The organism is Sediminibacterium sp. FW305-C-269 (genome assembly GCF_058231045.1).
The window spans coordinates 756,057-986,742 of record NZ_JBIQXQ010000002.1 but is presented as its reverse complement, the minus strand read 5'-3'; the positions used below and the strand labels follow the sequence as shown (position 1 = coordinate 986,742).

The following is a 230,686-nucleotide window of genomic DNA, read 5'->3' as shown; positions in this document are numbered from 1 at the left end:
TGCTCATCCATACACAAGGTAAATACGCTGTAAAAAAAGGCGACTACGACACGCTGAAACCCATGTGTGATGCCATCACCGACAGAGGTATCGGTGCCACGATCGAAGCTGTGACGGGCAATCAGTAATTAATAGTTAATAATTAAAAGTTATTGTCATTCATTAAAACTGCTCCTTCGGTATAGGCTTATGATCAATTACTAACTACTAATTATCCATTACTAATTAATTCCCGCCCTTGCCCCTTCATGTTCTCAATAACACAATTTGGTTCCCTCCTGTGGAAGATGCAATGGAGGATGGATTATTGGCAATAGGCGGAGATGTGAGTGCAGAGCGATTGTTACTGGCTTATCAAAAAGGGATCTTTCCGTGGTACAGCGATGACACACCCCTCTGGTGGAGTCCTGATCCCCGTTTTGTACTGTTTCCGGACAAATTGAAAGTGAGCAAGAGCATGCAGGCACTGATCCGGAAAAAAACATTCCGGTTCTCCGTAGATGAGGCTTTCCCGAAGGTGATACAGCACTGCAAAGAACTGCAGCGTCCCGGACAGGACGGCACCTGGATCACTGATGAACTGGAAGCTTCCGTTAACCAATTACACAAAATGGGATATGCCCATAGTGCCGAAGCCTGGCTGGGTGATGAACTGGTGGGCGGTTTGTACGGGATCAAAATGGGCAGGCTGTTCTTTGGTGAAAGTATGTTCAGCAAAGTCAGCAATGCCAGTAAGTTTGCGTTTATCCTTTTTGTACAGCAGCTAAGAGAAGAAAATATCTACCTGGTCGATTGCCAGGTATACACAGATCATCTGGCCAGTCTGGGTGCAGAAATGATCCCCAGAACAACCTTCCTAAAAGCATTACAGGATTATGGGGCAGAGCTTCGGTAACCATACATGCGCTCCACATCACGCACGATCTTTTCCATGTCAAGATCTTTACCGCGGGGGTCATAGTTCTGTTTCAGGTTACTGCCGAACAATACTGCTACGGTCTGCCAGAAAGCAGCACTGATAAACCCTTTGTATTCATCAATGATCTCGTAACAGTTATTACCCGTTTCGCGATAGATCAGTTTCATCAGCACTTTTCCCTGGTACACGGAGAGATTGGTGAGCTTGTCCGTGAACTCTTTTTTCAGTTCCCGCTCCCTCGATTTGATGATGGCTTTCCGCTGTTTGCGGTCTGATACATTCACCAGCTTCGCATTGATCTCATTCATGATGAAACCGGCCCTCTTTGCATACGGATAAGTAACGTACACGGCATTGCGGAGGCGGGTCCAGTCGGCCCAGTAATTGCGCCATTGTTTTGACATGCGCCCATACACTTCTACCGAAGGGAGATAACCGCCATAAGGAATGGTATCCCCTTCTGGCGTAACATAGGCGTACACTTTTACGGTATCGTAAATACCATGGGTTTGTGCAGCCAGTTTACCTGGAAACAACCCGCCGGCAGCCAGCATACAGGGAAGGATGATATGTGACAATAAACGCTTCAAACGACTTAAAAATAGACAGTTCTGCGCTTATTAATGCTGTCTGGTCCCAAAAAGTAACCTGATAAGATGTTAAGAAACCCGTAAAGCCCCCCTGCCCGACTCCCTGAGCCGCTGGCGGACCGACATGGCAAAACCCACCACCATCACTACCACGCCCAGCCATAACACATTGATCATAGGAAATTCATATACTTTCAGGGTGATCAGGTCGGTAATGGCGCCACTTTCCTTTACGCCGATCTCCAGTTTACCGGTATTCTGGTCGAGCACACGGTTAAACTTGAGTACCAGGCTTTGAGAAAGCACCGAATCAGGTAACCCGCGCAGTTCCATGCCTTTGAGTGCAATACCCGGTTTAACGGGATACCTGCGGCCATCTTTGGAGATCACGGTCATATCCAGGAACAGGGAAGTTTCGCCTGGTAACACTTTGTTCTTTAATTCAGCAGGGTTTATTTCCACCTTGTTCAGAATCATAAAACCGTTACCATAGAACAGGGTATCCCCCACTTTGGCCTCCCGGTTGCGGAAAGTGGTCGTATCCTCTCGGTTATTCTCCTGGAAAGATGTGATATAAACGAAAATATCCTTGTGCCAGTAATGTTTGGCAGCAGGATTGGCCGAGAATCCTTCACCTCCCTTGTTCTGTTTGATCACATCCGGGTACAGCTTGAAATGTTCTCCCCCTTTCTTGGCAACAAAATCTATTTCGAAATAACGTTTGCGGTCAAGCGGGTTCAGGGTATCTTTTGTGTAAGTCACCATGAATTTACCCATATCCGTCGCCACTGTTTTGAACAGCGTAATATTTTCTGCGGGATCGCCGGCAGGATTACCCTTGGCTTTGGGATCGCCCTGCAAAGGTGTGACACCGGTCGTATTCCAGCTGAGCACTGTTTTTTTACTGGAAGAGATCAGGATCCCTACCAGCACCAATCCGAAACCAACGTGGGCCACCGATGCACCTGCAGTTTTGAGCTTGCCCTTTAATCCCAGCCAGATATAAGAGGCATTGGCCACCACGGCATATACTGAAGCAAAAATGGCCATATGGATGGCAAAAAGGAAACCGGGGCCCTTTTTATCATAACTCACATTGGCAAAAAGGCTGATGGAAAGACTGATCAGCACAGCAATTAATGTAGGAACCCATATTTTTTTCCCGAAGAAAGCCTTGGGGGTATCCTTGTATTTCAGGTATTGCGCAACCGCGGTAAGTAATCCTACCACGATAGCCACAAAAACCTGGATCTGGTTATACGCGAACTCCACATCTTCCGGGGGAGCGATATTGGTTCCCAGTACCTTGTTCACCACCGGTACCGATGTTTTGGATATGATGATGATACCTGACAGGAACAACACCAGCGAACCGATAAAGATCCAGAACTCACGGCTATACGTATTTTCTTCCTTTACAATAGCCGGGATCCGCTTGTATTCCCTGAAATACAGGAACAAGGCAGGAAGCAGGAATACCAGTACAAAAAGAAGCAGTTGCACATTCATCCCCAGATCGGTAAAAGCATGCACCGAAGTATCGCCCAGAATACCGCTGCGGGTGAGGAAAGTGGAATACAATACCAGGATAAAACTGATGATATAAAAGAAATAAGTGGGCCTTAGCGAGTAACCGCTATTCCGGTAGATCAGGTTGGTATGCAAACCGGCAACAAGGGTTAACCAGGGTACCAGTGAGGCATTTTCAACCGGGTCCCATGCCCAGTAACCACCAAAAGACAAACTTTCATACGCCCAGGCAGCACCCATCATAACCCCGGTTCCCAGCATAGCTGCAGAAAAAGAAGCCCAGGGCAAAGAGGGTTTGATCCATTCGTGTTTACGGGATAACAGGCCTGCTATCGCATACGCAAATGGAACAATGGTAGAAGCAAAACCAAGGAAGAGCACCGGCGGGTGTATCACCATCCAGTAATTCTGCAGCAGGGTATTCAGGCCCGAACCGTCTTTGATAAGGGTAAGGTAATCTGCCCGTAAGGCACCCGTCATCATATCCTTAAAGATCGGCGCCTGGTCAAAGAACCCTTCATTACGTGATAACACAAACGGGCTGCTGCCCACTTTATTACCGAAGAAATAAATCCCGATAATCATGGTGGCAAGACAGAACTGCGCAAAACTGATCACCATCATCACGCCACTCTCCCATTCTTTCGACTTCCAGATCAGGATCCATCCGAGCACGCAATGCCAGAAACTCCATAACATGAAACTACCTTCCTGTCCTTCCCAGAAACAGGCCAGCAGGTATTCTACCTGCAGACTCATATCACTGTGAGTGAAAGCATATTTATACTCGAAGAGGTGATGCGAGATGATATAATACAGCGTGATGAACATGGCCAACACACTAATGGTCTCTGCCAGGAACAATCCCCGCGCCAGCCGTATCCAGCTCTGCTTATCCGTGAGCTCGCGGGTTCTGAAAGCAAGTGCATACGCGATGGTAGCCAATAAAGACGCCACCAGGGATAGTACGGCAAAAAAATGCCCGATCTGTCCCGGCAATAAATGTTCTCCGATATAATTCATGTAGCGTAGGTTCTGGTAAGGAAATGCAGCACTGGATAAACAGGTTGCTTTTGCAGTTTAGGATGCGGCCTGAATGTTCTTATTGGCTTTCGGATCGTCTTTGTACTTGGAAGGACATTTGAGCAGGATATCCTTACATTCAAAATGATCGCCCTGAACGCGGCCTTTCAAAACCAGGCGTTCGCTTTTCTCCATATCCGTAGGCTTATTATTGTGATACACTACTTTGATATTGTTACCCAGTGTATCTACAGCGGTAAATGTTAAATAATTGGGGTTCTTAACGGCATCATATTCGAGCGGCTGGGCTTTGTCCAGTTTAACAATCAGGTTCACGAACTTACCCTCTTTCTCTTTGGCAGAAGCAATGGTTTCATAAGTGGTCAGATCGCCGGTATAACTGATCAGCACCACAATGGCAGCAGCAATACATACGAGTACGATGATATGCGTTTTCTTCATAGCGTTCCCTTTATGCTGCAAAAGTAGCCCAAAATGAGTTGGCAAGAGCGGCTGATTATTCACCGGGTTGTTAAAATCTGTTATCATTTTCACAACCCTTTGGCAACCTGCCTAAACCGGGTATTTTGTGTAAGCTTTTCCACCTGTTTGCCTAAACAGATTAATCTTGGCCAAATTCGGAAAATAGCCGCTAAATTTGCGGGCTGTTTGCAATTATAAGAACTATCATGGCCGATTTATCGCAATTTGATCCCAACGGTGTAGGCAACCCCAACAATAACATTTTTGGCCTCCCCTTTTCAGAAGATGATGCCCGTCTTATCATTCTTCCCGTACCCTGGGAAGTAACCGTTAGTTACGGCGCCGGCACTTCCCGTGCAGCAGAACATATTTTTAAAGCCAGCAAACAGGTAGACCTTTTTGATGTAGATGGTGACCATGGCTGGAAACAAGGTTTTTTCATGCGTAGTGTTGACAGGAAAGTACTCATGAAAAGCGATTACCTGCGCAAAGAAGCAGAACTCTACATTGACTATATCTCCCGCGGCGAATTGATAGACAAGAATAAGTTCATGTGTAAGAGCCTGAAAGATATCAATGAAGGCAGTCGTATGTTGAACCAATGGGTATTTGACCAAAGCAAGGAACTGCTTGGCAGGGGAAAACTGGTAGGTCTGCTTGGCGGTGACCACAGTACTTCACTGGGTTATATGAAAGCCCTGGGTGAACAATATGGCGATTTCGGGGTACTGCAGCTCGATGCCCATTGCGACCTGCGCAAGGCTTACGAAGACTTCACCTACTCACATGCATCGGTCATGTACAATGCCCTGCAGGAAATACCCTCGCTGAGCAAACTGGTACAGGTAGGTATCCGCGATTATTCGGAAGAAGAATGGAACCTGATCTGCAACAGCAATTATAAAGTGATCGCTTACCAGGAAAAACATATCAAGGAAAGGCTTTTTGAGGGCGAAACCTGGAAACAGATCGTTGAGGAGATCATAGAACACCTGCCGCAACAGGTCTATATCAGTTTTGATATAGACGGGTTGGATAGGAAATACTGTCCCAATACCGGTACCCCGGTAGCTGGTGGTTTTGAAACAGAAGAGATCTTTTACCTCATTAAAAAGATTACCGCAAGCGGACGTAAACTGATCGGTTTTGATCTGGTAGAGATCGGCGTGGGGCAAACCGACTGGGACAGCAACGTGGGCGCACGCATTTTATGGCGTTTATGCAACCTGCTGGTCAATAATCAATCCTAACTTACCGGCATGAAAACATACGACTATATCATTGTACTTCGCAGACCCGGTTACCTGCTGGTTGACCTGATCAGCCGTTTTATGCTGATGATAGCTGTTGCTATACTGGGTTATACCGTTTTCCTGATTCCTTTTACCTGGTTCAGCCTGTTCCTGATCGTTCTGATTGCGGGTATTGTTGGCTGGTGGATCCGTTGTACCATTCAGGCCAAAAAAGGAGAGATCCCGTATTACCGGTTGGGACTGCTCTTTGCCACCATTGGACTGGGATCCCTGTTCCAGCTTCACTGGATACCCATCCTCTATTTCCTGGCAGTGGTTTCGGAAAAACAGGTGAAATTCCCACAGGAAATCGCTTTTTATGATGAGGGGATCCTGATCAACTCGTTCCCCAAAAAACACTATAACTGGCAACAGATCAATCATGTAGTGCTGAAAGACGGGATCCTTACCATTGACCTGAAAAACAATAAACTCATACAGAAAGACATAGAATCCAGCAGTTCTGACAAAGAAGAAGCAGAATTTAACGAATTTTGCAGGATCCGGCTGAATGCCTGATGCGGAAGCCGAAGTTTTATACTTACAATTTTTACATGGCCATTACACAATCACCCTTCCTGCTGTATTCAGACGGAAATGGAAATATTTTTGAAGACAATACGCTGTATGCGGTTGGTCGAGCCGGTTGGGATGCTTTTCCCATCCCCACAGAAGAATGGATAGAATTACCCGAAGGAGGTAATTTATACGAATTGCCGGGAAGGCGCGGCATTGGTATCGATGTGAAAACGGGCGACATGCGTTTGTGTGAAAAAGGATGGGCCGTTGCGGCATTCATTCCACCGGCACATACCGGCTTATATATTGCCGCCTATGAAACCTTACCCGATGCACCTACCCTTCCCCTGTTCTGCTATACGGCAGTTGGATGGTTCAACAACAAACATTATGTACCGGCAGTACGCATAGAAAAAGATATCCGCCAGGAATGTGCCGGCTATGATGACGAAAAAATAGAAACAGGCACACAGCATCTGTTAAAAGCCTATCCTGAGAACAGACTGGTGAAACACCTGATGGAGAACTGCTGTAAGACGTATCATTGCCCGGCGGCCCGTAACTTTTCACTGGGCAGATGGGAATGTCCCGTGCCCACATCACCTGCTTGTAATGCCAACTGTATTGGCTGCATCTCTTTTCAGCCGGCAGAAGAAACGATCGTATCCACACAGGACAGGCTCACGTTCAAACCACTGGCAGAAGAGATCGTTGAATTTACCGTACCGCACCTGATGAATGCACCTTTTCCGATTGTCAGTTTCGGACAGGGTTGCGAAGGGGAACCCTTACTGATGTGGGAAACCATCCGCGAAGCCATCATCGAGATCCGTAAACACACGCCAAAAGGAAGTATCAATATCAACACCAATGGCTCCAGGCCCGATGCTGTTAAAGCCCTGTGCGAAGTGGGTCTGAACAGCATACGCGTAAGCACCAACTCTGCCAGAAAACATATTTACGAACCCTATTACCGCCCCAACAATTACCGTTTCGAAGATATCATTGAGAGCCTGAAAGTGGTACGTGGTTATGGTGGTTGGACCAGTATCAATTATTTTGTGTTTCCCGGTATGACCGATACCGTAGAAGAATATGAGGCATTACGCAAACTCATTATCGATACCGATCTCTGTATGATCCAGTGGCGGAATTTCAATATCGACCCTGACTGGTACATGGGTAAGATAGGCGTACACGAAACCGGTGAAATGCTGGGTGTAAAACAGCTGATGGACCTGCTCAGGGATGAGTTTCCGAAGCTGCGTTTCGGTTATTTCAACCCCTCTATGGAAAGGATCAAAGGTGATTATGAACATGATTTTGCGGGAGGAGAACGCTACGCACAATAATCCAGTAATCATCAATCAAGCTTACAGCACCCGATCTAACCTGTATGACCATCCCCCATTCCGCAAAAGACACATACGCCGGTATTGTACTGGCAATTTTAGCGGCTGTGATCTGGTCGGGCAATTTTGTGGTGGCAAGGGGGGTGAGCGAACTGATCGGCCCTGTCAGCCTGGCTTTTCTCCGATGGCTTACGGCAACCCTGCTGATCGCTCCTTTTGCCTGGCGCCGTTTCAAAGAAGAAAAAGTAACGGTGAAGCTGCATGCAAAATATTTGTTTTGGGTAGCATTGAGTGGCATCACCATTTTCAATACCTGTATTTACATTGCAGGACATTATACTACCGCCATCAATTTGGCATTGATCGGCACCACATCCTCTCCTATTTTCGCAACGGTATTGACAGCTGTTTTTCTGAAAGACAAGCCCGGAGGACTTCGCATCACCGGTATGCTGATCTGTTTATCCGGCATCCTGCTGCTTTTGTCCCGCGGAAGCTGGCAAACACTGCAGGCTTTCCGCTTTTCAACCGGTGATCTCTGGGTGCTTACCGGGGCCATTGCGTTTGCCGCTTACAGTACATTGGTACGTAAGAAGCCAGCCGGTATCTCATCCATCAACTTCCTGTTTGTCATCTTTGCGGCGGGAACGCTACTATTATTGCCTTTTTTTATTGTTGAATGGGCAACAGCAGCACCGGCAAAATGGAACTGGTCGTTATGGGGTATTATCCTGTACCTGGGAGCCGGTGCATCTGTAACCGCATTTTTATGCTGGAACTTGTCTATACAAAAGATCGGCGCCGGCCGAACCGTCCTGTTCGGAAACCTCATACCGGTATTCAGTGTGTTGGAAGCGGTCTGGCTGCTGGGAGAGAAAATCAACAGGATCCATATCATCAGCGGCTCACTCGTGATCCTGGGATTGATACTGGCCAATACCGTTCAAAAAAATAAGGCCGGAAAATAACACAGTACTTATCTTGCCTAACCGATGGATACGCTTACCCTGATTTTATTGTGTTGTTTTGCTTTCTCTGCCGGATTTGTAGACGCCATTGTGGGCGGTGGCGGACTGATACAGACCCCCGCATCACTGGTCATGCTTCCGCAGTTTCCCGTTGCCACCGTAATCGGTTCGTTGAAGATTCCCTCCTTTACAGGTACCGCTTTTGCCACGGTGCAATACCTGCGCAAAGTATCCGTCAACTGGACGATGGCGGCCGTCATGTGCCTGCTCGCTTTTATCGCTGCTTTTGCGGGATCGGAAGTGCTGACCATGATCAGTAACCGCTACATGAAACCGGTGATTTTTGTAGTATTGATCGGCGTGGCCATCTACACCTATACCAAAAAGAATTTCGGCCTGCACACACAGAAAGACCATTCCACCCGGCGTGAATGGCTCTATGCCATACTTATCAGCCTGATCATCGGTTTTTATGACGGTTTTATCGGCCCCGGCGCCGGAAGTTTCCTGGTACTCGCCTTTATCTCCCTGCTGGGATTTGATTTTTTGCATGCCAGTGCCAATGCCAAACTGATCAACCTGGCCACCAATATGGGCTCCATCACCCTGTTCCTGCTCAAAGGGTCCATACTCTGGCAGATCGCGGTTCCAATGGCCATCTGCAATGGCATCGGCGGCATCACAGGCGCCCGTTTAGCCATCACCCGGGGCAACCGTTTCATCCGGGTATTCTTTCTCCTCGTCATCACGGCCACCCTGCTCCGTTTTGGCTACGACGCTTTTTTCAGGTAAGTCTGCTCCGTGGGTTTCGTTAAAAGGGTTAAAATCGTTAAAAGTGGTTAAATAAAGTACCACAACTCCTTTTAACTATTTTACCCCTTTTAACTATTTTAACCCTTTTAACCCTCCCCCCAACCTTAACCTTTCTTTATACCCCAAAAGTGGATTACCCGCCACCAATTGTGGTAATTTTCAACATCGGGTATTCCCTAAGCCGATACCTGTACATTTGATATGAGCAATCATTCATCCATGTCAGCCTCATTCGAGAAAGAAAAGAACCTGAAAGCATCTGCATACACAGCCATGGTTTGTGCATTGGTGTTCCTGGTATTCTTTTTCCTGCAATGGACCCTTCCACAGATACCTCCGCCCGATTTTGGCGAGGGTATTGAAGTGAACCTGGGCAACAGCGAGACCGGCGAGGGTGATATTGCACCCCAGCTGCCAGGTGAACCTTCAGCAACAGAAGACAGTAAATCCGCACCGCCCCGTTCCCAATCCGAATCTGGCAATCAACCAAAGATCCATGCGGATGAATACGATGACGGCGACGCACCTTCGCTGAATAAACCGGAAAAAGCAGTGGTAAAACCAGTAAATACACCACCTGCCAATACCCGGAAGATCAACCCTACTCCGGTAAACAGCCCAACGCCTGCCCCTCCTAAACCCAAGGCCCTGTTCAAAGGTGGTACCAGTACAGCTACCAGCGGTAACCGTGCCGACAGCTACAATGGCGTTCAGAACCAGGGAATTGCCGGTGGCAAAGGCGATCAGGGCAACCCTAACGGTAATCCCAATTCAGACAGTTACCAGGGCAATGCTGCCAGTGGTCGTGGAGGCAGCGGCGGTTCGGGCGGTGTCAGTATCCGCAGCGGGCTCGATGGCCGAAGGATCACCCGACTACCCTCTTTCGAGGATGAGTTCAACGAGAACGCCAAAGTAGCCGTAGACATCACCGTGGATAAAGCCGGGAACGTGATACAGGCCGTTGTCAACCAGCGCGGCACCACCACTACCAACCAGGCCATCCGCAATATCGCCCTGCGCAAGGCACGCAGCCTGAAACTGAACAGCGGAACTGCAGAAGAACAAACGGGTACCCTGGTATTCAATTTCAAGCTACGCGGATAAGTATTGTTGCCTAATTTGCAGCAGCATATGACTTACCAGGAAACACTTCATTATCTTTTCACGCGGCTGCCTATGTTCAGCCGTATTGGATCGGACGCTTTTAAAAAGGATCTGACCAATACCATCCGTTTGTGCGAGGCGCTGGGCAATCCGCAGAAAAAATTCAAGACCATCCATATCGCCGGTACCAATGGTAAAGGTTCTACCAGCCATATGCTGGCGGCCATTTTGCAGACAGCCGGTTACAAAACAGGGCTCTATACCTCACCTCACCTCAAGGATTTCAGGGAGCGGATCAAGATAAACGGACAGGTGTGTTCAGAAGCATTCGTTATCGATTTTACAGAACGCATCAAACCCCTGATCAATGAAATAGAACCCTCTTTTTTCGAGATCACGGTAGCCATGGCTTTTGACCATTTTGCCCAACAGGATGTTGACGTGGCAGTGATAGAAGTAGGTCTGGGCGGACGGCTCGACAGCACCAACATCATCACACCCGAACTGAGCGTGATTACCAATATCGGCTGGGACCATATGAACCTGCTGGGAGATACGCTGGAAAAGATAGCCACAGAAAAAGCCGGCATCATCAAAAAAGATATACCGGCAGTGATCGGCGAAGTGATACCTGAAACAAAGCCTGTATTTGACAGCTACGCTAAAAGTGCCCCTATCATTTACGCACAGGAAAAAAGATGGATGGCAGGATGGGATTATGAACACCACCTGCTGAAAGTGGAAGTAGTTGACAAAACCACCAACGTACACCATCACTTCCAACTGGATCTTCCGGGCATCTACCAGACCAAAAACCTGCTTACGGTGCTGGAAGCCGCACACCAGCTGCATTTGCAGGGATGGAGAACTGATACTGCCACGATACAGAAAGCCCTGCAGCATGTAAAGAAACTAACAGGCTTACATGGAAGATGGGAGCTGATACAAAACAACCCGGCCGTAATCCTGGACGTAGGACATAACGTGGATGGTGTAAAACAGATCTCCCGCCAGCTCGAACTGACCGATTACGACCACCTGCACATCATCACCGGCATGGTAAAAGACAAAGATGTGGATGCCGTACTGGCACTCTTACCACAGGACGCTACTTACTATTTTACACAGGCCCAGATACCTCGTGCACTGGACGCCGTGCCCCTGCAGCAAAAAGCAGCCAAACATCTATTGATAGGAAATACCTACCCCAATGTGAACGACGCTTTGCAGCAGGCACTTGCACATGCACATAAGAACGATCTGGTACTGGTTTGCGGAAGTGTGTTCCTCGTGGGGGAAGTAAAAAGATAAAGCACCTGTGCTATCTGCCGAGGTCATGTAACAGCACTTTATACAAACTGCAACCATCCCAGCTTCACCAGAGCGGCATAGGCAGGTCCTACCTGTACCCCATGCAGCAATCGGTTATCCCTTACCAGTTCTACGAATTCCTGCCTGGAAAAAGAAACGATGTCGATATCTTCGAACAGGTCTGGATTGGTGCTGGGTGTTGGCACGGCATTTCTGGCAAGAAAAAAATAAGCCGTATTGTTGTTTACCGCAGGATTGGGCGACGATTGCATCAGGAACTCGATATCGTCAGAAGTATATCCTGTCTCCTCCACCATTTCGCGTTTGGCAGCAGCTTTCGGATCTTCCCCTTTTTCTATCACGCCACCGGGTAATTCCAGGATCGTCTGATCGATGGGGTAACGGTATTGGCGAACCAGGATCACCCGTTCCTCGGCTGTAACCACGATCGTATTGCACCAGTTGGGAAGTTCTACCACATAATAAGGTTCAATGATCCTCCCATCAGGGAACTCGCAGCTATCGGCGCGGGCGCGGAACCAGCGGTCGTCGTAAATGTATTTCGAGGACAAGGTTTTCCACCGCATATCCCTCAGCAAATCGAGGTCTGCTGCTTTGTATTCTTTTGCCATTACCAACCTTTGCTTTCACGTAATGAATGAATATGTGCCGTATGGTGTTTCCCATGCCACGCATACATACCCAAAAGAAACCAGAGGCTCATCTTTCTGCCCTGCTCAGGATGCACCACCATCCTTTCCCAGTCTGTCTGTGTCAGGTTCCTGATGGTTGCATACCAGCGCTGGTGTAACGCATGCAGCAATGTGAGGGAAATGTTGACCGGCAATTCATTGTCGGGCAGCTGCGACCACAGTTTTTCTTCATAAGGTTTGATGGTGGGTGTCTCCTCCGTTAATGCCAGTTTGAAACGGATATACGCATTCATATGGCTATCAGCCACATGATGCACCAGTTGCTGTACCGTCCACCCGCCATCGCGGTAAGGCGTATGCAGCTGTACTGTATCCAGGTTTAGCAGGGATCGTTCCAGCTCTTCCGGCAGGAACCGGATATCCAGCAACCATTTTTCTTTTTGCTCCTGCGAAAAAGCCTGCGGCTCATATTTTCCAATGGGGTAACGGGGATCTGTTGTCATAGTATTTACAGGTATTGAAGGCTATACAGTTTCGTGAATCAATCGTCCCTTAATGCCCTTCCGGTCAAATGAATGAATACATCTTCCAGGTTGGCCTGTTTTACCTCTTTGGGTTTTTCAAAACCTCCTTCCACCAATTCATCAATCAATTTATCGGGGGTATTGATCGCTATGATCTTTCCGCTGTCGATAATGGCTACCCTGTCGCACAATACCTCTGCCTCATCCATATAATGCGTAGTGATGATCACGGTAGTGCCCTGGTTTCGGATATTACGTATCAGGTCCCAAAGATTCCTTCGTGCCTGCGGATCCAATCCGGTAGTGGGTTCATCCAGGAATATGATGCGCGGACGGTTGATGAGCGTGGTAGCAATAGAGAACCGTTGCTTCTGCCCGCCACTCAGTTCCTTGAATTTGGCTTTGGCCTTATCGCGCAGATTTACTTTATCGAGCAGGTCAAGAGGGTCTATATTCTCGTTATACAATCCTGCAAACAGGTCAATCAGTTCGCTCAGGTTCAGACTGGGATAATAACCCGATGTCTGCAACTGCACCCCGATGATCTTTTTAATATCGTTGGGTGATTTATCCAGATCGTATCCGTCCACCCGGATCTCGCCACTGGTCTTTTGGCGCAGCGTTTCCATGATCTCAAGCGTAGTGGACTTACCTGCCCCGTTTGGCCCCAGCAACCCGAATATCTCCCCTTCCTGCACCTCAAAACTGATGCCTTTGACCGCTTCAAACTCGCCGTATTTTTTGCGCAGGTTTTTTACCTGTATGATGGTTCTGCTCATGGTTTAAAATTGATACACCAGCCCGGCTTTCTGCCCGGCTACACCGATGCCAACTGCTGACTGGTTCTGTCGCTGATTGAATAAAGTTACGGCCATTTGCAGATTTCTCTGTCCCATTACTGTCAAATAACCACCTGTGAGTGTGAGACCAAAACCTCCCCCCAGCAGGGCCCAGCCCAGTCCTTTGTTATCCGTGCCCGACAACCTGCTGATCCCGATAAGTGTGGCGATGGTGCCGGTGATTCCCAATACCTGTCCCGCGATCTTATTCGACTGGTGTTTGCTCACCAGCTGGATCAGGAGGGGATCCCGTGTACGGTAGAACAGTTGCGTGAACTGGTTGCTGCCACTGAAAACCGTATCGTGGTAAATGATCGTGTTGGGTTTGGGTGCTACCAGGTAACTCATTCCTTTTTTTTCCAAACGCTGCTGGGCCGATGCACAGAAAAAGCCCGTGAGTAATACAAACAATACATAAATCCGTTTCATGATATCCTGTTAAATCCCCATAAAAGTATTCAGTTCTTCCATCATTTTACGACTGCCGATAAACAAAGGCGTCCGTTGGTGCAGTTCGGTTGGCTGTACATCGAGTATTCTTTGTTTACCGTTGGTGGCCAGTCCGCCAGCCACTTCCACAATAAACGCGAAAGGATTGGCCTCATACAGCAAGCGCAGTTTGCCCTTTGGTTTATCCAGTGTTCCCGGATACATGAAGATACCACCTTTGATGAGGTTACGGTGCACATCCGCCACCATACTGCCAATATAACGTTGTGTATAGGGACCGCCATTCTCACGGGTCTTACGCTGGCAGCCGTCGATATATTTCCGGACCGATTCTTCATACTGGAAAAAATTTCCATGGTTCACGGAATAGAACTTACCCGCATCCGGACATTTAATATCCGGATGACTCAATGAGAACTCGCCGATAGAGGGGTCAAGCGTAAAACCATTCACCCCACGGCGTGTGGCATATACGAGCATGGTGCTTGATCCATACACCACATATCCTGCTGCCACCTGTTTATTGCCCGGCTGCAGAAAATCTTCCTTGCGACAGGGTTTGCCCAATTCACTCACCCGGCGATAAACGCTGAAAATGGTTCCTATGGATACGTTCACATCAATATTACCACTGCCATCGAGGGGATCGAATAAGACCACATATTTACTGTTGTTACTGATCTCATCGTCAAACACCACAAAATCATCCAGCTCCTCACTTCCGATACCTGCACAGCTGATCCCGTGTTTCAGAACACCCATGAACTGGTTATTGGCAAAAACATCCAGTTTTTTCACATCTTCACCTTGTATATTGATGCTGCCGGCATCGCCCAGTATATCTACGAGACCGGCTTTGTTCACTTCCACATTCACGCGTTTGGCGGCCAATGCCAGGTCGCGGAGTAGCCGGCTCAATTCGCCGGTGGCTGTGGGAAACTGTCTTAACTGGGTAAGGGTGAATTCATCCAGGGTGAGGATGTTCCTGTTTACGATCATGTGGCAATCATTTCGATAAAGTTAGGGTGCGACCCCTAATTCATCTGATAAATTTTATCCATACATGATGTAAGCCATACACAATAACGGCGGTTATTTGCGGTAAAAGATCTGGGTAAAAAAAAGAATGCCTTTCGCATCCCGGTATACGCCGATACCCGTGTAAAGATAATCTCCTTCTATGTTCTTCCTGTGTCCCGGACTATTGAGCCACCCTTGCACCACTTCCCGGGCAGTGAGTTTTCCATAAGCTACATTTTCTGCAGAAGCAGAGATCCATCCCTCATTTTTCTTGATGGCTTCCATCCGGTTGTCAAATCCTTCATGACCGAAACCGGTTTTCCGGTTTGCCATATCCCGGCTGTGCCGGTAAGCCTGGTCAGAAGCAACCGTTGCCAGCTGTAAGTAGGGTTTTCCCAGTGAACGCCTGTACTGGTTGATATAATGGAGAATAGTACGTTCCATACCTGCCACCACAACAGTCTCCTTTTCGGTATTTGTCGGAACAGACCTTACCGTTTTCGGACTACAGGATAACAGGCCAATTCCTCCTGTCAGGCAACAGATCCTGAACAACCACGGGTATAGCTGCATACATTTTTTTATGCATGAAACAACAACCATACCAATTTGAATAACAAACCCCTGAGCGCTCCCAGCCGAAGCGATAATTAACCTAATTTTGCCTGACCTAAACAGAACCGGTAAGGAATGAAAGTATTTAAATTCGGCGGGGCCAGCGTTAATAGTGTAGAAAGGATCCAAAACCTGGCAGGTATTGTAAAAAGTTACCAGGACCAACCTCTTGTCATCATCATCTCTGCCATGGGCAAGACCACCAACAGCCTCGAAAAAGTAGCAGAATCCTTTTATGCAGGCAACAGGAACGAAGCCCTCAAATTGTTTGATGCGGTAAAACAGCACCACATCAATATTTCCAAATACCTGCTGGTGAAACAGTTCAACGAATGCCTGTCGCAGCTCACCGATTTCTTTACAGAAGTAGAATGGCTATTGCATGATAAACCGGTGAGGGAATATGATTACTATTACGACCAGGTGGTTTGTATCGGCGAACTGCTCAGTACTGCTATTATCAGTCATTACCTGAATGAATCCGGCATTGGCAACGAATGGCTGGATGTTCGCGACCTTTTGCGAACCGACAATACATTCCGGGATGCCTCGGTGCACTGGGATTATACCAGTGAAAGAATACGGCACACGGTTTCCCAACCCGGCATTTATCTGACGCAGGGTTTTATTGGCTGCACAGCCGATAACGAGAGCACCACACTCGGTCCTGAGGGAAGTGATTTTACAGCAGCCATTTTTGCCAATATCCTCAACGCAGAAAATCTCACCATCTGGAAAGATGTAGAAGCCGTGATGAATGCAGACCCGAAACGTTTCCCGGAAGCGCAGCCACTGCAGGAACTCAACTTCACCGAAGTGATCGAGATGGCGTATTATGGTGCGCAGGTGATCCACCCGAAAACCATCAAACCTTTGCAGAACAAAGGCATCCCTTTATACGTAAAATGTTTCCTGAATCCCGAACTGCCCGGTACCCTCATTCACAAAAAGAACAGTAAGGGACTCCCCCCCATCATCGTGATCAAGGAGAACCAGGCACTCTTGCATTTGAACAGTCAGGATTTTTCCTTTGTAGGAGAAGAACCCATGAGCTGGCTGTATACCATGTTACACAAGATCAAAACAAAGCCCAACCTGATACAGACAGGCGCCATCAACGTGCAGTTATGCATGGATTACCGTGCAGAAAAAATTGAACAACTGGCCGCTGCGGCCGCTTCCTTATTTGATGTACAGGTAGAAAAAGACCTTACGCTGTTAACGATCCGCCATTACAATACGGAAATTTTTGAGCAACTCACCAGGGGTAAAGAAATCGTATTGACCCAACGTACAGTGGATACGGTGCAGGTGCTTGTGAGGCAATGAGGCAATGATAGAATGAGTGAATGAGTGAATGTTTGTTAGAGGGGGATGTATTCCCCTTTTTTATTGACGGAGATGAGGGGGATCTTTTTAGTTTGTTCGAAATAATCGAAGACCTCTTTCAGGCGGGCTGAAAAACTTTGATAAGCAGGATCATCCTTACTGGCGCGGGCCAGGTATTCGCGGCTTTTTTCCACATTATACCGTACGGGGAAAATATGAACAGGGATGAAATCCTGTCCCTGGTCGTGGGCATAACTGGCCAGCAGGTAAACCTCCTCTATCTGGTTATTCTGGATGGGAATACATCCTACGGTCACACAACTTCCATGGATAAAGATATCATTACCCGGTTTCAGGGAATCGCTCAGTAACAGATCGGATGCATTGGGATAGTTCAGGCCCAGCGACATATGGTAACTGCTCCTGGGATTGAACTCGTTGATATAGTAAAAACCTTCCGGCACCTGGTAATCACCCTCGATACGTTTAGGACCTAATGCGCCGGACAAAGCACATACCTTATAGGTTTTGAATAATTTAAAGGGTTCATTTTTATGATTCCGTACCCATACTTCCAGTTGACTATCATACTTGAAACTGCGCACGTACATCTGTTTAACAGGCCAGGAGATATTGATGGCCGCCAACTGTTTTCTGAGGGAGTCCTCTTTCAGCTTCATGGCATTCACTACTTTCGGGAACTGGCGCTGGAAAGAAATGAACGGTCCCTGCGCATGAGCCTGCACTGCCAATACCCACAAAAGAATTACACCTGCTATCCGCTTCATGAATTCAAAAATAAGGAATGAGCCAACACAGCCAATAGGGCCGGCATAAGAATTAACGTTTCGGGAACTGTTAAAATTGTCCATGGTCCACCTGCCCGCAAGCAGACCATGGACCTGTTTACAGGTTACCCCTCAGTTCCTGCTCACGTTCAATGGCTTCGAAAAGTGCCTTGAAATTGCCTTTTCCGAAACTTTTGGCGCCTTTACGCTGTATGATCTCAAAAAACAGGGTGGGCCTGTCTTCCACCGGTTTGGTGAAGATCTGCAACAGGTACCCCTCATCGTCCCTGTCGACCAGTATGCCCAGCTCCTCCAGCGGACGCAGGTCTTCGTCAATATGTCCTACCCTGCTCAGCAGGTCAGCATAATACGAAGAAGGCACTTGCAGGAACTCCACCCCGCGGTTGCGGAGTTCAGTAACAGTCTTTACAATATCATTGGTGGCGAGTGCCACATGCTGGCAGCCTTCCCCGTCGTAATAATCCAGGTATTCCTCCACCTGCGATTTCTTCTTGCCCTCGGCCGGTTCGTTGATGGGGAATTTCACAAAACCATTGCCATTGCTCATCACTTTGCTCATCAGGGCCGAATACTCGGTAGAAATATCGTTGTCATCAAAACTCAGGATATTCCGGAAACCCATCACTTCCTCATAAAACTTCACCCAGCAGTCCATCTGGTTCCAGCCTACGTTTCCAACGCAATGGTCTACGTACAGTAACCCCGTTTCTGCAGGCTGATACAGGGTTTCCCATTTGCGGAATCCGGGCATGAATGCTCCCCGGTAATTTTTTCTTTCCACGAACAGGTGAACAGTATCTCCATAAGTGTGGATACCGCTGAGTACCAGCTCCCCATCTGCATCGGTCAGTGTTACGGGTTCCTGGTATGACCTGGCGCCCCTTGCAGTGGTCTGTTTCCAGGCATCAGCAGCATCCTCAACTTTCAGGGCCAGCATCTTTACCCCATCCCCATGTTTGTAAATATGATCGGCCATGGGGTTCTGGCTGCGTAATGGAGTAGTGAATACGAAAGTGAGTTTGTTCTGGCGGACCACATAACTGGCCCTGTCCTTCACCCCTGTCTCGGGACCTGCATAAGCCAGGCTCTGGAAGCCGAAAGCGGTTTTATAAAAATGGGCGGCCTGTTTGGCATTGCCTACATAAAATTCTACATAATCTGTTCCCTGCAAAGGCAGAAAATCTTGCGTTGCCGGTTGCGCTGTGGCGGCAGTTACAACTGTTTCCATACAAAAATTTGGGTAATGACGTAAACGTGTGGTAGTACAATAAACTGGCAGTCAGCCAGATGAAATCTGGTTAGCTACCGGCATCCATGGCCAGCGCTTCCATCAGCAGGCAGTAGCAAAAGCGCTTATCGCTGAAGATCTTGTGCGGATAATCGGGCGTCATCAGAACAAATCTAAGGAATTGGGGGGAAAGTGAGTGGTGAGTAGTGAATGGGCAATTGTGAATGATCAATAGGAACAGTCAAGGAGGCTATTCACCATTCACAATTGACCATTCACAAATACTCCCTACTCACCACTGACCACTCACGATTGAAGATTGACGATCGCCCTTTCACCATTCACTTTAATTTTTCCTTGTAACTCTTAACTCTTATTTATCTTCGTCGCCTAAGCAATTCATTATGAAAGTAGGTATCCTTGGTGGCGGACAATTGGGCAGAATGCTCTTGCAGGCAGCAGGCAACTATGTGGTGGAAACCCATGTGTTGGAAAATGACCCCAACTGTCCGGCAGCACATCTCTGCCATCATTTCACCAAAGGCGATATCACTGATTTTGACACCGTATATGCTTTTGGCAAGGGACTGGATGCCATCACCATTGAGATAGAAGCCGTGAATGTGGATGCACTGGAGAAACTGGAGGCCGAAGGCGTTACCGTCATTCCCAAACCTTCGGCGATCCGCACCATTAAGAACAAAGTGGTGCAGAAAGCATTTTACAAAGAACATGAGATACCCACTTCTCCTTTTGTCATCACCCATACCCTTGCGGAGCTGGAGCAGCAAAAGGATTTTTTACCTGCCGTACACAAGATCGGCCAGGGAGGTTACGACGGCAAAGGAGTAAGCATACTGGAATCAGAAAACGATATCAGCAATGGATTTGATGCCCCCGCCGTATTAGAAAAAAAAGTGGCCATCAAAAAAGAGATCGCCATTATCGTAGCGATGAATACCAGGGGAGAAATCACCCACTACCCTCCTGCAGAAATGATCTTCGATCCGGTATGGAACCTGCTGGATTACCAGCTCAGTCCGGCCATCCTTCCTGAAAAAACCCTCTGGCGCGCAGAAGCCATCGCTACCAAAGTGGTCAAGGAACTGCAGAGTCCCGGTCTGTTCGCGATAGAACTGTTCATCGACAAAAACGATGAAGTACTGGTGAACGAAAGTGCTCCCCGTGTTCATAACAGCGGCCATCACACCATCGAGGGCAATTATTCCAGCCAGTACGATATGCTTTGGCGGATCATTCTCGGATACCCGCTGGGTAATACAGAACCCATTCTCCCATCAGCCATCGTGAACCTATTGGGGGCAGATGGCTTTTCCGGCACCGCCATATATGAAGGATTGGAAGAAGTGATGGCCATGGACAATGTGTTCGTACACCTTTACGGCAAAACCCAAACAAAACCAGGCCGTAAAATGGGACATGTGACCATCTTACACAAAGATTACCAGGACCTCACATACAAGGCCAACAAGATCAAACACCTGCTGAAAGTAAAGGCTTAAATAGTACTGGCAGGATTGCTATAGCGGATCTTGACCACATTCAACGGCTTCAGGAAACCGATACCGATCAGGCTTTTGGTTTGCAGAGCCGGCGATTTCTTTTCGGGGCCAAATAAGCGGATATCATCGTCATAGATCATATCCAGGCTATAGGTAGCCGAAAAAAAACGGTTGATCTTGAATGAGAACAGATTAGTCATATAGAGATCAACATTCTCCGGTTTATTCTGGTAATTGGCGAACAGGTCTATCCTGCCCTTATACGTCACATTCTTGGCAATGGTATTGTTATAGTTCACTGTAGCAAAAGCACCTATCTCATTCACCGAATGCGAACCCGCCGGAATACCATACCCTCCTTTCATGGCAAGCTTATCATTCATCAGGAATATAGAACGCGAAGTAAGTGGTGAAAAGAACACAGACAGGTTCTGCGCCGCTTTCCAGTCGAAACCCACCGACAGGATTACATAGGCAGGCGACAGAAAAGAGGAAGCAAAGGTTCCGATATTGTTCGAATAAGTATATCCATCAAAAAACTGTGAACGAAAATTGAACAGAGTGGAAAGATACCATTTACCCACCGTGTCCATTTTATAACCGTATTTGCTCAGATAATCAAAACGGTCGTCGTTCTTACGGCTACCCAGGCTGGTTGACTGCACGTAGCCCATATTCACATCAATATTGTTATCCCAGCTATGCCGGTTCTTTTTGTAGAAAAAAAAGTAGTTGAAATAGCCATTGACGGTTAACGAAAAATTGTCACCGCCTGAAGCCCAGTTACTCAACGAGCCCTGGGCCAGGTTAAAGCTCATCAATCCGCCTTTTTTCCAGTTCCAGGTGCTGGTATCTGCCTCTTTTTTAATGGTTCGGGAGGTTTCGTTACGTAACCGGTTGACTACTATATCCTGCGCCTGTACTTCCAGAAAAGAACACAAAAAGAAAAAAACAATGGGGGCTTTCTTCATCTATCGGAAATTTTCCTCGCAAATCTAATGGATATCATCAATTTTAAAGGCAGGAATGCTGACAATATGACACGATGAAACACATTTTTCGTATTTTTGCACACTAAACTGTCCAGAATGGAAATATTGGAATTAGCAGGCAAAACGCATGACGAAAGCCGCCAGGGCGAGGCCTACCATCCGATTGTGAATGATCCCGCAGCTTACCAGAAATATTTTTACATAGAAAGTTATGGTTGCGCCATGAATTTCGCCGACAGCGAAGTGGTGGCATCCATCCTGAATACCGAAGGTTTTGGCGCCACCCGTAACCAGGAGGAAGCCGACCTGATCCTGATTAATACCTGCTCAATCCGCGAAAAAGCCGAACAGACCGTGAGAAAACGCCTGACGGAGTTCCGTTCGCTGAAGAAAAAGCGGCCTGGCATGCTGGTAGGCGTACTGGGTTGTATGGCGGAGCGTCTGAAATCGAAATGGCTGGAAGAAGAGAAACTGGTTGATCTGGTGGTAGGTCCCGATGCTTACCGGAGCCTGCCTTCCCTGATTGAAGAGGCCGAAACAGGACAGAAAGCCGTGAATGTACTGCTCAGCCGTGATGAGACTTATGGGGATATCGCCCCGGTCCGGCTCGACAGTAACGGCGTTTGTGCATTTGTCTCCATCATGCGGGGATGCAATAATATGTGCAGTTTCTGCGTGGTACCCTTCACCCGTGGCCGCGAACGCAGTCGCGATGCACATTCCATCCTGGAAGAAGTGACCCAGCTCTTTGCCGCCGGCTACCGGGAAGTGACCTTGCTGGGACAGAATGTAGACAGTTATTACTGGATAGATGAAAAGAACGACGATACCGTAACATTTGCCAAACTGCTTGAAAAAGTGGCGCAGGTATCTCCCCTGCTGCGGGTCCGTTTCAGCACATCCCATCCCAAGGACATTACGGATGAAGTATTGTATACCATGGCCAGACACGACAATATCTGCAAATACATACACCTGCCCGTGCAAAGCGGCAGCAACCGCATACTGCAACTGATGAACCGAACCTATACCCGCGAATGGTATATAGGCAGGGTGAACCGCATTCGCGAAATATTACCGGGATGCGGTTTGAGTACCGATATGATCTCCGGTTTCTGTACTGAAACAGAAGAAGACCACCAGGACAGTTATTCGTTGATGGAATATTGTAAATACGACCTCGCCTACATGTACTATTACAGCGAAAGACCGGGTACCCTGGCAGAGAGAAGGTATGCAGATGATGTACCGGAAGATGTGAAAAAAAGAAGACTGCAGGAGATCATTGCCCTGCACCGGATCCACTCATTGGAAAGCATGCAGCGCGATGTAAACAGGCGTTTCCAGGTACTGATAGAGGGTAACTCCAAAAAAAGCGATGATCACTGGCAGGGAAGAACCGATCACAACAAAGTGGTCATTTTCCCCAAAGAACAATACGAACTGAAAAAAGGAGATTATGTAATGGTGCATATCAACAGCTGTACAGCAGGAACCCTGTTGGGTAATGTGGACAACACCCACACAGCCTAACGCTAACCATTACTAATTACTAATTACCAATCATTAATTATCCTCATGGATTTACAAAGTATCAAAAACCGCTTCGGCATCATCGGTAACTCTCCGGCGCTGAACCATGCACTGAACACGGCGGCACAGGTGGCGGCCACGGATCTGACCGTATTGATCGTAGGAGAAAGCGGTGTGGGTAAAGAAGTATTCTCGCAAATTATACATGCCCTTTCAGCACGTAAACACAACCCGTTTATAGCAGTTAACTGCGGAGCTATTCCCGAAGGCACCATCGATTCTGAATTATTTGGTCATGAGAAAGGCGCGTTTACCGGTGCGGTAGACAGCCGTAAAGGATATTTTGAAACTGTGAATGGCGGTACCATTTTCATGGATGAGATCGGCGAAATGCCGCTGGGTACGCAGGCCCGTTTACTGCGGGTGCTGGAAACAGGAGAATTCATCCGAGTGGGATCATCCAAAGTACAGAAAACCGACGTACGTGTGATAGCTGCCACCAACCGCGAGTTGCTGGAGTTTACACAGAAAGGCCGTTTTCGGGAGGACCTGTATTATCGTTTAAGTACAGTGCCCATTCGTGTACCGGCACTGCGCGACAGGAAAGAAGATATCCTGCTGCTCTTCCGAAAATTTGTGGTGGATTTCTCAGAGCGGTACAAAACCACACCGGTACAACTGGACGAGGAAGCCAAAAGCCTGTTAATAAACCATAACTGGCAGGGTAATGTCCGTGAATTGAAGAACATTGCAGAACAGATATCCGTACTCAGCACCAACAGCCTGATCAGCGGAGCAGAAATGCACAGGTTCCTTCCGGATGCAACGCATAACCGTTTACCGGTGCTGGCAGGCGGTACTGCACCTGGAGAGTTTGCCAATGAACGGGAGATCCTGTACAAGCTTTTTTTCGACATGAAAAAAGATGTGACAGAACTGAAAAAAATGTTCCTGGAGATACTGCAGAACCCTTCGCTGGCAGGCACTGCAGCCAATTTCACCCGCGACTCGCTGATGAACGATTTCCATGGAAGCAATGATACTAACCAGGCGATCATGGCACCCTCACCGGCTCAGCAACCTGCCGTAAACCAGCCCTCCTTCCTGCCGGCAGGTAACCAGCAACCGGTGCTGCTGCACGATTCGGATATTCACCACCATGAAGAAGTGGAGGAATCACTGAACATTATGGACAAAGAGAAAGAACTGATCGTAAAAGCACTGAAAAAACATAAGGGCAAAAGAAGGGATGCATCACTTGACCTGGGCATCAGTGAGCGGACTTTGTATAGAAAACTGAAGGAGTATGATATTGATGAGTGAGGTTATTCAATGATAGAATGATAGAATGATAGAATGAGTGAATGATTTAATTTGGATAGGGTAAAACTTTTGATAATGTTGAAACTAAAGAATATGCGGGGGTATGTAGGTTTGATATTGGTCATTCTGGGGATGACGACGGGGTGCAGCGTGCGGTATTCGTTCCGGGATGCGGTGATACCGGCGGATGTGAAAACAGTGAAGGTTGGGTTTGTAGAGAACCGAGCCTCTTATGTGAACCCGCAGTTAAGCCAGAAATTCTTCGATAAGATACAACAGAAGATCCTTGGCGGCACCAAACTTACCCGTACCAATGACGACAATGCCGACTACGTGATCAACAGCACCATTACGCGGTACGACGCCACCCAAACCGTTGGTGTAAGCGCCCAACAGGCCACTACCAACCGTTTAACCGTTAGCCTACATGTGATCCTGAAAAAGAACAAAAGCAACGAAACCGACGAGTTTGATGTGAGCCGCAGCTTCGATTATTCGGCTAACCTGTCGCTGCAGCAGGCAGAAGCCCAGTTGCTGGATGAAGTGGTCAGGACTTTATCGGATGATATTTTTAACCGCATCTTCTCAAACTGGTAATCAAATCCTACTTTTATCTACATGAACCTGACGCAGGAAAAAGTATTGTTTCATCTTACCGGCAAACTATCGCTTGCCCAGGTAATACCTGAATTCTGGCAAAAACTGACTGCCGAAGCTCCCTATTTTGCACCGGCACATTTTTTTGCCAGTACTGCATCCGGCAATGAAAATAAGGGGATGGCCCCCGTGGCTAAGACAAACCTCTATTTTACCAATCCGCTCTGGTTGCAGTACCAGCTGGCTGGTATGCAGGCGACAACACCCAAAGAGAAAACGGAAAAAGCAGTCTCCATGGTGATCCCTTCCGTGGAAAATGTGCGGGAAATGATGCGGCAGATAGATGTAAGCATTGATAACAGTATAGAAACCGAGCCGGCCCCCGACGATTACCTGGAAGATCCCGATAATGAGGAAGCGGGTGCCGAAACGGAAAGTAAGATCGCAGGCATACTTTCTAACCAGCTGGCTGATTTTAGGAAACCGGTGGAACCCGATGCGGTGCTGGATATTGATGCAGAAAAGAAAAAACTGCATACTATCGACTATTTTGCCTCGCAGGGTATAAAAGTGGACCTGTCTGCCATCCCGCAGGATAAACTCACGGCACATTTACGAAAATTCACCGACTGGCTCAAACAGATCAAACAGGCACAGGGCACCCCCAATGACCTGGGTACCACCCTGGAAATGGAGAAAGCAGTGGCCGAAACCGCCAAAAACTCCAATGAAACCCGGGAAGTACTGACCGAAACCATGGCCGATGTACTGGAGAAACAGGGGCAGGTGGAAAAAGCCATCCAGCTCTACATTAAATTAAGTTTCATAAATCCTGAAAAATCCAGTTATTTTGCTGCCAAAATAGAACAATTAAAAGGTATATAATATGACTATTGTGTTTTTGATCCTGATTGTGATCGCTGCCGTTGCACTGGGTTTTATCGTTCTGGTACAGAACCCGAAAGGTGGTGGCTTATCCGGTAATGTTGGCGGTTTCAGCAACCAACTGATGGGTGTGAAGCAAACCACCGATGTACTGGAAAAAGGTACCTGGTTATTTTCAGGCATCATCGCTGTACTCGCCATCTTCTCTACCCTGTTCTTAAAAGGCGGTGGTTCTGATGGTGCTGACAGTTCTATCCTGCAGAAAGTAAATACCAACCAGACCGCCCCGGCTCCTGCCCCTGCTGCTGTTCCGGCCAATACCGCTACTGCAACAGATTCTGTTAAGAAATAATTTCCTGACGATATTTTACCACCCTGTCTGCACCTCAGACAGGGTTTTTTATTTAATTTGAATACATGTCAAGAGTTCTCTCCGCCCTATTGCTGGTACTGTTCATCGCCGGCGCTGTAAGTGCCTGGCTGTTACTGGGCCCCGGAACGGGCTTTTCTGAAAAAAGCCGTTATTTCATCGTGCCTGAAGGTAAGACCGATCGGACAACCGTACTGGAAGCCATGGAACAGGAACAGATCCTGGCTCACCCGGCCGTATTCAGTCTGCTGGCATCACGTATGGATGCCTGGAATAAGCTCAAACCCGGTAAGTACGAAGTAAAAAAAGGTATGAGCAGTTGGAAAATTGCCCGTATGCTGCGCAATGGACGTCTGGCAGAGCTAAAACTCGTAATCAATAAACTCAGAGTCAAAGAAGACCTGGCCCACCTGATCAGCAAAAATTTTGCACCCGACTCCGTTTCGGTGATGCGTTACCTGAACAGCAACGATTCACTGAAAAAATTTGGGGTAGATACCAGTCAACTGTTCACCCTGATTATACCCGACACTTACAGTTTTTTCTGGAATACATCCATTACCCGCATCCTGCGCAGACTGGCGGATGAACAGAAGAACTACTGGGCCAAAAATGACCGGCTGGCCAAAGCTGAAAAAATGAATTTCACGCCTGAGCAGGTGTATATACTGGCATCGATCGTGGAGGAAGAGACCAATTATGAGAGCGATAAATACAAGATCGCCAGCGTGTACATCAACCGGCTGAAAAAACAGATGCCGTTGCAGGCATGTCCCACCATCAAGTACGCGATGAAGGATTTTACGCTCACCCGGATCTACGAAAAATACCTGTTCAATCCCTCACCTTACAACACTTACCGGGTAAAAGGGTTACCTCCCGGCCCTATCTGTACGCCATCGCCGAAGACCATTGATATTGTATTGAATGCCCCGCATTCAGACTACCTGTACTTTGTGGCTAAAAGTGATTTCAGCGGTTACCATCATTTCAGCAGTAACTATGCTGAACACGACCGTTATGCCAAAGAATACCAGAAAGCACTGGATGCTTATATGGCCCGTAAACAGGAAAAAGAATCCAAAAAACCTTGACCAGATTAGAAAGGATCATATTACGCTGGCCCCCGGTGGCTTTCCTGCTGAAGAAAAGCAAGACATGGGTCATTCCCGGCTTCCAGGGTTTACCGGTATATGATGTGGTGGATTTTTTTCTGAAGCAGGTAAAACGGGTGGGACTGGATGAGCGTGCCGCCGCTATCTCCTTTAACTTGATCATGGCTTTACCGGCAGCGATCCTGTCGTTGTTCTCACTGATTCCGCTGGTTCCTGGATCGGACAATGTGCGAAGGGAGATCATGGGACTATTCAAGGATATCACCCCCAATTCCAGTACCTATCATTTCATCACCAATACCCTGAACGACCTGCTGGAAGACCAGCATATCGGTATCTTCTCTTTCGGTTTTCTTTTATTGCTGTTCTACTCATCCAATGCCATGATCGGCATTATCCGGACATTCGATAAATCCATACAGGAAAAAAAGACCGTCTTTCTTCACCAACGCTGGAGAGCCATCCGTTTAACGTTCATTTTACTGGTACTGATACTGGTATCGGCACTGGCACTGTTCCTGGGCAAACAACAGCTCAGTTATGTACTGAACCATGTGTTCAACATGCGAAGGGCAGAACGGCTTTCGTGGTGGAACGGTATACGCTGGGGGATCATCGTTTGCCTGCTGTTCTATGGTATCGCATTCATTTACAAATTTGCACCCAATATCAAAAAACGCTGGAAGATCGTATCGCCCGGATCCCTGCTGGCTACGGCCCTTACACTGGTAACCACGTTATTGTTCTCCTACTGGGTCAACAATTTTGCCAGTTACAATAAGATCTATGGCTCTATCGGAACCGTGCTGATCATCATGGTGCTGGTGTACATCAACTCCCTGATCCTGCTGATCGGATTCGAACTGAATGTCAGCATTACCTACCTAATCAAAGCTGCAGAAGAAAGAAAAAAAGTGGAGCAGGACAAGAAAAAACAGGCGGCCCCCTAAAACAAATCACCAGAAAACTCAGGACGATTTATGGATTCTGTGCCCACCGGCATCTCATTATAGCATAACCAAAACCTGCTATATGAATATGCATCCATTCATTCGCACAGTAGTTATCGTTGGCGTTATTTTCCTGATCACCTATGCTTTTGCAGATGGTGTGCACTACGGAAGCAGTTGGGGTGTAGTAATGGCCCTGGGGAGCATGATCAGTTTTGCCTATTCCCTGCACCTGATACAAAAGTTGCAGCGGGAGGAAGAAACAGAACAGTACTGATCATTGCACCAATTGTGCTAATTCCTGTAATAGCTTGGGTTCTGGCAATTGCTGGTTAAAGAACCGGCGGTATTTTGTTTGGTTGTTCACCATCAGTGTTACCGGTATGGTACCCTCCCACTGTTTGTCTATTTTAGGGCCATAAGATGCCGCATCCGTTTCATTCAGCCAGACGATCTGCGAGCGGTAGCCGTTTTTCCTGGCAAAACTGCTGATGCCTGCAGGGTACTCATCCGGGAAATCGAGGCTCACGAGCAGCAGTTTTACTTTTTTGTCCGCAAAAGCAGCTACCTGTTTTTCGAACCAGGGGATCTCCCGTACACAGGGCCCGCACCAGGTGGCCCAGAAATTCACCACCAGTGGCACTGAACTGGTATCGATCATTTTCTGTAGCTGGTCAATCTTCAGCTTTTTGATGGATTGCGCAGATACCAACTGGCAGGATAAAAGGATGATTCCGGCGAACAATATTTTTTTCATATACCTGTTTTATTGATCGGTTTCCAGAAAACCCCAATCTTTCATCAGGGATTCCCTTCTTTGAGCAGATAAAGAGGGGCTATCATAATGTCCCGCAACGTTTTTCTGGCGGAAAGCTTCGTAAATACTAACTGCACAGGCCACAGAAATGTTCAGGCTTTGTATGATACCCACCTGGGGAATGATGAAATTACCATCGGCCATCGCCCTGATCTCCTCACTCACCCCCTCGTGTTCGTTACCGAATACCAGGGCGGTGGGTTTGGTGAAATCGATCTCGTAGAGGCCTACCGAATCAGTAGCCAGGTGTGTGGTCAGTATCTGGGTATAGTGTTTGCGTAATTCAGCAAAACATTCAACCGCAGCGGTATGCTGGTGTATGGTCAGCCATTTGGCGGCACTGCTGCTGCTTTTGGCCCCGAATTTCTTGTGCGGCCGGATCCGGGTAGTAAGCACATAAATATCCTGTATCCCCACCGCCTCACAGGTGCGCATGACGGCTGATATGTTATGGGGATCGTTTACATTCTCCATTACCACGGTCAGATCAGCCTGACGTTTGCCGAGTACCTGTAACAGTTTGGCGCTTCTTTCCGGTGTCATAAGCATTTGATAAGGCAACGAAATTCGCCAAGAGACACCAGAAAACAAAAAAAGCATGAAACAGGGTTTCATGCTTTTGTCAAAAAGGTTATCAGCCTCTGCCGTGACGGCCACGGTCATGACCATTGCCCCATCCATTACCTCTGCCGCGTTCAAAACGGTCGTCATCATCACGTCCGCCTCTGCGGTCATCGTCGCGGTCGCGGTAATACGCTCTGCTACCACTGTTATAACGATCTATTTCATATCGGTTATAAGGATATGCGGGCCGGGGCGCATAGATCACCTGGCGACGGTAGTTATTATAGTAATCGCTATAACGGCTTCTGTACATATCGCAGTGCAGGTATGGTCTTGGTTCATTGATCACCACTTTGTACCCACGGTACAGGTCATAGCTACGATACATATAGGGCAGTTCAGCGGCAAACACCCAGTTACCTCCATTGAAGTAGATGAACTGACCTCGGGGAATATCATAATAGGTATCGATCTCTGGCAGATAATAATAATCACCGGCATAAGTACCGGGTAATCCCCAGGCGGGTCTGGCTCCGATATTGACGTTCAGATTGACACGCACCTGTGCTTCTGTTTGTTTTGCTACAAGAAAGGCACCAACGATCAGGGATGTGAGTAGTAACTTTTTCATGGTACTGAGTTTTATACCATGTATAAGCCAAAGCCAATGCCAGAAACAGATTAGATTGTTAGAATTCTGTTAAGGTGCAATAAGCACCCTCTGCAACTATCCGCTTTACAATAAAGTAATTCCCATGCCGGGCTGGTTGCTGATGGATACTTTACCGAAGTTGAACTGAATTCCGCTGGCAGCATCTTCTGCCAGCAACAAAGGTCCATCCATATCCACCTGATCAATCTGTGGCAGGAAATGGGCAATGGCCGCAGAGCCAATGGTACATTCATTCATGCTACCCATCATCACTTTCAGGTTCAGCTCCCTTGCTTTCCGTATCATACGCAGTGCGGGTGTGATACCGCTGCACTTAGTGAGTTTGATATTGATGCCATGAAAATGCCCGTGACATTTTTCTACGTCCTGTTCAAATACACAGCTTTCGTCGGCATACAAAGGCAGCGGTGATTTTTCAAAAAGGATCTTCATGCCGTCCCAATCATTCTTGGCCAGTGGCTGTTCAATGAATTCAACACCGAGCCTGGCCAGTTGTGGAATTTTTTCCAGTGCTTCGTCCACCGTCCAGCCTGCATTGGCATCGATGCGGAATGCGGCATCGGTATGTTTCCGTAACGCTTCCATGATCTGGATGTCTTCAGTTGTACCAAGTTTGATCTTGTAAACCGGCCAGGGTTTGGCCTGCATTTTGGCAACCATCTTATCAATGGTATCGATACCGATGGTATAATCGGTTATGGGTGTGTTCTCCCAGCGTGTATGCCAGATTTCGTAAAGAGGTTTCCCCTTCATTTTTCCATATAGGTCCCAGCCGGCCATATCCAGCGCACAGACCAGGAAAGGATTATCCGGGAACAGGTGATGCAGGTAATGCCAGTAACGCTCCGGTTCGGTAAAAGCGAATTTCTCCACCAGGTCTCTCTTCGATTCCAGGTCAGCAATCATCTTTTCCACGGTAACATCATAATACACAATAGCAGGAGCTTCCCCCACACCCACAAACGGCCCTAATGCAAGTGCCACTACCAGTGCGGGCTGGTGTGTTTTGGTACGTCCATTCGAAATGGTAAAAGGGTATTGGAAAGGGAGGTTCTGCTGACGATAACTAAGTTTCATATATCTCTCCAATACCTTCAGTGGCATTGGGAGTTGCAAATATACCGAAAGAACAGACGAAGGGAATGATGAATATTGAACAGATGAGCAAGGAACAGACGAAGGGAATATTGAACGCTGAAGTGGAGACTTTGGCGTTTTTTTGAACCGAAGAACAGATGAACCTGAATGAGGGCAGACAGGTATTGAAATACGGATAATCTCTGCGAAACTCACCGCTCTCTCCGGCTCTGCGGTGAATAAAATATCAGGCTAAAATTAAACGAACAACCCCTTTCCTGCTACAATCTTGAACAGCCATAAAAAAACGTTGGCCTGTTCCTTATTTCTTGTTCCTTGTTTCTCGTTCCTTGTTCATCTGTTCATCTGCTCAATATTCACCATTCCCATTCCCTTTCCCTATCTTCCGCTGGCGGCGATAGCTGCTTTCAGGTCGGTATTAAAATGCTGGGCCTGCAACAGGTCCTCGATGCCGATATGCATCCGGTATTGCCAGTAATGTTTCGGGTTGGCAGGGATATTAATGCGTTCCTCGTTCGGGTTTTCACGGCGGATACGCTCGTCCATACCCAGCAGGTCCTGCAGCTGGAATACGGCCCACATAGCCGGTGAATACAGGTGCTGTAATACAATGGCCTTATTGATCCAGGCTTCGCAATAAGCCGGAGCATCGCCCCACTGTCCCAGCACATGGTTATAAAAACGTTGTATACGTTCCTTGTCCTCCTCCCACCAGCCCCGCACCGTACTCATGTCATGGGTAGAGGGGGTCACCACACTCAGGTAAGGCGCATCATTGGGATGGAAAAACTCCCTGCTGGGATCTTTGGGCATACGCTGTATCTCCAGGCTCAGGAGCCCCAATTGCCGCATCACTTCCGGTACACAACCGGGAACCAGTCCCAGGTCTTCTCCACAAACCAGCATATTCGTCACTCTTTTCAGAGCAGGCAGTTTCTGTAAAGCTTCTTTCATCCAGAAATCGTCCTGGCGACGGAAATAATAATCCACATACAATCCGCGCAGTTGCTGTTGTGTGTTCCATTCCAGGTTCCGGAAAGAAGACGTATTTTCCATACCAAAACGGAAATGGAACTGCTGGCCGGAGCTACCGGCTTCTTCAAACAGGATCACATTACTGATGAGGTTGTACAGCCCCTGTTTGATCTTCTGGTGCTGCTCATCCTGATCCAGGCCTGCAAAATGCTGCTCTACCTGTCGCTGTGTGCTGTATTCTGGTTTCAGGGAATAAGTTCCTCCGCCCTCGTGTTTCAGAAACAGGCTTTTCACCAGTTCATTATCGTAACCAAAAACTTCCCATAATACCGATTCTGTAATGAAGGGCCGGGTATAACGGCCATGATCGAACCAGATACCCTGGCTGTTGAATTCATTAATATGCACCGGTATTGCCGGAACAAAATGTCCCATAATACCTTCTACCGCATGCATGGGAATACTCCAGATACGGAAGAAGCCAAGAATATGATCGATACGGAAAGCGTCGAAATAGTCGCTCATCTGTTCAAAGCGCTGTTTCCACCACGAAAAACCATCCTCGCGCATACGTTGCCAGTTGTATGTAGGAAAACCCCAGTTCTGACCGGTAATGGCAAAATCATCCGGCGGTGCACCTGCCTGGAAATCGAGATGGTACAGTTCCGGGTTCTGCCAGGCATCTGCCCCATGCCGGTAAACTCCGATAGCGATATCTCCTTTAACGATAATGCCATTGGCATGTGCGTATGCAGTCACTTCCTGTAACTGCACATGTAACTGGTACTGGATAAAATAATGAAGGGCGATCTCGCCGTATGCTTTTGATTGCTTTCCGGCCAGTTTCGCGATCTCTGCTGCATTGAATTTTCGGAAAGCAGGCCATTTGCTGAAGTCCACCGTACCATATTGGTCGCGCAGGTAACAGAAAGCAGCATACGGAACCAGCCAATGACGGTTACGTTCAAAATAAACCGCGAATTCCTGGCTCTGCAGAACTGCATCGCCGGTTTCTGCATATGCTTCTTTGATGAACGCCCATTTCAGGGTATTCACTGCTTCATAATCCACTGCAGGCAGGGCATTCAGCCGCAGCCTTTCTTTCTCCAACTGCTGCAAACGTTTGCGGCCAGCTACCCCGGAAATCTTCTCCAGATTCAGGTACATAGGATGCAATGCAAAAGCGGATATGGCTGCATAGGGATAAGAATCTGTCCAGCTATGCGTGGCTGTGGTATCATTGACCGGCAACAGCTGGATCATTTGTAAACCTACCTGTTTGGCCCAGTCAACCAGCAAATGCATATCCGTAAACTCGCCAACGCCAAAACTTTCTTTACTACGCAGGCTGAATACCGGTATGGCCATACCGGCGCCCTTCCAGGTGTTGTTGGGCAACACCGCAAAACCATCGTTCACCAGCGTTAACCTGCCTGGTTTACCCAGGTCGAACAGCACCCGGTTGTTCCCATCTTCGTAACGCAGGAACTGCCGGTTGTTGATATCGTATACGCCGTATTTATAGGCCACCGGAAAGGATTCATCGGAAAGATCCAGTGAAATACTGTAAAAATCCTCTCCTGCTCCCCTGCTCATCAATACAGGTGCTACTGTATCCCAATTGCCAAGACTGTTACAGCTTCCCAGTACACAAAGGGATTGTCCTTTGGCAAGCAAAGGCGTTTTCACCCTCAGTATATGCGTAGGATTTCTTGGCGCAGTAACGATAACAGCTGTATGATTTGCCTTTAACAAAACTTCTGCAAACGGCTCCGTGTAGAAACTGTTCTCATAATAGCCGGCGAAATTCCAGGAATCAGTGATCAGTAATTCAGATGCATTGATACGGGTAAGATGAATGGTCTTATCTTGTCCCCAGTCATAATTCACTACCCCATCTGCATTGCGCAGGATATAATGATAGGTGATTTCCTGGTCAAACAGGTCCTTCGCTGAAAGTTCCAGCACCAGGTACCAGTATTCGTCATTGAAATATTGCAGGGGTACTGCTTTTTCTTCTTCTCCATTTCCCAGCAAGGGGTGATTGCCCAGGATATAAAGCGACTGCCCGAATGTTGTATGGAAACGGATCTGGAAGATAATCCTCTGCAAAACGTTTGTAGCGGACTTTTTCCGGCTTGTTTTTTTAGCCGTTTGTGCGGTTGCCCGTGGTGCAACAGCTTTCGGGGTAGTATTGCCTGTCTTGGCTACTGTTGCACGACCTGCAACCGGTTTTGCACCAGTAACTTTTACCTTAGCAGCAGCTGCTTTTTTTTCTACAGTTGGTTTAGGAGTGCTGGTGCTTTTGGCAGTAGCTGTTTTTTTTGCCAACGGTTTCTTACTACCGGCAACGGTAACGTTCGTTTTCTTTGCTGCGGGTATAGGTGTACCCGTTGTTTTCTCAATGGCCAATTGTCGAAAGTTTTGAACTGCTAATGTAACGAACTAATGTGTAAATAAAACACGACTGTTGAAGAAAAATAAAAGGGCTAAAGTATAGCGAATTGAGTACCAATGTCATTCAGGAAGAACGCAGCAGATCTGCTCCTTTTTCGCCAATCATCATGACCGCCGCATTGGTATTGCCTGATATAATGGTAGGCATAATAGAAGCATCTATCACTCTCAGGCCTTTAACACCATGCACCCGAAGTTGGTCATCTACCACAGACAGCTGGTCGCTCCCCATTTTACAGGTTCCTACAGGATGGTACAAGGTTTCCAGGCTTCGGTCCATATGTGCCAGCAGGGTTTCGTCATCCAGCTCTTTAGGAAAACTGATACCATCTGTGAGATAGCCGCTGAAAGCCGGGCTCTGCATGACTCCAATAGCTTTTTTCAATCCTGCCAGCAGTGTCTGCCTGTCACGGGGCGCCGATAACACCTGCGGCTGTATTACCGGTGGATCTTGGGGTTTGGAACTTTTCAGTCCTACATATCCCCTGCTTTCCGGACGGATCAGGATGGCCATGATGCTGAACCCGTCCCGTGTAGAAAATGTACGGATATCATAGATATCGGTACTGTAATCATCCTTGATTCCCAGCGGTACAAAATGAAACTGGATATCCGGTCGCAACAGGGAAGGGTCTGTTTTGATAAAAGCATTGGCTTCGAGTGGACTATTACTGAGAGGGCCTTTTTTCAACAACAGATGCTGCAATACCGCCTTTGTCATGTTCAGCGGCCTGAGCAACGAATTGCCCGTAGGAAGATTGGCCAGGCCTGAGACACCTGTCCATACATGGTCCTGCAGGTTTTTACCCACACCGGGTAGTGGCACTTTGATATCCAGCCCCTGTTTACTGAGCTCAGCAGGATCCCCGATTCCTGACAGCATCAGCAGGTGCGGCGATTGGATGGCCCCTGCCGAAAGGATCACTTCCTGACTGCAATTGATCCTTTCAGCATCCGAATGCGATGTGATCACTTCCACGCCCACTGCCCTGCCATCTTCGATGAGGATGGAACGGACATGCGTGTTCGTTCGTATAGTGAGGTTGGGCCTACGTTTTGCAGGTTTCAAAAAAGCATCGGCCGTACTGTGCCGCTGGTTCTTTTTGATGGTGAACTGCAGCATACTGGCCCCCAGCTGTTCTGCGCCATTATAATCCGGATTATGCGGAATGCCAGCTTCGGCACAGGCATCCAGGAATACGGAACCCAACACACTGGGTTCTTGCGCAAAAGTCACATTCAAAGGCCCTCCTTCCCCATGATACGGTTCGCCTAACTGTTCGTTGTTCTCCGATCTTTTGAAATATGGCAATACAGATTCATAATCCCATCCCTGGTTGCCCAGTGCGGCCCATTCATTAAAATCCTCCGCGTTGCCTCGTACATAGGCCATGGCATTGGTAGCACTGCTGCCACCCAATGTTTTTCCCCTGGGTATATAGAGTCGGCGATTACCGATCTGCGACTGTGGTTCAGTCCAGAACGACCAGTCCACCGAAGTCCGGTTCAGTTTCGTATACGCACCCGGAATATGTATCTCAGGTTTAGTATCGGGAGCCCCGGCTTCGAGCAACAGTACCCGGCAGGCAGGATCCTCCGATAAACGGCTGGCCAGTACACAACCGGCTGAACCCGCACCTATGATGATGTAGTCATACGCCATACTTTAAATATAAAACAAAAGAATCATAGCTACGATTCCTGACAGGGCTTCACGAAATGATAACAGCTCCCGGAATTCCCATACGATTAATCCGTAACTTACCTGAGAGCCTCCTATATTTGCAATACTAACAATTGTTCGTATATGAATCTTGCGCAGAACCGTAATGAAGACTGGATGAAAATGGCCGTTAGTCAGACCCAGCAGTATTATGAAAAGATAAAACTGGGGGGTGGCAAAAAAGCGATAGAAAAACAAAGGGAACGGAACAAACTCACCGCACGTGAACGGATCGATTATCTATGCGACAAAGACCAGCCTTTCCTGGAGATCGGAGCCTTTGCCGGCTTCGAGATGTACGAAGAACAGGGCGGTTGTGCGGCTGGCGGCACAGTAGCCGGTTTAGGTTATGTAAGTGGTCGCCAGTGTGTGATCTTAGCCAATGACCAGACCGTAAAAGCCGGAGCCTGGTTCCCCATAACGGGCAAAAAAAACCTGCGCTTGCAGGAGATCGCTATGGAGAACAGGTTGCCAGTGATCTACCTGGTAGACAGTGCCGGTGTATTCCTGCCCATGCAGGACGAGATCTTTCCGGATAAGGAACATTTTGGACGTGTCTTTCGTAACAATGCCCGGATGAGTGCAATGGGCATTACCCAGATCGCCGCGGTGATGGGCGCCTGTGTGGCAGGCGGTGCTTACTTACCCATCATGAGTGATGAGACCCTGATGGTGGAGGGCAACGGCAGCATTTTCCTGGCCGGCCCCTACCTGGTAAAAGCCGCCATTGGCGAAGAGACCGATAACGAAACATTAGGAGGTGCTGTTACCCATACCGAGATCAGCGGCATTGCAGATTATAAATGCAAGACAGAACAGGAATGCCTGGACCATGTCAAACAGATCATGAGTAAACTGGGCGCACCCGTCCAAGCCGGGTTCAACAGAATTACACCCGCCCCCCCAAAAAAAGAGATGAACGGGATCTACAGCATCATGCCCGAAGGAAACCAGAAGCCATATGATATGCTGGAGATCATTGAACGGATCGTTGATGACAGTATTTTTGAACAGTTCAAAGCCGACTATGGAAAAACTATTCTCTGCGGTTATGCACGTATAGAAGGCTGGGCCGTAGGCATTGTGGCCAACCAGCGATTGATCAGCCGGAACAAAAAAGGCGAAATGCAGATTGGAGGTGTGATTTATAACGATAGTGCCGATAAAGCTGCACGTTTCATCATGAACTGTAACCAGAAAAAAATACCACTGGTATTCCTGCAGGACGTGACCGGTTTCATGGTAGGCAGCCGTAGCGAGCACAGCGGCATCATTAAAGATGGTGCCAAACTGGTGAATGCTGTGGCCAATTCCGTAGTACCCAAGATCACCATCATCATCGGCAATAGTTATGGAGCAGGTAATTATGCCATGTGTGGCAAAGCCTACGATCCCCGTTTCATTTACGCATGGCCTTCAGCAAAAATTGCTGTGATGGGTGGAGAACAGGCAGCCAAAACCTTATTGCAGATACAGGTAGCCAACCTGAAAGCACAGGGTAAAGAAGTAAGCGCTGAAGTAGAGAAAGAATTACTCGATCGCATCAAAGCCAGTTATGAGAAACAGACTTCGCCCTATTATGCCGCAGCACGTTTATGGGTGGATGCCATCATCGACCCCATAGATACCCGGAAAACGATCGCCGAAAGCATCGCAGCTGCCAACCAGAACCCGGAGATAGAAGTATTCAAGACGGGAGTGTTACAGGTTTAATGAGTGAATGATAGCATGATAGAATGATAGAATGTCTGGCCGTTCATCAAGAATTGGGGGGTAGAACCGTTGCCATTTCCGTTACTTTGCCGTTCAGAAAAAAACACACTATGTCCTATCCTATTTATACAGTTGATGCGTTTACAGACCATGTATTTGGTGGTAATCCTGCAGCTGTCTGCCCTTTAGCAGAATGGCTGCCTGCAGAAACCATGCAGCGACTGGCCAATGAGAACAATTTATCCGAAACGGCTTTTTTTGTGAAGAAAGCCGATGGCAGTTATGATATCCGCTGGTTTACCCCGGAACTGGAAATAGACCTGGCGGGACATCCTACCCTGGCTTCAGCCCATATCATCTTCAACGAGATCGGGCACGAATCTGATACCATCCACTTCCACTGCAAAAGCGGTGAGTTGACCGTTGTGAAAAAAGGGGATCTCCTGCAAATGAATTTTCCTGCCCGTATGCCTGTGGCCTGTACCCCTCCGGCAGAACTGCTGAAGGGTTTCAACATCCAACCGGCAGAAGTACTTCGCTCCAGGGATTATTTCCTGGTATATAACAGCGAAGAAGAGATCAAACAACTGGTACCTGATTTCTCACAACTGAACCAGGTAGAAACACTGGGCGTGATCGTTACCGCAAAAGGGCAGAAAGTGGATTTCGTTTCCCGTTTTTTTGTACCCAATTCCGTGATCGGCGAAGACCCTGTTACCGGTTCGGCACACGCTACCCTGATCCCATACTGGGCACAACAACTGAACAAGCAGGACCTGGTGGCCGTTCAACTCTCCAAAAGAAAAGGACATCTCTGGTGCAGTGCTTTAGGCGACCGGGTAACCATTGCCGGCCAGGCGATCCTCTATATGAAGGGTGAGTACTTTATAAAGTGAGTCGTCGAGCAGCAGTGGTGAATGGACAATGGTCAATTGTGAATGGGCAATAAAATTACCCGCTACTGCCCACTGACCACTCACTACTAGCTACCTGATAGCGAGTAAGGCCGGCGTGGTGAGTGGGCAGTAAATTACTGACTACTCCCTACTCCCTACTCACTACTCACTACTCACCACTCACCACTCACCACTCACCACTCACCACTGCCCAATCCCACTCAGGAATTCCTATATTTACACCCATTCCAACACCCATTGACAATTGCCCATTCACAATTCACTGCCCCGGCCAGCGGAACGGCTGTTGCAGTGAGTGACACAACGAAGATGAGTACAGAACAGAAAGGACACCAACTGATTATATATACCGATGGCGCATCGCGCGGAAACCCTGGTCCGGGAGGATACGGGGTTGTTCTTTTATGGGGCGATAAACGCAAAGAACTTTCCGGCGGTTACCGCCTTACTACCAATAACCGGATGGAATTGATGGCCGTGATTGTTGCACTGGAATCACTTACCAAGAAACACATCCCCGTTACCATTTATACCGACAGTCAGTATGTAGTGAACACGGTTGAAAAAAAATGGCTCGACAACTGGATCCGAACCGATTTTAAGGGTGGTAAAAAAAACCGCGACCTGTGGATGCATTACCATGAACTGTCCAAACATTTCAGGATCCGTTTTCACTGGGTGAAAGGCCATGCCAGCAACGCTATGAACAACCGTTGCGATGAACTGGCCACGGCTGCTGCAGATGGCAAACATTTACTGGTTGACAAAGGATACGAAACAGAAAACACATGATACAGCAGGCACATACCCTCTGCAGCTGGAGTGGTGGTAAAGACAGCTGTTTTGCACTCATGCAGTCCATAGCGCAAAGCTACCGACCGCAGGTGTTACTGAATGTGCTGAATGAAGAAGGCCGGATATCCCGAAGCCATGGTATCCCTGCCGACATTCTGCAGGCACAGGCTGCAGCCATGCAACTACCCATACACCTGATCAGCAGCAGCTGGCAGGAATATGAAACGAAATTTATCAGTGCACTACAACAACTGACCCAACAATATACCCTGACCCATGCGGTGTTTGGCGATATTGACCTGCAGGCGCACCGCGACTGGGAAGAGAAAGTATGTGCGCAAGCAGGCCTGACAGCCCTGTTACCCCTCTGGCAGCAGAACAGAAAAACATTGGTATACCAGATGCTGGATTCAGGCATAGAAACCATGATTGTAAGCTGCAATACCATCATGGGCGAGCGGTTCCTCGGCAAAATACTTACATTCGAATTGGTGTTAGAACTGGAATCCTTAGGGGTGGATGTATGCGGTGAGAACGGAGAGTTTCATACACTGGTGTTGCATTGCCCCTTATTCAACAAAGCCCTGAAAATAAAGACCGGAAAGAAATTACTGCATAACGGATACTGGTTCACCGAACTGTCTCTGGCCTGAATGATCAGGAAACAAAACAAAGAAACCCTTCTTTCGGGAAGGGTTTCTTGTTAAATGCTATTGAATGAATTAAGCCAGTTTCTCCTGGGCTAAATAATTTTTGGCAAGATAATAGGTTCCGAACAGTACCGCAGAGAATACAACGGTAGCCATCAGGCTGTTTCCATAAAAAGGCAAAGCATCGCCGTAGGTCAGAATCAGGCCCTGGAAGGTTTTAGGACGGTTCAGGCCAAAACCACGATCGCTGGCCCAAACCAGGAAATTGGATACCAGGAAATAAGTTGTTGGTGCCGCCAAAGCAGCTACTACCACATTGCTGACACGGTTTTTCCTGATCAGGAATCCAAAGCTGGTGATACCGGCAAAGAGCAGGTAATTCACCCATTGCCCATCATAGAAGCCCATGATATTGCTCATGCCATTGATATATAACATCTGGTACAAGAGGTCAGACAGGAACATGGATAAGAGTGGTAAAGCAAAAGCCCATTTTTTATCCGCAACAAACAGGGCGCCACTGAACAGGCCGATGGCGATCTGGGGTGCAAAACCCATGGGGCGGTTAGGCATAATACGGTATACAGCACTTACCAGTACCATCAATACAAGCGAAAGAATAAGTGAACGGTTTATTTTCATCTGGTCATTAGTTTCAACACAAAAATAGGCCTTCTGGCGATTATGAACGGTGCATTTTTCCTCATACTGTGTATAAGCTTCAGGAAACCGGAACAAAGGCCTTGAACAGCGTACAATGCCCCGAAGCCTCAATGGTATAGGGCTCATTGGCAAACACTACAAAAACTTCACCCCTTTTCAGTGCCAGACTATTGTTTACCACAGCACCCCCTTCGGTAACCACCCATATTTCTAATGAAGAGGCTTTGCTGCTGTATGCAAGGGTAGCGGTAAGGTCGATCCTGGCAATCCCGAAATCGGGTACCGGACAGGGGTATACCCGCTCGCCGGGCAATACCTGGTTACCGGGCATCACCTGTGGCTGAACAGTTTCGAAAATGGTAAGTTTCATCAGCTCGGGAACATCGATATGTTTATCAGTGAGTCCGGCCCTCAGTACATTATCGCTATTGGCCATCAGCTCGATACATTGACCTTCCATGTACGCATGCGGAACGCCGGCTCCCTGGAATACGGCTTCTCCCGGGTTCACTTTTACAATATTGAAAAGATACAGGGAGAATACGGCACGGTCAATATCCCCGATCTCGGTCCTGCCTTCATACAGTTTGGCCACCCACCATCCGGGCTGTTCCCGGGTAAGCAGGCCTTCTTTTTTCTTCCGGATCTCTCTTTTAATCAGGTTGGCCAGCAGTGCATTGACTTCCGGTTGCTGCATCTCCATTACAAAACGATACAACTCTTTCAATCCCTCCTTTCGGAAATAAGGAAGCAGTACATTGAACTCAGGAACTTCTTCCAGCGTTTTTTCGATGGCAGCAATGGACGTAAACCCATGCAATAACCAGAACTCACTTAATGCCACCATTATTTCCGGTTTATGGTTCCTGTCTTTGTAGTTGCGATAAGGAGCATTGATCGGAATGCCTTCCGCTTCTTCCCTGTCGAAACCTTTTTCGGCCTCTTCCTTGGAGGGATGTACCTGTATGGAAAGCATCTTGCTCACATCCAGCACTTTGAACAGGTAAGGCAACTCGCCAAAACGGTTATATACTTTTTCCGATAACACGGATTCGGGGTTTTCCTTGCAAACAGTATAGAGCGAACGGTCACCATCCCGCATCAGCAGGTCGGCCGGCGCCGAAGGGTGTGCTCCCATCCAATATTCTGCAAATGGCTGATGCTCAGTGTTATTAAGTCCCAGGAATTGAGGTAAAAATGTAAGCCCGCCCCAGGCATACTGCCTGGTCCTGCCTTTTAATTTATAGATTCTTTCCACGGTGCTGATTAGGTATTAATTACGCGTATTTTCCTATAACGCTGAAATGCGGGGGTTCTTGTATCATGTGCTAATTTTAACGTTTACCAACGTACATGAGTCAGAACCAGCAAAAAGGCAACCAGGGCGAGTCATTCGCTGCCGCTTACCTGGAGAAATCAGGCTATACCTTACTGGAACGGAACTGGCGTTTCCGGCACTGGGAAGTAGATATTATTGCCTCGAAAAACGGCTTCCTGCATTTTATTGAAGTAAAAACAAGACATTCTCTCCGCTACGGCCGGCCGGAAGAAAGTATCACCCGCGACAAAATGAACCATCTCCGTAACGCCGCCGAAGAATATCAATATCTGCACTCTGAATGGAAATATATCCAGTTCGACGTAATGGCCATCACCCTGGTAAACGAAGAGATCAAAGAGATCTTCCTGATTGAAGACGTCTATTTCTAAGTAAAAATTCAAAATTCAAAAAGGGCGCTATTTTGCCTTTTTAATTTTGAATTTTGACTTTTTAATTATTTAATCCCTCTTTCCATCATTTTCTCCACCATCTTATACGTGGCAGGACAGTACTCGATATTCTGCTGGTGTACATGGATGTATTCCACCATTTTCTTTTTCTTCAGATGAGGGAATCCGGCACAGTCTTCGGGGCGCACTTCGTAGATGCTGCACATATTGTTTTCCAGGTTCAGGAACTGGCAGGGCTGTTTCACATTCACCCAGTCGCCGGCCTCCTTATCAAACTCCAGCCATTTTTCTTTGAACTCTTTCGGACTCATGTCAAAATGGGCCGCAATGCGTTTGATGTCTTTATTGGTGAAAGTAGGTGTCATGCTTTTGCAGCAATTGGCACAGCTCAAACAATCCACTTCCTGCCATACTTCCGCATCGATCTGTTCGGCGATCTTATCGAGATGGCGTGGCGGGTTCTTTTCGATCTTTCCTAAATAACGTTTAAATGCTTTCTGGTTATGGCGTACTTTTTGTTTGAAGGAACGGAGATTGACTTGCATTATGATTACGGATTGTCGAATTACAAATGGTGAATTAGGGGGTCGCTGTTAAAATTTAGAACCGGCAATATCGAATAACCTAACTTCAATTCCAAAAACAGTTTTATGCGGCCACTGCGGCATCAAATCTATCCATCCGCAAATCCGTTAATGCGTTAAGTCATGTGGGAAGTCTATAAGAAAGGATACAAAGCCTGGCTACGGCTGGAGAAATCACTGAGTGACCATTCCGTGGAAGCCTACCTGCGTGATGTGAACAAACTCACCGACTACCTGCAATCGCTACAGAAAACGGTGGCGCCTGCCGATCTTACCCTGAAAGACCTGCAGGCATTCATCCGGTGGATTGGTGAACTGGAGCTTACAGCCACATCGCAGGCCCGGATTATTTCTGGTATCCGGAGTTTTTACCGGTATTGCCTGATAGAACAGCTTTCAACAACCGACCCCTCTACCCTGCTGGAAGCGCCAAAAACAAGCAGGAAATTACCAGACGTACTGAGCTTCGAAGAGATCGAGTCCGTAATCGCGCAGCTCGACCAAAGCACCCCCGAAGGCGGCAGGAACAAAGCCATCCTGGAAACCATGTACAGTTGCGGCTTACGGGTAAGCGAAGTAGTGAATCTGAAAATATCCTGCCTCTACCTGGATGTCGGTTTCATCCGCGTCATTGGTAAAGGTGATAAGGAACGGCTGGTACCCATCGGCAGGGAGGCAAGCAAATATATCCGGATCTATAAAGAAGATATCCGTGTACACCAGACGGTAAAACCCGGTTTTGAGGATATTCTTTTCCTCAACAAACACGGCAGGAATCTGAGCCGCGTCATGATCTTTTATATCATACGCGATCTGGCCCGGAAAGCGGGTATCACCAAACAAATCTCACCGCATACTTTCCGGCATTCCTTTGCCACCCACCTGGTAGAAGGTGGGGCCGACCTGCGTGCCGTTCAGGAAATGCTGGGACATGAAAGCATCACCACCACCGAGATATACACCCACCTGGACCGGGATTTCCTGCGCGATACCCTGCAACGTTTCCATCCCGCTTACCGCGGACCGGAATAGCAACTCAGAATGGCCGCGAAAGAAAACAACACCTTCAGTCATAGCTTTACAAACCTTAACATTTGTCCCTGTTTGCTACTACCCAAAATCACTTATGTTTGTCACATCAAAATAAACAAGTATGAAAAAAATCATCCTGATCGCTGCGCTTGCATGCAGTGTTTCCAGCTTTGCACAGGTTAGAATGCCTGCTCCGAGTCCTGCACAGAAACTGACACAGGAATTTGGTTTGGGAACCATTGAAGTGAATTACTCCCGTCCCGCACTGAAGGGCCGCAGCCTGTTCAAAGACAACAGTGACCTGGCCCCGCTGGGTAAAATGTGGCGTACCGGCGCCAACGCTGCCACCCGAATCAGCTTTACAGACAGGGTAATGATGGGTGGAAAATTATTAGATACCGGCGCTTATGTACTTTACACCATCCCCGGAAAAGAATACTGGGAGATTATCATCAACAAAGGCCTGAAAAATTCAGGGCTGGACGGATACAAGGAAAGTGAAGATGTGAACCGCTTCAAAGTGAAAGCAGAGAAGAACGGTGTATCCGTAGAAACCTTCACCATCCAGTTCGACAATGTCCTGGCTGAAAGCTGCAACCTGCAGATCATGTGGGGTACTACACTGGTGAATATTCCCATCAGCGTAAACGTAAAAGACCGTATCCGTGCACAGGTAGAAAAAGCGCTGACTGCCGAAACACCTAACCCGGGTGCTTACCAGGCTGCTGCCAATTTTTATTACGAGTGGGATAAGGACCTGAACAAAGCCCTGGTGAATGCCACCAAAGCCACACAGGCGAGTCCAAAAGCTTTCTGGCTCTTCCTGTTACAGGCAAGGATCCAACAGGGTCTGGGAGACAAGACCGCTGCCAAAGCCAGTGCTGAAAAATGTATCGAACTGGCCCAGGAAGCCAAGAACGACGATTACGTAAGGATGGCTACCGACCTGATCAAAAAATTATAGATAATACCTTTTGATATTACACAAAATAAAGAGCGGTTCCGGTACATGCCGGAACCGCTCTTTATTTATACAACATTCATTTCTCAGATGGTGATCTCGATCCTGTTCCCTTCCGGATCCAGCACTGCACTTTCGTAATAACCATCACCAGTGGTACGCGGCTCCCCTACAATACGGAGACCTTCTTTCCGCAATTGTTCGGTAATCGCATTAACGGCCTCTTCTGAACCCACCGATACCGCAAAATGTATCAGGCCGGAACATTGTGCCAGCACATCATTCAAATTATCCGGTATACCAGGCATCTGCATCAGTTCCAGCCTGGGTCCTTTCTCGAAACTGAGAAAATAGGAACTGAACCGGTTCCGTGGATTATGGTACCGGTCATTGGACTGGGCGTTAAAATACCTCGTATAAAAATCTTTCATTGCCTCCAGGTCTTTGCACCAGATGGCCAGGTGTTCGATATACATAAGCTGGTATTGTTTGGTTAAAAGAACAAAGAATCTTCCTGCCGTGCAAGCCGTTTATAAAAAAGCCCTCCGGAGAGGGCTTGTATTTTCAGTCGCTACTGTTGGTTTATTTTGCTTCAGCCATATCTGGGATCTTCTCCACTTTATAAGCGCCTGCATCCAGCTTGGCTTTGGTTTCGCTGAACGCTTTGAGCGTTTCTTCAATATCCGCATCTGTATGGGCTGCCGTAGGGATCAGTCGGTAAATGATATGCCCCTTCGGAATCACCGGATACACCACGATGGAACAGAAGATCCGGTAATTCTCACGCAGGTCCATCACCATGGCTGTGGCTTCCTCCACACCGCCTTTCATGTATACCGGTGTTACCATTGTGTTGGTATTACCGATATCAAAACCTTTTTCTTTCAGTCCGGCCTGCAGCTTCAGTGCATTCTTCCACAGGCGTTCTTTCAGTTCGGGTTGTGTTTGCAGCAGTTCCAGTCTTTTCAGGTTTCCAATCACGATCGGCATCGGTAAACTTTTGGCGAAGATCTGTGAGCGGATGTTATAACGGATATAATCAATGATGGCTTTATCTCCTGCCATAAAAGCGCCGATAGATGCCATGGACTTGGCGAAAGTGGAGAAATACAGATCGATCCCATCCTGGCAACCCTGCTCCTCACCTGCTCCGGCACCAGTTTTACCCAGGGTACCAAAACCATGGGCATCATCCACCAGTAAACGAAATTCGAATTTCTTCTTCAGTTCAACGATCTCTTTCAATTTACCCTGGTCACCGGCCATACCAAACACACCTTCTGTGATCACCAGAATACCGCCAGTCTTTTGTTTCTCGATCAGAGCCGTGGCTCTTTCCATCTGCTTCTCAAAATCTTCCACATCATTGTGCTTGAACACATAACGGTGACCGGGATGCAAACGCAGGCCATCAATGATACAGGCATGGCTTTCCGCATCGTATACGATTACATCGTGACGGCCACAGATGGCATCAATGGCACTCATGATACCCTGGTAACCAAAGTTCATGAGTATGGCGTCTTCCTTCTTCTCAAAGGCAGCCAGTTCTTTTTCCAACTGTTCATGGTAATTACTGTTTCCACTCATCATACGCGCACCCATCGGTAAGGCCAGGCCGAATTTAGCGGCAGCTTCCGCATCGGTCTTTCGGATCTCGGGGTGATTGGCCAGTCCCAGGTAGTTATTCAGACTCCAAACGATCATTTCTTTTCCGCGGAATATCATTCGGTTACCGATCTCTCCTTCCAGTTTGGGAAAAGCAAAATATCCATGTGCTCTCTCACGGTGCTGACCCAGCGGACCGTAATTCTTTAACAGTTTTTCAAAGATGTCTGCCATATTATCAAATCGTTACTTTGGTGAAAAATCGACGCAAAGGTAAACTTTTAGCCCCTAAAGGGCAAGCTCAATTATTCACCTTGGCTTATCTTCACAGCCTAATTGACGGGGTTGATGGCCTTTCACAACCCCAAAACGAACAAATTAACCCCATGAAGAAACTGATTCTACCTTTTGTAGCCTGTTTACTGGTTGTTACCACACAGGCCCAGAAACCCATGCAAACCGGTGCAGGAGAAGGCATTCAACGCCCCAAACTGGTGGTGGGCATCGTTATTGACCAGATGCGCTGGGATTATCTCTATCGTTTCAACCCCCTGTTCAAAGCAAACGGAGGTTTCAAAAGGATGCTGGGTGAAGGGTTTTCCTGTGAGAATACACTGATCCCCTATGCACCAACCGTGACCGCCTGTGGACATACCGCCACCTATACGGGCAGCGTTCCCTCCATTCATGGCATTACCGGCAATAGCTGGTGGGATAACCAGCTGATGCGCGGGGTGTATTGCAGTGAGGACAAATCTGTCAAAGGCGTAGGTGGAAAAAGCGAGGAAGATGGTCAGATGAGCCCAAAAAACATGCTTACCACCACTATCTGCGATGAGCTGAGAATGGCCACTAATTTCAAGAGTAAAGTAATCGGTGTGGCACTGAAAGACCGTGGTTCCATCCTGCCTGCGGGTCATGCAGCCAATGCGGCATATTGGTACGAGGGCAAGTCGGGAAATTTTATCACGAGCACTTATTATATGAATGAATTACCTGACTGGGTAAAAAAATTCAATGACCGTAAACTGGCCGACTCACTCTACAAACTGAACTGGAACCTGGCGATGTCGAAAGACATTTACACACAATATGCAACGGAAGATGTAAAAGAGTATGAAAGCAAACCTTTCGGTAAAGACGCTATTGGTTTTTCCTATGATCTTTCAAAATATATCGGTAAAGATTATGGCAAGATCGCTTCTACCCCTTATGGCAACACTTTGACCGTGGAAATGGCGAAAGCAGCCGTTGCTGCGGAAAAATTAGGTAAAGGAGAAGCTACCGACTTTCTGGCCGTAAGTTTTTCCTCACCGGATTATATCGGTCATGCCTTCGGCCCCAACTCATGGGAAACCGTTGACGGGTACATCCGACTGGACGAAGAACTCGGCAAACTGCTGACCTACCTGGATGCGTCTGTGGGTAAAAACCAGTACACCGTTTTCCTGACCGCCGACCATGCTGTGGCGCATGTGCCGGGTTTTATGAAAGAGAACAAACTCCCGGGCGGTGTAATGGATGATATGGGCATCATGAAAGACATGAATGCAAAACTGAAAGAGAAATTCGGCGTAACGAACACGGTGGTGAGTATGTACAATTACCAGGCATATCTCAATCACCCTGCAATCGATTCTGCCAAACAGGATATAGAAGCCATCAAGCACTGGATTGTAGGCTACCTGAAAAAGAATGAAGCAGTGGCCAACGTATTCCCCACTTCAGAAATTATGACAACTCCCATACACAAAACCCTGCGTGACATGCTGGCGAATGGCTTTTTCCCGCGACGCAGTGGTGATGTTCAGATCATCCTGAAACCAGGTTATATTGAAGGTGGCGCCACAGGAACCACGCATGGCTTATGGTATCCCTATGATGCCCATATTCCATTGTTATGGTATGGATGGGGCATCAAAAAAGGAAAGACCAACCGGGAGACCTATATGACCGATATCGCCGCCACACTGGCCGCCATGCTGCACATACAGATGCCCAGCGGTTCGGTAGGCAAAGTGATCGAAGAAGTGATAAAATAAACGGTTTATCAGAAAAAAAAGACAGTAGTGTAAGTTTTTCTGTGGTAACCCGTCTACCCAAAAAAAACTTATGAAAACAATGAAAACATTTGCCGCCATCCTGCTCATGACAGGCTTTTTGGCTACCGGTGCCCTGGCACAACAGAAAGAAACACCCAAAGAGCACAAATGCACCAAAGCATGTACCAAGGAAAAACACGCTTATGCACATGGTGAAAAAGGCCATACCTGCGGAGAAGCCTGTAAAAAAATGATGGATAAAAAAGGAAAAATGTAATTCAGTTGTACAAAAGAAAAAGCCATCCGGCACTAAGCTGGATGGCTTTTTTTATCTGTTATTTGCCGGCGGATTATTTAGCCAGTTTTGCTTGTAAGTTCTTATCAAGTGCATCCAGGAACTCTTCTGTGTACAGGTAGTGTTCACCATGGTTCACTTTATTGCCGTGGATACAAATGGCCAGATCTTTGGTCATTTTTCCGCTTTCTACAGTCTCAACGCAAACCTGCTCCAGGGCATGACAGAAATGGATCAGTTCCTGGTTGCCATCCAGTTTACCACGGAACTCCAGTCCTCTGGTCCAGGCAAAAATGGAAGCGATCGGGTTGGTTGATGTGGGTTTCCCTTTCTGGTGTTCGCGGTAGTGACGGGTAACGGTTCCGTGTGCGGCTTCCGCTTCCATGATCTTTCCGTCGGGAGTGATCAGGGTGGAAGTCATCAGACCCAGTGAACCAAATCCCTGTGCAACAGTATCACTCTGTACATCGCCATCGTAGTTCTTACAGGCCCATACAAAATTACCGTTCCATTTCAGTGCGCTGGCCACCATGTCATCGATCAGGCGATGCTCGTAAGTGATACCGGCGGCATCAAAAGCGGCTTTGAATTCATTCTGGTAGATCTCTTCAAAAATATCTTTGAAACGTCCGTCATATTTTTTCAGGATGGTATTCTTGGTAGACAGGTACAAAGGCCATTTTTTACTCAATGCAGTGTTGAAACAGCTGCGTGCAAATCCTTTGATGCTCTCATCCGTGTTATACATGGCCAGGGCAACGCCATCGCCTTTATAATTGAACACTTCATACTCTTGGGTGGTACCATCTTCGCCTTCGAACTTGATGGTGAGCTTACCTTTCCCTTTGGTGACAAAATCGGTGGCACGGTACTGGTCGCCGAATGCGTGACGGCCGATGCAGATTGGTGCGGTCCAGTTAGGAACCAGACGTGGCACATTCTTACAAACGATCGGCTCACGGAACACCGTACCATCCAGAATATTACGGATGGTTCCGTTAGGGCTCTTCCACATTTGTTTCAGCTTGAACTCTTCCACGCGCTGCTCATCGGGTGTGATAGTGGCACATTTGATACCTACGCCATATTGCTTGATCGCATTGGCTGCATCAACTGTAACCTGGTCATTGGTCTCGTCGCGGTATTCCATTCCCAGGTCATAATATTTGATATCCACTTCCAGGTAAGGAAGGATCAGCTTGTCTTTGATAAACTTCCAGATAATCCGGGTCATTTCGTCACCATCCAGTTCTACCACCGGATTGGCCACTTTGATTTTTTGTGCCATAATAATTCCTTTTGGTTAATATAAAACTTGAACAAATGTAGCACTTTATCGGGTTTACGGACGGCCTGCAACACAGTAGTTTTTTATCAAAAAATCCGCAAAAAACAAACAAGCGTTCTCATACATTCACGATCAGCACAGGTATGGGTAACTGGTGGCGGACGTCTTCGATCGTTTCTCCAAAAATATAATCCTTCAAACCCGAGTGGCGGTGTGCCCCCATGACCAGCATGTCTGCCCGGGTTTCCTTCACGATCCGGACGATCTCTTTTACCCGGCTGCGGTAACCGATCACGGCTTCAGCCGTATACCCCTTCTGCTGCAGTTGCGAAGCGTAATTTTCGAGACGAAGTGTATCGCGACGGGTCTCATCATCATCACTGGATTCACCCAGGTACCTGGCGGAGGCGCTTTCCACCACATGCAGCAGGATAAAAGAAACCTGCCTGTTGCCCTGCGCCAGCGCATGTGCGATCAGTCTTTCATCAGAGGGCGAAAAATCCAGCGCCACGGCAATACGGTTGATCTGTTTTACCTGCAGGTCATCGAGGGCGATGGTTTCGCCGTGCATACTGTCGCGATGTTTCAACATCCTTTTCCGGATCAGCGGCAGGAAGGTCATGGTTAGGAAAAGCCATATAAAAATCAGTATGGCTATTACCAGCAGGCTTTTCCAGTACCAGGCTGTATCAGATGCAAATACTTTCCAGGCTTCCTCTCCTACCAGCCGAACGTTCAGGAACACCAGTATCAGTGCTACCAGCCAGGAAAGCAGTTTTACATAGTTTTTGATGGCGTACTGCCCCATCGTCTTTTTATCGCTTACGAAATGGATCAGGGGTATCACGGCAAAACCAAGTTGCAAACTCAGGATCACCTGGCTGAACACAAGCAGGTTGTCCACTTCAGACTCACCATACACCAGTATCACCACTACTGCGGGTACAATGGCGATCAGCCTTGTCAGCAACCGACGTAACCAGGGATTGATGCGCAGTTGCAGGTAACCTTCCATAACGATCTGTCCGGCAAGTGTACCGGTCAAAGTGGAACTTTGCCCTGCAGCAATCAGTGCCACTGCGAATAAAACGGGGGCAAGTTTACTGCCCAGCAGGGGCTCCAGCAACTTATGCGCATCCTGTATTTGTGCCACCTGGGTATTACCTGATGCAAAAAAAACGCTCGCTGCCAGTACCAGGATGGCCGCATTTACAAAAAAAGCGGCATTCAGGGCGATGGTGCTGTCAATGATGTTGTATTTGATGGCTCTGCGGATACCACCGGCATCGTTGCTGATCTTACGGGTCTGCACCAGCGCGGAATGCAGGTACAGGTTATGTGGCATTACAGTGGCTCCAATGATACCTACTGCGATATACAGGGCTTCGTGACTGAGCGCCGTTGGAATGAACCCTTTTGCAACCTGGTCCAGCTGGGGTTTGGCCAGCAGGATCTCTACCAGGAAAGAACCACCGATGATGGCTACCAGGCAAATGATGAAAGCTTCCATTTTACGGATGCCCCAGCGTTGCAGCAACAGGAACAGGAAAGTATCCAGTACGGTGATCACCGTTCCCCAGATCAGGGGCAAACCGGTCAGCAGGTGGATACCGATGGCCATACCCAATACTTCTGCCAGATCACAGGCCGCTATGGCCAGTTCTGCCAGTACATAGAGACAAAAATTCACCAGCGGCGGATACGCTTCGCGATTAGCCTGTGCCAGGTCGCGGCGACGAACGATGCCCAGTCTGGCGCTCAGGCTTTGCAGCAACAGGGCCATCAGGTTACTCATCAACAAAACCCAGATCAGTTGGTAGCCGAATTTGGCTCCTCCCTGCAAATCAGTGGCCCAGTTGCCCGGATCCATATAACCTACACTTACCAGGTAAGCAGGGCCGATATAGGCCAGCACCCGGCGCCATCCCTTGCGGGGAGCCGTAGTATCTACCGACTCATGAACTTCACTCAGTGATTGGTCTGTATGCGAACGGTTCATCATGTTATACGGGTTTTACAAATAAGGCCTGCGCCAGTTGCTGGCTGATGGTAAACGGGTTCTGGTTCCGGATCTTGATCTCGATGGAATGATCGAAACTGAATTTCCGTTTGATCTCCAGACGGGTTCCAATGCCAATATGTTTGTGTTTCAGTAATTCGAGCAGTTCGGTTGATTGACTGCCTACCCCGCTCACTTCCGCCATGCGGTTCACCGGCAGATCAATCAGGTTCACCTGTACCTGTACGGCCATCTTGCCGTGACTGTCGGGAATGGGATCACCATGCGGGTCAAACTTGGGATGTCCCAGGAAAGCATCCAGTTTCTCCACGAGTTTTTTACTGCTGATATGTTCCAGTTCCTCTGCCACTTCGTGCACTTCATCCCAGCCAAACTGCAATTTGTCTACCAGAAAATATTCCCATAACCGGTGCTTGCGTACAATGGCCAATGCCAGCTTTTTACCCTCGCTGCTTAAACGTACTCCCTTGTACTTCTCGTAACTCAGTAATTTTTTGGCCTTAAGTTTCTTCAGCATATCAGTAACCGATGCCGCTTTGGTATGCAGTTCTGCCGCCAGTTCGTTGGTAGAAACCGTACCCTCACCCTGTTGCAGGTGGAAAATAGCTTTGATATAATTCTCTTCGGTGATGGAGAAACTCATAAAATCTAAAATTATTTTTAGGTAAATCTAAAAATAAATCTTCATTATAGCGCACCTGTTATGAGCACTTGTGCCGAAAACTGTATTTTTATCGAAATATTCGGTTATGAAAAAATGCCTGCCATGGCTACTGCTACTGGTTATCAGCTGGGGTTGTCAGGACAAGAAAGTGGATCTTTCCGGCAACACACCCGTTAAGGTCAGTGATTTTATCGCGGCATTTCCCAAAATCACCCCCCCGTATTCGGTGGCTGACAGTAATATCCAGAAAGTGGCCGATACGGTCACCATTGGTTATAAAGCACTGCTGCAGTTCTTTCCCGACAGTTCCCTGAAGCAGATCGTAGGTACTGCCAAAAAAATCCAGGTACACCCGGTAGGCATCATTGAAAAAGAAAAGGAGAATTACCTGTTGGTGAACCTGGTAGTTCCCAAGAAGAATATCCACCTGGCCGTTTTTGTGCTCGACAAAAAAAATAAATACCTGGCTTCCAAAGAATTACTGACACAAAAGAGCAACGACGAATACCAGCATGCGGTATCCGTGAACCGGGAACCCACTTTCCTGGTAAGCAAAGAAAAAATGGGTAAGGATAACAGCCTGAAATTCTCCCGTACCGGCTGGGTGTACACCAGTGAAGGCATTTTCATGGTAGTGGTGAACGATTCAAATGAGGATCCTGCCAAGACAGATGTCATCAATCCTATTGATACCTTACCCAGGAAAAATAAATACAGTGGCGATTACGTGCAGGACAAGAAGAACTTTATCTCTATCCGGGATACCAAAAAGCCGAATGTATACCAGTTCTTCATCCACTTCGAGAAGAACAACGGCAGCTGCACCGGGGAGCTGAAGGGAGAAATGATCATGCAGTCGGCCAACATAGCCGTATTCAAAGAAAACGGCGATCCCTGCCTGATCGATTTCCGTTTTGAGGGCAATGAGATCACCCTGAAAGAAACCGGCAGCTGTGGCAATCATCGCGGCATCAAATGTTATTTCGACGATACGTTCATCCGTAAAAAAGAACCTCGTACCAGTAAAAAGAAAAAAAGCGCCTGATCGTTTGTTTCTGCAGCACCCATACATGGTCAGTATGTTCCTCAAAGGTTACCCACATAACAATGTGTATAAAATACATTTTGTCAAAATACAAGTATCTTGCAACGCTAATTATCACCAAACCCCTATTTAAATGAATTTTCGTAATTATCAGGTCCCTTATCAGATCAACGATGCGTATGCTACCAAAGCCGCTTATTTCTCTATGGAATTCGCGATCCATCAGCCCCTGAAGATTTATAGCGGCGGACTTGGTTTTTTAGCAGGCTCACACCTGCGTAGTGCTTTTGAACTGCGGCAGAATATGATTGGTATCGGTATTCTCTGGAAATATGGATACTACGATCAGAAACGCAACCAGGACCAGACCCTGGAAGTGAGTTTCATGGAAAAATATTACAGCTTCCTGGAAGATACCGGTATCAAATTCCAGATATTGATACACGAGCACCCGGTATGGGTAAAAGCCTGGTACCTGAATCCGGATACTTTTTGCAGTGCCCCGCTGTTTTTGCTGAGTACGGATTTGCCTGAGAACGATTATGTATCACAGACCATCACACACCGTTTATACGATGCCAATGTTGCCACCAAAGTGGCTCAGTTCATCCTACTTGGGGTGGGCGGAGCCAAACTGGTTGACGAATTGGGTTTTAATCCCGATGTATATCATTTGAACGAAGCACATGGGCTTTCTTCGGCGTTTTACCTGCTCAACAAATACAAGAACCCCGAAAAAGTAAAAGAGAAACTCGTTTTCACCACGCATACTCCTGAAGAAGCGGGTAATGAGAAACACGATATCTATCTCTGTCATAAAATGAGTTATTTCTGCGGCCTTAGCATCGATGAGGTCCGCAAACTGACTGGCATTCATGATGACCAGTTCAACCATTCCCTGGCAGCCCTGCGTTTTGCACGCAAGGCCAATGGCGTATCCGCACTGCATGGTGTGGTAAGCCGCGAAATGTGGTCTCATTACGAAGGTATCTGCCCCATCGCTTCCATTACCAACGCACAGAACTGGCGTTACTGGGCTGATAAACAAAGTTATCGGGCCATGGAAGAAGGGAACGACCTTGCCTTTGATGACCGCAAGAACTACCTGAAAAAACGGGCATTCGAAATTGTAGCAGATCAGACCGGCAAGATATTCGACCCCAACATACTCACGATTGTATGGGCCCGCCGCTTTGCCGGATACAAACGTGCAGATATGCTCACGTATGATATGGACCGTTTTGAAAAACTACTCAGCAATCAGAAATATCCGGTACAGATTATCTGGGCAGGCAAACCCTACCCACAGGACTTTCCGGCCATCTCTCAGTTCAATAACCTCGTGCACCTGAGTAAAAACTATAAAAATGTGGCGGTACTGGTGGGATATGAACTGGCATTGAGCAAACGCCTCAAACAGGCTGCGGATATCTGGTTGAACAACCCTCGTGTGCCCAGAGAGGCTTCCGGAACCAGTGGTATGACCGCAGCTATGAACGGTGCCGTCAACTTTTCTACCGACGATGGATGGATCCCCGAATTCATCAACCATGGCAACAACGGTTTCGTGGTTCCCAAAGCCGATTATGCAAACATGACCGTACACGAGCAGGACGAATACGACCTCAACAAAATGTATGAGATACTGGAACAGCAGATACTGCCATTGTACTATGACAATTACGAAACCTGGAGACAGATCCAGAAAAACGGCATGCGCGATGTACGCTTCCAGTTCGACAGTAACCGGATGGCGCATGAATACTATGAGATCATGTACAAAGGATAATTCAATTCAAAAGTCAAAATTCAAAAGTTAAAAGTTAACCAGTAACTTTATTTTTGAATTTTGACTTTAAAATTTTGACTAACCCTCCCATGTCCAACAAGATCGTAGTAGCTATTACCGGTGCCAGCGGAGCGATATACGCCAAACTGCTTCTCGACAAGATGGTGGCGTTACGGGACCAGTGCTCAGAAGTGGGTATTGTGATGAGCCGGAATGCCCAGGAGATCTGGGCTTCGGAACTGGGCAACCAGGATTACCTGAACTATCCTTTCCGTTATTTTGAAAAACACGATTTCTCTGCACCCTTTGCCTCGGGTTCGGCCAAATACAATGTCATGATCGTAGTTCCCTGCAGCATGGGAACTTTAGGCAGGATAGCACAGGGCATCAGCGACGACCTGGTTACCCGTGCAGCGGACGTGATACTGAAAGAAAGAAGAAAACTGATCCTCGTGGCCAGGGATACCCCTTATAGCCTGATCCACATCAAGAACATGGAACTGATTACCTTGGCGGGCGGCATTATCTGTCCGGCCACCCCCTCCTTCTACAGTCATCCCCGCACCATCGAAGAAGTTGCTTCCACAGTAGTGGACCGTGTACTGGATCTTGCCGGACTAAACCTAGATACATTCCGCTGGGGCCAGGGGAATGATGAATGATGAGCAGGGAATGATAAATGTTGAATGGAAGAATTCCAATAGGGCACCTTATCTCACCGGTAAAATAAAAGTGGCAAAGTTTCCTGGTTAGCATTGAATATTTCCCGTTATGGAGGACGCATTATTCAACGGAAGCGTTTTTTTATATTTTCTGTTTCCCGGAGTATTGACAATCACTATATAAAATCAAAAAAAGAAGCCGCCTCAATGGTTACATTGAGACGGCTTCTGACTGTTGTACAAGTATCAGAGTAATATTAATCCGGCATCGGAAGCCATAGTAATACTACCAAAATACAGGCTTCTTACTTTCTTATATAACCATAATATTCCTCATCGGTAGCACAATCCCACCAAACTGGCATACTCCAGATATTAGGAGCATTAGCGAATGCGTTTACTGCAAGTGCGTTTGTCAGGTTATAGTTTAATTCAAGTGTTGTTGGTAACATAAAACGACGTGGCCAATATCTTGGATCTGCTTTGGAAGCACCTGTATAAAGAGCAGTTCCTGCAAATAAAGGTCCGCGATCAAACCCAGGATACACTACCCCAAAGCCAGCTATATTACCCGCACTGAAATTAAAGCGACGCATATCGTTCCAATTCTCAATGCTGCATCCCATAGCGATATATTTTTGTAACATGATGTCTGACATAGTCAAATTACTCTGGGCAACCGCATTACTTGCCATATAGTCAGTAATAGCGCTCTGGCTCATTGGCGCCATATCTGGATTAGTGGCCGTGTATCCGCTACCCTGCCATTGGCTTAGTTTAGCCTGCATCATATCCATATGAGCCTGAATACCTGCTTTGTAGGCTGCATAGGCATTGGCGTTATCACCTTTCCGCATATAAACTTCAGCCTTAATAAAGCACATCTCATGATAAGTCAGGATCTCCTGGTCTGAAACAGGACGAACCTGAAACGAACCTGTAGAGGCCACAGCACCGGCTGTGAAGGCTGCAGCTGAAGGATACCAGCTGACATCTGTAGAACCCTGAGCAGGTATTCCTGATGTAGCAAGAGCACTGCTACGCAGATTTACATAAACTGTATCGCCTGCGTACAGGTAATTCGTACTGTTGATAAATATTGAACCGGCTTTGTAGGTAACAGTAACGTTATTGCCACTTGTTGTAAATGTACGTCCTGCAGCAACCTGCGCGGCTATAAAATTAGCACGGTCCGTTGCATCAGCGATGGCATAGGTAATATTAGTATTGGCAGTTGCGTAAGTTGGTGCCACTATCGATGTTGCCCCTCCCTTCACTAAACGGGTGGCAGAACCATATACATCAACACCTACTGAACGATTCCAGTTATACGATATTACTTTACCGGTAGCGTCCAATTTAATATTGGACATGGATGCAGGCACAATTTTAGTCATCCTGGGATCCACCACTCCGGAACCACGCATATTTGTCAACAGGTTATAATAGTATTGCGAAATACGCTGATTGCTGCCATAAGCTGCATAATCGAAATTCCCGTTTGTGACAACTGGATCACCCAACAAATAGTCAGTTACAGTACTGTTATTGAAGCCAGGACCAACTATGTTGTCGGCAATCGACTGTGGACCTTTTGACAAACAGTATAAGATCGAGTCTGCATTATACAGGTTAGACTTCTTTGACAGCTTAAGCATGTAACGCGCTTTCAATCCATAGCAGAACTTTATCCACTTGTTCACATCTCCACCATTCCAAAGGTCGCCTTTAGAAAGTGCAGGAGCAGAAGCATCCTGTGTTTTACTGAACAAACTGATGGCCTCATTCAATTTTGCCATACAGCCGTTGTAGATGGTTTTACCATCATCAAACGCAGGACTGGCTATTCCGGAAGTTGCCTGTGTATACGGCATTTCACCATATATATCCAGCATTTGCATATAGCCAAGAGCAGAGAACACGTTAGCAGCTGCCATATAAGAGTACGCACCTCTTTTTTGGGCAGAATTGTACATATCGTTCAGGTTGGAAGCCACTTCCACAAACCAGGTCTGGTAAGGAGTGGTGTTACCTGTATGGGCTATCCATGTAGTACTCAGTGCGTTACCTGATGCTGAATTACTATAGTAAACACCTGCAATACAGGAACTACGAAAATTAGAAACCCCTGAAGTATACTGATAGAAATGTTCAATCCAGGGCAACCTGTTTTCAACCAATACACTTTCATTGTTTGGGTTATTCGGATCCGTGTTTACATCCAGAAATTTTTTACACGAAGTTGAGCCCATCACAAGGAGCAGAGCCAACATTAAATATTTTGAACTTTTCATGATTAGCTTTTTTTTCATTGGTTAAAACGTAATATTTATCCCGAAGGTGAAACTAGCTATAGCAGGCACACCCAGGTAATCAATACCGGTAGAACCTGAACCTCCAGTGCCACCTGCAGCGCTTACTTCAGGATCCATACCCTTGTAATTGGTCCAGGTAAACAGGTTGGTACCTACTGCAGTTGCAGAGAGCTCCTTAATGATCTTTTTATTCTTTATCAAATCAGTAAACTGATACGTCAATGATAAAGAACGCAGTTTCACCCAATTTACAGAAGTGATGAAGTTGTAAGAATTGGCCGCATAGTTCTGCCAATATTGCTGAATCATGTAATTACCGGAATAGGTGGTACCATTAATAACATAAGACTGTCCAGCAGTATAGGTTTGTGTAAAATCAGCACCTGTCTGGCTGTTTACACCAGACACGGTTACAGACTGACGATCATTCAATGTAGTACGTTTGCTTAACCCGTTTGTAACCATTGCATATTCTGTACCGTTATACACATCACCTCCCTTACGAAAATCGAGCAGGAATGATAAAATCAATTTTTTGTAACGGAATGTATTGTTAAAACCACCAATAAAAGAAGGTTCGCGGTTACCTACAATCGGATTGTTGGTATTTAGCTTGTACAGACCTGTTGTTGGATCTACCTGGTAACGACCATCGGCGATCTCAACTTTCTGTGCATCCACTTCACGTAAATAACGAGTACCGGTCATCCCAAGGAAATATCCACCGTTAGGAATTGATGCCGCTTTCACGGTTCCGAACTGAGCATCTGTTGGGTAAAAATAGGCAACACCAGGAAGAAAATCCCCTAATCTGCCTTTGTTATAAGAGAAGTTCAGCATCACATCCCATGAAAAATTCTTTTGCACTATTGGCTTACCTGTAATAGACACTTCCATACCATCGTTAATAACTGAACCAGAGTTGATAGCTGTCAGGATATATCCGCTGGCATTCGATAAACGCGGCTGAGCGATCTGATTCTTTGTCTGACTGTGATAGTAGGTATAATCCAGGCCAATTCGACCATTCAGGAACCTGAATTCACCACCAACTTCCCATGAACTTTGAATTTCAGGTTTCAAATAAGGATTACCACTTGTGTACTGGTTACCAATTCCTGTGAAAGAACCGATACTGATTGGATTGTTCACATAAGTAAGTGTAGCATATGGATTGGCATCTTTACCAACCTGTGCCCAGCTTCCACGAACTTTACCAAAAGAAAGGACACTATTCCTAGGCAATAATTCTGTAAAAACAACAGATCCGCTTACTGAAGGATAAAAATAGGACCTATTATCTAAGGGTAAAGTAGAAGACCAGTCATTACGTCCTGTTGCAGTAAGGAAAGCAATATTTTTATAAGAAACACCGATTTCTCCGTAAGTTCCTACCAGACGCTTCTTGGTCACTCCGTCTTTAAAAAACTGATTGGTAGTTGCTATATTACCAAAGCTGATGGTTCCGGCTGTAATAAAGCTGTATCCCCAATGGTTTTGGCTTACCCAGTCCGTATTTTCTGTGGTATTTCCTATCATCAGACGTGTATCAAAACCTCCAAAGGTTTTATGAAAATTACTCATCACAGTAGTGGTGGTATACGCATATCCAAGCAGGTCTTTACTCAGACGTCCATTCTGGTATAAGGGACTAACTGCAGAACCCGGAGCTATATATGTATAGTCATTGGTATTATATTGATCATAACCCAAGCGAGCGATCACATCCCACCAACTGGTGATTTTATAGTTAGCATTAATACCACCTGTGATACGCTTGGTTCCTGATGTCAACTTATCGCTATTGATTATCCAGTATGGATTATCAATATCATTTTCCAAAGGAACCGTTCCGGCAAATTTCCGGTATTGTGTACCATCCGGGTTTATATAATTTTTAATATTGAACGTCTGTGGCCAGCTATAAATAGCGCCCATAGTACCATTACCACCGCCACTGTACAAACCTGCAGTAGTCAAGGTTCTGTTTGTGTTTGCAATAGAATAAGCAACGTTCGCATTCAGGGTAAGGCGTCCATATTTCTGCTCACCGTTAAACCTGAATGTTGTTTTCTGAAAATCTGTATTTGGAACAATACCTGATTGGTTAAAATTAGAACCTGATAAATAAAAGGAACTGTTCTTTGTTCCACCGGCTACACTGACATTATTGTCGTACACAACACTGTTTTTGAAGAAGTCTTTAATGTTGTTATACAAAGTATCTGTAGCGGTCAGCTTTTGTCCCCATGAGCTGTAAGTGATATTATTGAAAACACCATTGCTGGCATACACACCATTGCCAAACTGAGTCTGGGCTTCAGGCACTTTATTTGCCCAGGAAGTACTTAATTTACTGGTGACATTCACCTTAACAGTACCCTCAGACCCTTTCTTAGTAGTGATAATAATAACACCATCAGCAGCACGCGATCCGTATAATGCAGCAGCTGCTGCACCTTTCAGAACGGATAAACTTTCTATATCCTCCGGGTTAACGTCCATCACACGATTGGAGTAAGTTGTGTTACTACGGGAAAGACCATCTGTACCGGTATTACCAGTAACAGTAGTTGAGTTATCATAGATAACACCATCAACAACAAATAATGGCTGGTTCTGTCTGCCATCTGATGTAGAATTACCACCACGAATGGTAATAGACGCTCCGGCACCGGCTGCACCGCTAAACTGGGTAACATTTACACCAGGCACCTTACCGGTTAACGAGTTAACCAGATTCGTGTTTTTATTTTTCATCAATTCCTGGGCACTTATCTCTGTAACAGAATATCCCAATGCCTTACGCTCTTTTTTAATACCCATGGCCGTAACAACCACCTCTCCCAACTGGGTGGCGCTCTTCACTAAACGTACCTCCATACCAGCAGTTGCTTTTACCTTCTGTGAAACATGGCTCACATGACTAAATTCCAATATTGAGTTAGCATTTGCATTAATAGTGAATTTACCTTTTTCATCTGTTACAGTTGAACGGTTTGCACCACTCACGGTAACGGTTACTCCCGCCAGCGGTGTACCATCGTCGGAAAGCACTGTTCCACTAATGGGGACACCTTGTGCCATCAGGTTGTTTGTAATCATGTTACACATAATTAACATGATCAAACAAAGAAGTTTCCATTTTCTCATACTTTTACTTTTTGTTTTAAAAATCAAGACAATCGTTATTGTTACTTATTAATACCCCATATGCAATACTGAAAAATCTATCCGCCCTTAAATCATTCTTTGCCAGATTAAGAGACAAAAAAGAGAAAAAGCAATCACATCATTTCTATCACCAATTGACTTTCCGGCTCCCCCCTAATCTCGTCTCATTTAGATTTTGGGACTTGTATGAACAAAATCCTGGTTCATCTAATAGTTTTAATCACGTAAAAAATCGCACACTTTACTATTCTTTTACGCAAAAAACCGCAAGTCTTCCAAATAGGAAATAGACAAACAATATTAAGATAATGTTAAAACATCTCCTACTATAAGTCAATCTATTTTTCATCATTTTAACCCCATCTTAAGCCAGAACGAAGCAAGACATTTAAAAACTGCAAAAAGCTGCATTCATGATGCTTTCTGCGATTATTTGAGGTACAGGCGAATGTAGGGATGGTTGCAAGGGGCAATAGATCAGGTACTAACTGCTATATGGACTATATAAGCTGATCTGATACAGGATTTCAGCATAGTGAGCCTATCTGAAAGCAACAAAAGATTACAAGAAAGTGAAGGAGTCTACATCTGGTGTAATGTAATAGCTATAAACAGTAATTTATGGCAGGTTTTTAAAAGAAAAGTAGCACCTATTTAGTCAACGAACCGATATTCCAGCTGTTCTATAAAAACAGAAAAGGCAGTCCCGAAAGGGACGCCTCTTCTTGTACTATACTTACCAATTTCTTAGGCGCTGGCGCCTTCTTCTACTTTTTTCTGGAAACGGAATACCAGTTTACCCTGTTCCTTATCCAGGTCGGCGATCAGCAGATCCCCATCCTTGATATTGAAATTCAGGATCTCTTCTGCCAAAGGATCTTCCAGGTATTTCTGGATGGCCCTGTGCAGCGGCCTTGCGCCAAACTGTGAGTCGTATCCTTTGTCGGCAATGAACTCTTTTGCCTCTGTGGTCAGTTCCAGTGAGAAACCGAGGTTCAGCAAACGTTTGCTCACACCTTTCATCAGGATATCTATGATATTGAAGATATTTTCTTTGCTCAGCGAGTTGAATACAACCACATCATCGATCCTGTTCAGGAACTCCGGTGAGAAGGTACGCTTCAATGCTTTTTCGATCACGGCTTTGCTGTTCTCTTCTGCATTCTGCATACGGGTGGCTGTGGCAAAACCCACGCCATCTCCAAACTCTTTCAACTGGCGTACTCCGATATTGGAAGTCATGATGATCATGGTATTCTTGAAATCCACCTTTCTTCCCAATCCATCTGTCAGCTGGCCGTCATCCAGTACCTGCAATAGAATATTGTAGATATCCGGGTGTGCTTTTTCAATTTCATCCAGCAGGATCACACAGTAAGGTTTACGACGGACTTTTTCAGTCAGCTGACCACCTTCTTCATAGCCCACATATCCGGGAGGCGCACCAATCAGGCGGCTGACAGTGAATTTTTCCATGTATTCACTCATGTCGATCCGGATCAGCGAATCCTCCGAATCGAACATATACCTTGCCAAAGCCCTTGCCAGCTCGGTTTTACCTACACCCGTCGGTCCAAGGAAAATAAAGGTACCGATCGGTTTTTTGGGGTCTTTCAGTCCCACGCGGTTACGCTGTATCGCTTTCACCACTTTCTGTATAGCTTCATCCTGACCCACCACCATACCTTTCATATCCTCGTTCATACGGCGCAGTTTCTCTGTTTCTGCCTGCACCATACGTTTAACAGGAATACCTGTCATCATACTCACCACTTCGGCAATATTCTCTTCGGTAATGGGGAAACGTTTGTGTTTACTTTCCTCCTCCCACTGGGTCTTGGCTTTTTCAAGTTCTTCTCCCAAACGTTTCTCGGTATCTCGCAGTGAGGCCGCTTCTTCAAAACGCTGGCTCTTCACCACTTTATTTTTCTCGTTCTTAACGTCTTCTATTTTCTTCTCCAGCTCCACAATATCCTGTGGCACATTGATATTCTTCAGATGCACCCTTGCGCCCACTTCATCCAACACGTCGATGGCTTTATCGGGCAGCAGCCTGTCTGTCATATAGCGGTCGCTCAGTTTCACACAGGCATCAATGGCATCATCGCCATAGGTTACATTGTGAAAGTCCTCGTATTTGGATTTGATATTGTTCAGGATCTGGATGGTCTCCTCCACACTTGGCGGTTCGATCAGCACTTTCTGGAAACGACGGTCCAAAGCACCATCTTTTTCAATGTACATACGGTATTCATCCAGCGTGGAAGCACCGATGCATTGCAGTTCTCCCCTTGCCAGGGCCGGTTTGAAGATATTGGAAGCATCCAGCGAACCGCTGGCGCCACCGGCACCTACGATAGTATGGATCTCATCGATGAAGAGGATCACGTCGCGGTTTTTCTCCAGTTCGTTCATGATGGCTTTCATCCTTTCTTCGAACTGTCCGCGGTACTTGGTACCGGCAACCAGGGCTGCCAGGTCCAGCGAGATCACCCTTTTATCAAACAGTACACGGCTTACTTTTCTTTGTACGATGCGCAGTGCCAGCCCTTCCACTATGGCGGTCTTACCCACGCCGGGTTCACCGATCAGGATCGGGTTATTCTTTTTACGGCGGCTCAGGATCTGGCTCACACGTTCAATCTCTTCCTCACGCCCAACGATCGGATCCAGGGTTCCGGATTCGGCCAGCTTGGTGATATCCCTGCCGAAATTATCCAATACGGGAGTCTTGCTCTTAGCGGCACCGGCCTGTTTGCCGGTACGTTGCTGGTAACCTCCACCCCGTTTTTCCTCCTCAAACTCATCATTTTCCTCTTCGGGAAATTCGCTGCGTGGCGGTGGATTGGTGGTCCCTACCATACCCAGTTCATTGCGGAAGAGATCATAATCCACGTCGAACTGGTTCAGTATCTGTGTGGCAATATTTTCTTTGTTCTTGAGGATACTCAACATCAGGTGTTCCGTTTCCACCAGCGGACTTTTCAATGCTTTTGCTTCGAGAACGGTTACCCGGATCACTTTTTCCGCCTGTTTGGTCAGCGGCAAACTGTTGATATTGGCAATATTCTTCCCCGTTTTGTCTTTAACGGCAAGCTCCACTTCTTTGCGCAGTTCATACAGGTCTACATTAAGCTGTTTTAACACTTTAATGGCCGTATTATCCCCATCACGTATCAACCCCAGCAACAAATGCTCTGTCCCGATAAAATCATTACCTAACCTGAGCGCCTCTTCCCTGCTGAAGGAAATGATCTCTTTAACCTGTGCTGAAAAATTATTATCCATGGCCTAATTTGGATTTATACAATTATAACGAATATTTTTGAGTGAAGTTGTGTTGCATTTATACACAACTGTTAATCTCATTCCGAATGCTGCGAGCCATGCGCTTTGATCTGTGAGCCGGAAAAGAAATTCCTTACGCCCGCAGCCCGGAGCTTATTGCTCATAGCCCAAAACCAGCTTATTCACCTGATATGGAAGTCAAAATTGATACCAAGGAAAAATTTACGGTTGTAACGCCGATTCGACCGGAACTCTCTGACAATATAGCAGCACAACTGTCCAAAACCTGTACCGGGCAACTGCAAAAAGAGGTAAAAAATGTAGTGTTAAACCTCAGCGAGGTAGCCAACATGGAAGCGGGTGCGGCAGGCACATTGGCAGAACTGCAACAGACATTCTATGATAACAATGCCTCTTTTGTAATATGTAATCTGCAACCAGCTGTGGAAGAAAGCCTGGAAAAACTGGAACTCCTTGAGTTGCTGAATATTACACCTACAGAAAGTGAAGCATGGGATATTGTGCAGATGGAGGAGATTGAAAGGGAATTGTTAGATGGTGACGATATGGAATTCGACAATAACGGATAAACCGCTACATGAACCCTGCCAGAGATTATTACCAGATACTGGGGATCGCCCCAACGGCCAGCAACCAGGATATCAAAAAAGCTTTTCGCAGGCTGGCACTGATCCATCATCCTGACACTTCCCTGAACCCTGATCTTTCTGCGGTCACATTCTCTCTTGTACAGGAAGCGTATCGGGTACTATCCGATCCGCATGAAAGGGTTCGTTATCATTATGCCCGGCATTTACTGCATCCCCAACCTGCAACAAAGCCAGTTGCCATTTCTGCCGAAGAAGTACAGGAACTGGCTCAAAAATTATACAGGGATACCCGACAGCAGGATCCTTTCCGTTTGAATCGTGACCAATTGTTCCTGCAGGTCATGGACCTGCTTTCCGACCATAATCTGGCGCTTCTCCGTCAACGGGCGGAAACCAGCCAGTTACGCCTATTTCTGAACCTGGTTTTCAGCGCTTCCAGGGAACTTTCCAAAGCACAATCGGATACCATCTTTGAACGTTTGCAGCCACTCGCCAACCAATACCCGCACACTGCCGACGATTTCAAAAAACAGCAAACCGAATACCGTCAATACCATTTCTGGAACCGGTACAAAACCTTACTGGCCCTGGCCATCGCCCTGCTTTTCTGCCTGGCACTGTATTTTTTTGTACATAAATAAAAAGTTCCCGGCTGATTGCTCAACCGGGAACTTTTATCAATTATCAAGTAGATGTTGTTAACCGAATGTATTAACCCTCTGCATACATCTGTATTACCACAATTTGGTTTGGGTTAACTTAAAGCCCTTCTCTTCGTATTGGATAATCTGCGATTGCCCTACGGGAGAAAGATATGCCCGATCAGTGAATGCAGATCGATTTTGTGCATTTTCAACCATCCAAAAACCAACCATCTGGGCAGCGTTGGATCCATTATAAGTTACAACAGTACCATCAAGTTTCTTAACCCTTACTTTATTTATATTGGCAGTTGTTAAATAAGTTGGAATCTCAGCCGGAACATCCACCCATGGTCCGAGGAAATAATCCGGATTTTTGCTATAGTCCATATTACTGAGCTTTTTCCATCTTTTCAGATCCAATAAACGGGTGTGTTCAAATACAAACTCCACTCTTCTTTCACGCCTGATTTCCCATAACAAAGCAGGAACATCTGCATCACGTGAAGGATCAACCGGTATTGCAGCAAGCAGCAAGGGAGCAGTCTTCTTTACTCCTTTTGCAATAGCAGCTGCATCCAGAGGGCGATTTCTGATTGCGTTAATCGATTTATCCAAATCTGCCTGTGTAACAGCAGGTCCACCATGATTTTGCGCCAGTTCCGCCTTTGCTTCAATCCAGTTCAACACTACCTCAGCCAGTCTCATAACAGGTGCATCACTGGTATTCGTATTGCTTCCCCAAATAGAAGGATAAGCCTTCCCGATATAGGTAATCGCTTCTCTTGAAGCAAATTTATAGCCATATAAAAGTGTAGCTGATGAAGCATTTACTTTATCAATGAATGACGCTTCGAATCGGGGATCTCTTGTTTTCACAAGGTCAGCTATACTGAAACTATTGGCATTCTGCACAGTTGAGTTCTGCCAGGGTTGACCATCATTTGCTAAAAAAGATTTAATCAAAACAAGGTTAGCATCAACGCCCACTACTTCAGTACCGTTTTGATAAGAACCTATGGAATGCGTGATTGTCAAAGCCGCATCATACACCCTGTAAAGCAATACTTCTGGATGTCCGACAAGGCTCTCTGATGAGAATAAAGATTTGAAATCACGACTAAAATTCCACTTATTGCTATTTATCACAACCGCAGCAGCATCGACAGCAAGTTCCAGGTATTTTTTAGATCTGGCCGCATCAAGACCATGATAATACTGGAAGGTTCCTTCGAACAACATAAATCGAGAAATAAAGGCCGCAGCAATGTACTTATTCAGAACCTGCGTTCCATCATTATCCCGCATATTGGCAATAACATATTTGAAATCGTCATACACTTTATCCATTACCACACCCCTGTTATCTCTATCTTTATACAAAGTGGTGAGATCTGTATTATCAACCACCTTATCAAAATAAGGAACATCACCGAATACACTTACCAAACGGCTGTATTCATACCCTCTGAAGAATTTTGCTACAGATGTCCAGTGCCTATACGATTCATCAGTGATTTTTGGTTTCATCTGGTTATCCAGGCGGTCGAGCAGCACATTTGCTTTACGAACCCAGGAAAAATTCCAGGTAGGACCAGCATAGGTAGACATCCAGGCCGCATCTTCAGAGGTAGAGCCTCTGGAAGAAGGGATACTGGTTTCAAAGTTGGCCTGAACGTTTTTACCAGTGAGATCATCATTGAACGTATACCCTCTTACCGGCGTATAATCTGTAGTAAATGATGTATTATAACCATTGAAATAATTCGGATAAAACGCGTTTGCATACATACGAATATCATCCTCATTTCTCCAGAACTGGTCATCAACATAACTGGTAAGCGGAGGCCTGTTCAATAAGTCTTTGTTACAAGACAGTAGTAAGGCACAAGCCAGGATACTATATAGTTTTAGATATTTCATCGTTGTAATTTTTAAAAATTAACTTGTAAGCCAACTGAAACACTCTTGAAAGCAGGTACTCCGGCTCCGGTACGACCAAGATTATAATTGCTGGTATTCCACATTGAGTACCCACTGATAGACTCTGGGTCTATCGGCAAACCACGTAAATGATCCCAGGTAATAAAGTTTTCCAGCGAAACATAACATCTTACTGAACTAAGCTTCATCTTTTGTATGACTGATTGTGATAAAGAGTAACCAAAAGTGAGGTTCTTAAGCCTTAAATAAGCCATGTTCAGCAAATAACGGTCCTGAACCTGCATGTTATTGGCAGAATTACTACCCCCATTATTATACGCTGCAGGATAGAAAGCTTCTGTATAATCAGGTCTCCAATAGTTTCCGGCAATCGCCTGAGGCATAGCACCATCCGCAGAGTTGAATCCGGCAATGGCCAAAAAGCCATCACCCCATATCTGGCGGCTTCCAACACCCTGCAGGAATACGCTTATATCAAAACCTTTATATTCACCGCCGAACCTGAAACCATATTCGTAACGAGGGGTTGAGTTACCAATAACTTCCAAATCTCCATGATCAGCCAGGGTTCCTTTTCCATTGCTGATTTCACCGTCCCCATTAACATCTTTAAACTTAACATCCCCGGGACCGAATCTAAAGTTCGCCGAATTCTGTAAAAAAGGCTGATAAATAACCTTTTCTCCTGTGCTTTTCAGTTTGAACGCCTGTTTACCGGCATTTAATGCACTTTCAGCAGCGGTAAGTGTTATCAGGATCGGTTTTCCGCTTGCATCCAGTTCAAAATCGCTCATTTGATAGAGTCTGTCTGTACGATAACCCCAAATTTCTCCGATATCCTTACCATTATAATTTCCTGTCACCTGGGTACCAGATCCATAAGAAGTCAGGATACTTCTGGCATCTGAAATATTACCCCTGGCGAAAATACGTAAGCCATTTTTGAAAGTGTGGTTGAAATCAATGGTAAGCTCCCAGCCTTTTGTCTGCAGAGAACCATAATTACCTAATGGCGCTCCGGCTCCCAATGTTAAGGGGATTCCTTCCTGCGGAACAATCATGTTGTTTGTGTTCCTCTGGAAAAGGTCAAATGAAACCGTAACCTTATTCTTCAACACGCTCATATCAACACCAATATTCTTGCTCACAATATCCTGCCAGCGAATGTCTGATGATACTACTGTAGGTGAACCTACATAATTAACCCTTGAAGCACTGGCGCCAATCCAGGTAGACTGACCGCCGGGCAAAGTAGAAATGTATAAACCGCTCGATACGCTCTGGTCTCCAATTGAACCCCATGAAGCTCTTAGTTTCAGAGAATTTACTACAGGTTTAATAAACTGCATAAAGTTCTCTTCGGTTGCTACCCAGCCTGCAGACATAGACGGGAACCATCTCCACCACAGGAGTTTAGGAAATTTGGAAGATCCATCATACCGCAGGTTTCCTTCCAACAGATACTTATTTTTAAATGCGTAGTTAATACGGCCGAAATATCCTAAACGAGACTCCCATGATTTACCCCCGGATACGGTTTGCGTACCGGTACCGAAATTAAACTGCGGGTTATTGATATCAGAAAGGTTGGTAATCTGTGAAGTCTGGAACTCTGAAGTTGAAGCAACACTATTCACACCAAGGATAAACTTGAACGCATGGTCTTGTTTTACATTCAATGAATAGGTTGTAAAAGCATTAATGGTATGACTAAAGAAATTGGTAGCGGTTCGTGCAATATGATCCGGATTTGAACCTAATCCGGTGTATGTCTGTTTGAGCAGATCAAATGCCACCATTGCACCCGGAGCTGTGCTGGGTACAACATTACCAGAACCATCTACATACACAGGAGCACCTGTATCATCAAGACGTCGCACAGGCGCAACCCATGAATCTCTTGCAGTAAACCGGGTACCAGGCCTCAGCCATGTTTCGTCGTTAAGAGAGTATGTGTAATCAAAATCCACCTTCCAGTTGCTGCGGATATTGATGGTTGATCCCAAATTAAAATTTGAATAACTCGTAAGAATGTTAGCGGTGTTTGCAGACCCTATTTCACTCCAGGGACTACGAATGGGATCTCCATTCTGATCATACCCGAGTGGATATAATGAACTCCACCTGTACAGATACAACCAGGGATCCGCTGTTGTTGAGCTTGTTGCATAGGCATATTGTTTGTTTCTTCTCGAATGCATTCCTCCTGCACGGATAGTAACATATTTACTAAGCTCGCTGGAAACCTTCAGAGAAACATTGTACCGGGTAAACTTATCCTTGGTTGCTGGTTTCAACATACCACTCTGGTCAAGCAAACCAAGTCCGATATTATAAGAGGTTTTTCCTTCTGTCAGACCAACAGACAAATTGTGCTGTTGCGTAGGAGCCCACTCTTTAACTAAGTAATCATAGGGATCATAGGTACGCACACCCATTTTTTGGTTGGTAGCGCCCTGCACATACCAGTCTCTTCCAAATACGGTAGGATCATTAGCACCAATGGAGCCTCCATATTTTTGTTTCCATTCAACCGCTTTATTATAACTGGCTCTATCTACGTAATAAAAAGCGCCAACAGGGGTTGTGATCCCAATCCGTTCTGCCGCATCTACCGTATAACGCAAACCATCCACATTGGCCATTTGCAAATCCTTCCATACATTCTGCCATGATGCATTTCCGGTATAGGCAATCTGAGGTCGGCCTCCGGAAGAACCTTTCTTGGTAGTAATCAGTACAACACCAAATGATGCTTTAGAACCATAGATGGAAGCAGATGCCGCATCTTTCAATATGGTTATAGAAGCAATATCATTAGGGTTCACTACCTGAATACTTGGAATCTCCACATTGTCTAACAAGATCAATGGGGAGCTGCCACCCTGTAAAGATCCTATCTGTCCCCTGATCTTGATAAGAGGATCAGAACCCACTTCTCCACTTGGAATGGTGATACTAAGACCAGAAGCTGCACCTTGCAGACCTCTACCCACGTCTGCAATCGGTCTGCTTTGCAACGATTTTCTGACATCCACCGTAGATACAGCTCCTGTCAGGTTACCTCTCCTTTGGGTACCATAACCCACCACTACCACATCCTGAAGTGCGGCAGCCTGAACAAGCTGCAGCGTTACGGAAATCGTAGTACTTCCGCCTACCACAACTTCCTGGTCGGTGTAACCCACAAAACTAAATTTCAGCGTTTCTCCTTTTTTGGCTGAAATAGTGAATTTTCCGTCCGCACCTGATTGGGTAGCACGGTTGGTTCCTTTGACCATAACTGTTACACTTTGTAACGGACCTTCGTTACCGGCAACCACTCCGGAAATAGGCCTCTCTTGTGCTTGTAGCGTAGGCGAAATGAGCAGCACAATTAATAGGCAACTCACCGACAATAGCCTGAGACAGTTTCTCATAAATGTAGTTTTGTTTTGGTTTTTTACTGTATGTTCTGACTAACGAACATTAATTTGGCTGAATTAAGACAGCGAAACCCTGCAAAACATTGCATCCTTTATTGCTTTTTTTTACGCATAAAGCTGCAAAAAAAATCAATGTCGCAACATGTCTACAGAAATTCTATAGCAATGTTAAAGTTTGTACAGCAGATTAACGAATTTATTTGATGAGCTTTTTTTCCACATCGGTGAGCAGGAAATGGTCCGGCCCAAAAAGCTGCAAAAACCTGCATTTTTTAATTTACCGTAGAAATACTCATAAAATGGAGATACCCTTTTCCCGGTAAGGGCTAAGTATGGGGTCTTCGGGGTCGAGTTCTGTGATCAGTATATCAATGTCTTCCGGCTTGCAAACCTGTAATCGCTGGATCGTATTCAGCTTCTCAGAGATGGCCAGCGATATGGTCTTGCCGGCACATTTGATCATGGCTCTTTTTACTTCAATAATCTCCCATTCCAGGTCAGAAATCCCGAACCCGGCATCAATACTGTTGGTTCCCAGGATACAGAGATCGGCTTTGATCTGTCCCAGCCGCTGGGTCACTTCGGCTCCCACCGACATCTGGGCATTCTTTAATAACTTATTTCCCACAAAAATGACCTCACTGGTAGGGTGTTCCAGCAGTTCCAGCGCAATGGGTACGCTTACAGTGATAAAAGTAGCATTCAGATCGGGCGGTAAAGACTTTACCAATTCCCGGATAGTGGTACCACCCGACAACAGCACCATCATACCATCCTGAATCAGCTGGATGGCCTTATAAGCAATACTTTTCTTTTCGGGAAGCGAGTAGATCGCAGGACTTTCCAGGGTAAAATGGAACGACTTTGACAAAGCCCCCCCATGCACTTTGATCAGTTTACCTTCTTCGGCCAACTCCTGCAGATCGCGGCGTACCGTATCTTCCGATACCTCCAACTGCTCACTCAGGTCCGAAGAGAGCACTTTATTATGCACATTGATCTGTTGAATGATATACGCCTGTCGTTCCTTCTTAAGCATAGATAAAAATAAGGAGAGTATTGAAATAATGTGCAGAAAAGATGGGATGGGGGCTGGATACTGGATGCTGGATGCTGGATGCTGGGCCCTGGATCTGTTTTTGTAATTGCATACTGCCCTGCCTAATTTTTGTGCTGTGATTATCGCGATCGTGTTTCACTGAAGTGCTAAGGTCTGCCACTATGCGCCAATTGCCTGCACAGACAAAACCAGCCAACCCATTCATGATCCGCATCGGGCAATAGCTTTTCCGACACAGGGAACTTTTTTTTACAATATTTCAATGACAGTCATTTTCTTAGATCCTTATTCCTCGTCCCTTGTTCCTTCTTTCCTTTTACTAAAACCGTACTTTGTTCGCCCTTTGTTCGCCTTTTCTTCGCTCCGCGGCCAGTAAATCAGTGAAAAAGGCGAACAAAGGGCGAACAAAGGGTAGTAAACAGGTATAGCCGGGACGAAGCCGGGACGAAGCAAGTATGAAGCAAGTACAAACAAAGAACGAAGGTTACAACCATGTTCTGCCACGAATATAGAGTAACCCACCTCCAGTACCCAGTATCCAGCATCTAGTATCCAGTGCCCAGCACCCAGTCCCTCCCCTTTTTCCATAACGCCCATTATCCTACCTTAGCAGGCCGCAATTATGATCAGTCCCAATACCATTCAGCAGATCACCAGCCGTATCGACATCATTGATGTGGTGGGCGAATTTGTGAAGCTGAAGAAAAGAGGGACCAATTACCTGGGTCTCTGTCCTTTTCATAACGAAAAGAGTCCTTCTTTCACCGTATCGCCCGCCAAGGAGATCTACAAATGTTTTGGCTGTGGTAAAAGCGGTAACACCATCACGTTCCTGATGGAACATGAGAAATACAATTATGTAGAAGCCTTACGCTGGCTGGCAGCCCGCTACAATATTGAAGTGGAGGAAACCGAGACCAGCCCGGAACAGAAACAGCTGATCCAGACGGCGGACAGCCTTTACATCATCAACAACTTTGCCAGGCAATTTTTTAGCAATGCTCTTTTTAATACAGAGGATGGAAAAGCCATCGCACTCTCCTACCTGCACGAACGGGGTTTCCGCAACGAAACGATCGAAAAGTTCCAGATCGGCTATAACCCCGATGTGAGGGATGCTTTGACCAGGGCACTTCTCTCGAACCAGTTTAATAAGGAATTGCTTCCCAAAACGGGACTGGTATCGATCCGCAATGGCGATGAACTGGTAGACAATTATCGCGGACGGATCATCTTCCCTATCCATAACCATACAGGCAAGATCATCGGTTTTGGCGCCCGCGTCATCGGCAAAAGCGACCGCGGCCCCAAATACATCAACACACCCGAGAACGAGGTTTACAGCAAAAGCAGGATCCTCTATGGGATGTACCAGGCCAGGATGGCCATTGACAAAGCCGACGAATGTCTGCTGGTAGAAGGGTATACCGATGTGGTAAGCCTGCACCAGGCCGGCATCGAAAACGTGGTGGCGAGTGGCGGTACCTCATTGACCACAGAACAGCTGCGGCTGATCAGGAAATACACCAACAACCTCACCATTGTGTACGATGGCGATAAAGCCGGTGTGAAAGCGGCTTTGCGGGGACTGGACATGGCGCTGGAAGAAGGCCTGAACGTAAGACTGGTGCTGATACCCGATAACGAGGACCCGGACAGTTATGTGAACAAAGTAGGCGCAGCTGCATTCAATGAATTTGTAGCGGCTTCCAAAAAAGACTTTATCATTTTCCAGCTGGAAGTGATGCTGCAGGAAGCGGGCAACGATGTAAGCCGCAAAAGCACGGTGGTGAACCAGATAGCCGAAACCCTGAGCCGCATCAGCAAAGCGGAAGACTTTACCCGGCAGCAGGACTATATACGCCAATGCGCTTCCCTGCTGAAGATCGATGAAACGGGACTGACCAACCTGGTAAACAAATACAAGCGGGACAAGATCACCAAAGAAGAGAAAAAACTGTCGCAGGACGAAGCCAATTTCCTGATGCAGGAAGCTGCTGCGCAGCCGGAAGACGTACTGGATGATACTACCCTGCTTTTTAACCAGGATGAAGCCTATGAACGCAATATACTCCGCGTATTGCTCGAATACGGCCTGCGCACCTGGGATGAACAGCGCAGTATGGCCGACTATATTTTTGAGGAACTGGAACAATTTCATTTCGACAACCCTGACCTCGAAAAACTGTATGAGGAATATAAGAGCTGGTATGCCCGCGGACTGGAACCCACTATCAAAACCCTGCTGTACCACGAAAACGAACTCATCCGTAACCTGGTAGTCAGCATCAGCGTAAGCCCTCATGAGTTAAGCCAGAAATGGGACGAAGTGATGGAAAGCATGAATATCGTGAACCGCGACACCAGTATGCAGGACGTACTGATGAGCGTAAACTATTACAAACTGCGTAAGATCAAAAAAATGATCGAAGAGAACCAGCGCGATATTGAAAAAGCCTCCTACGAAGATTTCAAACTGCTGCATGAAGTGCACAAACACCTGAAAGAAGTGGAGAAAGAACTGACCCGCCAATTGGGCACGGTGATCATCAAATAATCCCCTCCCCCTGAAAAGCTTTTACAAAGCCAGTAACATATCGCTGTAACTGTGATGGATCAGATCGGTATCAGCAATGTCGAAAGCCTGCATATAATATTGACACTGCAACTGTAAATCTTCCACGGTTTTAGAAGGATCAGCCAGGTTACCGGCTTCAATCTCTACAAAAGAGCCCAGGCCCGGCACTTCATCCAGGTGAAATTTGACATTGTCTATGTAAAATATCTTGCGGTATTTATCCACCACCACTTTTACACCCAATGCTTTTGCCAGCACAGCTTCGGTAGCGGATCCATCCGTTATTTTACTAAGGGAAAAATCAGATTGTTTGGGCCCCTCCTGGTTGGGACGCTGGTAAAAAATAAGACTGTTCTCAATATTACCCTGACGCAGTTTGAGCCTGCCGGAAGGTACCTGAAAATACGTGTCTTTCTGGTGATCCAGTCCCACATAACGGGCACCGTTCGAAAGCAAAAATGCTTCCACTTTTTCAGGGTGAAAGCATCTTGCTTTTATTTCGATATTAATATGGTTCATTATTTCTCTGAAGGATTCTTTTTACCGGCGAGTAATTTCTCCAATGCTGTTTCCAAACGGCGTTTACGGGTCTCTTCTTTTTTGGCACCTTCGATCCAGGTTATATATTCTTTCTGGTTGGTGAAAGAGAGGGAACTGAAAAACTCCTGGGCTTCCTTGTGTTTGGTGAACAGTTTACCCAGTTCTACCGGAGGCACTACCAATCTTTTTTCAAAATCGATGCCGTTCAGTTCACTGCTTTTGATCTCGGAAAAAGCGCGGGTACGGTTGGGAATCTTCTCCAGTTTCTTAAAACGCATGGCACTCCATACATGGTCTAATGCCACCTGGCGCACACATTCATACCCATTTTGCGTCAGGAACTCCCAGCTGCAATCACGGTTCAGATCGCTCACGATCTTACTGGTGGTCTTGGGATAAGCCACCCAAAGTTTGGTATCGTCGTGCAAAGCGGGAAAAACCTCTTTCAAAACATTATTTAACTGGCACTGGCTCAAGGCAAAAACCAGCGCAAAGTCTACTTTTTTGCTCTTTAATAAAGGGGTAACATTTTTTGCGTAAGTGAGTTTGGCAAACTGTTTTTCTATTGCAGAGGGAAGGCCCTGGATCAGCAGGTTCTTTTCATCCTTCAATTGTAACTTTTCGAACAAGGTCTGGTTTGACATGCCTAAAACAGTATTTAGGTGATGTAATAAGGAGGGCAAAGTTAAAAAAATGTTACCAGAACTCTTACAGAAATCCTGCCCATTTTACTCTGGCAGCGTTAAAATTCCAGTAAAATCGGCCATTGGCACGATTAAATATTGTTTTTTCTTAATGGATTAAGCTTAATTTCCGGTTATCTCCTCAATGACCCGGCGGAGTTGCGCTAGCCTTTCTTCATCTACCGGATGGGTACTCAGGAGTTCGGGTTGCCGACCGGTACCCTGCAGGTAGCGCATCCGCTGCCAAAATACCAGGGCTTCTCCTGGTTGATAACCTGCCAGGGCACAGAGTGCCACTCCCAATTGATCGGCGGCTTTTTCATCTGCCCCATTGAAACCGCGGATCACACCCACATAATCGCCATTACCATAGGCCATCCGGAAAAAATCGCGGGTTTCGGCCGGTTTGGCTGATAAAGCGGCTTGCAGGCTCCTGCCCCCCAGGAATTCTTTCAGGATTTGCTTCATCCTGGCATCGCCATGTTTGAGCAAGACATGCGCCATCTCATGCGCCAGTACGGCTGCCAGGGACCCATCGCTTTGGGTAACCCTTACCAATGCATCATACACGGCGATCTTTCCACCGGGTAAACACCAGGCATCGACTTTGTTTTGCCGGAAAAGTTGCACTTCCCAGGCAAATCCTTCCAGTTCTTTGGAAGTTTTTGCCCGACTGTACTGCGAATTGACGGCCCTGATCAGGTCTGTACCCACGCGGTTCACTGTCTCCACTTCAGCATACTGGCCAGCTGCTAAAACCGTATGCGCATTTTTGAATTCGCGGTAAATAGCTTCAGAAACCGATAAAATGGTAGGATCCGGTCCTTTTTGCCGGTTGACGGGGGCTGGTATCGTATCCACGCCAGTCAGGGTCAGACCCGCCAAGCAGGAACCGATCAGCAACAGGGGCTTTCGGATAATTGGATGCATAAAATACGACCCTGCCGGTATTCCGGAACCGGGTCAGGCTTATTGTGGACGGTAATATTGTAATGCTTCCGGCATCACTTCACTCACTTTTTTGATCCGGTCCTCATCGCTTGGGTGACTACTCAGGAAAGCCGGGGGTTTCTGGCCTTCGCTCACTGCCGCCATCCTGGTCCAGAAAGCAAATGCCTGTCTCGGATCATACCCTGCTGCTGCCGCAAAGATCAACCCATAATGATCAGCTTCCAGTTCCTGTTTCCGGGAATTGGGCAACAATGCACCATATTGGGCGCCCAGGCCGTATACCTGGCCAAAGAGGTTCGTGGTCCTGGTATCGGCGCCCAATGCCGCACTACCCAGTGCACCAATACCCTGTGCCGCCATTTGCTGGCTCATACGCTCCTTACCATGCCCGAGTATCGCGTGGGCGATTTCATGCCCCATTACGATCGCCAGAGAGGTCTCGTTCTGTGTCACGGGCAACAACCCGGTATAACATACCACTTTACCTCCTGGCATACACCAGGCGTTGACTTCCTTGCTTTCCACCAGGTTAAATTCCCAGTCGTATCCATTCAGGGCATTGGGAAGTCCCTTTTGCGCATAATAATTCTTCAGTGCCTGAGAGACCCGGGTTCCCACCCGTTTCACCATTTCGGCGTCTTTATTATTGTCAGGTACCCGTTTATTGGTGGAGAGAAACTGTTTGTACTGGCTTAAGGCAAGGGTTTGCAGTTCGGAGTCGGACACCAGGCTTAACTGCTTGCGCCCGGTAATGGTATTGGTTACACAGGCTGTAAAAACCATAGCAATGGCTAATACACTAACACTGACGCGTTTCATAGAATCTTTCTTTTATCGGTCTACAATATCCTGATCGTTTGCCAATGGCAAACCATTTTCTCAGGCGGGGGCCAGCAGTTAGTTCAGTGTAAAACTAGGAAAATACCCGCAACTATCCGTTATCCTGGTTCCGTTGCCTGCGTTTGTCGCGATGCTTCAGGATGGGGATCTTGCTTTCCGTACCCTTGAGTATGCGGCCGATATTTTTCTGGTGGGTAAGCACCACCATCAGGGCCACCAGAACGGCGAAAATACGGTAGAGGGTCTCTTTTTCATTGAAGATAAAGAGAATGAATACCATGAATGCCACTCCGGCCAAAATAGAGCTGAGCGACACAAACCTGGTCAGGTACAAGACCAGCAGGAATACCGCGATACAGCAAACAGCTACCAGCGGTTGTATGGCCACAGCCATACCCAGCAGGGTTGCCACGCCTTTTCCGCCTTTGAAACCGGCCCAGATCGGGAAAATATGCCCGATCACAGCAGCCAGTCCCAGCCCGATCATCAGGTTGGTGCGGTGCAGCTCGTTGGTCAGGTAATCAGGTAAGAAGATATACAGTGAAGTGGCGATCACCCCTTTCAGGATATCGACCATCATCACAATGGTTCCCCATTTGGAACCCAGTACTCTGAAGGTATTGGTGGCTCCGGCATTGCCGCTGCCATAATCGCGGATATCGATCCCGAACCTGGATTTACTCACCCACACAGCGGTGGGAACCGATCCGATGCAATAAGCCAGAACAATGAGCAACAATTCGTTCATTGGGTAGTTGAAGTTTGGGGGTACAAAGATAACGAAATTGAAGATAATGATTTTTTAACACCGAAAATCATCTGATCTCACTTCGAAAACCACAAAGCAATCCAGCCATTCCGATCAGTAGTTTTCCGGTAAACCAGTCCTAACCCGCCGAAAGTCTCCCGGATAACCCCTTCATCCTCCACCAGCAAACCACTCAACAATAACTGGCCGTCAGGAAGCAAAGATGCCACCAGTTCCTTACTGTATTCAAGCAGGATATTCCGATTGATATTAGCCAGGACGATATCAAACTGTTGATCTACTTGCAAAGAATCAACTTTTTGAATATCAATAACTTTACAGCTATTAACTAAAATATTTTCAGAAGTATTCTCAATACACCAGTCGTCATTATCCACTGCCAGCACAGCAGCTGCACCCAACTGCTCTGCCAGGATAGCGAGGATACCCGTGCCTGTTCCGAAATCAAATACCTGTTTACCCCTAAAATCCAGTTCCTGCATCAGTTTCATCACCTGCCAGGTAGTGGCATGGTGTCCTGTGCCAAAACTCATCTTCGGAGTGATCACGATCTCGTGTGCCACCCCGGCAAAAGGCGGGTGAAAAGAAGCCCGGATGCCTACAAAATCATCTACGCGTACCGGTTCAAAGTTCGATTCCCATAGCTGGTTCCAATTTTGCTTATTAATAATTGATTTAGAATAACTTAAATTATATCTATTCAATAAACGATTTAATTTATTTTTTTCGAAATGCTCTTCCGGGATATAAGCTTTCAGTTGTTCGGCGGATTCTTCAAAGCCATCGTAGCCTATTTCTGCCAATTCGGCTACCAGCAGCTCCTGCAGGACAGTTTCCGCCGGTATGCAGATCTCATAATAATTGTTCATATGCTGTACAGGTGTTTAAAACAAATGACCCCGGTAAACCGGGGTCATTTGGATCATTTATGCTTCGGCATTGTCTGCCCCGTCCTTCGGCTTATGCTCAGGCTTTGGCATCAATACTTTGCGACTTAACTTGAATTTACCGGTCTTGGGATCTACACCCACCAGTTTCACTTTCACCATATCGCCTTCTTTGAACAGTCCATCCATGGTCTCGAGGCGCTTCCAGCTGATCTCGCTGATGTGCAGCAAACCTTGTTTGCCAGGCATGAACTCGATAAAGGCACCGAATTCCTTGATACCTTTTACAGGCCCTTCATATACATCGCCCACTTCCGGAGTTGCGGTGATGCCCTTGATCCAGCTTACCGCCTTATCCAGGCTGTCTTTGGAGGCAGAGAAGATACTTACTTCACCGGTATTGCCTACTTCTTCGATATTAACCGTAGCACCTGTTTCGCGCTGGATCTCCTGGATCACTTTACCACCCGGTCCGATCACCGCACCGATGAATTCCTTGTCGATGATCAGTTTGATCATACGTGGCGCATGTGGTTTCACTTCCGGACGTGGTGCAGGCATACACTCGTACATGGCATCCAGGATGTGTAAACGTCCCTTTCTTGCCTGTTCCAGTGCTTCCATCATCACTTCCATGCTCAGTCCATCCACTTTAATGTCCATCTGCACGCCACAGATACCATCGCGGGTACCGGTAACTTTGAAGTCCATATCGCCCAGGTGGTCTTCATCACCCAGGATATCGGTCAGAATTGCATATTTACCATCTTCGCGGGTAACCAGTCCCATAGCAACGCCACTCACGTGTTTCGGAATGGGCACACCTGCGTCCATCAGCGCCAGAGAACCGGCACAAACAGTAGCCATGGAGGAGGAACCGTTACTTTCCAGGATATCACTTACCACGCGAACGGTGTAAGCGTAGGTACTTGTATCCGGCATCATCTGTTTCAAACTACGCATGGCCAGGTTACCATGACCTACTTCCCTACGGCCTACGCCACGCATCATCTTCACTTCGCCGGTAGAGAATGGAGGGAAATTATAGTGCAACAGGAACTTAGAGTACTCAGATTTTGCGGCAGATTCTACCAGCAATTCATCTAATTTAGTACCGAAGGTAACCGTTGTAAGTGATTGAGTTTCACCCCTTGTAAACAGAGCTGAACCGTGCGGGGTTGGCAGGGGTTCTACTTCCATGGCCAAAGGTCGAACCTGGTCGAGCTGACGTCCGTCGAGGCGGATACGGTCATCGATCATCATGTTCCTTACCACTTCCCATTTCAGGTCTTCGTAGTATTTCTTGGCCAGTTTCTTCTGCAGGTCTGTGGCTTCTTCACCCAGACTGGCGATCAGTTCGTCTTTCAGGGCGCTATAAGCTTCACTGCGCTCACTCTTGGAAGAGCCTCTTTTGGATATTTCATATACCCTGTCTTTGGCAAAAGCGATCACCTGTTGCTGGATGGCTTCGTCCTGTTCGGGTTTTCTATAGTCGCGCTTGGTGGTCACGCCTTTTTTGGCACGCAGTTCTTCCTGGGCTTTGATCTGGATGCGGATAGCATCATGAGCAATCTGAAGGGCTTTTACGAGGTCGGCTTCAGCACATTCCTTGGCTTCACCTTCCACCATCATCAGGTTCTTTTCAGTAGCGGCGATCAGGAATTCCAGTTCGCTTTCCTTCAGCTGGCTACGGGTAGGATTGATGATGTATTTGCCACCGATACGGCCGATCCTTACTTCACTGATGATCTCTTTGATCGGAATATCTGAAACGGCCAGGGCAGCAGAAGCAGCCAGGCAGGCCAGTGAATCAGGCATTACTTCCTCATCGCTGGAGATCAGGCTTACCAGCACCTGTACATCGCAGAGATAATCTTCGGGGAACAGGGGACGCAAAGCACGGTCTATCAGACGGCTGGTCAGGATCTCATAATCGTTCAAACGGGCTTCTCTCTTGAAGAAAGAGCCGGGGATACGGCCTGCAGAGGCAAATTTTTCTTGATAATCAACGCTTAAAGGGAAGAAATCCTGCCCTTCTTTGGGTTCTTTATTGGCGACAACGGTAGCCAGCAAAACACAGTTTCCCTGGCGGACAGTAACGGCTCCATCAGCCTGACGGGCTAATTTTCCGGTCTCAATGAAGACCTCGCGGCCGTCACCTAAGTCGAAACGTACACTAATTGGTTGTGATAACATAATCTGAATTTGTAATTCGGGAAGCAGCTGGCACGGATAACACCGGCCACCTTCAGCCTTTTCCCGGTTAATGGAATGGCGAAGCGGACAGGCATGAACAGAAATGACTATTCCCAACCGCATGGAAACGCCAGTTGGGAATAGCATCTGTCATAGCTGACAATTATTTTCTCAGGCCTAATTTTTCGATCAAAGCACGGTAACCCTGCAGGTTGTGCTTTTGCATGTAAGCGAGTAAACGTTTGCGTTTACCTACCAACTGCATCAATCCGCGCTGGGTGGAATGATCGTGTTTGTTGGCTTGTAAGTGGCTGGAAATCTGTGAAATACGCTCGGTCAGTAAGGCAATCTGTCCTTCAATCGAACCGGTGTTGGCGGCGTTGCCACCGAATTCAGCAAAAATGCTTGCTTTCTTTTCTGTTGTTAAATAAGGCATCTCAAAATGTTTAAAAGACTCCGGGAATTTTTTCCTCTATTTTTTTATCGCGTGCAAAGGTAGCATAATAAATGGGAAATGGATAATTTTCGGGCTGGTTTTTGGTGATTCCGGGAGGTAAAATACCTGAATCACCTCCCTACCCCCTGGTCCCTGGCCGGTCAGTTATGCAAAAACCACCCGATTTTCAGAGCTTAACAGGCTAATTTGCTTAATGTTGTAGCCAATTTGCAACCCTATGTTCGGTGTTACCATTTTAGGCAACAATTCAGCGATACCGGCTTACGACAGGCACCCCACTTCGCAGGTGGTGACCCTGAACGACCAGTTATTCCTGATCGATTGCGGTGAAGGTACGCAAATGCAGATCGCCCGGTACCGGATCAGGCGAAGCAAGATCCACCACGTTTTCATTTCGCACCTGCATGGGGATCACTATTTTGGACTGATCGGACTGATCACCAGCATGGGTTTGCTGGGCCGGGAACAGGAACTGCACCTCTATGCACCTCCCGGACTGAAAGAGATCATCGATCTGCAGTTACGGGTAGCGGATACCACCCTACCCTTTCCGCTGGTATTCCATCCACTGGAAAAAGAAGGTTTGCTGATCGATAACCAGAAATTCAGCGTTTCCTGTTTTGCCACCCAGCACCGCATCGCCTGTTGGGGCTTCATCATCCGCGAAAAAAGGAAACCCAGGAAGATCGACAAGGAAAGGGTGTTGCAATACGATATTCCGGCTGCTTATTACGAGCGGCTGAAGAACGGTGACGATTATGAGACCAAAAACGGCGAGCTTATCCGAAACGAATGGGTTACCATTCCCAACAAAGCCCCGCGTAGTTATGCTTTCTGTGCCGATACAAAATTTGACGAAACCCTGATAGAAAAAACGCAGGGGGTCACGATCCTGTACCACGAAGCCACTTACCTGAAAGACCTGTCTGAACGGGCTTTGGCACGATTCCATTCCACCACCGTACAGGCAGCCACCATTGCCTTACGGGCGGGAGTTGGCCGCCTGCTCATTGGTCATTTCAGCAGTAAGTATGAGAAACTCGACGAATTCAAAACAGAAGCCAGAAGCATCTTTCCTGACACCGATCTGGCAATAGAAGGTGTTACGTACAGACTTTAATTAGAAACTAGCAATTAATAATTAGTAATTAATTCATGAGCCATTGGTAAAAGGCGGCAAATTCCTGGCGCCAGTAGGTTTCGTTGTGCTGGCCCAGCGGACTGATGACTTTACGGATCACGAATCTTTGTTTTTTCTGGAGGATGTCCGACATTTTCTGCAGGTCTGCTGCCAGGGTGGGGCTTTCCTTACCGCCGGCATAGAGGTAAAACCTGGGTTGTGCCGTGGTCGTGAATTTTTCTGCATCGGCATAGATATCAGGTGCCTGGCCAAAGGAGGGTGAAAATATTCCTGAGACTCCAAATACTGACGGATACTGCATCATTGCATACAGGCTGATCAGCGCACCCATACTGCTGCCTGCTATGAAGGTATTTTCCGGTCCTTTTTTGGTCCGGTATTTTGTGTCGATATACGGTTTCAGTGTTTGTGTAAGGAACTCGGCATATGCTTTCCCCTCTCCCTTTCCGAATTGCGGGTGATCGTAGGGATTGTATTCCCGCAACCTGTTTTCACCGCCATTGTCGATACCCACCACGATACATTCTTTACCGGTCTTCTGCTGCAGGGTATCCAGGCATTCATCCACCCCCCATTCACCGAAGGCCGCGGTTTGTTCATTGAAGAGATTCTGCCCGTCCTGCATGTACAATACCGGGTATATTTTGGAAGAAGTTGCATAACCTTTGGGCAGGTATACCCAGATCCGCCTTTTGCGGTTCAGCTGTGGGATCAGGAATGCCGTATCCATGATGCGTACCTGTGGACTGGCCGTATATTTTTTCGGCACTACCGGATAATCATCTTTCCAGCCGGCGATGGTGAATTCCTGCGAAACATCTTCATTCACTTCCAGAACCCGGTCGCTGATGTCACGGCCATCCGCTGTTGTCTCCAGCCTGTCATTGGCACCACGGCTGAATTTGAAGGCATAGGTACCCGCCGCCAGGTTTTTGATGACGAGGCTCTTGCGGTTGCCGGCAAAGGGTTTGAGTTTGTAGTTCTCATCTTTGGGATTCCAGTTATTGAAGTTTCCGGTGACATAGATATCATCCTGTTTACGCGTTGCCACATCGGTAACCACCAGTCTTACGGTAAACTGTGCATCTGCAGCAAAAACAATGACCAAGCCAAGTAAGAGGAACAACTGTTTCATGGTTTGAAATTACAAAGCTTAGACACAAAAAAGCCGGACTTTGCGGGTCCGGCCTGTTAATTTTTTGCGTGCTGTTAATCGAGTATCTCTACATCTTTGGGATACTTGCTTTTATTGAACACAAAGCGGTTATCGGCCACCACTGCATTAAAATTCAGGTTGGAGATCTTTACTTCTGTTACGTTGTTGCTCTTATCGAGAATGCGGGCACGTGAGAAACTGTTGCTGGCCTTATCAATGAACAGGTTCACCTGCTGAAAATTCTTGCGCTTATCGATCGGCTTCATTTCGATCTCATAAAAAGCGGTCTTGGAAGAGACCAGTTTGTAAGTAAAATCTTTATCGTACGCGCCAGACAGTAATTTTTGCGGACTGAGGGTCTGACTGCCTTCCTCTACAGATGATTTGGTGATGGTTTTCTCACCGTCGAAACGGTATACGGTACTGCCATCGCAAATAATCTCTGTTTTGCCCTGTTTCAGCTGGTATTTGTCGCCTTTCATCTGCAGGCTGATAGATTGGCTTCCGTTGGGTTTGCCTTTGCTGGTAAAAGAATTGAGGGTGCAGGTGGCGGAAATGCCTTTGGCGGCTTTTACTTTGGCACCTACTGCGTCCAGTACTTTTTTAGCTGCGGGATCATTCTGAGCGGTTACCGTACCCAACAAAACACATACAGAAAAGCAAATAAGAGATAATTTCTTCATCAATAGCGGATTAAAGGCGCAAATATAGTTCTTCAAGGTATTATGAGACCCAGAGAGAATTGTTAAGTTTAAAATAATCGGCTTGTAAGCGCTCAGAACCGGTCAAGGATGATTGTTTATGCCATCGAGTCGAGAAAATCCTGGAGCTCCAGTTCTGTTTTGAACAATACTTCGCGGGCTTTGCTACCCTGATTGGGGCCTACTACGCCTGCCGCTTCCAGTTGGTCCATCAGACGACCGGCCCGGTTATAGCCCAGCTTCATTCTTCGCTGTATGAGCGATGTAGAGCCCATCTGGCTCTGCACAATCAGTCGGGCGGCATCTTCAAACAGCGGATCTCGGTCAGACGCATCAAAATCCCTGCTCTCCATGTCTTTTTCATCCACATATTCCGGCAGCAGGAATGCCTGGGGATACCCGCGCTGGTCGCCAATGAATTCGCATACACGCTCCACTTCAGGCGTATCCACAAAAGCACACTGCAAACGCGTGATCTCGCCATTGTAGCTTACCAGCATATCCCCCTTACCGATCAGTTGCTCAGCACCACCTGCATCCAGGATGGTACGGCTATCAATCTTACTGGACACTTTGAAACCGATACGGGCCGGGAAATTGGCTTTGATGGTACCGGTAATGATATTGACAGATGGTCTTTGTGTAGCAATGATCAGGTGTATACCGATGGCCCTGGCCAGCTGTGCCAGTCGCGCAATCGGCATTTCCACTTCCTTGCCTGCGGTCATGATCAGGTCTGCAAATTCATCCACCACCAATACAATGAATGGCAGGTACTGGTGCCCTTTTTCCGGGTTGAGTTTGCGGGAAGTGAATTTCTCATTGTATTCCTTGATGTTCCGGCAATGCGCTTCTTTGAGCAGATCGTAGCGGTTATCCATCTCAATACACAAGGCATTCAGCGTGTTCACCACTTTTTTGGTGTCGGTGATGATGGATTCCTCTTCACCGGGAAGTTTGGCCAGGAAATGTTTTTCGATACGACGGTACAGGCTCAATTCCACTTTTTTTGGATCTACCAGTACAAATTTGAGCTGTGACGGATGTTTTTTATACAGCAGTGAGACCAGAATGGCATTCAGTCCGACCGATTTACCCTGACCGGTGGCGCCTGCCATAAGCAGGTGGGGCATACTGGCAAGATCTACAATGAAATTCTCGTTATCGATCTTTTTACCAATGGCAACCGGGAGCGAGAAATTACTGTTCTGGAATTTCTCGGAAGCCAGCAGTGTACGCATGCTTACCACCGACTTACGTACATTGGGCACTTCAATACCGATGGTTCCCTTACCGGGAATGGGGGCGATGATACGGATACCCAAGGCTGCCAGGCTCAGTGCGATATCATCTTCCAGGTTCTTGATCCGGCTGATGCGGACACCAGGAGCAGGCACGATCTCATACAAAGTTACCGTGGGACCTACCGTAGCAGCAATCCGCTGTATGGCGATATCATAGTTCTTGAGTGTGGCAATAATCTGGTTCTTATGCGTCTCCAGTTCCTGCGGATCATGTACGATCTTTTCGCTGCCATGTGTTTCCAGCAGTTCAAGTGAAGGATATTTATAATCTTTCAGATCCAGTGTTACATCATATTTGGTATTGAGTTTGCCGGGGGCTGTTGCTGCTACCTCCGCTTCGGGCATCGGTGTTTCTTTGATCTCCAGTTCCAGATTGGCCGCCGTTTTGTAAGCCGGTTGGGGCTGTATTACGGTTACGTGTTCTTCCTCTTCGGGTTCCTCTTCTTCCAGTTCCTCCGCTTCCAAATCCATTTCTTCCAGGTCCGCTTCTTTTTCAACCATATCGAATTCATTCATCGGGTTCAGTTCCACTTCCTGGTTGGGCATGATGACCACTACCCCTTTCCCATCATTCTTCATCCTGTTCTGACTCTGGGGCTCTTGAGGTTCTGGATCTTCTTCATCGGATGCCAGTTCTCCCACCGAAGGCTCACCGTGTTCATTCCACTCCTGGAATACCGGCTGCTCATCATCTTCTGTCAATGGCCCCATCTCTTTCGCAGCTGTTTTATCAGACCCGAATTTCCAATCGGGCACTTTGAACACCGGGTTGAATCGCCAGATGAAATAACTGAACATAGCCAGAAACAAAGCTGCACCCGTTCCCAGTTTGCCGATCCATTTAATGGCCCAATCGGTCAGCAGTTCTCCTACGGCACCACCCCAGGAAAAATCACTGGTTCCGGCGGCAAAAGAGAAAGTCATACTCATCACTACCAGGCCTACCAATACATATTTGATATTCCGTAACAGGCTGAACAGTTTCTTGCCAAATAGCAGGTTTACACCCAGTACAAAAAAACTGGTACAGAATAAAAAGGAAGCCAGTCCAAATCCTTTGTAAATAAGTGTATGCGCCACATAAGCACCCAGTACTCCCAGCAGGTTGGTTACTTTCACATCATCGGTGGCGAATATCCGGATACCGAACTGGTGCACTTTATCCTGGTCTTCCTGCCAGGTAAACAGGTATGAGGTTAGGGATAGGAATAGGAAAACAGTCAGCAGCAGAGAAACCGCCCCCATGATCTTGGAAGTGCGCTCATCTTTCACCACTTCGGTCACGGTCACTTCTGCTTCCTTATCGGCAGTAAGTTTTTCGGGGTCCGGAGGCGGCGGAGTTTTCTTTCTGAGACGATTAGCCATGGAAACAAATATAAGCTAAGCCAGTAAGCAGATGTACAGCCCTGAGGTTATGTGCAAAACTGGCATTGGGACCTACAGTTTTCCACCGCGGGTTTTTCCGTCATCGCGGATACCGACCACCAGGTGCAGCCATCCGGCAATAAAACAAACACCGCCAAATGGGGTGATGGCCCCGAGCCAGCGGTATCCGGGACCAGCCAAGGTGAGCAGATATAAAGAGCCGCTGAACAAAATAATACCTGCGATAAAGAAATAACCGGCACGGATCGTTTTTTTATTTGGGAATGACTGGTACAATACACCTGTTAATGCCAGTGCAAACACGTGATAGAACTGGTAACGGACAGCCGTTTCATAAGTAACCAATGCATCAGCGCTGAGTATTGATTTCAAACCATGGGCACCGAAAGCGCCGATGGCCACGGATGCCGCACCAAGTATAGCGGCTATGACCAGGAATAACTTATGCATGTTGTTTGATGATTTTGGCAAACCCTGCATCGGAGATCGAGTCGCCCTTGAGATGGTAGGTTGCCTGGTGATAAAAAGGATAACGCTGCACCAGTTTTTCTGTGAGGAATCGTTTGAGTTCCTCATCCGACAGGTCTTTGATCAGTGGTCTGTGTTCCTTTTCAGGCTTGAGCCTTTGCAAAAGGGTATCAACCGATTCATCGATCCAGATGGTGATGCCCTGTTCATTCATCCATTGCATGTTCTCATGGTAACAGGGCGTACCGCCACCGGTAGCCAGCACAAACGCTTTTTTTTCCTTGAACCAGTGCAGCACTTTGGATTCGGTACGGCGGAAATAAGTTTCCCCGCTTTCGGCAAAGATCTCAGCGATGCTTCTCTCCTCGTTCGACTCGATCAGGAAATCCAGGTCATAACCGCCCAGTTTCAGCTTTTTAGCCAGTTTTTTGCACCAATACGTTTTACCGGTACCCATCATGCCGATCAAAAATATCTTCATAGCAAAGTTTTTTTGAAGAAGCGCCCCATCACAACCTGTTCTTTACTCTTATGAAAAAGCATTGAATCCTGTCACATCCATACCGGTGATCAGCAGGTGAATATCATGGGTCCCTTCGTATGTGATCACACTCTCCAGGTTCATCATGTGCCGCATGATGCTGTATTCGCCGGTAATACCCATACCTCCCAGCATCTGCCTGGCATCCCTGGCAATATTGGTGGCGATCTCACAGCTATTCCTTTTGGCCATGCTGATCTGTTGCGGGGTGGCTTTGCCTTCATTCATCAACACACCCAAACGCCATACCAGTAACTGCCCTTTGGTGATCTCGGTGATCATTTCCGCCAGCTTTTTCTGCTGTAGCTGGAATGCGCCGATGGGCTTGTTGAACTGGATACGCTCCTGGCTGTACCGCAAAGCGGTATCATAACAATCCATGGCCGCGCCAAGGGCTCCCCAGGCTATTCCGTAACGGGCTTTTGACAAACAGCCCAAGGGGCCTTTCAAGCCTTTTACATTGGGCAGGATATTTTCTTTGGGGACTTTTACATTGTCGAACACCAGTTCACCGGTAGCGCTGGCGCGAAGGCTCCATTTACCATGGGTGGTGGGTGTGGAAAAACCTTCCATACCTCTTTCCAGGATGATCCCCTGCACTTCTCCCTCATCATTCCGTCCCCATACCACCGCCACCTGTGCAAAGGGGGCATTGCTGATCCACATTTTGGCCCCGTTTACTATCACGTGTTTTCCATCGCCCGCATCCCTGATGGTGGTAAGCATACCTGCGGGATTACTGCCATGGTTGGGTTCTGTTAAACCAAAACAGCCGAGCCACTCACCACTGGCCAGTTTGGGAAGGTATTTATTCCGTTGCTCCTCATTTCCGTAAGCATAGATCGGGTACATCACCAGGCTGCCCTGCACACTGGCTGTACTGCGCACGCCACTGTCGCCCCGCTCCAGTTCCTGCATCATCAGACCATAACTGATATAATCCAGTCCACCCCCACCATACTGCTCCGGCACTGTAGGACCGAAACACCCCAGTTCACCCAGCTGCCTCACGATCTGTACAGGAAATTCCGCCCTTTGTGCATACTCTTCGATGATGGGCGATATATCCTTTTTCACATAACTACGCACCGATTCCCGGATCAGTTTGTGCTCTTCGGTCAACAACTCATCAAGCTGGTAATAATCGGGCGATTGAAATAGATCTGTTCTGGCGGCCATGTCGGATCGGGTTTGCTGTTTATATGGATTGTGAACACACAAATTTAAAGATAAGGGCTTAGCGAAATCATTTTCCCGGTCGTTTAATTTCAGGAAGGCAAATCGTCATAGACGGTGTATAACAAGGCTACTTGCCAAATGGCCGATACTACAATCAGGGCAACCCCGTATTTCAGCCTTTCATTTGTCATAAAAAGAAAACTCACCTGAATAAGGTGAGTTTTCTTCAGTCGTTTTGAAACAGGTTATTCCTCAGGCCCGCCTCTTCTGGCCGGCATTTTGGAACCGGTCTGTTCAGTTTCCCTATCCATCTCTGTGATGCTTACGGGTCTGTCAGACTTATCTCCCATCAGGTGCTCGGTAAAATAGTCTGCCATGCGCCAGAAGAAATATTCCACCATATCACCATATCCATGGCGCTGACCGGGCAGGATCACCAGGTCAAAGCGTTTGTTGGCTTTGATCAGTGCATTGGCTACCCTTGTGGTACCGGCAGGATGTACGTTGTTATCGATATCGCCGGTTGACAACATCAGGTGACCTTTCAGGTTTTTGGCCAGATCCTGGTTCTTTTCAATATTATATACGAAACTGGTATCTCCTTTTTCGCCGATCACTTCCTTCACGCCATGGTGTTGCTCGCTCCACCAGCGGTTGTATACGGCATTGTCGTGGTTACCGGAAGATGATACAGCCACTTTGAAGAAGTCAGGATACACCAGCATAGCAGCAGTGCTCATGAAACCTCCGCCTGAGTGTCCATGGATACCCACCCGGTTAATATCGATGTAGGAATAACGGTCTGCCAGCTGCTCTGCACAGGCTTTTTTATCGGCAAGACCATAATCTCTCAGGTTACCGTACCCGTAATTGTGGTACCATTTGCTGCGCGAAGGGTGTCCGCCACGGTTACCCATTGTGATCACCACAAAACCCAGCTGTGCCAAACGATCCGTACGATCCATACCACGGGAGAAGGCTTTGTTCACTGCTTCTGTCTGCGGTCCGGGGTATACATATTCAATCACCGGGTATTTCCTGGTAGAATCAAAATCGAAAGGTTTGTACATGACACCATAGATATCGGTGATACCATCATCTGCTTTTACCTTGAACACTTCCGGGAATTTATAACCGGTTGCCATCAGCGAACGGAGATCGGCCGTTTCCAGGTCCATCACCTTTCTTCCGTCTGCTGCATACAGCGCAGATTTAGGAACAGTATTCACACGGGAATAGTTATCGACAAAGAAAGTTTTGCCGTCATTCATGTTCATGGCATGCTCATACTCTCCCGCATTTAGCAGCTTCAGGCCGGTTCCGTCGAAATTCACCTTATAAGCATGCAGGTAGTATGGATCTTCTCCGGGTTCACGGCCATTGGCTGAGAAATAGAGCACACGTTTGGCATCGTCGATACCCAGAATATTCTCCACATGGTAAGTTCCTGATGTGATCTGGTTCTTCAGTTTGCCATTCTCGTCATAGAGATACAGGTGTGCATACCCATCACGCTCACTCCACTGAACAAATTCCTTTCCGTCATTCACCAGGCCCAGCCTCCTTGTTTCAATATAGGTATTGAACCGCTCTTCTATCAAAGCTTTTATGGTACCTGTTGCAATATCGGCCACACATACATCTACCCTTTTCTGGTCGCGGCTGGTGCGGGTAAAATAAAACTTATCATTGGTTCCCAGCCATTTCAACGGGCGGAAATCATCGTCACGTGTATTGATCTTACCTGGGTCTGCCCACACAGACACATCCTGGTCCTTAAACAATGATACATTCAGTTCCGTACCGCTCTGGCTGGTCATATTAAACAGGTACAGGTGATCTACGGGCGCATCTTTCTCGCCGGGCATCCAGTACTTGTAGGTCTCCAGTGTTGGTCGCGGATCACTCAGGCTGTTAATGACCCAGAGGTCTTTCACTTTGCGGTTATCGGTTCTGCCCAGGACAAAATGCCTGGAGTCGGGCGACCAGTAAGCAAACACCGGCTTCCGTTTTTTCTGGTTCTTTTCCTTATCAACATTGCTATCACCGGTACCGGAGAGGTTGCCTTCTGAGAAATAGCTGAAGTTCTCGATACCATCTTTGGTCAAGGCGTTCTCAACAATTGTAGAATCCTCTTCATTTTTGAGTGCCTTTTCATAATTGGCCTTATCCATCCAGTACAGGTTGTAATTCCTTCCGAACAACACGGTATTTCCATCGGGAGAAATGGATGCCCAGCTGGGTTTACGTTTGGGCTTTTTAAAATCGTTCAGTTCCACCAGTTCACCGGTAGTCAGGTTGTATTCAAAATAGAATATCTTTTTCTCCTTCACAGGTGGCGTTCCTTTTTTGGCGGTGGAATCTTTTTTCTCGATCTCCTGCGTGCTCTTCACTTCAAACTGGATCCAGTTCTCGTCTTTTACAAAACGCATGCTGTCGAGCCCCAGGTGCTGTGCATCAAAAGGGTCTTTTACAATACGGGTGATCTTGGCGGCCAGGTCGGCATTATCGAACAATTGTTTCTTCTCTCCTTTTACAGGATCAACGATATACCATTTTTTCCCTTCAGTGGTTTCGTACATGTACCAGAAACGGTCGCTCTTTTTTAACCAGTGCGGGTCTACGCTGGTACTGAAGATCAATTTTTCCAGTTTTTTGGGAGAATACCGGGCAGCCTGCTGGTAATTGGCTTTGGTAACCGGTACGGACTGTGCATGGGCCGAAAGACCCATGACAGATAATAACAGGATCAGCAATAAGCTTCTCATGGCAGTTAGTTTTTGTTTTTGGAAGCAATGAAAGTAAAGTAAACCGGTTAAAATCCCACGTTTCCAATAAAATAATTGGCGGGTTCTGGATGGATGGATTAACTGTTGGAATAATTCGGTCGTCTGCCGCCCACTCTTCGCCATCAGCTGCTCCATTAAATGGTTTTTACTCCTTATTTTGCAGCAAACGATTGCCATGCCTGTTCCTTTCCAAGCTACCCAAGAGTTTGCTTTAGAAGCCGATGCTGCCGATTTGCTGGCGGAGTTCAAACAACAGTTCCATTTCCCGAAAAAGAACGGCAGGGATGTGATCTATTTCTGCGGCAATTCACTGGGTTTGCAACCCAGGAATGTGGAACAGGCCATCCAGACCGAACTCTCGAGTTGGCGGGAAGAAGCGGTGGGGGGGTATTTTGGTGGTGCAAACCCTTGGTTATATTACCAGGAATACCTGAAACCTTCCCTGGCCAGGATTGTGGGCTGTCAGGAAACAGAAGTGACCGTCATGAACACCCTTACTGTAAACCTGCATCTGCTGATGCTGAGTTTTTACAGACCCCATCCGGATCGATACCTGATCCTGATGGAAGCCGGAGCCTTCCCTTCCGACCAGTATGCAGTGGAGACCCTGGTAAAGCATTACGGACTGGAGCCTGAAACTGCCATCCTGGAGATCGGTCCCAGGCCGGGAGAAAAAAACCTTCGTACTGAAGATATCATTGCCACTATCGAAGCACATGGCGACCGTCTGGCCATGGTATTGTTTGGGGGGATCAATTATTATACGGGACAACTGTTCGACATGCAACGGATCACCCGCGCCGCACACCAGGTGAATGCCATTGCCGGTTTTGACCTGGCGCATGTAGTGGGCAATACCCCCCTGCAATTACACGAATGGGAAGTTGATTTTGCCGCCTGGTGCAGTTATAAATACCTTAACGCCGGACCTGGCGCCGTAGGCGGGGTATACGTACACGAACGTTATGCCTCCAACCCACAAACACCCAGGCTCGGTGGCTGGTGGGGTAACGATGAGAAGGAACGGTTTAAAATGGAAAAAGGGTTTATACCTAAAACAAATGCAAGCGGTTGGAACATCAGTACGGCACAGGTATTCAACACCGTTGCGTTGAAAGCTTCCCTGGAGTTGTTTGACAAAGCCGGCATGGAACGGTTACGGACAAAAAGTGTGCGGCTGACCGCTTATCTCGAATACCTGTTGCACCAGTTACCCAATCTCGCATTCGAAATCATTACGCCGACAGATGCAGCAGAAAGGGGCGCCCAGTTATCTTTGTACTTTAAGGAGCGGGGTAAAGAGATCCACAACAAGATGATCGAAAGTGGCATTATTGTGGACTACCGGGAGCCTGGTGTGATCCGTGTAGCCCCCGCGCCCATGTATGTTAGCTTTGCAGATGTATACCGGTTTTACGAAATACTGAGGGATCACTTCTAATCCGACAAATATGTCAAAACACCACTATACCTATCTGGCCCTGGGCGATTCTTATACCATCGGTGAATCGGTGGCTCTGCACGAAAGTTTCCCTTACCAGACAGTGCAACTATTGAGAAAAGCGGGATTCCCTTTTCTGGCGCCTGAGATCCTTGCCAAAACGAGCTGGACCAGTTCCGAACTGGCAGAACATATCCTGCATACTTCACTCAGTGAGTCATATGATTTTGTGTCTTTACTGATCGGCGTGAACAACCAGTACCGGGGTTTACCACTGGAGGATTTTATAACCGATTTTGAATTTCTCCTGCACAAAGCCATTCATCTTACGGGAAACAAAGCTGACCATGTGATCGTTTTATCCATTCCTGACTGGGGACAAACTCCTTTTGCAGCAGGAAAAGATACAGAACTGATCCGGCAGGAGATAGATATGTTCAACAGGGCTTGCGAGTCGGCGGCACGGAAGAACCAGACACATTTTATCAGCATCACAGACGATACGCGGAAAGCAGCCAAAGACAAAAGCCTGCTTACGAGCGACCAGCTGCATTATTCCGGCAAGGAACATGCCGTATGGGCTGCAAAAACCGCAACCATTTTACAATCGCTTAGCCGTAAGTGACCATTTCCCGTTTCACGCTGCCATCAGATGCAAAATCGAATACCGCATAAGCAGGATCGAAATCATGAAAAGCACCACCCCACCAGTTACCGCTTACCGCACCGTTGCAAAAGTATTGTATGTTCTTGTACTCGACCGCATCCTGCATATGGATATGTCCGCTTAAACAGCAACGAATATTAGCATAGCCCTTAAACAGGTTTGTCAGCCTCCTGGAATCCACATGCAGTAAGGCACGCGAAATACGCCAGTCGCCATTGGCCTCATTCTTGTCGGAGAATACCGCCGATACAAACGAGACGATGGGAATATGAGAGATGATACAGACATGCTGTTGTGCATCCGTATTTTTCAGTTCATTTTCCAGCCAGGCAAACTGGGGCTCATCAATACGGGCAATATAGCCGCCGTTGTTCTCCTGTGCACTATCCAGCACTATGAATTTCCATTCCTTGTGTGCAAAACTGTAGAAACGTCCCGGCATTTTGTGTTGCTGCAATACCCATTGTTTATCGTACAGTGGATCATTTTTCACTTCCGGATCGGTCATCTGCCAACCCCAGGCATCATGGTTACCGATACAATGGTAGATCGGTAAGCGGTTCTCAGCCTGTAATACCCGGCTCCATACATCCCATTGCTTCTGCACTTTTTCCTTGGATGCGTTCAATGCATCCATGATTGCGTCGCCACCGTTCACAATAAAATCAACAGAAGGCCGGAGCGCATTGATATGCCGGTAAGCATTACGCATCCCCTGCTCAGCAGTATCTGTGGGTTTTACATGTACATCTGTCAGGAACCCTATCCGGAAAGAACCTTTCTTTTTAGGTGCGGCAAAAGCCGAAGGTGTAATGGAAAGTACAGCAGCAGATAAAGAGCTTTGCTGCAGAAATTTTCTTCTGTTCATATGAATCAGGTATCATTTTTTACAGAGTCTGGAAACGCATCGTGATCGGCAGGTACCTAAGGAATCCCGCAACGATCAAAAAAGTACACTATACATAAGAAGCCATCTCAGTATGATAAGCTGCCGCCGCCTGGTTTGCTTTTTCCGCAAAATCTTCTCCACCGCTGGCAAAGATCACCGCCCTGCTGGCATTCACCAGCAACCCGGTATCGGTATTCAATCCGTATTTCGTTACTTCTTGCAGGCTCCCCCCCTGTGCACCCACGCCGGGCACCAACAGAAAATGTTCCGGAATGATGGTACGGATATGCGCCAGGTCACTGGCCCGCGTAGCGCCCACCACAAACATGAGGTTGGAAGGTGTACCCCAGGATGCAACTTTACGCAAGACTGTTTCATATAAACGTGTTTCAGTATCGCCGCCAGACAATGACAATTGCTGAAAATCGTTGCTGCCGGCATTGGAAGTAAGCCCCAGTACAATGGTCCACTTGTCTGTATATTCCAGGAAGGGACGTACACTGTCCTCCCCCATGTACGGCGCCACGGTTACGGCATCAAAGGGCAGCACTTCAAAAAAGGTCTTGGCATATTGTGATGAGGTATTCCCGATATCGCCACGTTTGGCATCGGCAATGGTGAAATGTGTTTTAGGAATATAGTGAACGGTCCTTTCCATGGCTTCCCAGCCTTTCAAACCCTGCGATTCGTAAAAAGCTGTATTGATCTTATAGCTCACACAGTGATCCTTGGTAGCATCGATGATGGCTCTATTGAATGTAAATACTGCATCGGGATTTGATTGCAGGTGTTTCGGAATCTTGGTGATATCCGTATCGAGTCCTACACAGAGATAGCTTTTTTTTTCCCTGATCCGGGTTACCAGTTCTTGTCTGTTCATGTGTTCAAAGATACAAGGCTATCGCCTTCGGCCATAGGTTCTGTTGTAAAAATGTCTTTGCGCTTTTCAGGAAGTACCCTGAAAAGTGCAAAGATGGGTTGATGCATGCAATCCATCAATAACTGTACACCTGGTATCCCCATGCCGGCAAACTGAATTGTTTCCCCGGCTCCATTTTTTCTTTTTTACCGGAGAAGATCTCTGTGGCTTCCCCGGTAAGCAATCCGTCCTTTACGGAAAAATTCAGCGGTGTGTTCGTAAAATTGAGCAATACCACCACTTTATGTGTGCCGGCTTCCCGGGCATAGGCATAGATCTTATCTTCCATTCCGGTTGTCAGCCTGGCAAACGATGCATGGGCACTCAATGCAGGATTCTGCTTACGAAGGTTCAGCAGTTTCTGGTACAGGCCTGCCCGCTGAAGTTTCTCAAAACGCATCGTATCTTTTTCAAAGAATGAAATGGCCCGCAATACCGGTTCCTCCTGTCCGCTGTAGATCAATGGTACAGAGCGTTTCAAGGTCTGTGTCAAAACCGCAAAAGGTGCATGGGACAGGCCTGGCATGGTCTCAAAATCTGCTTTGTTCCAACTGTTCTCATCGTGGTTGCTGGTGAAATACAGGCGGATGGCATTTTTTGCCAATGTGGTATCGCTTTTATTGATCACACTATCCATCGCTGCCGCATTACGTTTACCAGCTGCGATCAGTTTCATCATGTTGAATTCGGGCCAGGAATAAGTGGCATCAAAACCCACTTCGTGCAACCAGGCACTGTCGGCCTCTGCCAGCATAAAGAATTCCTTTTTGGTGGCTTTCAGATCCCGCACGCAGTTTGTCCAGAAATCCCGCGAAGGCCCTACGGCATAATCGCAACGGAACCCGTCGATACCGGTCTCCGTAATCCAGTATTTCATCTGCTGTATCATACTATCCCGCAATTCTGCATTGGCGAAATTGAGTTTGCGGGTATCTGTCCAGTCGAACTGAGATACCGGTTGTCCCTTACTGTCCTTCACATAAAAATCAGGGTGTTTCTGCAACCAGTAATGGTCCGCTCCGGTATGGTTCGGCACCCAGTCCATCATGACTTTAAAACCCTTTGCATGCGCCTGCTTCACCAATGCCTTCCAGTCGTCAAGGCTACCATATTCCGGATTTACCGCCGTATAGTCCGATACTGCATAATAACTGCCCAATGTTCCTTTCCGGTCTGTTTTACTGATCGGGTTAATGGGCATAAACCAGAGTGTTTGCACCCCCATCTGCTGTAAGCGGTCCAGGTGTTTGGCAAAAGCTGCAAAAGTACCTTCCGGGGTGTATTGGCGTACATTGACTTCGTAGATATTACCCTGCATGATCCAGGCAGGATGCCCGTCAATATAACCGGTATCACTGACCATAGGGTTATTGGCCCCATTCTTACAGGAAACAAAAGCAGCCATCACAAACAGCAACAGCAGGTAGGCTTTGCGCATAACGATCGGTTTAGACCATAAAATTATTGAAAAGGGTTGTGTAAAACAAACACAACTATCCCCCCAAAAACACCTTATCCCAAATTGCTGATATGCGGAAGAATTAGGTAAACTAAGCTTTTCTTTGTACCCAACGATTGCCCTATGGAACAACAACACATGTATTATGGCGACTACCTGCAACTGGGCAGGATACTGGATGCCCAGCATCCTGTAAGTTTTGAAAAAGGGAATGAACCCGCCCACGATGAAATGCTGTTCATCGTGATCCACCAGGCTTATGAATTATGGTTCAAACAGATCCTGTTCGAGCTGGACTATGTGATGGGGGTTTTTAGCCAGGAAAAGATCAACGATAATTCGGAAGACCTGAACCTGGTACGTCACCGCCTGAACCGGATCATACAGATCATACAATTGTTGAACCAGCAGGTAAATATCCTGGATACCATGACACCACTCGATTTTTTGGAGTTCCGGAACCTGCTCACTCCCTCTTCAGGTTTCCAGAGCAAACAGTTCCGGTTACTGGAAGCCAGGCTGGGATTACAGTTGGAAAAACGTCACCACAAAGAATATTACAAACGCACCAATGAAGGTGGTTTTACACAAACCGATTACGAGAACATCACTGCCACTGAAGCGCAGAAAAACCTGCTGCAACTGGTCAATGACTGGCTGGAGCGGATGCCCTTCTTTACCACATCTTATTGGAAAGATTACCAGCGTGTGGCACCAGACGGTATTCCACAGCATGTTTTCTGGAACGATTACCGGCATATTTACCAGGCTGGGCTGACCGAAAGGGAGCGTAACAAACTGACAGATTTTGACTATGTATTTTTTGAGAAAATACCCGCCGGTTACAGTCCGGAACAGTTGGACCTGTTACGCAGCAATTTTTCACCGGCGGCCTTACGTTCCGCACTTTTTATCATGTTATACCGCGATTTTCCCATGTTCCAGACCTCCTACCAGATCCTCGATGCTTTGATCGAGATCGATCACCTGATGAGTAACTGGCGCCACAAACACCTGGTGATGGTTCGTCGTATGATCGGTATGCGTGTAGGTACCGGCAATACTTCCGGCGCAGGTTACCTGGAAGGCGCATTGAATAAACATTATGTATACCGGGATCTCTCAGGTCTATCCACTTATTTGATCGAACGTAAAAAACTCCCGAAATTACCCGATGAACTGATCAGGAACCTGGGTTTCATGCATTGACCTGATCTGCTCGTCCTAAAACCTACCTTCGTACCACAATACCCGTTTATGAATTTACGCAGCATCTTTATCGCTTCACTACTCCTGTTATCACTTCAGCTGACTGCCCAGAAAAACGACAAACTGCTTCCGGTAGACCCTGCCGTAAAGATCGGCAAACTGAAAAACGGGCTCACGTACTATATCCGACACAACCAGGAACCCAGAAACCGTGCTGAGTTGCGACTGGTGGTGAATGCGGGTTCCGTGCTGGAAACAGACAAACAGGTGGGGCTGGCCCATTTTGTGGAGCACATGAGTTTTAACGGAACCAACCATTTCAGAAAAAACGAACTGGTGAATTTCCTGGAAAGAAGCGGCGTGAATTTTGGTGCAGACCTGAATGCCTCCACTTCGTTCGACGAGACCATTTATGAACTGCAGGTTCCCACGGATAGTCCGATGGTGTATCAGCAGGCGATGCAGATTCTGGAAGACTGGGCCCACGGCGTAAGTTTTGAACCCACAGAGATCGACAAAGAACGTGGTGTGATCATAGAAGAATGGCGATTGGGCCGCGGTGCTGAAGCCAGGTTGCGGGATAAATATTTTCCCATATTGCTGAAAGGTTCGCAATATGCAAAACGTCTACCCATTGGAACAAAAGCCAATATTGATACGGCTCCTCACCGGCAGCTTACCGCCTATTACAAAGATTGGTATCGACCCGATCTGCAGGCGGTGATCGTAGTAGGAGATGTTGATGTGGCTGAAACAGAAAAAATGATCCGGAAACATTTTGAACGGATACCACCTGCGGTGAATCCGAAAAAACGGATCAAATACAGCATTCCTGCTCATACCGAAACCCGTATTGCCATTTTGACCGATGTGGAACAGCCATACAATGTGATGCAACTGTACTATACATTACCACAGGCACCGGTAGTAAAAACAGAAACGCAATACCGGGCAGACATCGTTCGCGGACTGTTCAACCAGATGATGAGCAGCCGGCTGGATGAGCTCTCACAAAAACCCGATGCACCTTTTCTTTTCGGCAGCAGCAGTTATGGAAGCTTCATCGGTGATAAAGACGCTTTCAGTTTGCTGGCCGTGGCAAAGACCGGGAAAGACATAACCGCTTCCATCCAGGCACTGCTTACTGAGAACGAACGGGTAAAACAATATGGTTTTGTGCAGACCGAACTGGACCGTGCGGTGAAGAATGTATTATCCCGGATGGAAAATGCTTACAACGAACGCGATAAGACCAAGTCAGCAGAACTCTTGCAGGAACTCGTGGAGCATTACCTGAAAGGTGAAGCTATTCCTGGCATTGCTTATGAATATGCATTATACCAAAAATTCCTGCCCACGATCACAGTTGCTGAAGTGAATAACCTGATTAGCCATTGGATCAGACCTACCAACCGATCCCTGGTGATCACCGCGCCGGAAAAAGAAAAAAAGAACCTGCCTTCGCAAGCGATGGTAATGGCGCAACTGAACAAGCCGTTGGGAAAACTGAAACCATATGTAGACAAAGTCTCCTCCTCTCCCATACTACCCATAGAACCGATGGCAGGCAAAGTGGTGAAAGAAAAAACATATGAAGCCATCGGCACCACCGAATGGTTGTTGTCTAACGGCGCCCGTGTGGTACTGAAACCCACCCATTTCAAGAATGACGATATCCAGTTTTCCTGTATCAGCTGGGGTGGCACTTCTTTGTATGATGACAGCGATTACATCAATGCTGCCAATGCTTCGGTAGTGGCTTCTGTGGGTGGCATCGGCAATATGGACATCCAACAATTGCAAAAAGCCCTTAGTGGCAAAAACTGTTATGTGTCTGCCTCCATCGCCAGTACCATGCAGGGCATGAATGGCAACAGTACGGTGAAGGACCTGGAAACGGCCTTACAATTGCTGCATGGCAGTTTTGTAGCGCCACGTAAGGATTCCGCCATGTTCCAGGTAGTGATGCAGCAGTTCAAAGCCCAACTGGAGAACAAGGATAAAGACCCCGGATCTGTTTTCGCTGATTCTGTAGGGTATATCATGGGGAATTATCACCCACGCCGCAAGCCTTATACAACAAATGATCTGCAACGCATCAGTCTCGACCGGGCTTTCACCATTTTTAAGGAACGATTCAGCAATCCCGGGCAGTTCTTATTCACTTTTGTCGGTAATTTCAGCATAGACAGTATCAAACCGCTGATCGAAAAATATGTGGCTTCCTTACCCGGCAGTCCGCAAAGAGAGACCTGGAAAGATGTGGGTATGCGTTACCCGGTCGGGCAGATCAGCAAACTGATCCGCAAGGGCAAAGAGAACAAAGCCAGTGTTCGGCTATATTATACCGGAACAGTTGACAGCTACAATGAAACAGATGACCTGCAACTGGGTCAGTTATGCAAAGCCCTTGGCATTAAGCTGAGAGAGGTTCTGCGAGAGGATGCGGGTGGCGTATATGGCGTAGGGGTAAGTGGAGGTATCAGCCGGGAACCGGTACCCAGTTACAGTATCGGCATCCAGTTCGGCTGCGCACCGGAGAATGTAGACAAACTGGCAGCATTGGTGCAGGAAGAGATCAAACATACCAAGGCCTCCGGCGTATCACAGGCAAATGTGGATAAAGTAATTGCAGAACAGACCCGCAGCCTTGAGAATGAAATAAAAGAGAACAGCTTTTGGCGGTTCAAACTGGAACAGCAATTTTTCAGAAATGCAGACCCGCTGCAAATACTGGCAGCCCCTGAAAAAGTAAAACAGCTCACTGTAGAAAGGACCCTGGTACTGGCTAACCGGTATTTTGATGAGAACAATTTTGTAAAACTGGTATTACTACCTGAAAATAAATAACACCTGCGTAAATATTGAAAAATTCGAATCGGGCAGTTACCCCCTATATTGACAAACTGGGCACAGCAGGGCTGTTTCTTACGGCCATTTTATCACCTTGCTGTTTCCCGCTTTTCGCCTTTGTGGCCACTATGCTCGGGCTGGGAAATTCGGAACTGTTTGGGGGATGGACCATGTGGATCTTCCAGGCAATGGTATTGCTGTCTGTCGCCGGCCTGTACCTCGCCTACCGGAAACACCGGTATCTTTACCCTTTACTGGCAGCTGTTTCAGGGGGGATCCTCATTTTGTATGCTTATCATTTCAACGAAAGCGATTATTGGACTTATATCCTGTATACGGGCATGTTTTTACTGCTGGCAGCCACGATCTGGAACATGAAACGGAATGCCATGGATCATTCCTGCATAAGTTGTACGGTATATCATGGACAAACAGTAGAGCTGAGATCAACCATTACCTGCCCTGTTTGCGGGCATCAGAAAGAAGAAGACATGCCCACTGATTCCTGCGTATTTTTTTACGAATGCGCCCAATGTAAAACAAGACTCAAACCATTGGCAGGCGACTGCTGTGTTTTCTGCAGTTACGGTACCCGGCCCTGCCCCCCTATCCAGGCAGGAAACCACTGCTGTTAACCGTGTTTTTCACGCTGCAAAGGGGGAAAAAGATTTTACCTATATTACCCCTTAAACCATTCCAAATGAATTCCTCCCTCCGGAATTATGCTTTTTTTGCAGCCGCTATCATCTGGCTCGCGGTTTGGGTACAATTTTATTTCCTGATGGATGGAACCGCAGGATCGATCCTGAAAACAGTTACACAATTTTTTGGCTACTTCACCATCATCGCCAATATTGCTGTAGCCACTTGCTTTACCGGATTCTTCCTGAAAGGAGAATGGAAAATTTTTTTAACCAGACCAGGAACACAAAGTGCTGTAACAGTATATATACTGATCGTAGGTATCGTATATAACCTGTTGTTACGTTCTATCTGGCATCCACAGGGCCTGCAGAAATTGTCAGACGAAATATTACACTCAGCAAGTCCGCTGATGATGCTTTTTTTCTGGATCGTATACGTACCTAAATTGACCCTGCAATGGCAGGACATAAAACACTGGCTCAAGCTGCCGTCCGCTTATTTTATCTATGTGATGGTGCGTGGCGCAATCACCGGCTTCTATCCTTATCCTTTTATCAATGTTACCCGCCTGGGTTATGCCAAAGTTGTGATGAACGGTTGCCTGCTGCTCTTGGTTTTTGTGGTTCTCTCCTTAGCTTTGATCGGTATTGCCAAACGCTTTTCCCGAAAGGAAGCGGTTGCATAAACTTTCATCCTAAAATCATTACATGGTAACTGATATTCAGATTCTGGAATCCAAGATCCTGTCCGATAACTGGTATATCCTCAAAAAAGTCACTTATTCTTTCACCGATACAGACGGTACCCGCAAAACACATGTACGCGAAGCTTATGACCGTGGTAATGGTGCAGCTATCCTGTTGTACAACCAGGAACAGGGAACCATTATCCTCACCCGGCAGTTTCGTCTGCCCACATTCATCAACGGCAATGCCAACGGTATGATGATAGAAGTGTGCGCCGGGTTACTGGACACGGATAATCCAGAAGACTGCATCCGCCGCGAAACGGAGGAAGAAACCGGGTACCAGGTCAAGGAAGTGCGCAAGGTCATGGAAGCTTATATGTCGCCCGGCTCGGTTACCGAGATCCTCTACCTGTTTGTGGCGGAATACAACAAACAGATGAAATTGCACGATGGTGGCGGACTCGAACACGAACAGGAAAACATTGAAGTGCTGGAAATGACACTGGATAAGGCAATGCAGATGGTTGCCCGGGGCGAGATCAAAGATGCCAAAACGATCATGCTGCTGCAATATGCCCAACTGAACCATCTTGTGTAAACACTGGAAGTTTTGTACATGAAAAAGATCCTCGCCATCTGTGGCAGCACCCGAAAACATTCTGTCAACAGTCATATCCTGGCATTCATTGCGGCACGTTATGCCAACCAGGCTTTGTTTACCCTGTATGAGGGAATTGACCAGCTCCCCCATTTTAATACTGATCTGGATAAAGCGCCTTTTCCCGAAACTGTCGTGCATTTCCGCCGGCTGATCGGGGTAGCGGACGGCATCTTGATCTGTACTCCGGAATACGTCTTCAGTTTACCCGGAAGTTTCAAGAATGCTATCGAATGGACCGTATCCACCACCCTGTTCAGCAACAAACCTGCGGCACTGATCACTGCTTCCTCCTCCGGGCAGAAAGCACATGAAGACCTCCACCTGGTGATGAAGACTTTAGGAGCCCAACTTAGCGCCAAAAGCTCCTTATTGATATCGGCACCCAAAACAAAGATCGACCCGGACGGACGGGTCACAGATACAGCTACCGAAAAAGCCATCTGTGGGCTGATGGATGATTTCATTGCATTCCTTAACAGCATAGAGCCCGAAATTTCATCACAGCCCTGAAAACGCCGTTTACGGATCGGAACACACCCGAAAGAAGCTCCCTATCTTTACGCCTATGAACTGGATAGTACTAATCATAGCCGGATTATTTGAGATCGGTTTTACCACCTGCCTGGCAAAAGCACGCATCACCACCGGAACAAGTTCCCTGTTGTGGATAGCCGGATTTTTTATCAGCCTTACCCTGAGCATGTACCTGCTGTATAAAGCCACCCAAACCCTGCCAATGGGTACGGCATATGCTGTCTGGACAGGTATCGGGGCCGTTGGAACCGCCCTGATCGGGATCCTGTTTTTTAAGGAGCCGGCAGACTTCTGGCGGTTGTTTTTTATCATAACGCTGATCGCATCCATTGCGGGATTAAAACTGGTTTCTGCACAGTAAGTACCGGTGGCAGAACCGGATCGCCATATTTTTCGGCGGATACCCCCTGAATTGTACCTTTACACCAAGAATTCACCATGAGACAATTTACCTGGTTAGCTTTTCTGCTGCTTGCGGCTTGCAGTGGCGGTTCCGAATCCACCTCGTACCGGAAAGCTGAAGATGCACTGGATGCAGGGCGCGAGTATGTGAATGCCTGTTTGCAGGGAGACTTCTCCAAAGCTGCTTTCTATACTGTGGCTGATGAGCCGAACCATCATTTGCTGCAACAGACAGAAAAAAGCTATCGTGAAAAAGATAAGGAGGGGCGACAGCAACTACGGAATGCATCGATCAATATTCATGAAGTAAAAGACCTGACCGACAGCACCACAGAAATTCATTATAGCAATTCATTTGATAAAACAACCCATACCCTTCAGGTGGTAAAAAGAGACCAGACCTGGTTGGTAAACCTGGGAAAATCACAATAAACACAACCATACCGATGAAACAACTGTTACTGGTAGGACTGGGAGGTATGATCGGCTCTATGTTACGTTATCTTACCGGACAGTTGATCAGGCTGGAAAATTTCCCTTATGCTACATTTACGGTAAACCTGCTCGGTTCCTTACTGATCGGGGCCATCATGGGCGTAGCAGCCCGGCAAGAGGGTTTTAGCAACTGGCGCTTGTTCCTGGCAACCGGCATCTGTGGCGGATTCACCACTTTTTCGGCCTTTGCCTGGGAAAATTTACAGTTGCTGGGTCAGGAAAGATACGGGACATTTGCAACATATACCGGCGCCACCCTGCTACTGGGTATTGGAGCAGTGGCTCTGGGCTATTGGTTAACCAAATAAAACAAGCAAGCAAACATATGCATACTCAGAATGTACTTCACCCCTGGCATGGCGTTCCCAGCGGAGACAATGCCCCAAGGGTAGTAAACGCAGTTATCGAGATCCCCCAGGGCTCGCGCTGCAAATACGAGATAGATAAAGCCAGCGGCCTGCTGAAGCTGGACAGGGTCATCTTTTCTTCTTTTTACTATCCTACCAACTATGGATTCATTCCGCAGACCTATGGTGGCGATAAGGATCCGTTGGATATCCTTGTAATCACTTCTCTACCCGTACAACCCCTGACCATTATGGAAGCCAAAGTAGTGGGAGTGATGCAGATGATCGACGGCGGCGACCCCGACGATAAGATCATTGCCGTTGCAGCCAACGACCCGGGTGTAAATCACTATAACAATATTGAAGAACTACCCAAACACTTCTTTGACGAATTGCGCCATTTCTTTGAAGAGTACAAAAAGCTGGAGAACAAGACCGTAGTGGTGGAAGATTTTGGCGACAAGGCCCAGGCTCTCAGCATTATTGAAGAAGCCATCCGTTTCTATAAAGCAACTTTTATAAAATAATCTAACCGATTTGTTTTGTCAAGTAAACCCAACAAAATGACCCTTACCACACTGATCTTATTGCTGATCGTAGGATTGTCCGCCGGTTTTTTAAGCGGACTGATCGGCATTGGCGGAGGTATCATCATTGTTCCCGCATTGGTGCTGTTTCTTGGGTTTTCGCAAAAACTGGCACAAGGCACATCACTGGGTATCCTGCTGTTACCGGTGGGCATTCTGGCAGTTATACAGTATTACAAACAGGGTTACCTGAATGTAAATTATGTGGTCATTATTGCTTCAGCCTTTGTATTGGGTGGTTTTCTTGGCAGTAAACTGGCTTTATCGGTGAGTGATGAGAAAATGAAAAAGATCTTTGCCATTGTTTTGATGCTCATTGCCGTAAAAATGCTGTTTTTCGACAAGCCCAAATCCCCGGCAACCAAAACAACCGGGGTGGCTACAACAAATATTCAACAAACCGGCCAGGGTTTGGGGTTAAAATGATTTCTCCCCCTATCTTTGCCAAAATTCAACACATGGAAGAAGTAAAACAATCAAAAGGAAAATACTGGGCACTCTGCTTTGTATGGCTCGCAGCCATGATCACATTATTAGTTGTTTACCGCGAGTTCTTCTGGCTGGCACTGCCCGGCACCGTTACTTATTTTGCCAAAGCCATGGACCTTATCTAAAACGACTTTAAAAATCTATAGTATGAAAAAAGCAACCCGCCGGGTTGCTTTTTTCATTGGAACCAGGCCTGTTAAAAACCTGGCATATATCTTTTTACAATACGCAGCTTGTGGGTCCGTTCGCCGGTATCTGTATTAATGATGCCCATATTATCGATCTTGTCTATCCGAACCTTACCGGCAGCATGGATAATGGTATCCGGAGAGAACAGGATGCCTACATGGGTGATCCTGCCTTCTTCGTTATCAAAAAATGCAAGATCGCCGCAAACCGCTTCCTGCAGAAAACCCACGACTTCTCCTTTTTCTGCCTGCTGGTAAGCATCTCTTGGTAAACGGATATTGAAAAACCGGAAAACCTGCTGCGAGAACCCGCTGCAGTCGATACCGTATATTGACCTCCCTCCCCAGAGATAGGGCGTATTGATATACTGGATGGCCAGCGAACGGATAGCATCTTCTGCAAACACAGCTTCCCGGCTGTCCCATGTTTTACCGAGATATACAATATTGTGTTCCCCAATATGCGCCTTATTGTTGGTGAAGATGCCCAGGGAGGTTCCCAGCGACAAATGCAGCGGTTGCCCATTGATAGCGGCCAGGTTATGCCATTCAGGTGCTATCAGGGTGCTATCCGGTTGTACAATCGAAGGTTCCACAACCATCAGCTGGCTCGACTGGCACCAGCCTTCATACCCGTCATATACACAACGGATGCGGGTGAACTGTTTGCCCTCCTCCAGCACTTCGGCCAATTCGCCGAACAATAGCTGGCTCACCATTTCTGAACGATGCGCTTCTTCTTTCCTGAGCGGGGCGGCGGGAACCATGCAGACCATAAAAACCATAGTACAAATTTGCGGTCAAGATATGGAATTTTACCACACGCGCATCTATACAGAAAATGCTTACATTCAACTAGTGGGTACAAACCGGTACGAACATATCAGCGACCAGGAACTACTGGAAAAATTTTACCGCGACAGGGATAACCAGTGGCTGGGAATTGTTCTGCAACGGTATACTTTATTATTGCTGGGCGTATGCATGAAATATCTGAAAAATGAAGAAGAGGCCAAGGATGCGGTACAGCATATTTTCCTGAAAGCAATCACAGAACTCGGCAAATACAAAGTGGATTATCTCAAAAGCTGGTTGTATATGGTAGCACGCAACCACTGTCTGATGAAACTGCGCGATAAAAACGTGATCGTATCCGTAGAAGAAAATACTCAGTTAGCTTCGCCCGAAACAGACCGGTGGGAATTTGAACACAAGGAAATAACCCTTACCCTGCTCGAGTCTTCACTGGAAGAACTGAACCCGGAGCAGAAAACCTGTGTAACTTTGTTCTACCTGCAAAAAAAGAGCTACCAGGAAATCGTAGACATAACCGGATATAGTTTACTACAGGTAAAAAGTTATATTCAGAATGGGAAACGCAACCTGAGAATACTGGTAGAAAAGAAAATGCATACCCGAAATGAGTAACCTGACAAACATATTGAACCATGATGAGGAACTGAGCAGTGAAGAATTGTTGCGTTACCTGCATGGCCATTCCACAGAAGAAGAAAGGTTCGCCATTGAAAAACAAATGGCCGACTCTGATTTTGTAAATGAAGCCATTGAGGGATTACAGCATTTTAAAGACCCGGAACAGGTAAAACTGTATGTGGAACAACTCAACCGGCAATTACAGAAACAGACCGATAAAAAAACACTGCGCAGAAACAAACGCAAACTCAAAGACCATAACTGGCTTACCGTAGCCGTTTTGGCAATCCTGCTTTTATGCGTAACAGGTTATCTGTTGATTCATTTTCTCAGGGTAAAACACTAGGGCTGGGTAATAAAAAACACATCATCCCCCAGACTCCCCCCGAAGCCGCCAGGTACACCTGGAATGGGGATGACATGTTTCATTTACTGAACAATCACTAAGAAAACCGAGATGATGATTGGATCATGCTCTTATAACGACTTCTCATACCCACCAGTTCATAATTGAACGCCCTCATTCTACTTGTCAAAAATGAAACAATTTACTTTCCTAAAAAACCGTTTATAAACGCTTTTTTATTAAATTTTTTTTCTGTATATGCGGTACCGGAAAAGGATATAAAAAAAGCATCAACAGCGGAAACCATCTTGCCGGCTATTGATGCTTGGTAACATACCTATCGGTTAATCCGGATGCAACAGAGCAATCCTGGTTAACTACCGAGGTTACAGATATTGGATTTTAAACAGAAATTCCTCAAATTTTTATAAAACACCTATGCCATGTCTTATAAAAAATTTGACATCTCAAAATTCGGACAATCTGACGAATTCGTATCCGTTGAAAACACCCATTTTTTGTGGGCATTTCAACCTGGATTTCGAAAGAAATACGACATACTTTTAAAGAGGATCTCTACAATACGGGTACTGCCTTAATACGCGTTATGGCAAAACAATTGCAGCGCAGATCAGAGTTTATTACCTTCTTTTGGAAAAATAACGACCGGCTTCCAGTTGTTGGCTTCGGTCATTTCTACCAATCCATAAGAGATGATGATCACAATATCCCCTTCCGCCCCTTTTCGGGCAGCAGGTCCGTTCAAACAACAAACACCGGAACCCCGTGCACCTTTGATCAGGTAGGTCTCCAGTCGCTCACCATTGTTCACATTCACCACCTGTATCTTTTCGTATTCGACCATTTGAGCTGCATCCATCAGGTCTTCATCAAGGGTAAGACTACCCACATAATTCAGGTTGGCTTCGGTTATGGTTGCACGGTGCACTTTGGATTTGAGTATCTGGATCTGCATGTCAGGATATCAGTTTACAGGACTACGGAGAATAAAGGTTTACAGGTTTTTCTAAGGCGCGAAAATAAAGGTTTGAATGATAACTGTATCTTAAATTCCTGTTCGGGAACAAGTCTGCCGGTAAAGACCCAATATTACCTGCATAACCGCCTGATCAGCAGCCGGTGTTCAGGATACTGTCCGGTCAAATGATCAGCTTCCGCCAGTTCAAAATCAGCAAAATCAAAACCTGGGGCCACGGTACAGCCTACAAAAGAATACAGTCCGCCGGGAGCCGTTTCAGATGCAAACCAGCTACCAGCAGGAACCACGGCCTGAAACACCTCGCCTGCCAACAGGTTATTCCCCAGTTTTACTAATGCATAACTGCCATCCGGATGGATCACATGAACCAACAGGCTTTGTCCGGCATAAAAATGCCAGCATTCATCACTTTGTATCCGGTGGAAAGCCGAGAAATTCCCCTGCTCCAGTAAGAAATAAATGGCAGTGGCCAATACGCGGTTGCCCCGGAATCTTCCGGGCAGGCATGCCTGTTCCAGCTCTTCAGCCGATCGATATGTCTCTTTATAATAACCGCCTTCCGGATGCGGGATCAATTGAAATTTTTCTACCAGTTCTGTTACCGTGTGCATATTGCAAGTTACACTTACCTGCTTGCAAAGAATATTTTTATTCGAGAAACTCCTGATCGTCAGAGATAATTCATTGTATGTTCCCACGGGCTAATTCTGTTGTATATTTAGCTGCGCTAACGACTCCGATTATGAAACAAAAAATTACTGTTGTGCTTGCCGGTCTACTGGCTGTTTTTTTTCTCTTTTTTACACCTGCACAAAAAAAACCAGGTGCCGTTAAAAAAGCAATACTCACTGGAGCCGATCAAACAGAAAAATACCTGCCGCTTTTACAAGGTAAACGCGTTGCCGTACTGGCCAATCCCACTACGGTAATCGGCAAACAGCACCTTGTTGACAGTCTTAAAAAACTCGGTATCAACATCGTAAAAGTTTTCGGACCCGAACATGGATTCCGGGGCAATGCCAGCGCCGGTGCAAAAGTGGCGGACGAAATCGATCAGGCAACCGGTATCCCTGCGATCTCCCTATATGGCGGTAAAAACAAACCCAGCAAGGAAGACCTGGCAGATGTGGACATCATGGTATATGATCTGCAGGATGTGGGCTGCCGTTTTTATACCAATATCAACGCACTGGCACGTTTGATGGAAGCCTGTTACGAAAACAACAAGGAACTGATCATCCTCGACAGACCTAATCCGAATGGTTATTTCATTGATGGCCCCGTATTGGATATGAAGCTGAAATCAGGTATCGGCATGTTTCCCATTCCAATCGCACACGGTTTAACCGTGGGTGAGTTTGCCCAAATGGTGAACGGCGAAGGGTGGCTGACCAATAAAGTAAAATGTAAGATCACCATCATACCTGTGGCCAATTATACGCACGATATGGCCTATACCTTACCCGTTAAACCATCTCCCAATCTCAATACGCAACAGTCTATCCTCTTATACCCATCCCTCTGCCTGTTCGAGGGAACCATTTTCAGCCAGGGGCGCGGCACTTATTTCCCATTCACAGTGCTGGGCAACCCGGATGTAAAAGACAAATACAGTTTCTCTTTCACCCCCACCGGCATCAAGGGAATGGCTGAGACCCCGTTGCACATGGACAAAACCTGTTACGGACTTGATCTACGCAACTACAATACCGAACTGCTACGCAAGAAAAAACAGGTGAACATCAGCTGGATGATCGAATTATACCAGGCATATCCATACAAGGAGAAATTCTTCGATTACAAACAAAGCAAAGAAATGGGCAATATTGATAAACTGGCCGGTACCACACAGTTCAGGGAACAGATCATAGCCGGTGTTCCTGAGGCTGAGATCAGGAAAAGCTGGGAGCCCGGATTAACCCAATATAAATCGATGCGTAAAAAATACCTGCTGTATCCTTAATACAGCAGGCAGTTTATTTTTGGATACGCACCGGATCGGTAGCGTTACGGAGCAGGTATAAAACAGATTGATAGTTGTAGCCCGTTGCTTCACTCATGGCCATTTCGCAGGTTTTGCCGGATGAATAATATCCCTTAGCCGGATGTTGTTTCGTTAACTCACGCACTTCACCTGATTCATCTTTTGTGGCACTGGCTGTGAGTTCAGGGAAATAAAATCCCCTGTCTCCCGCCATACCACAACAACCACTCAAAAAGGGGATATCAGCTTTCACTGAACAAGCATTACCAATAGCCTGCAATTTATGCAACTGGTTCATTTTATGTGATGTGCATACGGGATGGAACACCACCGGAGTATCCTGTTGTGCGGTCTTCAACCGGGGCAGCAGGTAATCAGCAGCGAAATCTATACTGTCAATGATGGTCAGTTGCTGAAATTTTTGCTGGTTCTCTTCTGTGAGATAAGGCAGGGAACCGTGAAGTGAATGTGTACAGGAAGTCACATCCATCAACACCGGTACTTTACCACCTTTTGTCCAGCGCCATAGGGTTTCGATGGTCTTATTCACTGTTTCCTTATATGCGGGCTGAAAACCTTTGGAGGAAAACAGCTGTCCGCAACAAACCCCGGTAGTATGGTTGGCAACAAACAATTTCATACCGGCGCGTTTGCATAACAATGCCACCACTTCGTTGATCGACATAGGATCCTGTTTATCGGCCCCCATCATACGCGTGATACAGGAGGGGAAATACACAATATCCGGTGCAGACGGTTTTCTGCCACGGATATATACCGGAGAAGAGATCGAATTATTCCAAAGTGGAAATCCGGGAACTTTTTTGATGAGCCACTGGGTTAGCCTGCGCATACTGTCGGGACCAAAGATCCCGTTAATCAGATTGGCTCCATGCAATGCCAGTTTCACTACTGTTTCTACCCATCCAAAGTTCCTGGCCACGCGTAAAGCTATCCGGTTCGCTTTGGGCGAATGATTTTCCCTGCGCAACCTTTTGATCAGCTCCCCGGTATTGATCGATACGGGACAATCGATGGCACACATGCCATCGACAGCACAGGTATCCATCCCCGAAAACTGAAACTGTTGCTGCAGCGTTTGGTAGTCATCCAGATTACCCTCCTCCTTCAGTCTTTGCATTGAACGGCGCACCTGTATCCGCTGCCTGGGCGTTAAAGTGTAATTGCGGCTGGGACAACGGTTCTCGCAGTACCCGCATTCCACGCATTTATCCACTTCTTCTTCCACCACGGGCATCGTTTTCATATTCTTCAGGTGACAGCGGTCATCTTTGTTGATGATGACACCCGGGTTCAATATGTTCAACGGGTCTACCAGTTGTTTCACCCTGCGCATAATCTTGTAGGCTTCATCGCCCCACTCCTGGCGCACATAAGGAGCGATCTGCCGGCCTGTGCCATGCTCTGCTTTCAAAGAACCGTCGTATTTTTTGATGATCAGATCGGCCAGTTCATTGTTGAAAGCCTCGAATACAGCTATTTCATCGGTGGTATTCACCGGCTGTGTAACCAGGAAATGCAGGTTACCCTCTTTGGCATGACCAAAAATGATCGCATCCGTATAACCGTATTTGATAAACAGAGATTGCAGGTCGGTTACTGCTTTACCCAGGTTCTCCAATGGTACGGCAACATCTTCCAGCATGGCGGTGGTGCCTTTGGCACGTACCGCTGCCACAGAGGGATACATTCCTTTACGCAGTTTCCAAAGTTTGGCCTGTTCATAGGAGGCTTGGGTAAAATCCAGGATATCCAGCAAAGGTAGCGAGGCGATCACCGGTTTTGCTTTCTCCAACAACTTTGCCAGTTCTTCTTCCGAAGATGCCTGGTATTCACAGAGAATGGCAGTAGCTTGGGCAGGCAGTTCTTTTACTATTGCCGGGCAATAATCCAGGTGTTCTATCGAGCGTAAAGCCGGTCTGTCCATCAGTTCCAGTGCTTCCGCTTCTGTAGCTTTTAAAGCGGGTATAGCTTCGGCAGCTATTACCGGATTGTCAAAAAACAGCAGGCCGGTAGCTTTGTAACGTTTATCAGGAATGGTTTTTAGCACAGCTTCTGCAATAAAACCCAGTGTACCTTCCGCACCAATCAGCAGGTGTGCCATGATATCCAGCGGGTGTTCATAATCGATAAATGCATTGATGCTATAACCTACTGTATTCTTGATGCGGTATTTACTCCTGATCTTATCTACCAACGGCTGGTTGGCCAGGATCTCTTTGCGTATGTTGCGCAAGCCTTCCGCCAGCACATCTTCACCCGCCTGAAAACGGAAATAATCGTCCCGGTAGGCAGTATTGTATTCTTTGCCGCTCGGCAATACAAAACGGATCGAATCCAGTGTATGATATGAATTGTGCGTAACGCCACAGCACATACCGCTGCTATTATTCGAAAGGATACCTCCCATCATTGCCGCACTGATCGATGCCGGATCCGGACCGATCTTAACGGCATATTCCTTCAGCTTATGGTTCACATGTGCACCAATGGCCCCGGGCTCTACCCGTACCCTTGCACCATCATCGAGCGGATCCATGCTTTTCCAGCTCCTGGCCAGATCTACCAGTATGCCATCTGTAATAGATTGTCCGCTGAGACTGGTTCCCGCCGTTCGGAATGTAAGTGGAACCTGGTTACTATTGGCAAAAAGAAACAGACGTTTGATATCATTGACCGTGGTAGGCTGTACGATAGCTTCCGGCAGCAGGTAGTAAAAACCGGCATCACCTGCAAAAGCATACCTGTCGATAAGGGATAGTTTCAATTTTTCGGCTGGAAAATACTGGCTGAGCTCAAGCGCGATATCCACTTTCCTTTCCTGTTTGAGTTGGCTGGACATAATGGATACAAATTTAATCCAATTCAGGTACCCGAAAAGATCGTTTCTATGTTTGTCGCACAAATACCCATAAAAAACAACCTGATCCTCTGCTCCCTGCGCCTCCGTGTCCTTGCAAGAAAAAAATACGCCACCAGCAACCGATCGCTATGGTAAAGCAGCCCCGTTTGTTGGCACAAATAATTACCCTCGTAAAGCCTGGTACAATACTTCCACCGTATGCAATGCTTCTCTGCCCGTACCATCTTTTATCTGGTGCCGGCAACTGGTGCCCGGTGCGGCAATAATGGTATCCGCCTGCTGCTGCCTGACAGTGGGGAGCAACACCAACTCTCCTATCTGCATAGAAATATCATAGTGCTCTTTTTCAAACCCAAAAGAACCTGCCATACCACAACAGCCAGACGGTATGGTCTCAACTGTATACTGTTCAGGCAATGATAACATTATCACAGATGCTGCCAGGTTGGAAACCGACTTCTGCTGGCAATGGCCATGCAATTTTACCAGTTTTTTCTCCCGGGTGAATGACTCCTGGGTGATATTGCCTTTTTCGATCTCTGCAGCAATAAATTCATCTATCAGGAAAACATGTTTGGCCATTGACCTGGCAGCTTCCAGGTTATGGTCATAAGCCAGATCAGGATATTCATCTCTGAAAGTAAGGATGGCCGATGGTTCAATACCGATCAGTGGCATATCGGCAGACACCAGCGGCGCCAGTTGTTCAATATTGCGGTTGATGATCTGCTGTGCTTTCCTGACAAGACCTTTCGACAACCAGGTACGCCCGCTTTCTTCATGTTGCGGTATCTCAACGGTATACCCCAACCTTTCCAATAACCGGATAGCAGTAATACCAATATGTGCATCATTGTAGTTGGTGAACTCATCACAGAACAAAAACAGTTTTCGTCCTGAAGCAGGTATTGCTTTTTTACGATGCCCGGCATACCAGCTACGCAATGTCGTGTGCGAGAGTGTGGGCATGGAACGTTTCTGTGCAAAACCCGCAAACCATTTAACCAGGCTGCCGGTAAGGGCATTGGTGACAAAGAAATTATAGAACGATGGAAACAGCGAACCCAGTTTGGCTGAAGCGCTGAAATTAGCGATCAGCCTGGAACGGAAAGGAACGCCGTGTACATCATAATACTGCTGCAGGAATTCTGCTTTCAGTTTGGCCATATCCACATTCGATGGACATTCCGATTTACAGGCTTTGCAACTCAGGCAGAGATCCATTACCTCATAGATCTCCTGGTGATCAAAGCGGTTCATCTTATCCGAGCGTGTGAGGAACTCACGTAAGATATTGGCCCGGGCACGGGTGGTATCTTTTTCGTTTCGTGTAGCCATGAAGGAGGGGCACATGGTGCCGCCGGACAAATGCGTTTTGCGGCAATCACCTGAACCATTGCACTGTTCAGCATGTTGCAGGATATTCTGCTGGTGAAAACGGAAGATCGTTTTGAATTCGGGAGTAAATTGGCCGGGTTCATACCGCAGCATGGTGTTCATCGGCGGTGTGTCAACGATCTTGTTCGGGTTAAAAATATGCTGCGGATCCCAGCACTCCTTTACCTGCTGCAGTAAACGGTAGTTCTTCTCTCCCACCATCTGGCGAATAAATTCGCCGCGCAAACGGCCATCACCATGTTCACCGCTGAGCGAGCCCTGGTATTTTTTTACCAGTGTAGCCACATCCTCGGCAATGGCCCGGAACAAACGGTTGCCTTCCTCTGTCTTTAAATTGATGATGGGCCGCAGGTGTAGTTCACCCGAGCCTGCATGCGCGTAATGAACGGAATGCAGTCCATGCCGGGTAAGTATCTCGTTGAACTCACGGATATAGGCCGGCAGGTCGTTTACGTCCACTGCTGTGTCTTCGATCACAGGTACGGCTTTTTCATCACCCGGCAGGTTACCGAGCAAACCCAGCCCGGCTTTCCGAAGGGTCCAGATCTTTTTGGTATCTTCTCCGAACAGTACAGGAAAATGATAGCCTAACCCCGCAGCACGCATTTCAGCCGCTACTTTTTCCGTAATAGCCAGAATCTCTTCACGGGTATTGCGCAGGAACTCGATCACCAGTATGGCGCCGGGATCACCTTGTACAAAAAAACGGTTCTTTCGTTGTTCGATATTTTCCTTAGTGCATTCCAAAATATAATGATCGATCAGTTCACTGGCACTGGGACGATATTTCAGTCCGATCAGGTTGGCCCGCAATGATTCATCAATGGTATTAAAATGTACACACAATAACCCGGTCTCCCTGGGTGGTAACGGCACCAGGTTCAGCTTGATTTCAGTAATGAATGCAAGGGTACCTTCCGAACCCGCAATCAGTGAACAGAAATTAAAAGAGTCACCCCCGGCGGTAAAGGGTTCGGTATCTACCAACAGGTCTATGGCATAACCGGTATTTCTTCTTTCCACGGATTTCTTGGGAAACTCTTTGCGGATCTCTACCTGGTTCTCATATTGACTCAGCAGGCTGCGGGTTTGCCGGTAGATTTTTCCTTCCAGTCCCGGCAGCTCACATTTTTCATGAAAGGCGTCTACATTCAATTCACCAAATACCGCTTCCGAACCATCACTCAGGAAAGCTGTTACTTCCAGCAGGTGTTCGCGGGTGCTACGGTATACCACCGAATTGGAGCCACAGGAGTTATTACCCACCATTCCGCCGATCATGGCACGGTTCGCTGTGGACGTTTCAGGGCCAAAATACAGGCCATAAGGCTTCAGGAAGAGGTTCAGTTCATCACGTATCACACCCGGCTCCACTTTTACCCATTTTTCTTCCGGATTGATCTCCAGTATCCGGTTAAAATAACGTGATACATCCACAACGATCCCATTACCCACCACCTGTCCGGCCAGCGAAGTGCCCGCGGTACGGGGTATCAGTGAGGTTTGGTTCGCGGCAGCAAAAGCGATCAGTTTACGGATATCTTCCCGGGTGCGCGGTATGGCAACAGCGAGCGGCATTTCGCGGTAGGCCGATGCATCAGTAGCATACAGCGTGCGCATAGTGGTATCAAAAAAAAGGTCACCTTCCAGTTGTTCAGAGAGAAGCTGCAGCTTTGCCTTCATGGGAGCGATACGGTTTTAAAATCAGCAGAGACCGTAAAAATACTTAATTCTCCCCGTAAGATGCCCATATCAGGTGATCAGGATCAGTTTCTGTGGCAGTGAGAAGTATTCTGCCTTTACTTTTTCGAGGTTTTCTTTCTTATTAAATAATTCATAATATTCATCTACATCAATACTATTGTTCTCCTTGCTCACATATACCGGGCCGGTAACGGAACTGGAAGCTCCGTTCTCAAACAGTGCGGTTCGTACCACACCATTCACTACCGCATCTTCGTTAAGCACACATTTGTTTTTACAGATCACATTACCCTCTATCAGGCCACCGATCACTACATCGTGACAAAGTATGTCTCCGTTTACGGAAGCCTTTTTATCAATAATAACCTTATTGGTGCAAAAAATGATCCCCTTGAAATCGCCTTCAATGCGAATGGGTGATCCGGTTTTGATGATACCGAAGTAAACGCCACCCGAGACTACCTGTACTGCAGGTAATATCTCGTTGGGCTTTTCTGTTTTTTTAAAAAGCATAGAATGGGTTCTGGATGATTGGACGAAGCATGAAGATAGCGAAAATGAAATACATCCTCACCAGGCCGTATCATGTAATCGTTATTTCTTCAAAAAGGACTTTTATACTGTTTTTCATCAAAAAACATTAATTTTTAGTCATAAAATGTCCTATTTTTATTCCATCACAAACTTTCTGCCATGAACAAATTCCGTGAACAACTGCTGCACGATCCCAATTCCAGTTACAGCAGCCAGAGCGTCGCTGACGACAAACAACTGTTCATAACCAGCTCTACCAATATTTCGGGTATCCTGGATTCTGAGAATGATATTACCCTGGATGGTAACTTCAGTGGGGTGCTGTACAGCAAAAAAACAATCAATATAACCCCTACCGGGATCATGCGCGGTGTGATCATCTGCAACGATATTAAAGTGGAAGGCGAATTTGAGGGTTCAATCTATGCATTGAAAGTGAACCTCTGCAAAGACTCCATCATAAAGGGGAATATCCACTGTACCATCATTAATACAGAGATGAACCAGTATGTAGATGCCAATATCAAGCTGTTAAGCCTGGAAACACCGGTGTTTGAGTCCAGCTCCAATGAACTTTTCGCCCAATTGAAAGATACATTTGGCAAGAACAATAAGGACAACAATTACCTGGCCATTTTCCAGGAAAAGCTCAATTCGATTAAATCATCCACCAAGTTCTACCATCAGACCATTTATGTGGAGAGCCGCCCGGAAACAGGTAGTTCCGGTCAGGCTTACCAGGCCCCGGAGAACCCGGAGACCGATGATGATACTGACTCTAATAACTGACTGGTTATTTACCCAAATTTATTAGCAAGAGAAGGTTCCCGCCTTCTCTTTTTTTATGCCGCAAACAGCCAAATTTTTATTTGAAGGATATGATTTCAATCACAATCTGACAATTCTGTGACAAGTAGATTTGTTCTATCATCAACTCAGAAAAAACTGCGCACATGAAAAAGAAACTAATGGTTGTAGCCGGTTTCGCAATGCTGGCAATCACAGCCTGCGAAAGCAAATCAGGAACAACAACAGAAACAGTCAGCACCACAGAACAGGTAGCTGTAGGACAATCCGGCGTACAGGATGAGTCTTCACAAAAAAATGTGGTTCAGGTAGCTATTGGCAGCAAAGACCACACTACGCTGGTTACTGCCGTTAAAGCTGCCGAACTGGTAGATGCCCTGAGCAATGCCGGTCCGTTCACCGTATTTGCCCCCACCAATGCTGCTTTTGCCAAATTACCTGCCGGAACAGTAGAAGGTTTGCTGAAACCTGAAAAGAAAGATGCATTGATCGACATACTCCAATACCATGTATCCGTAGGTGTGTACAAGGCAGAATCGCTGCAGGACGGACAGGTTCTCGGACAGGTAAATGGTGGTAACATCACTGTAAGTGTAAAAGACGGTAAGGTTATGCTGAACGGAACTGCTACCATTGTGGCTTCGATACCAGCTGCCAACGGTATCGTACACGTAATCGACGGTGTACTGTTGCCTCCACCGGCCAAAAACTAATACATCACAAACTTTTGTTTACTTGTTTTTTTGAGCGATAAGCATGGGTATTCCTGCCCGTGCTTTTTTTGGGGTTGTTGTGAACGTTTGATGAAGGGTGTAGCGGATGCTGGATGCTGGATACTGGATACTAGATACTGGATACTGGATACTGGATGCTGGATCATTTTGTAAGTGTTTTGCAGAACGGTGTAATTGAAATGGATTTGTATGGTTGAGCCGGAGAGGGATGTCAATGTGTAAAAAAGAACTATACGCGTTCACCAGAGATCCGGGAGGATATCAGTAACGTTCATCTGAAAACTGGTTGGTCCGGAATACAAAAGCATGGAACATATCCATGCTTTTTGGTTGAATCATGGCCTTTCGGCCGGGTGGCAATTATTTTTACATCATTTTGTGCTCATTTCGATATTGCAGTATTTTTTCTTCCATAATGGCTGCAATACTGATGGCCCGCTGTCGGGCTAGTGATGCTTTTTCACCCTCAAACAATTCATCCAGCGTTTCCACAAACAGATTTACCCAACGGGTAAAATGTTTGCTGTTGAGTGGACGTATATGATGCAGGTGTTTATGCAGATTCATGGGGTTGCCTGAGTAAGAGCCAGTATAAAAAAGTGCGTTATCCCAGAAATCATACATGATGGGCAAGTGTTTTTCCCAGTTCATTTTAACAATATCAGAAAAAATAAAACCGATCACATCGTCGGATACCACTTTCTGGTAAAAATTATTCACCAGCAATTCAATATCAGCGCGGTTTTCAATATCACGTTTCATAAGATAGCAGGTTAATCTTGTACAATACAGTCACTCATTTCGCGGGATGGTTTCTGGTTACAGATCTTTCCGATTAAAATTTCTCACAGAAAGCCATACCGGTAACAGGATCCACACCAGCAATACACTGAGTGAAATCACCATACCGGAAGTAGTTCCGAAAAAGTCTTTGAAGATGGCCCCGGTATACCCCATCATAGCCGACACATCCAGTTGCAGCAGGATCAGTATCCGCGACAGGTCAATCGGATTCAGCGCACTAATCCCTACCATGGCTTTTTCTAGCGGGTAATCTGCCAGCTGAAACAGGATGAATAGTACCAGTCCGTCAAAAAGAATGGAAAAATATACCCAGAGCATAATAGCCACTCCAATACCCTTGGCTTTATCGCGGGTCCTTACCGCAGCCAGCATGGCAATGGCCACAAATATGACACTCAATAACAGCCCTACCCCAATCATCATGACTCCCGTAAGGTTGGCTTCATACAATAAAACCGGGATGCCTACGCCCACTAAAAATGCGATGGAGAGTGATCCGGCCAGTCCCACAAATAGGCTGATCCAGATAGTCCTGCGTTTCAATGGCTGACTCACTAACAGTTCTATGAATTCTGCACTGTTATAGACATAAATAGTAGAGAAAATGATACTGATCAGCGGCACCACCAGCAGCACGATATTCAGCAGACTCAGCAATCCCTTGCTGCTGTTATCTTCCAGACTGAATACGCTGAAAGAAGCCACCAGCAGAAAGAACAGGTACACCAATACTATCCGGTTACGCAAGATATCTGCCATTACGTATTTGATGATCTTCTTCATAAAGCGGTGTTTAACATAACGTGAGCAATGGCTTTTGATAATTTCTCATGACCTGTATCGGCCCGCAACGCTTCAATGCTTTTATGGAACCTGAGTTCCCCATCCTGCATGTAGATTACCTGTGTTACCAAGTCATCCAGTTCGCTCAGTATATGCGAGGTCACCATGACCAGTTTACCTTTCTTCTTTTCGGTGATGATCTTCTCTTTGAGTATTTCAGAGGCAACGGGATCCAGTCCTGCCGTGGGTTCATCGAGTATCAGCACCTGCGGATCAAACAGGAATGCCAGGCAGGCACTTACTTTCTGGCGGGTACCACCTGAAAGTGTACGCATTCTTTTGTGTTTCAGTTTATCGAGTTCAAAAGCAGTTACCAGTTCCTCATCCATGGCTCCTTTGTGACCACGGATATCTTTCATCATATCCAGCACATCTGCGATCCGCATATTATCGGGATAACGGCCTATCTGCGGCATATAACCAATATCACTGCGGTACTGCCAGTGATGCAGGATATTTTTCCCGTTAAAAGTAATAAACCCGCTATCTGGCACTACCATACCCAGGATGCTTTTGATGAGGGTGGTTTTGCCGCTTCCATTTGGGCCTATCAGGGCAATACATTCACCTTTGTTACAGGTGACCGAAACATTATTCAGCGCTTGCAGTTTGCCGAATCTCTTGGAAACATTGCTGGCTATGATCATACAATATTCTTTATCGGGTACAGTGTCAAAAAAGTTTTTTCATCATGGGTTTGGTATCCTTCAGCCCTTCCGGTGTCAAACTGGGAAACACTTTTTCCGTTTTATCCAGTAATGATGTGATGAAACTCCGGAAAAGCAGCATGGCCGGCGGATTCTTTTCCACAATCATCGAATACATGCTCACCGGCCGGTAAGGTACATCACCCACCTGGTCCTTGTTCAGGTCGTAACCATCGTATTTATCCCAGTAATTTCCGTTGAACGTATTCAACACCAGCGAACCGTTGGTACCCACATCGAAAGTGTTTCCGATGAAATTGTTCCTGGCTACTTCTATATCCATACAACTGGCCTGTATCTTCAATCCCCAGCCATTGTTCCGGAACAGGTTCTTGGTCATGCGTATACGGCTTGCGCCTTCGAGGTAGATGCCACTGGTATTTTTAACAAATGAGTTTCCTTCTATATGACTATCGGAAATCTCTTTCAGCAGTAAACCATAAGCTGCATCGCCCCAGTTCTCCTCAAATGTGTTCTGATACATTTTAACGCCATGTGAATACATTACAGCCACGCCCGCACCATTTCGTTCAAAATGGTTGGAAAAATAGGTATCATTATGCGAGAACATGAAATGAAGCCCATACCGTATGTTCCTGAAGGAAGTGTTCCGACGGATGATGGAGTTGGTCACAAATTCAAAATAGATACCATCCCGGTGCCCGCTGATGGTATTGCCGATTATATGCATGCTATCGCTTTTCCAGCAGTGTATGCCGTTACCGCTCTGCTGTTCTTCCGTTGCATAGGCTGTTAACCGGTTGTTTTCTATGGTACAGTTCTTCCCGTATTGCGTGTAAATACCGAAGAAAGTATCTTCCAGTATGTTGTTTCTGATCACCACATCGCGACTGTCGTATATTTTAATACCACCCATATCGTTGATGCTGGACACACCGGAATGCACCACACGGAAACCATCTACTACCACCCCATCCGCTTTGATGGAGAGGACTTCGTATTTCTTCTCACCATCCAGTACAGGGTAACCGGTACCTTTCAATACGATCCTTTTATCAATAATGATATTTTTTTCGCGGTAAGTACCGGAGGATACCAATACCGTATCGCCGTTACGGGCAGCTTTGATCGCTGACATGATCGATGAATAGTTACCGCTCTTTCCCACATGCAGTGTTGCGGCCGACAGTGAAACAGTCGCTCCCAGCAAAAACAATATAAAAACTACGTATTTCATTTTTTCAGTTGATCCCAGCTGATACGGGCCGCAGTATATTGAGCAGCTATTTTTTTCATGCTGTCTTCTACGGTAAATGCGGCCAGGTTACCTTTCATCGGGCTTTCAAACAATTCACTCTGCAATAAAAAAGCTTCGGATGCTTTTACCAGCGCATGCGATCCGGTAAAGTCTGTAAAATACACATCGGCAATATCTTTCTGGTTGATAGCGTCTGAATGCATGAACGACAAAATACAGTGAGCATCATCGAACTTGAATACTTTGCCTTTTTTGGTCACCAGTTCGGCGCCAAAGCGCTGATCACTGATAGTCATTTTACAGAAATGACAATTGTCTTTACCATATCTGATCGCTTCTGGTTCGGTGCTGCAGCCACTGAGTGTGGTCATGGAAACAGCAATCACTAACATTCCCGCAACCGCCGAACGGTTCCGGGAAAGTTTGGCGCGACGGCCTTCCAGTATCACCAGCAGCAGTAGTATGGCACCCACACCTACAAAGATCCATCCACCAATATCAGGCATGGAATAAGCCCCAAAATTGAGCAGCTGCTTAAACCCGATCAGCGGTGGCTGGTAAGCCATTCCGGGTATACGTATGGCTGCATCGGGGTTCAGGTCGTGACCATACTGGTATTCCCATCTCCAGAAATCAACCATCGCAATCACACCAAAACACACAAAGAGGATAAACAACACATTCAGCCATTTCCTTCTGCCCAGGATCCCAACAATAAGAGATACGATACTGAAAAATATAATGATACCTGGCAACAATTTAAATTCCGGGAAATCATTGGCATGCAGGGTACGCATCCCGATATAATGGTTCAAGCCATTAATGATATCCACGTTACCTCCCAGTTTATTGGCATAGATCAGCAACATCAATCCTTCAGGATATTGCGGTGCATCCAGGTCTATCCGCCACATGGGCACAAACAGTACCGCCATCAACGCAATGGCACAGAAGATCAACAAGGTTCTGGAAGATGTTTTCATTCTGTTCATAATAATCCGTTTGATAGATTCATAAAACTAAAAAGCCGGTCCGGTAACTCGTACAGCGGGTTGCCGCAAAACTTTCCGGACCGGCAAAAATGCCGGGAAGATCGGGGGCTCTTCCCGGCAGTAGAAAAGAACTATTTTTTAGCAGCTGGTGCAGCTTCGGCCTTGGGCTGATTGGTACCCAGACTGAATGCCAGCGGCACATTACTTCCGGCAGGTGACACCCTAACATATCCCTGCATTTCCTGGTGCAGCGCACTACAGAAATCGGTACAGTACACAGGGAACATACCTGGTTTTTCCGGTATCCATTTCAGGGTCTGTGTTTCACCCGGCATGATCAGCAGTTCCGCATTGGAAGCGCCTTTCACAGCAAACCCGTGTGGTACATCCCAATCCTGCTCCAGGTTGGTTACATGGAAGTATACTTCATCACCCACTTTGATACCTTCTATGTTATCAGGTGAGAAGTGTGAACGGATGGCAGTCATGTACACATGCACTTTGTTGCCCTCGCGTACCACTTTGGAAGCAGGTTCACCTTTGGTCACATAAGGATGTTTGTTCTCATCGATCTTGTAGAACTTAACAGAATTCTTCCTGATCACATCCGCAGGAGCAGACTGTGCATAGTGCGGTTCCCCGATGGTCGGGAAGTCCAGGATCATCTGCATCTTATCACCGCTGATATCGTATAACTGCGCACTCTGGGCCAGTTCAGGTCCGGTAGGCAGGTAACGGTCTTTGGTGATCTTATTGTACGCAACCAGGTATTTGGGTGAAGGTTTTTTAGTATCACCGCCCGGGATAGACAGGTGACCTACAGAATAATAGGTTGGTACACGATCCAGCACTTTCAGATCCTTGATATTCCACTTAACCACTTCACTGGATACAAAGAAAGAAGTGTACGCATTACCCTTACCATCGAACTCGGTATGCAAAGGTCCAAGGCCTGGTTTCTTCACTTCACCGTACAGGGCAGACTCATATTTCACAACAGGGATACCATCGTATTCACCTTCATAGTCTTTGGCTGCAATGGCTTTCTGCAGTTTGTCAAAACTGAATACAGGGATCAGGGCAGCCAGTTTACCGCTACCCACAATGTATTCGCCACTTGGGTCAACATCGCAACCGTGGGGTGATTTCGGACAAGGGATCATGTAACAGATATCTTTCAGTTCTTTTGCATCCAGCACCACCACTTCTGTTTTGATGGTAGAAGTAGCTGTATGTGATTTTTCATCATAATGGTTGCTGGCATATTTCACTGACTGTTTTCTTCCTTTGCCTGCTTTCAGGTATTCTTCTGCTTTTTTCCAGTTAACGGCCATGATAAAGTCCTTATCACGCTGGGAAGCATTCACTTCCAGCAGGGTGTTGGCCTGTTCTGTATTGTAACAGCTGAAGAAGAACCAGCCATGTGATTTTCCTTTACCGGCATGACTCAGGTCGAAGTTGACACCTGGGCACTGGATCTGGAAAGCAATATCCATTTTACCATCTTCCTTGGCAACACTGATAAAACTCAGGGTTCCTTTGAAATTCTGTTTGTAGGTATTGATGGGCACATCACCGTTCACATTATCCGGAGGTACGCTGAAACGGGTACCGGCTACAACGTATTCGGTATTCTCTGTGATAAACGGAGAAGAGTGGTTACCGGCGCTGTTGGGCAGTTCAATGATCTCCGCAGTGCGGAAGGTAGTCAGGTCGATACGGGCAACACGGGGCGTGTTATTGGCGTTACCAAAAAGCCAGCGGCCATCGATCTCTCCATTGGTTTGAGAAAGTTCGGGGTGGTGCAGGTCATCCCAGGGAACAAATCCGTGAGAAGTGTTCAACATGGCTTTGGTTTCCTCGCTGTAACCATAGCCTTTTTCAGGATCAACTGAAAAAGCGGGGATTACTCGCAGCAAACGGCCACTGGGCAACCCGTAAACGGCCATCTGCCCGCTGAAGCCACCGGAAACAAAATTATAATACTCGTCGTATTTGCCCGGCGCCACATACGCTTTGGCCGCGGCATCGGCGCTTACGGCATTTCCGGCGTTCTTGGGTTTGCAGGAAAGCATCCCCAGCAATAATGCGAAGGACGCCATGGCGATCGCATTATAGTTTGTCTTTTTCATGCTGTTATGTTTTAGGTTAGGTTGATATGCAACAGTTAGTGTTCTCAGACTTATTTAACACCGTCGTTCTTACGCATGAACTCATACAGGCTTCTTGCTTCATCGTCGCTCAGGTTCTGGTTGGGCATACGCACCAGACAGATCTCCAGCTGCGCCTGTGCTTTGGGGTCCTTGGTCAGCATTTCATCGGTATTGGTGATGAAGTTCATGATCCAGGCAGCTTTGTAGCGGGAAGTCACACCCTGCCATCCGGGACCTACCAGTTTTTCTCCGGTTGTTTTATGACAGCTGCTGCATTTTACACCATACACTTTGTTTCCTTTTTCAGCCAGGGTGCCATCCAGTGCGGCAGGCACTTCAAAATCTTTGTACTTACCCTCTCCCCTGTTAGGATCATAAGAAGGATTGGCAGAAGCTTCTGCAGCAGGTGTTTCAGAGGCAGTGGCAGTTGCGGCAGGAGCCGATCCGTTCTGGTTGCCACAGGCATACATGGCAACTACAGCAATGATTGCAGTGATAGTTCTTTTCATACTGGTATTTTTTTGATTGGTTAATTGCATACACAAGATTAGCTAGGCTTTTATCCCAGTTTTATGCGTAGAATCATACCTAAAGAAAAATTAAAAAATATAATACGTATATGACTTATAATAAACATATTGAATTTTAGACTTGTTAAAACCTGATTTAAATCATATATTCAGATGATATGAATCATCTACCCGCAACAAGCGGACAGATAGTTTTGGATACCACTACAAACAACCACTACTATGATGATCGATATTGACCTGCTATTGGCATGCGGAGCGGCTTACAAAAAAGTGAGCGCGGGAGAAGTGATTTTCCAGGAGGGAAGCAGCTGCCAATTTTATTACCAACTTGTCAGCGGCAGCCTTCGCTGGATCAATATTGATGATGAAGGACATGAATTCATTCAGACCATTATTGATGAAGGTGAATGTTTTGGAGAGATCCCGCTTTTCGACGAAGGCCCTTATGCCGCAACAGCCATTGCAGAAGAAGATTCCGTACTGATACGTTTACACCGCTCCTCTTTCCACCAGTTATTGAAAGACAGTCCGGATATTCATTTTGCCTTCAGCCGTTTATTGGCCAAAAGAGTCCGTTTTAAATTCCTGTTACTGAAAGCGCTGGCATTGAATGCACCCGAAGCCCGCATTGCAACACTGATCAAATACCTGAAGGCAGAGAACAAGAATTTCTGCCCAAAATGCAACCAGCTAAAACTTACCCGACAGCAGATCGCCGACATGACCGGTCTGCGTGTAGAAACCGTTATCCGTGCTATGCGCAATATGCACGACAAAGGCGAGCTGATTATCGAAAAAGGGAAAGTCTACTGCTGATATGATTGCAATCATACCCATTTACCATCACCCGGCTTTCCTTTGCAGCTAAATAGCAGGTATGCGCTCGTCTCTTCATAAATGGTTACAGGTATCCTTACTGAACCTGTTACTGGTCTCCTTCATTGGTGTGATCCTTCGGTATAAGATCGCTTTTTCGCTCCCCTTCGTCGACCAGAAACACCTGTTGCACGGGCACTCGCATTTTGCTTTTTCGGGATGGATCACCCATACGCTCATGGTTTTACTGGTACAATATCTCTCTGACCAATCAGGTCAGGATCAATTCCGTAAATACCGTGGCCTCATATGGGCCAACCTGCTTACCGCGTATGGTATGCTGCTGTGGTTTCCCATACAGGGTTATGGCCTGTGGTCGATTTCTTTTTCTACCCTGTCCATCTTTGTATCCTGGATATTTGCCGTAGTATACTGGAAAGACCTGAACCGGCTGGCCGTGCAAAAGATCAGCCATAGCTGGTTCAAACTGGCTTTACTCTTCAACGCGATATCGGCCTTCGGTGCTTTCGCACTGGCATTCATGATGGCCACCCAGACCGTACACCAGAACTGGTACTTGGCCGCCGTTTATTTCTTCCTTCATTTTCAGTACAATGGCTGGTTCTTTTTTGCGGCGATGGGTTTACTGACGGCCAGGATAGAGACATTGGCCTTATTCCGTAAAAGACTCTGGTACATTTACCTGCTATTTGCTTTTGCCTGCATACCTGCCTATCTGCTCTCCGCTCTCTGGTTACCGATGAATACATTCGTGTACCTGCTGGTGATCGCTTCGGCGGTTGCACAGGTAATTGCCTGGGGGCTGTTCCTTTCGGCCTGTTTCAGGAACCGGACTGAGTTACGAAACCTGTTTCCGGGCAGCAGCCAGTGGCTATTGTTATTGGCCGCCCTCGCTACCAGCATCAAACTATTATTGCAGCTGGGGTCCACCATTCCATCCCTGAGCCAGCTGGCTTTTGGATTCCGCCCCATTGTCATCGGCTACCTGCACCTGGTATTACTGGGCATGTTCAGCATTTTCCTGATCAGCCAACTGGTCATTCCCATCAGTAATACACTGAGCAAAGCCCTCTTAACAGGCATCCGCATCTTTATAGCCGGTGTCATCATCAACGAAATTGCATTGATGGTTCAGGGAACCGCTGCACTCAGCTACCAAAGTATCCCTTTCATCAACGAATCATTGCTTGTCACCGCCCTCATCCTGTTTACAGGCATTCTGTTGATGTTACTGGCTTTCCGGAAAATAAAAACAGGAAACTGACCTGAATCATAAAACCCTTGGGATGAGTTGTGGAATTTTACAGCAAATCATCACTCATGCCAACCATTGCCCAACAAACCCTCGCAGGTATTGCACTTTCCAACCATGGATATATCCCGGTACTGGAAAAATACAGTCTTGACTTCTGTTGTCGCGGAAAAAAAACTCTGGAGCAGGCCTGCAACGAAAAGAATATCCCCGTGAACAACGTGGTGGAAGAACTCAGTAATGCCGTTATACAAACCAGGCCTCTCATGCCTTTTACCGAAATGACGGTCGACCAGCTGATCTCCTATATCCAGATACACCATCATTTTTATATCCGGAACAGTTTTACCACCATACATGGTCATGTACAGAAAGTAGCAGCCAAACATGGCGACCGGTATCCGCATATGCGCACGGTACTGGACCACTTCACAGCTGTTATTGAAGAATTATTACCACATATGGAAAAGGAAGAAAAGATCCTGTTCCCAAGAATCCAGGAGATCGCTTCAGGCGAGAATAAAGCTGCCATTATTGCCATGGGACCGGGTTATCTTTCTACACCTATCCAGATGATGGAAGCGGAACACGATACCGCAGGTCAGCTCATGTTCCGCATCCGCGAACTCACCAATGAATACACGCCGCCTGCCGATGCCTGCACCACACACCGCATCTGCCTGGAAGAACTCAAATCTTTTGAAAACGACCTGCACCAGCATGTCCATGTTGAAAACAATGTATTGTTTCCGATGGCATTACAGAAAGTGATGGCATTGCATAATTAAGGGCCAAGAATCAAGGACTAAGAATCAAGTATCCAGGATCTAGTATCCAGGATCAAGAATGAGTATCCGTATATCCATTTCCTGTTCTTTGCCTGAAACAGCTTGTGAAAAAGAACGTTTGATAAATGGCTGCAAGGCTTCGGCGAAAGGGGAAGCGGTAATGCGTTGTGGCGTAGCCAGGATAATGACCGTTCCCTGATCAAACAATTTTCTGATCAGTTGCAGCAATGCCGCAAACTGTCCGGGTGCATAATTTACATCACTCAACAGTACTGTATCGGCAAAGATGTCGGCAGGAAAATGATTCCAATCGATCAGTCTTGCCTGCGCATGGGACAGGGCCAGGTATTGAATATTTTTATCGATCAATGCCACGGCTTCCGGTGCATGATCACTGATAATCACTTCTGCCACCTGTTTCGCCACACTGAACGAAGGTAATCCGATGCCTGCTCCCAATTCCAGCACCCGTTTACCCCTCACCCATTCAGGCTCTGTTTGCAGGAAACGGGATAAGGCAATCGAAGACGACCAGATCTTTGCCCAAAACGGAAATGCAACTTTGGGATCCTTCTCCAACAATTGCTCATACACGGTTTTCACAGATCCAGGATCAGGCACGTATAATGAGAGACCTTCCTGTACTTCCTGTAATGTAATAGGGTAAACCATTTGTGTGCAAGATACAGGAAGTGAATATTGAATATCGAATCCCGCATGGCGTGAAATGATGAATGATGAAGTATCAGCGAACAAAAGCTGATCGGTCTAACGATTACCAACAGGTAGCCCCGCTGTATTTTAATGGGGCTTCTTCTCATTTTCCCACTTGCCAACCTCTTTTAACAGCAGCGGAAACGCCGGATAAGCCATACCCACATGGTCAAACCCCTGTAATTCCAACAGACGGGTACGGGTATGTCCATTCACTTTCATCATGCGGCTCAGGTATGCATTTTCCTCATATCGGCCAAGCATTTCCAGGTCTTTATCGCCCGTCATTAGCAGCATCGGAGGCGCATCAGAACGAACATAGAACAATGGGGCAAGACCATCAATCTCAGGCTGTTTTTCCGGCACACCCTGCTCCTTTCTTGCTGTAAAATGTGTGATGGTCTGGCCACTAAAGGGTATGATGCCGGCGATCTCATCCGCATTGATGGCGTGTCTTGACAGGTACTGCTTATTCAGCGTGACCATCATTACCAGGTAGCCGCCTGCTGAATGCCCGGAGAGATATATTTTCCGGTTATCACCTCCATACTCACCGATATGTGCAAAGGTCCAGGCCACGGCGGCCGCAGCATCTTCGATACAGTCTGCCACTTTTACCTTGGGGGACAAACGATACCCTACACCAATGACAATGTATCCTTTCTCTAACAGATCCTTGGGCAATTCCTTATTCCCTCCCGTCAAACCACCTCCATGGAACCAGACGATGGTCGCAAGTCCTTTCTTCCCTTTGGGATAATGGATATCCAGCCGGCAACGCTCATTGGTATATTGATCAGAAGAACCCGAATAATAAGGCAGATCTTTTACGACCGTATAATCAGACTGCGCAAAAACAGATAAGGAAATGACAACGAAGAGAAAAGATAACAAGTATTTCATGCCGTTAAATTAAGGCAATTCTCCGTTTGAACACACATTGCCCGGTGAATACTACCATAAGTCCCCGCAAAGAGCAAGATCAATGAGTTTCGTATGAAAAAGAGAGGTAAATGCGATCACAGAGCCAGCCTGGCAAACAGTAAAGGGATAACGAAGTATTGAGCATACGAACAGAGGAAGAAACAGGCATCCTGATACCTATGGAAAGAGTCACTTATTTCTTAACCTCTGCCGGCAAGGTGTAGGATCGCAATTTTTTTTCATTTACTATTTTGATCTCTTTCCCTTTTACAGAAATCGTTTTCTCCTTAACCAGTTCATTGATGATCTTGAATACGGTTTCATAGGTAGCACCTACAAAAGAAGACAGGTCTTGCCTGGTAAGCTTCATTTCAATATTGCCGTCCTTATCACAACCAAAATGGTTCTTCAGCATCAACAATGCATCAGCTATTTTTCCCCTGGTATCCATATGAACAAGATCGCGCATTCGCTGCTCTGCATTTTCTAATTCAGCCGAATAGAACATCAGGAGGTTAAACGTCAGTTCATGGTTCGTCTTCAACGAAGCCAGAAAAAAATCGTATGTAAAAAAACAAACAGTAGTTGGCTCAAGAGCCGTTGCAGAAACAGGATAAATATTACTATTCCCGAAACCACGGTGCCCAAGCACATCTCCTTCTTTCACAAATCTGATGATCAATTGTTTTTCTTCGTTCCATTGCTTGTGAACTTTTACTTTTCCGCTATTAAGGAAATATATTCCTTCTACCTTCTCTCCTTCCTGAAAAATGGATTCTCCTTTCTTAAAGTGAATCACTTTTTTATTTTTCTCAACAAACGGCACCCACTCAGGAATACAGTGGTTACACAAGAAACAACTCTTTGAAAAACAACTTGTAAGCCCTTTTTCCATACTTAATGATACTGATTATTTTGATATACCGGAAAGCTAAATAATATTACTTATGCAATATTAACATCAAATAATTATGAACAATGTTTAATTTTATATTAATTAGGCAATATTTTAAACCTAAAGCCCGAAATTGATTTTAGTAGATGAACAACCCAAAAGAAAGCATTCCGGTTTCGCCCTCCCTGCACAATACGTTCAACGACACGGAAGGTTATACAGAAGACACAGCCCCTATATCCATCAGGATCTTACCCTTGAGTTTACAGGCCATTCTGAATGCCATACTAATAAGTATCATTGCCAAAAGCCTGGTACTACTGATCAATGGGATAACGAACCTTTCCTTCTACCACCGGTTTTCTTTTCGTCCTGCATCACCAGAGGGTAATACATTGGGATTGTCGGTCATTTTAGTGCCCATTGCGGGTAGTATTCTGGTTGGACTGATCGCCAGATTCGGTTCTTCGGCCATCCGTGGTCATGGCATTCCGGAGGCAATGGAGAAAATTATTTTACATGAAAGCAAGATCCCTCCCAGGCTCACTTTCCTGAAACCACTTTCATCCGCCATTTCGATAGGAACAGGTGGTCCTTTTGGTGCAGAAGGCCCCATCATTGCAACCGGAGGAGCTTTTGGTTCATTGACAGGGCAAATCATGCGCATCTCGGCATCCGAACGGAAGATCATACTCACTGCAGGCGCCTGTGCCGGCATGGCGGCTATTTTCGGGACACCTGTTGCCGCTGTTATGCTTGCTATTGAATTGCTTTTATTCGAATACGCTCCTAAATCCCTCATACCCGTTGCGCTGGCATGTGCTACCGGAGCTGCCATGCATCTGTTCCTTTTTGACAGTAAGCCCGTATTTCAGATGGCGCCCATCGTACCACCTTCAGGTAATGCCCTGCTTACGTATATCCTGATGGGTGGATTCATTGGTATTGTGGCTTCTCTGATCTCAAGATCTGTGTATTGGGTTGAGGACCAATTCGAGAAATTACCCGTTCACTGGATGTGGTGGCCCGCCATAGGGGCTATTGCCGTGGGCATCACGGGATTATACGCACCCAATACAATGGGCGTAGGATACGAAAATATCGTTGATCTGCTGAAAGGCTCTCTAACAGTTTCCGCCCTATGTGTTTTATGCTTTCTCAAATACCTGTCATGGGTAATTTCCTTAGGAAGTGGCACTTCCGGAGGTACCCTGGCACCCTTATTTACCATTGGTGGTGCTTTTGGGGCCCTTTTGGGTATGAGCATCCTGGCCCTGTTCCCCGCAAGCAGAATCACCATCGCATCCGCAGCTTTAATAGGCATGGCATCCATGTTTGCAGGTGCATCCAGGGCCATTCTCACCTCGATTCTTTTTGCATTGGAAACTACCGGACAGGTAGAAGGACTGCTTCCCTTATTAGGCGCCTGCACGGCAGCCTACCTGGTAGCGATGCTGCTTTCCAAAGGAAGTATCATGACTGAAAAAATTCAACGCAGAGGGGTTCGTACCCCTCACTCCTATGAGCCGGATGTTTTAAGGACCATCAACGCTGGTGATCTCGTAAAAAAGGTCGCCATCATGGTGAGTATCGAAAATACGGTTGGGCAACTCAGGGGCTGGTTATCCGAAAATATGAGCCGCTACCCGTATCATTTTCTGATCGTAATAGATGAGGAAGAAAATTTCCTGGGTTATGTAGAAAGAAAAAGACTGTTCAGCAGCCATGTCAACGAGTCTGTAGCAGTTAAAGAGATCCTCTCAGAAAGCACTGCATATGTGTATGAGGAGCAGGATGCCGGATCTGTTTCCGAGATAATGGGATCGACTAAAATGGACGTGATCGCCGTTCTGTCCAACAAGATCAGGAACAAAGTAACCGGCATGATCACCACCACAGAGATCGTTACAGCGTATAGCAACAACCGCAGCAGGGAAAAAAAATACCAACGTCACCTGTCAGTCACCCGGCGCACACTCCGGTTCATGATAAAAGGGAAAAGCCTTATGAAGGCTAACACTGACAAAATAAAAGTAACCTGATCTTTAACCATTAAAACCTTCCACCATGAAAAATGATGTATCAGAGCAGCACTACCTGTCAAAAACGATTCTGGCAGGTGTTTTTGCCGGCATTGCCGCTACCTTAGGTAATCTTTTTTACGACCTGTTCTTCAGGAGTATTACACAGTTTGTACCGTCGCAGATCATCAATGTGGCTACGATCATCTTTGCTACCATGCTATTGTTTTTAGTGGCAGGGGTGCTTTATTTCTTTTCAAGCAAATTCATCAAAAGAGGACATTGGGTGTATATCGCCGTATGTATCATCCTCTCAATTCTGTGCTTCTCCTGGGGACTTCATATAAACCGATCGGCCGACCCTATCATCTCCGCCGATTTCAGGGTATTGTTCCTGGGTATCGTTACCATTTCGGGGCTGTCTGTAACATTTTTTATTCCATACCTGATGAAGCATCCATCGATCTATCTAGACTGAAAGAGCTGTGGACCATCCCATACGTTTCATCAATAGTAAATTGACCATCATGAAAGACTTTACTGAGTTATCCGATAAAGACAAAGAACTGTTGTTGCAGTTCCCTGCTTATGTCTCCTTATTAGCAGCGAATATGGATGATGAAATAGACCAGAAAGAGAAAAAAGCGGCTTTATGGCTTACGCACATAAAAACCTTTTCTACAGAACCGGCATTACATGCATTTTATAAGCAGGCTGAAACAATTTTTGAGAAAAACATGCAACTACTCGATGACCAACTCCCCAAAACAAGAGCAGAAAGAACAGAAGCCATTCAGGAAGCCCTCCGGAAAATAGACCAGGTCCTACATAAAATGAACACTGACTATGTAAGTTCATTAAGAAGAAGTATGAAGTCCTATAAAAACCATGTTTCGAAAGCGCACAGAAATATTCTGGAATATTTCATTTTTCCTCTTCCTATTGAGGGTATTTCTGATTGACCTGTTGATCATGCTGTCGCATTTTACACATGAGGGGGCATATTTTTTTGGGGGCTGCTCCGGACACTCATGCCGTTGTTGTCGCCTGACCAACAACGGCATGAAACAACAATGCCGGTCAGGCAACCGGCATTGGCAAAGAAATGATGATCATTAAAGTGAATCAAAGTATCACTTCAACATTCATCATTCCTTGTTCATCATTCATCATTCGAGTGGAGTCGAGGGGAGTCGAACCCCTGTCCAAACATCGCTACCATTAGCTTTCTACATGCTTATTTCCTGATTACTTGTCGGCACAATGCAGGACAGGAACAAACCAACCTTGCGCTTAGCTGGATGGGCTTAGGCAACAGTCACAGCCTTCTGTTGCAGCGTCTTCTTTTGTTTTGAGTCGGCGGCGGCACCTGGAAAGAAGCGAACCTGTGCGGCGGCCCAAATGGTTACTTAATCACTGATTAAGCAGCCATGGCATACTGTGTATTGCCATTTGAAGTTTGAGCATTCAGATTAAAGTGCTAATTACACAACGCACTGCATGCTTACACCAACCGTAACCTATGCTGTCAAAACCAATACGACCCCATAGGATTAATTAACAATTAGTAATTGATAATTAGTAATTAATATTTTTTGTCAGGCATCCCCCGGATTTCAGATAACACCGGACCGGGAAACCCTGTTTTCAATCATTCCAAAAACATTCACTCATTCACTCATCCACTCAATCACTCATTGTCACTTAAAAAGTCTCCAGAAATCTAACCCCAAAGCGTATGCCATAAGTCCCAGCAGCAGTATCATGCCTGCCATTTGAGCATATTCCATGAACTTATCGCCGGGCTTGCGGCCGGTGATCATCTCAAAAAGTGTAAATAAGGCATGCCCGCCGTCCAGTGCCGGGATGGGTAGTATATTCATAAAAGCGAGGATGATGGAGAAAATACCGGTCAGGGTCCAGAACCTTTCCCAATCCCATACGCCGGGGAATGTGTTACCAATGCTGATCACGCTACCCAGTGAATCGCTGGCGGCCACTTTGCCGGTGAACAGTTGTTTTAAGCCGGTCACATACCGGTTCAGGGTTTCCCAGCAGTGGTTAAAGCCCACCGGAATGGAGGCCATGAAAGAATATTGCTTATGCACAGTTCCCAATATTTCCATCGGACTAACGGCAAAAAAGCCCACTGCTCCTTTACTGCTGATCTTAGCGGGTACAGGAACGGTATCGTTATTCCGGATCACGGTGATGGTGACAGAGGAATCCTTGTAGTTCCTTTTCAGCTTATCAAACTCATGATAAAAGCTGAATGGCTGGTTATTGATCGCGATCAGCTGGTCGCCCCGCTGTAAACCGCTCTCCTTTTTATTGCTCACAGAATCCACGATCACAGGATAACGCGGGTATACCAGGCCGCTGAATTTCTTATTCCTGATGATCTTTTTGATGAACCCATCGGGAATGGGGAGGTCCAGAGGCTGTCCATCACGGATGACCTGTATTTTTTTGGCCTCGCTCAACACGATCTCTGATTCCAGTGTACCGAAGAATTCCACGGGCCTGCCATCAATGGCTACGATATTGTCGCCATCTTTGATACCCATGCTATGCCCCAGTGAATCGGCATAAACGCCGTATTTCATATTTTTCACAGGCAGATTCTCTTCGCCCCATACCCAGGTAATGCCGATAAAGATCACGATGGCCAGCAGGATATTCACCACCACACCTCCCACCATGATGATCAGACGCTGCCAGGCCGGTTTGGCCCGGAACTCCCAGGGTTGCGGTGCCTGTTTCATCTGCTCCTTGTCCATGCTCTCATCGATCATTCCCGAGATCTTCACAAATCCCCCGAAAGGCACCCAGCCGATACCGTATTCTGTTTCGCCGATCTTTTTCTTCCATAAACTGAACCAGGGATTGAAAAAGAGGTAAAATTTTTCTACCCGGCATTTAAAGAAACGTGCGGGAATAAAATGGCCCAGCTCATGCAGTACCACCAATATGGAAAAAGACAAGATGAATTGCCCTGTTTTAACGCCTACACTTACCCAGTCAATTGCTAATAAACTCATACGGTCACACCCCGGGGGGATTTATTGGTTTTACTTGATACAATGAATTACATATGGATCAGGGAAGCCGCGAAGTTACGGGCCTCTCCATCGGTTTCAAAATACTCTTCCAGCGTGGGTTCCGGCAGGAAAGGGATCCTTGCCATGGTCTGTTCCACCACTTCTGTCATATCCAGGAAGCCGATCCTGTTGCGGAGGAACGCGTATACGGCAATTTCGTTGGCCGCGTTCAGGATACAGGGCATATTGCCTCCCTGTTTCATCGCTTCCATTGCCAATGCCAGGTTACGGAAGGTTTTGGTATCGGGCTCTTCAAATGTGAGGGTGCCCGGTTTTTTAAAATCGTATCGGGGAAAATCGTTGTGGATACGGTTAGGGAAAGCCAGTGCATACTGGATCGGCAGTTTCATATCAGGCAGTCCCATCTGCGCTTTGATGCTGCCATCCGTGAACTGCACCATACTGTGTATGATACTCTGCGGATGTACCACCACCTGCACCTGGTCGTAAGTAAGATTAAACAGCCATTTGGCTTCGATCATTTCCAGTCCCTTGTTCATCAGCGTGGCAGAGTCGATCGTGATCTTGGCCCCCATGGTCCAGTTAGGGTGCTGCAATGCATGGTCCTTTTTCACGTTCACCAGGAAATTGGGTTTCTTACCCAGGAACGGGCCGCCACTGGCCGTCAGAATGATCTTTTCGATGCGGTTACGCCCCTCACCTACCAGGCATTGAAAAATGGCGGAATGTTCGCTGTCCACAGGTATGATGGGGATCCTTTTCTCCGCTGCGGTGCGCATGATGATATCACCTGCCACCACCAGGGTTTCCTTATTCGCCAACGCGATGGGTTTGCCGATCTCGATCGCACAAAGTGTCGGTTTTAAACCGGCATATCCCACAATGGCTGCCAGCATCATATCATAACAATCCAGCGAAGCCACTTCTTCCAGGGCTTTCTCTCCGGCAAAGACCTTGGTATGGGTATGCGCCAGCGCTTCTTTTACGATGGGGTATTTCTTCTCATCCCCGATGACCACAATATTGGGATTGAACTGCAGCGCCTGTTTGATGAGCAACGCATCATTGGTCTGTGCAGTCAAAACTTCTGCGCAAAAAAGATCAGGGTTGGCTGCAATCACATCCAATGCCTGTGTTCCGATGGATCCCGTTGACCCGAATAACGCGATACGTTTCTGACTCATTTAGTAACTTTAATACAATCCTACTATGGTACAAATTACGTTAATAAAGAGGAGAGAAATCCAGGAAAAGCAGAATGAAAAAAAATTGGATCCGTTTTAGCATTTCCGGGGGTAATTCCCTTCTACTGCACCAGAAAAGGCATTAATCCGTCTGCCAGCACCCTGTCGTTGCTTAGGCGGGGCACTTTGTTCTGGCCTCCCAGTTTGCCGATCGACCGCATATAATCGATAAAACCGTTCTTCTGCACTTTCCGTACCTGCAGTTGCATCAGTATATTGCCGCTGATCAGGTCATCGTAATAAACGTTCTTCTGGCGAAGGTTCAGTTCCAGGTTGCGGATGAAACGCTGCATATCGGCCGGTTCCTGTTCAAACTCTATGAACCATTCGTGGTAACTTTTTCCCTGTTCCTGCTGTATCATGGGGGCTACGGTAAATTCCGTGATCTTGGCCTGCTCCTCATTGCTGGCTTTCAGTATGGCCTGTTCCACTTCCTCACCGATCACATGCTCCCCAAATGCAGAAATAAAATGTTTAATCCGACCGGTCACCAGCAGACGGTAAGGCTCTGTACTTACAAATTTGACGGTATCGCCCAGGTTATACCCCCATAAACCGGCATTGGAGTTGATGATCATGGCATAATTCTCCCCTGTTTTCACCTCTTTCAGACTCAAACGGGTCGGATTTTCCGAGAAGATCTCTCCTACCGGTATGAATTCATAATAAATGCCACTATTGGTATTCAACAGCAGTCCCTCCGCATTTTGTGAGTCCTGGAAAGCGAAAAAACCCTCACTGGCCGGAAACAACTCAATACTATCTATCTTTTTACCGATGGTTTCGAACATCCTGGCCTTATAGGGCTCAAAATTCACCCCACCCTGCACCATCACGCTGAAATTCGGGAAGAGTTCAGACACTTTTTTACCGGATTTCTCGGTCAGGCGGTCAAAATACATCTGCATCCATGGCGGAATACCACTGATCAGGGTCATATCCTTGTGCAGGGTTTCCTGTACGATCTTGTCCAGCTTGGTTTCCCAATCCTCTATACAATTCGTCTCATAACTTGGCAGCTGATTGGCTCTCAGGTAACTCGGAACATGGTGGTTAACGATGCCACTTAACCTTCCTGTAGGGATATTACCCACCCTTTCCAATTCGGGTGAGCCACTCAGGAAAATCATTTTTCCGCTGGCAAAAGCCGAATTACCGGTCTCTGCCATATAACAAAGCAGGGCATTCCTGGCCGTATTGATATGATTATCAATAGAATCTTTGGTTATAGGGATATATTTTACCCCGCTGGTGGTACCGCTGGTCTTGGCAAAATAAATAGGACGCCCCTTCCAGAGGATATTCTGTTTTCCTTCTTTTATCTGCTCAATATAGGGTTTGAACTGTTCGTAATCCCTGATTGGCACGGCCTGGGCAAAACCAGCCTGGTCTGTAACAAGATCAAGCCGGTGTTCCTTACCAAATACTGTATTCCGGCCGTGTTTGAGGAGCGTTTTCAGGATATCGTCCTGGTCCTCAATGGCTGTCTGCATCCCTTTACGGGTCTTATTATATATGTAATTGGCAAAGGGTCTCGCCAATAAGGATTTTAAATTCATCATGTCAAGATCGGTAAGGGTGGGCAAAAATAGAGGAAGTTTGGCACTTTAGCAGTGATCTTTGGCGTTTGGTACCGGCCTTTAACAAACCCGGACACCGCAATTCTGCCAGATCGTAAGAATCTCACAGGGATCCATGGTTACCTCGTAAAACCAGCAACCCTGGATCATCTATTCAATATCTGTGTATCAGTATATTACATTATCAAAATCGGTATAGGACAGATCGGCATCCGACGGCGTACCCATCTAAGTATAAGATAATCAACTACTTAAAAGGCTTTGAGTGTATTCTCTCCTGTATTCCTTCGTTATTTCTTCGACTTTCTTCGTCTCTTCTCCTCTGTTTCTTCGAATAGATCCCGAAGAAAGGGTGAAGAAATCATAAATATAGGAATAGGCAGGCAAGGAGTGCTGAATGTTGAATGGCCCAAACCAAAATTCCCCTTCCGCGACTATCTTCGCGTTTTCCACCAGTGGGGACAAGATTTATTTGAAAAATGTTTGCGGATTTTCCGTATGAAACCTTACCTTTGCCGTCCTAATTTTGGTAGCTATGTTAGCAGTTGTAAAAATCGCAGGTCAGCAATTTAAAGTACAGGAAGGTCAAAGCCTGTATGTTCCTCACCTGCAGGGTAAAACCGGAGATAAAGTTGAGTTCAGCGATGTGTTGTTTACAGACAACAGCGGAACCGTTTCTGTGGGCAGTGCCGTAAAAGCCACTGTAAAAGCAGAAATCATCAGTGACCTCGTACAGGGAGATAAAGTGATCGCCTTTAAAATGAAAAGGAGAAAAGGCTTCCGTAAAAAGCACGGTCACAGAACTCACTATACAAGAATTAAAATTGAAAGCATCGCTTAGTCAGCGATCATTGATTAAGATAATAGACCAGGGAGACGCGTCAACCTGTTTATCATTTTAGTTTTTAAAACAAAAAACTATGGCACACAAAAAAGGTGAAGGTTCCGTAAAGAACGGCCGCGATTCACAAAGCAAACGTTTAGGTGTTAAAATATACGGTGGTCAGCCTGCTTTATCAGGCAACATCATCCTGCGCCAGAGAGGTACTGTATACCATCCTGGTAAGAATGTTGGTGTAGGAACAGACTTCACACTGTTCGCATTGACTGATGGATTGGTTGAATTCAAGAAGGGTAAAAACGACAAAACAACCGTATCGGTAAAGCCGATAGAAGTGACGGCTTAAAAATTTTTTTTTGTAGTTCCAAATAAGTTTTTACTTTTAATGTATTAACTAACCATTAAATCTAAAAAAACATGGCAACTGCAAAGAAAGCCGCAAAAAAAGCTGCTCCTAAAAAAGCCGCTAAGAAAGCCGCTCCAAAGAAAGCTGCAAAGAAAGCTGCTCCTAAAAAAGCCGCTAAGAAAGCTGCTCCTAAAAAAGCCGCTAAGAAAGCCGCTCCTAAAAAAGCTGCTAAGAAAGCCGCTAAAAAATAGTAGCCTTCTTATTTCTAAAGCAGAAATAGATTTAAAGTCCCGGCAAACGCCGGGACTTTTTTATTGCTACCTTCGAAACCCAATACCAGCAACGATATGGACAACTACGCCATTGCCGATAATTTTTCTTTGTTAGCCAAGCTCATGGATATCCATGGCGACAATTCCTTCAAGGCCAAATCCTATTCCTCTGCCGCATTTACGATTGAAAAACTAACCAGTCCCCTGGCAGAGATGCCGGTAGAAAAGATCTTTTCGATCCGGGGAATCGGTGATGCCATCGGTAAAAAAATTGTGGAGCAACTGGAGACAGGTCAGCTAAGTAACCTGAACGAATACCTGGCCAAAACCCCTCCGGGCATTCTGGAGATGATGGGCATCAAAGGTATCGGTCCGAAGAAAATCGCTACCATCTGGAAAGAACTGGAAATAGAAACCCTCGGAGAACTATTGTATGCCTGCAATGAAAACCGCCTGACTTTATACAAGGGCTTCGGCGAAAAAACACAAAGAAACATCAAGGAAGCGATCGAGTTCTATTTGGGTAACCAGGGCAGTTACCTGTATGCCGAAGTGATACAACATGCAGAAAGAACACAACAGATGCTGGAGCAGATGTTCCCGGATGAGCAATGGCTGCTAACCGGGGATCTGAGACGTCAGATGGAAATCATTGATAAGCTGGAATGGGTAACAACGGCTTCTGCGGACAAGATCATCCAACAACTGGAAAGTATCCTGGTGAAAGATGTCACCGTAGTAACCACAAGTGATAGCAAAGAGATCGGCAATACGGTGAAAGAGCAATATTTTGAAGTCCTTCACTCCTCCCCCGAACTGCTTGAAATCAGCACCAAGGGCTCGGCACAGAATATCCTGTTCCGTTTTTACCTCTCCGCAAAAGAAATGCTTTATAGTAACCTGTTCCGTACCAGTTGCAGTCCCGAATTCCTGGAAACCTGGACCAGGGAGTATTCCCTTGCAGCTTCTTTCGAAAGTGAGGAAGCCATTTTTGCAGCAGCCGGCATACAGCCGATACCCGCTTTTTTACGGGAAGATGCGGCCCGTATTGCTGAAGCCAGACAACATCTGTTACCACAAGTGATCCAGCCGGAAGACATCAAAGGCATCATTCACTGCCACAGCAACTGGAGTGATGGCGTACACACACTGGAGGTTATGGCCCGGAGCGCCCACTCGCAGAACCTGCAATACCTGGTGATCAGCGATCACTCGAAAACTGCTTTTTATGCCAACGGATTGAACGAAGAACGCATCGCCGCACAACACCAACAGGTGGACGAACTGAATACCAGAATGGAACCTTTCAGGATCTACAAGAGCATTGAGAGCGATATACTCAATGATGGCAGCCTGGATTATGCGGATGAGGTACTGGCAAGTTTCGACCTCGTGATCGCCTCCATCCACTCGAACCTGAAGATGACCGAAGAAAAAGCGATGATGCGGCTGCTGAAAGCCATAGAGAACCCCTACACTTCGATCCTGGGGCATATGACCGGCCGCCTACTGCTGAGCCGGAATGGCTATCCTGTTGACCACCGAAAGATCATTGACGCCTGTGCAGCCAATGACGTAGTGATAGAACTGAATGCCCACCCGAGAAGACTGGATATTGACTGGCGCTGGATCCGGTATGCACTCGAAAAAAACGTACTCATCTCCATCGACCCCGATGCACATGCCATTGAAGGTTTTGCTGATTGTCGCTACGGCGTACTGGCAGCACAAAAAGCAGGTGTCACCCCAAAACAGAACCTGAGCAGTTTCTCACTGGAAACATTTGACGCGTTTGTGAAAAAACAACAGCAGAAAAGAGAAAGGAACAGATGAACAGATGAGCAAGGAACAGATGAACAGATGAACAAGGAATGTTGAATGTCTGTAAGGAGTAAAATCAATCAGACAACGCGATAATTCGCCAATGGAACAAGTCACACATTTCCGATCCTTGCTCATCTGTTCGTCTGTTCATCTGTTCTTTTGTTCAATCGGCAAACTGATATAGAACGTGGTTCCCACCCCTTCTTCCGATACGAACCAGATCTGGCCGTTGGCTTTTTCTACAATGCCTTTGCAGATAGCCAGTCCCAGCCCCGTGCCGGATGATTTAGTGGTGAAATTGGGCGTGAATATATTATGGCGCATATTTTCCGGGATACCGCCGCAGTTATCTTTTACAGAGAGGAATACTTTGCCGTTTTCTGCATATTGACGGATCTGTATCAAGACCAGTTTATTGGGATCCCTGTTGGCTTCAATGGCATTTTGCAGCAGGTTGGTGAATAAGCGGTTCATCTGTACCCGGTCGGAATAGACAGGGTAATTGCCTGCTGCTTTGTCCCATTTGATTTCTATGGCCGGGTTGGTGCTGTACAAACGTATCAGCGAGGAAAGCACTTCGGAAATATCGAAGGTTTCCATACGGGCATTACCGATATTGGCAAACTGCGAGAAATCACCCGCGATCTTCGACAATTGATCGATCTGTTCGATCAGGGTGACCGCCATATTGGACGACAGCTCTTTAACATTAGGCGCTCCTTTCTGTATGGCATTCTGGAGGTACTGTATGCTCAGTTTCATCGGGGTGAGCGGGTTCTTGATCTCATGTGCCACCTGCCGGGCCATTTCGCGCCAGGCGCCTTCCCTTTCGCTTTGCGCAAGTGCCTGGGCACTGATCTCCAGTTTCTTCACCATCTTGTTGTACTCTTCCACCAGCATACCGATCTCATCATTCCGGTTCCATTCAATGGCTTCATTGATTTTACCGAGGTTCATCTCCTGCATTTTACGGCCGATGAGGCTGAAAGAGGCTGTAATACGATTGGTCAGGAAAAAAGCAATGGCACCAGCCACCAGGAAAATGAAGGCATTGAGATTGATCAGCGTGGCCAGGAAACCGGAGATCTCCTGGTTCAGTTCGTTCTGCGAGTTCAGGTACGGGATATTCAGATAAGCATAGTTATTACCGCCATCATCTGTCAAAGGCACATAGATGCTCAGGTATTCGAAGGAACCGATCTTCTCTGACTGCAGGAAGCGGATACTATGCCCTGACTGCAATTCGCGATACGCTTTGGGCTCCATCCTGGAACTTAACAATTGTTTATTGTAGATATAGGGCTGCGTGGAAATGACGAGGGTTCCCCTGAGGTTATAATAATTAATGTCCACATTGTGCAGGTCAGATATTTCTGCAATGGTTTTTTCGAGTCCTGCTTTTACGCCAGGGTTATCCGGTACATCATCAAACGCACGCAGGGAATTCATCTGGGTATTGACTTCATTGGCCATTACCTGGATGGATTTGGACAGCCGTTCTTCATTATTCCGGTTAAACCGGAGGATAAAAAAGGAGATAGTGGCGATACCGATCACAATGAACGAGAATACACTGAGAAAGATGATGGTGGCCTGTATCTGTGAACGGATATTGAGTCGCATCATTTTTTTCAGTTCCTGCCATTTAAACCTGGCCTGCAACAGGTAACTGCCGAAATGAAACAAGAAGATGATGAGCAGGAAAAAACAGAACAGGTAGGCAAACAGGGTGACCGCTTCTATGAAACCCGTATCCCTTTTTACCACCAACACCTGTTTATCATTATTGGAGCTATACCATAATTCAGTAAAATCACCTTCTTTCCTGAACAGGAACTCGAAACCTGCCAGCTGTTTCTTATCCAGCACCAGGGGAAAACTGTAAGTGTTGAAATGATTGATCATCCGCCCACGGGCGTATACAGCATAGGCATAATTGGTATTGAGATCGGATGCCACATCCTGCACCTGGTTAAAGAGTTCGGGGTACAGCGCCTCGCTTTTATAGCGTTTGGATTTGATGACAACAAACAGATACCCCAGCACACGATCCCGCCGGCTCACCACTTTCTCATAGATATAACTGAAACCTTCCGCCGCATTTTCATAACTGTAGATGCCCGGTATGGCCGTAGGTTCGGCCCGATTGGTGATAATGGTGCGGATTGCCGCAAAATTCAGCGAATCCTCATTGTACAGCGGATGAAACAGGCTGTCGAAAGTATAGATCCGGGTATCGTATTTATTGAGGTATCCCGAGAAATTCTGGTTGACCAGGCTGTCTTTGATGAATTTGTTCGAATATTCGCTTTCCTCCAGCCGGTGAAAGTTTTCACTGAGAAACTGGTCGTCAAAATTTGTGGCAGCGATATTCAGCAGGTTCTCCCCGGAAGGATCGGTTTGCAGGGCCAGCTTCTCGGCAATACGTTTTCTTTGCTCGAACTCCACGATCCCGTTCTGGTAAATGACCATGGTAGCGATCGACATGGTAAAGATCATCACCCAGAAAATGAAAAAACCCGAACGCAGTAAGGGTATATCGAGATCTTTTTTACGGCTGTTAAGTAACAACAGGTACAATAACAACCAGACCAATACCCACAGGTATAACCTGGTATTACCCCCCGAAGTACCGGCCAGTATATAAGCAAAGCCGAACAGTGACACTGCCAGTATCTGCATATATACCGGCACCTGCGCACGGATTACCGGCTGTAACAGTACCTGTGAAAAATGAAAGAACGACAATACCAGTAAACAAAGGATGACAAAACTGATCAGGCTGTATACAGTGAGACCAAAGATATTGGTGACATCGAAGGGTATCTTGGAATCTTTTACAAGACTGGTGATCACCCCGGCCAGCAAAAAACAGATAGCGGCCAGTACCAGCAGATTCAGGTATGCATACACCGGCGGAGCGATCCTTACACGGATCACGGGTTCTTTATCTGTATTGTTTTTGTAAAAACTTACCAGCCAGAACAACAATACGGTATTGACAAACAGATCGCCCAGCGATGGGTGCAGGAAGTTGGATGCATATACCGAAGGATCGAACAGCCCCAGTTTGCTGAAATCGAAAGGGAATGAGAACTGGTACGACAATAACCGCAGTAAGATGACCGACACCAGCAGAAAACCGAAGCCTGTTCTGAAACGGTAACGGCTCACCAGCTCCAGTGCCAGTGAGTGCAGGAATACCAGCAATAAGATGATGGCCACTACCCGCAGGATCACAGTGACCGGATCGTAGGAAATAAAAGACTTCCCGGGTTTCAGTTTGATGCGGAACAATTCCTGCCCATCATGACCCAGTACGGGCAATGCCTGGGGATCTACGCTGATCTCATATTGTTCATTGATACCGGGATAACCTGCAAAATCAGAATGGAGGTATTTGTTCTCCATGAAATACGACCAGCGCACCGGTATCATGGCAAATACAGGGTATTCATGCCCCCGCAGGGTTACCTGTTTGCGTAACATTTCAAAATCACCGTTCTGGTTACCGATAAAATAGCTGCCTTCTTTCAGCAGCAGGTCCTCCGGGTTGATATAGATCCGGTTGGTATTCCAATACAGTAACTCATGTGCCTGGTTATGACCGGAACCTTTATATAGAAACAAGCCTATTTCGTCACCCAGCGGATCTTCCACGTCCGGATTGTGGGTTAACAGGGACTGCAGCAGGGCCGTATCTGCCAGTACTTCGTCGAATTTCTTCTCCTGCTGGCGCAGGCGTTGTTCCAGTTTGCTTTTAACTTTTTTGGGAGAGGAATAATAACTCCAGTAATTGATGAAAATAAACGAGATCGTATACAGCCATGCGGCGGTAATGATGAGATAACCGTGTTTGTATGCCGCCTGTCGTAATGAATGGATCAAGTATGTACAGTTTGCTTTTTCACTTCGTTCCAGATAGCATCCATTTCGGCCAGGGTAAGATCCTGGAGTTTTTTACCCTGTGTTTCGGCAATGGCTTCCATCTGCTTGAATCGACTGATAAATTTCTGGTTCGTCTTTTCCAATACACCTTCTGCATCCACCCGCAAAAACCGTGCATAATTCACCAGACTGAACAATACATCCCCAAACTCCTCCTCTACCTGCTCCTGCGATTCCTGCCGGATGGCTTCTTTCAGCTCCCCTATCTCCTCCTCCACTTTCTTCCATACGTCTTCCTTATTGTCCCACTCAAACCCCACCTGTTTGGCTTTTTCCTGGATTCGGGTGGCTTTTACCACCGCTGGTAAGGAAGGAGGCACCCCTCCCAACACCGATTTCTTGCTGCCCTCTTTCATTTTCAGTTTTTCCCAGTTCAGCTTCACTTCTTCCTCACTGCTCACTTTCACATCACCATAGATATGCGGATGCCGGAAGATCAGTTTTTCACAGATACCATTCATCACGTCTGCCAGTTCAAACTGCTGCTGCTCTGAACCAATCTTTGCATAAAACAGGATATGCAGCATCATATCACCCAGTTCTTCTTTGATCCCCTTCCAGTCGTTTGCCGTAATGGCATCCGCCAGCTCATAGGTTTCCTCGATCGTTAAAGGGCGAAGGGTATGGATGGTCTGTTTTTTATCCCAGGGACACTGTTCACGCAGCTCATCCATGATCTTGACCAGTCGTAAAAAACTATCTGCTGTCTTGTTTTGCATACACTAAAAATTAAATGGCCATAGCCGAAAACAGGAAGAATACTGTAAAGATAAACGAGATCAGGAATAAGGACAGCAACATCAGCAACAGGAACTTCATCAACGTGCGCCCCCTTCGCTGCTCGTAAAAATTCCGCATCGACCTGTACCAGTAATAGAATGCAGCCAGTCCAAACAGCAGCCCGGTCCAGTCAGAGACATGGGAACCCAGCTTTGCCACCAGCAGATCGGTCAGGATACCGATCAGGATAATCATGAAGATGGCACAATACAGGTGAATGGAGTATACCACATGGTTTACGTAATAGAATGACCTTCTCCGCACATACAGCAGTTGCAGTAATAATGCAAACAGGGGCAGCGATACAAACATCATTTGCGGGAACAGGTGTCTGAACTTGTTCAGAATGGCCGTCCAGATGGCTTTGCCATCGTTATGGTATTTTTCCCGCAGGTGCAGGTTCTGCCGAACAAAACGCCGCTCAATGAAATTATCCCGGTCCTTCCCGGGAAGACTGGCCTGCAGGGAATCGTATTGTTGTTCAGAACGGTAACTTTGGTCGTTTGATGAGAGGGAGAATATGCTGAAATTACTTCCTGTCGACTGCAGGTTATTTTTAGCAGTACTGTCTTGCTGCAACAACGTAATATCATTCTCCACCAGTTCCAGTGATTTCCGTATGGATACCTGCGCCAGTTCCGGCAAACTGTCTTTCAGATCCTCCTGTAAAGACAGGCGTTTTTTCTCAAGGTCTTTGATAATAGCTGCAGCCGGCTTCTCCGTTATTTTAATTGTGGCCGTTTCCTCGTCTTTATGCAGGCTGAAAAACACCAGGAAGAAAAAGGCCGAAGTGAACACATACATCCGGATCGGATGCAGATAGGATACCCTCCTGCCCAGCAGGTATTGCTTCGACAGGAACCCAGGCTTGAACAGGAGGTATTTCAGTGTGCTGAAGAACTTACCGTCAAAATGGGTGATATCGTAAGCGAAATGGGTTACCAGGTGCCAGAAACTCTCCTTGGGTTCTATATTCTCCTGTCCGCAGATATGGCAAAACCGCCCATGTACCGCAGCTCCGCAGTTTAAACAGATTTTTTCTTCTCTTTCTCTCGAATGTGACACTTGTTAACGTTTGATTAAAAATACACAACTAAATGATTGCAGCAAGTGGCCGGTTTCAGCAGTTTTTGGATTGTTGAAAACTGTACCTGTACATTTGTCAAAAATTGGCTGATGAAATCGATCCTGACCATTCTTTGCTGCTGCATCCTCACTGCTGGTTTCGGACAGTATTATTTTAATGATATTGTTTCTATCCAGCTCAGTAATGAGCAGTACAAACAACTTCGTGCGCAGAAGATCCGGAAGATCAAAGCCACCAGCTACGAAGCCGATAACAGCATTACCGAAGGTTTCCTGCTGGAAGAAGAGATCAGCATGGATGGAAAAAGGATCATCCTGAGCGCTGCCACTTCCGGCCGTCGCCCCTCCCTAACCAACCGCTATTACGAATTGGGCAAACTGAAAAGGACACAGTCCGGCACCCTAAACATAGATTCACGTACCGAGTACACATATACCGATAAAGGGCAGGTACTCAGGATCGCACTGAGCACTACGGACACTGCCATGAAAACCAATCTCAGCGAAGTACATGAATGGCAATATAATGAGCAAGGCGAACCCACAGTCATGCTCCGGATCAAAAACAGGCTGGATACCACCTACATTGAATTCATGAAAGATGAACAGGGTTTGATTGCCGAAGAGCACTGGAAAAAGAAAGGCCGTACCCTGGAAACCTATTATTATTACTATGACGCCAATAAACGCCTCACGGATATTGTCCGCTATAATGGAAAGCTGAAAAAACTGATTCCCGATTTTCAGTACGAGTATGATGCCAATGGCCGTATCAGCCAGATGACACAGGTTTCCATGAGCACTTCCAGTTATATCATCTGGAAATACAGTTACAACGAAAAAGGGCTCAAACAGAAAGAACTGGGCTACGATAAGGAAAGGAAACTGATCGGTCGCATAGAATACAGTTACGAATGACCCCCATTATGGCAGGGGTTGATTGGGTATGGTAAGCGTGAACGAAGTTCCTTTACCATATTCCGACATGACAGATATCTGCCCGCCGATACGAGTCAGGGCTTCTTTTACAATATACAGACCTATTCCCAGACCATTCTTAAAGTCCGTACTTCTAAAAAATATCTGGAAGATCTTGTTCAGGTGCTCCTCTATGATACCCACTCCATTGTCTTCAATATAGATAGTAGCTTTTTCTTCAGTGACCCGCACGGATAGTTTTACATTAGGATTGGGCTCCTCTATTCGCTGGTATTTCACCGCATTGGAGATCAGGTTATTCAAAATCACCGATAAACGGAAAGCATCACAGCGGAAAGGAACAGGCTGTTCCACATGCACATCGAATACGATCAGCGGGTTCTGCATATTACAAAGCTCGATGCTGTCGGTGAACATTTTCATGAAATCGACCGTTTCATGAATATCATCCAGCCGTATGCCTTTATAGTATTCGATGGTCTTGTGAATAAACGCATCCATCTTGTTCACACAGCTTTCGATCATGATAAAATATTCGTTCTGTGTACTCTCAGGCTGCTGCATTTTGGCCAGGTTCAGGATGCCGATAATATTGGCCAGCGGTGAACGCAGATCGTGCGAAGTACTGTATACAAAGCGGTTCAGCTCATCATTGGCTTTTTCCAGTTCGGCTACTTTATCGCTGAGTTGTTTACGGGTACGGTACAGTTCATACCCATTCTGAATGGCTACTTTCAGCTCCTGCTCGTCCCATGGTTTTTTGATGAAACGGAAGATCTCCCCTTTATTGATGGCATCTATAACCGAATCAAGATCGGCATACCCCGTCAGAAGTATCCTTACAGGATCAGGATGTGCCTTGCGGATGATGTTAAAGAATTCCACTCCGGTGGTTCTGGGCATCTTTTGATCGGCAATGATAACATGGATATCCTGTTCATTCAGGATGTTCATGCCGTCGGTAACGGTTTCGGCCGTATAGATATCGTAAAATCTCCGAAATCCTGCCTGGAACGCAAGCAAATTATTGACCTCATCGTCTATATACAAGACGCGTACTTTGGAGTCTGGGAAATTCATGAATATAGGATATTAGGATACTACGGTTTCCGGTAACACTTTGAATAAAGATATCACAAATTCGGCACCATTTCCAGGGCTTGCGTGCACTTCTATCTTCCCACCATGTTTCTGGATGATATTGTATACAATGGAAAGCCCCAGCCCGGTGCCTTCTCCCACATCTTTGGTGGTGAAAAAAGGATCGAATATTTTTTGCTGCACTTCTTCCGTCATGCCTATGCCCGTATCCCGGATCCTGATCTCCATTCTGTCACCGATATCGCGGGTACTGATGGTGATCGATTCCTGTTCGTTCTGTACTTCCTTCTGTTTGATAGCCTGTATGCCATTACTCAGGATATTCATGAACACCTGGTTCAATTTTCCCGGATAACATTCTACCCTGCCATCCGATTGAAAGTCTTTACGGATCAGTATATACTGCGGCAGGCTGCTTTTCAACAACACGATAGTTGAATCAATCCCTTCATGCACATTGACTGTCTTTACCTCACTTTCATCCAGCCGGCTAAAAGTACGCAGGCCCAGTACGATCTCGGCAGTACGTTCTGCCCCCTCCTGTATCCCTTTTACCAGGCTTTCTATTTCCTGGCGTACATAACCGATATCGATCTGTTTTTTCAGCTGATCAATCGCTGTCAGCTTCGCAGGAATCTCTTCCGCAGCACTGCCATGCAGTTGCCCATAAGCATCAATCACTTCTACCAGGTCCCGGATATCGAGCTGCAGGGGTTTGATATTCGACTTTACAAAATTGATCGGGTTATTGATCTCATGGGCGATACCTGCAGTTAACTGGCCCAGTGATGCCATTTTCTCGGCTTCCACCAGTTGCGACTGGGTATCTTTCAGGTTTTGTAAAGCCTCACTCAGATTTTCATTGGATGACTGCAGCTCTTCGGTACGCTCCGCTACTTTTTTCTCCAGTATCAGGTTCTGGTCGCGCACCAGTTTTTCATTCTCTATGGAAATCTTCAGCGCCTCGGCCTGTGATTGTTCTTTTTCCTTTCGCAAGGCATTGATCTTATCAGCCAGTGCAATGGACAGCAGTGCCACTTCCAATGCAGATCCGAGGTAGAAAATATAGGTGGTAAAATTATTATACGGAACCAGTGATAGGTTTCGGAAAATTAATACCATGAAAGATACCAGTAACAACAACCAGGCAAACAGGTAAAAATATGCCGCTTTGAACCCTTTTCGGGCGATGATGACACTGGTAATCAAAACCGTAACAACACTCACCAGTCCGTTATAGTTCAGGATGGCGTAACTGATATCCAGCCACGATAATACCGAACAAAACAAACCTGCTAGATACACACCTGCCAGCGCTCCCAACCAACTATGCAGCCTCGGCGTATAAAAAGCGGTACGCAGAAAATGCATACTAAAGAGCAACCCGCTCAATGCAGAGAAAGTGGACGTGACAACAACGGCATACCTGTTGATCCACGCATGCTCCGGCCAGAGATACCGGTAACCATACCCTGCTGCAGTAACCTGGGCCAATGCCAGACAAAAAATGTACACGATGTAAAGCAGGTAGCTGTTATCGCGCGTGCCATAGAACAGGAACAGGTTATACAGGAACATAACGGCCAGTACGCCCAGGTACAGGCCGGTTACGATGGTCTGGAGATTGATGGAATTGTGCAATGCTTCATAGGTATGCACTTCGGCTGGCAGAATAATGGGATGTTCGCTGAACACATGCACCAGGTAGCTTTGCGCACTGTCCGGCGGCAGTTTCAGATCGTACACGAGGTTGGGAGAACCAGGCACAGTTGCTGTGTACGCCACATCATTACCCTGTTCCCCTAACAGCCTGGTACTTACATTATCCTGAACATATAACGTTACCCTGGAAAGATTGGGATAGGCAATATTCAACAGCAGTGTGGGCGACAGGGAATTATTACGTACTGAAAAACGGAACCAGGCATTTTGAATAGTACCGGCAAAGACGGGAATACGTCCATTCAGTTTTACAAAACCGGTTTTCTGCCGCACCTGCTCAACGGTTAACCGGTTGGAGCTGTCTACCAGTTGCTCCATGGAAGCTGAAATGAAAGAAGAGGGCTGCTGGTCGGTGATACGGATCTCCTGCGCCCCTGCCATCTTGAAAAGGAGCAGCAGCCATAACACGAGGCCACAATTCCTTTTCCGGGTTATAGCCGGTAAAGAGATTCTTGTCAGCCAATTTCGTGCATAACCACTACCATACATAGGGAACGATCATTTTTGTCCGCTGCTGATATAACCGGTATTCATCGCCAAAACGTTCGGTCAGTTCTTTTTCTTCGATACCGATACGCACATAATAAGCGATCATCATGGCCATACAAGATATCATAAATCCCGGTAAACTGCCCAATACCACTCCGCCGGCCACAATGGCCAGAAAAGCTCCGGTATAACTTGGATGACGTACGATACGGTAAGGGCCACTGGTAATGAGGTGATGATCCTCACGGATCTGCACGGTGGCGGTAAAATATTTGCCAAGATAACGAACCGCCATTGCCCTGAAACCGATACCGACCACGATCATGGTCACGCCCAGGAAGAAAGTCCAGTCATACCGGTCTTTGTCGGGTAAAAAATAGGCCCAGTGCACAATGGGTGCCACCACGCTCACCAGCGACATGCACAGGATAAGCCAAACAGAAAAACGATCGCTTTTTTTCTGCTCACTGGTTTCCTGAACGGTAAAGGCCGGTTGGGTTAACCAGATAGCCACACTGCCCGCGATAAGCAGCAGTATTTTGGGATGCAGGATCAGTTGGGGCGCTCCCAACAAAGGAAGGATCACCATCAGGATATTGCTCACCGAAGCGAGTACGATCTTTCTCATCAATGCTGTTTTTCAGCTGCCGGCTCAAAAGGCGCATAGTCTATCTTACATTCCTCAGGGTTGGCAGAAGGCAGGGTTAACTGGTAATGGATATTGATATAATGATTCTTAAAAGGTGATTTTTCCCTTGCCACATGTTCCGGATTTTCCCGGAGATAGAAGATTTTGTCCCGCTCCCTCGGATGTGCCGCACTCAGGCTGATCAGGTCATCTGAATAGAGCGCGGTTGCGATAAGGTCTATCTTGGGATAATAAAAAGTACCCTTGTTACCCACTTCTGTTAACAGTTTGCCCCCGATCCAGTCTTTAAACCGGACCGTAGTGGGTGAGCAGAGCGAGAACATAGTATTGATCCCCAACTGATTGGCCAAAGCCACTGCCACACGCGAAGGGAACAGGCTTCCGATACCAAAACCGGCCACTTCCCTTGAGTTCCATAATCCGGACAATTCAGCAGCTCCCTGGCGGGCTTTCTGCCGAACAACCTCATAAATATGCGGATCCATTTTACCGGTAGCCTCTTCTATAGGTAACGGATGGATACCGTCTGCCACCTGTATCCTTGCACCACCATACAGTTTCTCCCCATCGAGTGTTTCTACCACGATCACAAAAATAGCCGGATTGAACATCCAGTCATCAGTGTTGGTCGTGATGTTTTCAATGCCATAGATGGACAATACCTTTCTATGGCCTGCAATGAACTTTTTGCAGGTCGCAGGATCTTCGATCGCCCTGAAAGCACGGATCCTGATCTCTGTTACCAAATCTGGGGAAAAACCACTCATCAAAATCGGTGTTTATTTCTAACAAAATAACAAAACTATGTTCGTTTGTTTAACTATTATTGTATAAACATTTGTTTTTGTTAGATTTACGGTAACGCGAGACCGAAACCCCCAATATCAGTCATGGAAGAAAAAAAGATAAATGTCCTGTATATAGATGATGAGCCGAACAATATCACTTCATTCCGTGCAGCTTTCCGTCGTTCCTTCAACATCTACTCCGCGGAATCTGCAGAGGAAGCCCGAAAAATCATAGAGATTGAGCCCATCGAAGTAATATTGAGTGATCAGCGTATGCCGAAAATGACCGGCATTGAATTTTTCCAGTCCATCCTAACCACACACCCCGACCCTATCCGGATCCTGATTACGGGTTATACTGATATCAATGCGGTGATTGATGCCATCAATATCGGACAGGTATACAAATACCTTACCAAACCCTGGATAGAACATGAAGTAAGAACCTCGATCCTGAATGCATTTGAGTTATACGACCTCCGCCGCCAGAACCGAGAACTGACAGAGAAACTGATGGATGCCAACCAAAAGCTGGAACTCCTGGCACGCCAGAATCTATTGTCGTAAACACTGTGCTTGTAGCATTGTGTAATAACGTATTAGCGTATTCTGTTCTGACAAGCATCTGAAACAGTTTGCCCGGAATCGGCTTGCCTGCTGTCTGATTTCTTGTTAGTTTTAAAAGAAATTATGCATGCCATGAAACAAACCCATTCGTTACTGATTGCAGTGATCGCCTCTCTGGTATTGTTCACCGCTTTCCGGCACAAACCCTCACCGGTGCTTATGGGTGCCTGGGGATATGGCCCCGCCGATAACCGTACCGTAATGATCTGCACGGACCATGTGTTTTCTATAGCGCAATACAATATTACTGGTAAGACATTACTCCATTCCTGGGGAGGCACCTGGCGCTTAACGGGCAACCAACTGATCAGGCAGATTGAATGGGATTCCAAAGATTCCACACAGGTAGGTAAAGAAGTAACACATACCATCCAGGCAAGCGAAGCCACACTCAAACTGGGGAATATGCCTGAAACCTGGCAAAGACTGGATGATGGCGCTCCCGGTGAACTGGCCGGCGCCTGGATCATTACCGGAACCTACAATAACGACAAGGTTTCCAAACGCCCCAACCCCTTCTTTCCGCGCAGGACCATGAAAGTGTTATCCGGAAAATATTTTCACTGGATCGCCTATCACCTTACCAACAAACAGTTCCAGCATGCCGGCGGCGGCACCTACAGCACCGTACAGGGCAAATACACAGAGCATATTGAGTTCTTTACCAAAACACCTGCAAGTGTGGGCAAGTTGCTCAGTTTCGATTATTCATTTGTTGACGGCGACTGGCGGCATCGCGGCGAAAAATCGACCGGAGGTGTGATGGATGAATGCTGGACAAAAAGAGAGACCCTGGAAAACAGGTAACCTTCCAAAAACATTGGTGCACGGTTACACTTGTTCCCTTCAGAAGCTTGTAAAATGGTATCTTTCCATTAGCTTAAAAACAATCGTACATACATGAAGATCACAGGTTTTCTTTTAGCGCTCTTTTTGTTGGTTCAGAGTTATGCCCAACCCGGCTCAAAATCCCGTTCAGGATGGATACAGCTCTTCAACGGAAAAGACCTCACTGGTTGGACGCCTAAAATAACCGGCTACCCGTTGCATGAAAATTTCGGTAACACTTTTTATGTAGAGAATGGAGTACTGAAAACCAAATACGATGCCTATGACAGTTTCAATGAACGTTTCGGGCATCTGTTCTACAAAAACAAATATGCCTATTACCTGATGGCGGTTGAATACCGCTTTACCGGCGAACAGGCCAAAAACGGACCAGGCTGGGCCTGGCGCAACAGTGGTGTGATGATCCACTGTCAGGATCCCAACACCATGGGTAAAGACCAGGACTTCCCTATCTCCATTGAAGTGCAACTGTTGGGGGGTAATGGCAAAGACCCACGCAGTACCGCTAATCTTTGTACGCCGGGAACCAATGTGGTGATGGATGGCAAACTGCTCACCAATCACTGTGTGAACTCGCATTCGCAAACCTATCATGGCGACCAGTGGGTGCGCGTAGAGATACTGGTCCTGGGAGATTCGCTGGTGCAGCATATCATCGATAAACAGGTGGTGCTGCAATACAACCAGCCACAGATCGGCAATGGCAACGTGATCCACTACGATCCTGCTGTAAAAGTGGATGGCAAACTGCTGAAAGAGGGCTATATCTCACTGCAGAGTGAGAGCCACCCGGTGGAATTCAGAAAAGTGGAATTGTTTGACCTCTCGCCTTTCGCAAAGGATCCCAAAAAACTGGCTACGATCCTGCAAAAGCTCCAGTTACCTGTTACCAAATGATATTCACTGGCTGCGCCTTTGCACGCAAATAGTCTCGCAAAGGCGCAAACCGATGAGTATAACCGCTTATGTAAATCGGAAAGCTGCAACATGCCCTTTTGTTTAGCTTAGCTTCATGGAAATCAACAACACAGCGATAGCGGCACAGTTTCAGGCCACTACGGATTCACTGATCGGTCTATTGGAAGCCTTCACACCCGAAACATTCAACCGAAAGCCCGCCCCTTCGGCCTGGAATGCCGGTGATGTGGCCGAACACCTGTTGTTATTCGATATCCGTTTGCAGGAAATACTGGCTACCGCCACCCAACCCGCTAACCGAAATCCGACAGAAAAGCTTGCTGAATATACCGGTCGTGTCACCAACCGTGAAGTACGCATTGATGCACCGCCTTTTCTGGCACCTGTCGCCGCAGAAAGGACTCCCGCGGAAATGATCGCAAAACTGCGGGCCGAACGTGACAAAATTGTGTCTGCCATTACCACACAGGACCTGACACTGGTCAGCACCGATTTTCCGCATCGTTTTTTTGGAGAGATGACCGCTTTTGAATGGATTCATTTTTTAGACCTGCATACACACCGGCATTTTCCGCAGTTGAAGGAACTACTGGCGGATTAAGACAAACCCTTATTGCTGTTTCTGCCCGTACGGGATAATAGGATGCAAATAAAAAAAACCTTGACAGTTGTACTATCAAGGTTTTTTATTGCGATGTGCCCCAGGCGGGAATTGAACCCGCACTCGCGTTGCGGCGAACAGGATTTTAAGTCCTGCGTGTCTACCAGTTCCACCACCAGGGCTTCCCTTCGGGGAGTGAACTCCCAAAAAAAAGTCCCGTAACCGCCTCAGGCGGACGGGACTTCTGAGCGGAAGACCGGGCTCGAACCGGCCACCCCGACCTTGGCAAGGTCGTGCTCTACCAAATGAGCTACTTCCGCGTTATTTGTAAGAACTTGTTTTGGGAGTGCAAAAATAGTCATCCCGAGTTCCTGACAAAATTTTTTATTGATTTTTTTTATTTGTACTCAGGTTTGTACTGGCTGCTCTTCTGTACTTCTACATCGGGCTTGCCCTTATAACGCTGGTTGTATAAACGGTAACATCCGCCCAGTACAAATGCCAGGATACAGAATACCTGCAGGTAAAAAAGGAACCTTGATGAATTTACCCAGTTCTTGGTAAAATCTTTTTCTTGTGTCTCGTTGATCTCGTGTGACATAGTGGTTAGTTACTTTGCAAAAATAAGGGTCAGCCGCAAATTAAAAAGCCTTCTTTTGAATAATTTCCCTGAAACGGGTATGTTGTTTGATAAAATAATGCCATACCACCGATCCGCCGTATACGCCATCCAGTAACCGCATGGGTTTGCGGGAGCCAGACTTTCGGACACCTCCTGTTACAATACGCCCCATTACTGCCAGGTGCGCCTTGGCGATGGCTGTAAAAAAGTAAATATCCCCGGTAAAAAGTCCCTTCCAGGCTGATATGGCATCCAGACCGATCCGAAAAGGCAATTTCCAGATCTTTTCCTGCCAGGGAAGGTTCTTACACAACATGAGCAGGTTATTCCGGAAATTGAGGAATACTTTTCGTCCACCCCGGGGTAAGGTACCCGCACCCACATGGTACACCACCGATTGGGGACATGACCAGATCTTATACCCTGCCAGCTGGATACGCCAGCAGAGATCGATCTCTTCCTGGTGGGCAAAAAAACTATCGTCCAATCCCCCGATTTCATGATACACAGCCGCTTTTACAAACATCGCGGCTCCCGATGCCCAGAAAATGGGCTCAGCGGTATCGTACTGGTGGGTATCAGCTTCGCACACATCAAAGATCCTTCCGCGGGAGAAGGGATATCCGAGATGATCGATCCAGCCACCCGCAGCACCGGCATATTCAAATAATTCGGGTTCACGGAAAGAAAGCAGCTTGGGTTGGGCTGCAGCAATACGGCCGTTGGCTTCCATTAATGCGATCACCGGTTCTATCCAACCCGGCGTTACCTGTACATCCGAATTCAGCAGTACATAATAATCAGCTGTTACCCGTTTCAATGCCCAGTTATACCCCCCGGCAAAACCTTCGTTCCTGGGATGTGTCAGCACCTCCACCGAAGGATACGCTTCAAGCAGAAAAGCCAGCGAATCATCTGTAGATGCATTATCCGCCACCACCACCCGCAGGTTGCCATAGGTAGACGCCAGCACAGAAGGCAAAAAGTTCTCCAGATGCCGCCGGCCGTTATAGTTAAGTATGACTACTGCTACTGAGGGTAATGACAAGGATTTTTTTTGCGAAAATAGGTGTATTAGGGTAATTCAATGATAGAATGAGTGAATGATAGAATGATAGAATGTTGTGTGAAGGCTAAAAAAAGAAATCGCACATAATGGAATATTAACTCCAGTATGCCCTATTTACTGGGTATTCCCTCATTCTATCATTCTATCATCCTATCATTCACTCATTATATTCTTGCCCAAACAACCCTTTCCCACTATCTTGCAGATGAAATACCTGTTATGCGTTTTCTGCGCCTGAATTTAGATTTTCTGGACCACCCATGTTCCTGCTGAAGAAGGAACCCCTGATTAGTACCTGATCACGTACACATCTGTATGCGGTTCCAAGCCTGTTATAGCCCGGACTTTTGATTATTTATTCATAGCTAATTACGCATTTATATGGTTACTACCTTGTCTGCAACAGCTGCAGCTTATCTGGCATTAGAAGACAAATACGGCGCTCACAATTACCATCCGCTCCCTGTGGTACTGGAGAGAGGGGAAGGCGTTTTTTTGTGGGATGTTGACGGTAAAAGATATTATGATTTCCTGAGCGGGTACTCTGCGGTGAATCAGGGTCACTGTCATCCCCGCATCATTGACACTCTGGTTGAACAAGCCCGAAAGCTCACACTTACCTCGCGCGCTTTCCACAATAACCTGCTGGGACAATACGAGCAGTTCATTACGGCCTATTTCGGTTATGATAAAGTGTTACCGATGAATACCGGCGTGGAAGGCGGCGAAACAGCCATTAAACTGGCCCGACGCTGGGCTTATGACAAAAAGGGAATTGAAGAGAACCAGGCAAGGATCGTATTTGCCGAAGGTAACTTCTGGGGAAGGACACTGGCAGCCATTTCTGCCTCTACAGATCCCAGCAGTTACAAAGGCTTCGGCCCCTTTATGCCCGGTTTTGATATCGTCCCGTATAACGATACCGAAGCGTTGGAGAAAGCCTTACAGAACCCAAATGTGGCCGCATTCATGGTAGAACCCATTCAGGGTGAAGCAGGCGTGGTTTTGCCGGATGAAGGTTACCTGAAAAAAGTGCGGGAGTTATGCACGAAATACCAGGTGTTACTGATTGCCGACGAAATACAAACAGGACTGGCACGTACTGGCAAAATGCTGGCATGCGATCATGAGCAGGTCCGTCCCGATATCCTGATTTTGGGTAAGGCGCTGAGTGGAGGTGTATTGCCCGTTTCGGCGGTGCTGGCCGATGATGCCGTGATGCTGAATATCCATCCGGGCGAGCATGGGTCTACGTATGGTGGCAATCCCCTCGCCTGTGCGGTGGCCATAACCGCGCTGACCGTTCTGAAAGAAGAGCATATGGCAGAGAATGCCGAAATGATGGGACAATTGTTGCGTTCCGAACTGGCCAAACTGAACTCACCGTTTATCACTACCATCCGTGGAAAAGGTTTGCTGAACGCCATCGTGATCAAACACCCCAACCCGAATGCTTCCTGGGACCTTTGCCTGGCATTAAAAGAAAATGGCCTGTTGGCCAAACCGACGCATGGCGACAAGATCCGTTTTGCCCCACCCCTGCTGATCACGCGGGAGCAGGTGCTGGAATGTGTGGAGATCATCAGAAAATCCTTAGAGACATTGGCATAAAAACGGATTCCCGAATTGAAAGGAGCATAGCATTACTGCTATGCTCTTTTTTATCAATAGGTTTCCTGTTAAAAACAGTGCTTATTTGCCTTTCAGGTCCAGTTTGGGCAATAGGCTCATCAGTAGTATCAGGACCGATAAAGCCACATGGGCATACAAAGCCGGCCTTTTTTCGGGACACTCGCCCATTAAACAGGTAGAGACCATGAGGTAATTCCGGAACGACCATGCCAGGTTCAGTGCGGCAATAAAAACATTGGTTCTTTTAGACCAGATAGCAGGCACGGCAAACATGACCAGCATAATACCGGAAAGGATAACGGTGAATAAACCGGGTTTGCCGAAATGGGTACCCACAGCCTGGAAACCGGTAATGGTGATCTGCCTGCTGGCAATATAACTCCAGGGTAAAAAACAGACGGCCACCAAGGCAAGGGTGGCAATGATGCCAATCGTTTGGGAATATTTCATACTTCGAAAACTTACCGCAAACCTATAACATTTTCCAGAGGAGGGAACGCTTTCGGTGAAAAGCCTCAAAAAGAAAAAGGTGGTATTCCTTGTGAATAGCACCTTTTCTGATTTTCTATCTTCAAGCCTTATTCCCTTGGTCATCATTCCCGTTAACCATTACCGTTCACAGCCACATTGGGTTGTTTTACCACAGTACAGCCATAGTTACCGGCTGTTTTCACATTCAGGTAAATAGTATAATATCCGGGAGTGGTTACTTTAAAATTTTCACCGTTGGCAGCAGGTATATTGTAACCGTTTTTTACCTGGTTGCCCAAAGTCACTGCATCGCTGTTATTGGCCCTGAACCTGAATTCACCGGCCTGCAGGTTGCAGGTAACCACGTAGGCATTTTTGGTTTCATCATAACTCATAACCGGGTCGGTGGCACTGGCAACAGCAGTTCCATGGATACCCCAGCTATTGATTTTGGTGTAACTCCAGGTATTGGTATTGGTGCTGGCTTTTACCAGGTAAGTACCCGCACCTCCGAAGATGGCCAGAACACCACCACCAAAACCGAATTTGTTATTACCGATATGGGTGTAGGTATTGGTGGTTTCCCACTGGGTTCCTTTTACAAACATGAACTGGGCGTAAGTATTGGTGAAATTCACATATCCTTCATATTCACCATTGTTTTCAGTGCTGACGATCTGTGGGGCGGTAGCCAGGTCCCAGCTCTGGAAATTACCAGGTAATTTCAGGTATTTGGGATATCCATACTCAGTGTAAGGTTGATAGGTGGTTACATTCAGCGCTACCGCATCACTGTACACCACGCTGGCTTTTCCATAAACAGGGGTTGCTTTTACACGCAGCTCCACTTTACCACTGTTACCACCAGGAACCAGTTGACACATTTTCTGGTTCAGGTCTTTTACCAGAAATCCTACCTGGGCACCATCTGTAGTACCCAGCTCAACAGGCGCTTCAAAACGGGTTCCTTCTGCAGCAGCTTCTATTGTATAGTTTCTCAGGTTATCGTTGGCTGTACGGCTCCAGCTGAAATTTACAGCGGTGATATCTGCATTACCCTGGCGTAACACCACATTGCTCTCAGAAATACGAAAACCAGTAATAGCGGTAGCACTTTCGGCTACTATATTATTATTGGCAGCAGTTACAGGAGTTTCTACTCCTTTCTGGCAAGCTGTCAGCAGTAAAAGAGCAGTTCCTATAAAGAGCAACCCGGCTCTTCCTGGAGTCTGTATTTTGTCGGTTTTGGTGATCTGCTGTTTCATAAAATCTGTTTTTCCTGAGGTGAATGATGTGTTACAATCACAGTACAAAGTGACTCAGAATCAGCCTTCTGGGAAATAGACCGGGTTGTGAAAAAACAGTAGATGAGTGTTTGCGGAAAGAGTAACAGGATACCTCCCTGCCAGATAGATTTCAGGGATGCCAATCGGTAACCGTATCGGCCAACTAAACGTAGCTAACCGGAATTAATGCTGTAGTGAAAAATCTATTAAATGACCATCAGAAAACCAGATAAATTACAAAATACTGATAATCAACACTTTAATAAGTAACACTTTGACGATTTTGTTACAAAAAAGCCTGCTCGGTATTGAGCAGGCTTTAACAAGTATTCATCATTTTACAATAACCCGTATATACCAGCTTACAGTTTTGGGATACGCACTTCGAAAGCAGTGCCTTCACCGGGATTAGTATGAACAGCTATCTGTCCTTTCAGCTCGTCTACAAGCCTTTTTACAAGGCGCAAACCCATACCATATCCCATTTCTCCTTTTGTACCTGCAGCTGAAAGGGTTGTCCCATTTTTGAATATATCGGCTATCTGGCCGGCATCCATGCCCTTGCCTGTATCCTTGACCCCTATCAGCAGTTCCTGCCCAACTGCGGCAATCGCAAGGGATAGGGTTACGGTTACCCTTCCCCCTACTGGGGTAAACTTGATGGCATTGGAAATAAGGTTTCCGGCTATCTGCAGCAGATGATTCTTAGAGAAAGAGACCAGCTTATTGTCGCTCTTAACCTGAACGGTAAAATCGATCTCTTTGGAAATCGCCTGCGGTGAATATAACTGCTCCAGCCTGTCTTTGAACACTGCCAGGTTAAACAATCCGGAACCACCCGGATGCATATCTACCGTTTCTATTCTTTTATCGGATTGCAGAATTTCGTTGGCCAGTTCAAGCAAGGACACCCCACTCTTCTGTATCAGTCCCACAAATTCCAATACCTGGTCCATATCATTGTCCTTCCCCTGCTGGCTGATGATCTGTGCAAGACTGATAATACCCCCCAACGGACCCCGGATATCGTGTGCCAGTTTACGCTGCCTATCGTTGGCTTCTTTTATCCTGTTTTGCAGGTTCCTGACAGACTGAAACGTCATCAGGCAATTGACGATCTCATGTGCAATAATCTTAAGGATCTCTACTTTCTCCGGGCTGATCTCATGCCCCACTTTATCCAATACGCACAGTGCACCGATAGGATAGCCATCTTCCGTTTGCAGGGGTACGCCAAAATAATATTTCAATAACGGATCGCCTGTAACATAGAACTTGTCTTTAAATCTGTCATCAACACTCAGATCCTTTACTTCCAGGCTTTCCTCTTTGGCCATGATGATATACTGGCAAACAGAGTCTGACCGGCTCATCTGTTTCAGCGGCAGCCCATAATTGGCAACTGTCCACTGGGTAAAGGAGTCAATCAGGTTGATCAGTGATATGGGCGTTCCGGCGACTCTTGCCGCCAGTTCTGACAGTCCCTTTAAGGATTCCTGCATTTCTGTATAGTCTACATCAAGCTCTGACAGCTTTTGTAAACGTTCCATTTCATTTTCAGGAATAGGCGGGGATACTATGGAAGGGGAACCGGGTTCGGATAAGGATTCTGTTTTCAATGGATATTTTCAATAAATAGATCAGGATTAAATCAGCTTATTATCAACTGCGTAACGGATGAGTTCCAGGTTATTGTGGAAACCCATTTTTTCGAAAATACGAGCACGGAAAGTACTCACTGTATTGCTGCTTAATACGAGTTCTTTGGCAATATCAGAAATGGAATGGCCGGAAGCCAGTAATTTGAATACTTCGAATTCCCTGTCTGAAAGGCTTTCTACCGTTTTTGCGCTATTGATATGTTCAAAAGCATCTGCCAGTGCATCTGCCACATCGGGGCTCAGGTATTTACGGCCGGATAAGACCTGGTTCACAGCTTTTACCAGTTCCAGTGTTGCGGCTCCTTTGGTAAGATATCCCATAGCACCCGCTTTTATGGAACGGACGGCATACTGATCAGGTGAGTGCATGCTCAGTATGATCACGGGTGTTTTGGGTGAATGTTCCTTGATCTTTTTCACTGCTTCCAAACCCGAGTCACCGGGGGGCATGGAGATATCGCAGATGATCACATCCCATTTTTCTTTATACACCTGTTTCATCAGGTCTACTGCATCAGAGACATCTACGATCTCTGCCAGTGGATAAGCTTCTGTAAGCAACATCTTAATACCTTCCCTAACTATGGTATGGTCATCGGCTATCAGAATTCTCATAAGCTCAGTTTTTTAGGTATATATGCAACAATGGTTGTTCCTTTTCCGGGTTCGCTTTTGATGTTCAGTTCTCCTCCCACCGAGAGGGCTCTTTCCCTTAATCCTACCAATCCCAATGTATTACGTTTTTCTGATGTTTCAAATCCCTTCCCATTATCCATCACAGATAAACAGATCCGATCTCCTTCTTCCAGCAGCGTTACGTTCACGTAACTGGCTTCGGCATGACGCCATACATTATTTAACGATTCCTGCGCAATTCTGAACAATTCTGTCTTCACATTACCCGGCAATTCCCTGTCGTCCAATGTCGACTCAAAGATACACTCAATCCCGTTCATATTGTGAAACTCACTACAATGCCATTGCAGGGTTACATTGAGTCCGAAGTCGTCCAGGATACTGGGCCTGAGGTCTGCAGCTATCTTATGAATATACGCCAGCATGATTTCCAGCGTACGGGTGGCATGGCTGATCCTTTTTTTACTGGATTCCTCCCCGGCCGCCAGGCGTATGGATAACCAGTCGATATCCATTTTCAGGGCCGATGCCAGCTGCCCCAGTTCATCATGCACTTCCCGGGCAACTGATTTCCGCTCTTTTTCGCGTACATTCTGCAGGTAGGAAGAGAGGTTTTTCAATTCCTGGTTCTTGATACGCAATTGTTCCTCTGCTTTTTTCCGTTCCGTAATATCCCGCTGTATGGCTATCCAGTTGGTATACCAGCCTTTTTCATTGGCGATAGGAACAATGGACGTACTGACCCAGAAAATCTCTCCGTTCTTTTTATAATTCAACAATTCCGCCTCCACAGGCTGCCATTTCTCCAATGCCTGGCGTATCCTGTCTAGCTGTTTGCGGTCGGTATCCGCTCCCTGCAACATCCGGGGCGTTTGCCCCAGAACCTCCTCCAGCGAATATCCGGTCATCCGCTCAAAAGCCTCATTTGCATAAAGGATACGCGGCCCGGGCAAATCAATCGGTTCTGCCTCGGTAATCAGGATACTGTCGGAGCTACGGGTTATGACAGACTCGAAAAGTTTCAGCAATACCTGTTGTTTTTTCTTCTCGGTAATATCCCTGAAAAACACGAGCACCCCTTTTTCGGACAGATGCAGGTACACAACCAGCCATTTCTGCAAAACAGGCACATAGAGATCGAGGTGCTGATTGGTTTGTTCCGCATGCAATTTTTCCAGAGACCGGTAAAAAGGCTTACAGGCCGTTTCACTGAAGATTCGGGTGATCTGTTCTCCGTACAGCATTTCGCCGGAACGCTCCAGCACCTGTACAGCTAACTGGTTCAATTCCGTAATATTCCCGTCTGCATTCAATGCCAGGTAGCCATCCGGTATATTTTCCAATACCTCTACCACCGAACCATTGCTTTGCGTGACTTGTTGGAAAGGAAAAGCGAAGAGGATGGTCAACAGGCAGGTAATACCCAGGAGATAGATCACCCAGGTAAAAACACCGTCCGTATTACGCCATTGAAAAAAGAGAAGAAGTACTATCTGAAAGATGAGTAAAATTGTCGGTAACGAGCGCTTCCCTGAAATGGAGAATGCACCATCACCCTTACTGCCTGTTTTCATATTTTGTCCGAAAATTACCTATGTGTTCCGACCGCAGGGAAAACAGCGGAACAGTCTCAAATTATTTTATTGGCAATTGCATATTTGATCAGCTCTACATTGGAATGGAAACCCATTTTTTCAAAAATCCTTCCTCTGAACGTACTGATGGTATTATGACTGAGTGATAACGATTTTGCGATCTCAGTTGTGGTCATTCCGGTTGCCAGCATCCGGAAAACCTCTTTTTCCCTGTCGGACAATTTACTAATTAAAACGCTTCGTTGTGTATGTTCTATAAAATCAGCCATCAGGTAAACAACTTCGGGGCTCAGGTATTTTTTCCCGGAAGCCACTGTTTCCATAGCTTTCACCAGCTCCAGCGTCGCCACTCCTTTGGTAAGATAACCCGAAGCACCGGATTTAATAGCCTGTAAAGCGTATTGGGCAGGGGCATGCATACTGAGCACCAGGATGGGGGTCTCCGGTTTTGCTTTTTTAATCTCCTGGATGGCTTCCAGTCCGGATTTACCGGGTGGCATCGAGATATCGGTAACGATCACATCCCATTTTTCTTTTTTGGCGTGTTGTATCAATTCTTCGGAGTTGGACACATCTACAATGGAGATTCCCGGATGCGATTCCATTAATACATGCCTGATGCCGTCTCTAACGATTGTATGATCATCTGCTAATAAAACCCTCATAATTACCTCCACTTTTTAACTGTTTTAGCTCACCCAATGGTGTCTATAGATACCTGAACCGATCGGGATACACTACCTGTTAATTTTCAATTCTGATTTTATCAATTTCGGTGTAAAGGAACGACGAAGCCGTTCGCCTACAAATAGTCAAGTTCGAAATTGTCTGTGGTAAGGCGGATAGTGAAGGAGTAGTCTTTCGACTACATTTTTTCAAAAAAACAAAGCTTACCCTGTATGGGCACTTAAATAGATTCGGTTAGTGAAAGGGTAACGGAGTTTTGATCAGATAATCTCCCTTTCTCTTAATTCCCCGTAACATTTCTGCAAAATAAGTACGGCTTTGGCGGTAGACCGTTTCCCGGCAAGTTTACTCACGACTACTGTAAAGCGCTGGCCGTATTTACAGCTTCACCTGTAAAGCTTTTTCCGTACAGAACACAGCTTATTTCCTTTTACTCAATCCATATTTTGTTCGCCCTTTGTTCGCCTTTTCTTCGCTCTGCGGCCAGTATTTCAGTCTAAAAAGCGAAGCAAAGGCGAACAAGGGGCGAAGAACAGGTAGTAAAATGGTATAGCGGGAGCGAAGGAATAACGAACCAATATAGAAGAAAGGACGAATCTGATAGTTTATAAAATAACAAAATATATTGATTATCATAATTTTAGAAATAAATATTTTAATTAATGTATTTAACCCGGCACATAGTGCAGAATTCCGGTCTGCATGGGAAAATAAATCTGGGTGTATATGATTGATATGGATCAATCTAACCGAATTGCCCATGGTATGATCCTTGCGCTTACCAGACAATTTTACGGTTCTTTCAAAAAACAAACCCCCTGATAACAGTACGTTTCAGGGGGTTCAGAGAGGTCCCGAGCGGATTCGAACCGCTGTGGAAGCTTTTGCAGAGCTCTGCCTAGCCACTCGGCCACAGGACCTTTTTTCAAACGATTGCTTAGTAATAAAACCAGCAACCGTGTGTATGCTGTAATCGCTCGTTTAAAGCGCTGCGAAAATAAAGCAATCAAAGGAATTTTAAAATTCTAAATCTGAAAAGCCGAAATTTGTCAGCTAATGACCATTAACATGAACAGAATTGCTGATAGCGAGTTGATCATCAATAACCGGGGGGCTGTGTACCACCTGGATCTCAGACCCGAAGAACTGGCCAATACCATCATTACGGTAGGCGATCCTGACCGTGTAGCTGAGGTAAGTAAACATTTTGACAGTATTGAATACAAAAGCCAGCATCGCGAATTCATTACCCATACCGGATTCATCGGAAAAAAAAGACTGTCGGTGGTATCTACCGGTATCGGGCCCGACAATATTGATATCGTCTTCAACGAACTGGATGCACTGGCAAATATTGATTTCTCTACCCGTACCATCAAGCCCACCCTCTCACAACTGACCATTGTAAGGGTTGGTACATCCGGTGCCCTGCAATCCGATATACCGGTTGACAGTGCCGTAGCCAGTACCCATGGACTGGGCATTGACAACCTGCTGAACTTTTACCGTCTGGAAAACAATGAGGAAGAACGCCAACTGTTACAGGCATTTGGCACACATACACATATGGAGAACATCACGACTCCTTATATCAGTTCTTCCGGCGCAGGTATTCATAAACATTTCGTGGAGGGATTTTTTCATGGCATAACGGTTACCTGCCCGGGTTTTTATGGTCCGCAGGGACGGGTATTGCGGCTGGGCCTTACCAACCCGGAACTGATAGATCAGTTAACTTCTTTCCGTTATGGCAACCACCGTATCACAAATTTTGAAATGGAAACCAGTGCCATGTATGGGTTGAGCCGCTTACTGGGGCACCAATGTCTCAGTTTAAGCGCCATCGTTGCCAACCGGGTAGAAAAAACCTTCAGCAAAGACGGCGCCGCAGCAGTGGAGAACCTGATACAAAAAACACTGGGTATCCTGTCCCATATCTGATCGATACCAGGACAGATACAGGAACCAGTAAACCAGTTAATCAAAAAACAGTCAATACAAATATTGATGACACTACCATTTTACAAATACCAGGGAACCGGAAACGATTTTGTGATCATGGACAATCGTAACGGGAAGATCCGGCTCAGTACCGAACAGGTCAGCCGGATCTGCGACAGGCGTTTTGGCATTGGCGCAGACGGACTGATGCTGCTGGGTACCGCCGAAGGGTATGATTTCTCCATGGTCTATTACAACGCGGATGGCCGGGAAGGAAGCATGTGCGGCAATGGTGGCCGTTGCCTTACCCGTTTTGCCTACGACACGGGTATCCATAAAAGCAGTTTTCTTTTTACCGCTGTGGATGGCGACCATAAGGCTTCACTCGGCGATAATGGCTGGATCCATCTCAAGATGAAAGATGTGGACGCTGTTGCTGATTATCACGGCGATTTTATACTGGATACCGGTTCCCCGCATTATGTGAAACAATCGAACGATATCAAAAATCTGGATGTGTACGAAGAAGGGAAAGACATCCGCTACAGTAAGGATTTTGCTGAAAAAGGGATCAATGTGAATTTTGTGGAGCCCGACGAAAAATGCATCATAGTGCGAACCTATGAACGTGGCGTGGAAGACGAAACCTATAGTTGTGGAACAGGAGTAACGGCATCGGCACTGGTATTTGCCCACAATGAGAACGGATTTAACCGGATAGAAGTTCAGACAAAGGGAGGCCACCTGGCAGTTGAGTTTGAAAAAACGGGTGAACACAGCTTCCGGAACATCTGGCTTTGCGGACCGGCATCTTTCGTGTTCAAAGGAGAGATTACAATAGAGGACTGATAAGAAAGCTGGGCATTGTTAGCCGGATAAACCGCATCTTTGCATTCCCAAAAGTTCCGCTTCCATGATCCAGTACTTCAAAAATATCAATGGTCAGACCCTCGAGATCGACAAACCGGATATGGGTGTGTGGGTAAACCTGGTACCCCCATTCAAAGATGAGGAATTCATAGAATTGAGTGAAGACCTGGAAATCCCCATCGAATTCCTGCGCGACTCACTGGATATTGACGAGCGGCCCCGTTACGAAATGGAGGACAATGTACGCTTCGTTGTCATCAAAACACCTACCGAAAACAATTCCTTCAACGATAGTGATGCATTTTATATCACCATTCCCATCTGTATCATTTTAACGCATACACAGATCGTAACGGTGAACTCATTCGACAACGGTGCCATCAAAAAGTTCCTGAACTCCTTCCAGAAAAGGCATCCCGACAAGAAAAACATGATGATCCTGAAAGTGTTTGAGAAAGTGGTGCAGAACTTCATGGAATTTCTGAAAGAGATCAATCACCGCAGGAACCAGTACGAGAGCAGCCTGTACAACAGCAACAGCAACGAAGACCTGCTGAACCTGATGCGGATACAGAAAAGCCTGGTTTACTTTGTAACCGCCCTTCGCAGCAATGAAATGCTGATGATGAAACTGGAGCGCACCAACTTCCTGGGTCTGAACGAAGAAGAGCGTGAGTTTCTGCAGGACCTGATCGTAGATACCAGCCAGGCCCTGGAGATGGCCAATATTTACACCAATATCCTCAGCAGTACCATGGATGCATTTGCGAGCATCATCAGCAATAACCTGAACAGCGTGATGAAAAGACTGACATCCATCACCATCATCCTTTCCCTGCCCATCCTGGTGACCAGTATCTACGGCATGAACGTAGACATCCCTTTCCAGCACTCTAACCATGCATTTTACATACCGGTAGTGATCTCACTCATTGTATCGCTGGTGATCAGTTGGTATTTTATGAAGAAAAAATGGTTTTAATATGGCTTTGTTCAACGTACGCGTGTATGGATTGCTTTTCGATGATAACAATCGCTTACTGGTGAGTGATGAGTTTATCCGCGGCATGTACATCACCAAATTACCCGGCGGCGGATTGGAGATCGGCGAAGGCACACGCGACTGCTTACAAAGAGAATTCCTGGAAGAAACCGGCATTGAAGTGGAAGTGCAGGAGCATATTTATACCACCGACTTCTTTCAGATCTCCGCTTTTAACAACAAAGACCAGATCATTTCCATTTATTACAAGGTAAAGGCCGAACAGCACATCAATATCCCCACGCAAACCACTCCTTTCAATTTCCATCCCGACCAGATTGCCGACCCCAATGGTGAAAGCGAAGTATTCCGCTGGCTGGATTGGGACTCCTTAACCGAGGAATCCGTCACCCTCCCCATCGACAAAGTGGTCATCCGCTTACTGAAACAACAACCCCAACTCATATTCAAGACCCCTTAACTCGTTGAGCTGTCTCTGGCTTTTGGCATTTAGCATTTGGCTTTGAGCCGAGAGCTGTGAGCTGTGAGCATTTAACAATTCCACTCACGACTCACCACTCACGATTGCTCATTCACTCATTGATCTGTCTTTGGTCTTTGGCTTTGGGTCTTTGGTTTATCAGGAGTAGTTGAGGAGGGCAGTTTATTGATGAGTAAAGCAGGTTAGCGCATTGGCGGTTAGCATTTGGCATTTAGCAGTGAGCTGTGAGCATCTAACAACTCCACTCATTCACTCATCCTATCATTCACTCATTCTATCATTCACTCATTCACTCATTAATATCTATCCCGCTGCCGGTAAATTGGTAAAAGGCTCTTCCTGTTTACCCATGGCCGCCTGTTTCATTTTGCGGGCGGTTTCATGTCCCAGGTATTTTTCTATCTGCACTTCAATCAGATAGATGACCGGTGTCAATACGATGGCCATGGTAAACTTGTACATATAATTCACCAGGCAGATGGCCAGTACCAATTGCCAGCTCCAGCCATTTCCGATTTTGAAAGCGATGAACAGAACCACGAAGCTGTCTACCAGCTGCGATACCAGCGTAGAGCCGGTGGCCCGCAGCCAGATCCATTTTTCGCCGGTGACTTTTTTGATGCGGTGAAATACCGTCACATCCACGATCTGGCTAACCAGGAATGCGGTAAGGCTGCCCAATATGATCCACATACCCTGTCCGAAAATGCCACCGAAAGCATCCTGCATATTAGGGATACCGGCTTCCTGTTTGGAACCGATCCAGAAATCCGCCGGTGGTATCTTCATGGCAGCATAGAACATCAGGAATGCATAAGTGATCAGTATGACCGCTGTATAACTGATCCTCCGCACCGCTTTGGGGCCATAGTATTCGTTCACGATATCAGTGATCACAAACTCAAGCGGCCAGAGCAGTACCCCGCAGGTAAGGTTGAATGCCAGTCCCGACTGCCCAAAAATGGTAAAGTTGGAAGGATCGGCGCCCAGCAGTTTTTCGAGCGAGAATATTTTTCCGCCAATACATTCAGCAATGAGGGCATTGGCCACAAAAAAAGCGGTGATGCCCAGGAACAGTTTGGTGGGTTTATCTTTCAGTATGGTATGTATCATGAAGCAAGTATAAAGTATACAAAGAATTGCAATACCAGGAATAACAGGTTACTGATTGCCAGCCAGCCGGGAAGCGGCAGGGGCTTACCCAACACCCTCACCGATAAAAACCAAAGACTGGCTGCCAGGTTCACAAAGGGGGCCACGAACCAACCCAGTACAATGATGGTGCTTTTTACACTGCCCTGAGGCATATAATCATGCATCCGTTGCATCACCAGACAGAACCCGAACAGCACATTGCAGATCAGCGCCAGTCTTGCTAAAAATAAAAGCCCCTTCATAAAAAATTTCGTTCAAAATACCATTAATTTGCTGCACTTAAGCCGGAAACAATGAAAAAAATTCAATGGAAGAATCTGCTGCCACACGCAATCGCAGTTGTGGTGTTTTTAGTGGTGGCACTGGTATACTGTAAACCTTCGCTCCAGGGCAAGGTATTGCAGCAGTCGGATGTTTCTTTATGGAAAGCTTCCGCCCAGAACTCTTTTGAATACCAGGAAAAACACGGTCATTTCCCGCTATGGTCAAACGGCGTTTTCAGTGGTATGCCGGCTTTCCAGATCGTCAGTCCGGGCAGTAACCCTGTTTCCATCATATATGCCGCCAATCTGCTTACGCTGAACCTTCCCAAACCCGTTAGTTTCTTCTTTCTGGCCTGTGTGTGTTTCTATTTCCTGAGCCAGGTATTGCGCATCAACCCGTATATCGGCATTTTTGGAGCACTCTCCTATGCCTATGCCACCTATAACCCCATCATTATTTCAGTAGGGCACGATACCAAAATGCAAGCCATTGCTTATTTGCCTGCTTTTATCGGTTCCCTCCTGTTATTATACGATAAGCGTTATCTCTGGGGTACTACCCTTACCGCCCTGTTTACCGGTTTGCTCATTTCTGCCAACCACTTACAGATTACCTATTATGGTGCACTCATTGCACTGATCATGAGTGTAAGCCTGGGTATCCGCTGGATCAAAGAAAAAGATTTCAAACACCTGTTCCGTTCTGCAGGGCTCGTCATCTTTGCCACTTTATTGGGTGTGATGGTAAATGCCATAACCCTGTTCACCACCTACGAATATTCCAAAAGGACCATCCGCGGCGGCAGTGAGCTGGCTGGTGCAGATTCAACGGCAACAGTCACCAAAACAGGCCTTAGCAAAGACTATGCACTCAGCTACAGCATGTACAAGACCGAACCTTTGGTAATGATGTTCCCCAGAATGTATGGCGGCAGCAGCCATAACCTGGAACTGGCGGAAGACAAATCCAAAGCGATCGAAGCGTTGCAGCAAATGCCGCAGCAACTGGGTCAGCAGTTACAGGGTTTTCTCCAGTTCTACTGGGGAGGTATTGATGGCGCTGGCGGCACTGCCGGTCCACCCTACCTCGGCGCCATCGTGTGTTTCCTGGCCATACTGGGTTTTGTACTGCTGGACGGCAAACACAAATGGTGGATACTCACAGCCTGCGTTCTCACTTTCCTGATGAGCGCCGGTAAATACCTGGAAGGCTTCAACAGTTTCCTGCTGAATTACCTGCCCCTGTATAACAAGTTCAGGGCGCCCAGTATGATATTGGTGATACCGACTTTATTGCTGAGTATGTTATCAGTTATGTCGTTGAACCACATACTGGAACAGCACAACCGGGAAGAATTGTTCCGGAAATACAAAAAAGGGTTACTGGCCGTAGCAGCTGTATTTGCGGTGGCCTTGCTGGTATATGTCACTGCCGATTTTTCGGGTGAGCCTGATAAAGTGCTGTTACAGAACATCAATGCAATCACCGATGCCCAACAGAAAGCGGCGATAGAACCCCCTATACGGACTTTCCTGAACGGGCTTAAACAGGACAGGCAAAACCTGTTCATGGGCGACCTGCTGCGTTCCCTGCTTTTCATACTGGTACCTGCACTGGCCATCTTCCTCTTTATCAAAAAGAAAATAAATGCACTGACAGTAACGCTGGCAGTGGGTCTGTTTGCATTCATTGATGTAATGGTGATCGATACCAAATACCTGAATGCAGATAATTATACGGAAGCTTCTGATTATGAAGACAGGTTCAAACCCGGCCAGGTTGACCAGCAAATTACACAGGATACCGGTTATTACCGTGTGCTGGATGTATCGCAAGGCATTGCTGCAGCATTCAATGGAGGTCCGTTAACTGCTTATTTCCATAACTCTATCGGAGGTTATCATCCTGCCAAACTCAGCATTTACCAGGACCTGATCGAGAAACAGCTCTATAATTTTCCCAACTGCCTGCCGGTGCTGGATATGCTGAACACCAAATACATCATCACTTCTGCACAGCAGAACGGGCAGCAACTGATGGCACAACAAAACCCGGAAGCATTGGGTGCCGCCTGGTTTGTACGTACCCTGGATTACAAAAAAGGGCCAGCCGAAGTGATGAAGGCTCTGACCAATTTCAATCCGAAAGATACCGCCATCCTGGAGGAAGCCGACCGCAAAAACCTGGTAGCCAATGCCACCAGAGATAGTAGCGCTTTTATCAGGCTGGTGTACAACGACAATGACATTATCGAATACAAATCCTCCTCCAAAAACACCGAATTCGCCGTATTCAGCGAAATCTTTTACGATGGTGGCTGGATAGCAACCATTGATGGTAAAGAGGCGCCGATTGTAAGAACCAATTATGTATTGCGCGGATTACAGGTCCCTGCGGGAGATCACAGGATCGTATTCGAGTTCAAGCCTGCTTCCTTTTACACCAGCAACCGGGCAGCTATCGGAGCTTCCGCATTTATCTGGCTGATTTTGATAGGGGCAGTGATCATCACTTTGCGAAAACCTAAAGCAATCGCCTGATATGCGGTCCCTCACTGTACTGGGCATTGTTTCATACAAAGTGTTCCCTGCACAGATGGGTGGCCAGAAATGTGTGGTTGCGTTTTACAGGCAGCTTGCCCGACTAACCCCGGTGATACTGGCAATCTCAAAGGATAACCCGGCAAAACCCGATTGGAACCAACCGGTATACCCTATCCTGTACCACCACAAAAAAGGACCGGCCAACCTGCTGGCATTGTTCCGGTTGCGCAAACTCGTTCAAACGCAGCAGATAGACCTGTTCTGTATCGAACATTCCTATCTGGGATGGCTGGGTATCCTGCTTCGCCGGATCACCCGTAAACCCTTTGTGATCCGTTCTCATAATATTGAGGCACACCGTTTCCGCGATATGCAAAAACCCTGGTGGTCCCTGTACCAGTGGTATGAGAAACAGGTACACCGGAAAGCAGATTTTAATTTTTTCATTACCCGGGAAGACCATGACTGGGCCATTAGCCAGTGGAAACTGGACGAGAAAAAATGCAGCGTACTCACGTACGGAACGGATATTACCCAGCCTGTACCCCAGGATGACAAACTGATTGCAAGGGGTCGGTTGCTGCAGGAAAACAGGCTCGCGGCCAATACACGCCTGTTTCTCTTTAACGGCACCCTCGATTACCTGCCCAATACCGATGCACTGCGCATCATCGTCAGCGAATTACTGCCTTTGCTGCATGGCTACCAGCTGCCCTTCCGTATATTGATCTGCGGAAGCCGTATCAGTAAGCAGTGGAAAGACGTATTGCAAGCTTATCCCGATATTATTTTCAAGGATTTTGTACCTGATATTGACCTGTACCTGAAAGGAGCCGATTGTTTTATCAACCCGGTAACCCTTGGCAGCGGCATCAAGATCAAACAGGTAGATGCACTGGCCCATAACCTCGCTTCTGTTTCTACACGCAGTGGTGCCAGGGGGATTGATGTTTCGCTCACGGGAGATACCCTGCAGTTAGTGGATGATTACGACTGGCCGGAATTTGTGAAACAGATGTTCCGGCAGGCTGACCAGCCCCCCGCCCCTATTCCTGAAAGCTTTTATCAATTCTTCCATTGGGGCCGGATTGTACAGAAAGCCCTGTTATCTTTGCAAACTGTATGAGTGAAACCCTCAAGATATCTGTCGTTATCTGTACCTATAACCGTTGCCTATACATCAGGGATGCCATGGAGAGCCTGTTCAACCAAACCCTGGGAAAAGAGGCTTATGAAGTGATCATCGTCAACAATAACTCAACCGATCATACACAACAGGTATGCGAGCATTTTATCGCCAGTCATGGCGATGCCAACTTTTCCTATTACAACGAGCCAAAACAGGGGGCATCATTTGCCCGAAATACCGGCGCATCCTATGCAAAGTCGCCCCTGCTCTGTTTTATGGATGATGATGCGATTGCCGACAAGGATTACCTGGAACGGATCGTGCATTTTTTTAACACGCATCCCGATGCAGGTGGATTGGGAGGGCGCATCATCCCCCGCTATATTCCCAATGAACCGGCATGGATGAGCCATTATGTATCATCACTGGTGGGACATTTTCATTACAGCACACACACCACTGTTTTTGCCCCCAATAAATACCCGCTGGAGTCTAACATGATCATCCGCAAGGCAGATTTTGATGCGATCGGCGGTTTCAATGAAGCGCTGCCCGGTGTGGTAGGCACTTTACGTATCGGTGGCGAAGGCAAGGATTTTTTCTTTCGCCTGAAGGAGCTGGGACGTACCATTTATTATGATCCATCCATAAGGGTTCACCATGTGGTTGAAACCATCAAACTAACACGGGAATATATGTACCGGGTTGCCAGCGGTATTGGCAGGGGCGAAAGAGTGAGAACCCTGCAAAAAGGCAAATGGACTTTTTATAAAAAAATATTTGAGTACCTCTTTAAACTGGGCGCTTCACTGATCCTTGCTATCTATTATACATTGCAGGGTAAACCCGCCAAAGCCTTACCGGTGATCCGATTCCGGATAGATGCACTCAAGGGTTTATTGAATCATTGATAAAAGAAAGTATAAAAAATCTGATCATTCCCCCTAATCAAATCCGAACTCCCCCGAACTAAGAACCTCGGCAGCAATACAAGGATTTTAATTGAAGCAATTAAAATACAATGCAGATACCATGGAATATAGATTTTCCTGAATAATCCCTATGTACCTGTCAGGCATATTTTTTTCTTATCCTGTTCAGGAACATCCTGAAAATAACAGGTAATGAGACCCTGCTTTCCGTATAAAGCACTTGTTTTGATGCAATCAGTTTTTTAAGATTCGCCAGATACCAGTCGCTATGTTTGTCCACAATATAATTGATAATAGCCTGCCGGTTCGGAAGGGTATCGTTTTTATGTGTGGAGCTTTGTGTCTGACGGTAGAATAATAACTTTTCCGGAATCACTTCCACGATCCAGCCTTTTTTGGTAATGCGTATATAAAATTCCCAATCCTCATAACCCATTTTCATATTTTCATCATATCCGCCCACTTCATCCCAACATGATTTTCGGACCATCGCACATGCCGGACATTCGCTGTTAAACAGAAAATTGAATTCATTACCACCTCTAGGCCTGGCAACTTTATTGAAATCGCCGAAAAGCTGAATATGACTGGTAACCACGGCAACTTCCGGCTTATTGCTGAAGCGCTCGATGGCTTTTTCGAAAAAACTATTCTCGTAATAATCATCTGCATCCAGGGCTGCTATAATACTTCCCTTTGCATGTTTAACACCATAGTTCCTGGCAGAAGACATTCGTCCGTTTTCCTTGTGCAGCACTGTAACCCCCTGGGCACTGATCTGAGTCAATACCTCAAGCGTATGCAAATCTGTTGATCCGTCATTAACCACGATGATCTCAAAATGCTGATAAGTCTGCTTCATCAACCTACTGATGGTTTCAGGCAAATATTCCCCGTCATTAAAACAGGGGATTACCACAGATATAAATGTTTTTTGCAACATCTCTTTTATTTATAACAAAAGATATTCAGCTGAACATCAAATTGGGTTCCGGTGCTTTTTTCGATAAAGGGATTTTTCAGCTTATCGGCCGCATTGCGGATATAGACCTGAAATCCTTGCCTGTTGATTATTTCTAACAGCTCATTTAACCGGTTGGTTTCGGTGGTCTTACCATGATATTCCAGAAAAAAATGCTGAACCCTATGAAGTTCCTCTGTTATATCTTTCAAAACAGCATATTCACCCCCTTCGATATCCATTTTTAAAAAATCGATCGTTGCAAAATCCTGCATAAACGTTTTGAGGCGTATACATGGCACCTGATGAGCTCCTCCGTCCTCGTTATTGGCATCGATTCTGCTGGCTTCCGACCCCTTACCCGAAAAAGAAATGAATCCATCTTGTATCCAGACAGCTTTTGAGGCCGCATTGACCATCTTTAGCTGATTTTGTTGTATGTTTTTCTCCAATAATTCAAAATTACTTTTATCCGGCTCAAATGCCCAGACTAAGGCATTGGGATAAATAGTCTTAAAATACAACACACTCAGACCAATATTAGAACCACAATCCAAAATAACGGGATCCGCTTGTTTGGCTTTAAAAAGATAGATTTCATTCACAAAAATATCCCGATAAGTATGCAATAATTCATAGGGCCTTTGATAAAAGACTTTCCCGGGCTCCAATGATCTTACTTTAATGCTTTGATCATCCTCATGTTTTAGGATCTTTTCTAAAAACCATCCTATGTCAGTAAACCTGTTCCCGGCCTTTTGGGGGCTAAACTTAGCAATAATGCTTTTGGCTATATTTGCTAACAAACTACTCATAGATTTATTTTAAATATGTCGAAGCCACTGATCAGTATCTGTATTCCTGCTTACAAAAAACCAGCTTATGTAACTCGTTTGCTGGATTCCATTCTTCAGCAGACCTACCGGAATGTGGAAGTGATCATATCTGACGACACAATGGACAATACTGTAAAAATAGCTATTGAGCCTTATAAAACAGCATTAAACATCAGTTATACGCAAAATACGCCTGCACTCCGAAGTCCTATGAACTGGAATAATGCCATCACCTTGGCAAGAGGAGATTTTTTTATTTTATTCCATCAGGATGATTGGCTTGAGGATCGGGAAGCATTGGCCAAATACCTGAAAGCATTTGAAGCCAGGCCGGAGGCAGGATTCGTATTCTGCAGAAATACCGGCGTAGACGAAGCTGGCCATCATACCATTTTGCAGCATATCCCATCTTTGTTGCACCAACTTCGCAAAAAACCTTTGCATCTGTTATTGGCCCAGGTGATCGGACCTCCGAGTAATACCATGTTGCGTACATCAGTACGTGACCAGGTTCTATATGATGAGGAAATGATCTGGCTGGTAGATGTAGACTATTATGTTCGATTGCTGAAAAAGGGTTTTGATTATGTATACCTGGATGAACACCTGGTAAACATCGGATTACATGAGGATCAGACTACTGTTTATGTTCGAAACAATGACAGTATTATCCTAAAAGAAAATATCCTATTTGCCTCCAAAATTGGCGGAAAAGCATTTAAGGATATCCTTATCTACGATTACTATTGGCGACTGTTGCGTAATCATGCAATCAGAAACATAAGCGATATTGTAAACAGTGGCATTGAAGAACAAAGAATACTGCCGGTGATTCGGCATATGCTTCAATTGCAGCAACGATTCAGTTTGAAAAGGCTCAGATCCGGCGTCTTTTCCAAACTGATGATGGTGTATAGTTATATAACCAAATAAAAATCTATCCGCAATTCATGCAAGTCTCCGTCATCATTGTCAATTACCGGTCTGCAACGCATATCATTGATTGCATTCGGTCCGCCATGGCATTTTCGTCCGGAACCGGGTTTGAATGGATTGTTGTAGACAATCAATCCGGAGATGACAGCAAAGAACGGATCTGTTCCGAATTCCCATTTGTACATTGGGTGGAAATGGGCTATAATGCCGGCTTTGCGCGGGCTAACAACCAGGGAATGAGGCTGGCAAAGGGGGATGTTTTGCTGCTGCTCAATCCGGATACCCTGATTTTGGAGAATGCCATACAAAAATGCTTTGCGCAATTTATTAACACAAATCATGTGGCATGTGGGGTACAATTGTTGTATGAAGATTTTAGGCCACAGATTTCCGGCTCTTATTTTGTAAAGGGAGGAGTGAATCATATCATGCCCATTCCTTATTGGGGAAGTTTTTTAAGCTGGATCGCTAAAAAAATGCATGCCCGAAAACCAGGAGTAGAGCGTGCAGCAGATAGCGTGAAAGTCGATTGGGTTAGCGGGGCCTTCCTGATGGTAAAAAAACAGATTCTTTCAAAAGCAGGGATGATGGATGAAGATTTTTTCCTATACGCTGAAGAAGTGGAATGGTGCAGTCGTTTGCAAAAACATGGTGAAATTTTTCTCTACGGAAATATCAGGATCATTCATTTGATGGGAGAATCCATCACTAAGGCAACCAACAGCATCGATAAGAGTTATGAAAATATTTTTGACAAAAAGGGCCTGCAACTCATCGTGTCTAACCATTTGCGTATAAGAAAACAATATGGATTAGGCTGGTTCTTTTTTCAGTTACTGAATTATACCTGGGGTCTCTTGTTCTTCGTTGTATGCAGCCTATTGAAACACCTGTTCCAATTCAAAAACCCGTTCACTGAATACAAGCAGATTACAGGGCTTTCAAAAAATGTTTTCATCCTATGGAGCTTACTGCCTAAAATCGTTGCAAACAAGCCTCATTTTTACAAGATGTTTTAAAGATGGTTGACTCCCTATCTCTGAATGCTACCATTTTTCAATCCGGAAGCGGGCTGAATGAGGCAGTGATCGATCCCTGAAAATGATGTCAGCCAATATCAATGATGTATTTTTCGATTTTTTAGATAAGCACCCCCCGGATATACATTATCCTTTCTTTACAGTTCTTTCAGTTTTTGCAGGAACAATGCCAGTCCCTGCCGCTTCCGATCATCCAGTTGGTAGCTGATATTACGGGTATAATAATCCATCAGATCATACACCGGATAAGGTTTTTCTGATGCCACCACTTCTTCCATATGCGAAATACCGTAGGCATTGGCCCGGTTAAACGCATCCTGAAAATCCTCAGGTAATGCCTTATTGGCCACCCAGGCTGCAAATACAAAGGGCAGTCCCGTATGTTGCTTCCAGGCAGTTCCCAGATCGTAACAGTATGGGGAAATCTGCAACTGTTCGAGTGCCCTGTCGCCAATCACCACCCCGGCTGTAGTGCCTTTGATATGTGAGCGGAAATCTTCACGGGCATCTTCCAGTACCGGGCTCTTTTTCCAGTACTCTTTCAGCAATACCCTGGCCAGATTCACAGAAGTTCGGCTCTGGTAATCCAGTAAAACCTTTTCCACCTGTTCCAAAGGCTGTTCGCTGAAAATACCCACAGAAGCCACTTCCCCGTCGGCACCGATACAGTAATCCGTGATAATATGTGATTCCTTCAAAAGGGGAATGATCGCAACAGGCACCAGTCCCACATCCACTTCATCATTCAGCAACATGGCTGCCACCCGGGCGGGATAAGCTTCTACCAGATCTACCCTCTCCATCAGTCCCGAGCGCCTAAATCCGTACAATAATGGCCGTGTATTTAAATAACTTACGGCCCCAATGCGTATTCTCTTGTCCAATTCGGCTAATTTTGTCACAAAGAAACTTAATTAGTGATGAATAAATTGCTAAAACAGGTTTTTTCCTCATTACGAATGGCCAATTTCTAATTTTAAATCCCAATCATACCCAACCATGGAGCTTTCTTCGCTTACCGCAATTTCACCCATCGATGGCCGTTACCGAAAGCAGGTACATCACCTGGACGAGTACTTTTCAGAATATGCCCTCATCAAATACCGGGTTTTGGTGGAAGTGGAATATTTCTTCTTCCTGGCAGACCAGAAGTTTTTCAAACTCACTCCCAAAGCAAGGATCGCTTTGAAAAAAATGCTGGACGAATTCAGTCTCGACGATGCCCAACAGATCAAACAGATCGAATCCATCACCAACCATGATGTGAAGGCAGTGGAATATTTCCTGAAAGAACAGCTCGACAAAGCCGGTATCCCCCAGTTAAAGGAATGGGTCCATTTCGGGCTTACTTCGCAGGATATCAATAATACCGCCATACCACTCAGCTGGAAACACTGTATGGAACACGAGTACCTGCCGTCCCTGATCAACCTGCAGAATCACCTGTACCAGCTGGCCGCCCAATGGAAACAGGTTCCGTTACTGGCACGTACGCATGGACAGCCTGCATCTCCCACCCGTCTGGGAAAAGAGATCATGGTATTTGTAGAACGATTGAACAACCAGATCGAATTGTTCAGCAGCATTCCCTATGCAGCCAAATTTGGCGGCGCCACCGGTAACTTCAACGCCCATCATGTTGCCTTCCCCAGGAAAAAATGGGTCTTGCTGGGCAATGCCTTCGTAGAAGATACGCTGGGATTACAACGTATGCAGTTCACCACGCAGATCGAACATTACGACAGTCTCGCTGCCCATTTTGATGCCATCAAACGCATCAACAATATCCTGCTGGATCTTTGCCGCGATATCTGGACCTATATCAGCGTGGATTATTTCAAACAGAAAACCAAAAAAGGGGAAGTGGGTTCTTCCGCCATGCCGCATAAAGTCAACCCGATCGACTTCGAAAATGCGGAAGGTAACCTGGGACTGGCCAATGCCCTGCTGGAACATTTATCGGCCAAATTGCCCATCAGCCGCCTGCAGCGCGACCTGACCGATTCCACCGTACTCAGAAACATCGGGGTACCGGTAGGACATGTGGTGATTGCCCTCAAATCACTGGAAAAAGGCTTGAACAAACTGGTGCTGAATGAGGCCAAATTAAAAGAAGACCTTGACAATAACTGGGCCGTAGTTGCAGAAGCCATCCAGACCATTTTACGCAGGGAGAATTACCCCAATCCATATGAGGCGCTGAAAGACCTTACCCGCGGCAATCATAAGATCGATAAAAAAGCCATCCATGATTTTATCGGTACACTGAAAGTGAGCGCCGCCATTAAAAAAGAACTCAAAGCCATCACGCCGCATAATTATGTGGGGGTGAATCCGGAGTATTGAGCAATGAGTGGATGAGTGGATGAGTGAATGAGTGGATGAGTGAATGGCATAACAGTTTTGTATGCAACATATTTTAATTGCCGGGACCAATGGGATGATGGGTAAATTGATACTGGATTCCTGTTTGCAAAGACCGGATGTAGCAAAAGTTACTTCCATCACCCGTAAACCCCTGGGATTTTCACATCCGAAACTGCAGGAGATCATACACGATGATTTCCTGAACCTGACAGGCATTGAAGCGTATTTCAACGGGCAGGATATTTGTTTCTACTGCCTTGGTGTTTACACAGGTTCTGTTACAAGGGAAGATTTCAAAACCATTACGGTGGATTATACCAGGGCATTTGCGGAAATGCTAAAGCAACATAGCCCTGACTCCACCTTCTGTTTCTTAAGCGGCCAGGGAGCAGACAGAACAGGTAACAGCAAACTCATGTTTGCCCGCGACAAAGGCATTGCTGAGCGAATCCTGGAAAGTCTGGGTTTTAAGTGCCTGTTCATTTTCAGGCCGGGTTATATTTACCCGGTAACCCCCAGGGTGGAACCCAATCTTTTTTACAGGATATCAAGACTATTGTACAAACCTGTTCTGAGCAAAATATATCCCAATATAGGACTCACCTCTATCCAGCTGGCCAACGCCATGATCAAGGCCGGTTTCGAAGGCGGAGACAAGATCATCTACGAAAACAGAGACATCAAACAACTCCTTACCAAGTAAAAGTGAGCATTCGCTCATCCATTCACTCATTCACTCATTAATACTTCAGAAACGCATACCCCTTCAATTGATACATTGTCAATGTGGTAATGGCAGACAATGCCGGTTTCACTTCCGGCGTTACAGAAGCGAGAGAAACTTGTCTTTTGTTAAGCGACTGTCCGCAAACAAAGATCTTCACACCTGCGGCTTCCAGTTCTTTGAAAAGGGGGATATTGGGATTATCGGTATGAAATTTCTTTTGGTATGCTTCATTATTCACCACGTATTGTGCGGCTGGCCCATGAATGACCATTACCACGTGCAGGTTTTTGGAAGGAATGCCGCCCAACGCATGCAGGTTCACTACAGCGCCTACTTTCTCAAAGAATTCATGTACATTTTCGGGTTTGGGGTTATCCGAGCTCACTTCCACCACCACTTTGTAATTCATTTTGGGATCCGGGTTTTCTACAGAATAAGGCACTTCCGTTACCGTTCCGAATTGCTTGATCACCGGGTTCACTTTTGTCTGGGCAGCAACGCCAAAATACAAACCGGAAAAAAGGATCACACAGAGAAACTGTTTCATGGGAAAAATATTAGACAAACAAAATACTGATTTTGCCAGGTTATTTTCCAAATTTCTTCTTTAACAGGCTCAAAGCATCTTCCACGCTCCTTTCTGCTGCCGGTTTCTGTTGGTGACGTTCCTGCGGATTACGGCCACCTGCCGGTCGCTGGTTTCTGGCCGGGGCTTCTTCTGTTTGTTTGATCGACAATGCGATACGTTTTCTCACCAGGTCTACGTCCAGTACTTTTACCGTCACTTTCTGACCCAGTTTCAGCGCCTCAGAAGGGTCCCCGATATAACGGTGAGCGATCTCGCTTACATGTACCAACCCGTCCTGTTTCACGCCGATATCCACAAAAGCCCCGAAACGTGTCAGGTTGGTCACAGAACCCGGCACAATCATGCCCACTTGCACGTCTTCCAGTTTATAGATATTGGCAAAAGAGAACTGCTCCAGTTCACTGCGGGGATCCAGTCCCGGTTTCTGCAGTTCAGTCAGGATATCGCGGATGGTCAGTTCTCCGAACTGTTCGGATACATATTTCTTCACGTCCACTTTCTTCAGCACATGCTCATTACCGATGATCGAACTCACTTCAATGCCGGCATCCGCCGCAATGGCTTCTACCAACGGGTAAGTTTCAGGGTGAACGGCACTGGCATCCAGTGGATTCCCGCCATCCTTGATCCGTAAGAACCCTGCACACTGCTCATAAGCTTTTCCGCCAAGCCTGGGCACTTTCAGTAACTGGTCGCGACTGGTGAACTTTCCGATCTCATTTCTATACCGTACGATATTCTCAGCCAGTGATCCACCAATACCACTCACGTAACCCAACAGGTGTTTGCTGGCCGTATTCAGGTTCACACCCACACTGTTCACACAACTGACAACGGTCTGGTCGAGCCTCTCCTTTAACCGGAACGGGTTCACATCATGTTGGTACTGTCCTACCCCGATACTTTTCGGGTCGATCTTCACCAGTTCCGCCAGCGGGTCCATCAAACGACGGCCAATACTGACAGAACCCCTCACAGTAACATCTTCTTCCGGAAATTCTTCCCTTGCCGTTTCCGAAGCGGAATACACGGAAGCACCGTCTTCGTTCACCAGGAACACCGGCAGTCCAAGATTCAGGTTCTTGATGAACTGTTCTGTTTCCCTTCCTGCTGTTCCGTCACCAATCGCAAAACACTCGATCCGGTATTTAGCTACCAGTTCTTTGATCTTGTATTCGCTATCGTAAATACGGTTGGGCTCATGCACATAGATCAGGTCCGTTTTCTGCAGTTCGCCTTTCTCATCCAGGCAAACCACTTTGCAACCGGTACGATAACCGGGATCAATGGCCAGAATCCGTTTACTGCCCAGCGGTGCACTCAGTAATAACTGGCGAAGGTTCTCCGCAAACACATTGATCGCTTCTTCATCGGCTTTCTGTTTCAACGCCGTACGGAATTCTGTTTCCAGGCTCGGCTGCATCAGCCTGCGGTAAGCATCACGGATTGCTTTTTTCACGTGCTCAGTGGAAGGTGTCAGGGCTTTTACATGGTCTTTCTCCAGCAATGCCAGGGCATCTTCTTCCAATGGCGCAATGGACATGCGCAGAAAACCTTCCATAAAACCACGCAGCACCGCCAGGATCCGGTGAGAAGGCACTTTGGAGATGGGTTCAGAAAAGTCAAAATAGTCTTTGTACTTGATGCCCTCGGTTTCCTTATCGGCAAGTACCTTACTCTGCAGGGTGGCAGTATCTTCAAATAGTTTACGCAGTTTGGCGCGCAGGTTTACATCTTCATTGATCATTTCTGCAATGATATCACGGGCACCCTGCAGTGCTTCATCTGCGGTCTTTACTTTTTCAGTGATGTAGTTCGCTGCTTCAGCGCTGATATCGGCCGCTGTCTGCTCCAGCATCAGTTGTGCCAGCGGTTCCAGGCCATTCTCGCGTGCGGTCTGTGCTTTTGTTTTTCTTTTTGATTTATACGGCAGGTAAATATCTTCCAGCTCGGCCATGGTGGTGGCCGCATCGATCTTACCCTGCAGGTATTCGGTCATCTTACCCTGCTCAGTGATCGACTTCTCGATAAAAGCCTTTCTTTCCGTAAACTCTTTCAGGAATTTGGCCTCATCCTGTATCTGCAGTATCTGCACTTCATCCAATCCGCCGGTACGGTCTTTCCGGTAACGGGCGATAAAGGGAACCGTAGCACCCTCTGCAAATAATTCCAGAACAACTTCTGCCTGTACGGCCCTGATATTGAGTTTAGCAGCAATTAACGATGCGAAAGATGACATGCACTTATATTAAAATGTTAACACCCGCCACGGACAGGTCTGTTTTGAAATATTTTTTAGGGAGGCGAATGTAGGTGGCGGACCTGAAAGAAAAAAAGAAAAATTATTCACTTTCTGCTGCCGGTCCCATCAGGCGATCTTCACCACTTTATGGGGATACCGTTCTGCAAAGTTCCGGATCATGGAACGTAACACTTCGTTCTCCGGATAAGCCACCAGCTGTGGTTTGATATGTTCTATACGGGTGATATCCGTATCTTTTCCGATCTTTCCCATCCCATAAAATTTCCCTTCCTCCACCAGCACACAGGCTTCCTTGTCGCGTATCAGGAAGGTTTCTTTCTGTGCTTCCAGCCAGTCCAGTGCTGCTGTAACCGACCGGTTATAACTTGTTATCTCCGGCAGTTCCGCAGCACCTGTCGCATCCAGGAAACAAAGCACCGGATGCAGCTCGAATTCCTTCACCAGCTTCCACAACAAACGGTGTGCATCCACCAGCATCGAAAAACTGGCGATGGGTGTGGTATGTTTCTGCTTTTTATCGATGGCCAGGCGACGATACCCCCTGCTATCCTCAAAATGGTAAATGCCCCACAATTGCTCATACCTTTTCTGGCTTTTGTTGAAAGCAGGCCATAGGCGTTTGATCTCCACACTTTCCAGCAAAGAAGCGATGAATTCGGTTGGACAGGGTGCATGACTGACCGAATAGATGCTACGCAAAAAATCCTGGCGTTTTTTGGAAATATCCAGACCGGTGAAATGACTCACCACCCTTTTTTTGATATTCTTGGCCTTCCCCACGTATACGACCTTGCCTTTGGCATCGTGGAAATAATACACGCCGGGTTGTTCGGGCAGGTCCAGTACAAACTGTTCGGGAAGATTGGGAGGCAGCAACTGCCCCTTGTTCTCCTTTTTCAGCATTTCCCTGATCAGCATACCCCCATTGTTCCTGATCACCATATCCAATACCCGGGCCGTAGCCAGCGCATCTCCCCCCGCACGGTGTCGGTTTTCGATGCTGATACCCAGTTCCCGGCATAAATGTCCCAACCCATATTTGCGGTAACCGGGAAATACTTTCCGGCTTAAACGGATGGTGCAGAGTTTGGGCGTTTGTAAATGAAAGCCCGCTTCCTGCAGGTGGTGTTTGACAAAAGAGAAATCAAAGTTGACGTTATGCGCAACGAATATCCTGTCTTTCAACAGGTTAAAGATGTAAGGGGCCACTTCCTCAAAAGAGGGGGCGACTGCTACCATGGCATCTGAAATACCCGTCATATTGGCGATAAAGGGGGGAATGGGCTGGTGCGGGTTCACCAGGGTCTCATACCGGCCTTCCACTTCGCTCCCGTTATGTAATACTATAGCGATCTCGGTGATCCCGTGTTGCTGGGGAAATCCCCCCGTGGTTTCTATATCAACAATTGCGAATTGCATGTGCACAAGTTAGCCTTGCAAATTTGAGATTTACTGCGTATTTTAACGGTACTTTTTTTAAAATCCTCTGTCCTTAACAAGGCATTTATCCTCAGAGCGTCTTTAGTACAGCAAAGGCATCGTTCCTGATCCAATTCCTGTTGATTGATTCACCCGTTAAAAACAACTTCTATGGAGCAATCTGAACAACATTCTCCGGTAGACGAAAAAAAACTCCTGACCATCGGCGGTATCATTATTTTCATTGTGATCGTAGTGATAGCCTACCTTGAATGGACAGGCAGAAAAGTTTACTAGGATCTTATACTTACCCGCGCCGCCTGTTGCTTGCCTCCCGTTATTCCGGGTGGACAGGGAAAATTTGTCTCAAAAAAATAGCGGCTTCCACTGTAAGAATCGGTACAGGATCACGACCAATGAAATAAATTCCGGCAACTGTAACTTTTTTATTAACCAAACGTTTGCCATAATTAACCTTGGTTAACCATACCGGGTTGGCCAGTTGTTTAACTTTGACCTGTATCCAATTGTTATGAAATACCTGCTGTCTTTTTTGCTGATCCTGTTCCTGGCTGCCTGCAGTAACCCTGCCGGGTATGCGGTAAATGGCATCGGCAACAAGGTAAAAGAATGCTGCCGCTCCCTTTCCCTGAAAAAAGCCCTCCTGCCCACACAGGTCATGCCGGTTCCACCGGCACCTTTTCCCTCTGCCATTTTCGAGGCTGGTAACCCGATTATCCCCACCTGGTAATACAGGGGCCGCTCCAGCCTGCTTTTCCTTACTTTTGCAAACCTGAAAATGCGGAACGATACAGCTGCATACCGGACGCTGACACCAACGATTCCGGTTCGCCCGGTAAACTGCCCCGTTCTGCAGTAAGCATTCAGTGTTAAGCATATAAAATGGAACTGAGCAAGAATTTTCTTCCCAATGAAGTAGAAGCCAGGTGGTACCAGCATTGGCTCAACAAAGATTATTTCAGCAGCCGGCCGGATGGCAGGGAGCCCTATACCGTAGTGATCCCCCCACCCAATGTTACCGGCGTATTGCATATGGGGCACTGCCTCAATAACACCATCCAGGATATCCTGGTGCGACGGGCACGCATGCAGGGAAAAAATGCCTGCTGGGTTCCCGGAACCGACCATGCATCCATTGCTACCGAAGCCAAAGTGGTGGCCATGCTGCGCGAAAGGGGTATCGTAAAATCTTCGCTCAGCCGGGAAGAGTTCCTGGCTTATGCCTGGGAATGGAAAGAAAAATATGGCGGCATCATTTTACAGCAGCTGAAGAAAATGGGCTGCAGTCTCGACTGGAACCGCACTTCCTTTACCATGGATCCCGATTATTACAAAGCAGTGATCAGCATTTTCATCCGGCTGCACCAGGAAGGGATTATTTACCGGGGACTGCGAATGGTGAACTGGGACCCTGCCGGTAAAACCGCTTTGAGTGATGAAGAAGTGATTTTTAAGGAGGTTGACTCCAAATTATATTATATCAGCTATCCCCTGACCGATCACAGCGGCAGCATCACCGTAGCAACCACGAGGCCGGAAACCATTTTAGGTGATGTGGCTATTTGCGTAAACCCAACCGATGAACGATACAGGCATCTGGTGGGTAAACAAGTGATTGTTCCGCTGATCAACCGGAAGATCCCTGTGATAGCAGACGAGTACGTGGATGCCGGTTTCGGAACAGGTGCTTTAAAGATTACACCGGCTCACGATAAGAATGACAACGAGCTGGGAAGGAAACATAACCTGAAAGCCCTGAATACCCTGGATGCAGAAGGCAAATTTACGGCAGAAGACCTGCAGGAGGACCATCCATCCGACCTGGTATTGTCGTACCAGGGCCTGGACCGCTTTGTACTCAGGAAAAAAATTGTGGAAGATATTGCTGCGATTCATCAGGTACAAAAAATAGAAGACTACAAGGGACAGGTGGGCACCAGTGAAAGAACGGGTGCCGTGATCGAAAGCCGGTTATCGCTGCAATGGTTCATGGACATGAAGAAACTCATTGGTCAGAACCCTGAGATCGTAACATCCGTGATGAATGATACCATCCAGTTCCATCCTTCCAAACTAAAGAACACCTATAGTTACTGGATGGAAAACATCAAGGACTGGTGTATCAGCCGTCAGCTCTGGTGGGGGCAGCAGATCCCCGCCTATTATGCCCCCGATGGAAGTTTTGTGGTAGCGGCATCCAAAGAAGAGGCACTGGAACAATTCAGCCAGCAGGGCAACGGAGCCACACTTACCCTGGCAGATATCAGACAGGACGAGGATTGCCTGGATACCTGGTTCTCCTCCTGGCTCTGGCCCATGGAAGTGTTCAAGGGCATCAGCAATCCGGGAAATCCCGATTACCAGTATTATTATCCAACCACCACGCTGGTTACCGGACAGGATATCATCTTTTTCTGGGTGGCCCGTATGATCATGGCCGGTTATGCTTTCAAAGGCAAACAGCCTTTTACAGATGTTTATTTCACCGGTATGGTGCGGGATAAACAAGGCCGGAAAATGAGTAAACAGTTGGGCAACAGTCCCGACCTGTTGGGATTGATCGACACCTACGGAGCAGATGCCACCCGTTTTGGCATCATGATCGCCTCCCCTGCCGGTAATGATATCCTTTTTGATGAATCGGCGCTGGAACAGGGGCGTAATTTCAACAACAAACTCTGGAATGCACTGAAGCTGATCAAAATGTGGGAGGGCCGTCAATCTGAGCACTCCCCGCTCACCACTCACCACTTTGCAGTGAACTGGTTCGTCCATCGCCTGAACGAGGTAAAAGCTGAAGTAAGCGGACTGATGAACCAGTTCCGTTTAAGCGAAGCGTTAAAAACGATCTATTCATTGATCTGGGATGATTTCTGCAGCTGGTACCTGGAGTGGATCAAACCCGGTTTTGAACAACCGATTGACAAAACGGTTTATGATACAACCATCGGTTATTTTGAAGAACTGATGCAGTTGCTGCATCCTTTCATGCCTTTCATTACAGAAGAGATCTACCATCTGTTGAAAGAGCAGGCGGACGACCTTTGTATAAAACAGGAAACGGCCTTACAGCCATTCGATTCAAGCGTGCTGGCATCAGGCGAATTGCTGAAAAAAGTGATCTCGGCCCTGCGTGATGCCAGGAACAAAAACCAGTTAAAGCCCAAGGATCCCATCAAACTGTTCATTCAAACAGGGGCCGATGCGGGATACCGTGCCATAGAGAATATCCTCTTGAAACAGGTCAATGCGGAAAGCATTGCTTACACAGATGGCACCATTGCCAACAGTATCGTGGTGGCCGTGGAGAAAGATAAATTCTTCATCGAAACAGAACGGCAGCTGGATGCGGGCAACCTGAAAGCAGAATTGCTGAAAGACCTGGAACACCAGCAGAAATTCCTGGAAAGCGTGATCAAAAAACTCGGCAACGAACGTTTTGTGCAGAACGCCAAACCTGAAGTGGTGGAACTGGAAAGAAAAAAACAATCAGATGCGGAAGCCCGTATCAGAACCATACAGGAAAGTTTAGAGAATCTGTCATGAGAAAACTTATGAAATACTGCCTTCCGGCAATCTGTTTGTGTGTTACACTCCTGACCCCGGGCAGCAGTAAGGCGCAGAACTGGGATATAAACCTGCTCAAACAGATCAATCCTTCACAACCCGGCAGCAGCGTCTGGAAAGGTTTTTCTTCTACAGCCAAACCCATCTCCGTAGGCCTTCCTGCCGTTATGCTGGCTACCGCTGTGCTTAACAAGGACAGCCTGCTTACAAGCAGGTCACTTGAAATACTGGGCAGTGTGGTATTAACCACCGTAGCCACGGAAGCCATCAAGATCGCGGTCAACAGGGAACGCCCTTACCGGAAATATCCCCTGGAAGTATTTCCCAACGACGCTTCTGAAACCGGTAAATCCATGCCCTCTGCGCATGTTTCGCTGGCTTTTGCAACGGCTACTTCGCTTGCCCTGACCTGCCATAAATGGTACGTGACCGTACCCGCTTTTGTTTGGGCTACGGGAGTAGGGTATTCCCGGTTATACCTCGGCGAACATTACCCCACCGATGTCATCGTCGGCGCAGCAGTAGGTATTGCCGGAGCCTATGCCAGCCGTTGGTTACAGAACAAATTATTGTTGGGGAATAGAAAAAGAGTGACCCGGAGGTAAGGATGCTGGATACTGGATGCTGGATGCTGGATACTGGATACTGGATGCTGGATACTGGATACTCACAGCTCGCGGCTCAAAGCTAATGCGCCAATACGCAAACACGCCTTACTTGATGCTTGATGCTTGATGCTTGATTCTTTTTGTATTCATGACTTTTCAATAGACTAATACGTGTGTCTGTTTGATTACGCCCATTACAAATACGCTCTGTACATGACCCAGGTTCTCGGCCTGGCTTAACTTGTTTACATGGAAATCGTAATAGGCATCCATGTTTTCTGCCACCACTTTCAGCATAAAATCAAATTCGCCAGAGATATTGTAACATTCGATCACTTCATTCATCTCGTAAATGCTCTTGATGAATTTGGCACCGGCGTTGCGGTTATGTTGTTTGAGGGATACATAACAGATCACCATCAATCCCTTTTTTACCCTGGAATGATCCACCAGGGTAGCGTATTGCCGAATCACACCGGTCTCTTCCATACGCTTGATACGCTCATGCACCGGGGTAGTACTTAAATGCACTTTATCGGCGATCTCTTTCACCGTTGCACGGGCATTCTGCTGCAGCTCCCGCAGGATGGCCATATCCTTTTCATCAAGTGAAAAACTATGGTTAGTGGATTCCACTTTTTTAGAAGCTTTTGACATGGTAAAAATGATTTTTATTCTGCATAAAGCTATAAAAACAGCATATTTATTCCAAATAAAATAATAATTATAGTATTTTATTCTATCAATTTACATTTGTGCCTTATAAAACAAACCATATGTCATTAAAAAACATCGATTTCAGCCTGCCTTACAAAGTGGCTGATATGAGTTTAGCCGATTGGGGTCGTAAAGAGATCCGCCTGGCCGAAGCTGAAATGCCCGGTCTTATGTCTATCCGTGCCGAATACGGCCCCAGCCAGCCCCTGAAAGGTGCGCGTATCGCTGGTTGTTTGCACATGACCATCCAGACTGCTGTGTTGATCGAAACACTGGTGGCATTGGGTGCTGAAGTTAAATGGAGTTCTTGTAATATCTTCTCTACCCAGGACCAGGCCGCTGCTGCTATTGCTGCTGCCGGTATTGGCGTATTTGCCTGGAAAGGTCAGACACAGGAAGAAGCTGACTGGTGTATTGAACAGACCCTGTTCTTCGGTGGCGCAGACCGTCCGCTGAACATGATCCTGGACGATGGTGGTGACCTGACCAATATGGTATTCGATGTATATCCGGAACTGGTGGCCAATATCAAAGGTTTATCTGAAGAGACGACTACCGGTGTTCACCGTTTGTATGAGCGCATGGCAAAAGGTACTTTACCGATCCCGGCGATCAACGTGAACGACTCTGTTACCAAATCTAAATTCGACAATAAATACGGTTGCCAGGAATCACTGGTAGATGCGATCCGTCGCGCCACAGATGTGATGATGGCCGGAAAGATCGCCGTAGTAGGTGGTTATGGTGATGTGGGTAAAGGTTCTGCCCTGTCTCTGAAAGGAGCCGGTTGCCGCGTGATCGTTACCGAGATTGATCCTATCTGTGCTTTACAGGCCGCTATGGAAGGTTTTGAAGTAAAACCCATGATTGAAGCCGTAAAAGAAGCTGATATCATCGTTACCGCTTCCGGTTGCCGCGACCTGATTACCGAAAAACATTTCCGTCTGATGAAAGACAAAGCGATCGTTTGTAACATCGGTCACTTTGATATCGAGATCGATGTGGCCTGGCTGAATAAGAACTACGGTCATACCAAAGACACCATCAAACCACAGGTTGACCTGTACAATATCGAAGGCAGAGACATCATTCTGCTGGCTGAAGGACGCCTGGTAAACCTGGGTTGCGCTACCGGTCACCCAAGTTTCGTAATGAGTAACTCATTCTCCAACCAGACACTGGCACAGGTGGAACTGTGGAACAACCACAAGAACTACGAGAACAAGGTTTACGTGTTACCCAAACACCTGGATGAGAAAGTGGCCCGTTTACACCTGGCAAAAGTTGGCGCCGTATTGGATGAGCTGACCGATGCACAAGCCGAATACCTGGGTATTTCAAAAGCCGGTCCTTTCAAAGCAGACCACTACAGGTATTAATCAAGCCGTGTTCTGTAAAACGAACCGCTTACACATAGGCCCGCTTCTCCGGAAGCGGGCTTTTTTTTTCGGGCATTGATCTTACGGCAAAGTCTTTGCAGAATATCCGGTAAATTGTACGGTAGTATCCGCGAATGGGTTATTTCCCGTTTACCATTTAATTTTAGCCATCGGAGTGCACATTTGAAAGTACGCAAACAACATATCAATCCAGTTATCCGATGCCTGTTGTTCATTTTGTTATTGGGCTCTTTGCCTGCAACAGCTTCTGTAAGAAAAGATACCACACCTATTTCCAACAGCCAACAAGCCATTGCATTTCTGGAAAAGCAGGCTGAACTATCACCCAGCAATTACTGGCCCAATGTAAACCCGGTCATTTTTCTGCAGAACCTGCGTAATAATGTGGAAGAACCCTTAAGCATTCATGAGGGTCTGAACACCAATTTTTGCGCCTATGCGGCCATGTCGTACCTGCCCCTGCATTTTGACCCACTGGGCTATGTCAGTTTCATGATAAAACTATACCGCGATGGTAAAGCCCTCTACGGAAAAGAATATTTTGAACCCTCGCGTGAAGTCAGGCTGGCAGCCGGTACCCTCAGTTTTAAAGGAGAGCTGGACATACGTCCTGCCGACCAACTCTGGTTCCTGAGCCTGGCCGATCATTTCAAGGGTTATCTTAACCTGTTTGATAAACATTACAATGCAGGTGATGAAAATCGTTTATGGGCTTCTGTGAACTTCACCAAGTTCAACCGCATGATCCGGCGGCTGTTCAATTTCCGGGTAAAGGCAGTGGGTTCCGACCTGTTCAAACCCGGTATCAGGGATATGTATGAATACCTGTCCGAACGGTTACGTACCGGAACTGTGGCATTATTCGTCAACAATATGGACCTCTACAAAAAGAACCATACTCACCTGCGGATCGGGATACCAACACATTTTATCATACTGGTAGGCATTGAAGAACTGGACGATAAAATCGCCATCACTTACTGGGATTATGGATTCAGGACAAGACAGCTGTTATCGGAGAAATTCCTGAAACAGCTGATATTCGGCATTGCACATATCACACCTAAAAAAGCAGATGAGTAATAACCGCTTTCCCATATTATGTATGATCGCATGGAGTAGCCTGTTATTTTCCTGTGCCAGTACCAGGAATTTCTCCACCAATTACTATTACCTGCATGAGAAGAGCCTGACCGATATTGAACAATCGTATAAGATCCTGTATGAACAAAAACCCTTCTCGGTAGGTTTTTCAGACAGGTCATTCAATGAGATCTCGCTGGAGATCATCACCGATTCCATCAAACTTATCTACGAATTCGGGATCAGGGAACCCAGGTTACAGGATACGCTCAACAGATACGGGTTACAGGCAACCGCCGTAACAGAGCTGATTAACCAGATGAAAGCCATCCGATGTATCTGGATCAATACGCTGGATTATTTCAGCAATAACCAGAAACGGTCGCTGGTGTATCTTTCCATAAAACCGGCGGCATTTACCATTCCGTTCACGATTGAAAAATATTATATACTCACATTCTATTCGCAACCGCAATATTTCGACAGCGATGGAAGATTACTCGCCACCCGCAGGCAACGCAAACTCAGAAAAATCAATAATGATGTGTTTCACCGTATCAACGATAAGGTTTGTTATACGGTTTCGGAGAGGTTTAGGTAGCAATGAGAGAATGAGAGAATGAGTGAATGGGTGAATGGGCAATCGGGAGTGGTGAGTAGTGAGTAGTGAGTAGTGAGTAGTGAGTGGATTGTTGAATCCTGGCAGCTCGCGGCTCATAGCTAAATGCTAAAGACCAAAAGCCAAAGACCAAAGACAGTTCAATGAGAGAATAGGAAATCGGGAGTAGTGAGTAGAGTTGTTGAATTCCGGAAGCTCATAGCTCGTGGCGCAAAGCTGGCGACCAATCAATGAGCAAATGTGGAAAATGAGGGGAAGATGGGGCAGCTGTTCACATGTGAGGATAAGTTAGGCCGGCGGTGGCGTGTGTGCCTTCCTATCTTTGATATGAATCAAAGCTTTAACTATGAATTTATTGAAACTGATGACCCGAACCAGCCTGGGCTTACTGACCCTGGCAACTGTGAGTAGTTGTAAGAATAACAATGGCAATGCAGAAACCAAGTCTGCCGATTCTGCCAAAACAGCCGCGACGGCCAAAATGGTGCCTGGCACTCCCATACAGCTGGATAATACCAAGAGATATATCTTCCTTACCTGGGATGATTCACCGCAGCCTCCGGGAACTGTGAATTCAAAAGCCGTATTCCGGGAAGAAGGTATCAAAGCCACTTTTTTCTCGGTTGGATTTAACCAGGTGGGCCCCTACAAAAAACGCCTGATCGATTCTATCCGGAATGAATACCCGCAGTTCCTGCTGGCCAACCATAGTTTCAGTCACGGGTTCAACGACAAATACAGCAAGTTCTACTCTCCGTCGATGACAGACAGCGCACTGAATGATTTTCTCAGGAACGAGAAAACCTTGAATATCCCTGTCAAAATCATCCGACTGCCAGGTAATAACGGCTGGGCGGCCAACGGGGAAATGCATGGACAGAAAGCCAATACCGCATTGGTAAAGAAACTGGATTCCATGGGTTATAAGATCTTTGGATGGGACCTGGAGTGGACACAGCAGGCAAAAGCCAAAGCACCTAAAGAAAGTGTGGATGAAATGATTCAGCGCGTGAACCAGAAATTTGAAGACGGCACCACCAACCAGCAGAATGCACTGGTTATACTTTCGCACGACCGCCTGTTCGAGAAAAAACAATATGCAGATTCGCTGAAGAAATTCATCTCTGTCCTGAAACAGGATAAAAGGATCGTATTTGAAACCCTGGACCACTACCCGGTGAGCACGCCACAAAAATAACAGTTGCACATATCGCATCAAAAAGTCCCTTTTTCAATAAAAAGGGACTTTTTTTATACATTCAGCTCCGGGAAATGAGTCCGAACAACAGACTAACGGCAACTTGACCGACCAAAGGGCGTTTTTGCCGGTATGAACAACCGTTCGTCCCAAACCGTACAGTCGATACAGTTCATTCATCCCTCCGGGAAGGGCTTTAAGAAAGCTTTAAGAAATCGCCTGAAACATAAGCTGGCATTATATCTGGACCAATCATTCACCTGCATTAACATTTGTGTTAACACCACTCATAATAACGCTCATCACAGGGATGTAACTAATCACAATGTGCTTCGTCTACTTAGCATGTGTTTCTACTTTTGACTTGTCAAACAGCAGTAAAACAAACCACATTCCTAATAAGACTAAAGAAACAAACATGAAAAAATTATTCATCCTGGCCTTAGCGGCCATCGCCATCGGAAGCAGCGCTTTTGCCAGCCCTGCCTCTATCAGCAGTAAAGTAAGTGAACATTTCACCGCCTCTTTCAGTAAAGCCAAAAATGTTTCCTGGAACTCCAGCGAAAGATTTGACAAAGTGAGCTTTCTGCTGAACAACGAAAAAGTATTTGCTTTCTATGACACCGACGGTGAACTGATCGGTACCAGCAAGACCATGGCATTTGACAAATTGCCCAAATCTGCCCTGGAAAATATCACCAGCAAATACCTGTATCCCGAGTACCAGTTAAAAGATTGTATTGAATTCACTACCGCTTTCCATGAGAAGAACTATTATGTATCCATGGACCGGAAGAACGAGACCGTTGTACTCGAGATCACCAAGGGAGGTACCGTAAGCATTTTTGCCCGCAACCGGAAATAATCTCTCTTTCGCATACCATAATTAAAAAGTCCCCCACACCCGGAGGACTTTTTAATATTCTGCATCCACTCATTGATCTGCCACCAGCTTTGAGCCGCGAGCTGTGAGCTGCCAGCATTTAACAACTTCACTCACTACTCACCACTCCCGATTGCCCATTCACTCATTCACTCATTCTATCATTCTATCATTGCTCTCACCCCGGCAAACTGATCTTTCCCATACTCACCGAAGGAATATCATTGCTGCCATTACCGATGGGTGTATTACCGCCTGCAACGCATTCATTTGCCAATACCGCAAATAAAAGGGCTTCCTTGGCATCGGGGTTGATATCCAGTGCATCGGTGGTATGAAAAACAAAGCCTGGCAATAATTCCTGTATATGCCGCATGAGTAAGGGATTGTGCATGCCGCCGCCACTGGTGTAAATAACAAATGACTGTCCGCTCTGCAGTGTCCGCTGCATCGCTTCTGCAATGGTAAGCGCACTGAAGCGGTTCAGGGTGGCCATCACATCCTCATGCGAGATCTTGGTGATACCTGCTTTTGCCATGGCATTATCGAGATAAGCCAGGTTGAATAATTCAGGGCCGGTAGTTTTGGGAAATCCTTTTTCAAAGAACTCATTTTTGAGCAATTCGGCCAGCAGGTTTTCCTGAATGATCCCGGCAGACGCTACAGCAGCATCTTTATCGTAAGGCAACCGGAAATGTTGCTGCATATAGGCATCCATCAGGGTGTTTCCGGGGCCGGTATCGGTGCTAAAAATAGCTTTTGCATCCAGATTGCCAGGCAGACAGGTGAAATTGGCGATGCCTCCGATATTCAGCATGATGCGGTTCTCCCCTTTCTTGCTGAAAATAAAATAATCTCCGTAAACAGCTAATGGAGCACCTTCGCCACCAGCTGCAATGTGTTTCTGCCGGAAGTCGCTGATCGTGATGATACCTGTGGCTACTGCCAATTGATCACCATCACCGATCTGTAAAGTGGCATTTCCGAAACCCGGCCGCTGGTGCAACAACCGGGGAGCGTGATAAATGGTCTGGCCATGACTGGCTATCAGGTCTACCTCTTCCGGCTTTATTTTCCACTGATCCAGGCATTGCAGTATCATAGCCGCATGCTGCTGAGCCACCCAGCCATTAAGCAGGCAGAGTTGTTCGAGGTCGATGTTTCTTTTCGAAAAAACAGAACGGATCTCCTCCTTAAAACGGGCATCATAGGGCCAGGTCCGGAACTGTAACAGTTCAATGCGGGTATCCGGTCCACTACCCGTAAACCGGCATAAAGCCATATCCAGTCCATCCAGTGAAGTCCCACTCATCAAACCGATGATCATACGGGTAGATTTACCCGCAATGCCGCATAATCTGCTAATATTTTGATTCATTTTGCAGGATTATAATGATTTAAAAGGGTCATTCTGCAACAATTTGCAGCTTTTTATTTGTTTTCTAAAATAAATATGCCAAATTTATGAGCGCAACTATCGAACGAAAATGCTAAAAAAAGAACGCCAGGCTTATATTTTACACCAGGTAAGCCTACACAACAGCGTATTATCCGCCGACCTGAGCAGCTCGATCAATGTTTCGGAAGATACGATCCGCCGCGACCTGAATGAACTGGCTGAAAGTGGCAAAATAATCAAAGTACACGGAGGAGCCTTATCTAAATCTTTCAACAGCTTTTACCTGCGTACAGATGTTTATAATGCAGACAGTAAGAAAATCATTGCCGAGAAAGCTGTATCCCTGATACAAGATGGCATGTTTGTGTTAACAGGAGGCGGTACCACCATCATTGAAATGGCCCGTTTGATACCGGAGAACCTGAAAGCCACCTTTCTGACAGGCAGTATTCCGGCAGCCTATGAATATTCGCAGCACCCCAATATCGAAGTCATTTTCATTGGCGATAAAATCTCGAAGAAGTCGCAAATAGCCGTAGGTGGCGAAGCCATCACCAAAGTTAAACATATCAAGGCCGATCTCTGCTTTCTTGGGCTCAATGCCATAGACAGGGAGCACGGCATTACAGATAATGACTGGGAAGTGGCACAACTGAAGAATGCCATGATTGAGTCTGCCAACCGGACCGTAGTTATGTCCATCTCCGAAAAATTGAATTCCTGTCAACGCATCAGGGTATGCGGTGTAGAGGATATAGATATACTGATAACAGAACTAAATCCAACCGATCCGATACTGGACCCATTCAGAATACCGGGTTTAACGATTTTCTGATCCCCCAATTGCAACAAAGGGCCCGCTTTTCAGCGGGCTTTTTTTATGTACCCTGTTACCTGCTTCCATTTATTTTGATACATTCGATGCGAAGCAGTTGTATATATGATACCAACATTCCCCAACCCGAATATTACCATCGCCACCAGAGAAGATATTGCTGATTTACACCGGCTGGTGAACAGTGCCTACCGTGGCGATAGCTCCAGAAAAGGCTGGACGACGGAAGCCAACCTGCTCGATGGCCAGCGCACCAGTGAAAAATTGTTACAGGAAATGATGGAAGAGCCCGACGCCATCATTCTCAAATACACTGACCCCGGATATGGCCAGCTTCAGGCATGTGTTTACCTCAAAAATAAAAGCGGGAAACTATACCTGGGTATGTTAACTGTTAACCCTGAGTTACAGGCAAAAGGTATTGGCAAACAGCTGCTGGCCGCGGCAGAATTTTACGCCAGACAGATACATGCTTCGGCAATTGAGATGACCGTAATCTCCTTGCGCAGCGAGCTGATTGCCTGGTATGAACGTCATGGCTTCCGCAAAACCGGGCAAACAGAACCCTTTCCTGCCGATCCGGAATTCGGCCTGCCCAAACAGGCGCTGGAATTCATTGTGATGGAAAAGAAATTGTCCTGATACAGACGTAAAGAAACAGGTTGAAATTAACAGTTTGCATAATACTGTCCTGATCCTTTTACCGATCTATTAAGTAACTTCCAACAGAGATCAAATCCGTTTTATTGAGCAGATGCAGGTGGCGTGGGCACATATCAGAAAAAAGACAGGATGGCTGCTGCTGTTTTGCGGATGGAGCATCTGCCTGTATGGACAGGAAAGAAGTTCCGCCGATACCGTATTCTTTCTTGCCCACAAAAAAGGACTATTGGGGAAACTGGGCAAAAGTCTTTCGGTAAACAACCCCGATCCCTCACTCCCGGCTGATGGAGCCATTAAAAACGAAATTGCTTTCAATCCCTACCGGGGTAAGATCATCCGGCAGATAGAAGTAAAGAAAATCGGGTTCGAAAGATCATTGAACGACACATCCAAAGTGATAAAAAACCTGTTCAATGATATTGGTAATGCACTGCATGGAAGCACTACCCAGAAAGCCATTATCAATAACCTTTTTTTTACACCCGGCGATACCTTGTACCCGTATTTAATGGCGGATAACGAAAGGTACCTGCGTGAACTTTCTTATCTGCAGGACGCACGCATTTCCATTAATCCCAATACCGGCAATGCCGATTCTGTAGATGTGACCGTGATTTTCAAAGACGTATTTCCGATAGGTGGCAGTATGGACGAGGGATCGGGCACGATGGCCAGCTTTGAACTGAACAATGATAACCTGGTCGGAACGGGAAACCGGATACAGATGCGCCACCTGTTCGACAATAACCGGAGACCTCATTATGGTTTCGGTGTTGAATTCCTGAAGCGGAACCTGATGGGCAGTTTTATTAACCTGGCTGTAGGTTACCGGAATGAAGCTCCCGCCTTTAACAGTGGCAAACGGAATGAAAAGACCCTGTACCTGCAGGGAGAATTGCCGTTGGTGAGTCCCTACCACATATGGACCGGCGCTTTTGAACTGGCCGCGCACTATACCCAGAATAGCTACCTCAATGACTCTTTATATCTTTCTGATTTCAAATACCGTTACCGCATTTTCGACGGATGGCTCGGTTATAATATCGGCGCTAAAAAACAGCTGGAACAAAACTTTACATCAAGGTTCAAGAAACTGGTCTCCTTACGGGGAGTACACCGAACCTTCCAGGACATTCCGGATCTGTATAAATCGGTATACAATATCGGCTATTCAGATCTTTCCACCGTGCTGGCTTCTTTCACCATTTTTGAACAGGATTATTATCGTACCAAGTTTCTTTATGGTTTCGGCCGTAATGAAGACGTACCGGAAGGTTTCAGTCTTTCATTGATCGGTGGCTGGACTAACCGCAACCAGATAGAACGGCCCTATATGGGTTTCGAATACAACCGAAGGTATTTCTCTAACCGGAAAAATTACCTGAATTATACGCTGCGTGCGGGAACTTATTACCGAAACAACAGTCTGGAAGATATCAGTTTTCTTACCAGCCTCGAATATTTCACCAAACTGCGTAAGCTGGGCAACAGTCGCTGGTATCTCAGGCATTTCCTGAGTGGAAGCATTACACAATTGGCCAAAACGATACTAAACGACCCGTTGCGGCTGCAGAGTGATTATGGTATTCCGCAGTTGACCAATCCAGGTTTACGGGCATCTACGCGGATCACGTTCAACGGCGAATCCGTTTTTTACAATACCTGGAAACTGGTGGGCTTTAGTTTTGCTCCCTTTACATTCACCAGCCTGACCTATCTCAAAGCCATTGGTCAGTATTTTGAGAGTGGTGACCTGTATTCGGCCGTAGGGGCAGGCATCAGAACCCGGAACGAGAACCTGGTCTTTGGCACCATGGAACTAAAAGCCTATTACTACCCTCGCGTGACCGGAAGCATGAGCCAATGGAATATCACGTTTAATACGAACCTGCGTTTCAAATACGTGAGTCAGCTTATTAAACGACCTGATTTTGCAGTGGTGAACTGACTGGATAGCATGCCTGTTTACACCTTCGATAGTTTGCTGCAAAACCTCCCCCTTTTTTATTTTGCCGGAATTAAGAACCTTTATTGCCGTATTTTGTAATAGACCCATAAAAGAGAAGAGCGCCCACATGGTACAAGCCTATAATTTTTTAGCCAGCTGGCAATTGTTTCCTGAAAAATGTGAGTTTCAGTTCGGTCACACGCCCAAAAGCGGCAATTACAAGATCGAAAGCATCCGCAACGGTCACGCGCTGGGTATCAGTATCAACTGGGTGAGTCTTGATAATGAGGCTTTTTATACGCAATACGAAGTGACCCCCGATGGGGAAATGCGCCCTTTTGAGAACCAGGAGCTGGCGGACAGTATCCGGGCCGAGATCCTGAATGCCTCTACGCTGCAAATGCTGTTCATCAAAGAAGAGAAAACTTTCCTGGAAGTGATCCATGAGATTCTGCCCAATGGTTACCTGAAAGTGACACATAAGGGGAAAAACAAGGAAGGCGGCGATTTTACCAATACTGAGATCTATCACAAACAACTCAGCGTATTACCCTATGCTTCTGCAGTGGGCAGTGTGGCTATCCGCCCTACCAAAGAAGGTGTGATCAAGCACAAAGCGCTTTCTGCCATGGAAGAGCAGACCAATATGCAGCTTGATCAGATCAAACAACAGATAGAATTACTGGCCAGGCAGGCACAGGAGATCAGGAAAAGAAAAGAACTGAGCCTCATGATCTACGAGGCCCGGCTCAGTTTTAAACCACAGATCGGCCATGTATACCATCTGTATGAACGAAAGGATGGCTCTCATATGTTATCACTGGTAGCCCCCAACGAATGGGGCGGTGCTGGCCCGTTCAAACAATTCGTCTCTTCGGTAAGATTACTGGCAGATCATACCTGGGTGGAAGTGATGGCCTAAATCGTAATCAGAAAACAGCCTTTCCTCCTCCCCCATACACAACTGTATCTATTACTGAACAGGCAATCGAATTCTTCTACATTCCACCTGCACCTGTTATTATATCCAGCCCCCCCTGATATGATAAACATATTATTAATTTCTCATGTTCTGTAACAATTCCTTAATCCCAGCTTAATACTGAGTTAACCGGTAATATTTCTATTTGCAGCTCTTTATTGCCCGTATTATACCCTGTTAAAAAATTGTTTTGACTCAAATTTCCGCCATACAAAAAGGCAGTGAGGCCGCATTTACACAGGTCTATGAAGATTTTCACATAAAACTGTACCGCTATTTTATCAAAAAAACAGGATCAGAAGAAATGGCGGAAGAGCTTGTTCAGCAAGTCTTCATCAAACTATGGCGCTTCAAGCACACCCTCTCGGAATTATACCCCCTGGATACCCAATTGTTTAATATGGCGCGTAGCTGTTTGATTGATCTTATCAGACAAAAGGCAAGGTACAGAGCACATTTTACAGCACTCGAAAGGGAAACAGAAGCCAATGCACTGATCCAGCCTGACATGAGTTATGAGATGATGGATTACTTTAATCATGCAGTAAAATCTCTGCCTCCTGTCAGGAAAAAAGTATTTATCCTCAGCAGGCTGCGGGGACTTACCTATCAGGAAATTGCACAGCAACTATCGATTTCGATCCACACGGTAGAAGACCATATGACCAAAGCCATCCGGCAAATCAGAGATTTCTCTTCACTTTTCTGGAGTCTTTTTATTCTGCTTAGTAGCCTGTACGTTAAGTAATTGTTACCAGCAGAGGTAAGTACTCCCCGTATCCGTATTTATTATAACTCATCTTGTAGCCATGCAGATAACACATGAACTAATGAATCGCTTCTTCGAAAACAAATGTGATGATATAGAAATAGAAGCGATCATCATGTATTTTTCTGAGCATCCGGAAGAAATTGACAGATATCTTACCAAAGAAGAATGGAATAAAATCCCTGCCGATGGTTCACTGGATCCTCTTGTGTCTGAGAGGATGAAAAAAACATTGTATGCAAAGATTTTTCCAAATCTGAAACCTCAAAAGGTTCCATTGTACAGAAGATATTCCATCCCAGCCGTAGCGGCATCGTTGATTTTGATAGTTGCTTTATCATGGCTGATACAGCGTAATATCCAAAACCAAGATCCCTTACAGGCCGCGCAGCGGATACTGCCTTCAAACCCACAAGCAGCCCGCTATTCTGATACCAGCGTGTGGCTTACCCGGGTTAATCACACCTCAAAAAAAGAAAAGATACTACTGCTGGATGGCTCTGTTGTGATTCTGTCACAAAACAGTTCTATTCGTTATCCGTTACATTTTAAAAAGAATAAACGCAGTATCTATTTAACGGGAGAGGCCTTCTTTGAAGTGGCTAAGGACAGAACCAGGCCCTTCACAGTATATTCCGACGTTCTTTCCACAACAGCCCTAGGAACTTCGTTCCGGATAAAAATAACTGATGCTAAGAAAAAACGCATCAGCGTACAATTGTATACGGGTAAAGTAATGATCCGATCTACCGAAAAACTTAGTAACTGGAGTGGAGATGTCTTTCTATTGCCGGGACAGGAAATGGCCTATGAAGGAGAAGAATACCCTGTAAAAGTTACTTCCCTAAACATGACTCAATCAATAAGGAATACACCTGAAGGCGTACATGGAAAAGTTGCTATGGAGAAAAAAGAGTTGAATTTTAATAACAGTTCACTCTCTGAAGTACTAACAGAACTATCATTGATATTCAACGTGAGCATACGTTTTACCGATAAAGAATTAAACAAAATGAATTTTACCGGAACCATCAACAGGTCTGATAATATTCAGGATGTTTTAAAATTAATCGCACAAATGAATGGCCTGGAACTGAAAGAATCTGCCGATGGATTTACCATAACAAAAATAAACTAAGCAAAACGTCTTGAATTGAGTCTTCTGCCTTTGAGCGGACTGTAACACTATTGCCCCTTTTAAAACAAATAAAATGAAAACAAAACAACTAACTGAATCAAAAAAAAGGCTGAAAAGTTTTTGGCTGATGGCGCTTTTAATAAGCGGCTTTACCTCCTTTGCGCAGCAAAGCACCCTGGTAACAGGAACGGTTATTAATGAAAAAAACGAAGCGTTGCAAGGAGTTACTGTTCTTGTAAGTAATGTAAACGGAAAAGACAACTATACTGGAGTTACCGACGAAAAAGGAATTTTCAGTTTTAAAAGATTGCAGGCAGGCAGCTACTACAATTTTTCTGTGACTTATATCGGCTACGAAGCCGGAACTGTTAAAAAATACCAGGTAAAGCAGAGTGAAAACAATTCATTGCTCATCAAACTCAAGGCAGTCAGTTCCTCGCTCAATGAAGTGGTGGTAACGGCATTAGGTATTAAGAGAGAAGAAAAATCACTCGGTTTTGCCGCCCAATCAGTAACTGAAAATGCTGTAAAAGATGCCAAAACCAATAACTGGATCAATTCTTTATCAGGGAAAGTAGCTGGTTTAAACATTCAGGGAACCGGTTCGGGGCCCATGGGCTCTTCACGCATTACTTTACGGGGAGAGAATTCACTGAATCTCGACAACAACCAGGCCCTGATCGTGATCGATGGCGTACCCGTGAGCAATAAAATAACTGGTACGGGATACAAAGCGCATCTTGCCACTGACAGCCCGGTAGATTTCGGCTCTGACCTATCTGATATCAATCCGGATGATATTGCCAGTATTACCGTTTTAAAAGGACCTGGCGCAACCGCATTGTACGGCAGCCGCGCCGCTGGTGGTGCATTGATCATTACCACTAAAACTGGAACCCGCAAAGAAAAGGGACTTGGTATTACCCTCAACTCCAACATTAGCATAGACCAGGTTAACCGATGGCCCGACTATCAATACGAATATGGCGAGGGCCGAACCATGAGTTATTTCTCTTATGGCGATAGTCCTGATGGGATCAATACTGCCATGGGCGTTGCCGCAGGAAGGGCCTGGGGACCTAAATTCAATGGGCAATCATATTACCAGTATGATCCCAATACCATCGATAACAAAGCAACTGCAAAAACACCGTGGGTAGCTTATCCAGACTATATCAAGGGTTTTTTCCAGACGGGAGTTACCATTTCAAACAGTCTTTCCATCGAGGGTGGTAATGAAAAAGGGTCTACCCGTTTATCAGTATCACAGTTAAAAAACACCTGGATCATTCCTAATACCGGTTACGAAAGGATGTCAGCATCATTATCAGTAAACCAGAAAATTTCTGATAAACTTAAAATCAACGGAAAAGTTACTTATACCAATAAAAAAAGCGACAATCTGCCGTCTGCAGGTTATAATAATCAGACACTGATGTACTTCCTCATTATTGGAACAGCACCTAATATTAACCATAACTGGTTTAAACCTTATTGGATGCCTGGTCTGGAGGGCGTTCAACAGAAAAATTCGTTTAATCCAGGACCGGACAATCCGTATATCGACATATACGAAGACCTCAACAAAATGAACAAACACGGAGTGATCGGAACCGTATCTGCCAATTACGAATTCAACAAAAACCTTGAATTAATGATACGATCCGGAGTAGATATGGGTTTTGAATTCCGATCACAGCAAAGGCCTTATAGTATTACAAAATTTCCCAAAGGAAGTTATCGTGAGCAGAATGTCTTTAATTATGAGATCAATACAGATGTTTTACTTAGTTATAAGAATAACCTGAATAATACAGTTAAATATTCAGTATCGGGAGGAGCGAATGCCATGCGTCAGACTTACGATTTTGCAGGCATGAATGCTGACCAGTTGGCTCAGCCTGGCATTTACCAGATATCCAACAGCCTAGATCAGGCTGTTGCTGATCCACAAAAAACAAGAAAAGCAATCAATAGTGTATATGCTTCCACACAATGGTCATACCTAGAGAGAATCTTCCTGGATGTTACTGGAAGAAATGACTGGAGCAGTACCTTGCCTTATGGGAACAACTCATTCTTTTATCCGTCTGTAAGTACCAGTTTCCTTTTGAGCGATCTGTTTCGGTTACCTTCACAGGTATCCTTTGCCAAGCTGAGATTATCCTGGGCACAGGTAGGTAACGACACACGGCCTTATCAAACTTCCCGTTACTACGACAGAATATACAGTAACAGTTTCACCAATTCCTCCACGTTGTTTAACCCCTCTTTAAAACCAGAAATCACTTCCAGTTATGAAGCAGGTCTGGACATCCGGTTACTTAAAAACAGGTTATCACTGGATGTTGCATTTTACCAGAACAAAAGCAAAAACCAGATTCTCGCAATTCCGCTGGATCCTACTTCCGGCTACTCAAGTGCCCTGGTCAATGCAGGAATGATCGAAAGCAAGGGTGTAGAAGTACAATTAAAAGCTGTTCCGGTAGCCCAAAAAAACTTCAAATGGACCAGTACATTAAACTGGAGCCGTAACAGAAGTTATGTAAAAGAACTGGCTAATGGCATAACAAGTCAGGTTATCTACAGTCATGACGGCAATGTAACCATCGAAGCAAGAGTGGGTGGAAGAATGGGAGACATGTATGGAAGAGGCTTCCAGCGTTCACCTGAAGGAAAAATTATCTATAACTCAACGGGTTTACCAGCCACACTTGACGTTACTACGAAAGTTTGGGGTAATGCCTTTGCAGACTGGAAAGCCGGATTACTGAATGAATTTACTTTTAGCAATTTCAGGGTTAGTGTCCTGTTTGATTACCAGCATGGCGGCAGTATGTATTCTCAGACCAACCACAAATCCAATACCCTCGGTAAAACAAAAGTGACCCTCCCTGGCAGAGAAACAGGAATTGTTGGAGACGGAGTGGTGCTGGGATCAGATGGCAAGTATAAACCCAATACTGTGAGCGTTTCTGCCAGCTCTTATTACGAGAATGTTTATGCCATTAATAATGCCGAGATGAACATTTTTGATGCCTCCTATCTGAAATTAAGAGAGGCCCGTATTGAATTCAACCTACCGCAGAACCTGTTGAAAAAAGTTGGTATCGCTCAAACCAGTGTAGCAGTATATGGTCGTGATCTTTTCAACATTACCAGCTTCCCGGGATTTGATCCGGAAGGAGGAAACCTCAACAGTGGCACACTTACCCCCGGAGTTGAATTAATGCAATTCCCTTCCACCAGGAATATGGGCATTAACCTTACATTAAAATTCTAATCTGACAAACCCTGATCATGAAAAAACATTTTGTATACTTATCATTAATTCTGCTGGCTTTACTAACAGGCAGTTGTACTAAAAATTTCGAGGAACTCAACACAGACCCTAACCGGCCAAAAGATGTAAACCCGGGTGTAATGCTGGGGCAATTACAATACCGGATCATAAACAGCAGCATCGGCGCTGCACGTAATTTCACACACGAACTGATGCAGGTAGATGCCCCCCGGAGCAGTAGTAAAGATGGGGTTCACCGGTATGTCATTAATCCAGGGGCAGGTGTATGGAGTGGTTTTTATGCTAACCTTACGGACATAGAAGACATCATCAAAATTTCAACAAATTCAGGAGAAAAGAATTATAGGGCTATCGGGTTAATATACAAATCCTGGGCTTACTCCATTCTGACTGACCTTTATGGAGATGTGCCTTATTCGGAAGCCACCCAGGCCAACAATGGTAACTTCTTACCGAAATTTGATGCACAGAAAGATATTTACAAGCAGATACTTACTGATCTGGCTACCGCCAACGATTTGTTCGATGAGAACAAAGCCCTTACTTACGGCGGTGATTTTGTATATCCTTCCAATTCCTTAACTGCCGGCAAGAACCTGGGAATACAGCGCTGGAAGAAGCTCTGTAATACCTTACGCTTACGTTTATTATTACGTTTATCCAGGAAAAATGCAGAACTGAATGTAAACAATCAAATCACTGCAATCCTGGCAGATCCTGTAAAATTCCCAGTTTTCACCTCCACAGCTGATGATGGAATTTTCCGTTATCCGAATGTGTTCCCCTTCTTTAATCCATACTTTACTGCCAGGCAATTGGACTGGAGAGACGGAACTTATTTTACCAAGTTTTTTCTTGACAGGATGAATGCCGACAATGACCCACGCAGAAGTGTATGGTGTACAACCGTTATGGTAAATGGCCAGAGCGTTTACCAGGGAATAGAGTCCGGATATCCCACCACCACTGAATACGTAGTAGGAAAGAACTCCAGTTATTCCGACGCGCTAAAAACAGCATCAAACATAGGGATAATGATCACATATGCAGAATTAGAATTCATAAAAGCAGAATTGTCACTGAACGGATTCAACACCGGCAAAACACCCAAACAACATTACGAAGCAGGCATTACCGCTTCTATGACACAATGGGGTGCCGTTATGCCAGCCAATTACCTTACACAGGCAGGTGTAGCTTACAATGCAACATCTTCGGCAGACGCACAGTTACAGCAGATTATATTGCAGAAATATTATGCTTACTTTTTCGTTGACTACCAGGCATGGTTCGAAAAAAGGAGAACCGGCTATCCTGTATTGCCGAGAGGTGCCGGCATACCCACAGAAAACCAGTTTCCATGGCGTATCCCCTATCCAACTTATTTGCAATCTTTGAACCCAGAAAAATATGCAGCTGCGGTAACCGCTATCGGCGGCAAGGATGACAGTAATACCAAAGTATGGTGGGATAAATAAATCAATAAATATGAAATCATTAATGCAGAAATACTGTTTTGCAATAAGCCTGTTATTTCTTAGTCTTAACAGCTACACCCAGACAGTTAAAGCGATTAGCCGCAATAGAACATTGATCGTGTTCTTCGATGGACTTCGTCCGGATTATATTACCCCCGAAACCATGCCCAATCTTTATGCCTTCAGCAAAAAAGGGGTGTATGCCAGGCAACACCATAGTGTATTTCCAACAGTAACCAGGGTAAATTCAACTTCCTATTCTACAGGCAGCTACCCTGCTACACATGGAATCATGGGAAATACGGTCTATTTCCCCCAGGTTGATAAAAAGAAAGGATTGAACACAGGTGAAGCAGCCGAACTAAACCGGATCAGCGCTGCTACAAACGGGCAATTGGTTACCACAACCTCCCTTGGAGAAATATTACAGAAGGCTGGTGAAAAAATGATGGTATTCAGTTCCGGTTCTTCCGGACAGGCACTGCTCCAGAATCATACGGTCAGCGGTGGTGCAGTGATTAATACCAGTATGATATTACCCGCATCTTTACAGCCAGAGCTCGAAAAAAAACTGGGGCCTATCCCCCCTCATACCAAACCAAACTCAGCACAACATAAATGGATCACCGATGCGCTGATCAACTATGGTTTCGCTCCTGATGGTCCCTTAGTCAGCGCTATCTGGTATTCTGACCCGGATGGCACGGCACATAGTGATGGAATCGGCGTTGTTTCAAGTATGGCATCTATCAAGTCGGTGGATGAACAGTTTGGCCGTATCCTTGCAGAATTGGAAAAACAACATCTCCTTCAGCAATTCAATATTCTCGTATCTACCGATCATGGTTTTGTATCCTATAAAGGAAATAAAGAAAATAACCTCACAGAACTGTTGATCAGAGAAGGACTTAAACAAAATAAGGAAAGCGAAGATGTGGTGATAACGGAAGGCGCCATTTATGTAAAAGACCATAACCCAACCCTCATTCAACAGATCGTATCACTCTTGCAATCACAATCCTGGATAGGAGCCATCTTTACCAAAGCAGTTACCCCCGGTAGCAGCCTTGGGTTCATCGAAGGAACCATTTCTTTCGACGCCATTCATTGGAATCACCCGGAACGCACCGCTGATATTCTTGTAGACCGCGATTGGAGTGATGAGACAAACCCAATGGGTTATGCCGGATACAGCAACAGCAATGGCGTTGCGGGCCATGGTGGCTTTAGTAAATACGAGGTGCATATTGCCTTACTGGCCGCAGGCCCTGATTTTAAAAAATCTTTCATCAGCGATATGCCCTCTTCAAATGTTGATATTGTTCCGACAGTGCTCCATCTGCATAAAATACCGGTTCCTGCATCAATGGATGGACGTGTTCTGGATGAAATATTAAGCGGCAAAGACAAAGAGAGTAAAAGCCTTGCTAAAACCGAGACCATCAGCACTTCCGCCAAATACAAAGGTGGAACTTACCACCTGAAACTAGAAAGAACTATTCTGGGAAAATATAAGTACGTGAATTTCTCTAAAGCAACCAGGATAGCAGACAAATGAATGTTCTAGAACATGGCATTTGCAAGTATTGTTTGCAAATGCCATGTTTATATCACACCATATAGACTCCCCCCCTTCTCAAACAAGCGGTCGATCCTCTTTTCTACCACCGGATCTTTTTCCAGCGGAGGTGCATGGTGCGGTTTGATGCGGGCATCGATCACCAGGGGTCCGCGACAGCCCCAGTGTTTGTTTTCCATGAAAGGATCAATACCGTAGATATCGTGCGAGGGGTTACAACGTGTATAGGTTACCCATACATAGTTCCGGATATTCTCAGCTGTGAACGGCGCATTATCCGCGATCACGATCATAGCCACGCCGGCCAGCTCCTCGGATTTCCATACCAGTTGCTGGTTCAGCACTTCCATCTCCACCTGCGCCATTTCATATGATTGGAATGCATCTGCTTCCAATATGACCACACCGGGCATGGCAAGACTGGCTTTACGGAATAACCTGAGGTTTTGAAAGATGGATGGCACTTCCTTACACAAAGTCCGTTTCACTTCTCCATATGCAGCAAATACCACTTTACTGCCGCTGTTCAATCCTGTTCCGGAATAATCGAGGGTATCAATGGTGGTATTCGTATGAAAATGTACGTCACGGGTAAAATCGATCCGCTCAAGCAGGTATTCCAGGAATGCCTGCACATTGTGGGTACGCAACTGTTGGGTATCGTCGGCGGTTATGAACAGAAATTTGGCAAGGCTGAGCTGTCCGGTGCCCAATACATGGTTGGCAATGGTCAATAACTCGGCCGGTTGTTTGGCGGGTGTATACGGTGTGTACCGCTCGCTGCCAATGGCTAAGAGCAGGGGATGCACGCCAGCCGCATCCACCGCATGTACTTCCCGCAGACCGGGTATTTCCTGCGGTATGGCATTACCGGTCAGCTCATGGATCAATTCGCCGAAACTGGTATCTTCCTGCGGCGGGCGACCCACTACCGTGAACGCCCAGATGGCATTTTTGCGGGCATAGACTTTATGCACCCGCATCAATGGAAAATCATGGGTGAGACTGTAATAGCCCAGGTGGTCTCCAAAAGGTCCTTCGGGTTTATTCTCGCCGGGATATACTTCGCCTGTTATCACAAAATCTGCGTCGGTGCTGATGCAGAATCCATCCTGATAGGTATACCGGAACCGTCGCCCCCCCAGTAAACCGGCAAAAGTCATTTCGCTCATGCCTTCCGGTAAAGGCATGACTGCCGAAACGCTGTGCGAGGGCGGCCCTCCCACAAAACAACTCACTTTTAAAGGCTGCCCTTTAGCATTGGCTTTTGTCTGATGCACGCCAATACCCCGATGCAACTGGTAATGCAGGCCAATCTCTTTGTTCAGTTCATACTCGTTACCGGTAAGCTGTATGCGGTACATACCCAGGTTGGCTTTCATGATACCCGGACTGTCAATATCTTCACTGTATACCTGCGGCAGGGTTACAAATGCACCCCCATCTTTGGGCCAGTGCTGGATCAGGGGGAGATCGGCGATACTGATCTCTTCATATAATACGGGTTTCGAAACAGGGTTTCGCAGGGGCAACGCTTTCATGGCTGCCAGACCGGTCTGCAGGTTATCAATCGGGTGTTTGATGGCCCGCATGGGATCCCCCTTCAGTGCGATCAGTTTCTGTACCTGCGAAAAAGTATCCCGGAAGATGAACTTACTCCTTTCAATAGTGCCGAAGATATTCGATGCAGCCCGGAACCGCGATCCTTTCACATTTTCAAACAACAGGGCCGGACCACCCGCATCATACACACGAAGATGGATGGCAGCCATTTCCAGATAAGGGTTCACTTCTTCCTTGATACGAACCAGATGGCCGTTCTTTTCCAGATCGTTCAAACATTCTTCTAAGGAAACATAACTCATGCGCTCATAACAAATAAATGATTCAAATGTTGTTCCTGTCTGCTGTTCTCTGCTACAAAAAACACGCAACTATCCTTTCAGAAACCGGTAGCACCAGTACTAACCGGAGCCACGACCCTGACAACCAATATTCAACCGTTGTTGGCACATCGAAGCTACGCCAAGCCGGCCAAATAAAGAAGGCTGCTTGTGCACAAATCATCACCCGGCAAACTCTGAACTTATCTGTATTTTTGCGGCATGACCAAGCTCAGTGTGAATATCAACAAATTTGCCACCCTTCGCAACAGCCGGGGCGGCAACAATCCGGATGTTTTGCAGACCGCCATCGATGCCCAGCGTTTTGGGGCAGACGGGGTAACCGTTCATCCCAGGCCGGATGAACGGCATATCCGTTATGAAGATGTGCGCCAGATCCGGAAGATCATCACTACCGAATTCAATATTGAAGGGAACCCTACCGAACAGAAATTCGTAGACCTGGTACTGGAAACCCAACCTCACCAGGTGACGCTGGTACCTGATGCACTGGGGCAGCTCACCAGCGATCATGGCTGGGATACGATCCAACACAAAGACTACCTGGTAAACATCATCGGCGTATTCAAAAAAGCCGGTATCCGGGTGTCTATTTTCGTGGACCCGGTGATCACCATGGTAGAAGGTGCCGCAAAAACCGGGACCGACCGTATAGAACTATACACAGAAGCCTATGCCCGTGAGTTCGCCGCCGGAAAACCGAAACAGGCCATTGCACCTTATATAACAGCCGCCAAACGAGCCAAAGAACTCGGTCTGGGCCTGAATGCAGGCCACGATCTGGATCTGCATAACCTGAAATATTTTTCGCAGCATATTCCCGGACTGGATGAAGTAAGTATTGGCCATGCATTGGTTTGCGATGCCATTTACCTGGGATATGAAAATACGGTACAACTGTACAAACGACAGTTGTGGAAATAAAGAACAGATGAACAAGAACAGAGGAATGAAGAAGGCGGGGTAAAGTAAATTATCACACTTTAACTATTTTTTGTATCTTCTACGTCGGGTCCAGTCTTACTCAGATAGCCATAGATAAGCTTTACTTACTTTTTTCTTCCTTTATGAAAAAAAACATCCTAAGTACGCTTATATTACTGTTCGGCAGCGTAGGAGTTTACGCAACATCTACGGATATTATAATAAAGGGTAACATTTCCAATATACCATCCAAAAAAGTATACTTAACAGATGCTTTTAGATGGGATGTTTTTATAGACTCTTCGGACTATAACGGTCATTCCTTTTTCTTTCGCCTGGATTCAAAAAAATTCTCTCCTTTTCAAGCCAGTATTGGATTTAAAAATAAAGCAGGCAAGTTTCAGCAATTACTTTTTGCCTATTCCAATCCAATCATTGTCAATAATTCAAAAATTACAGGCATTACTTCTTTTATGTTAGATAAAGGTATTACAACCCTTAGTGGTGATGCCAATACATCCATACGTCTCCCGCATAATGCACAGAACGAGTCCTTTGAAAAAAGTCAAAGCCTGCAATTTTTATTGAAGGGTCTTGACAAACAGAGCCGAATAAAAAAGCTCGATCTAATCGCTTCCTATATAAAAAAATACCCTTACTCCTACTTTCTGTTAGCATCGATATATAATTACCGGTCATTTTATAGCAAAGAGGAATTAAAATACCTGTTATCTCTATTTGATCAGGATATCAAGCAATCCAACCAGGCAATCGCTTTTAATAAATATATATTTATTATTTCATGCACCACATGCGTCATACCAAATGCAGTGGTAGAGGATGATAAAAAGATAACTACGAAACTGAATTACTCAAGCAGTAAAATTACCATGCTAATTTTCTGGGCAAGTTGGTGCATGCCGTGCAGAAAGGAAATTCCTTCATTGAAAACATTACACAATAAATATGCTTCCTTAGGTTTACAAATGTTTAGCATTTCAATCGACACCGACAACAGTGCCTGGAAGAAAGCTTTACAAACGGAAAAAATGGTCTGGCCTCAATATATTATACCACAACCAAGACTAGAAGATACAAAATCTGAATTCAACTTTATAGCAATCCCTACCATAATATTTGTGGACAACCGGGGTACCGAATTGAAAAGGTTTACAGGTTTTGATGAAAGAAACATTTCCGAATACAACAACCTGATCAACACCAAACTAAAAAACTAAACTAGCCGAAAATCTTCTCTTCAAGCAACGGCAACGTATCATGTATCTGCAATAAAACAACAAAATTGCCTATAATAAAGGTTGTCAATCGTTGAATGCCATCCTCCTTTCATATTCCTCTGTTCCTTGCTCATCTGTTCTCCTGCTCCATTCCACATTCCTGAATTTTAATTTTGCATCCATCATTATTGTAAATTGGTTGCTCAATGCACCATATGAGAAATTATTTACTGTTAGCGGGCTGCTTGTGGGCAGGGAGTTTGCTGGCACAACCCGTAAAACCTGTCTACCCTGTCCCTACCAAAGAACAACTGAGATGGCACGAGAAGGAGTTTTATCTTTTCATCCATTTCGGTCCCAATACTTTTACCGATAAGGAATGGGGAGAGGGTAACGAGGATCCCTCTGTTTTCCATCCCACAGCGCTGGACTGCGAGCAATGGGCACGTATTGCCAAACAGGCGGGTGCTAAAGGCATTATACTTACCGCTAAACATCATGATGGTTTTTGTTTGTGGCCCAGCAAACAAAGTACCCATACCGTAAGAGAGAGTAAATGGATGAATGGAAAAGGTGATGTGGTGAAAGCCCTGTCGGAAGCCTGTAAAAAAAACGGGCTGGATATGGGTATTTATATCTCACCCTGGGACAGAAACCATCCCAAATACGGTACACCCGAATACAATGATGTATATATCGCCAGCATGAAGGAACTGCTGACGCAATACGGCAAATTCTTTGAACTATGGTGGGATGGTGCCAATGGTGAAGGGCCCAATGGCAAAAAACAGGAATACGACTTCCGGCGTTTCGAGGACTCCGCATTCAAATGGCAACCACAGCTGGTGATCTTCAGCGATATTGGTCCGGGTACCCGTTGGTGCGGCAATGAAAAAGGAACCATCAGTAACACCAACTGGAACCTGCTGGATACCGCCGGATTTAAAAGAGGTCATGGCGGCCCTCCTACCGACACTTTGAACAGCGGTAATGTGAACGGGAAAAACTGGATCCCCGCTGAAGCAGACGTATCTATCCGGCCGGGATGGTTTTATCATGCCAAGGAAGACAACAAAGTAAAATCACCCGAAACGCTGTTCACTCTTTACCTCAAATCTGTAGGTAATGGAGGTAACTTACTGCTGAATATCCCACCCGACAGAACAGGTCGTATCCATCCTGCAGATTCCGCATCGCTGGTAGGATTTCGCCGAATCAGGGATGCCGCTTTTGCCCAAGACCTGCTGCAAAAGGCAGGTATCAGCAGCATATCGCCCAATCAAAAAATCACCACACTGACAGATCACAATACTCATACCTACTGGTCATCTGCTCAAAAAGAGAACAGCACGTTGCTGATAACCCTGCCAAAGAAAACAACCCTGAATACCGTAGTGCTGGAAGAAATGATCGGCTACGGCCAGCGCGTAAGTGCTTTTACCATTGAGGCTTTTGACGGTCAGGCATTCAAAACGGTCTTTACCGGCACCACCATCGGCCGAAAAAAGATCGCCCAATTTCCGGAACAGGAAACCACCCAACTGCGTGTTGTGATCCAACAGGCAAAAGCAGCACCGGTATTAAGAAGTATTTCGGCCTACCGGATAACCCACTAACCCAATAACAGAAGAGGGGTTCCACTTACAACGGCCCCCCTCTTCCCTTTTCCCTCTCCACGAGCAGTTTCCCGATCAAGGCTCACCCCACTCCGCGCCTTTGCGAGCAACTATTCTGTTCCATAACCTGCTCCGCGCAGGATGTACATTCAGAAAATCAAGTATCTTGCAGTAAGCAAAAACAGATTATGGCAATCACCCAACCACTGGTAGGCATCATTATGGGAAGCGACAGCGACCTGAACATCATGCAGGCAGCTGCTGATATCCTTACCCAGTTCAAGATCCCTTTTGAACTGACCGTTGTCTCTGCCCACAGAACTCCCTTACGAATGGTAGACTATGCCACCACTGCTAGAGAACGTGGTCTCCGTGTCATCATAGCCGGTGCCGGCGGTGCGGCTCATTTGCCGGGAATGGTTGCATCGATCACTACTTTACCTGTGATCGGCGTACCCATCAAATCGTCCAACTCCATCGACGGATGGGATTCTGTACTGTCCATACTTCAAATGCCCAATGGTGTACCGGTTGCAACCGTTGCGTTGAATGCAGCAAAAAATGCCGGTCTGCTTGCGGCGCAGATCCTTGGAACCGCTGATGCCAATATCTCCGCAGCCATGGCTCATTATAAGAATGAAATGAATCATGAAGTGAACGGAAAAATAGCCAAACTGAAAAAAGAATGGCCCAATGGTTTTGATGAGTAACCATGATTGTTACTTATAACGCGGGCCTCGGGCACCTGATCCCATCACTGCCCAATACCCAACTTAGTCCCAGTGAAAGGCTATAATAGGTATCCTTATTACGGTTATCCGCAGCATAGCTGAATCCATCGATGTAATCCGTGAAGGTATAACGAAAGAGCAGTTCGGCGGTAGCTGACAATCGCGGTGTTATTGCCCATCGGACTCCTGCACCCAACGGTATCACCGGCAGAACAGTGGGAAGTTTCCGTACCGTATCAATGCCCAACCCGATCTGGGTAGTCGTCTTATGATTGAAGACGGTCGTATCCAGCCGGCTCCAGTCGCGCGTTACCTGCAGTAAACTCAGTCCGAATCCAGCCATCAGGTAGGGAGTTAATACATGATAATCTTCCTTACCGTTATCACCATACAAATTATAGGATATGACACCCGACAGTTCCGTAACCGTTGTATGAAAAGAAAAATTACGGAGCTGTTTCCAGGATGGGCTACTGAATTTAGATTCATCGGCCTGGAGTGACCCTATGGTAAGATTGGCCCTCCAGGACAGATACGACGAAAAAGGTTTACCCACCCATAGCTGCAATACAGGCCCCACTGCTTTGAATGAGCCATACTGGTTCCGCACCAGATCGCCTTGATACAGAAAGGTTCCTGCATTGATACCTATTTCATACTGATAACGTCCGGATTGGGCTTGCAGTTCAACAAAAGAACAGGAAGTGATTAACAGCAACAAAAGATTTCTTGCAATAGCATTCATAACTGACGTTTGAGTGATCGTAAATAACGTTCAGGTAGAACTCTATCGGGGGGATATTGGTTTTACTAAAAAATAGGCTTACTTAACAGATACGGTCTGAAGCAGAATTGCTGTTCTGCTAAAAAAAATCATACCAGTAGCATACAATTTTGCTACCGTTTTTTGTTAACGAACTGGTAATGCTGAAAAAAGGCTGTCGTATTTTCTCGGGTGCTTGTAGAGATCCCTCAGGAATGCACTGTAATGATGCCAAATCCCTTATTCAGGCCGGTAGAAACCTCATAGATCATCTGTAACCATTTTTGACCATACGTGGCATAGTGCAAGGAGAAATTATCCACCCTTTCCTGCAGGCTGTTATTGGGGAAGAGTTGTTGTATAAGGGTATGGATCTGCTGCCGCTGTACATCGTATTTCAATCGCTCTGCACGTAATAATTTCTTTTCGAGCGCTGTAAGTTTTTTGAGGGCCTGTTTTTCCAGTGCAGTAACATGCTCCGACAGGGTACTGTCTACTTTATCGGTAATCCCGCGAAGCTGTTTGTACAACGACTGTGCCTGCTGTAATTCCTCGTTGATGGTCACCTGGTGTTCGGTCTCGCGTTTTACGAGTGTATTCAACAGATCCAATTCGGCTGAAAATAGATCATTCTCGGCAAAACCCAGTTTTTCCCATTTTAACCCCTGTTCCTTTTTCAGCAAAAGAAAAGAGTTACGTAAGATCAGTACCGGGTATGGTATCTGTACCGCTTCAAATACGTTCTTCAATTCCAGCCAGTAAGCCAGTTCTCCTCCCCCGCCAATGAAAGCGATATTGGGAAGCACCGTTTCCTGGAATGCACCACGCAGGATCACATTGGCGCTGAAACGTTCCGGGTATTCCGACAGCTCTTTCAGGATCTCTTCTTTTGAGAAAGAAAGTCCCAATGCCTTCACTTCGTATCGCTGATCCTGCCATTCAATGCGCTCCCTTTTATTATCGATCAGGTAGAACAGGTTGATATCCCTGCCGCCTGCCTGTACTTTGTAATGCCTGCCAATTTTTTCGATCGTGTCTGCCACGATGCTATGCGAAAAACCTTCAAGCAATTCTTTCTGTACAACAGGCTGAAATATACTTTTCAGTTTGGCATGGTCCGGCACCAGTACTACCAACCCGAACGAGCCGAACAATGCATTCACCAGTTCCAGAGTAGCTTGCTGAATGCTCCTGCCTTCGGTGTAACATTGTAACAACAGGTCAGTAAGTTCCTGGCCAAAAGGTAATACACCTATCTGCCCATGTATGGCGTGTATGAGCCGGACAAGGGCTTTATCTACTTTCATCCTGCCAACAGCACCGGTCTGTTTGGTTTCCCATACCAGTTTTTGTCCGCCAACATTCACATAACCCAGTTCATCCAGGTCCGCATCTTCGCTACCCATATAATACACGGGTACAAACTTCGCATCAGGTATAGCAGCGCTCAGTTCATCTGCGAGTTTAATGGTATGAATGATCTTATAAATAAAGTAGAGCGGCCCGGTAAAGATATTGGGTTGATGGGCCGTAGTTACGGTGAACACCTGCTCCTGCAGCAGTGATTCGATATTGGTCTTGGTAATGTCTGTAAGGGATAGACCTGCATATTGTTCCTGCAGTACTTCTACCAAAACTTTTCTTTGTGTAGGAAATGTTTTCCTGGCAGCAATGGATTTCTGAATTCCCGACAGGTCGGGTGTATGCAGGTAAAAGGGTTGCAGAGAAGCGGACTGCGACAGGTAATCGGAAACGATCTTGGAGAAATAACCGGTGCTTTCGTAGGGTAAGTAGGTAGCTGTCTGATCCATAATATGGGTAAAAATACAATTTACTGGATACTGCGGTATCCATTCATCATTTAGACTTGTCTAATGCGTTGTTCCTAACTGAACCTGTCTGGATCAAACGGCGTAATATCCATGCTGCAGGTTTCTTCGTTCAATATTTCGCTCACGATTTTACCGGTTCCGGCACCCAGGCTAAGTCCCACCATGGCATGGCCTGTTGCCACCACCACATTCTTCCATTTACGCGTGCGGCCCAGGTAGGGCAACCCGTCCGCTGAACAAGGCCTGAAACCATACCAAACCTTGTCCATCGTTGGCATTGGTACTTTAAAATCAGGGAAAAAACGTTCTACCGCCTCCAACACACCTTTTACCCGGTTCATCCTGGGTGGTGTATCTGTGGAGGTGATCTCCATAGTACCACCAAAACGGATCTTGTTACCATCCATCGGCGTCAGCGCTACACGCCCCTCGATCAATACGGCAGGATGGTTGAGTTTATATGGAGAATCTTCCAATGTCACAGAATATCCCCTGCCCGGAACCAACGGTATCTTCATGTCCATCATCGCAGCCAGTTCACGGCTCCAGGAGCCGGAGGATAGTACGATGGCATCCGCATCATATACCCCTGTTACAGTTTTCACTTTGGTAATCTGGCCGTTACCATTTTCAAAACCTGTCACCGCTTCATTCACCAATATTCGAACACCTTTCTGCCTGAGATCTGCTAACAATTGTTGCATCAGCTTGTTGGGATACAGGTGCGCATCGCATTTAAAATGCAGTGCTCCTTTTGCGTTGATACGCGTTTGTGGCTCCAATTGATCCAACTCCTCCTTGGTCAGCAGTACGGTATCGGTCAAACCCAGCTCGTGGGCTTTCTCCATCATATGTCTGGCATGATTGCCACCGGTATCGGTCTGGAATATCTCCAGCAATCCTTTCCGCTCATAAGCAAACTGAAACTGCGGCAACTCTGTCCAGCCCTCGTAGGCTTTCTTACTGATCACTGCAATGTCCCGCAACGGTATAGCGGAACGCTCCACATGTTCCGGAGTAGCGATCTTCATGAACTTCATACCCCAGTCTATCAGACTCCAGCTTAACCTTGGCTGCACATAAAAAGGACTGCGCGGATTCCACATTAATTTCAAACCCTGTTGCACAATGCCGGGTGTTGCCAGGGGTACAAAATGGCTGGGACAAACATATCCCGCATTGCCATACGAGCAGTTGGACGACATATCCGTTTTATCAATCACCGTCACTTCATGTCCGCTCTGTTGCAAAAAATACGCGCTGCTCAATCCTACAATTCCGCCACCGATAACGACTACTTTCATATCCGATCTATTTAAACCACAAAATTCGCGATTAATTTGCAAATATTAATGATAGAATAATAGTATGATAAAATGATAGCATGACAGAATGGTAAGGAGGATTTCTTCAAAACATTCTATCATGCTATCATTCTATCATTCACTCATTATCTACACCACCTGGAATCCATACGCATACGGGTCATCGTCTTTATCGATGGAAATCGTGTTATATCCATAGATCCTGGCCCATCCTTCCACGCTGGGGATGATGGCGGGTTTGCCATCTACTTCGGTGAGCTTTTCCACTCTTCCGGTGAATTTGGAACCGATGATGCTTTCATGTATAAAAACATCCCCTTCTTTCAGTTTGCCTTTTGCATACCACTGCGCCATTCGGGCAGAAGTACCTGTACCGCAGGGTGATCGGTCAATCGCCTTATCGCCATAAAAGACCGCATTACGCGCCGAAGATGTGGGATCCAACACCGCCCCTGTCCAGAGAATATGTGAGCAGCCATGAATGGTAGGATCATCGGGGTGTACAAAACTGTATTGGGCATTGATGCGTTTCCGCAGTTCCCTGGCCCAGGCAATCAGTTTATCGGCCGGATACTGTTCCAGGCCGGCAAAGTTGGGTTGTACATCCACGATCGCATAAAAATTACCTCCGTACGCTACATCAATGGTAAGAGTGCCCAGTTCCGGGCAATCCACCGTAAGACTTTCTGCAGCCAGGTAAGCAGCAACATTGGTCAGTTTTACGGCCGTCACCTTTTTCCCTTCCTGCCGGTAACTGATCCGCACCAGGCCTGCCGGCGCTTCCATCAATACCACTCCGGGTGTTTTTGGCTGTATCAGCCCTTCCTCAATAGCAATGGTGATGGTACCGATGGTGCCATGTCCGCACATGGGTAAACAACCACTGGTTTCAATAAACAATACCGCCACATCATTGGCGGGGTCGTGCGGAGGATACAGGATACTTCCACTCATCATATCATGACCACGGGGTTCGAACATCAGGCCTTTTCTTATCCAGTCGTATTCGCGTAAAAAATGCTGGCGTTTTTCGCTCATGGTACTGCCCTCCAATGCCGGACCACCCACAGCCACCACCCGGACCGGGTTCCCACAGGTATGGGCATCGATACAGGAAAAAACAGGCCCGCTCAAATGGCCAGGCGAAGGCATGGTATAAGGGATGGGACTGGTTAACATATGGAATACAGTTAATTTAATGGTGTCTGTAGCGGGAAATTAGCCGTTTTCTTTATATTCATGATACGATTGCTCTATGGAAACTTACGGAAAAATACTATTGATCGCCATGCCGGCTTTCCTGGCACTGGTCTTATTTGAGAAATGGTGGGGCTGGCGCAAGGGGAAAGATACGGTCCGGCACCTAGACATGATCTCCAGTCTGAGTTCCGGCATCACCAATACTGTAAAAGACGTACTCGGACTCAGCATCGCCATTATCAGTTACGGATGGATGGTGGAACACCTGGCCATTGTACATGTACAGTCGTCCGTTCTGCTTTATATCATCGCTTTCCTGGTGCTGGACCTTTCCGGCTACTGGGTTCACCGCCTTGATCACGAATACAATTTCTTCTGGAACGCACATATCATACACCATAGCAGCGAGGATTATAACCTGGCTTGCGCGTTACGGCAAAGTATCTCTACCGTGTTCCGCGTGTTCACCATCTTTTTACTGCCTGCTGCTTTACTGGGTGTTCCAGCAACTGTCATTGCCGTGGTGGCCCCGCTGCACCTGTTTGCACAGTTCTGGTACCATACCCAGCATATACACAAGATGGGATTCCTGGAGAAGATCATCGTTACCCCTTCCCATCACCGGGTACACCATGCCATTAACCCGGAATACCTGGATAAGAACTATGGGCAGATCTTTATCTTCTGGGACAAACTGTTCGGCACTTACCAGGAAGAGTTACCCGATGTACCGGCAGTATACGGCATTACCCGTCCGGCACAGACCTGGAATCCGATCAAGATCAACTTTATGCACCTGTGGTTGATGATCAAAGATGCCTGGCGGGCCGGAAACCTGCGGGATAAGTTACGGATCTGGTTCATGCCCACCGGCTGGAGACCGGCAGATGTGGCAGAAAAATACCCCGTGTACAAGATCGAGGATGTGTACCATTTTGAGAAATATGAAACCCAGGCTTCAAAAGGTTTTATAGCCTGGGCCTGGATAGAATTGAGTGTGGCGCTATTGCTGATCAGTTATTTCTTTGCGCATATTGCAGAGATCGGAAGTCCGGCCATGTTTGTTTATGGCGCATTTATTTTCTTATACATCTATGCCTATACCGAACTGATGGACAAAAACCCCAATGCCTGGCTATGGCAGCTGGCCAGTTCTGCATCAGGGGTTGGTATATTGTATCATTACAAAGACTGGTTTGGTATTACCCAACACCTGGGTGATCTTAACCTGGTATTTATTGGCTATTTTCTGCTGTCTGTAGCGGTGGCCTTTTATTTCTGCATCACCGAACCAAAACAGCAACTGGCAATGACGGGTAATTATTGATTGCCCTGTTTTTTTTGCCTACCTGTTATCTGATTGACCATTCGTTGTTCACCAGACGCCATAGCCCTAATGGATTATACCGTTGCAATGCTTCGGGCAATAAAGCATCGGGACAATTCTGGTAACATACCGGACGTACCCATCTTTTCACAGCCTGTATGCCCACTGCGGTAAAACGGCTATCGGTGGATGCGGGGAAAGGACCGCCATGAACCATGGCAGGGCAAACTTCCACTCCGGTAGGTACGCCATTGAATACGATCCTTCCGGCAATGGAAGGCGCTATCTCCAACAGGGAACGATGGGCTGTGAGATCAGCATCGGTTCCCATGATACTGGTGGTCAGTTGTCCGGCCACTGAGCGCCAGACGGTTTCCAATTCCTTTTCGTTCCGGCAGATCACCATCAGCGAGTATGGACCGAACACTTCTTCGTGTAATATAGGATGTTGCAGGAACCGTTCACCGCTCACTGTGGCTACAGCAGGATGCGCTTCCAACGCTCCGGGTGCAGCGGCTGACTCTGCCAGCAGCTGCACGCCTTTTTCGGCAAGTGCTGCCTGCTTTTTTGTATAATACGCCTGGTGTATACCGGCATGCAGCATTTTTGCGGGTATCACTGCACTGATCTCCGTTGCCAGATGAAGGAGAAAGGAAGATAACCCCTCACCCTCGATCGCTATCAACAATCCGGGATTGGTACAGAACTGTCCCATACCCAAACTGATGGAAGCAGCATATTGTTTTGCCAGATGCGCTGCCTGGGTGGCTAATACGTCTGGTAAAAAGATGACCGGATTAATACTTCCCATCTCTGCAAACACAGGAATGGGATTTTTACGTGCCGCAGCATAATCATACAATGCTTTTCCCCCGGTAAAAGAACCGGTGAATCCGACCGCAGCGGTATGCGGGTGTTGTACCAGCGCTTTGCCGGATTCAAAAGAGGCATCAGTCACATGCTGAAATGTATGTGAAGGCATGCCTGTACTGTTGATGGCTTCCGCAATGGCATTTGCCACCATCACCGATGTCTGCAAGTGTGCAGGATGCGCTTTGACCACTACCGGGCAACCGGCAGCCAATGCGCTCGCCGTATCTCCACCAGCTGTTGAATAGGCAAAAGGAAAATTACTGGCACCGAATACCACCACCGGGCCAAGCGGCTGCAACATCTTACGGATATCAGGTCGGGGAGGATTTTTATCCGGGATGGCTTCGTCGATGGTAGCTTCTACCCAACTGCCTTCTCGGAGCATCTGGGCAAACATGCGTAACTGAAAAGTAGTTCTGCCACGTTCACCGGTCAACCGGGCTGCCGGCAGGTTGGTCTCTGCAGAGGCCTGCGTTATCAACGCATCACCCAATGCTTCTATATTGCTGGCGATCACTTCCAGGAAAAGGGCTTTCTGTTCTGCACTTGTTCTCTGATAAGGCAGAAAAGCAGCTGCCGCCTGTTGCATCACCTGGTCTATCGGTATCGGTTGTATCATGATTCGCTGAGTTGTAAATATTCGGGTAATACGGGCCTGGTGGCTATACCCTGCTGGATGGTTTTCAACACCCGCTCCCTTTCTTCGCCCACCAGTGGCAGCCGGGGCGGACGAACCGTTTCCGATCCTATGCCCGCCTGTGTTTCGGCCAGTTTGATGTACTGCACCAGTTTGGGATGGATATCCAGCTCCAGCAATGGCATGAACCAACGGTAAATGGCTGTGGCTTCTGCAATATGTCCTGCTTTTACCAGCCGGTAAATGGCCACGGTCTCCCTGGGAAAAGCACAGACCAATCCGGCCACCCAGCCATTGGCGCCGAGTAACATTTCTTCCATGGCGAGGGTATCCACACCACAAAGAATACTGTACCGGTCACCAAACCGGTTGATCAGCCTGGTAACATTGGTCACATCGCGGGTGGATTCCTTGATGGCTTGTATATTAGAGCAGACAGTAAGGTCTTCGAACATATCCGGTGTTACATCGATCTTATAATCCACCGGGTTATTGTAGATCATGATGGGTAGGTCTGTGGCATTGGCCACGGTGCTGAAATACGTAACCGTTTCACGATGATCGGTCTTATAACGCATCGGGGGCAGCAGCATGATCCCCTGTGCACCCCAGGCTTTGGCATAAGCAGCCTGCTGTAATGCCTCCCGGGTACTTCCTTCCGCAATATTCAATACTACCGGTACCCTGCCGGCTACTTTTTCTATGGTGAATTTTACCAGGGTCTCTTTTTCCGAAGTGCTCAACACACTGGCTTCTCCCAGGGTGCCGCCCAGAATGATCCCGTTCACACCTGCATCCAGCTGGGCATTCAGGTTCTTCTCAAATAAAACAAGATCCAGTTGATCCTTGTCGGTGAATTTGGTCGTAATAGCAGGAAAAACGCCTTTCCAATCGATAGACATGGAGAATTAATGA

General features: G+C 46.5%; 205 protein-coding genes, 3 tRNA genes and 1 other RNA gene (1 of these 209 running past the window's edge). 104 read left to right on the top strand and 105 right to left on the bottom strand.

The features are described from left to right. Window positions 1-128, top strand: partial view of an ATP-dependent Clp protease adaptor ClpS gene (locus ACH3Y6_RS09630; RefSeq protein ID WP_490835393.1) — the 3' portion only. The gene continues 187 nt to the left of window position 1, outside the view; the window shows 128 of its 315 coding nt (coding positions 188-315); its start codon lies off the left edge, out of view; it ends in the stop codon at window positions 126-128. A 152-nt stretch (window positions 129-280) separates the two neighbouring features. Further along, window positions 281-895, top strand: a complete 615-nt coding sequence (aat, locus tag ACH3Y6_RS09625; protein ID WP_490835392.1) for a leucyl/phenylalanyl-tRNA--protein transferase — start codon at window positions 281-283, stop codon at window positions 893-895. Here aat and ACH3Y6_RS09620 read toward each other — a convergent pair. From ACH3Y6_RS09620 to ACH3Y6_RS09610, 3 genes are all read right to left on the bottom strand, one after another. Then, complete coding sequence (locus ACH3Y6_RS09620) at window positions 874-1,509, bottom strand: DUF4294 domain-containing protein (RefSeq protein WP_490835391.1); 636 nt, start codon at window positions 1,507-1,509, stop codon at window positions 874-876. The genes aat and ACH3Y6_RS09620 overlap by 22 nt on opposite strands. Before the next feature lie 69 nt (window positions 1,510-1,578). Then, on the bottom strand, window positions 1,579-4,062 hold the full coding sequence (gene ccsA, locus ACH3Y6_RS09615; RefSeq protein WP_490835390.1) for a cytochrome c biogenesis protein CcsA: 2,484 nt from the start codon (window positions 4,060-4,062) through the stop codon (window positions 1,579-1,581). Window positions 4,063-4,119: 57 nt separating this feature from the next. After that, window positions 4,120-4,524: a cytochrome c maturation protein CcmE domain-containing protein gene (locus ACH3Y6_RS09610; protein WP_490835389.1), complete on the bottom strand. Its 405-nt coding sequence runs from the start codon at window positions 4,522-4,524 to the stop codon at window positions 4,120-4,122. A 227-nt stretch (window positions 4,525-4,751) separates the two neighbouring features. Here ACH3Y6_RS09610 and ACH3Y6_RS09605 point away from each other — a divergent pair, with 227 nt between their 5' ends. The 7 genes from ACH3Y6_RS09605 to ACH3Y6_RS09575 all read left to right on the top strand — a co-directional run bounded on the left by ACH3Y6_RS09605 (window position 4,752) and on the right by ACH3Y6_RS09575 (window position 11,904). Then, the gene (locus ACH3Y6_RS09605; RefSeq protein ID WP_490835388.1) at window positions 4,752-5,795 is read left to right on the top strand and encodes an agmatinase family protein; all 1,044 of its coding nucleotides are present in this window, start codon (window positions 4,752-4,754) and stop codon (window positions 5,793-5,795) included. Between the two features lie 9 nt (window positions 5,796-5,804). Beyond that, a complete protein-coding gene (locus tag ACH3Y6_RS09600) occupies window positions 5,805-6,356 on the top strand; it encodes a hypothetical protein (protein ID WP_490835387.1) in 552 nt (183 codons plus the stop codon). Window positions 6,357-6,391: 35 nt separating this feature from the next. Then, a complete protein-coding gene (locus ACH3Y6_RS09595) occupies window positions 6,392-7,708 on the top strand; it encodes a radical SAM family protein (RefSeq protein WP_490835386.1) in 1,317 nt (438 codons plus the stop codon). Window positions 7,709-7,752: 44 nt separating this feature from the next. Next, entirely contained in the window at window positions 7,753-8,676 is a 924-nt protein-coding gene (locus ACH3Y6_RS09590; protein ID WP_490835385.1) for a DMT family transporter, read from the top strand. Window positions 8,677-8,700: 24 nt separating this feature from the next. Further along, window positions 8,701-9,468, top strand: coding sequence for a sulfite exporter TauE/SafE family protein (locus ACH3Y6_RS09585; RefSeq protein ID WP_490835384.1), 768 nt, complete (start codon window positions 8,701-8,703; stop codon window positions 9,466-9,468). Between the two features lie 240 nt (window positions 9,469-9,708). After that, on the top strand, window positions 9,709-10,593 hold the full coding sequence (locus ACH3Y6_RS09580) for a hypothetical protein (RefSeq protein WP_490835383.1): 885 nt from the start codon (window positions 9,709-9,711) through the stop codon (window positions 10,591-10,593). A 27-nt stretch (window positions 10,594-10,620) separates the two neighbouring features. Continuing rightward, the gene (locus ACH3Y6_RS09575; protein WP_490835382.1) at window positions 10,621-11,904 is read left to right on the top strand and encodes a bifunctional folylpolyglutamate synthase/dihydrofolate synthase; all 1,284 of its coding nucleotides are present in this window, start codon (window positions 10,621-10,623) and stop codon (window positions 11,902-11,904) included. A 38-nt stretch (window positions 11,905-11,942) separates the two neighbouring features. Here ACH3Y6_RS09575 and ACH3Y6_RS09570 read toward each other — a convergent pair whose 3' ends face one another. The 6 genes from ACH3Y6_RS09570 to ACH3Y6_RS09545 form a co-directional block, all read right to left on the bottom strand. Beyond that, window positions 11,943-12,536, bottom strand: coding sequence for an NUDIX hydrolase (locus ACH3Y6_RS09570; protein ID WP_490835381.1), 594 nt, complete (start codon window positions 12,534-12,536; stop codon window positions 11,943-11,945). Beyond that, window positions 12,536-13,060, bottom strand: a complete 525-nt coding sequence (locus ACH3Y6_RS09565; protein WP_490835380.1) for a YfiT family bacillithiol transferase — start codon at window positions 13,058-13,060, stop codon at window positions 12,536-12,538. Before ACH3Y6_RS09565 ends, ACH3Y6_RS09570 begins: the two co-directional genes overlap by 1 nt. Before the next feature lie 38 nt (window positions 13,061-13,098). Next, window positions 13,099-13,860, bottom strand: a complete 762-nt coding sequence (locus ACH3Y6_RS09560; RefSeq protein WP_490835379.1) for an ABC transporter ATP-binding protein — start codon at window positions 13,858-13,860, stop codon at window positions 13,099-13,101. 3 nt (window positions 13,861-13,863) lie between these two features. Further along, the gene (locus ACH3Y6_RS09555; protein WP_490835378.1) at window positions 13,864-14,349 is read right to left on the bottom strand and encodes a hypothetical protein; all 486 of its coding nucleotides are present in this window, start codon (window positions 14,347-14,349) and stop codon (window positions 13,864-13,866) included. A 9-nt stretch (window positions 14,350-14,358) separates the two neighbouring features. Beyond that, on the bottom strand, window positions 14,359-15,369 hold the full coding sequence (gene fbp / locus ACH3Y6_RS09550; protein ID WP_490835377.1) for a class 1 fructose-bisphosphatase: 1,011 nt from the start codon (window positions 15,367-15,369) through the stop codon (window positions 14,359-14,361). Between the two features lie 93 nt (window positions 15,370-15,462). Beyond that, entirely contained in the window at window positions 15,463-15,963 is a 501-nt protein-coding gene (locus ACH3Y6_RS09545) for a CAP domain-containing protein (RefSeq protein ID WP_490835376.1), read from the bottom strand. 117 nt (window positions 15,964-16,080) lie between these two features. Here ACH3Y6_RS09545 and ACH3Y6_RS09540 point away from each other — a divergent pair, with 117 nt between their 5' ends. Then, window positions 16,081-17,334 carry an aspartate kinase gene (locus ACH3Y6_RS09540; protein ID WP_490835375.1) on the top strand — a complete coding sequence of 418 codons (1,254 nt, stop codon included), beginning with the start codon at window positions 16,081-16,083 and terminating at the stop codon, window positions 17,332-17,334. Between the two features lie 35 nt (window positions 17,335-17,369). Here the strand turns inward: ACH3Y6_RS09540 and ACH3Y6_RS09535 are convergent, their stop codons facing one another. Both ACH3Y6_RS09535 and hppD read right to left on the bottom strand, forming a co-directional pair. Beyond that, window positions 17,370-18,122, bottom strand: a complete 753-nt coding sequence (locus ACH3Y6_RS09535) for a L,D-transpeptidase family protein (RefSeq protein ID WP_490835374.1) — start codon at window positions 18,120-18,122, stop codon at window positions 17,370-17,372. A 118-nt stretch (window positions 18,123-18,240) separates the two neighbouring features. Continuing rightward, a complete protein-coding gene (gene hppD / locus ACH3Y6_RS09530; RefSeq protein ID WP_490835373.1) occupies window positions 18,241-19,371 on the bottom strand; it encodes a 4-hydroxyphenylpyruvate dioxygenase in 1,131 nt (376 codons plus the stop codon). A 404-nt stretch (window positions 19,372-19,775) separates the two neighbouring features. Here hppD and ACH3Y6_RS09525 point away from each other — a divergent pair, with 404 nt between their 5' ends. After that, a complete protein-coding gene (locus ACH3Y6_RS09525) occupies window positions 19,776-20,894 on the top strand; it encodes a 5-(carboxyamino)imidazole ribonucleotide synthase (RefSeq protein WP_490835372.1) in 1,119 nt (372 codons plus the stop codon). Here ACH3Y6_RS09525 and ACH3Y6_RS09520 read toward each other — a convergent pair. Then, window positions 20,891-21,865 carry a DUF3078 domain-containing protein gene (locus ACH3Y6_RS09520; RefSeq protein ID WP_490835371.1) on the bottom strand — a complete coding sequence of 325 codons (975 nt, stop codon included), beginning with the start codon at window positions 21,863-21,865 and terminating at the stop codon, window positions 20,891-20,893. The genes ACH3Y6_RS09525 and ACH3Y6_RS09520 overlap by 4 nt on opposite strands. Before the next feature lie 117 nt (window positions 21,866-21,982). Here ACH3Y6_RS09520 and miaB point away from each other — a divergent pair, with 117 nt between their 5' ends. The 8 genes from miaB (at window position 21,983) to ACH3Y6_RS09480 (ending at window position 28,936) form a co-directional block, all read left to right on the top strand. Next, a complete protein-coding gene (gene miaB / locus ACH3Y6_RS09515) occupies window positions 21,983-23,419 on the top strand; it encodes a tRNA (N6-isopentenyl adenosine(37)-C2)-methylthiotransferase MiaB (protein WP_490835370.1) in 1,437 nt (478 codons plus the stop codon). A 45-nt stretch (window positions 23,420-23,464) separates the two neighbouring features. Beyond that, window positions 23,465-24,742: a sigma-54 interaction domain-containing protein gene (locus tag ACH3Y6_RS09510; RefSeq protein ID WP_490835369.1), complete on the top strand. Its 1,278-nt coding sequence runs from the start codon at window positions 23,465-23,467 to the stop codon at window positions 24,740-24,742. Between the two features lie 75 nt (window positions 24,743-24,817). Beyond that, on the top strand, window positions 24,818-25,339 hold the full coding sequence (lptE, locus tag ACH3Y6_RS09505) for an LPS assembly lipoprotein LptE (protein ID WP_490835368.1): 522 nt from the start codon (window positions 24,818-24,820) through the stop codon (window positions 25,337-25,339). A gap of 21 nt (window positions 25,340-25,360) precedes the next feature. Next, a complete protein-coding gene (locus tag ACH3Y6_RS09500; RefSeq protein ID WP_490835367.1) occupies window positions 25,361-26,224 on the top strand; it encodes a hypothetical protein in 864 nt (287 codons plus the stop codon). A gap of 1 nt (window position 26,225) precedes the next feature. After that, the gene (gene secG, locus ACH3Y6_RS09495) at window positions 26,226-26,576 is read left to right on the top strand and encodes a preprotein translocase subunit SecG (protein ID WP_490835366.1); all 351 of its coding nucleotides are present in this window, start codon (window positions 26,226-26,228) and stop codon (window positions 26,574-26,576) included. Between the two features lie 65 nt (window positions 26,577-26,641). Then, window positions 26,642-27,688: an endolytic transglycosylase MltG gene (mltG, locus tag ACH3Y6_RS09490; RefSeq protein WP_490835365.1), complete on the top strand. Its 1,047-nt coding sequence runs from the start codon at window positions 26,642-26,644 to the stop codon at window positions 27,686-27,688. Next, window positions 27,685-28,659, top strand: a complete 975-nt coding sequence (locus ACH3Y6_RS09485; protein WP_490835364.1) for a YihY/virulence factor BrkB family protein — start codon at window positions 27,685-27,687, stop codon at window positions 28,657-28,659. The genes mltG and ACH3Y6_RS09485 overlap by 4 nt, the downstream gene beginning before the upstream one ends. 88 nt (window positions 28,660-28,747) lie before the next feature. Further along, the gene (locus ACH3Y6_RS09480; RefSeq protein ID WP_490835363.1) at window positions 28,748-28,936 is read left to right on the top strand and encodes a hypothetical protein; all 189 of its coding nucleotides are present in this window, start codon (window positions 28,748-28,750) and stop codon (window positions 28,934-28,936) included. Here ACH3Y6_RS09480 and ACH3Y6_RS09475 read toward each other — a convergent pair whose 3' ends face one another. From ACH3Y6_RS09475 to ACH3Y6_RS09450, 6 genes are all read right to left on the bottom strand, one after another. Further along, window positions 28,937-29,416, bottom strand: coding sequence for a TlpA disulfide reductase family protein (locus ACH3Y6_RS09475; RefSeq protein ID WP_490835362.1), 480 nt, complete (start codon window positions 29,414-29,416; stop codon window positions 28,937-28,939). A 9-nt stretch (window positions 29,417-29,425) separates the two neighbouring features. Then, on the bottom strand, window positions 29,426-30,019 hold the full coding sequence (locus ACH3Y6_RS09470; RefSeq protein ID WP_490835361.1) for a TrmH family RNA methyltransferase: 594 nt from the start codon (window positions 30,017-30,019) through the stop codon (window positions 29,426-29,428). Window positions 30,020-30,110: 91 nt separating this feature from the next. Beyond that, entirely contained in the window at window positions 30,111-30,671 is a 561-nt protein-coding gene (locus tag ACH3Y6_RS09465; RefSeq protein WP_490835360.1) for a hypothetical protein, read from the bottom strand. Between the two features lie 105 nt (window positions 30,672-30,776). Next, window positions 30,777-31,790, bottom strand: a complete 1,014-nt coding sequence (locus ACH3Y6_RS09460; protein ID WP_490835359.1) for a dipeptide epimerase — start codon at window positions 31,788-31,790, stop codon at window positions 30,777-30,779. 399 nt (window positions 31,791-32,189) lie between these two features. Next, on the bottom strand, window positions 32,190-35,198 hold the full coding sequence (locus ACH3Y6_RS09455; RefSeq protein WP_490835358.1) for a 4-alpha-glucanotransferase: 3,009 nt from the start codon (window positions 35,196-35,198) through the stop codon (window positions 32,190-32,192). A gap of 109 nt (window positions 35,199-35,307) precedes the next feature. Then, window positions 35,308-36,906, bottom strand: a complete 1,599-nt coding sequence (locus ACH3Y6_RS09450) for a GMC family oxidoreductase (protein WP_490835357.1) — start codon at window positions 36,904-36,906, stop codon at window positions 35,308-35,310. A gap of 144 nt (window positions 36,907-37,050) precedes the next feature. On the opposite strand from ACH3Y6_RS09450, the gene ACH3Y6_RS09445 reads away from it, so the two are divergent. The 4 genes from ACH3Y6_RS09445 to ACH3Y6_RS09430 all read left to right on the top strand — a co-directional run bounded on the left by ACH3Y6_RS09445 (window position 37,051) and on the right by ACH3Y6_RS09430 (window position 41,044). Further along, window positions 37,051-38,679, top strand: coding sequence for an acyl-CoA carboxylase subunit beta (locus ACH3Y6_RS09445; RefSeq protein ID WP_490835356.1), 1,629 nt, complete (start codon window positions 37,051-37,053; stop codon window positions 38,677-38,679). 110 nt (window positions 38,680-38,789) lie between these two features. Next, window positions 38,790-39,575 (top strand): PhzF family phenazine biosynthesis protein, encoded by a 786-nt coding sequence (locus tag ACH3Y6_RS09440; RefSeq protein ID WP_490835355.1) that lies wholly within the window; start codon window positions 38,790-38,792, stop codon window positions 39,573-39,575. Window positions 39,576-39,905: 330 nt separating this feature from the next. Continuing rightward, window positions 39,906-40,388, top strand: a complete 483-nt coding sequence (gene rnhA, locus ACH3Y6_RS09435; protein WP_490835354.1) for a ribonuclease HI — start codon at window positions 39,906-39,908, stop codon at window positions 40,386-40,388. Next, window positions 40,385-41,044, top strand: coding sequence for a Dph6-related ATP pyrophosphatase (locus tag ACH3Y6_RS09430; protein WP_490835353.1), 660 nt, complete (start codon window positions 40,385-40,387; stop codon window positions 41,042-41,044). Before rnhA ends, ACH3Y6_RS09430 begins: the two co-directional genes overlap by 4 nt. Window positions 41,045-41,113: 69 nt before the next feature. Here the strand turns inward: ACH3Y6_RS09430 and ACH3Y6_RS09425 are convergent, their stop codons facing one another. Then, complete coding sequence (locus tag ACH3Y6_RS09425; RefSeq protein WP_490835352.1) at window positions 41,114-41,683, bottom strand: DUF6580 family putative transport protein; 570 nt, start codon at window positions 41,681-41,683, stop codon at window positions 41,114-41,116. A 79-nt stretch (window positions 41,684-41,762) separates the two neighbouring features. After that, window positions 41,763-42,962, bottom strand: coding sequence for a mannose-6-phosphate isomerase, class I (gene manA, locus ACH3Y6_RS09420; protein ID WP_490835351.1), 1,200 nt, complete (start codon window positions 42,960-42,962; stop codon window positions 41,763-41,765). Between the two features lie 95 nt (window positions 42,963-43,057). Between manA and ACH3Y6_RS09415 the strand changes: the two genes are divergently transcribed. Beyond that, window positions 43,058-43,414: a YraN family protein gene (locus ACH3Y6_RS09415; protein ID WP_490835350.1), complete on the top strand. Its 357-nt coding sequence runs from the start codon at window positions 43,058-43,060 to the stop codon at window positions 43,412-43,414. A 65-nt stretch (window positions 43,415-43,479) separates the two neighbouring features. Here the strand turns inward: ACH3Y6_RS09415 and ACH3Y6_RS09410 are convergent, their stop codons facing one another. Continuing rightward, entirely contained in the window at window positions 43,480-43,980 is a 501-nt protein-coding gene (locus ACH3Y6_RS09410; protein WP_490835349.1) for a YkgJ family cysteine cluster protein, read from the bottom strand. 162 nt (window positions 43,981-44,142) lie between these two features. On the opposite strand from ACH3Y6_RS09410, the gene xerD reads away from it, so the two are divergent. Both xerD and ACH3Y6_RS09400 read left to right on the top strand, forming a co-directional pair. Continuing rightward, window positions 44,143-45,051, top strand: coding sequence for a site-specific tyrosine recombinase XerD (xerD, locus tag ACH3Y6_RS09405; protein WP_490835348.1), 909 nt, complete (start codon window positions 44,143-44,145; stop codon window positions 45,049-45,051). Between the two features lie 121 nt (window positions 45,052-45,172). Next, window positions 45,173-46,015: a DUF2911 domain-containing protein gene (locus ACH3Y6_RS09400; protein ID WP_490835347.1), complete on the top strand. Its 843-nt coding sequence runs from the start codon at window positions 45,173-45,175 to the stop codon at window positions 46,013-46,015. An 83-nt stretch (window positions 46,016-46,098) separates the two neighbouring features. Here ACH3Y6_RS09400 and ACH3Y6_RS09395 read toward each other — a convergent pair whose 3' ends face one another. After that, entirely contained in the window at window positions 46,099-46,488 is a 390-nt protein-coding gene (locus ACH3Y6_RS09395) for a VOC family protein (RefSeq protein ID WP_490835346.1), read from the bottom strand. A 106-nt stretch (window positions 46,489-46,594) separates the two neighbouring features. Further along, window positions 46,595-47,854, bottom strand: a complete 1,260-nt coding sequence (locus tag ACH3Y6_RS09390; protein ID WP_490835345.1) for an aminotransferase class I/II-fold pyridoxal phosphate-dependent enzyme — start codon at window positions 47,852-47,854, stop codon at window positions 46,595-46,597. Window positions 47,855-48,006: 152 nt separating this feature from the next. Here ACH3Y6_RS09390 and pafA point away from each other — a divergent pair, with 152 nt between their 5' ends. Further along, window positions 48,007-49,662 (top strand): alkaline phosphatase PafA, encoded by a 1,656-nt coding sequence (pafA, locus tag ACH3Y6_RS09385; RefSeq protein WP_490835344.1) that lies wholly within the window; start codon window positions 48,007-48,009, stop codon window positions 49,660-49,662. Between the two features lie 70 nt (window positions 49,663-49,732). Further along, complete coding sequence (locus tag ACH3Y6_RS09380; RefSeq protein WP_490835343.1) at window positions 49,733-49,939, top strand: hypothetical protein; 207 nt, start codon at window positions 49,733-49,735, stop codon at window positions 49,937-49,939. Between the two features lie 73 nt (window positions 49,940-50,012). On the opposite strand, the gene ACH3Y6_RS09375 is transcribed toward ACH3Y6_RS09380, so the two are convergent. The 3 genes from ACH3Y6_RS09375 to ACH3Y6_RS09365 form a co-directional block, all read right to left on the bottom strand. Next, window positions 50,013-51,245 carry an NADP-dependent isocitrate dehydrogenase gene (locus tag ACH3Y6_RS09375; RefSeq protein WP_490835342.1) on the bottom strand — a complete coding sequence of 411 codons (1,233 nt, stop codon included), beginning with the start codon at window positions 51,243-51,245 and terminating at the stop codon, window positions 50,013-50,015. 118 nt (window positions 51,246-51,363) lie between these two features. Continuing rightward, window positions 51,364-53,247 carry an Nramp family divalent metal transporter gene (locus tag ACH3Y6_RS09370; protein ID WP_490835341.1) on the bottom strand — a complete coding sequence of 628 codons (1,884 nt, stop codon included), beginning with the start codon at window positions 53,245-53,247 and terminating at the stop codon, window positions 51,364-51,366. A gap of 1 nt (window position 53,248) precedes the next feature. Further along, complete coding sequence (locus ACH3Y6_RS09365; RefSeq protein WP_490835340.1) at window positions 53,249-53,908, bottom strand: metal-dependent transcriptional regulator; 660 nt, start codon at window positions 53,906-53,908, stop codon at window positions 53,249-53,251. A gap of 106 nt (window positions 53,909-54,014) precedes the next feature. Here ACH3Y6_RS09365 and ACH3Y6_RS09360 point away from each other — a divergent pair, with 106 nt between their 5' ends. From ACH3Y6_RS09360 to ACH3Y6_RS09350, 3 genes are all read left to right on the top strand, one after another. Then, a complete protein-coding gene (locus ACH3Y6_RS09360) occupies window positions 54,015-54,974 on the top strand; it encodes a hypothetical protein (RefSeq protein WP_490835339.1) in 960 nt (319 codons plus the stop codon). A 133-nt stretch (window positions 54,975-55,107) separates the two neighbouring features. Further along, window positions 55,108-56,763, top strand: a complete 1,656-nt coding sequence (gene glgP, locus ACH3Y6_RS09355) for an alpha-glucan family phosphorylase (protein ID WP_490835338.1) — start codon at window positions 55,108-55,110, stop codon at window positions 56,761-56,763. An 89-nt stretch (window positions 56,764-56,852) separates the two neighbouring features. Next, window positions 56,853-57,425, top strand: coding sequence for a UbiX family flavin prenyltransferase (locus ACH3Y6_RS09350; RefSeq protein ID WP_490835337.1), 573 nt, complete (start codon window positions 56,853-56,855; stop codon window positions 57,423-57,425). A gap of 305 nt (window positions 57,426-57,730) precedes the next feature. Here the strand turns inward: ACH3Y6_RS09350 and ACH3Y6_RS09345 are convergent, their stop codons facing one another. The 3 genes from ACH3Y6_RS09345 to ACH3Y6_RS09335 all read right to left on the bottom strand — a co-directional run bounded on the left by ACH3Y6_RS09345 (window position 57,731) and on the right by ACH3Y6_RS09335 (window position 66,202). Beyond that, window positions 57,731-59,719 (bottom strand): SusD/RagB family nutrient-binding outer membrane lipoprotein, encoded by a 1,989-nt coding sequence (locus ACH3Y6_RS09345; protein WP_490835336.1) that lies wholly within the window; start codon window positions 59,717-59,719, stop codon window positions 57,731-57,733. 21 nt (window positions 59,720-59,740) lie between these two features. Next, on the bottom strand, window positions 59,741-62,893 hold the full coding sequence (locus tag ACH3Y6_RS09340; RefSeq protein ID WP_490835335.1) for a SusC/RagA family TonB-linked outer membrane protein: 3,153 nt from the start codon (window positions 62,891-62,893) through the stop codon (window positions 59,741-59,743). Window positions 62,894-63,661: 768 nt separating this feature from the next. Beyond that, on the bottom strand, window positions 63,662-66,202 hold the full coding sequence (locus ACH3Y6_RS09335; protein ID WP_490835334.1) for an ATP-dependent Clp protease ATP-binding subunit: 2,541 nt from the start codon (window positions 66,200-66,202) through the stop codon (window positions 63,662-63,664). A gap of 191 nt (window positions 66,203-66,393) precedes the next feature. Here ACH3Y6_RS09335 and ACH3Y6_RS09330 point away from each other — a divergent pair, with 191 nt between their 5' ends. Next, on the top strand, window positions 66,394-66,792 hold the full coding sequence (locus ACH3Y6_RS09330; protein ID WP_490835333.1) for an STAS domain-containing protein: 399 nt from the start codon (window positions 66,394-66,396) through the stop codon (window positions 66,790-66,792). A gap of 8 nt (window positions 66,793-66,800) precedes the next feature. Then, on the top strand, window positions 66,801-67,454 hold the full coding sequence (locus ACH3Y6_RS09325) for a J domain-containing protein (RefSeq protein WP_490835332.1): 654 nt from the start codon (window positions 66,801-66,803) through the stop codon (window positions 67,452-67,454). Window positions 67,455-67,547: 93 nt separating this feature from the next. Here the strand turns inward: ACH3Y6_RS09325 and ACH3Y6_RS09320 are convergent, their stop codons facing one another. The 3 genes from ACH3Y6_RS09320 to ACH3Y6_RS09310 form a co-directional block, all read right to left on the bottom strand. Continuing rightward, the gene (locus tag ACH3Y6_RS09320; protein ID WP_490835331.1) at window positions 67,548-69,377 is read right to left on the bottom strand and encodes a RagB/SusD family nutrient uptake outer membrane protein; all 1,830 of its coding nucleotides are present in this window, start codon (window positions 69,375-69,377) and stop codon (window positions 67,548-67,550) included. Window positions 69,378-69,388: 11 nt separating this feature from the next. Then, on the bottom strand, window positions 69,389-72,817 hold the full coding sequence (locus ACH3Y6_RS09315) for a SusC/RagA family TonB-linked outer membrane protein (protein WP_490835330.1): 3,429 nt from the start codon (window positions 72,815-72,817) through the stop codon (window positions 69,389-69,391). 298 nt (window positions 72,818-73,115) lie between these two features. Beyond that, the gene (locus tag ACH3Y6_RS09310; RefSeq protein ID WP_490835329.1) at window positions 73,116-73,862 is read right to left on the bottom strand and encodes a DeoR/GlpR family DNA-binding transcription regulator; all 747 of its coding nucleotides are present in this window, start codon (window positions 73,860-73,862) and stop codon (window positions 73,116-73,118) included. A 643-nt stretch (window positions 73,863-74,505) separates the two neighbouring features. Between ACH3Y6_RS09310 and dnaG the strand changes: the two genes are divergently transcribed. Next, entirely contained in the window at window positions 74,506-76,440 is a 1,935-nt protein-coding gene (gene dnaG / locus ACH3Y6_RS09305; protein WP_490835328.1) for a DNA primase, read from the top strand. A 21-nt stretch (window positions 76,441-76,461) separates the two neighbouring features. On the opposite strand, the gene ACH3Y6_RS09300 is transcribed toward dnaG, so the two are convergent. From ACH3Y6_RS09300 to rpsO, 8 genes are all read right to left on the bottom strand, one after another. Then, window positions 76,462-76,980 (bottom strand): class IV adenylate cyclase, encoded by a 519-nt coding sequence (locus tag ACH3Y6_RS09300; RefSeq protein WP_490835327.1) that lies wholly within the window; start codon window positions 76,978-76,980, stop codon window positions 76,462-76,464. After that, entirely contained in the window at window positions 76,980-77,645 is a 666-nt protein-coding gene (locus tag ACH3Y6_RS09295) for a YdeI/OmpD-associated family protein (RefSeq protein WP_490835326.1), read from the bottom strand. The genes ACH3Y6_RS09300 and ACH3Y6_RS09295 overlap by 1 nt, the downstream gene beginning before the upstream one ends. Before the next feature lie 162 nt (window positions 77,646-77,807). Continuing rightward, complete coding sequence (locus tag ACH3Y6_RS09290; protein ID WP_490835325.1) at window positions 77,808-78,614, bottom strand: M48 family metallopeptidase; 807 nt, start codon at window positions 78,612-78,614, stop codon at window positions 77,808-77,810. A gap of 39 nt (window positions 78,615-78,653) precedes the next feature. Then, the gene (locus ACH3Y6_RS09285; RefSeq protein WP_490835324.1) at window positions 78,654-79,454 is read right to left on the bottom strand and encodes a M48 family metallopeptidase; all 801 of its coding nucleotides are present in this window, start codon (window positions 79,452-79,454) and stop codon (window positions 78,654-78,656) included. A 112-nt stretch (window positions 79,455-79,566) separates the two neighbouring features. Continuing rightward, entirely contained in the window at window positions 79,567-80,223 is a 657-nt protein-coding gene (plsY, locus tag ACH3Y6_RS09280; RefSeq protein ID WP_490835323.1) for a glycerol-3-phosphate 1-O-acyltransferase PlsY, read from the bottom strand. Window positions 80,224-80,300: 77 nt separating this feature from the next. Then, window positions 80,301-81,113, bottom strand: coding sequence for a 50S ribosomal protein L11 methyltransferase (gene prmA, locus ACH3Y6_RS09275; RefSeq protein ID WP_490835322.1), 813 nt, complete (start codon window positions 81,111-81,113; stop codon window positions 80,301-80,303). Window positions 81,114-81,170: 57 nt separating this feature from the next. Then, window positions 81,171-83,327: a polyribonucleotide nucleotidyltransferase gene (gene pnp, locus ACH3Y6_RS09270; protein ID WP_490835321.1), complete on the bottom strand. Its 2,157-nt coding sequence runs from the start codon at window positions 83,325-83,327 to the stop codon at window positions 81,171-81,173. Window positions 83,328-83,490: 163 nt separating this feature from the next. Then, window positions 83,491-83,763 carry a 30S ribosomal protein S15 gene (rpsO, locus tag ACH3Y6_RS09265; protein WP_490835320.1) on the bottom strand — a complete coding sequence of 91 codons (273 nt, stop codon included), beginning with the start codon at window positions 83,761-83,763 and terminating at the stop codon, window positions 83,491-83,493. A gap of 238 nt (window positions 83,764-84,001) precedes the next feature. Here rpsO and ACH3Y6_RS09260 point away from each other — a divergent pair, with 238 nt between their 5' ends. Then, window positions 84,002-84,904 carry a ribonuclease Z gene (locus ACH3Y6_RS09260; protein ID WP_490835319.1) on the top strand — a complete coding sequence of 301 codons (903 nt, stop codon included), beginning with the start codon at window positions 84,002-84,004 and terminating at the stop codon, window positions 84,902-84,904. A gap of 28 nt (window positions 84,905-84,932) precedes the next feature. Here the strand turns inward: ACH3Y6_RS09260 and ACH3Y6_RS09255 are convergent, their stop codons facing one another. The 7 genes from ACH3Y6_RS09255 to ACH3Y6_RS09225 form a co-directional block, all read right to left on the bottom strand. Further along, window positions 84,933-86,060, bottom strand: a complete 1,128-nt coding sequence (locus ACH3Y6_RS09255) for an alpha/beta hydrolase-fold protein (protein WP_490835318.1) — start codon at window positions 86,058-86,060, stop codon at window positions 84,933-84,935. Window positions 86,061-86,134: 74 nt separating this feature from the next. Continuing rightward, on the bottom strand, window positions 86,135-86,764 hold the full coding sequence (gene lolA1 / locus ACH3Y6_RS09250) for an outer membrane lipoprotein periplasmic chaperone LolA1 (protein ID WP_490835317.1): 630 nt from the start codon (window positions 86,762-86,764) through the stop codon (window positions 86,135-86,137). 116 nt (window positions 86,765-86,880) lie between these two features. Beyond that, the gene (locus tag ACH3Y6_RS09245) at window positions 86,881-89,451 is read right to left on the bottom strand and encodes an FtsK/SpoIIIE family DNA translocase (protein ID WP_490835316.1); all 2,571 of its coding nucleotides are present in this window, start codon (window positions 89,449-89,451) and stop codon (window positions 86,881-86,883) included. A gap of 72 nt (window positions 89,452-89,523) precedes the next feature. Then, window positions 89,524-89,922 carry a DUF423 domain-containing protein gene (locus ACH3Y6_RS09240; protein WP_490835315.1) on the bottom strand — a complete coding sequence of 133 codons (399 nt, stop codon included), beginning with the start codon at window positions 89,920-89,922 and terminating at the stop codon, window positions 89,524-89,526. Further along, window positions 89,915-90,421, bottom strand: a complete 507-nt coding sequence (locus ACH3Y6_RS09235) for a shikimate kinase (protein ID WP_490835314.1) — start codon at window positions 90,419-90,421, stop codon at window positions 89,915-89,917. Before ACH3Y6_RS09235 ends, ACH3Y6_RS09240 begins: the two co-directional genes overlap by 8 nt. Before the next feature lie 48 nt (window positions 90,422-90,469). After that, the gene (locus tag ACH3Y6_RS09230; protein WP_490835313.1) at window positions 90,470-91,660 is read right to left on the bottom strand and encodes an acyl-CoA dehydrogenase family protein; all 1,191 of its coding nucleotides are present in this window, start codon (window positions 91,658-91,660) and stop codon (window positions 90,470-90,472) included. A gap of 245 nt (window positions 91,661-91,905) precedes the next feature. Continuing rightward, entirely contained in the window at window positions 91,906-94,428 is a 2,523-nt protein-coding gene (locus tag ACH3Y6_RS09225; protein ID WP_490835312.1) for a S9 family peptidase, read from the bottom strand. A 196-nt stretch (window positions 94,429-94,624) separates the two neighbouring features. Between ACH3Y6_RS09225 and kynU the strand changes: the two genes are divergently transcribed. Both kynU and ACH3Y6_RS09215 read left to right on the top strand, forming a co-directional pair. Continuing rightward, window positions 94,625-95,890, top strand: a complete 1,266-nt coding sequence (gene kynU / locus ACH3Y6_RS09220) for a kynureninase (RefSeq protein WP_490835311.1) — start codon at window positions 94,625-94,627, stop codon at window positions 95,888-95,890. A gap of 10 nt (window positions 95,891-95,900) precedes the next feature. After that, window positions 95,901-96,515: an SGNH/GDSL hydrolase family protein gene (locus ACH3Y6_RS09215; protein ID WP_490835310.1), complete on the top strand. Its 615-nt coding sequence runs from the start codon at window positions 95,901-95,903 to the stop codon at window positions 96,513-96,515. Here the strand turns inward: ACH3Y6_RS09215 and ACH3Y6_RS09210 are convergent. The 3 genes from ACH3Y6_RS09210 to ACH3Y6_RS09200 form a co-directional block, all read right to left on the bottom strand. Continuing rightward, complete coding sequence (locus ACH3Y6_RS09210; RefSeq protein WP_490835309.1) at window positions 96,502-97,425, bottom strand: metallophosphoesterase family protein; 924 nt, start codon at window positions 97,423-97,425, stop codon at window positions 96,502-96,504. The two genes, ACH3Y6_RS09215 and ACH3Y6_RS09210, sit on opposite strands and share 14 nt — an antisense overlap. An 88-nt stretch (window positions 97,426-97,513) precedes the next feature. Continuing rightward, window positions 97,514-98,326, bottom strand: coding sequence for an orotidine-5'-phosphate decarboxylase (pyrF, locus tag ACH3Y6_RS09205; RefSeq protein WP_490835308.1), 813 nt, complete (start codon window positions 98,324-98,326; stop codon window positions 97,514-97,516). A 115-nt stretch (window positions 98,327-98,441) separates the two neighbouring features. Further along, window positions 98,442-99,803 carry an alpha-amylase family glycosyl hydrolase gene (locus ACH3Y6_RS09200; RefSeq protein ID WP_490835307.1) on the bottom strand — a complete coding sequence of 454 codons (1,362 nt, stop codon included), beginning with the start codon at window positions 99,801-99,803 and terminating at the stop codon, window positions 98,442-98,444. A gap of 144 nt (window positions 99,804-99,947) precedes the next feature. Here ACH3Y6_RS09200 and ACH3Y6_RS09195 point away from each other — a divergent pair, with 144 nt between their 5' ends. The 12 genes from ACH3Y6_RS09195 to ACH3Y6_RS09140 all read left to right on the top strand — a co-directional run bounded on the left by ACH3Y6_RS09195 (window position 99,948) and on the right by ACH3Y6_RS09140 (window position 108,859). Continuing rightward, window positions 99,948-101,033 (top strand): tryptophan 2,3-dioxygenase family protein, encoded by a 1,086-nt coding sequence (locus ACH3Y6_RS09195; RefSeq protein ID WP_490835306.1) that lies wholly within the window; start codon window positions 99,948-99,950, stop codon window positions 101,031-101,033. Between the two features lie 48 nt (window positions 101,034-101,081). Continuing rightward, a complete protein-coding gene (locus ACH3Y6_RS09190) occupies window positions 101,082-103,883 on the top strand; it encodes a M16 family metallopeptidase (protein ID WP_490835305.1) in 2,802 nt (933 codons plus the stop codon). Window positions 103,884-103,897: 14 nt separating this feature from the next. Then, entirely contained in the window at window positions 103,898-104,521 is a 624-nt protein-coding gene (locus ACH3Y6_RS09185) for a MerC domain-containing protein (protein WP_490835304.1), read from the top strand. A 65-nt stretch (window positions 104,522-104,586) separates the two neighbouring features. Further along, on the top strand, window positions 104,587-105,216 hold the full coding sequence (locus tag ACH3Y6_RS09180; protein ID WP_490835303.1) for a Pr6Pr family membrane protein: 630 nt from the start codon (window positions 104,587-104,589) through the stop codon (window positions 105,214-105,216). Window positions 105,217-105,238: 22 nt separating this feature from the next. Continuing rightward, on the top strand, window positions 105,239-105,817 hold the full coding sequence (gene nudK / locus ACH3Y6_RS09175) for a GDP-mannose pyrophosphatase NudK (protein WP_490835302.1): 579 nt from the start codon (window positions 105,239-105,241) through the stop codon (window positions 105,815-105,817). Between the two features lie 18 nt (window positions 105,818-105,835). Then, window positions 105,836-106,390 carry an NADPH-dependent FMN reductase gene (locus ACH3Y6_RS09170; protein WP_490835301.1) on the top strand — a complete coding sequence of 185 codons (555 nt, stop codon included), beginning with the start codon at window positions 105,836-105,838 and terminating at the stop codon, window positions 106,388-106,390. Window positions 106,391-106,445: 55 nt separating this feature from the next. Beyond that, window positions 106,446-106,775 (top strand): DMT family transporter, encoded by a 330-nt coding sequence (locus ACH3Y6_RS09165; RefSeq protein WP_490835300.1) that lies wholly within the window; start codon window positions 106,446-106,448, stop codon window positions 106,773-106,775. A 77-nt stretch (window positions 106,776-106,852) separates the two neighbouring features. Beyond that, window positions 106,853-107,248, top strand: coding sequence for a hypothetical protein (locus ACH3Y6_RS09160; RefSeq protein WP_490835299.1), 396 nt, complete (start codon window positions 106,853-106,855; stop codon window positions 107,246-107,248). Window positions 107,249-107,262: 14 nt separating this feature from the next. Then, window positions 107,263-107,619: a fluoride efflux transporter CrcB gene (crcB, locus tag ACH3Y6_RS09155; protein ID WP_490835298.1), complete on the top strand. Its 357-nt coding sequence runs from the start codon at window positions 107,263-107,265 to the stop codon at window positions 107,617-107,619. Window positions 107,620-107,636: 17 nt separating this feature from the next. Next, complete coding sequence (locus tag ACH3Y6_RS09150) at window positions 107,637-108,185, top strand: inorganic diphosphatase (RefSeq protein WP_490835297.1); 549 nt, start codon at window positions 107,637-107,639, stop codon at window positions 108,183-108,185. A 15-nt stretch (window positions 108,186-108,200) separates the two neighbouring features. Beyond that, a complete protein-coding gene (locus ACH3Y6_RS09145; protein WP_490835296.1) occupies window positions 108,201-108,671 on the top strand; it encodes a sulfite exporter TauE/SafE family protein in 471 nt (156 codons plus the stop codon). Window positions 108,672-108,703: 32 nt separating this feature from the next. Continuing rightward, window positions 108,704-108,859 carry a hypothetical protein gene (locus ACH3Y6_RS09140; RefSeq protein ID WP_490835295.1) on the top strand — a complete coding sequence of 52 codons (156 nt, stop codon included), beginning with the start codon at window positions 108,704-108,706 and terminating at the stop codon, window positions 108,857-108,859. A gap of 71 nt (window positions 108,860-108,930) precedes the next feature. On the opposite strand, the gene ACH3Y6_RS09135 is transcribed toward ACH3Y6_RS09140, so the two are convergent. Next, window positions 108,931-109,707 carry a C40 family peptidase gene (locus ACH3Y6_RS09135; RefSeq protein WP_490835294.1) on the bottom strand — a complete coding sequence of 259 codons (777 nt, stop codon included), beginning with the start codon at window positions 109,705-109,707 and terminating at the stop codon, window positions 108,931-108,933. A 22-nt stretch (window positions 109,708-109,729) separates the two neighbouring features. On the opposite strand from ACH3Y6_RS09135, the gene ACH3Y6_RS09130 reads away from it, so the two are divergent. Then, entirely contained in the window at window positions 109,730-110,350 is a 621-nt protein-coding gene (locus tag ACH3Y6_RS09130; protein WP_490835293.1) for an RNA polymerase sigma factor, read from the top strand. Then, complete coding sequence (locus tag ACH3Y6_RS09125) at window positions 110,343-110,702, top strand: hypothetical protein (protein ID WP_490835292.1); 360 nt, start codon at window positions 110,343-110,345, stop codon at window positions 110,700-110,702. The genes ACH3Y6_RS09130 and ACH3Y6_RS09125 overlap by 8 nt, the downstream gene beginning before the upstream one ends. A 631-nt stretch (window positions 110,703-111,333) precedes the next feature. Here ACH3Y6_RS09125 and panD read toward each other — a convergent pair. Beyond that, the gene (gene panD / locus ACH3Y6_RS09120; RefSeq protein ID WP_490835291.1) at window positions 111,334-111,678 is read right to left on the bottom strand and encodes an aspartate 1-decarboxylase; all 345 of its coding nucleotides are present in this window, start codon (window positions 111,676-111,678) and stop codon (window positions 111,334-111,336) included. 134 nt (window positions 111,679-111,812) lie between these two features. Then, entirely contained in the window at window positions 111,813-112,313 is a 501-nt protein-coding gene (locus tag ACH3Y6_RS09115; RefSeq protein ID WP_490835290.1) for a cupin domain-containing protein, read from the bottom strand. Window positions 112,314-112,444: 131 nt separating this feature from the next. Between ACH3Y6_RS09115 and ACH3Y6_RS09110 the strand changes: the two genes are divergently transcribed. Then, window positions 112,445-113,665, top strand: a complete 1,221-nt coding sequence (locus ACH3Y6_RS09110) for an exo-beta-N-acetylmuramidase NamZ family protein (protein ID WP_490835289.1) — start codon at window positions 112,445-112,447, stop codon at window positions 113,663-113,665. Between the two features lie 13 nt (window positions 113,666-113,678). On the opposite strand, the gene ACH3Y6_RS09105 is transcribed toward ACH3Y6_RS09110, so the two are convergent. The 3 genes from ACH3Y6_RS09105 to ACH3Y6_RS09095 form a co-directional block, all read right to left on the bottom strand. Further along, window positions 113,679-116,549 carry an FAD-binding and (Fe-S)-binding domain-containing protein gene (locus ACH3Y6_RS09105; RefSeq protein ID WP_490835288.1) on the bottom strand — a complete coding sequence of 957 codons (2,871 nt, stop codon included), beginning with the start codon at window positions 116,547-116,549 and terminating at the stop codon, window positions 113,679-113,681. A gap of 183 nt (window positions 116,550-116,732) precedes the next feature. Beyond that, the gene (locus ACH3Y6_RS09100; RefSeq protein WP_490835287.1) at window positions 116,733-119,651 is read right to left on the bottom strand and encodes an FAD-binding and (Fe-S)-binding domain-containing protein; all 2,919 of its coding nucleotides are present in this window, start codon (window positions 119,649-119,651) and stop codon (window positions 116,733-116,735) included. Window positions 119,652-119,720: 69 nt separating this feature from the next. Further along, complete coding sequence (locus tag ACH3Y6_RS09095; RefSeq protein WP_490835286.1) at window positions 119,721-120,185, bottom strand: bactofilin family protein; 465 nt, start codon at window positions 120,183-120,185, stop codon at window positions 119,721-119,723. A gap of 180 nt (window positions 120,186-120,365) precedes the next feature. Between ACH3Y6_RS09095 and ACH3Y6_RS09090 the strand changes: the two genes are divergently transcribed. Then, window positions 120,366-120,995, top strand: a complete 630-nt coding sequence (locus ACH3Y6_RS09090; RefSeq protein WP_490835285.1) for a bactofilin family protein — start codon at window positions 120,366-120,368, stop codon at window positions 120,993-120,995. Between the two features lie 164 nt (window positions 120,996-121,159). Further along, on the top strand, window positions 121,160-121,726 hold the full coding sequence (locus ACH3Y6_RS09085) for a fasciclin domain-containing protein (protein WP_490835284.1): 567 nt from the start codon (window positions 121,160-121,162) through the stop codon (window positions 121,724-121,726). 387 nt (window positions 121,727-122,113) lie between these two features. Here ACH3Y6_RS09085 and ACH3Y6_RS09080 read toward each other — a convergent pair whose 3' ends face one another. The 7 genes from ACH3Y6_RS09080 to ACH3Y6_RS09050 all read right to left on the bottom strand — a co-directional run bounded on the left by ACH3Y6_RS09080 (window position 122,114) and on the right by ACH3Y6_RS09050 (window position 128,974). After that, the gene (locus ACH3Y6_RS09080; protein WP_490835283.1) at window positions 122,114-122,509 is read right to left on the bottom strand and encodes a group III truncated hemoglobin; all 396 of its coding nucleotides are present in this window, start codon (window positions 122,507-122,509) and stop codon (window positions 122,114-122,116) included. Between the two features lie 57 nt (window positions 122,510-122,566). Further along, window positions 122,567-123,334, bottom strand: coding sequence for an ABC transporter permease subunit (locus ACH3Y6_RS09075; RefSeq protein ID WP_490835282.1), 768 nt, complete (start codon window positions 123,332-123,334; stop codon window positions 122,567-122,569). Further along, window positions 123,331-124,041 (bottom strand): ABC transporter ATP-binding protein, encoded by a 711-nt coding sequence (locus ACH3Y6_RS09070; RefSeq protein WP_490835281.1) that lies wholly within the window; start codon window positions 124,039-124,041, stop codon window positions 123,331-123,333. The genes ACH3Y6_RS09075 and ACH3Y6_RS09070 overlap by 4 nt, the downstream gene beginning before the upstream one ends. A gap of 25 nt (window positions 124,042-124,066) precedes the next feature. Further along, complete coding sequence (locus ACH3Y6_RS09065; protein ID WP_490835280.1) at window positions 124,067-125,299, bottom strand: nitrous oxide reductase family maturation protein NosD; 1,233 nt, start codon at window positions 125,297-125,299, stop codon at window positions 124,067-124,069. Then, window positions 125,296-126,312: a nitrous oxide reductase accessory protein NosL gene (locus tag ACH3Y6_RS09060; protein ID WP_490835279.1), complete on the bottom strand. Its 1,017-nt coding sequence runs from the start codon at window positions 126,310-126,312 to the stop codon at window positions 125,296-125,298. Before ACH3Y6_RS09060 ends, ACH3Y6_RS09065 begins: the two co-directional genes overlap by 4 nt. Window positions 126,313-126,443: 131 nt before the next feature. Next, entirely contained in the window at window positions 126,444-128,444 is a 2,001-nt protein-coding gene (nosZ, locus tag ACH3Y6_RS09055; protein WP_490835278.1) for a Sec-dependent nitrous-oxide reductase, read from the bottom strand. A 50-nt stretch (window positions 128,445-128,494) separates the two neighbouring features. Continuing rightward, window positions 128,495-128,974: a c-type cytochrome gene (locus ACH3Y6_RS09050; protein WP_490835277.1), complete on the bottom strand. Its 480-nt coding sequence runs from the start codon at window positions 128,972-128,974 to the stop codon at window positions 128,495-128,497. Window positions 128,975-129,217: 243 nt separating this feature from the next. Between ACH3Y6_RS09050 and ACH3Y6_RS09045 the strand changes: the two genes are divergently transcribed. From ACH3Y6_RS09045 to ric, 3 genes are all read left to right on the top strand, one after another. Continuing rightward, window positions 129,218-129,814, top strand: coding sequence for a Crp/Fnr family transcriptional regulator (locus ACH3Y6_RS09045; protein WP_490835276.1), 597 nt, complete (start codon window positions 129,218-129,220; stop codon window positions 129,812-129,814). Between the two features lie 61 nt (window positions 129,815-129,875). After that, a complete protein-coding gene (locus ACH3Y6_RS09040; RefSeq protein ID WP_490835275.1) occupies window positions 129,876-131,099 on the top strand; it encodes a hypothetical protein in 1,224 nt (407 codons plus the stop codon). Window positions 131,100-131,155: 56 nt separating this feature from the next. Continuing rightward, a complete protein-coding gene (gene ric / locus ACH3Y6_RS09035; protein WP_490835274.1) occupies window positions 131,156-131,875 on the top strand; it encodes an iron-sulfur cluster repair di-iron protein in 720 nt (239 codons plus the stop codon). Between the two features lie 39 nt (window positions 131,876-131,914). Here the strand turns inward: ric and ACH3Y6_RS09030 are convergent, their stop codons facing one another. The 3 genes from ACH3Y6_RS09030 to ACH3Y6_RS09020 form a co-directional block, all read right to left on the bottom strand. Then, complete coding sequence (locus tag ACH3Y6_RS09030; RefSeq protein ID WP_490835273.1) at window positions 131,915-132,547, bottom strand: class I SAM-dependent methyltransferase; 633 nt, start codon at window positions 132,545-132,547, stop codon at window positions 131,915-131,917. Window positions 132,548-132,676: 129 nt separating this feature from the next. Next, entirely contained in the window at window positions 132,677-133,492 is an 816-nt protein-coding gene (locus ACH3Y6_RS09025; RefSeq protein ID WP_490835272.1) for an alpha/beta hydrolase, read from the bottom strand. A 214-nt stretch (window positions 133,493-133,706) separates the two neighbouring features. Continuing rightward, window positions 133,707-134,408 carry a Crp/Fnr family transcriptional regulator gene (locus ACH3Y6_RS09020; protein ID WP_490835271.1) on the bottom strand — a complete coding sequence of 234 codons (702 nt, stop codon included), beginning with the start codon at window positions 134,406-134,408 and terminating at the stop codon, window positions 133,707-133,709. A gap of 146 nt (window positions 134,409-134,554) precedes the next feature. Between ACH3Y6_RS09020 and ACH3Y6_RS09015 the strand changes: the two genes are divergently transcribed. From ACH3Y6_RS09015 to ACH3Y6_RS09005, 3 genes are read left to right on the top strand one after another with little or no spacing between them, the layout of a single operon-like run. Then, window positions 134,555-136,450 carry a chloride channel protein gene (locus tag ACH3Y6_RS09015; protein ID WP_490835270.1) on the top strand — a complete coding sequence of 632 codons (1,896 nt, stop codon included), beginning with the start codon at window positions 134,555-134,557 and terminating at the stop codon, window positions 136,448-136,450. 25 nt (window positions 136,451-136,475) lie between these two features. After that, on the top strand, window positions 136,476-136,907 hold the full coding sequence (locus ACH3Y6_RS09010; RefSeq protein WP_490835269.1) for a hypothetical protein: 432 nt from the start codon (window positions 136,476-136,478) through the stop codon (window positions 136,905-136,907). A 49-nt stretch (window positions 136,908-136,956) separates the two neighbouring features. After that, entirely contained in the window at window positions 136,957-137,391 is a 435-nt protein-coding gene (locus ACH3Y6_RS09005; RefSeq protein ID WP_490835268.1) for a hypothetical protein, read from the top strand. A gap of 213 nt (window positions 137,392-137,604) precedes the next feature. Here ACH3Y6_RS09005 and ssrA read toward each other — a convergent pair. From ssrA to ACH3Y6_RS08985, 4 genes are all read right to left on the bottom strand, one after another. Beyond that, window positions 137,605-137,976: a transfer-messenger RNA gene (gene ssrA, locus ACH3Y6_RS09000) on the bottom strand. 153 nt (window positions 137,977-138,129) lie between these two features. Continuing rightward, complete coding sequence (rseP, locus tag ACH3Y6_RS08995; RefSeq protein WP_490835267.1) at window positions 138,130-139,470, bottom strand: RIP metalloprotease RseP; 1,341 nt, start codon at window positions 139,468-139,470, stop codon at window positions 138,130-138,132. Between the two features lie 47 nt (window positions 139,471-139,517). Beyond that, window positions 139,518-140,675 (bottom strand): 1-deoxy-D-xylulose-5-phosphate reductoisomerase, encoded by a 1,158-nt coding sequence (locus tag ACH3Y6_RS08990; protein ID WP_490835266.1) that lies wholly within the window; start codon window positions 140,673-140,675, stop codon window positions 139,518-139,520. A gap of 122 nt (window positions 140,676-140,797) precedes the next feature. Further along, on the bottom strand, window positions 140,798-142,294 hold the full coding sequence (locus ACH3Y6_RS08985) for a GH3 auxin-responsive promoter family protein (RefSeq protein ID WP_490835456.1): 1,497 nt from the start codon (window positions 142,292-142,294) through the stop codon (window positions 140,798-140,800). A gap of 556 nt (window positions 142,295-142,850) precedes the next feature. Here ACH3Y6_RS08985 and rplU point away from each other — a divergent pair. From rplU to ACH3Y6_RS08965, 4 genes are all read left to right on the top strand, one after another. Continuing rightward, on the top strand, window positions 142,851-143,156 hold the full coding sequence (gene rplU / locus ACH3Y6_RS08980; protein ID WP_490835265.1) for a 50S ribosomal protein L21: 306 nt from the start codon (window positions 142,851-142,853) through the stop codon (window positions 143,154-143,156). Between the two features lie 79 nt (window positions 143,157-143,235). Beyond that, the gene (gene rpmA / locus ACH3Y6_RS08975; RefSeq protein WP_490835264.1) at window positions 143,236-143,502 is read left to right on the top strand and encodes a 50S ribosomal protein L27; all 267 of its coding nucleotides are present in this window, start codon (window positions 143,236-143,238) and stop codon (window positions 143,500-143,502) included. A gap of 71 nt (window positions 143,503-143,573) precedes the next feature. Beyond that, on the top strand, window positions 143,574-143,753 hold the full coding sequence (locus ACH3Y6_RS08970; protein ID WP_490835263.1) for a hypothetical protein: 180 nt from the start codon (window positions 143,574-143,576) through the stop codon (window positions 143,751-143,753). 63 nt (window positions 143,754-143,816) lie between these two features. After that, window positions 143,817-145,607: a helix-hairpin-helix domain-containing protein gene (locus tag ACH3Y6_RS08965; protein ID WP_490835262.1), complete on the top strand. Its 1,791-nt coding sequence runs from the start codon at window positions 143,817-143,819 to the stop codon at window positions 145,605-145,607. 138 nt (window positions 145,608-145,745) lie between these two features. On the opposite strand, the gene ACH3Y6_RS08960 is transcribed toward ACH3Y6_RS08965, so the two are convergent. The 3 genes from ACH3Y6_RS08960 to ACH3Y6_RS08950 are packed head-to-tail and all read right to left on the bottom strand — an operon-like array spanning window position 145,746 to window position 151,391. Continuing rightward, entirely contained in the window at window positions 145,746-149,486 is a 3,741-nt protein-coding gene (locus tag ACH3Y6_RS08960) for a sensor histidine kinase (RefSeq protein WP_490835261.1), read from the bottom strand. After that, on the bottom strand, window positions 149,483-150,265 hold the full coding sequence (gene mazG, locus ACH3Y6_RS08955; RefSeq protein WP_490835260.1) for a nucleoside triphosphate pyrophosphohydrolase: 783 nt from the start codon (window positions 150,263-150,265) through the stop codon (window positions 149,483-149,485). Before mazG ends, ACH3Y6_RS08960 begins: the two co-directional genes overlap by 4 nt. Before the next feature lie 10 nt (window positions 150,266-150,275). Further along, window positions 150,276-151,391, bottom strand: coding sequence for a DUF3667 domain-containing protein (locus ACH3Y6_RS08950; RefSeq protein ID WP_490835259.1), 1,116 nt, complete (start codon window positions 151,389-151,391; stop codon window positions 150,276-150,278). A 111-nt stretch (window positions 151,392-151,502) separates the two neighbouring features. Between ACH3Y6_RS08950 and ACH3Y6_RS08945 the strand changes: the two genes are divergently transcribed. After that, a complete protein-coding gene (locus ACH3Y6_RS08945; protein ID WP_490835258.1) occupies window positions 151,503-152,330 on the top strand; it encodes a hypothetical protein in 828 nt (275 codons plus the stop codon). 6 nt (window positions 152,331-152,336) lie between these two features. Here the strand turns inward: ACH3Y6_RS08945 and ACH3Y6_RS08940 are convergent, their stop codons facing one another. The 4 genes from ACH3Y6_RS08940 to ACH3Y6_RS08925 all read right to left on the bottom strand — a co-directional run bounded on the left by ACH3Y6_RS08940 (window position 152,337) and on the right by ACH3Y6_RS08925 (window position 157,079). Further along, window positions 152,337-153,431: a hybrid sensor histidine kinase/response regulator gene (locus tag ACH3Y6_RS08940; RefSeq protein WP_490835257.1), complete on the bottom strand. Its 1,095-nt coding sequence runs from the start codon at window positions 153,429-153,431 to the stop codon at window positions 152,337-152,339. 12 nt (window positions 153,432-153,443) lie between these two features. Then, window positions 153,444-155,582 carry a sensor histidine kinase gene (locus ACH3Y6_RS08935; protein WP_490835256.1) on the bottom strand — a complete coding sequence of 713 codons (2,139 nt, stop codon included), beginning with the start codon at window positions 155,580-155,582 and terminating at the stop codon, window positions 153,444-153,446. 70 nt (window positions 155,583-155,652) lie between these two features. Beyond that, on the bottom strand, window positions 155,653-156,291 hold the full coding sequence (locus ACH3Y6_RS08930; protein ID WP_490835255.1) for a methyltransferase family protein: 639 nt from the start codon (window positions 156,289-156,291) through the stop codon (window positions 155,653-155,655). Continuing rightward, the gene (locus ACH3Y6_RS08925) at window positions 156,291-157,079 is read right to left on the bottom strand and encodes a hypothetical protein (protein ID WP_490835254.1); all 789 of its coding nucleotides are present in this window, start codon (window positions 157,077-157,079) and stop codon (window positions 156,291-156,293) included. Before ACH3Y6_RS08925 ends, ACH3Y6_RS08930 begins: the two co-directional genes overlap by 1 nt. Before the next feature lie 123 nt (window positions 157,080-157,202). Here ACH3Y6_RS08925 and ACH3Y6_RS08920 point away from each other — a divergent pair, with 123 nt between their 5' ends. The 4 genes from ACH3Y6_RS08920 to ACH3Y6_RS08905 all read left to right on the top strand — a co-directional run bounded on the left by ACH3Y6_RS08920 (window position 157,203) and on the right by ACH3Y6_RS08905 (window position 160,095). Beyond that, window positions 157,203-157,667: a response regulator gene (locus tag ACH3Y6_RS08920; protein WP_490835253.1), complete on the top strand. Its 465-nt coding sequence runs from the start codon at window positions 157,203-157,205 to the stop codon at window positions 157,665-157,667. 132 nt (window positions 157,668-157,799) lie between these two features. Beyond that, a complete protein-coding gene (locus ACH3Y6_RS08915) occupies window positions 157,800-158,534 on the top strand; it encodes a hypothetical protein (RefSeq protein ID WP_490835252.1) in 735 nt (244 codons plus the stop codon). A 93-nt stretch (window positions 158,535-158,627) separates the two neighbouring features. Further along, window positions 158,628-159,473 (top strand): 3-keto-disaccharide hydrolase, encoded by an 846-nt coding sequence (locus tag ACH3Y6_RS08910; protein WP_490835251.1) that lies wholly within the window; start codon window positions 158,628-158,630, stop codon window positions 159,471-159,473. A 115-nt stretch (window positions 159,474-159,588) separates the two neighbouring features. Then, window positions 159,589-160,095 (top strand): DinB family protein, encoded by a 507-nt coding sequence (locus tag ACH3Y6_RS08905; protein ID WP_490835250.1) that lies wholly within the window; start codon window positions 159,589-159,591, stop codon window positions 160,093-160,095. A gap of 96 nt (window positions 160,096-160,191) precedes the next feature. Here the strand turns inward: ACH3Y6_RS08905 and ACH3Y6_RS08900 are convergent. The 4 genes from ACH3Y6_RS08900 to ACH3Y6_RS08885 form a co-directional block, all read right to left on the bottom strand. Next, window positions 160,192-160,277: transfer RNA gene (locus ACH3Y6_RS08900), tRNA-Leu, on the bottom strand. 65 nt (window positions 160,278-160,342) lie between these two features. After that, a tRNA-Gly gene (locus ACH3Y6_RS08895) sits at window positions 160,343-160,415 on the bottom strand. Window positions 160,416-160,492: 77 nt separating this feature from the next. Then, window positions 160,493-160,696 carry a hypothetical protein gene (locus ACH3Y6_RS08890; RefSeq protein ID WP_490835249.1) on the bottom strand — a complete coding sequence of 68 codons (204 nt, stop codon included), beginning with the start codon at window positions 160,694-160,696 and terminating at the stop codon, window positions 160,493-160,495. Window positions 160,697-160,736: 40 nt separating this feature from the next. Further along, entirely contained in the window at window positions 160,737-161,765 is a 1,029-nt protein-coding gene (locus tag ACH3Y6_RS08885) for a glycosyltransferase family 2 protein (RefSeq protein ID WP_490835248.1), read from the bottom strand. Window positions 161,766-162,167: 402 nt separating this feature from the next. Between ACH3Y6_RS08885 and rocD the strand changes: the two genes are divergently transcribed. Continuing rightward, a complete protein-coding gene (gene rocD / locus ACH3Y6_RS08880) occupies window positions 162,168-163,397 on the top strand; it encodes an ornithine--oxo-acid transaminase (RefSeq protein ID WP_490835247.1) in 1,230 nt (409 codons plus the stop codon). 81 nt (window positions 163,398-163,478) lie between these two features. Here the strand turns inward: rocD and ACH3Y6_RS08875 are convergent, their stop codons facing one another. The 7 genes from ACH3Y6_RS08875 to ACH3Y6_RS08845 all read right to left on the bottom strand — a co-directional run bounded on the left by ACH3Y6_RS08875 (window position 163,479) and on the right by ACH3Y6_RS08845 (window position 170,674). Beyond that, window positions 163,479-163,868, bottom strand: coding sequence for a hypothetical protein (locus ACH3Y6_RS08875; protein WP_490835246.1), 390 nt, complete (start codon window positions 163,866-163,868; stop codon window positions 163,479-163,481). A 152-nt stretch (window positions 163,869-164,020) separates the two neighbouring features. Next, window positions 164,021-165,154 (bottom strand): SusE domain-containing protein, encoded by a 1,134-nt coding sequence (locus ACH3Y6_RS08870; RefSeq protein ID WP_490835245.1) that lies wholly within the window; start codon window positions 165,152-165,154, stop codon window positions 164,021-164,023. 383 nt (window positions 165,155-165,537) lie between these two features. Beyond that, complete coding sequence (locus ACH3Y6_RS08865; protein ID WP_490835244.1) at window positions 165,538-166,725, bottom strand: GAF domain-containing sensor histidine kinase; 1,188 nt, start codon at window positions 166,723-166,725, stop codon at window positions 165,538-165,540. Between the two features lie 96 nt (window positions 166,726-166,821). Beyond that, window positions 166,822-167,451 (bottom strand): response regulator, encoded by a 630-nt coding sequence (locus tag ACH3Y6_RS08860; RefSeq protein ID WP_490835243.1) that lies wholly within the window; start codon window positions 167,449-167,451, stop codon window positions 166,822-166,824. Further along, a complete protein-coding gene (locus ACH3Y6_RS08855) occupies window positions 167,448-169,046 on the bottom strand; it encodes a PAS domain-containing sensor histidine kinase (protein ID WP_490835242.1) in 1,599 nt (532 codons plus the stop codon). Before ACH3Y6_RS08855 ends, ACH3Y6_RS08860 begins: the two co-directional genes overlap by 4 nt. 56 nt (window positions 169,047-169,102) lie before the next feature. Next, entirely contained in the window at window positions 169,103-169,732 is a 630-nt protein-coding gene (locus tag ACH3Y6_RS08850; RefSeq protein ID WP_490835241.1) for a response regulator, read from the bottom strand. 871 nt (window positions 169,733-170,603) lie between these two features. Beyond that, window positions 170,604-170,674: transfer RNA gene (locus ACH3Y6_RS08845), tRNA-Cys, on the bottom strand. A 148-nt stretch (window positions 170,675-170,822) separates the two neighbouring features. On the opposite strand from ACH3Y6_RS08845, the gene ACH3Y6_RS08840 reads away from it, so the two are divergent. The 4 genes from ACH3Y6_RS08840 (at window position 170,823) to ACH3Y6_RS08825 (ending at window position 174,028) form a co-directional block, all read left to right on the top strand. Beyond that, complete coding sequence (locus ACH3Y6_RS08840) at window positions 170,823-171,695, top strand: nucleoside phosphorylase (protein WP_490835240.1); 873 nt, start codon at window positions 170,823-170,825, stop codon at window positions 171,693-171,695. 66 nt (window positions 171,696-171,761) lie between these two features. Next, a complete protein-coding gene (gene dapF, locus ACH3Y6_RS08835; protein ID WP_490835239.1) occupies window positions 171,762-172,544 on the top strand; it encodes a diaminopimelate epimerase in 783 nt (260 codons plus the stop codon). Window positions 172,545-172,608: 64 nt separating this feature from the next. Next, window positions 172,609-173,547 (top strand): magnesium transporter CorA family protein, encoded by a 939-nt coding sequence (locus ACH3Y6_RS08830; RefSeq protein ID WP_490835238.1) that lies wholly within the window; start codon window positions 172,609-172,611, stop codon window positions 173,545-173,547. 1 nt (window position 173,548) lies between these two features. After that, a complete protein-coding gene (locus ACH3Y6_RS08825) occupies window positions 173,549-174,028 on the top strand; it encodes an NUDIX hydrolase (RefSeq protein ID WP_490835237.1) in 480 nt (159 codons plus the stop codon). A gap of 324 nt (window positions 174,029-174,352) precedes the next feature. Here ACH3Y6_RS08825 and ACH3Y6_RS08820 read toward each other — a convergent pair whose 3' ends face one another. After that, window positions 174,353-175,162: a queuosine precursor transporter gene (locus tag ACH3Y6_RS08820; RefSeq protein WP_490835236.1), complete on the bottom strand. Its 810-nt coding sequence runs from the start codon at window positions 175,160-175,162 to the stop codon at window positions 174,353-174,355. Next, window positions 175,159-175,446 (bottom strand): hypothetical protein, encoded by a 288-nt coding sequence (locus ACH3Y6_RS08815; RefSeq protein ID WP_490835235.1) that lies wholly within the window; start codon window positions 175,444-175,446, stop codon window positions 175,159-175,161. Before ACH3Y6_RS08815 ends, ACH3Y6_RS08820 begins: the two co-directional genes overlap by 4 nt. A gap of 51 nt (window positions 175,447-175,497) precedes the next feature. Here ACH3Y6_RS08815 and ACH3Y6_RS08810 point away from each other — a divergent pair, with 51 nt between their 5' ends. Genes ACH3Y6_RS08810 through ACH3Y6_RS08800 form a run of 3 tightly spaced genes read left to right on the top strand, consistent with a single transcriptional unit; the run spans window position 175,498 to window position 180,051 of the window. After that, a complete protein-coding gene (locus ACH3Y6_RS08810) occupies window positions 175,498-178,008 on the top strand; it encodes a YfhO family protein (RefSeq protein WP_490835234.1) in 2,511 nt (836 codons plus the stop codon). 1 nt (window position 178,009) lies between these two features. After that, window positions 178,010-179,137 carry a glycosyltransferase family 4 protein gene (locus tag ACH3Y6_RS08805; RefSeq protein WP_490835233.1) on the top strand — a complete coding sequence of 376 codons (1,128 nt, stop codon included), beginning with the start codon at window positions 178,010-178,012 and terminating at the stop codon, window positions 179,135-179,137. Continuing rightward, a complete protein-coding gene (locus ACH3Y6_RS08800) occupies window positions 179,134-180,051 on the top strand; it encodes a glycosyltransferase family 2 protein (protein ID WP_490835232.1) in 918 nt (305 codons plus the stop codon). The genes ACH3Y6_RS08805 and ACH3Y6_RS08800 overlap by 4 nt, the downstream gene beginning before the upstream one ends. A 160-nt stretch (window positions 180,052-180,211) precedes the next feature. Here the strand turns inward: ACH3Y6_RS08800 and ACH3Y6_RS08795 are convergent, their stop codons facing one another. After that, window positions 180,212-181,015, bottom strand: coding sequence for a glycosyltransferase family 2 protein (locus ACH3Y6_RS08795; protein WP_490835231.1), 804 nt, complete (start codon window positions 181,013-181,015; stop codon window positions 180,212-180,214). Window positions 181,016-181,020: 5 nt separating this feature from the next. Further along, window positions 181,021-181,848, bottom strand: coding sequence for an FkbM family methyltransferase (locus tag ACH3Y6_RS08790; protein ID WP_490835230.1), 828 nt, complete (start codon window positions 181,846-181,848; stop codon window positions 181,021-181,023). Between the two features lie 15 nt (window positions 181,849-181,863). Here ACH3Y6_RS08790 and ACH3Y6_RS08785 point away from each other — a divergent pair, with 15 nt between their 5' ends. Both ACH3Y6_RS08785 and ACH3Y6_RS08780 read left to right on the top strand, forming a co-directional pair. After that, the gene (locus ACH3Y6_RS08785; protein ID WP_490835229.1) at window positions 181,864-182,802 is read left to right on the top strand and encodes a glycosyltransferase family 2 protein; all 939 of its coding nucleotides are present in this window, start codon (window positions 181,864-181,866) and stop codon (window positions 182,800-182,802) included. A gap of 17 nt (window positions 182,803-182,819) precedes the next feature. Next, on the top strand, window positions 182,820-183,824 hold the full coding sequence (locus ACH3Y6_RS08780) for a glycosyltransferase family 2 protein (protein ID WP_490835228.1): 1,005 nt from the start codon (window positions 182,820-182,822) through the stop codon (window positions 183,822-183,824). 158 nt (window positions 183,825-183,982) lie between these two features. Here the strand turns inward: ACH3Y6_RS08780 and ACH3Y6_RS08775 are convergent, their stop codons facing one another. Further along, on the bottom strand, window positions 183,983-184,747 hold the full coding sequence (locus ACH3Y6_RS08775) for a menaquinone biosynthetic enzyme MqnA/MqnD family protein (RefSeq protein ID WP_490835227.1): 765 nt from the start codon (window positions 184,745-184,747) through the stop codon (window positions 183,983-183,985). A gap of 97 nt (window positions 184,748-184,844) precedes the next feature. On the opposite strand from ACH3Y6_RS08775, the gene purB reads away from it, so the two are divergent. Together purB and ACH3Y6_RS08765 are read left to right on the top strand one after the other, a co-directional pair. Continuing rightward, window positions 184,845-186,191, top strand: a complete 1,347-nt coding sequence (gene purB / locus ACH3Y6_RS08770) for an adenylosuccinate lyase (RefSeq protein ID WP_490835226.1) — start codon at window positions 184,845-184,847, stop codon at window positions 186,189-186,191. Window positions 186,192-186,252: 61 nt separating this feature from the next. Continuing rightward, the gene (locus ACH3Y6_RS08765) at window positions 186,253-186,915 is read left to right on the top strand and encodes an NAD-dependent epimerase/dehydratase family protein (RefSeq protein WP_490835225.1); all 663 of its coding nucleotides are present in this window, start codon (window positions 186,253-186,255) and stop codon (window positions 186,913-186,915) included. Window positions 186,916-186,952: 37 nt separating this feature from the next. Here the strand turns inward: ACH3Y6_RS08765 and ACH3Y6_RS08760 are convergent, their stop codons facing one another. The 3 genes from ACH3Y6_RS08760 to ACH3Y6_RS08750 all read right to left on the bottom strand — a co-directional run bounded on the left by ACH3Y6_RS08760 (window position 186,953) and on the right by ACH3Y6_RS08750 (window position 191,210). Next, window positions 186,953-187,486, bottom strand: coding sequence for a DsrE family protein (locus ACH3Y6_RS08760; protein WP_490835224.1), 534 nt, complete (start codon window positions 187,484-187,486; stop codon window positions 186,953-186,955). A 40-nt stretch (window positions 187,487-187,526) separates the two neighbouring features. Beyond that, window positions 187,527-189,767: a Tex family protein gene (locus tag ACH3Y6_RS08755; RefSeq protein WP_490835223.1), complete on the bottom strand. Its 2,241-nt coding sequence runs from the start codon at window positions 189,765-189,767 to the stop codon at window positions 187,527-187,529. Window positions 189,768-189,896: 129 nt separating this feature from the next. Next, window positions 189,897-191,210, bottom strand: coding sequence for an exonuclease domain-containing protein (locus ACH3Y6_RS08750; protein WP_490835222.1), 1,314 nt, complete (start codon window positions 191,208-191,210; stop codon window positions 189,897-189,899). Between the two features lie 171 nt (window positions 191,211-191,381). Here ACH3Y6_RS08750 and ACH3Y6_RS08745 point away from each other — a divergent pair, with 171 nt between their 5' ends. The 4 genes from ACH3Y6_RS08745 to ACH3Y6_RS08730 all read left to right on the top strand — a co-directional run bounded on the left by ACH3Y6_RS08745 (window position 191,382) and on the right by ACH3Y6_RS08730 (window position 195,403). Beyond that, entirely contained in the window at window positions 191,382-191,507 is a 126-nt protein-coding gene (locus tag ACH3Y6_RS08745) for a hypothetical protein (protein ID WP_490835221.1), read from the top strand. 235 nt (window positions 191,508-191,742) lie between these two features. After that, entirely contained in the window at window positions 191,743-191,961 is a 219-nt protein-coding gene (locus tag ACH3Y6_RS08740) for a hypothetical protein (RefSeq protein WP_490835220.1), read from the top strand. Window positions 191,962-192,113: 152 nt separating this feature from the next. Continuing rightward, window positions 192,114-194,777 (top strand): valine--tRNA ligase, encoded by a 2,664-nt coding sequence (locus ACH3Y6_RS08735; protein WP_490835219.1) that lies wholly within the window; start codon window positions 192,114-192,116, stop codon window positions 194,775-194,777. A gap of 8 nt (window positions 194,778-194,785) precedes the next feature. Continuing rightward, a complete protein-coding gene (locus tag ACH3Y6_RS08730) occupies window positions 194,786-195,403 on the top strand; it encodes a phosphatase PAP2 family protein (protein ID WP_490835218.1) in 618 nt (205 codons plus the stop codon). 159 nt (window positions 195,404-195,562) lie between these two features. Here the strand turns inward: ACH3Y6_RS08730 and ACH3Y6_RS08725 are convergent, their stop codons facing one another. Beyond that, entirely contained in the window at window positions 195,563-196,063 is a 501-nt protein-coding gene (locus tag ACH3Y6_RS08725; protein ID WP_490835217.1) for an Lrp/AsnC family transcriptional regulator, read from the bottom strand. Between the two features lie 119 nt (window positions 196,064-196,182). On the opposite strand from ACH3Y6_RS08725, the gene ahcY reads away from it, so the two are divergent. The 5 genes from ahcY (at window position 196,183) to ACH3Y6_RS08700 (ending at window position 201,288) form a co-directional block, all read left to right on the top strand. Beyond that, complete coding sequence (gene ahcY / locus ACH3Y6_RS08720; protein ID WP_490835216.1) at window positions 196,183-197,502, top strand: adenosylhomocysteinase; 1,320 nt, start codon at window positions 196,183-196,185, stop codon at window positions 197,500-197,502. A gap of 183 nt (window positions 197,503-197,685) precedes the next feature. Next, on the top strand, window positions 197,686-198,606 hold the full coding sequence (locus ACH3Y6_RS08715) for a hypothetical protein (RefSeq protein ID WP_490835215.1): 921 nt from the start codon (window positions 197,686-197,688) through the stop codon (window positions 198,604-198,606). Next, complete coding sequence (locus ACH3Y6_RS08710) at window positions 198,599-199,207, top strand: hypothetical protein (protein WP_490835214.1); 609 nt, start codon at window positions 198,599-198,601, stop codon at window positions 199,205-199,207. Before ACH3Y6_RS08715 ends, ACH3Y6_RS08710 begins: the two co-directional genes overlap by 8 nt. Before the next feature lie 364 nt (window positions 199,208-199,571). Next, a complete protein-coding gene (locus ACH3Y6_RS08705; RefSeq protein WP_490835213.1) occupies window positions 199,572-200,423 on the top strand; it encodes a polysaccharide deacetylase family protein in 852 nt (283 codons plus the stop codon). A 418-nt stretch (window positions 200,424-200,841) separates the two neighbouring features. Next, window positions 200,842-201,288: a hypothetical protein gene (locus ACH3Y6_RS08700; protein WP_490835212.1), complete on the top strand. Its 447-nt coding sequence runs from the start codon at window positions 200,842-200,844 to the stop codon at window positions 201,286-201,288. Window positions 201,289-201,484: 196 nt separating this feature from the next. Here the strand turns inward: ACH3Y6_RS08700 and ACH3Y6_RS08695 are convergent, their stop codons facing one another. Then, a complete protein-coding gene (locus tag ACH3Y6_RS08695; RefSeq protein ID WP_490835211.1) occupies window positions 201,485-202,684 on the bottom strand; it encodes an anhydro-N-acetylmuramic acid kinase in 1,200 nt (399 codons plus the stop codon). A 109-nt stretch (window positions 202,685-202,793) separates the two neighbouring features. Here ACH3Y6_RS08695 and ACH3Y6_RS08690 point away from each other — a divergent pair, with 109 nt between their 5' ends. The 9 genes from ACH3Y6_RS08690 (at window position 202,794) to ACH3Y6_RS08650 (ending at window position 215,380) form a co-directional block, all read left to right on the top strand. After that, window positions 202,794-203,540, top strand: coding sequence for a DeoR/GlpR family DNA-binding transcription regulator (locus tag ACH3Y6_RS08690; RefSeq protein WP_490835210.1), 747 nt, complete (start codon window positions 202,794-202,796; stop codon window positions 203,538-203,540). Between the two features lie 105 nt (window positions 203,541-203,645). Beyond that, a complete protein-coding gene (locus tag ACH3Y6_RS08685) occupies window positions 203,646-204,182 on the top strand; it encodes a GNAT family N-acetyltransferase (protein ID WP_490835209.1) in 537 nt (178 codons plus the stop codon). A gap of 112 nt (window positions 204,183-204,294) precedes the next feature. Further along, complete coding sequence (locus ACH3Y6_RS08680) at window positions 204,295-206,151, top strand: hypothetical protein (RefSeq protein ID WP_490835208.1); 1,857 nt, start codon at window positions 204,295-204,297, stop codon at window positions 206,149-206,151. Between the two features lie 127 nt (window positions 206,152-206,278). After that, on the top strand, window positions 206,279-207,073 hold the full coding sequence (locus ACH3Y6_RS08675) for a DUF2452 domain-containing protein (RefSeq protein ID WP_490835207.1): 795 nt from the start codon (window positions 206,279-206,281) through the stop codon (window positions 207,071-207,073). Window positions 207,074-207,323: 250 nt separating this feature from the next. Continuing rightward, a complete protein-coding gene (locus ACH3Y6_RS08670; protein WP_490835206.1) occupies window positions 207,324-207,881 on the top strand; it encodes an RNA polymerase sigma factor in 558 nt (185 codons plus the stop codon). A 61-nt stretch (window positions 207,882-207,942) separates the two neighbouring features. After that, window positions 207,943-209,040 carry a FecR family protein gene (locus ACH3Y6_RS08665; protein ID WP_490835205.1) on the top strand — a complete coding sequence of 366 codons (1,098 nt, stop codon included), beginning with the start codon at window positions 207,943-207,945 and terminating at the stop codon, window positions 209,038-209,040. Between the two features lie 127 nt (window positions 209,041-209,167). After that, entirely contained in the window at window positions 209,168-212,323 is a 3,156-nt protein-coding gene (locus tag ACH3Y6_RS08660) for a SusC/RagA family TonB-linked outer membrane protein (RefSeq protein WP_490835204.1), read from the top strand. Between the two features lie 17 nt (window positions 212,324-212,340). Further along, window positions 212,341-213,822 (top strand): SusD/RagB family nutrient-binding outer membrane lipoprotein, encoded by a 1,482-nt coding sequence (locus ACH3Y6_RS08655; RefSeq protein ID WP_490835203.1) that lies wholly within the window; start codon window positions 212,341-212,343, stop codon window positions 213,820-213,822. A 10-nt stretch (window positions 213,823-213,832) separates the two neighbouring features. Continuing rightward, complete coding sequence (locus ACH3Y6_RS08650; protein ID WP_490835202.1) at window positions 213,833-215,380, top strand: alkaline phosphatase family protein; 1,548 nt, start codon at window positions 213,833-213,835, stop codon at window positions 215,378-215,380. A 47-nt stretch (window positions 215,381-215,427) separates the two neighbouring features. Here ACH3Y6_RS08650 and ACH3Y6_RS08645 read toward each other — a convergent pair whose 3' ends face one another. After that, on the bottom strand, window positions 215,428-217,266 hold the full coding sequence (locus tag ACH3Y6_RS08645; RefSeq protein WP_490835201.1) for a UbiD family decarboxylase: 1,839 nt from the start codon (window positions 217,264-217,266) through the stop codon (window positions 215,428-215,430). A 240-nt stretch (window positions 217,267-217,506) separates the two neighbouring features. Between ACH3Y6_RS08645 and ACH3Y6_RS08640 the strand changes: the two genes are divergently transcribed. The 4 genes from ACH3Y6_RS08640 to purE all read left to right on the top strand — a co-directional run bounded on the left by ACH3Y6_RS08640 (window position 217,507) and on the right by purE (window position 221,793). After that, on the top strand, window positions 217,507-218,229 hold the full coding sequence (locus ACH3Y6_RS08640) for a pyridoxine 5'-phosphate synthase (protein ID WP_490835200.1): 723 nt from the start codon (window positions 217,507-217,509) through the stop codon (window positions 218,227-218,229). 143 nt (window positions 218,230-218,372) lie between these two features. Continuing rightward, on the top strand, window positions 218,373-219,467 hold the full coding sequence (locus ACH3Y6_RS08635) for a TlpA family protein disulfide reductase (protein WP_490835199.1): 1,095 nt from the start codon (window positions 218,373-218,375) through the stop codon (window positions 219,465-219,467). Window positions 219,468-219,682: 215 nt separating this feature from the next. Next, window positions 219,683-221,083: an alpha-L-fucosidase gene (locus ACH3Y6_RS08630; protein ID WP_490835198.1), complete on the top strand. Its 1,401-nt coding sequence runs from the start codon at window positions 219,683-219,685 to the stop codon at window positions 221,081-221,083. Between the two features lie 188 nt (window positions 221,084-221,271). Next, complete coding sequence (gene purE / locus ACH3Y6_RS08625; protein ID WP_490835197.1) at window positions 221,272-221,793, top strand: 5-(carboxyamino)imidazole ribonucleotide mutase; 522 nt, start codon at window positions 221,272-221,274, stop codon at window positions 221,791-221,793. Between the two features lie 13 nt (window positions 221,794-221,806). On the opposite strand, the gene ACH3Y6_RS08620 is transcribed toward purE, so the two are convergent. From ACH3Y6_RS08620 to ACH3Y6_RS08605, 4 genes are all read right to left on the bottom strand, one after another. Then, window positions 221,807-222,559 carry a DUF6089 family protein gene (locus ACH3Y6_RS08620; protein ID WP_490835196.1) on the bottom strand — a complete coding sequence of 251 codons (753 nt, stop codon included), beginning with the start codon at window positions 222,557-222,559 and terminating at the stop codon, window positions 221,807-221,809. 227 nt (window positions 222,560-222,786) lie between these two features. Next, on the bottom strand, window positions 222,787-224,388 hold the full coding sequence (gene bshC, locus ACH3Y6_RS08615; RefSeq protein WP_490835195.1) for a bacillithiol biosynthesis cysteine-adding enzyme BshC: 1,602 nt from the start codon (window positions 224,386-224,388) through the stop codon (window positions 222,787-222,789). Between the two features lie 74 nt (window positions 224,389-224,462). Beyond that, the gene (locus ACH3Y6_RS08610) at window positions 224,463-225,713 is read right to left on the bottom strand and encodes an NAD(P)/FAD-dependent oxidoreductase (protein ID WP_490835194.1); all 1,251 of its coding nucleotides are present in this window, start codon (window positions 225,711-225,713) and stop codon (window positions 224,463-224,465) included. Between the two features lie 150 nt (window positions 225,714-225,863). Beyond that, a complete protein-coding gene (locus ACH3Y6_RS08605) occupies window positions 225,864-226,913 on the bottom strand; it encodes a 4-hydroxyproline epimerase (protein WP_490835193.1) in 1,050 nt (349 codons plus the stop codon). A 76-nt stretch (window positions 226,914-226,989) separates the two neighbouring features. On the opposite strand from ACH3Y6_RS08605, the gene ACH3Y6_RS08600 reads away from it, so the two are divergent. Next, complete coding sequence (locus tag ACH3Y6_RS08600; RefSeq protein WP_490835192.1) at window positions 226,990-228,261, top strand: sterol desaturase family protein; 1,272 nt, start codon at window positions 226,990-226,992, stop codon at window positions 228,259-228,261. A gap of 25 nt (window positions 228,262-228,286) precedes the next feature. Here ACH3Y6_RS08600 and ACH3Y6_RS08595 read toward each other — a convergent pair whose 3' ends face one another. Together ACH3Y6_RS08595 and ACH3Y6_RS08590 are read right to left on the bottom strand one after the other, a co-directional pair. Then, window positions 228,287-229,753 (bottom strand): aldehyde dehydrogenase (NADP(+)), encoded by a 1,467-nt coding sequence (locus ACH3Y6_RS08595; RefSeq protein WP_490835191.1) that lies wholly within the window; start codon window positions 229,751-229,753, stop codon window positions 228,287-228,289. Further along, complete coding sequence (locus ACH3Y6_RS08590; RefSeq protein WP_490835190.1) at window positions 229,750-230,673, bottom strand: dihydrodipicolinate synthase family protein; 924 nt, start codon at window positions 230,671-230,673, stop codon at window positions 229,750-229,752. Before ACH3Y6_RS08590 ends, ACH3Y6_RS08595 begins: the two co-directional genes overlap by 4 nt. Window positions 230,674-230,686 lie beyond the last annotated feature (13 nt).

Coding starts and splice junctions, on each gene's coding strand:
- ACH3Y6_RS09415 (WP_490835350.1), top strand. CDS start 43,058: ATGAGTCAGAACCAGCAAAAAGGCAACCAGGGCGAGTCATTCGCTGCC.
- ACH3Y6_RS09060 (WP_490835279.1), bottom strand. CDS start 126,312: ATGAACAGAATGAAAACATCTTCCAGAACCTTGTTGATCTTCTGTGCC.
- ACH3Y6_RS09585 (WP_490835384.1), top strand. CDS start 8,701: ATGGATACGCTTACCCTGATTTTATTGTGTTGTTTTGCTTTCTCTGCC.
- ACH3Y6_RS09380 (WP_490835343.1), top strand. CDS start 49,733: ATGAAAACAATGAAAACATTTGCCGCCATCCTGCTCATGACAGGCTTT.
- ACH3Y6_RS09480 (WP_490835363.1), top strand. CDS start 28,748: ATGCATCCATTCATTCGCACAGTAGTTATCGTTGGCGTTATTTTCCTG.
- ACH3Y6_RS09245 (WP_490835316.1), bottom strand. CDS start 89,451: ATGGCTAATCGTCTCAGAAAGAAAACTCCGCCGCCTCCGGACCCCGAA.
- ACH3Y6_RS09115 (WP_490835290.1), bottom strand. CDS start 112,313: ATGCACACGGTAACAGAACTGGTAGAAAAATTTCAATTGATCCCGCAT.
- ACH3Y6_RS09075 (WP_490835282.1), bottom strand. CDS start 123,334: ATGAAGAAGATCATCAAATACGTAATGGCAGATATCTTGCGTAACCGG.
- ACH3Y6_RS08810 (WP_490835234.1), top strand. CDS start 175,498: ATGAAAAAAATTCAATGGAAGAATCTGCTGCCACACGCAATCGCAGTT.
- ACH3Y6_RS09610 (WP_490835389.1), bottom strand. CDS start 4,524: ATGAAGAAAACGCATATCATCGTACTCGTATGTATTGCTGCTGCCATT.
- lptE (WP_490835368.1), top strand. CDS start 24,818: ATGTTGAAACTAAAGAATATGCGGGGGTATGTAGGTTTGATATTGGTC.
- ACH3Y6_RS09465 (WP_490835360.1), bottom strand. CDS start 30,671: ATGAAAAAGTTACTACTCACATCCCTGATCGTTGGTGCCTTTCTTGTA.
- ACH3Y6_RS08655 (WP_490835203.1), top strand. CDS start 212,341: ATGAAAAAACATTTTGTATACTTATCATTAATTCTGCTGGCTTTACTA.
- rplU (WP_490835265.1), top strand. CDS start 142,851: ATGTTAGCAGTTGTAAAAATCGCAGGTCAGCAATTTAAAGTACAGGAA.
- dapF (WP_490835239.1), top strand. CDS start 171,762: ATGACACTACCATTTTACAAATACCAGGGAACCGGAAACGATTTTGTG.
- ACH3Y6_RS08820 (WP_490835236.1), bottom strand. CDS start 175,162: ATGATACATACCATACTGAAAGATAAACCCACCAAACTGTTCCTGGGC.
- ACH3Y6_RS08685 (WP_490835209.1), top strand. CDS start 203,646: ATGATACCAACATTCCCCAACCCGAATATTACCATCGCCACCAGAGAA.
- ACH3Y6_RS09030 (WP_490835273.1), bottom strand. CDS start 132,547: ATGGTTTACCCTATTACATTACAGGAAGTACAGGAAGGTCTCTCATTA.
- ACH3Y6_RS08860 (WP_490835243.1), bottom strand. CDS start 167,451: ATGAGAATTCTGATAGCCGATGACCATACCATAGTTAGGGAAGGTATT.
- ACH3Y6_RS08595 (WP_490835191.1), bottom strand. CDS start 229,753: ATGATACAACCGATACCGATAGACCAGGTGATGCAACAGGCGGCAGCT.
- ACH3Y6_RS08605 (WP_490835193.1), bottom strand. CDS start 226,913: ATGTTAACCAGTCCCATCCCTTATACCATGCCTTCGCCTGGCCATTTG.
- ACH3Y6_RS08730 (WP_490835218.1), top strand. CDS start 194,786: ATGAAATACTGCCTTCCGGCAATCTGTTTGTGTGTTACACTCCTGACC.
- ACH3Y6_RS08640 (WP_490835200.1), top strand. CDS start 217,507: ATGACCAAGCTCAGTGTGAATATCAACAAATTTGCCACCCTTCGCAAC.
- ACH3Y6_RS08750 (WP_490835222.1), bottom strand. CDS start 191,210: ATGCAATTCGCAATTGTTGATATAGAAACCACGGGGGGATTTCCCCAG.
- ACH3Y6_RS09545 (WP_490835376.1), bottom strand. CDS start 15,963: ATGCAGCTATACCCGTGGTTGTTCAGGATCTGTTGCCTGACAGGAGGA.
- ACH3Y6_RS09540 (WP_490835375.1), top strand. CDS start 16,081: ATGAAAGTATTTAAATTCGGCGGGGCCAGCGTTAATAGTGTAGAAAGG.
- ACH3Y6_RS08855 (WP_490835242.1), bottom strand. CDS start 169,046: ATGAAAACAGGCAGTAAGGGTGATGGTGCATTCTCCATTTCAGGGAAG.
- ACH3Y6_RS09570 (WP_490835381.1), bottom strand. CDS start 12,536: ATGGCAAAAGAATACAAAGCAGCAGACCTCGATTTGCTGAGGGATATG.
- ACH3Y6_RS09295 (WP_490835326.1), bottom strand. CDS start 77,645: ATGTCAAACCAGACCTTGTTCGAAAAGTTACAATTGAAGGATGAAAAG.
- secG (WP_490835366.1), top strand. CDS start 26,226: ATGACTATTGTGTTTTTGATCCTGATTGTGATCGCTGCCGTTGCACTG.
- ACH3Y6_RS09330 (WP_490835333.1), top strand. CDS start 66,394: ATGGAAGTCAAAATTGATACCAAGGAAAAATTTACGGTTGTAACGCCG.
- ACH3Y6_RS09025 (WP_490835272.1), bottom strand. CDS start 133,492: ATGAAATACTTGTTATCTTTTCTCTTCGTTGTCATTTCCTTATCTGTT.
- ACH3Y6_RS08675 (WP_490835207.1), top strand. CDS start 206,279: ATGGTACAAGCCTATAATTTTTTAGCCAGCTGGCAATTGTTTCCTGAA.
- ACH3Y6_RS09015 (WP_490835270.1), top strand. CDS start 134,555: ATGAACAACCCAAAAGAAAGCATTCCGGTTTCGCCCTCCCTGCACAAT.
- ACH3Y6_RS09080 (WP_490835283.1), bottom strand. CDS start 122,509: ATGAAACGTGATATTGAAAACCGCGCTGATATTGAATTGCTGGTGAAT.
- ACH3Y6_RS09475 (WP_490835362.1), bottom strand. CDS start 29,416: ATGAAAAAAATATTGTTCGCCGGAATCATCCTTTTATCCTGCCAGTTG.
- hppD (WP_490835373.1), bottom strand. CDS start 19,371: ATGGAAACAGTTGTAACTGCCGCCACAGCGCAACCGGCAACGCAAGAT.
- ACH3Y6_RS09470 (WP_490835361.1), bottom strand. CDS start 30,019: ATGACACCGGAAAGAAGCGCCAAACTGTTACAGGTACTCGGCAAACGT.
- ACH3Y6_RS08990 (WP_490835266.1), bottom strand. CDS start 140,675: ATGAGTCAGAAACGTATCGCGTTATTCGGGTCAACGGGATCCATCGGA.
- ACH3Y6_RS09020 (WP_490835271.1), bottom strand. CDS start 134,408: ATGGAAAAAGGGCTTACAAGTTGTTTTTCAAAGAGTTGTTTCTTGTGT.
- ACH3Y6_RS09040 (WP_490835275.1), top strand. CDS start 129,876: ATGCGCTCGTCTCTTCATAAATGGTTACAGGTATCCTTACTGAACCTG.
- ahcY (WP_490835216.1), top strand. CDS start 196,183: ATGTCATTAAAAAACATCGATTTCAGCCTGCCTTACAAAGTGGCTGAT.
- ACH3Y6_RS09065 (WP_490835280.1), bottom strand. CDS start 125,299: ATGAAATACGTAGTTTTTATATTGTTTTTGCTGGGAGCGACTGTTTCA.
- ACH3Y6_RS08590 (WP_490835190.1), bottom strand. CDS start 230,673: ATGTCTATCGATTGGAAAGGCGTTTTTCCTGCTATTACGACCAAATTC.
- ACH3Y6_RS08785 (WP_490835229.1), top strand. CDS start 181,864: ATGTCGAAGCCACTGATCAGTATCTGTATTCCTGCTTACAAAAAACCA.
- ACH3Y6_RS08765 (WP_490835225.1), top strand. CDS start 186,253: ATGCAACATATTTTAATTGCCGGGACCAATGGGATGATGGGTAAATTG.
- ACH3Y6_RS09005 (WP_490835268.1), top strand. CDS start 136,957: ATGAAAGACTTTACTGAGTTATCCGATAAAGACAAAGAACTGTTGTTG.
- ACH3Y6_RS09315 (WP_490835330.1), bottom strand. CDS start 72,817: ATGAGAAACTGTCTCAGGCTATTGTCGGTGAGTTGCCTATTAATTGTG.
- nosZ (WP_490835278.1), bottom strand. CDS start 128,444: ATGAAAAAGACAAACTATAATGCGATCGCCATGGCGTCCTTCGCATTA.
- nudK (WP_490835302.1), top strand. CDS start 105,239: ATGGTAACTGATATTCAGATTCTGGAATCCAAGATCCTGTCCGATAAC.
- ACH3Y6_RS08830 (WP_490835238.1), top strand. CDS start 172,609: ATGATCCAGTACTTCAAAAATATCAATGGTCAGACCCTCGAGATCGAC.
- ACH3Y6_RS09045 (WP_490835276.1), top strand. CDS start 129,218: ATGATGATCGATATTGACCTGCTATTGGCATGCGGAGCGGCTTACAAA.
- bshC (WP_490835195.1), bottom strand. CDS start 224,388: ATGGATCAGACAGCTACCTACTTACCCTACGAAAGCACCGGTTATTTC.
- ACH3Y6_RS09085 (WP_490835284.1), top strand. CDS start 121,160: ATGAAAAAGAAACTAATGGTTGTAGCCGGTTTCGCAATGCTGGCAATC.
- ACH3Y6_RS09165 (WP_490835300.1), top strand. CDS start 106,446: ATGAACTGGATAGTACTAATCATAGCCGGATTATTTGAGATCGGTTTT.
- ACH3Y6_RS08690 (WP_490835210.1), top strand. CDS start 202,794: ATGCTAAAAAAAGAACGCCAGGCTTATATTTTACACCAGGTAAGCCTA.
- ACH3Y6_RS09580 (WP_490835383.1), top strand. CDS start 9,709: ATGTCAGCCTCATTCGAGAAAGAAAAGAACCTGAAAGCATCTGCATAC.
- pyrF (WP_490835308.1), bottom strand. CDS start 98,326: ATGAACAGACAAGAACTGGTAACCCGGATCAGGGAAAAAAAAAGCTAT.
- ACH3Y6_RS09395 (WP_490835346.1), bottom strand. CDS start 46,488: ATGTATATCGAACACCTGGCCATCTGGTGCAAAGACCTGGAGGCAATG.
- ACH3Y6_RS08705 (WP_490835213.1), top strand. CDS start 199,572: ATGAATTTATTGAAACTGATGACCCGAACCAGCCTGGGCTTACTGACC.
- ACH3Y6_RS09450 (WP_490835357.1), bottom strand. CDS start 36,906: ATGGCGTATGACTACATCATCATAGGTGCGGGTTCAGCCGGTTGTGTA.
- ACH3Y6_RS09445 (WP_490835356.1), top strand. CDS start 37,051: ATGAATCTTGCGCAGAACCGTAATGAAGACTGGATGAAAATGGCCGTT.
- ACH3Y6_RS09365 (WP_490835340.1), bottom strand. CDS start 53,908: ATGAGTTTCTCCATCACCGAAGAGAATTATATCAAAGCTATTTTCCAC.
- ACH3Y6_RS09095 (WP_490835286.1), bottom strand. CDS start 120,185: ATGCTTTTTAAAAAAACAGAAAAGCCCAACGAGATATTACCTGCAGTA.
- ACH3Y6_RS08890 (WP_490835249.1), bottom strand. CDS start 160,696: ATGTCACACGAGATCAACGAGACACAAGAAAAAGATTTTACCAAGAAC.
- ACH3Y6_RS09105 (WP_490835288.1), bottom strand. CDS start 116,549: ATGTCCAGCCAACTCAAACAGGAAAGGAAAGTGGATATCGCGCTTGAG.
- ACH3Y6_RS09215 (WP_490835310.1), top strand. CDS start 95,901: ATGTCAAAACACCACTATACCTATCTGGCCCTGGGCGATTCTTATACC.
- ACH3Y6_RS08905 (WP_490835250.1), top strand. CDS start 159,589: ATGGAAATCAACAACACAGCGATAGCGGCACAGTTTCAGGCCACTACG.
- ACH3Y6_RS08760 (WP_490835224.1), bottom strand. CDS start 187,486: ATGAAACAGTTTCTCTGTGTGATCCTTTTTTCCGGTTTGTATTTTGGC.
- ACH3Y6_RS09510 (WP_490835369.1), top strand. CDS start 23,465: ATGGATTTACAAAGTATCAAAAACCGCTTCGGCATCATCGGTAACTCT.
- ACH3Y6_RS09375 (WP_490835342.1), bottom strand. CDS start 51,245: ATGGCACAAAAAATCAAAGTGGCCAATCCGGTGGTAGAACTGGATGGT.
- ACH3Y6_RS08865 (WP_490835244.1), bottom strand. CDS start 166,725: ATGGAACGTTTACAAAAGCTGTCAGAGCTTGATGTAGACTATACAGAA.
- pnp (WP_490835321.1), bottom strand. CDS start 83,327: ATGTTATCACAACCAATTAGTGTACGTTTCGACTTAGGTGACGGCCGC.
- ACH3Y6_RS09520 (WP_490835371.1), bottom strand. CDS start 21,865: ATGAAGAAAGCCCCCATTGTTTTTTTCTTTTTGTGTTCTTTTCTGGAA.
- prmA (WP_490835322.1), bottom strand. CDS start 81,113: ATGAACAATTATTATGAGATCTGCATACCGGCGGAAACTGTCCTGCAG.
- ric (WP_490835274.1), top strand. CDS start 131,156: ATGCCAACCATTGCCCAACAAACCCTCGCAGGTATTGCACTTTCCAAC.
- dnaG (WP_490835328.1), top strand. CDS start 74,506: ATGATCAGTCCCAATACCATTCAGCAGATCACCAGCCGTATCGACATC.
- ACH3Y6_RS09555 (WP_490835378.1), bottom strand. CDS start 14,349: ATGAAACGGATTTATGTATTGTTTGTATTACTCACGGGCTTTTTCTGT.
- ACH3Y6_RS09070 (WP_490835281.1), bottom strand. CDS start 124,041: ATGATCATAGCCAGCAATGTTTCCAAGAGATTCGGCAAACTGCAAGCG.
- ACH3Y6_RS09195 (WP_490835306.1), top strand. CDS start 99,948: ATGGAACAACAACACATGTATTATGGCGACTACCTGCAACTGGGCAGG.
- ACH3Y6_RS08735 (WP_490835219.1), top strand. CDS start 192,114: ATGGAACTGAGCAAGAATTTTCTTCCCAATGAAGTAGAAGCCAGGTGG.
- ACH3Y6_RS09255 (WP_490835318.1), bottom strand. CDS start 86,060: ATGAAACAGTTGTTCCTCTTACTTGGCTTGGTCATTGTTTTTGCTGCA.
- rseP (WP_490835267.1), bottom strand. CDS start 139,470: ATGAGTTTATTAGCAATTGACTGGGTAAGTGTAGGCGTTAAAACAGGG.
- ACH3Y6_RS08930 (WP_490835255.1), bottom strand. CDS start 156,291: ATGAGAAAGATCGTACTCGCTTCGGTGAGCAATATCCTGATGGTGATC.
- ACH3Y6_RS09400 (WP_490835347.1), top strand. CDS start 45,173: ATGAAAAAAATCATCCTGATCGCTGCGCTTGCATGCAGTGTTTCCAGC.
- ACH3Y6_RS09565 (WP_490835380.1), bottom strand. CDS start 13,060: ATGACAACAGATCCCCGTTACCCCATTGGAAAATATGAGCCGCAGGCT.
- ACH3Y6_RS09410 (WP_490835349.1), bottom strand. CDS start 43,980: ATGCAAGTCAATCTCCGTTCCTTCAAACAAAAAGTACGCCATAACCAG.
- purB (WP_490835226.1), top strand. CDS start 184,845: ATGGAGCTTTCTTCGCTTACCGCAATTTCACCCATCGATGGCCGTTAC.
- ACH3Y6_RS09600 (WP_490835387.1), top strand. CDS start 5,805: ATGAAAACATACGACTATATCATTGTACTTCGCAGACCCGGTTACCTG.
- ACH3Y6_RS09300 (WP_490835327.1), bottom strand. CDS start 76,980: ATGAACCATATTAATATCGAAATAAAAGCAAGATGCTTTCACCCTGAA.
- ACH3Y6_RS08800 (WP_490835232.1), top strand. CDS start 179,134: ATGAGTGAAACCCTCAAGATATCTGTCGTTATCTGTACCTATAACCGT.
- ACH3Y6_RS09325 (WP_490835332.1), top strand. CDS start 66,801: ATGAACCCTGCCAGAGATTATTACCAGATACTGGGGATCGCCCCAACG.
- ACH3Y6_RS09230 (WP_490835313.1), bottom strand. CDS start 91,660: ATGGCCGCCAGAACAGATCTATTTCAATCGCCCGATTATTACCAGCTT.
- glgP (WP_490835338.1), top strand. CDS start 55,108: ATGAATTTTCGTAATTATCAGGTCCCTTATCAGATCAACGATGCGTAT.
- ACH3Y6_RS09370 (WP_490835341.1), bottom strand. CDS start 53,247: ATGATGAACCGTTCGCATACAGACCAATCACTGAGTGAAGTTCATGAG.
- ACH3Y6_RS09240 (WP_490835315.1), bottom strand. CDS start 89,922: ATGCATAAGTTATTCCTGGTCATAGCCGCTATACTTGGTGCGGCATCC.
- ACH3Y6_RS09100 (WP_490835287.1), bottom strand. CDS start 119,651: ATGAAGGCAAAGCTGCAGCTTCTCTCTGAACAACTGGAAGGTGACCTT.
- ACH3Y6_RS08645 (WP_490835201.1), bottom strand. CDS start 217,266: ATGAGTTATGTTTCCTTAGAAGAATGTTTGAACGATCTGGAAAAGAAC.
- ACH3Y6_RS09345 (WP_490835336.1), bottom strand. CDS start 59,719: ATGAAAAGTTCAAAATATTTAATGTTGGCTCTGCTCCTTGTGATGGGC.
- ACH3Y6_RS08805 (WP_490835233.1), top strand. CDS start 178,010: ATGCGGTCCCTCACTGTACTGGGCATTGTTTCATACAAAGTGTTCCCT.
- ACH3Y6_RS09440 (WP_490835355.1), top strand. CDS start 38,790: ATGTCCTATCCTATTTATACAGTTGATGCGTTTACAGACCATGTATTT.
- ACH3Y6_RS08745 (WP_490835221.1), top strand. CDS start 191,382: ATGGAGCAATCTGAACAACATTCTCCGGTAGACGAAAAAAAACTCCTG.
- ACH3Y6_RS08635 (WP_490835199.1), top strand. CDS start 218,373: ATGAAAAAAAACATCCTAAGTACGCTTATATTACTGTTCGGCAGCGTA.
- ACH3Y6_RS09010 (WP_490835269.1), top strand. CDS start 136,476: ATGAAAAATGATGTATCAGAGCAGCACTACCTGTCAAAAACGATTCTG.
- ACH3Y6_RS09160 (WP_490835299.1), top strand. CDS start 106,853: ATGAGACAATTTACCTGGTTAGCTTTTCTGCTGCTTGCGGCTTGCAGT.
- ACH3Y6_RS09140 (WP_490835295.1), top strand. CDS start 108,704: ATGGAAGAAGTAAAACAATCAAAAGGAAAATACTGGGCACTCTGCTTT.
- ACH3Y6_RS09590 (WP_490835385.1), top strand. CDS start 7,753: ATGACCATCCCCCATTCCGCAAAAGACACATACGCCGGTATTGTACTG.
- ACH3Y6_RS09500 (WP_490835367.1), top strand. CDS start 25,361: ATGAACCTGACGCAGGAAAAAGTATTGTTTCATCTTACCGGCAAACTA.
- ACH3Y6_RS09320 (WP_490835331.1), bottom strand. CDS start 69,377: ATGAAATATCTAAAACTATATAGTATCCTGGCTTGTGCCTTACTACTG.
- ACH3Y6_RS09340 (WP_490835335.1), bottom strand. CDS start 62,893: ATGAGAAAATGGAAACTTCTTTGTTTGATCATGTTAATTATGTGTAAC.
- ACH3Y6_RS09525 (WP_490835372.1), top strand. CDS start 19,776: ATGAAAGTAGGTATCCTTGGTGGCGGACAATTGGGCAGAATGCTCTTG.
- ACH3Y6_RS08970 (WP_490835263.1), top strand. CDS start 143,574: ATGGCAACTGCAAAGAAAGCCGCAAAAAAAGCTGCTCCTAAAAAAGCC.
- ACH3Y6_RS08910 (WP_490835251.1), top strand. CDS start 158,628: ATGAAGATCACAGGTTTTCTTTTAGCGCTCTTTTTGTTGGTTCAGAGT.
- ACH3Y6_RS08870 (WP_490835245.1), bottom strand. CDS start 165,154: ATGAAACAGCAGATCACCAAAACCGACAAAATACAGACTCCAGGAAGA.
- ACH3Y6_RS08920 (WP_490835253.1), top strand. CDS start 157,203: ATGGAAGAAAAAAAGATAAATGTCCTGTATATAGATGATGAGCCGAAC.
- ACH3Y6_RS08915 (WP_490835252.1), top strand. CDS start 157,800: ATGAAACAAACCCATTCGTTACTGATTGCAGTGATCGCCTCTCTGGTA.
- purE (WP_490835197.1), top strand. CDS start 221,272: ATGGCAATCACCCAACCACTGGTAGGCATCATTATGGGAAGCGACAGC.
- ACH3Y6_RS08945 (WP_490835258.1), top strand. CDS start 151,503: ATGAAATCGATCCTGACCATTCTTTGCTGCTGCATCCTCACTGCTGGT.
- ACH3Y6_RS08630 (WP_490835198.1), top strand. CDS start 219,683: ATGAGAAATTATTTACTGTTAGCGGGCTGCTTGTGGGCAGGGAGTTTG.
- crcB (WP_490835298.1), top strand. CDS start 107,263: ATGAAACAACTGTTACTGGTAGGACTGGGAGGTATGATCGGCTCTATG.
- ACH3Y6_RS08790 (WP_490835230.1), bottom strand. CDS start 181,848: ATGAGTAGTTTGTTAGCAAATATAGCCAAAAGCATTATTGCTAAGTTT.
- ACH3Y6_RS08875 (WP_490835246.1), bottom strand. CDS start 163,868: ATGAAATATTCCCAAACGATTGGCATCATTGCCACCCTTGCCTTGGTG.
- panD (WP_490835291.1), bottom strand. CDS start 111,678: ATGCAGATCCAGATACTCAAATCCAAAGTGCACCGTGCAACCATAACC.
- ACH3Y6_RS09390 (WP_490835345.1), bottom strand. CDS start 47,854: ATGGCAGACATCTTTGAAAAACTGTTAAAGAATTACGGTCCGCTGGGT.
- rpmA (WP_490835264.1), top strand. CDS start 143,236: ATGGCACACAAAAAAGGTGAAGGTTCCGTAAAGAACGGCCGCGATTCA.
- ACH3Y6_RS09290 (WP_490835325.1), bottom strand. CDS start 78,614: ATGCATCCAATTATCCGAAAGCCCCTGTTGCTGATCGGTTCCTGCTTG.
- ccsA (WP_490835390.1), bottom strand. CDS start 4,062: ATGAATTATATCGGAGAACATTTATTGCCGGGACAGATCGGGCATTTT.
- ACH3Y6_RS08710 (WP_490835214.1), top strand. CDS start 198,599: ATGAGTAATAACCGCTTTCCCATATTATGTATGATCGCATGGAGTAGC.
- ACH3Y6_RS08725 (WP_490835217.1), bottom strand. CDS start 196,063: ATGTCAAAAGCTTCTAAAAAAGTGGAATCCACTAACCATAGTTTTTCA.
- ACH3Y6_RS09210 (WP_490835309.1), bottom strand. CDS start 97,425: ATGAACAGAAGAAAATTTCTGCAGCAAAGCTCTTTATCTGCTGCTGTA.
- ACH3Y6_RS09050 (WP_490835277.1), bottom strand. CDS start 128,974: ATGAAAAGAACTATCACTGCAATCATTGCTGTAGTTGCCATGTATGCC.
- ACH3Y6_RS08815 (WP_490835235.1), bottom strand. CDS start 175,446: ATGAAGGGGCTTTTATTTTTAGCAAGACTGGCGCTGATCTGCAATGTG.
- ACH3Y6_RS09110 (WP_490835289.1), top strand. CDS start 112,445: ATGAAACAAAAAATTACTGTTGTGCTTGCCGGTCTACTGGCTGTTTTT.
- ACH3Y6_RS09170 (WP_490835301.1), top strand. CDS start 105,836: ATGAAAAAGATCCTCGCCATCTGTGGCAGCACCCGAAAACATTCTGTC.
- ACH3Y6_RS09190 (WP_490835305.1), top strand. CDS start 101,082: ATGAATTTACGCAGCATCTTTATCGCTTCACTACTCCTGTTATCACTT.
- fbp (WP_490835377.1), bottom strand. CDS start 15,369: ATGATCGTAAACAGGAACATCCTCACCCTGGATGAATTCACCCTTACC.
- ACH3Y6_RS09260 (WP_490835319.1), top strand. CDS start 84,002: ATGTTCGGTGTTACCATTTTAGGCAACAATTCAGCGATACCGGCTTAC.
- ACH3Y6_RS09605 (WP_490835388.1), top strand. CDS start 4,752: ATGGCCGATTTATCGCAATTTGATCCCAACGGTGTAGGCAACCCCAAC.
- ACH3Y6_RS09235 (WP_490835314.1), bottom strand. CDS start 90,421: ATGAAGATATTTTTGATCGGCATGATGGGTACCGGTAAAACGTATTGG.
- ACH3Y6_RS09335 (WP_490835334.1), bottom strand. CDS start 66,202: ATGGATAATAATTTTTCAGCACAGGTTAAAGAGATCATTTCCTTCAGC.
- lolA1 (WP_490835317.1), bottom strand. CDS start 86,764: ATGAAGAAATTATCTCTTATTTGCTTTTCTGTATGTGTTTTGTTGGGT.
- ACH3Y6_RS08850 (WP_490835241.1), bottom strand. CDS start 169,732: ATGAGGGTTTTATTAGCAGATGATCATACAATCGTTAGAGACGGCATC.
- ACH3Y6_RS09135 (WP_490835294.1), bottom strand. CDS start 109,707: ATGGTTTTTATGGTCTGCATGGTTCCCGCCGCCCCGCTCAGGAAAGAA.
- ACH3Y6_RS08695 (WP_490835211.1), bottom strand. CDS start 202,684: ATGAATCAAAATATTAGCAGATTATGCGGCATTGCGGGTAAATCTACC.
- ACH3Y6_RS09535 (WP_490835374.1), bottom strand. CDS start 18,122: ATGAAGCGGATAGCAGGTGTAATTCTTTTGTGGGTATTGGCAGTGCAG.
- ACH3Y6_RS09460 (WP_490835359.1), bottom strand. CDS start 31,790: ATGAAACTTAGTTATCGTCAGCAGAACCTCCCTTTCCAATACCCTTTT.
- ACH3Y6_RS08795 (WP_490835231.1), bottom strand. CDS start 181,015: ATGTTGCAAAAAACATTTATATCTGTGGTAATCCCCTGTTTTAATGAC.
- rocD (WP_490835247.1), top strand. CDS start 162,168: ATGGTTACTACCTTGTCTGCAACAGCTGCAGCTTATCTGGCATTAGAA.
- mazG (WP_490835260.1), bottom strand. CDS start 150,265: ATGCAAAACAAGACAGCAGATAGTTTTTTACGACTGGTCAAGATCATG.
- pafA (WP_490835344.1), top strand. CDS start 48,007: ATGAAGAAACTGATTCTACCTTTTGTAGCCTGTTTACTGGTTGTTACC.
- ACH3Y6_RS08680 (WP_490835208.1), top strand. CDS start 204,295: ATGCAGGTGGCGTGGGCACATATCAGAAAAAAGACAGGATGGCTGCTG.
- mltG (WP_490835365.1), top strand. CDS start 26,642: ATGTCAAGAGTTCTCTCCGCCCTATTGCTGGTACTGTTCATCGCCGGC.
- ACH3Y6_RS08650 (WP_490835202.1), top strand. CDS start 213,833: ATGAAATCATTAATGCAGAAATACTGTTTTGCAATAAGCCTGTTATTT.
- ACH3Y6_RS09200 (WP_490835307.1), bottom strand. CDS start 99,803: ATGCGCAAAGCCTACCTGCTGTTGCTGTTTGTGATGGCTGCTTTTGTT.
- ACH3Y6_RS08755 (WP_490835223.1), bottom strand. CDS start 189,767: ATGTCATCTTTCGCATCGTTAATTGCTGCTAAACTCAATATCAGGGCC.
- ACH3Y6_RS08840 (WP_490835240.1), top strand. CDS start 170,823: ATGAACAGAATTGCTGATAGCGAGTTGATCATCAATAACCGGGGGGCT.
- ACH3Y6_RS08665 (WP_490835205.1), top strand. CDS start 207,943: ATGCAGATAACACATGAACTAATGAATCGCTTCTTCGAAAACAAATGT.
- rnhA (WP_490835354.1), top strand. CDS start 39,906: ATGAGTACAGAACAGAAAGGACACCAACTGATTATATATACCGATGGC.
- ACH3Y6_RS09425 (WP_490835352.1), bottom strand. CDS start 41,683: ATGAAAATAAACCGTTCACTTATTCTTTCGCTTGTATTGATGGTACTG.
- ACH3Y6_RS08660 (WP_490835204.1), top strand. CDS start 209,168: ATGGCGCTTTTAATAAGCGGCTTTACCTCCTTTGCGCAGCAAAGCACC.
- miaB (WP_490835370.1), top strand. CDS start 21,983: ATGGAAATATTGGAATTAGCAGGCAAAACGCATGACGAAAGCCGCCAG.
- ACH3Y6_RS09310 (WP_490835329.1), bottom strand. CDS start 73,862: ATGCTTAAGAAGGAACGACAGGCGTATATCATTCAACAGATCAATGTG.
- ACH3Y6_RS09130 (WP_490835293.1), top strand. CDS start 109,730: ATGGAATTTTACCACACGCGCATCTATACAGAAAATGCTTACATTCAA.
- ACH3Y6_RS09560 (WP_490835379.1), bottom strand. CDS start 13,860: ATGAGCAGAACCATCATACAGGTAAAAAACCTGCGCAAAAAATACGGC.
- kynU (WP_490835311.1), top strand. CDS start 94,625: ATGCCTGTTCCTTTCCAAGCTACCCAAGAGTTTGCTTTAGAAGCCGAT.
- ACH3Y6_RS08940 (WP_490835257.1), bottom strand. CDS start 153,431: ATGAATTTCCCAGACTCCAAAGTACGCGTCTTGTATATAGACGATGAG.
- ACH3Y6_RS09350 (WP_490835337.1), top strand. CDS start 56,853: ATGTCCAACAAGATCGTAGTAGCTATTACCGGTGCCAGCGGAGCGATA.
- ACH3Y6_RS08740 (WP_490835220.1), top strand. CDS start 191,743: ATGAAATACCTGCTGTCTTTTTTGCTGATCCTGTTCCTGGCTGCCTGC.
- ACH3Y6_RS08700 (WP_490835212.1), top strand. CDS start 200,842: ATGAAAAAATTATTCATCCTGGCCTTAGCGGCCATCGCCATCGGAAGC.
- ACH3Y6_RS09125 (WP_490835292.1), top strand. CDS start 110,343: ATGAGTAACCTGACAAACATATTGAACCATGATGAGGAACTGAGCAGT.
- ACH3Y6_RS09090 (WP_490835285.1), top strand. CDS start 120,366: ATGAACAAATTCCGTGAACAACTGCTGCACGATCCCAATTCCAGTTAC.
- ACH3Y6_RS09575 (WP_490835382.1), top strand. CDS start 10,621: ATGACTTACCAGGAAACACTTCATTATCTTTTCACGCGGCTGCCTATG.
- ACH3Y6_RS09595 (WP_490835386.1), top strand. CDS start 6,392: ATGGCCATTACACAATCACCCTTCCTGCTGTATTCAGACGGAAATGGA.
- ACH3Y6_RS08600 (WP_490835192.1), top strand. CDS start 226,990: ATGGAAACTTACGGAAAAATACTATTGATCGCCATGCCGGCTTTCCTG.
- ACH3Y6_RS08780 (WP_490835228.1), top strand. CDS start 182,820: ATGCAAGTCTCCGTCATCATTGTCAATTACCGGTCTGCAACGCATATC.
- ACH3Y6_RS09430 (WP_490835353.1), top strand. CDS start 40,385: ATGATACAGCAGGCACATACCCTCTGCAGCTGGAGTGGTGGTAAAGAC.
- ACH3Y6_RS09180 (WP_490835303.1), top strand. CDS start 104,587: ATGAATTCCTCCCTCCGGAATTATGCTTTTTTTGCAGCCGCTATCATC.
- ACH3Y6_RS08825 (WP_490835237.1), top strand. CDS start 173,549: ATGGCTTTGTTCAACGTACGCGTGTATGGATTGCTTTTCGATGATAAC.
- ACH3Y6_RS09360 (WP_490835339.1), top strand. CDS start 54,015: ATGAAAAAATGCCTGCCATGGCTACTGCTACTGGTTATCAGCTGGGGT.
- ACH3Y6_RS08610 (WP_490835194.1), bottom strand. CDS start 225,713: ATGAAAGTAGTCGTTATCGGTGGCGGAATTGTAGGATTGAGCAGCGCG.
- plsY (WP_490835323.1), bottom strand. CDS start 80,223: ATGAACGAATTGTTGCTCATTGTTCTGGCTTATTGCATCGGATCGGTT.
- xerD (WP_490835348.1), top strand. CDS start 44,143: ATGTGGGAAGTCTATAAGAAAGGATACAAAGCCTGGCTACGGCTGGAG.
- rpsO (WP_490835320.1), bottom strand. CDS start 83,763: ATGCCTTATTTAACAACAGAAAAGAAAGCAAGCATTTTTGCTGAATTC.
- ACH3Y6_RS09285 (WP_490835324.1), bottom strand. CDS start 79,454: ATGAAACGCGTCAGTGTTAGTGTATTAGCCATTGCTATGGTTTTTACA.
- ACH3Y6_RS08620 (WP_490835196.1), bottom strand. CDS start 222,559: ATGAATGCTATTGCAAGAAATCTTTTGTTGCTGTTAATCACTTCCTGT.
- ACH3Y6_RS09225 (WP_490835312.1), bottom strand. CDS start 94,428: ATGAGAAGCTTATTGCTGATCCTGTTATTATCTGTCATGGGTCTTTCG.
- ACH3Y6_RS08925 (WP_490835254.1), bottom strand. CDS start 157,079: ATGAGTGGTTTTTCCCCAGATTTGGTAACAGAGATCAGGATCCGTGCT.
- ACH3Y6_RS08985 (WP_490835456.1), bottom strand. CDS start 142,294: ATGAATTTAAAATCCTTATTGGCGAGACCCTTTGCCAATTACATATAT.
- ACH3Y6_RS09150 (WP_490835297.1), top strand. CDS start 107,637: ATGCATACTCAGAATGTACTTCACCCCTGGCATGGCGTTCCCAGCGGA.